General features: G+C 66.6%; 207 protein-coding genes, 8 tRNA genes and 1 pseudogene (2 of these 216 running past the window's edge). 126 read left to right on the top strand and 90 right to left on the bottom strand.

The window, feature by feature from the left end; genetic code table 11:
- The 6 genes in view from lepA to recO are tightly spaced (at most 54 nt apart) and all read left to right on the top strand, a layout consistent with a single transcriptional unit that may run on beyond the window.
- Positions 1-765: the end of a translation elongation factor 4 gene (gene lepA, locus AC5P9P_RS07600; protein WP_005410603.1), read on the top strand. Its footprint begins 1029 nt before the window's first position; only the last 765 of its 1794 coding nucleotides appear in the window; its start codon lies off the left edge, out of view; it ends in the stop codon at positions 763-765.
- Positions 766-819: 54 nt separating this feature from the next.
- Complete coding sequence (gene lepB / locus AC5P9P_RS07595; protein WP_005410602.1) at positions 820-1614, top strand: signal peptidase I; 795 nt, start codon at positions 820-822, stop codon at positions 1612-1614.
- Between the two features lie 52 nt (positions 1615-1666).
- Positions 1667-2050 (top strand): DUF4845 domain-containing protein, encoded by a 384-nt coding sequence (locus AC5P9P_RS07590; RefSeq protein ID WP_005410601.1) that lies wholly within the window; start codon positions 1667-1669, stop codon positions 2048-2050.
- Positions 2040-2720, top strand: coding sequence for a ribonuclease III (gene rnc / locus AC5P9P_RS07585; protein ID WP_033834352.1), 681 nt, complete (start codon positions 2040-2042; stop codon positions 2718-2720). The genes AC5P9P_RS07590 and rnc overlap by 11 nt, the downstream gene beginning before the upstream one ends.
- A complete protein-coding gene (gene era, locus AC5P9P_RS07580; RefSeq protein WP_005410599.1) occupies positions 2717-3613 on the top strand; it encodes a GTPase Era in 897 nt (298 codons plus the stop codon). The genes rnc and era overlap by 4 nt, the downstream gene beginning before the upstream one ends.
- An 18-nt stretch (positions 3614-3631) precedes the next feature.
- Positions 3632-4351 (top strand): DNA repair protein RecO, encoded by a 720-nt coding sequence (gene recO, locus AC5P9P_RS07575; protein ID WP_033834350.1) that lies wholly within the window; start codon positions 3632-3634, stop codon positions 4349-4351.
- Positions 4352-4881: 530 nt separating this feature from the next.
- On the opposite strand, the gene AC5P9P_RS07570 is transcribed toward recO, so the two are convergent.
- Entirely contained in the window at positions 4882-5610 is a 729-nt protein-coding gene (locus tag AC5P9P_RS07570; RefSeq protein ID WP_012480972.1) for a response regulator, read from the bottom strand.
- Positions 5611-5737: 127 nt separating this feature from the next.
- On the opposite strand from AC5P9P_RS07570, the gene rlmD reads away from it, so the two are divergent.
- The 9 genes from rlmD (at position 5738) to AC5P9P_RS07525 (ending at position 13069) form a co-directional block, all read left to right on the top strand.
- Positions 5738-7072: a 23S rRNA (uracil(1939)-C(5))-methyltransferase RlmD gene (gene rlmD, locus AC5P9P_RS07565; protein WP_005414201.1), complete on the top strand. Its 1335-nt coding sequence runs from the start codon at positions 5738-5740 to the stop codon at positions 7070-7072.
- Positions 7073-7106: 34 nt separating this feature from the next.
- Positions 7107-7592 carry a CYTH domain-containing protein gene (locus AC5P9P_RS07560; protein WP_033834349.1) on the top strand — a complete coding sequence of 162 codons (486 nt, stop codon included), beginning with the start codon at positions 7107-7109 and terminating at the stop codon, positions 7590-7592.
- A 113-nt stretch (positions 7593-7705) separates the two neighbouring features.
- On the top strand, positions 7706-8401 hold the full coding sequence (locus AC5P9P_RS07555) for a DsbA family oxidoreductase (protein WP_033834348.1): 696 nt from the start codon (positions 7706-7708) through the stop codon (positions 8399-8401).
- A gap of 160 nt (positions 8402-8561) precedes the next feature.
- Positions 8562-9569 carry a beta-N-acetylhexosaminidase gene (gene nagZ / locus AC5P9P_RS07550; RefSeq protein WP_005414204.1) on the top strand — a complete coding sequence of 336 codons (1008 nt, stop codon included), beginning with the start codon at positions 8562-8564 and terminating at the stop codon, positions 9567-9569.
- Positions 9569-10123: a hypoxanthine-guanine phosphoribosyltransferase gene (locus AC5P9P_RS07545; RefSeq protein WP_005410592.1), complete on the top strand. Its 555-nt coding sequence runs from the start codon at positions 9569-9571 to the stop codon at positions 10121-10123. Before nagZ ends, AC5P9P_RS07545 begins: the two co-directional genes overlap by 1 nt.
- A gap of 82 nt (positions 10124-10205) precedes the next feature.
- Positions 10206-10952, top strand: a complete 747-nt coding sequence (locus AC5P9P_RS07540) for an S-methyl-5'-thioinosine phosphorylase (RefSeq protein WP_005410591.1) — start codon at positions 10206-10208, stop codon at positions 10950-10952.
- Between the two features lie 88 nt (positions 10953-11040).
- On the top strand, positions 11041-11247 hold the full coding sequence (locus AC5P9P_RS07535) for a cold-shock protein (protein WP_005410590.1): 207 nt from the start codon (positions 11041-11043) through the stop codon (positions 11245-11247).
- 103 nt (positions 11248-11350) lie between these two features.
- Complete coding sequence (locus AC5P9P_RS07530) at positions 11351-12619, top strand: FAD-dependent oxidoreductase (protein WP_049431289.1); 1269 nt, start codon at positions 11351-11353, stop codon at positions 12617-12619.
- A gap of 180 nt (positions 12620-12799) precedes the next feature.
- Positions 12800-13069, top strand: a complete 270-nt coding sequence (locus tag AC5P9P_RS07525; RefSeq protein WP_024958257.1) for a hypothetical protein — start codon at positions 12800-12802, stop codon at positions 13067-13069.
- A gap of 1 nt (position 13070) precedes the next feature.
- Here the strand turns inward: AC5P9P_RS07525 and pdeM are convergent, their stop codons facing one another.
- From pdeM to AC5P9P_RS07505, 4 genes are read right to left on the bottom strand one after another with little or no spacing between them, the layout of a single operon-like run.
- Positions 13071-13712 carry a ligase-associated DNA damage response endonuclease PdeM gene (gene pdeM, locus AC5P9P_RS07520; RefSeq protein WP_049402339.1) on the bottom strand — a complete coding sequence of 214 codons (642 nt, stop codon included), beginning with the start codon at positions 13710-13712 and terminating at the stop codon, positions 13071-13073.
- Entirely contained in the window at positions 13702-16161 is a 2460-nt protein-coding gene (locus AC5P9P_RS07515; protein ID WP_111173271.1) for a ligase-associated DNA damage response DEXH box helicase, read from the bottom strand. The genes pdeM and AC5P9P_RS07515 overlap by 11 nt, the downstream gene beginning before the upstream one ends.
- Entirely contained in the window at positions 16158-17765 is a 1608-nt protein-coding gene (locus AC5P9P_RS07510) for an ATP-dependent DNA ligase (protein WP_033834341.1), read from the bottom strand. The genes AC5P9P_RS07515 and AC5P9P_RS07510 overlap by 4 nt, the downstream gene beginning before the upstream one ends.
- Positions 17762-18760, bottom strand: a complete 999-nt coding sequence (locus tag AC5P9P_RS07505; protein WP_005414211.1) for a ligase-associated DNA damage response exonuclease — start codon at positions 18758-18760, stop codon at positions 17762-17764. Before AC5P9P_RS07505 ends, AC5P9P_RS07510 begins: the two co-directional genes overlap by 4 nt.
- Before the next feature lie 113 nt (positions 18761-18873).
- Here AC5P9P_RS07505 and AC5P9P_RS07500 point away from each other — a divergent pair, with 113 nt between their 5' ends.
- On the top strand, positions 18874-20511 hold the full coding sequence (locus AC5P9P_RS07500; protein WP_033834340.1) for an acyl-CoA dehydrogenase family protein: 1638 nt from the start codon (positions 18874-18876) through the stop codon (positions 20509-20511).
- 236 nt (positions 20512-20747) lie between these two features.
- Here AC5P9P_RS07500 and AC5P9P_RS07495 read toward each other — a convergent pair whose 3' ends face one another.
- From AC5P9P_RS07495 to AC5P9P_RS07485, 3 genes are all read right to left on the bottom strand, one after another.
- Entirely contained in the window at positions 20748-21158 is a 411-nt protein-coding gene (locus AC5P9P_RS07495) for a hypothetical protein (protein WP_005410582.1), read from the bottom strand.
- A 157-nt stretch (positions 21159-21315) separates the two neighbouring features.
- Entirely contained in the window at positions 21316-21657 is a 342-nt protein-coding gene (locus tag AC5P9P_RS07490; RefSeq protein WP_005410581.1) for a hypothetical protein, read from the bottom strand.
- 124 nt (positions 21658-21781) lie between these two features.
- Positions 21782-22957 (bottom strand): thiolase family protein, encoded by a 1176-nt coding sequence (locus AC5P9P_RS07485; RefSeq protein WP_033834339.1) that lies wholly within the window; start codon positions 22955-22957, stop codon positions 21782-21784.
- A 183-nt stretch (positions 22958-23140) separates the two neighbouring features.
- On the opposite strand from AC5P9P_RS07485, the gene AC5P9P_RS07480 reads away from it, so the two are divergent.
- On the top strand, positions 23141-25987 hold the full coding sequence (locus AC5P9P_RS07480; RefSeq protein WP_049402341.1) for an autotransporter serine protease: 2847 nt from the start codon (positions 23141-23143) through the stop codon (positions 25985-25987).
- 44 nt (positions 25988-26031) lie between these two features.
- Here the strand turns inward: AC5P9P_RS07480 and AC5P9P_RS07475 are convergent, their stop codons facing one another.
- On the bottom strand, positions 26032-27129 hold the full coding sequence (locus AC5P9P_RS07475) for a Glu/Leu/Phe/Val dehydrogenase dimerization domain-containing protein (RefSeq protein ID WP_005410578.1): 1098 nt from the start codon (positions 27127-27129) through the stop codon (positions 26032-26034).
- A gap of 278 nt (positions 27130-27407) precedes the next feature.
- Between AC5P9P_RS07475 and AC5P9P_RS07470 the strand changes: the two genes are divergently transcribed.
- Positions 27408-28484 carry an HDOD domain-containing protein gene (locus AC5P9P_RS07470; RefSeq protein ID WP_005410577.1) on the top strand — a complete coding sequence of 359 codons (1077 nt, stop codon included), beginning with the start codon at positions 27408-27410 and terminating at the stop codon, positions 28482-28484.
- Between the two features lie 3 nt (positions 28485-28487).
- Here the strand turns inward: AC5P9P_RS07470 and AC5P9P_RS07465 are convergent, their stop codons facing one another.
- From AC5P9P_RS07465 to AC5P9P_RS07455, 3 genes are all read right to left on the bottom strand, one after another.
- Positions 28488-30080, bottom strand: a complete 1593-nt coding sequence (locus AC5P9P_RS07465) for a phospholipase D family protein (protein ID WP_033834337.1) — start codon at positions 30078-30080, stop codon at positions 28488-28490.
- A 130-nt stretch (positions 30081-30210) separates the two neighbouring features.
- Positions 30211-30909 (bottom strand): RNA pseudouridine synthase, encoded by a 699-nt coding sequence (locus tag AC5P9P_RS07460; RefSeq protein ID WP_033834386.1) that lies wholly within the window; start codon positions 30907-30909, stop codon positions 30211-30213.
- 47 nt (positions 30910-30956) lie between these two features.
- Positions 30957-31457, bottom strand: a complete 501-nt coding sequence (locus tag AC5P9P_RS07455; protein ID WP_033834335.1) for a M48 metallopeptidase family protein — start codon at positions 31455-31457, stop codon at positions 30957-30959.
- Between the two features lie 62 nt (positions 31458-31519).
- Between AC5P9P_RS07455 and AC5P9P_RS07450 the strand changes: the two genes are divergently transcribed.
- On the top strand, positions 31520-32077 hold the full coding sequence (locus AC5P9P_RS07450) for a DUF2058 domain-containing protein (protein WP_033834333.1): 558 nt from the start codon (positions 31520-31522) through the stop codon (positions 32075-32077).
- A gap of 170 nt (positions 32078-32247) precedes the next feature.
- Positions 32248-32514: a DksA/TraR family C4-type zinc finger protein gene (locus AC5P9P_RS07445; RefSeq protein WP_005414219.1), complete on the top strand. Its 267-nt coding sequence runs from the start codon at positions 32248-32250 to the stop codon at positions 32512-32514.
- A gap of 509 nt (positions 32515-33023) precedes the next feature.
- Here the strand turns inward: AC5P9P_RS07445 and AC5P9P_RS07440 are convergent.
- Complete coding sequence (locus tag AC5P9P_RS07440; protein ID WP_080353465.1) at positions 33024-33617, bottom strand: mechanosensitive ion channel family protein; 594 nt, start codon at positions 33615-33617, stop codon at positions 33024-33026.
- A 36-nt stretch (positions 33618-33653) separates the two neighbouring features.
- Positions 33654-33833, bottom strand: a complete 180-nt coding sequence (locus tag AC5P9P_RS07435) for a hypothetical protein (RefSeq protein ID WP_005410570.1) — start codon at positions 33831-33833, stop codon at positions 33654-33656.
- A 126-nt stretch (positions 33834-33959) separates the two neighbouring features.
- Between AC5P9P_RS07435 and AC5P9P_RS07430 the strand changes: the two genes are divergently transcribed.
- The 3 genes from AC5P9P_RS07430 to AC5P9P_RS07420 are packed head-to-tail and all read left to right on the top strand — an operon-like array spanning position 33960 to position 35960.
- Positions 33960-34538 carry an RNA polymerase sigma factor gene (locus AC5P9P_RS07430; RefSeq protein ID WP_033834331.1) on the top strand — a complete coding sequence of 193 codons (579 nt, stop codon included), beginning with the start codon at positions 33960-33962 and terminating at the stop codon, positions 34536-34538.
- Positions 34535-35068, top strand: coding sequence for a hypothetical protein (locus tag AC5P9P_RS07425; RefSeq protein WP_005410568.1), 534 nt, complete (start codon positions 34535-34537; stop codon positions 35066-35068). Before AC5P9P_RS07430 ends, AC5P9P_RS07425 begins: the two co-directional genes overlap by 4 nt.
- A gap of 10 nt (positions 35069-35078) precedes the next feature.
- Positions 35079-35960 (top strand): DUF4097 family beta strand repeat-containing protein, encoded by an 882-nt coding sequence (locus AC5P9P_RS07420; RefSeq protein WP_033834330.1) that lies wholly within the window; start codon positions 35079-35081, stop codon positions 35958-35960.
- A gap of 49 nt (positions 35961-36009) precedes the next feature.
- Here AC5P9P_RS07420 and AC5P9P_RS07415 read toward each other — a convergent pair whose 3' ends face one another.
- The 3 genes from AC5P9P_RS07415 to AC5P9P_RS07405 all read right to left on the bottom strand — a co-directional run bounded on the left by AC5P9P_RS07415 (position 36010) and on the right by AC5P9P_RS07405 (position 38088).
- Positions 36010-36192, bottom strand: a complete 183-nt coding sequence (locus AC5P9P_RS07415) for a hypothetical protein (RefSeq protein ID WP_005410566.1) — start codon at positions 36190-36192, stop codon at positions 36010-36012.
- Positions 36193-36203: 11 nt separating this feature from the next.
- A complete protein-coding gene (locus tag AC5P9P_RS07410; protein WP_053462562.1) occupies positions 36204-36497 on the bottom strand; it encodes a YkgJ family cysteine cluster protein in 294 nt (97 codons plus the stop codon).
- Between the two features lie 229 nt (positions 36498-36726).
- Positions 36727-38088, bottom strand: coding sequence for an Hsp70 family protein (locus AC5P9P_RS07405; RefSeq protein WP_033834328.1), 1362 nt, complete (start codon positions 38086-38088; stop codon positions 36727-36729).
- Positions 38089-38270: 182 nt separating this feature from the next.
- Here AC5P9P_RS07405 and AC5P9P_RS07400 point away from each other — a divergent pair, with 182 nt between their 5' ends.
- Complete coding sequence (locus AC5P9P_RS07400) at positions 38271-38606, top strand: zinc ribbon domain-containing protein YjdM (protein ID WP_005414225.1); 336 nt, start codon at positions 38271-38273, stop codon at positions 38604-38606.
- A 6-nt stretch (positions 38607-38612) separates the two neighbouring features.
- Here the strand turns inward: AC5P9P_RS07400 and AC5P9P_RS07395 are convergent, their stop codons facing one another.
- Positions 38613-39764, bottom strand: a complete 1152-nt coding sequence (locus AC5P9P_RS07395; protein WP_033834326.1) for a transglutaminase-like domain-containing protein — start codon at positions 39762-39764, stop codon at positions 38613-38615.
- A gap of 240 nt (positions 39765-40004) precedes the next feature.
- On the opposite strand from AC5P9P_RS07395, the gene AC5P9P_RS07390 reads away from it, so the two are divergent.
- The 4 genes from AC5P9P_RS07390 to AC5P9P_RS07375 all read left to right on the top strand — a co-directional run bounded on the left by AC5P9P_RS07390 (position 40005) and on the right by AC5P9P_RS07375 (position 42869).
- Positions 40005-40607 (top strand): HD domain-containing protein, encoded by a 603-nt coding sequence (locus AC5P9P_RS07390; protein ID WP_049430886.1) that lies wholly within the window; start codon positions 40005-40007, stop codon positions 40605-40607.
- A 49-nt stretch (positions 40608-40656) separates the two neighbouring features.
- Positions 40657-40830: an oxidoreductase-like domain-containing protein gene (locus AC5P9P_RS07385; RefSeq protein WP_049402330.1), complete on the top strand. Its 174-nt coding sequence runs from the start codon at positions 40657-40659 to the stop codon at positions 40828-40830.
- A complete protein-coding gene (locus AC5P9P_RS07380) occupies positions 40827-41444 on the top strand; it encodes a DUF998 domain-containing protein (protein WP_033834321.1) in 618 nt (205 codons plus the stop codon). The genes AC5P9P_RS07385 and AC5P9P_RS07380 overlap by 4 nt, the downstream gene beginning before the upstream one ends.
- Positions 41445-41522: 78 nt before the next feature.
- Positions 41523-42869, top strand: a complete 1347-nt coding sequence (locus AC5P9P_RS07375) for a virulence factor family protein (RefSeq protein WP_033834319.1) — start codon at positions 41523-41525, stop codon at positions 42867-42869.
- 98 nt (positions 42870-42967) lie between these two features.
- Here the strand turns inward: AC5P9P_RS07375 and mprF are convergent, their stop codons facing one another.
- Positions 42968-45532 carry a bifunctional lysylphosphatidylglycerol flippase/synthetase MprF gene (gene mprF / locus AC5P9P_RS07370; RefSeq protein ID WP_005414230.1) on the bottom strand — a complete coding sequence of 855 codons (2565 nt, stop codon included), beginning with the start codon at positions 45530-45532 and terminating at the stop codon, positions 42968-42970.
- 192 nt (positions 45533-45724) lie between these two features.
- Between mprF and AC5P9P_RS07365 the strand changes: the two genes are divergently transcribed.
- Entirely contained in the window at positions 45725-46072 is a 348-nt protein-coding gene (locus tag AC5P9P_RS07365; RefSeq protein WP_005410556.1) for a RidA family protein, read from the top strand.
- Between the two features lie 151 nt (positions 46073-46223).
- Here the strand turns inward: AC5P9P_RS07365 and rnfB are convergent, their stop codons facing one another.
- The 9 genes from rnfB to AC5P9P_RS07320 all read right to left on the bottom strand — a co-directional run bounded on the left by rnfB (position 46224) and on the right by AC5P9P_RS07320 (position 55379).
- The gene (gene rnfB / locus AC5P9P_RS07360) at positions 46224-46637 is read right to left on the bottom strand and encodes an Rnf electron transport complex subunit RnfB (RefSeq protein ID WP_012480943.1); all 414 of its coding nucleotides are present in this window, start codon (positions 46635-46637) and stop codon (positions 46224-46226) included.
- 24 nt (positions 46638-46661) lie between these two features.
- Positions 46662-47252: an HAD family hydrolase gene (locus AC5P9P_RS07355; protein WP_005414141.1), complete on the bottom strand. Its 591-nt coding sequence runs from the start codon at positions 47250-47252 to the stop codon at positions 46662-46664.
- A gap of 78 nt (positions 47253-47330) precedes the next feature.
- On the bottom strand, positions 47331-49421 hold the full coding sequence (gene metG / locus AC5P9P_RS07350) for a methionine--tRNA ligase (RefSeq protein ID WP_495232673.1): 2091 nt from the start codon (positions 49419-49421) through the stop codon (positions 47331-47333).
- 102 nt (positions 49422-49523) lie between these two features.
- Complete coding sequence (locus AC5P9P_RS07345; protein WP_005410552.1) at positions 49524-49967, bottom strand: DUF2147 domain-containing protein; 444 nt, start codon at positions 49965-49967, stop codon at positions 49524-49526.
- A gap of 410 nt (positions 49968-50377) precedes the next feature.
- On the bottom strand, positions 50378-50782 hold the full coding sequence (gene gloA2 / locus AC5P9P_RS07340) for an SMU1112c/YaeR family gloxylase I-like metalloprotein (protein ID WP_049403491.1): 405 nt from the start codon (positions 50780-50782) through the stop codon (positions 50378-50380).
- Positions 50779-51849, bottom strand: a complete 1071-nt coding sequence (locus AC5P9P_RS07335) for a serine hydrolase domain-containing protein (RefSeq protein ID WP_288468805.1) — start codon at positions 51847-51849, stop codon at positions 50779-50781. Before AC5P9P_RS07335 ends, gloA2 begins: the two co-directional genes overlap by 4 nt.
- Positions 51850-51865: 16 nt before the next feature.
- Positions 51866-53806 carry a DUF885 domain-containing protein gene (locus tag AC5P9P_RS07330; protein WP_049403489.1) on the bottom strand — a complete coding sequence of 647 codons (1941 nt, stop codon included), beginning with the start codon at positions 53804-53806 and terminating at the stop codon, positions 51866-51868.
- Positions 53807-53901: 95 nt separating this feature from the next.
- A complete protein-coding gene (locus tag AC5P9P_RS07325) occupies positions 53902-54687 on the bottom strand; it encodes a queuosine precursor transporter (RefSeq protein ID WP_012480937.1) in 786 nt (261 codons plus the stop codon).
- Positions 54684-55379, bottom strand: coding sequence for a DUF502 domain-containing protein (locus AC5P9P_RS07320; protein WP_005414135.1), 696 nt, complete (start codon positions 55377-55379; stop codon positions 54684-54686). The genes AC5P9P_RS07325 and AC5P9P_RS07320 overlap by 4 nt, the downstream gene beginning before the upstream one ends.
- A 76-nt stretch (positions 55380-55455) precedes the next feature.
- On the opposite strand from AC5P9P_RS07320, the gene AC5P9P_RS07315 reads away from it, so the two are divergent.
- Positions 55456-56772 carry a hypothetical protein gene (locus AC5P9P_RS07315; RefSeq protein ID WP_049403488.1) on the top strand — a complete coding sequence of 439 codons (1317 nt, stop codon included), beginning with the start codon at positions 55456-55458 and terminating at the stop codon, positions 56770-56772.
- Between the two features lie 7 nt (positions 56773-56779).
- On the opposite strand, the gene AC5P9P_RS07310 is transcribed toward AC5P9P_RS07315, so the two are convergent.
- The 4 genes from AC5P9P_RS07310 to trxA all read right to left on the bottom strand — a co-directional run bounded on the left by AC5P9P_RS07310 (position 56780) and on the right by trxA (position 61594).
- A complete protein-coding gene (locus AC5P9P_RS07310) occupies positions 56780-57232 on the bottom strand; it encodes a DUF4442 domain-containing protein (RefSeq protein ID WP_010482929.1) in 453 nt (150 codons plus the stop codon).
- Positions 57233-57305: 73 nt separating this feature from the next.
- A complete protein-coding gene (locus tag AC5P9P_RS07305) occupies positions 57306-58931 on the bottom strand; it encodes a CHASE2 domain-containing protein (protein WP_184014327.1) in 1626 nt (541 codons plus the stop codon).
- Positions 58928-60583, bottom strand: coding sequence for a FecR family protein (locus tag AC5P9P_RS07300; RefSeq protein WP_495232672.1), 1656 nt, complete (start codon positions 60581-60583; stop codon positions 58928-58930). Before AC5P9P_RS07300 ends, AC5P9P_RS07305 begins: the two co-directional genes overlap by 4 nt.
- A 153-nt stretch (positions 60584-60736) precedes the next feature.
- Entirely contained in the window at positions 60737-61594 is an 858-nt protein-coding gene (trxA, locus tag AC5P9P_RS07295; RefSeq protein ID WP_005410542.1) for a thioredoxin, read from the bottom strand.
- A gap of 124 nt (positions 61595-61718) precedes the next feature.
- On the opposite strand from trxA, the gene AC5P9P_RS07290 reads away from it, so the two are divergent.
- The 8 genes from AC5P9P_RS07290 (at position 61719) to AC5P9P_RS07255 (ending at position 68609) form a co-directional block, all read left to right on the top strand.
- Positions 61719-62321, top strand: coding sequence for a DUF998 domain-containing protein (locus AC5P9P_RS07290; RefSeq protein ID WP_033835326.1), 603 nt, complete (start codon positions 61719-61721; stop codon positions 62319-62321).
- Positions 62322-62426: 105 nt separating this feature from the next.
- Positions 62427-65069, top strand: coding sequence for a leucine--tRNA ligase (gene leuS / locus AC5P9P_RS07285; protein ID WP_005410540.1), 2643 nt, complete (start codon positions 62427-62429; stop codon positions 65067-65069).
- Between the two features lie 136 nt (positions 65070-65205).
- Complete coding sequence (locus tag AC5P9P_RS07280) at positions 65206-65790, top strand: LPS-assembly lipoprotein LptE (protein ID WP_005410539.1); 585 nt, start codon at positions 65206-65208, stop codon at positions 65788-65790.
- Between the two features lie 9 nt (positions 65791-65799).
- Entirely contained in the window at positions 65800-66837 is a 1038-nt protein-coding gene (gene holA, locus AC5P9P_RS07275) for a DNA polymerase III subunit delta (protein ID WP_033835324.1), read from the top strand.
- Positions 66838-67506 carry a nicotinate-nucleotide adenylyltransferase gene (nadD, locus tag AC5P9P_RS07270; protein WP_005410537.1) on the top strand — a complete coding sequence of 223 codons (669 nt, stop codon included), beginning with the start codon at positions 66838-66840 and terminating at the stop codon, positions 67504-67506.
- A gap of 58 nt (positions 67507-67564) precedes the next feature.
- A complete protein-coding gene (rsfS, locus tag AC5P9P_RS07265) occupies positions 67565-67975 on the top strand; it encodes a ribosome silencing factor (protein WP_005410536.1) in 411 nt (136 codons plus the stop codon).
- Positions 67976-68039: 64 nt separating this feature from the next.
- The gene (gene rlmH / locus AC5P9P_RS07260) at positions 68040-68510 is read left to right on the top strand and encodes a 23S rRNA (pseudouridine(1915)-N(3))-methyltransferase RlmH (RefSeq protein WP_049453118.1); all 471 of its coding nucleotides are present in this window, start codon (positions 68040-68042) and stop codon (positions 68508-68510) included.
- A gap of 22 nt (positions 68511-68532) precedes the next feature.
- Positions 68533-68609 (top strand) — tRNA-Asn (locus AC5P9P_RS07255).
- Positions 68610-68682: 73 nt separating this feature from the next.
- On the opposite strand, the gene AC5P9P_RS07250 is transcribed toward AC5P9P_RS07255, so the two are convergent.
- The 4 genes from AC5P9P_RS07250 to AC5P9P_RS07235 form a co-directional block, all read right to left on the bottom strand.
- On the bottom strand, positions 68683-70104 hold the full coding sequence (locus AC5P9P_RS07250) for a basic amino acid/polyamine antiporter (RefSeq protein WP_033835339.1): 1422 nt from the start codon (positions 70102-70104) through the stop codon (positions 68683-68685).
- A gap of 128 nt (positions 70105-70232) precedes the next feature.
- On the bottom strand, positions 70233-73070 hold the full coding sequence (locus AC5P9P_RS07245) for a TonB-dependent receptor (protein WP_005410533.1): 2838 nt from the start codon (positions 73068-73070) through the stop codon (positions 70233-70235).
- A 196-nt stretch (positions 73071-73266) separates the two neighbouring features.
- Positions 73267-73917: an energy transducer TonB gene (locus tag AC5P9P_RS07240; protein WP_033835323.1), complete on the bottom strand. Its 651-nt coding sequence runs from the start codon at positions 73915-73917 to the stop codon at positions 73267-73269.
- Between the two features lie 213 nt (positions 73918-74130).
- Positions 74131-74868, bottom strand: a complete 738-nt coding sequence (locus tag AC5P9P_RS07235; protein ID WP_005410531.1) for an SIMPL domain-containing protein — start codon at positions 74866-74868, stop codon at positions 74131-74133.
- 131 nt (positions 74869-74999) lie between these two features.
- Here AC5P9P_RS07235 and AC5P9P_RS07230 point away from each other — a divergent pair, with 131 nt between their 5' ends.
- The 4 genes from AC5P9P_RS07230 to tldD are packed head-to-tail and all read left to right on the top strand — an operon-like array spanning position 75000 to position 82491.
- On the top strand, positions 75000-75608 hold the full coding sequence (locus tag AC5P9P_RS07230) for a Maf family nucleotide pyrophosphatase (RefSeq protein ID WP_032966937.1): 609 nt from the start codon (positions 75000-75002) through the stop codon (positions 75606-75608).
- On the top strand, positions 75601-77088 hold the full coding sequence (rng, locus tag AC5P9P_RS07225) for a ribonuclease G (protein WP_005410529.1): 1488 nt from the start codon (positions 75601-75603) through the stop codon (positions 77086-77088). The genes AC5P9P_RS07230 and rng overlap by 8 nt, the downstream gene beginning before the upstream one ends.
- A 30-nt stretch (positions 77089-77118) precedes the next feature.
- Entirely contained in the window at positions 77119-80985 is a 3867-nt protein-coding gene (locus tag AC5P9P_RS07220) for a YhdP family protein (RefSeq protein WP_495232671.1), read from the top strand.
- 60 nt (positions 80986-81045) lie between these two features.
- Entirely contained in the window at positions 81046-82491 is a 1446-nt protein-coding gene (gene tldD, locus AC5P9P_RS07215; RefSeq protein WP_005410527.1) for a metalloprotease TldD, read from the top strand.
- A gap of 41 nt (positions 82492-82532) precedes the next feature.
- On the opposite strand, the gene yjgA is transcribed toward tldD, so the two are convergent.
- Positions 82533-83120 (bottom strand): ribosome biogenesis factor YjgA, encoded by a 588-nt coding sequence (gene yjgA, locus AC5P9P_RS07210; RefSeq protein ID WP_005410526.1) that lies wholly within the window; start codon positions 83118-83120, stop codon positions 82533-82535.
- Positions 83121-83188: 68 nt separating this feature from the next.
- On the opposite strand from yjgA, the gene pmbA reads away from it, so the two are divergent.
- Together pmbA and AC5P9P_RS07200 are read left to right on the top strand one after the other, a co-directional pair.
- Positions 83189-84556: a metalloprotease PmbA gene (pmbA, locus tag AC5P9P_RS07205; RefSeq protein ID WP_288468826.1), complete on the top strand. Its 1368-nt coding sequence runs from the start codon at positions 83189-83191 to the stop codon at positions 84554-84556.
- A gap of 87 nt (positions 84557-84643) precedes the next feature.
- Positions 84644-85018, top strand: a complete 375-nt coding sequence (locus AC5P9P_RS07200; protein ID WP_005410524.1) for a DUF4870 domain-containing protein — start codon at positions 84644-84646, stop codon at positions 85016-85018.
- Positions 85019-85099: 81 nt separating this feature from the next.
- Here AC5P9P_RS07200 and AC5P9P_RS07195 read toward each other — a convergent pair whose 3' ends face one another.
- The 5 genes from AC5P9P_RS07195 to AC5P9P_RS07175 form a co-directional block, all read right to left on the bottom strand.
- On the bottom strand, positions 85100-85978 hold the full coding sequence (locus AC5P9P_RS07195) for a polyprenyl synthetase family protein (RefSeq protein ID WP_288468827.1): 879 nt from the start codon (positions 85976-85978) through the stop codon (positions 85100-85102).
- Entirely contained in the window at positions 85968-86228 is a 261-nt protein-coding gene (locus AC5P9P_RS07190; protein ID WP_005410522.1) for an exodeoxyribonuclease VII small subunit, read from the bottom strand. Before AC5P9P_RS07190 ends, AC5P9P_RS07195 begins: the two co-directional genes overlap by 11 nt.
- 36 nt (positions 86229-86264) lie before the next feature.
- Positions 86265-87551, bottom strand: a complete 1287-nt coding sequence (tilS, locus tag AC5P9P_RS07185) for a tRNA lysidine(34) synthetase TilS (RefSeq protein ID WP_495232670.1) — start codon at positions 87549-87551, stop codon at positions 86265-86267.
- A gap of 540 nt (positions 87552-88091) precedes the next feature.
- Positions 88092-88637, bottom strand: coding sequence for a WG repeat-containing protein (locus tag AC5P9P_RS07180; protein WP_033835317.1), 546 nt, complete (start codon positions 88635-88637; stop codon positions 88092-88094).
- Entirely contained in the window at positions 88634-90340 is a 1707-nt protein-coding gene (locus tag AC5P9P_RS07175) for an alkaline phosphatase (RefSeq protein ID WP_033835316.1), read from the bottom strand. The genes AC5P9P_RS07180 and AC5P9P_RS07175 overlap by 4 nt, the downstream gene beginning before the upstream one ends.
- A gap of 153 nt (positions 90341-90493) precedes the next feature.
- On the opposite strand from AC5P9P_RS07175, the gene AC5P9P_RS07170 reads away from it, so the two are divergent.
- Complete coding sequence (locus AC5P9P_RS07170; RefSeq protein ID WP_005410518.1) at positions 90494-91828, top strand: dicarboxylate/amino acid:cation symporter; 1335 nt, start codon at positions 90494-90496, stop codon at positions 91826-91828.
- A gap of 412 nt (positions 91829-92240) precedes the next feature.
- Here AC5P9P_RS07170 and AC5P9P_RS07165 read toward each other — a convergent pair whose 3' ends face one another.
- Together AC5P9P_RS07165 and AC5P9P_RS07160 are read right to left on the bottom strand one after the other, a co-directional pair.
- Complete coding sequence (locus AC5P9P_RS07165; protein ID WP_053090788.1) at positions 92241-93014, bottom strand: C40 family peptidase; 774 nt, start codon at positions 93012-93014, stop codon at positions 92241-92243.
- Positions 93015-93145: 131 nt separating this feature from the next.
- Positions 93146-93724 (bottom strand): C40 family peptidase, encoded by a 579-nt coding sequence (locus tag AC5P9P_RS07160; protein WP_181453284.1) that lies wholly within the window; start codon positions 93722-93724, stop codon positions 93146-93148.
- Between the two features lie 73 nt (positions 93725-93797).
- Here AC5P9P_RS07160 and AC5P9P_RS07155 point away from each other — a divergent pair, with 73 nt between their 5' ends.
- The 7 genes from AC5P9P_RS07155 to AC5P9P_RS07125 all read left to right on the top strand — a co-directional run bounded on the left by AC5P9P_RS07155 (position 93798) and on the right by AC5P9P_RS07125 (position 100375).
- On the top strand, positions 93798-94280 hold the full coding sequence (locus AC5P9P_RS07155; protein ID WP_012480915.1) for an FKBP-type peptidyl-prolyl cis-trans isomerase: 483 nt from the start codon (positions 93798-93800) through the stop codon (positions 94278-94280).
- A gap of 99 nt (positions 94281-94379) precedes the next feature.
- Positions 94380-95624: a DUF418 domain-containing protein gene (locus AC5P9P_RS07150; protein ID WP_033835314.1), complete on the top strand. Its 1245-nt coding sequence runs from the start codon at positions 94380-94382 to the stop codon at positions 95622-95624.
- 3 nt (positions 95625-95627) lie between these two features.
- On the top strand, positions 95628-96878 hold the full coding sequence (locus AC5P9P_RS07145) for an NAD(P)/FAD-dependent oxidoreductase (RefSeq protein WP_495232669.1): 1251 nt from the start codon (positions 95628-95630) through the stop codon (positions 96876-96878).
- The gene (gorA, locus tag AC5P9P_RS07140; RefSeq protein ID WP_288468568.1) at positions 96875-98233 is read left to right on the top strand and encodes a glutathione-disulfide reductase; all 1359 of its coding nucleotides are present in this window, start codon (positions 96875-96877) and stop codon (positions 98231-98233) included. Before AC5P9P_RS07145 ends, gorA begins: the two co-directional genes overlap by 4 nt.
- Positions 98234-98351: 118 nt before the next feature.
- Entirely contained in the window at positions 98352-99272 is a 921-nt protein-coding gene (locus AC5P9P_RS07135; RefSeq protein ID WP_111188172.1) for a DMT family transporter, read from the top strand.
- Positions 99179-99607 (top strand): MGMT family protein, encoded by a 429-nt coding sequence (locus AC5P9P_RS07130; RefSeq protein WP_395760173.1) that lies wholly within the window; start codon positions 99179-99181, stop codon positions 99605-99607. The genes AC5P9P_RS07135 and AC5P9P_RS07130 overlap by 94 nt, the downstream gene beginning before the upstream one ends.
- Before the next feature lie 93 nt (positions 99608-99700).
- Positions 99701-100375 carry a rhomboid family intramembrane serine protease gene (locus AC5P9P_RS07125; RefSeq protein WP_111188171.1) on the top strand — a complete coding sequence of 225 codons (675 nt, stop codon included), beginning with the start codon at positions 99701-99703 and terminating at the stop codon, positions 100373-100375.
- Between the two features lie 50 nt (positions 100376-100425).
- On the opposite strand, the gene AC5P9P_RS07120 is transcribed toward AC5P9P_RS07125, so the two are convergent.
- Positions 100426-102009, bottom strand: coding sequence for a phytoene desaturase family protein (locus tag AC5P9P_RS07120; protein ID WP_111197735.1), 1584 nt, complete (start codon positions 102007-102009; stop codon positions 100426-100428).
- 76 nt (positions 102010-102085) lie between these two features.
- Positions 102086-102580, bottom strand: coding sequence for a VOC family protein (locus tag AC5P9P_RS07115; protein ID WP_033835306.1), 495 nt, complete (start codon positions 102578-102580; stop codon positions 102086-102088).
- Positions 102581-102896: 316 nt separating this feature from the next.
- Here AC5P9P_RS07115 and AC5P9P_RS07110 point away from each other — a divergent pair, with 316 nt between their 5' ends.
- Positions 102897-105920, top strand: a complete 3024-nt coding sequence (locus AC5P9P_RS07110; protein ID WP_005410506.1) for a TonB-dependent receptor — start codon at positions 102897-102899, stop codon at positions 105918-105920.
- 130 nt (positions 105921-106050) lie between these two features.
- Here the strand turns inward: AC5P9P_RS07110 and AC5P9P_RS07105 are convergent, their stop codons facing one another.
- The 6 genes from AC5P9P_RS07105 to AC5P9P_RS07080 form a co-directional block, all read right to left on the bottom strand.
- A complete protein-coding gene (locus AC5P9P_RS07105; RefSeq protein ID WP_033835305.1) occupies positions 106051-108060 on the bottom strand; it encodes a M13 family metallopeptidase in 2010 nt (669 codons plus the stop codon).
- 222 nt (positions 108061-108282) lie between these two features.
- Positions 108283-110385 (bottom strand): M13 family metallopeptidase, encoded by a 2103-nt coding sequence (locus AC5P9P_RS07100; protein WP_495232668.1) that lies wholly within the window; start codon positions 110383-110385, stop codon positions 108283-108285.
- A gap of 188 nt (positions 110386-110573) precedes the next feature.
- Positions 110574-113456, bottom strand: coding sequence for a TonB-dependent receptor plug domain-containing protein (locus AC5P9P_RS07095; protein WP_033835829.1), 2883 nt, complete (start codon positions 113454-113456; stop codon positions 110574-110576).
- Positions 113457-113642: 186 nt separating this feature from the next.
- Positions 113643-115676 (bottom strand): alpha/beta hydrolase family protein, encoded by a 2034-nt coding sequence (locus tag AC5P9P_RS07090; RefSeq protein ID WP_111172284.1) that lies wholly within the window; start codon positions 115674-115676, stop codon positions 113643-113645.
- 139 nt (positions 115677-115815) lie between these two features.
- Positions 115816-118638 (bottom strand): TonB-dependent receptor domain-containing protein, encoded by a 2823-nt coding sequence (locus AC5P9P_RS07085; RefSeq protein ID WP_231522371.1) that lies wholly within the window; start codon positions 118636-118638, stop codon positions 115816-115818.
- Positions 118639-118998: 360 nt separating this feature from the next.
- Positions 118999-121806, bottom strand: a complete 2808-nt coding sequence (locus AC5P9P_RS07080; protein WP_495232667.1) for a TonB-dependent receptor domain-containing protein — start codon at positions 121804-121806, stop codon at positions 118999-119001.
- A gap of 214 nt (positions 121807-122020) precedes the next feature.
- Between AC5P9P_RS07080 and apbC the strand changes: the two genes are divergently transcribed.
- A complete protein-coding gene (apbC, locus tag AC5P9P_RS07075) occupies positions 122021-122875 on the top strand; it encodes an iron-sulfur cluster carrier protein ApbC (RefSeq protein ID WP_005414099.1) in 855 nt (284 codons plus the stop codon).
- Between the two features lie 171 nt (positions 122876-123046).
- Positions 123047-123619, top strand: coding sequence for a dCTP deaminase (gene dcd, locus AC5P9P_RS07070; RefSeq protein ID WP_005410499.1), 573 nt, complete (start codon positions 123047-123049; stop codon positions 123617-123619).
- Between the two features lie 106 nt (positions 123620-123725).
- Here dcd and AC5P9P_RS07065 read toward each other — a convergent pair whose 3' ends face one another.
- Genes AC5P9P_RS07065 through AC5P9P_RS07055 form a run of 3 tightly spaced genes read right to left on the bottom strand, consistent with a single transcriptional unit; the run spans position 123726 to position 124999 of the window.
- Positions 123726-123893: a LiaI-LiaF-like domain-containing protein gene (locus AC5P9P_RS07065; protein ID WP_005410498.1), complete on the bottom strand. Its 168-nt coding sequence runs from the start codon at positions 123891-123893 to the stop codon at positions 123726-123728.
- Between the two features lie 15 nt (positions 123894-123908).
- A complete protein-coding gene (locus AC5P9P_RS07060) occupies positions 123909-124331 on the bottom strand; it encodes an HIT domain-containing protein (RefSeq protein ID WP_111204150.1) in 423 nt (140 codons plus the stop codon).
- Positions 124328-124999 (bottom strand): dienelactone hydrolase family protein, encoded by a 672-nt coding sequence (locus AC5P9P_RS07055; protein ID WP_033834542.1) that lies wholly within the window; start codon positions 124997-124999, stop codon positions 124328-124330. The genes AC5P9P_RS07060 and AC5P9P_RS07055 overlap by 4 nt, the downstream gene beginning before the upstream one ends.
- 199 nt (positions 125000-125198) lie before the next feature.
- Between AC5P9P_RS07055 and rimO the strand changes: the two genes are divergently transcribed.
- Positions 125199-126560: a 30S ribosomal protein S12 methylthiotransferase RimO gene (gene rimO, locus AC5P9P_RS07050; RefSeq protein ID WP_012480900.1), complete on the top strand. Its 1362-nt coding sequence runs from the start codon at positions 125199-125201 to the stop codon at positions 126558-126560.
- A complete protein-coding gene (locus AC5P9P_RS07045) occupies positions 126557-127393 on the top strand; it encodes a DUF3025 domain-containing protein (protein WP_111172281.1) in 837 nt (278 codons plus the stop codon). The genes rimO and AC5P9P_RS07045 overlap by 4 nt, the downstream gene beginning before the upstream one ends.
- Before the next feature lie 157 nt (positions 127394-127550).
- Here the strand turns inward: AC5P9P_RS07045 and greB are convergent, their stop codons facing one another.
- Positions 127551-128057, bottom strand: a complete 507-nt coding sequence (gene greB / locus AC5P9P_RS07040) for a transcription elongation factor GreB (RefSeq protein WP_012480898.1) — start codon at positions 128055-128057, stop codon at positions 127551-127553.
- Between the two features lie 78 nt (positions 128058-128135).
- Positions 128136-129752 carry a helicase HerA-like domain-containing protein gene (locus AC5P9P_RS07035; RefSeq protein ID WP_495232666.1) on the bottom strand — a complete coding sequence of 539 codons (1617 nt, stop codon included), beginning with the start codon at positions 129750-129752 and terminating at the stop codon, positions 128136-128138.
- Between the two features lie 10 nt (positions 129753-129762).
- Between AC5P9P_RS07035 and AC5P9P_RS07030 the strand changes: the two genes are divergently transcribed.
- Complete coding sequence (locus AC5P9P_RS07030) at positions 129763-131367, top strand: transglycosylase SLT domain-containing protein (protein WP_024958305.1); 1605 nt, start codon at positions 129763-129765, stop codon at positions 131365-131367.
- A 21-nt stretch (positions 131368-131388) separates the two neighbouring features.
- Positions 131389-131736: a ribonuclease E inhibitor RraB gene (locus AC5P9P_RS07025; protein ID WP_005410490.1), complete on the top strand. Its 348-nt coding sequence runs from the start codon at positions 131389-131391 to the stop codon at positions 131734-131736.
- Positions 131737-131827: 91 nt separating this feature from the next.
- On the opposite strand, the gene asd is transcribed toward AC5P9P_RS07025, so the two are convergent.
- Together asd and AC5P9P_RS07015 are read right to left on the bottom strand one after the other, a co-directional pair.
- Positions 131828-132670 (bottom strand): archaetidylserine decarboxylase, encoded by an 843-nt coding sequence (gene asd / locus AC5P9P_RS07020; RefSeq protein WP_033834535.1) that lies wholly within the window; start codon positions 132668-132670, stop codon positions 131828-131830.
- Entirely contained in the window at positions 132667-133317 is a 651-nt protein-coding gene (locus tag AC5P9P_RS07015; protein WP_495232665.1) for an SCO family protein, read from the bottom strand. Before AC5P9P_RS07015 ends, asd begins: the two co-directional genes overlap by 4 nt.
- A 122-nt stretch (positions 133318-133439) precedes the next feature.
- On the opposite strand from AC5P9P_RS07015, the gene prmB reads away from it, so the two are divergent.
- The 8 genes from prmB (at position 133440) to AC5P9P_RS06975 (ending at position 141675) form a co-directional block, all read left to right on the top strand.
- Positions 133440-134369 carry a 50S ribosomal protein L3 N(5)-glutamine methyltransferase gene (gene prmB, locus AC5P9P_RS07010; RefSeq protein WP_111108566.1) on the top strand — a complete coding sequence of 310 codons (930 nt, stop codon included), beginning with the start codon at positions 133440-133442 and terminating at the stop codon, positions 134367-134369.
- Complete coding sequence (aroC, locus tag AC5P9P_RS07005) at positions 134366-135469, top strand: chorismate synthase (protein WP_108270362.1); 1104 nt, start codon at positions 134366-134368, stop codon at positions 135467-135469. The genes prmB and aroC overlap by 4 nt, the downstream gene beginning before the upstream one ends.
- Positions 135462-136499, top strand: coding sequence for a 2-hydroxyacid dehydrogenase (locus AC5P9P_RS07000; protein WP_495232664.1), 1038 nt, complete (start codon positions 135462-135464; stop codon positions 136497-136499). The genes aroC and AC5P9P_RS07000 overlap by 8 nt, the downstream gene beginning before the upstream one ends.
- Before the next feature lie 91 nt (positions 136500-136590).
- Entirely contained in the window at positions 136591-137619 is a 1029-nt protein-coding gene (locus AC5P9P_RS06995; protein ID WP_005410484.1) for an aspartate-semialdehyde dehydrogenase, read from the top strand.
- Positions 137620-137769: 150 nt separating this feature from the next.
- On the top strand, positions 137770-139830 hold the full coding sequence (locus AC5P9P_RS06990) for a FimV/HubP family polar landmark protein (RefSeq protein WP_495232663.1): 2061 nt from the start codon (positions 137770-137772) through the stop codon (positions 139828-139830).
- Positions 139831-139856: 26 nt separating this feature from the next.
- Positions 139857-140219, top strand: a complete 363-nt coding sequence (locus tag AC5P9P_RS06985) for a VOC family protein (RefSeq protein WP_005410482.1) — start codon at positions 139857-139859, stop codon at positions 140217-140219.
- 32 nt (positions 140220-140251) lie between these two features.
- Positions 140252-141022, top strand: coding sequence for a tRNA pseudouridine(38-40) synthase TruA (gene truA / locus AC5P9P_RS06980; RefSeq protein WP_012480891.1), 771 nt, complete (start codon positions 140252-140254; stop codon positions 141020-141022).
- Positions 141019-141675: a phosphoribosylanthranilate isomerase gene (locus AC5P9P_RS06975; RefSeq protein ID WP_005410480.1), complete on the top strand. Its 657-nt coding sequence runs from the start codon at positions 141019-141021 to the stop codon at positions 141673-141675. Before truA ends, AC5P9P_RS06975 begins: the two co-directional genes overlap by 4 nt.
- A 23-nt stretch (positions 141676-141698) precedes the next feature.
- On the opposite strand, the gene AC5P9P_RS06970 is transcribed toward AC5P9P_RS06975, so the two are convergent.
- A complete protein-coding gene (locus tag AC5P9P_RS06970; protein ID WP_495232662.1) occupies positions 141699-142586 on the bottom strand; it encodes a LysR family transcriptional regulator in 888 nt (295 codons plus the stop codon).
- A 96-nt stretch (positions 142587-142682) separates the two neighbouring features.
- On the opposite strand from AC5P9P_RS06970, the gene trpB reads away from it, so the two are divergent.
- From trpB to glmM, 5 genes are all read left to right on the top strand, one after another.
- Positions 142683-143900, top strand: a complete 1218-nt coding sequence (trpB, locus tag AC5P9P_RS06965) for a tryptophan synthase subunit beta (protein WP_005410476.1) — start codon at positions 142683-142685, stop codon at positions 143898-143900.
- Positions 143897-144577 carry a hypothetical protein gene (locus tag AC5P9P_RS06960; RefSeq protein ID WP_322534848.1) on the top strand — a complete coding sequence of 227 codons (681 nt, stop codon included), beginning with the start codon at positions 143897-143899 and terminating at the stop codon, positions 144575-144577. The genes trpB and AC5P9P_RS06960 overlap by 4 nt, the downstream gene beginning before the upstream one ends.
- Before the next feature lies 1 nt (position 144578).
- Positions 144579-145388, top strand: a complete 810-nt coding sequence (trpA, locus tag AC5P9P_RS06955) for a tryptophan synthase subunit alpha (RefSeq protein WP_495232661.1) — start codon at positions 144579-144581, stop codon at positions 145386-145388.
- Positions 145389-145647: 259 nt separating this feature from the next.
- Positions 145648-146523: an acetyl-CoA carboxylase, carboxyltransferase subunit beta gene (gene accD, locus AC5P9P_RS06950; RefSeq protein ID WP_005410473.1), complete on the top strand. Its 876-nt coding sequence runs from the start codon at positions 145648-145650 to the stop codon at positions 146521-146523.
- A complete protein-coding gene (gene glmM, locus AC5P9P_RS06945) occupies positions 146523-147884 on the top strand; it encodes a phosphoglucosamine mutase (RefSeq protein ID WP_288469410.1) in 1362 nt (453 codons plus the stop codon). The genes accD and glmM overlap by 1 nt, the downstream gene beginning before the upstream one ends.
- 168 nt (positions 147885-148052) lie before the next feature.
- Here the strand turns inward: glmM and galE are convergent, their stop codons facing one another.
- The 4 genes from galE to AC5P9P_RS06925 all read right to left on the bottom strand — a co-directional run bounded on the left by galE (position 148053) and on the right by AC5P9P_RS06925 (position 153056).
- Positions 148053-149093, bottom strand: coding sequence for a UDP-glucose 4-epimerase GalE (gene galE, locus AC5P9P_RS06940; protein ID WP_288469408.1), 1041 nt, complete (start codon positions 149091-149093; stop codon positions 148053-148055).
- 68 nt (positions 149094-149161) lie between these two features.
- On the bottom strand, positions 149162-150019 hold the full coding sequence (locus AC5P9P_RS06935; protein ID WP_005410470.1) for a polysaccharide deacetylase family protein: 858 nt from the start codon (positions 150017-150019) through the stop codon (positions 149162-149164).
- Positions 150012-151157, bottom strand: coding sequence for a glycosyltransferase family 4 protein (locus tag AC5P9P_RS06930; RefSeq protein ID WP_049403604.1), 1146 nt, complete (start codon positions 151155-151157; stop codon positions 150012-150014). The genes AC5P9P_RS06935 and AC5P9P_RS06930 overlap by 8 nt, the downstream gene beginning before the upstream one ends.
- A gap of 18 nt (positions 151158-151175) precedes the next feature.
- Entirely contained in the window at positions 151176-153056 is a 1881-nt protein-coding gene (locus AC5P9P_RS06925) for a DUF3413 domain-containing protein (protein WP_049432028.1), read from the bottom strand.
- 153 nt (positions 153057-153209) lie between these two features.
- On the opposite strand from AC5P9P_RS06925, the gene AC5P9P_RS06920 reads away from it, so the two are divergent.
- The 29 genes from AC5P9P_RS06920 to AC5P9P_RS06780 all read left to right on the top strand — a co-directional run bounded on the left by AC5P9P_RS06920 (position 153210) and on the right by AC5P9P_RS06780 (position 183103).
- Complete coding sequence (locus AC5P9P_RS06920; RefSeq protein ID WP_005410467.1) at positions 153210-154187, top strand: isopenicillin N synthase family dioxygenase; 978 nt, start codon at positions 153210-153212, stop codon at positions 154185-154187.
- A 780-nt stretch (positions 154188-154967) separates the two neighbouring features.
- Positions 154968-155723, top strand: a complete 756-nt coding sequence (tpiA, locus tag AC5P9P_RS06915; protein ID WP_033835605.1) for a triose-phosphate isomerase — start codon at positions 154968-154970, stop codon at positions 155721-155723.
- Positions 155724-155754: 31 nt separating this feature from the next.
- On the top strand, positions 155755-156192 hold the full coding sequence (secG, locus tag AC5P9P_RS06910) for a preprotein translocase subunit SecG (RefSeq protein ID WP_005410465.1): 438 nt from the start codon (positions 155755-155757) through the stop codon (positions 156190-156192).
- A 51-nt stretch (positions 156193-156243) separates the two neighbouring features.
- Positions 156244-156328 (top strand) — tRNA-Leu (locus AC5P9P_RS06905).
- 111 nt (positions 156329-156439) lie between these two features.
- The gene (locus AC5P9P_RS06900; protein ID WP_005414075.1) at positions 156440-156796 is read left to right on the top strand and encodes an NADH-quinone oxidoreductase subunit A; all 357 of its coding nucleotides are present in this window, start codon (positions 156440-156442) and stop codon (positions 156794-156796) included.
- On the top strand, positions 156787-157341 hold the full coding sequence (locus AC5P9P_RS06895; protein ID WP_005410463.1) for a NuoB/complex I 20 kDa subunit family protein: 555 nt from the start codon (positions 156787-156789) through the stop codon (positions 157339-157341). Before AC5P9P_RS06900 ends, AC5P9P_RS06895 begins: the two co-directional genes overlap by 10 nt.
- Positions 157342-157374: 33 nt before the next feature.
- A complete protein-coding gene (locus AC5P9P_RS06890) occupies positions 157375-158124 on the top strand; it encodes an NADH-quinone oxidoreductase subunit C (RefSeq protein WP_005410462.1) in 750 nt (249 codons plus the stop codon).
- Positions 158121-159428 carry an NADH-quinone oxidoreductase subunit D gene (locus tag AC5P9P_RS06885; RefSeq protein ID WP_033835604.1) on the top strand — a complete coding sequence of 436 codons (1308 nt, stop codon included), beginning with the start codon at positions 158121-158123 and terminating at the stop codon, positions 159426-159428. The genes AC5P9P_RS06890 and AC5P9P_RS06885 overlap by 4 nt, the downstream gene beginning before the upstream one ends.
- 97 nt (positions 159429-159525) lie before the next feature.
- On the top strand, positions 159526-160053 hold the full coding sequence (gene nuoE / locus AC5P9P_RS06880) for an NADH-quinone oxidoreductase subunit NuoE (RefSeq protein WP_005410460.1): 528 nt from the start codon (positions 159526-159528) through the stop codon (positions 160051-160053).
- Between the two features lie 4 nt (positions 160054-160057).
- A complete protein-coding gene (nuoF, locus tag AC5P9P_RS06875) occupies positions 160058-161398 on the top strand; it encodes an NADH-quinone oxidoreductase subunit NuoF (RefSeq protein WP_010486436.1) in 1341 nt (446 codons plus the stop codon).
- Positions 161395-163629, top strand: a complete 2235-nt coding sequence (gene nuoG, locus AC5P9P_RS06870) for an NADH-quinone oxidoreductase subunit NuoG (protein ID WP_049453191.1) — start codon at positions 161395-161397, stop codon at positions 163627-163629. Before nuoF ends, nuoG begins: the two co-directional genes overlap by 4 nt.
- Positions 163626-164720, top strand: a complete 1095-nt coding sequence (gene nuoH / locus AC5P9P_RS06865) for an NADH-quinone oxidoreductase subunit NuoH (RefSeq protein ID WP_005410457.1) — start codon at positions 163626-163628, stop codon at positions 164718-164720. The genes nuoG and nuoH overlap by 4 nt, the downstream gene beginning before the upstream one ends.
- 4 nt (positions 164721-164724) lie before the next feature.
- On the top strand, positions 164725-165213 hold the full coding sequence (gene nuoI / locus AC5P9P_RS06860) for an NADH-quinone oxidoreductase subunit NuoI (protein WP_005410456.1): 489 nt from the start codon (positions 164725-164727) through the stop codon (positions 165211-165213).
- Between the two features lie 9 nt (positions 165214-165222).
- Positions 165223-165879, top strand: a complete 657-nt coding sequence (locus AC5P9P_RS06855; RefSeq protein ID WP_033835602.1) for an NADH-quinone oxidoreductase subunit J — start codon at positions 165223-165225, stop codon at positions 165877-165879.
- Positions 165876-166181: an NADH-quinone oxidoreductase subunit NuoK gene (nuoK, locus tag AC5P9P_RS06850; protein ID WP_005410454.1), complete on the top strand. Its 306-nt coding sequence runs from the start codon at positions 165876-165878 to the stop codon at positions 166179-166181. Before AC5P9P_RS06855 ends, nuoK begins: the two co-directional genes overlap by 4 nt.
- Before the next feature lie 7 nt (positions 166182-166188).
- On the top strand, positions 166189-168342 hold the full coding sequence (nuoL, locus tag AC5P9P_RS06845; protein ID WP_111108821.1) for an NADH-quinone oxidoreductase subunit L: 2154 nt from the start codon (positions 166189-166191) through the stop codon (positions 168340-168342).
- Between the two features lie 23 nt (positions 168343-168365).
- Positions 168366-169874, top strand: a complete 1509-nt coding sequence (locus AC5P9P_RS06840) for an NADH-quinone oxidoreductase subunit M (RefSeq protein WP_033835600.1) — start codon at positions 168366-168368, stop codon at positions 169872-169874.
- A 15-nt stretch (positions 169875-169889) separates the two neighbouring features.
- On the top strand, positions 169890-171350 hold the full coding sequence (gene nuoN, locus AC5P9P_RS06835; protein WP_005410451.1) for an NADH-quinone oxidoreductase subunit NuoN: 1461 nt from the start codon (positions 169890-169892) through the stop codon (positions 171348-171350).
- Between the two features lie 129 nt (positions 171351-171479).
- Positions 171480-171556: transfer RNA gene (locus AC5P9P_RS06830), tRNA-Met, on the top strand.
- Between the two features lie 82 nt (positions 171557-171638).
- Positions 171639-171715 (top strand) — tRNA-Met (locus AC5P9P_RS06825).
- A gap of 366 nt (positions 171716-172081) precedes the next feature.
- Positions 172082-172672, top strand: coding sequence for a ribosome maturation factor RimP (gene rimP / locus AC5P9P_RS06820; protein ID WP_005410450.1), 591 nt, complete (start codon positions 172082-172084; stop codon positions 172670-172672).
- 4 nt (positions 172673-172676) lie between these two features.
- A complete protein-coding gene (gene nusA, locus AC5P9P_RS06815; protein WP_005410449.1) occupies positions 172677-174188 on the top strand; it encodes a transcription termination factor NusA in 1512 nt (503 codons plus the stop codon).
- Between the two features lie 92 nt (positions 174189-174280).
- The gene (gene infB, locus AC5P9P_RS06810; protein WP_049402312.1) at positions 174281-176926 is read left to right on the top strand and encodes a translation initiation factor IF-2; all 2646 of its coding nucleotides are present in this window, start codon (positions 174281-174283) and stop codon (positions 176924-176926) included.
- Positions 176927-177050: 124 nt separating this feature from the next.
- A complete protein-coding gene (gene rbfA / locus AC5P9P_RS06805) occupies positions 177051-177434 on the top strand; it encodes a 30S ribosome-binding factor RbfA (RefSeq protein WP_005410447.1) in 384 nt (127 codons plus the stop codon).
- Positions 177435-177541: 107 nt separating this feature from the next.
- A complete protein-coding gene (gene truB / locus AC5P9P_RS06800) occupies positions 177542-178450 on the top strand; it encodes a tRNA pseudouridine(55) synthase TruB (protein ID WP_033835144.1) in 909 nt (302 codons plus the stop codon).
- 171 nt (positions 178451-178621) lie between these two features.
- Entirely contained in the window at positions 178622-178882 is a 261-nt protein-coding gene (gene rpsO, locus AC5P9P_RS06795) for a 30S ribosomal protein S15 (protein WP_005410445.1), read from the top strand.
- A 151-nt stretch (positions 178883-179033) separates the two neighbouring features.
- Complete coding sequence (gene pnp, locus AC5P9P_RS06790) at positions 179034-181142, top strand: polyribonucleotide nucleotidyltransferase (RefSeq protein WP_033835143.1); 2109 nt, start codon at positions 179034-179036, stop codon at positions 181140-181142.
- 287 nt (positions 181143-181429) lie between these two features.
- The gene (locus tag AC5P9P_RS06785; RefSeq protein ID WP_164227411.1) at positions 181430-182620 is read left to right on the top strand and encodes a glycoside hydrolase family 18 protein; all 1191 of its coding nucleotides are present in this window, start codon (positions 181430-181432) and stop codon (positions 182618-182620) included.
- A 90-nt stretch (positions 182621-182710) separates the two neighbouring features.
- Positions 182711-183103 carry a VOC family protein gene (locus AC5P9P_RS06780; RefSeq protein ID WP_005410442.1) on the top strand — a complete coding sequence of 131 codons (393 nt, stop codon included), beginning with the start codon at positions 182711-182713 and terminating at the stop codon, positions 183101-183103.
- 129 nt (positions 183104-183232) lie between these two features.
- Here AC5P9P_RS06780 and AC5P9P_RS06775 read toward each other — a convergent pair whose 3' ends face one another.
- From AC5P9P_RS06775 to AC5P9P_RS06765, 3 genes are read right to left on the bottom strand one after another with little or no spacing between them, the layout of a single operon-like run.
- Positions 183233-184792, bottom strand: a complete 1560-nt coding sequence (locus tag AC5P9P_RS06775) for a PepSY-associated TM helix domain-containing protein (RefSeq protein ID WP_005414066.1) — start codon at positions 184790-184792, stop codon at positions 183233-183235.
- Positions 184793-184802: 10 nt separating this feature from the next.
- On the bottom strand, positions 184803-185066 hold the full coding sequence (locus AC5P9P_RS06770) for a hypothetical protein (protein WP_033835141.1): 264 nt from the start codon (positions 185064-185066) through the stop codon (positions 184803-184805).
- Positions 185066-185362, bottom strand: coding sequence for a hypothetical protein (locus tag AC5P9P_RS06765; protein WP_005410439.1), 297 nt, complete (start codon positions 185360-185362; stop codon positions 185066-185068). The genes AC5P9P_RS06770 and AC5P9P_RS06765 overlap by 1 nt, the downstream gene beginning before the upstream one ends.
- Positions 185363-185790: 428 nt before the next feature.
- Between AC5P9P_RS06765 and thrS the strand changes: the two genes are divergently transcribed.
- From thrS to AC5P9P_RS06720, 9 genes are all read left to right on the top strand, one after another.
- Complete coding sequence (gene thrS / locus AC5P9P_RS06760) at positions 185791-187692, top strand: threonine--tRNA ligase (protein ID WP_005410438.1); 1902 nt, start codon at positions 185791-185793, stop codon at positions 187690-187692.
- A gap of 48 nt (positions 187693-187740) precedes the next feature.
- Positions 187741-188283 carry a translation initiation factor IF-3 gene (infC, locus tag AC5P9P_RS06755; RefSeq protein ID WP_005410437.1) on the top strand — a complete coding sequence of 181 codons (543 nt, stop codon included), beginning with the start codon at positions 187741-187743 and terminating at the stop codon, positions 188281-188283.
- Between the two features lie 264 nt (positions 188284-188547).
- Positions 188548-188745 carry a 50S ribosomal protein L35 gene (gene rpmI, locus AC5P9P_RS06750; RefSeq protein WP_005410436.1) on the top strand — a complete coding sequence of 66 codons (198 nt, stop codon included), beginning with the start codon at positions 188548-188550 and terminating at the stop codon, positions 188743-188745.
- A gap of 11 nt (positions 188746-188756) precedes the next feature.
- Entirely contained in the window at positions 188757-189116 is a 360-nt protein-coding gene (rplT, locus tag AC5P9P_RS06745) for a 50S ribosomal protein L20 (RefSeq protein ID WP_005410435.1), read from the top strand.
- A 192-nt stretch (positions 189117-189308) separates the two neighbouring features.
- A complete protein-coding gene (locus AC5P9P_RS06740; RefSeq protein ID WP_005410434.1) occupies positions 189309-190304 on the top strand; it encodes a phenylalanine--tRNA ligase subunit alpha in 996 nt (331 codons plus the stop codon).
- Positions 190305-190424: 120 nt separating this feature from the next.
- Positions 190425-192806 carry a phenylalanine--tRNA ligase subunit beta gene (gene pheT / locus AC5P9P_RS06735; RefSeq protein ID WP_005410433.1) on the top strand — a complete coding sequence of 794 codons (2382 nt, stop codon included), beginning with the start codon at positions 190425-190427 and terminating at the stop codon, positions 192804-192806.
- Positions 192807-192833: 27 nt separating this feature from the next.
- A complete protein-coding gene (locus AC5P9P_RS06730) occupies positions 192834-193133 on the top strand; it encodes an integration host factor subunit alpha (protein WP_005410432.1) in 300 nt (99 codons plus the stop codon).
- On the top strand, positions 193114-193470 hold the full coding sequence (locus tag AC5P9P_RS06725) for a MerR family transcriptional regulator (protein ID WP_005410431.1): 357 nt from the start codon (positions 193114-193116) through the stop codon (positions 193468-193470). Before AC5P9P_RS06730 ends, AC5P9P_RS06725 begins: the two co-directional genes overlap by 20 nt.
- A gap of 68 nt (positions 193471-193538) precedes the next feature.
- Positions 193539-193615: transfer RNA gene (locus tag AC5P9P_RS06720), tRNA-Pro, on the top strand.
- Between the two features lie 65 nt (positions 193616-193680).
- Here the strand turns inward: AC5P9P_RS06720 and AC5P9P_RS06715 are convergent.
- Genes AC5P9P_RS06715 through AC5P9P_RS06705 form a run of 3 tightly spaced genes read right to left on the bottom strand, consistent with a single transcriptional unit; the run spans position 193681 to position 195067 of the window.
- Entirely contained in the window at positions 193681-194121 is a 441-nt protein-coding gene (locus AC5P9P_RS06715) for a GNAT family N-acetyltransferase (RefSeq protein ID WP_164227413.1), read from the bottom strand.
- Positions 194118-194561: a DUF6713 family protein gene (locus AC5P9P_RS06710; protein WP_288416230.1), complete on the bottom strand. Its 444-nt coding sequence runs from the start codon at positions 194559-194561 to the stop codon at positions 194118-194120. Before AC5P9P_RS06710 ends, AC5P9P_RS06715 begins: the two co-directional genes overlap by 4 nt.
- Positions 194558-195067, bottom strand: a complete 510-nt coding sequence (locus AC5P9P_RS06705; protein ID WP_005410428.1) for a DUF3011 domain-containing protein — start codon at positions 195065-195067, stop codon at positions 194558-194560. The genes AC5P9P_RS06710 and AC5P9P_RS06705 overlap by 4 nt, the downstream gene beginning before the upstream one ends.
- A 243-nt stretch (positions 195068-195310) precedes the next feature.
- Here AC5P9P_RS06705 and AC5P9P_RS06700 point away from each other — a divergent pair, with 243 nt between their 5' ends.
- Positions 195311-195706 carry a hypothetical protein gene (locus AC5P9P_RS06700; protein WP_033833235.1) on the top strand — a complete coding sequence of 132 codons (396 nt, stop codon included), beginning with the start codon at positions 195311-195313 and terminating at the stop codon, positions 195704-195706.
- A 24-nt stretch (positions 195707-195730) separates the two neighbouring features.
- On the opposite strand, the gene AC5P9P_RS06695 is transcribed toward AC5P9P_RS06700, so the two are convergent.
- The gene (locus tag AC5P9P_RS06695; protein WP_231522362.1) at positions 195731-196423 is read right to left on the bottom strand and encodes an aspartate/glutamate racemase family protein; all 693 of its coding nucleotides are present in this window, start codon (positions 196421-196423) and stop codon (positions 195731-195733) included.
- An 85-nt stretch (positions 196424-196508) separates the two neighbouring features.
- Between AC5P9P_RS06695 and AC5P9P_RS06690 the strand changes: the two genes are divergently transcribed.
- From AC5P9P_RS06690 to AC5P9P_RS06670, 5 genes are all read left to right on the top strand, one after another.
- Positions 196509-196820 carry an ArsR/SmtB family transcription factor gene (locus AC5P9P_RS06690; RefSeq protein WP_049402320.1) on the top strand — a complete coding sequence of 104 codons (312 nt, stop codon included), beginning with the start codon at positions 196509-196511 and terminating at the stop codon, positions 196818-196820.
- Positions 196820-197170, top strand: coding sequence for an SRPBCC family protein (locus AC5P9P_RS06685; protein WP_033833233.1), 351 nt, complete (start codon positions 196820-196822; stop codon positions 197168-197170). The genes AC5P9P_RS06690 and AC5P9P_RS06685 overlap by 1 nt, the downstream gene beginning before the upstream one ends.
- A gap of 37 nt (positions 197171-197207) precedes the next feature.
- Positions 197208-197816, top strand: coding sequence for an ATP-dependent Clp protease proteolytic subunit (locus AC5P9P_RS06680; protein WP_033833232.1), 609 nt, complete (start codon positions 197208-197210; stop codon positions 197814-197816).
- A gap of 99 nt (positions 197817-197915) precedes the next feature.
- The gene (locus tag AC5P9P_RS06675; protein ID WP_495232660.1) at positions 197916-198557 is read left to right on the top strand and encodes a LysE family translocator; all 642 of its coding nucleotides are present in this window, start codon (positions 197916-197918) and stop codon (positions 198555-198557) included.
- Positions 198558-198651: 94 nt separating this feature from the next.
- Positions 198652-198825, top strand: a complete 174-nt coding sequence (locus AC5P9P_RS06670) for a DUF1328 domain-containing protein (protein WP_005410424.1) — start codon at positions 198652-198654, stop codon at positions 198823-198825.
- Positions 198826-198847: 22 nt separating this feature from the next.
- Here AC5P9P_RS06670 and AC5P9P_RS06665 read toward each other — a convergent pair whose 3' ends face one another.
- The 4 genes from AC5P9P_RS06665 to AC5P9P_RS06650 form a co-directional block, all read right to left on the bottom strand.
- Positions 198848-199180: an SMR family transporter gene (locus AC5P9P_RS06665; RefSeq protein WP_005410423.1), complete on the bottom strand. Its 333-nt coding sequence runs from the start codon at positions 199178-199180 to the stop codon at positions 198848-198850.
- Positions 199181-199193: 13 nt separating this feature from the next.
- Positions 199194-199766, bottom strand: coding sequence for a TetR/AcrR family transcriptional regulator (locus AC5P9P_RS06660; RefSeq protein WP_012480869.1), 573 nt, complete (start codon positions 199764-199766; stop codon positions 199194-199196).
- Between the two features lie 88 nt (positions 199767-199854).
- Complete coding sequence (locus AC5P9P_RS06655; RefSeq protein WP_005410421.1) at positions 199855-200088, bottom strand: DUF1653 domain-containing protein; 234 nt, start codon at positions 200086-200088, stop codon at positions 199855-199857.
- Positions 200089-200100: 12 nt separating this feature from the next.
- The gene (locus AC5P9P_RS06650; protein WP_005410420.1) at positions 200101-200385 is read right to left on the bottom strand and encodes a hypothetical protein; all 285 of its coding nucleotides are present in this window, start codon (positions 200383-200385) and stop codon (positions 200101-200103) included.
- Between the two features lie 403 nt (positions 200386-200788).
- Here AC5P9P_RS06650 and AC5P9P_RS06645 point away from each other — a divergent pair, with 403 nt between their 5' ends.
- The 3 genes from AC5P9P_RS06645 (at position 200789) to AC5P9P_RS06635 (ending at position 202058) form a co-directional block, all read left to right on the top strand.
- The gene (locus AC5P9P_RS06645; protein ID WP_005410418.1) at positions 200789-200995 is read left to right on the top strand and encodes a hypothetical protein; all 207 of its coding nucleotides are present in this window, start codon (positions 200789-200791) and stop codon (positions 200993-200995) included.
- Between the two features lie 130 nt (positions 200996-201125).
- Positions 201126-201686 (top strand): DUF3011 domain-containing protein, encoded by a 561-nt coding sequence (locus AC5P9P_RS06640; protein ID WP_005410417.1) that lies wholly within the window; start codon positions 201126-201128, stop codon positions 201684-201686.
- A 168-nt stretch (positions 201687-201854) separates the two neighbouring features.
- Positions 201855-202058 carry a hypothetical protein gene (locus AC5P9P_RS06635; protein WP_005410416.1) on the top strand — a complete coding sequence of 68 codons (204 nt, stop codon included), beginning with the start codon at positions 201855-201857 and terminating at the stop codon, positions 202056-202058.
- Between the two features lie 153 nt (positions 202059-202211).
- On the opposite strand, the gene dxs is transcribed toward AC5P9P_RS06635, so the two are convergent.
- The 7 genes from dxs to AC5P9P_RS06600 form a co-directional block, all read right to left on the bottom strand.
- Positions 202212-204119: a 1-deoxy-D-xylulose-5-phosphate synthase gene (gene dxs, locus AC5P9P_RS06630; RefSeq protein WP_033833240.1), complete on the bottom strand. Its 1908-nt coding sequence runs from the start codon at positions 204117-204119 to the stop codon at positions 202212-202214.
- 105 nt (positions 204120-204224) lie between these two features.
- Positions 204225-204890, bottom strand: coding sequence for an HNH endonuclease (locus tag AC5P9P_RS06625; RefSeq protein ID WP_005410414.1), 666 nt, complete (start codon positions 204888-204890; stop codon positions 204225-204227).
- 635 nt (positions 204891-205525) lie between these two features.
- The gene (locus tag AC5P9P_RS06620; RefSeq protein WP_049402547.1) at positions 205526-207316 is read right to left on the bottom strand and encodes an acyl-CoA dehydrogenase C-terminal domain-containing protein; all 1791 of its coding nucleotides are present in this window, start codon (positions 207314-207316) and stop codon (positions 205526-205528) included.
- 65 nt (positions 207317-207381) lie between these two features.
- Entirely contained in the window at positions 207382-207858 is a 477-nt protein-coding gene (locus AC5P9P_RS06615) for an LEA/WHy family protein (RefSeq protein WP_049431924.1), read from the bottom strand.
- Between the two features lie 169 nt (positions 207859-208027).
- Entirely contained in the window at positions 208028-208579 is a 552-nt protein-coding gene (locus tag AC5P9P_RS06610; RefSeq protein ID WP_049431927.1) for a lipocalin family protein, read from the bottom strand.
- A gap of 193 nt (positions 208580-208772) precedes the next feature.
- Positions 208773-208848: transfer RNA gene (locus tag AC5P9P_RS06605), tRNA-Phe, on the bottom strand.
- Between the two features lie 73 nt (positions 208849-208921).
- A tRNA-Phe gene (locus AC5P9P_RS06600) sits at positions 208922-208997 on the bottom strand.
- Between the two features lie 336 nt (positions 208998-209333).
- Between AC5P9P_RS06600 and curA the strand changes: the two are divergent.
- Positions 209334-210364, top strand: a pseudogene (curA, locus tag AC5P9P_RS06595) (NADPH-dependent curcumin/dihydrocurcumin reductase).
- Between the two features lie 37 nt (positions 210365-210401).
- On the opposite strand, the gene AC5P9P_RS06590 reads toward curA, so the two are convergent.
- Entirely contained in the window at positions 210402-211244 is an 843-nt protein-coding gene (locus AC5P9P_RS06590) for a bifunctional transcriptional activator/DNA repair enzyme AdaA (RefSeq protein ID WP_033833223.1), read from the bottom strand.
- 132 nt (positions 211245-211376) lie between these two features.
- On the opposite strand from AC5P9P_RS06590, the gene AC5P9P_RS06585 reads away from it, so the two are divergent.
- On the top strand, positions 211377-212138 hold the full coding sequence (locus tag AC5P9P_RS06585) for an SDR family oxidoreductase (RefSeq protein ID WP_033833222.1): 762 nt from the start codon (positions 211377-211379) through the stop codon (positions 212136-212138).
- Positions 212139-212144: 6 nt separating this feature from the next.
- Here AC5P9P_RS06585 and AC5P9P_RS06580 read toward each other — a convergent pair whose 3' ends face one another.
- Positions 212145-212630: a hypothetical protein gene (locus tag AC5P9P_RS06580; RefSeq protein ID WP_033833221.1), complete on the bottom strand. Its 486-nt coding sequence runs from the start codon at positions 212628-212630 to the stop codon at positions 212145-212147.
- A gap of 161 nt (positions 212631-212791) precedes the next feature.
- On the opposite strand from AC5P9P_RS06580, the gene AC5P9P_RS06575 reads away from it, so the two are divergent.
- Complete coding sequence (locus AC5P9P_RS06575) at positions 212792-212962, top strand: hypothetical protein (RefSeq protein WP_169448320.1); 171 nt, start codon at positions 212792-212794, stop codon at positions 212960-212962.
- 61 nt (positions 212963-213023) lie between these two features.
- Here AC5P9P_RS06575 and AC5P9P_RS06570 read toward each other — a convergent pair.
- Positions 213024-213099, bottom strand: a tRNA-Ala gene (locus AC5P9P_RS06570).
- Between the two features lie 237 nt (positions 213100-213336).
- Between AC5P9P_RS06570 and AC5P9P_RS06565 the strand changes: the two genes are divergently transcribed.
- Positions 213337-215667 carry a TonB-dependent receptor gene (locus AC5P9P_RS06565; RefSeq protein WP_033833220.1) on the top strand — a complete coding sequence of 777 codons (2331 nt, stop codon included), beginning with the start codon at positions 213337-213339 and terminating at the stop codon, positions 215665-215667.
- 88 nt (positions 215668-215755) lie between these two features.
- On the opposite strand, the gene AC5P9P_RS06560 is transcribed toward AC5P9P_RS06565, so the two are convergent.
- The 3 genes from AC5P9P_RS06560 to rnd all read right to left on the bottom strand — a co-directional run bounded on the left by AC5P9P_RS06560 (position 215756) and on the right by rnd (position 219451).
- Positions 215756-217828 carry a DUF4034 domain-containing protein gene (locus tag AC5P9P_RS06560; RefSeq protein ID WP_495232659.1) on the bottom strand — a complete coding sequence of 691 codons (2073 nt, stop codon included), beginning with the start codon at positions 217826-217828 and terminating at the stop codon, positions 215756-215758.
- A gap of 118 nt (positions 217829-217946) precedes the next feature.
- Positions 217947-218303, bottom strand: coding sequence for a hypothetical protein (locus AC5P9P_RS06555; RefSeq protein ID WP_053091541.1), 357 nt, complete (start codon positions 218301-218303; stop codon positions 217947-217949).
- Positions 218304-218371: 68 nt separating this feature from the next.
- The gene (gene rnd, locus AC5P9P_RS06550; RefSeq protein ID WP_049402434.1) at positions 218372-219451 is read right to left on the bottom strand and encodes a ribonuclease D; all 1080 of its coding nucleotides are present in this window, start codon (positions 219449-219451) and stop codon (positions 218372-218374) included.
- A gap of 84 nt (positions 219452-219535) precedes the next feature.
- Between rnd and AC5P9P_RS06545 the strand changes: the two genes are divergently transcribed.
- Together AC5P9P_RS06545 and AC5P9P_RS06540 are read left to right on the top strand one after the other, a co-directional pair.
- A complete protein-coding gene (locus AC5P9P_RS06545; protein ID WP_049402433.1) occupies positions 219536-221428 on the top strand; it encodes a formylglycine-generating enzyme family protein in 1893 nt (630 codons plus the stop codon).
- Positions 221429-221517: 89 nt separating this feature from the next.
- Entirely contained in the window at positions 221518-222414 is an 897-nt protein-coding gene (locus AC5P9P_RS06540) for a M48 family metallopeptidase (protein ID WP_495232658.1), read from the top strand.
- A gap of 531 nt (positions 222415-222945) precedes the next feature.
- Here the strand turns inward: AC5P9P_RS06540 and xseA are convergent.
- Together xseA and queG are read right to left on the bottom strand one after the other, a co-directional pair.
- The gene (gene xseA, locus AC5P9P_RS06535; protein WP_005410399.1) at positions 222946-224277 is read right to left on the bottom strand and encodes an exodeoxyribonuclease VII large subunit; all 1332 of its coding nucleotides are present in this window, start codon (positions 224275-224277) and stop codon (positions 222946-222948) included.
- 44 nt (positions 224278-224321) lie between these two features.
- Complete coding sequence (queG, locus tag AC5P9P_RS06530) at positions 224322-225392, bottom strand: tRNA epoxyqueuosine(34) reductase QueG (protein WP_032966929.1); 1071 nt, start codon at positions 225390-225392, stop codon at positions 224322-224324.
- 23 nt (positions 225393-225415) lie between these two features.
- Here queG and AC5P9P_RS06525 point away from each other — a divergent pair, with 23 nt between their 5' ends.
- Positions 225416-226305: the 5' portion of an NAD(P)H-hydrate dehydratase gene (locus AC5P9P_RS06525; protein ID WP_231522360.1), read on the top strand. Its footprint extends 595 nt past the window's final position; 890 of the gene's 1485 nt are visible here — the first part of the coding sequence; the start codon lies at positions 225416-225418; its stop codon lies off the right edge, out of view.

Here is a 226305-nt window from a genome sequence, read left to right as displayed (position 1 = left end):
GGCATGCTGCACATGGAAATCGTGCAGGAACGCCTGGAGCGCGAGTACAACCTGGACCTGATCAGCACCGCGCCGACGGTGGTATATGAAGTCCTGAAGACCGATGGCTCGATCATCAACATGGACAACCCGGCCAAGCTGCCGCCGGTGAACCAGGTCGAGGAGATCCGCGAGCCGATCATCCGTGCCAACGTGCTCACTCCCGAGGAGTACATCGGCAACATCATCAAGCTGTGCGAAGAAAAGCGCGGCAGCCAGATCGGCATCAACTACCTGGGCAGCCAGGTGCAGATCAGCTATGAGCTGCCGATGGCCGAGGTGGTGCTGGACTTCTTCGACAAGCTGAAGTCGGTCAGCCGTGGCTACGCCTCGCTGGACTACCACTTCGTGCGCTTCGACGCCGGCCCGTTCGTGCGCGTGGACGTGCTGATCAACGGCGACAAGGTCGACGCACTGTCGCTGATCGTGCACCGCAGCCATGCCGACCGTCGTGGCCGCGAGCTGTGCGAGAAGATGAAGGACCTGATTCCGCGCCAGATGTTCGACGTCGCCATCCAGGCTGCGGTCGGCTCGCAGATCATCGCCCGTACCACGGTCAAGGCCATGCGCAAGAACGTGCTGGCCAAGTGCTATGGTGGCGACGTTTCGCGCAAGAAGAAGCTTCTGGAAAAGCAGAAGGAAGGCAAGAAGCGCATGAAGCAGGTCGGCCGCGTGGAGATCCCGCAGGAAGCGTTCTTGGCCGTGCTGCAGATGGACAACAAGTAATCCCGCACCGGCCCTGCGGGGCCGGTCGTCCGGTGACGTTGCAAAGGACCCTGAATGAAACTGTTTGAGATCCTCCTGGTCGTGCTGACCCTGGCCTCGGGCCTGATCCTGCTTGCGGACAAGCTGTACCTCGCCAAGCGTCGCGCCCAGCGCGCCGGCCTGCTCGATTCCGAGCCGGTGCTGGTGGATTACTCGCGTGCGTTCTTCCCGGTGCTGGCGATCGTGCTGATCGTGCGCAGCTTCATTGCCGAACCGTACAAGATCCCGTCCAGCTCGATGATGCCGAACCTGCTGATCGGCGATTTCATCCTGGTCAACAAGTTCTCCTACGGCCTGCGCCTGCCGATCAGCAACACCAGGATCGTGCCGTTCGGCGAGCCCTCGCGTGGCGACGTGGTGGTATTCCACTTCCCCGGCCACAGCGACAACGACCCGGCCAAGGGCGAGAACTTCATCAAGCGCGTGATCGGCGTGCCGGGTGACACCGTGGTCTTCGAAGGCGACGGCGTGATCCTCAATGGCGAGCCGCTGAAGTACGACAACAAGGGCATCTACGCCGGCCACAAGGGCCAGGGCGAAGGCGCCAACCTGCTGGTCGAGCACCTGCCGGGGCGCACCCACACCGTGCTGGAGACCGACTACCCGCGCGGCCAGGGCCAGTGGACGGTGCCGGCCGGCAAGTACCTGGTGATGGGCGACAACCGCGACAACAGCGACGACGGCCGTTTCTGGGGCCTGCTGCCGGAAGAGAACCTGCGCGGCAAGGCCTTCCTGATCTGGCTGAACTGCCAGGGTTGGTTCTGCAAGGATGGCTTCGAGCCGTCGCGGATCGGCTCGAGCATCAACTGATCGGGCATCAACTGAGTACCTTCACATCCAACGCGTATCTGGGGAGAACGCAATGAAGACGATGAACACGCAGCGCGGCATGACCCTGACCTCGTTCCTGACGGTCCTGATCGTGGTCGGTTTCTTCCTCTACATCGGCATGAAGCTGTTCCCGATGTACCAGGAGTACTACGCCGTGCGCTCGGCGATGAAGAGCCTGGCCAACGAGCCGGGCGTGGGCAGCATGGAGCCGTCGCGGATCCAGGACCTGTTCTTCAAGCGCCTGTACATCAACTACTCGGACAATGTGAAGCCGGCCAACGTGAAGTTCGACCGTCGCGACAATGGCTGGACCCTCAAGGTCAACTACGAAGTGCGTCGCCAGCTGATCGGCAACCTCGATGTGGTTGGCAAATTCGATTCTTCCCAGGACCTGACACGAAGCGGTGCCCAGTAAATTCATCCAACGTGGCGACCTGATCGGTCATGCCTTCAGCGACCCGGCCCTGCTCAAGCAGGCGCTGACGCATCGCAGTGCCGGTGCGCCGCACAACGAGCGCCTGGAGTTCCTCGGCGACAGCATCGTCAACATGATGGCGGCCGAGGCGTTGTACCGACGCTGGCCCAAGGCTGACGAAGGGGCGATGACCCGTGCCCGTGCCGAACTGGTGCGCGAAGGCGCGTTGGCGGCGATCGCGCGCACCCTGCAGTTGGGCGAGCGGCTGACCCTGGGCCCGGGCGAAATGAAGTCCGGCGGTCATCGCCGCGACTCGATCCTGGCCGACGCAGTGGAAGCCGTGGTGGCTGCGATCTACCTGGATGCCGGCTTCGAGGCCTGCCGGGCGGTGGTACTGCCCTGGTTCAGCGCTTCGATCGAGGCGCTGCCGGCCTCCGGCCGTCCCGAGAAGGACCCCAAGACCCGCCTGCAGGAATGGCTGCAGGCCCGACAGAAGGCGTTGCCGCAGTATGAACTGGTGTCAGAATCCGGTGACGACCATGCCAAGCACTTCCGGGTACGCTGCAACGTAGCCGACCCGGCCGCCAGCACCGAGGGCGAAGGCGCCTCGCGGCGGCTTGCCGAACAACAGGCGGCTGCGGCCGTCCTAGAACAACTGGATTCCAAGTGAGCGAACAAACTCCTCATCATTGCGGCAGCGTGGCCGTCATCGGCCGCCCGAACGTGGGCAAGTCGACCCTGACCAATGCCCTGGTCGGTGCGAAGGTCAGCATCGTTTCCAACCGTCCGCAGACCACGCGCCATCGCCTGCTGGGCATCGCCACCTACCCGGAAGGCCAGCTGGTGCTGGTTGATACCCCCGGCCTGCACAAGGTGCAGAAGCGGGCGATGAACCGGGTGATGAACCGTGCCGCGCGCGGCTCGCTGGAGGGCGTCGATGCCGGCCTGCTGGTGATCGAGGCCGGTCGCTGGGATGAAGAAGACAGCCTGGCCTTCAATGTGCTGCGCGATGCCGGCATTCCGGTGGTGCTGGTGGTCAACAAGATCGATCGCCTGAAGGAAAAGGGCGCGCTGCTGCCGTTCCTGCAGCAGGTGACCGAAGGCCGTGATTTCGCTGCCGTGCATCCGATCTCGGCGCAGAAGCGCAATGGCCTGGAAGCGTTGGTGCGCGACGTGCTGAAGCTGCTTCCGGAAGCGCCGCCGATGTTCGGCGAGGACGAGATCACCGACCGCAGCCAGCGTTTCCTGGCCGGCGAGCTGGTACGCGAACAGTTGATGCGCCAGCTCGGCGAAGAGCTGCCGTACGCCACCACCGTTGAGATCGAGCGCTTCACCGAGGACGGCAACCTGCTGCGCATCGGCGCGGTGATCTGGGTCGAGCGCGAAGGCCAGAAGGCCATCGTGATCGGCAAGGGCGGCGCCCGCCTCAAGGAGATCGGCGCCAAGTCCCGCCTGCAGATGGAGCGTCTGTTCGGGGCCAAGGTGTTCCTTGAGACCTGGGTGCGCGTGCGTGAAGGCTGGTCCGATGACGAGGCCGCGCTGAAGGCCTTCGGTTACGAGTAAGCCGTTGCGGTCGCTTCGATGATGATCGAGGACGACACCGGCTTCGTGCTGCATGCGCGGGCCTACCGCGAGACCAGCCTGCTGGTCGAGGTGTTGAGCGCGCAGCATGGCCGCGTCGGCCTGCTCGCGCGTGGTGTGTCAACCGCCAAGGGCCAGGTGCTGCGCGCTGCCCTGCAGCCATTGCAGTGGATCCGCTTCAGCGCCCAGCAGCGCGGTGAACTGGCCCAGTTGCGCGGCGCTGAAGCGCTGGATGCGGCCCCGCGTCTGGTCGGCCAGGCGATGCTGGCCGGCTTCTATCTGAGTGAACTGACCCTGCGCCTGGCACCTCGCCAGGATCCGTTGCCTGAGTTGTATCTGGCCTATGGCGAAGCGCGCGCGCGGCTGGCGGTCGGTGCCGGCCTGGCCTGGACGCTACGTCGGTTTGAACGCGAGCTGCTGTCCGCGCTGGGCCTGGGTTTCGAACTGGACAGTGCCAGCGACGGCCAGCCGATCGACCCGGCCGCGCGCTACGAGCTGGACCCACAGGAAGGCGCGCAGCGCCTGCTGAGCGAGCGCGGTGGGGAGCGCCGGGCGGCGGCCACTGGCTCGGCGCTGCTGGCGTTGGCGGCCGACGAAGAGCCCGCTGCCGCCGACCTGGCCAGCCTGCGCCTGCCGATGCGGCGGGTGCTGGCCCATCACCTCGGGCCACGCGGCCTGAAGTCCTGGGAAATGCTCGAGCAGCTCGCGCCCCGCAGGTAGGGGGTGTTCGGCAGGGCTTGCAGCCCTGCACCTGCCGAATCAACGGCAACGTCAACGTCAAAAGCAAAAGCTGGTTATCCGTGGGTAGGCGGGGTGGGTCCGGTTGCGGGAGACGCCGTAAACCCGTCCTTGGGGGCTTGGCCGCGGCATCCATGCCGCGGACACTCCCGCAACCGGACCCACCCCGCCTTCGACAGATTCTTGCGAGCTGTTGGACATGCCGACGGGGTCAGATCCGTTTTCCGAAGGAAAACGGATCTGACCCCAGTTTGAATTTCGATATCTGACAGAGATTCATCCACGCATGGCGTGGATCTACTGGCCACCGGTCAACTGTCGAAGGCGGGGCACTATGGGTTTGCGGGGTGTGAGCGCCATGGATGGCGCGACCAAGGCTACATGGACGTACTTGCGCCGTCCCCGCATACCCACAGTGCCCCGCCATTCCACGGGATGCCCGCTGTTGCCGTTGCTTCGGCTGTTGCTCTGGCTTGAAGCAGGTGCAGGGCTGCAAGCCCTGCCGAACACCCTCAATGCAGCAGGGCCGCCACCGCCGCGCGGAACCCGTCCTGGGCCTGCCCGGACTCCGGCGCATGATGCAGCTGCCGCACCGCCCGTCCCAGCCGTGCCGCGCCGACAAACCCACAGCTCGCCTGCAACCGGTGCAGCTGGCTGCGCAGCTGGCGCTCGTCGTGCTGGTCCACGGCCTGCTCGACCGCGTCGCGTACGCCCGGCAACTCGGCCAGGAACAGCTCGCGCAGCGCGATCAAGTGGTTGCGCTGGCCATTGAGCGCGGCCAGTGCCGCGGTCTCGTCCCAGTCCTGTACCTGCAGCTCGACCGCTGCCGGAGCCGGGGCAACGGAGATCCCCGCCGGGCTGTTCACCAGTGCCCGGCGCACGGCCTTCAGCAACTGGTCGCGGCCCAACGGCTTGACCAGCGTGTCGCTGAAGCCAGCTTCGCGCAGGCGGGCATGGATGGAGGTGTCGCCATCGGCGGTATGCGCCAATGCCGGGGTATCGGGGTGTGAACGGCGCAGTTCACGCAGCAGCTGCGCGCCATTGCCGTCCGGCAGGTTGACGTCGATCAGCCACAGGTCATGCGCGCCGGGCTCGGCGCTGGCCAGCGCGCTGGCCAATGAATCTGCCGTGTCCACGTCCGCCGGTAACGTTTCCAACGCCGCTTTGAAAAAACCGCGGCTGATGATGTCGTCCTCGACAAGCAGGAAGCGGGGCCGGCTGGCCCGCGGGGTCATCTGCATCAGGGCTGCCTCCATGTCAGCTGCTGCAATCATCAAGCACGGCGGCGGCGGGCGCAAGCGGGTCCGGACCCTGCCAGTCAGGATCTGCGACAATGTGCCCCCATTTTTGCCCGCAGCCTGTTGCCACGTGGCCCGATCCCGCTCCCGCATCGACCGTACCCCGTTCCAGACCGAGATCCTCGACCTCAGCCATGATGGTCGCGGCGTCGCCCGCCGTGAAGGCGAGGGCGGCAAGGTCACCTTCGTCAGCGGCGCCCTGCCGGGCGAGGTGGTCATGGCCGAACAGACCGCCCGCAGCCGCCATTTCGACGAGGCACGCACGGTGGAAGTGCTGCAGGCCTCGCCCCAGCGCGTGACCCCGAAGTGCCCGCATTTCGGTACCTGCGCCGGCTGCGTGCTGCAGCACCTGGACGAAGACCAGCAGATCGTCGCCAAGCAGCGCGTGCTGATGGACAACCTGGAGCGGATCGGCCATGTGAAGCCGGGCAAGGTGCTGGCGCCGCTGGTCGGCGAGAGCTGGGGTTATCGCCGCAAGGGCCGCTTCTCGGTGCGCCGGGTCGAGAAGAAGGACAAGACCCTGGTCGGTTTCCGTGAACAGGACCCGCGTTTCGTCGCCGACCTCAGCCAGTGCCTGACCGTGATCCCGGAGATCGGTACCAAGGTCGAGGCCTTGTCGACCTTCATCGAATCGCTCGATGGCAAGCGCGACATCCCGCAGATCGAGTTCATCGCCGGCGATCAGGCGGTGGTGCTGACCGTACGTCACCTGCAGCCGCTCAGCGATGCCGACCGCGCCGCCTGGGCCGCCTTTGGCCAGCAGCATGGTTTCGTGATCTACCTGCAGTCCGGCGGCGTGGACACCGTGCAGCCGCTGGACGGGCAGGGCGTGCCGCTGTCGTTCCGGTTGGCGCCTTGGGACGTGGAACTGGCGTTCCGCCCGCTGGACTTCATCCAGGTCAACGCCAAGCTCAACGAAAAGATGATCGCCCACGCCCTGGACCTGCTTGAGCCGGGCGAGGACGAACGCGTGCTTGACCTGTTCTGCGGCCTGGGCAACTTCACCCTGCCGCTGGCCCGCCGCGTGCGCGAAGTGGTGGGTGTGGAAGGCGATGCCGGCCTGGTCGCGCGTGCCCGTGAGAATGCCGTGCGCAACGGGCTGGCCAACGCCCAGTTCTTCAGCGCCGACCTGACCCAGGACCAGCGCAGCACGCCGTGGATGCGCCAGGGCTTCGACAAGCTGCTGCTGGACCCGCCGCGCTCGGGCGCCATCGAAGTGCTGCAGCAGCTGCCGCTGAAGCAGTTCAAGCGCATCGTCTACGTCAGCTGCCACCCGGGCTCGCTGGCGCGCGATGCCGGCTATCTGGTCAACGAACAGGGCTTCACCCTGGTCAGCGCCGGTGCGATGGACATGTTCCCGCACACCGCGCACGTGGAAAGCATCGCGGTGTTCGAGAAGCGCTGAGCGGCTGTCATCACCCATGGCGCATAATCGCGCCATGGGCATTGAAATCGAACGCAAATTCCTGGTCATCAACGATGGCTGGCGATCCGCTGCGCACCGGGTGACCCCGATGGCGCAGGGCTACATCAACGACATGGGCGCGCTGGATCGCGGTACCCAGAACGCCTCGGTGCGCGTGCGTATCGAGGGCGACCATGCTGCGCTGAACCTGAAGTCGCGCACCATCGGCCACACCCGGCAGGAATTCGATTACCCGATTCCGGTGGAGGACGCGCGCGCGCTGCTGGCGCTGTGCGTGGGTGGCCTGATCGACAAGCGCCGCCATCTGGTCGAGCACGCCGGCCTGACCTGGGAAGTGGACGAGTTCCTCGGCGACAACGCCGGCCTGGTGGTGGCCGAGGTGGAACTGGACAGCGCCGACCAGGCCATCGAACTGCCGGACTGGGCCGGCGCGGAAGTCACCGACGACGCCCGCTACTACAACGTCGCACTCGCCAGTCGTCCCTATTCACAGTGGTGAAACCCTGAAAAGGGGACGGAGGGGATTAAGTCGTCTTTACCCCGCCTGTGCGGAAAGCGACTTAATCCCCTCCGTCCCCTTTTTTCGGTGGGGGCGGGCCCCATGTCGGGGGGATGAGAATCGACATCTACTCCGACGTGGTCTGTCCCTGGTGCTGGATCGGCAAGCATCGTTTCCAGCAGGGCGTGCAGTTGCTGGGCGCCGATGCGCCTGAACTCGATATCCACTGGCAGCCGTTCCAGCTGGACCCGGACGCGGACGCAACCCCGGTGCCGCTGCGTGAGGCCTATGTGCGCAAGTTCGGTGGCGTCGAGCGCACCGAGCAGATCCTCGGCCAGACCCAGACCACGGCGCGTGCGGAAGGCCTGCCGATGGACTTCAGCCGGGGCCAGGTGCGGGTGACCACGCTGCCGGCGCACCGGGTGCTGTGGCTGGCCGGCCAGCACGGCGTGCAGGACGCGGTCGGGGAGGCGCTGTTCCGGGCCCACTTCGAGCTTGGCCAGAACCTGGCGGACAGCGCGGTGCTGATCAAGGCCGGTGTGGCGGGCGGCCTGGACGGCGGCGAAATCGCGCAGATGCTGGCCTCCGACCGCGGCCTGGCCGAGGTCGAAGCCAAGCTGGCGGAGGCGCATGCGCTGGGCATCTCCTCGGTGCCGACCTTCGTCATCGATGGAAAGTGGGCCATTTCCGGGGCGCAGCCCCCCGAGGCCTTCGCCAACGCCCTGCGCCAGATTGCCGCCGAACAGGGCGCCCCGGCCACCCCGGCTGGCGACGACGAGGCCTGCGGCCCGGACGGCTGCAAGGTCTGAGCAGATCGGGGTCAGGGCCCCTGCGGGGATCCGGCCCCGGGGTCAGAGCCCCGCAGGGGCTCTGACCGCACACTCCCCTTTTTCTGACCACTGCGCCTGTCGGCCGGTTCTGCGACAATGCGGCACTGCGCCATGCGGGCGCGCGTTGTGGAGATCGACCATGCTGCTGATCGGCGTTGCCGGCACCGAACTGACCGCCCAGGAACGTGACTGGCTGCAGCACGATGCCGTGGCCGGGGTGGTGCTGTTCAAGCGCAACTTCGCCTCCCGCCAGCAGGTGACCGATCTGAGCGCGGCGATCCGCGCCGCCGCGCCGCGCCCGCAGCTGATCTGCGTTGACCAGGAAGGTGGCCGCGTACAGCGTTTCCGCGAGGGTTACAGCGATCTGCCGCCACTGCAGGACATTGGTGCCCTGTATGCCACCGACCCGCAGCAGGCCTTGGCATTGGCCGAACGGCACGCTTGGCTGATGGCCAGCGAAGTACGCGCCAGCGGCCTGGACCTGAGCTTCGCGCCGGTGGTCGACCTTGGCCGTGGCAACCGTGCCATTGGCAACCGCGCCTTCAGTGAAGACCCGCAGGTGGTGGCCGCGTTCACCGCCGCCTACGTGCGTGGCATGCACTCGGTCGGCATGGCCGCCACGCTCAAGCATTTCCCCGGCCACGGCACCGTGCTGGAAGACACCCACGTCGATACTGCGATCGATCCGCGCGCGCTGGACGAGCTGCGTGCGCAGGACCTGGTGCCGTTCCAGGCCGGCATCGCCGCCGGTGCCGATGCGGTGATGATGGCGCACGTGATCTACCCGCAGATTGCGCCTGAACCGGCAGGTTACTCGCCGCGCTGGATCCAGGACATCCTGCGCGGCGAGCTCGGCTTCCGTGGCGTGGTGTTCTCCGACGACATCGGCATGGCCGCCTCGCACAGCGCCGGCGGCGTGCCGGCGCGCGTGCACGCCCATCTGGACGCCGGCTGCGACGTGGTGCTGGTCTGCCACCCGGAGCTGGTCGATGAAGCCCTGCACGCGGTGCAGGGGCGCTCCCTCAATACCGCTGCGCTGCTGGGCCTGATCGGCCGCGGCGCGCTTGGCTGGGATGGCCTGCTGGCCGATGCCCGCCATGGCGACACCCAAACCCGTCTGCTTGAAACCCTTGGAAGAACCGTCTGATGCCCAACCTCACCATTTCCCAGGCCCTGGCCCAGGCTGACCTGCTGGTCGACCGCCCCACCATCGACAAGGCCATTGCTGGTATCGCCGACGCCATCGCGCGCGACTACAAGGGCGAGGTGCCGCTGTTCCTGTCCATCATGCACGGTGCGCTGCCGTTCGCCGGCCAGCTGGCGCTGGAACTGGGCGCGCGCGGCCAGGACGTGCAGTTTGATTACCTGCACGCCACCCGTTACCGCGGTGAAACCACCGGCGGCGACCTGGTCTGGAAGCACAAGCCGGCCACCTCGCTGTTCGGCCGCCGCGTGCTGCTGGTCGACGACATCCTTGACGAGGGCTACACCCTGCAGGGCGTGCGCACCTGGTGCCTGGAACAGGGCGCAACCGACGTGCGCATCGCCGCGATGACCGTGAAGAAGCACGACCGCGCGCTGCCGGACGTGACCGCCGACTACGCCGGCATCGAACTGCCGGACCGCTACGTGTTCGGCTTCGGCATGGACGTCAACGAAACCCTGCGCTGCGTGCCGGCCATCTACGCGATGAAGGAATAACGGCGCAGCCGCCCGCGGCGCGTCTTCTTCTGCCGCCGGCATCCTCGGGTGCCGGCGTTCGTCTTTTCATGGAGTGCTTCGAATGCAACAGATCGCCCTGGCCGTGATCGGCGGTACCGGTGTCTACAACCTGGCCAAGCTTGACGACGTGCAGACCCACGAGGTCGACACCCGCTTCGGCCGCCCGTCGGGCCCGGTGCGCGTCGGTACGCTGCTCGGCCATCGCGTGGCGTTCCTGGCGCGCCATGGTGAAGGCCACTCGCTGCCGCCGCACAAGATCAACTACCGCGCCAACCTGGCCGCGCTGCAGCAGCTGGGCGCGCAGCGCGTGTTGGCGTTGAACACGGTCGGTGGCATCACCGAGAACTTCGGCCCGCGCGTGCTGGCCTGCCCGGACCAGATCATCGACTACACCTGGGGCCGCATCAGCACCATCTGCGAAGAAGAGGGCACCGATGTGGTCCACGTCGATTTCGGCCACCCGTACACGCCGATGCTGCGCAGCAAGATCCTGGCGGCGGCCAAAGTGACCGGCGTCACGGTCCATGACGGTGGCTGCTACGGCGCAACGCAGGGCCCGCGCCTGGAAACCATCGCTGAAATCGCCCGCATGCGCCGCGACGGCTGCGACCTGGTGGGCATGACCGGCATGCCGGAAGCCGCGCTGGCACGCGAACTGGGGCTGGATTACGCCTGCCTGGCGATCATCGCCAACTGGGCTGCCGGCTGTGGTGATGGCGAGGAGATTACGATGGCCGAAGTGCTGGCCAACGTACAGGCGGCCAGCAACGGACTTCCGGAACTGGTGGGCGAATTGGCGCGGGGGTGATTGTCTTCCCCGAGCAAGCTTTGCATACTCAGCTTGTGCGCGGGTTCAGCGTACACCACCCATTCATTGCATAAGGTCTCGCATCACCATGCCGAACGGTACCGTCAAGTGGTTCAACGACGCCAAGGGATTTGGCTTCATCTCGCCGGAGGATGGCAGCGCCGACGTGTTCGCGCACTTCTCCGCCATCAACTCCAAGGGCTTCCGCAGCCTGCAGGAAGGCCAGCGTGTCACCTATGACGTGACCCAGGGCCCGAAGGGTGCCCAGGCTTCGAACATCACGCCGGCCGAGTGATCCACTCGACAGTGCGTTGAAAACCCCGCTTCGGCGGGGTTTTTTTTTGCGCGGCGTGCCCGCGGCCGGTTCGCGATCCACCCGCCTCGGGCACAATGTGGCCATGACGGAACGACTGCGTATCGCCGTGATCGGCTACGGCACCGCTGGACAGGCAGTGTCCATCCTCCTCACCCGTGACGGCCACGAAGTGGAGATATTCGAACGCGTGCCGACGCCGGGACCGGTGGGTGCCGGTTTCCTGCTGCAGCCCAGCGGCCTGCAGGTGCTGTGGCAGATGGGCCTGCTGGATGCGGTGCGCGCGCATGCCGCGCCGGTGCACCGCCTGTATGGCGACACGCCATGCGAGCGCGCGGTGATGGACATGCGCTACGACGGTCTGGATGCGCGCCTGCATGGCCTGGGCATGCAGCGTGGGGCGTTGTTCTCGCTGTTGGACCAGGCGCGCGCGGGGGCAGGCAATCTGCATGCGGGCGTCACCATCGCCGCCGTGGATGCCGAGCAGGGCCGCCTGCGCGACAGCGAAGGGCGCCTGCATGGCCCGTTCGACCTAGTGGTGGCCGCCGATGGCGCGGCCTCTACGCTGCGCAGCACCATTGCCGGCGGTGCCGGGCTGGACCGCGTGTATCCGTGGGGAGCGCTGTGGTGCCTGTTGCCGGCCGAAGACTGGCCGCATGTGCAGGAGCTGCGGCAGCGCTACGTGGCCGCGCGCAAGATGATCGGCCTGTTGCCGGTCGGCACGCGCCCCGGCGATGACACGCCGCGCCTGAGTTTCTTCTGGAGCCTGCCACGCACCGACTTCGAGCGCTGGCAGGCCGATGGCATGACGCCCTGGCTGGACGAGCTGCATGCGCTGTGGCCGCAGGCCAGTGCGCGCTTCGCCCACCTGCGCGATGCCGGCCAGCTGGCGCGCGCGGTCTATCGCGATGCAGTGATGACGCGCTGGCACCAGGGCCGCATGGTGCTGGCAGGTGATGCGGCGCACGCGATGAGCCCGCAGCTGGGGCAGGGGGTGAACATGGCGCTGCTCGATGCGCTGGCGCTGCGCGATGCGGTGCGCACGCATGGCGGTGGTGCCGCTGCATTGCAGGCCTACCAGGCGCAACGCAGGGCCCACGTGGCGGTCTACCAGCGCTGGAGTCGCTGGCTGACGCCGCTGTTCCAGTCCGATCGCGATGCCTGGGCGAAGACGCGCGACGTGCTGCTGGGCCCGATGGGGCGCCTGCCCGGAGGCCGTGGCCACATGCTGCGCGTGCTCAGTGGCACGCAGCAGGGATGGTTCGGTTCGCTTACGCTGGATCCGGCCTTCATCGACGCATTGGCGACGACGATGGAGATACCTCGCAGCAACGCGATCACGGACAGCGTGTGAAGCGTGCCGTCACGTGAATTAACGGTTGCCTCACCGCGGATGTGCGAGAAGTAGGTTGCACGCGACTGCGCGTCGCCCGTTTTCCTTTCCGTGATCAACATCGCGCGTGGCCCGGGCAGCGCGGCTGTTGCGGCCTGTTGCGGCCCGGACGTGCCGCTTGATGTTGAAGAGGAGGACGCCATGTTGTTCGCGGTCGAAGAGCTGGAATCGGAAATCTGCAAGCTGCGTGGACTGCTGCAGATGCTGCACGAGGACCAGCCCGACGTACTGGAGGATGTATTCGAGTTCCATGTCGGCAGCCTGGTCAGCCATGCGTCGCCGGAACACCACGCACGCATCCGGACCTGCGCGCAGGAGATGCTGGCGGCAATCCAGGCCTTGCCGCGGCGGCGTGAGAATGACACCCCTGATTTCCAGTTGATGCCGCAGCTGGGCATTGGCCCGGCCTGAGTCAGGCGACCGGCAGTTCCACCAGGCCGCTTTCCACGCAGGCGATCATCTGTTCGCCGCGGGCGGGGGCAGGCACGATGCCTGCAGTGAATGCGGAGAAGGCCGGCAGGACCGTCATCCGGTCACGCAGCCAGAACGCGGGGAAACGCCGTCGCAGTGGCTTCAAGGCGACCTGCGGGTGCAGATGCCCGGCAATCACATGCAGCGCCGCATCGGGCATCGGCTCATGCCGAAGCAGGAACGGCCGCAGTCGTACTTCATCGTGGATCTGGACCTGCAACTGCGCATGCGGCAGCTGGCGGTCGTGATTACCGCGCAGGACATGCACGTCCAGCGAAGCATTGCGTTCACGCCATCCCAGCCATTGCTGGTACCACCCAGCGCGATGCGCCGGCCCATGCAGGATGTCGCCCAGGATCCACAGCTCGCGACAGGCATGCAGGTCCAGAAGCCGCTGCAAGCGTTGCAGGTCTTCGCCGGTGCCGCCGCTGGGCAACGCGATGCCGGCGCGACGGAACACATCGGCCTTGCCCAGGTGGAGGTCTGCGATCAGCAGTGCCTGCCGCGCGGGCCAGTACAGCGCACGCGCGCCCACCAGGACCACGGACTCACCAGCAAGCAGCAGCGGCAATTCATCGGTCATGGCGGCGCTCCAGTTGCTGGGCCGCGCGCTGCACGCGCATACGCCAGTCTTCATTGCTGAACTGACCGCGCAGGCGTTCGGCCCACAATGGAAAGCCCAGCGGCGTGAGTGATGACGGTCGCTGCAGCGACAGCTGCTGCGTGCCGATCCGCTCCAGTACCTGCTGCACCCCCGGCAGGTCGAGGCTGTCGTACAGCACTTCATGTTCCGCCAGCGCCAGCAGCAGGTGTTCCGGATCGTGCTCGCGCAGCACGTCGTACAGCAGGCCTGCGGACGCCTGCAGCTGGCGCAGTGACCGTGGCATGCCACCGGGCAGGCTGGGCACCAGCAGGCCTGCTACGCGTGCGATGCCCCGGAACTGACGTCGCGCCAGCTCGCCCAGGTTCACTGCCTCGCGCAGATCGGCCAGCAAGCGGTCATTGCCGAACAATGCACGCCATTGCGCCTCATCCAGATCGATCGGCTGCGCCGGCGCCAGTACCAGGCCATGATCGTTCACCGCATAGCCAATGCTGTTGCGTTGCTGGCGGGTGCAGCGCAGCGCCAACAGCGCGGCCAGTGCCTCGTGTACGTGGCGGCCGGCAAAGGGGTAGACGAACATGAACTGGCCTTCGCGGCGCCGCACCTCTTCCACCAGCAGGTGCTCTGGGCCGGGAAGCGCCGACAGCTGCTGCTGCAGTGCCAGCAACGGTGACAACCAGCGGGATTCGGCACTGTCGTCGGCGCCGGACAGCACCCACTCCAGCTCACGGCCGAGTGGCATCGACAGCGGCAACTGGCCTCCCTGCCAGCGCGGCACCACACCATCGCCGCGCCCTCGTGCCAGCCGCACGAAAGCGGTCATGTCGCGCAGCTGCACCAGTTCCAGCAGGCGCCCGGCGAACTGGAAACGGTCGCCGCGACGCAGGCGGCTGGCGAACTGCTCCTCCACTGCACCAAGCCCGCCACCGCGCAGGAACTGCACGCGCACGCTGCCATCGCTGCTGATGGTGCCGATCGACAGGCGATGCCGCAGCGCCTGGCGGCGATCGTGCATGCGGTAGCTGCCATCGGCATCGCACACGACCTTGTGGAAATCGGGATACTGCGCCAGCGCCTGCCCACCCTGCACGATGAAGTCCAGCACGGCCCGCCATTGTTCATCGCCCAGCGTGGCGAAGGCATGGGTGCGACGCACCTGCGCCAGCAGCGCATCACTGTCAAAGCCGCCAGCGAGGGCGCGGCTGACCGCATGCTGTGCCAGCACGTCCAGTGACAACGTCGGCGGTCGACGCGCTTCGACCACGCCTTCGTGCAGTGCGCGGCGCACCGCTGCATATTCGGCCAGTTCCAGTGCGTGGCTGGGTATGCAGACGATGGCCCCCCCGGCGCCGGGACGATGGCGTGCGCGCCCGGCGCGCTGGCGCAGCCGCGCCACGCCCTTGGGGCTGCCCAGCTGCAGTACCTGTTCAACCTCCGGGAAATCCACGCCGAGGTCGAGGCTGGAGGTCGCCACCACGCAGCGCAACGCGCCTGCGCGCAGGCCGTCTTCCACCTGCTGGCGCAGTGCTGGATCCAGCGAGCCATGATGCAGTGCCAGCGTGTCCGCGTCTTCCGGCCATACCGCCGCCAGCGCCTGGTGCCACAGCTCGGCCTGCGCGCGGGTGTTGGTGAACAGCAGGCTGCTGCGTACGGCCATCAGCGCGTCCAGCACGCGCGGCAGCTGCGCCAGGCCGAGATGCCCCGCCCAAGGGAAACGTTCACCGGGTTCCGGCAGCAGGCTGCGCACGCTGATCGCGCGCGGACGAACGCCCTGTACGATCGGTGCATCCTGTTGGCCAGGCAGCAGCACGTCGCGGGCCTGCGGCAGGTTGCCCAGCGTGGCCGACAGTCCCCAGAGCTGCAGGGAAGGAGCGGCGTCGCGCAGCACCGCCAGGTTCAGCTGCAGCAGGACGCCGCGCTTGTTGCCCAGCAGTTCATGCCATTCGTCCACCACCACGCAGCGCAGCTGGCGCATGCGTGGCAGTGTGTCGGGATAGCTCAGCAGCAGTGCCAGCGATTCCGGCGTGGTCACCAGTACGTCGACGCGGCCTTCGCGGGCCTGCCGGCGCTCGCGGTTGCTGGCATCGCCGCTGCGCAGGCCGACCCGCCAGCCCAAGCCCAGCCCGTCGACCACTGCCTGCAGCGCACGTGCGGTATCACTGGCCAATGCCCGCAGCGGCGTCACCCACAGCACCTGCAGCGGCCGCACCGCGCTGGCCCGGCGCGGTGCCGACGGTGGATCGAGCATCGCCTGCAGCAGCGGGCCGCCGAACATGGCCAGCGTCTTGCCGCTGCCGGTGGGGGTGTGCAGCAGCCCGGAGTCGCCCGCCAGATAGTGCCGCCACATCGCGCGCTGGAACGGCAGTGAGCGCCAGCCGCGCGCAGCGAACCAGTCTTCCAGCCTACGCAACGCCTCGCGGCGGTTCATCGCGCCAGCGCCTGCAGCGTGGCCAGCTGGTCGGCTTCCGTGGCGGGCTTGTCGTGGCGCCAGCGCAGGATGCGGGGAAAGCGCACGGCGATGCCGGATTTGTGCCGGCTGCTGCGGTTGACTGCCTCGAAGCCCAGTTCAAACACCTGTTCGGCACGCACGCTGCGCACCGGGCCAAACCGTTCACGGGTGTTGGCGCGGATCCAGCGATCGAGGGCCAGGATTTCCTTGTCATCCAGGCCCGAATAGGCCTTGGCCACCGGCACCAGCGTATCGCCGTCCCAGACGCCGAAGGTGTAATCGGTGTACAGCGTGCTGCGCCGTCCATGGCCGGCCTGCGCATACAGCAGCACGGCATCGATGGTCAGGGGGGCGACCTTCCATTTCCACCAGTCGCCGCGCCGTCGCCCTGACTGGTAGGCGGACGTCCGGCGTTTCAGCATCAACCCTTCCACGCCCCGCTCACGGGCGGCCTCCCGCAACGTGGCCGCCTGCAGCCAGTCTCCAGCGGGTACGTCGGGCGACAGCTGGATGCGTGTATCGCCGAGGGCACCGATGACCTCGGCCAACTGTGCACGCCGTTGCTGCAGTGGCAGCCCGCGCAGATCCTCGCCATCGCGTTCAAGCAGGTCGTAGGCAAGCACGCGCACCGGGGTGTTGCGCAAGGTCGCTGCACCGGGCTTGCGACGCTGGATGCGGGTCTGCAGCGCGGTGAAGGCGCGTGGCAGGTCGTCGCTCTCGTCCCAGGCCAGCAGTTCTCCGTCCAGCACGCAGCCGTCGGGCAGCGCCATCGCGGCCTGTTCAATTTCCGGGAAGCGGCCATCCAGCCGTTCTTCGCCACGTGACCACAGCGCCACTTCACCGCGTCGGCGCAGCAGCTGCAGACGGATTCCATCCCACTTCCACTCCAGCAGCCAGTCTTCGACCGGACCCAGCCGTTCGCCCGGTTCGCCCTCCAGCGGTGAGGCCAGAAAGAACGGGTACGGCTGCTGCCGGTCCAGTGGCAGTTCATCCGGCGACAGCAGCTGCCCCAGCAACGCGGGAGAGGGCACCCACTCGCCGAGCATGCGCTGGGCGATGCGCGCGATGTCCAGGCCGGACCATTCTGCCAGCGCCTGCTGCACCAGCCGTTGCGAGACACCCACGCGCAGCGCACCGGTGAGCAGCTTGTTGAACACCAGGCGCTCGCCGCTGCACAGCTGCTGCCAGCCGGCGACGACCGCCGCACGGCGCACCACTTCGGGCTGGTTGGCCACCGCCAGCAGATGCTGTTCGATCCAGTCCGACAACGGCCGGTCGGCGGCGGGATGCAAGGGGTCATCCAGCAGCAGTGTCAGTGTTTCGGCCAGATCGCCGACCTGAGCGTAGCTGTCTTCCACCAGCCAGGCGGGCAGTCCGGATTCCTCGGCAATCCAGCTGCGCAGCTCACCACTGGCGGCGATCCTGCGGCGTGCGCCGCCGACCTTGCCGCCGCTGAGCAGGTACAGCGCCCACGCCGCATCGTGCGCCGCTGCGTGGCGGAAGTAGTCGACCAGTGCGGCGCGCTTGTCCTGCGTCGCAGTACTGCGGTCCAGGCGCTGGTAGAGCGCGGCGAACGCCTTCATTCCTCGCTCCCGAAGTCGGTGCGAAAGGCTTCAGCCGCCACGCCGCGCTCGCGCAGGAACGGAATCAATGCATCGGTATTGCCATGGGTGGCGATGACCCGCTGCGCGCCGGTCTGTTCGATGGTCTGCAGCAGCGCGGGCCAATCAGCGTGATCGGAAATGACGAAGCCCCGGTCGACGTTGCGGCGCCGCCGGTTGCCGCGCAGCTGCATCCACCCCGAGGCGAACCCCAGTTGATGCGGTCCGAAGCGGCGCATCCACGGCGTGCCTGCGGCCGAGGGTGGGGCCAGGATCAACTGGCCGGCGGCATCGGGTTGACGCCCCTGTTCGGCGACGGTGAGCGTCTCCAGCATCGGGATGTTGGCCTGCCGGTAGACCGACACGCCATTGGCGATGGCGCCGTGCAGCCACGCGGGGCGGTCGTCCAGTGGCAACAACTCGGCCAGCACCCGCTGCGCCTTGCCGAGTGCATAGCACAGCAGGATCGCCGCTTCGCCACGTTGTTCGCATTCGCGGCGCCACGCCACGATCTCTGCGGCGACCGCCGGGGTGTCCGGCCAGCGATAGATCGGAAGCGCGAACGTCGCTTCGGTAATGAACGTATCGCAGGGCACCACTTCGAAGGGCGTGCAGGTCGGGTCGGGTTGGCGCTTGTAGTCGCCGGACGCCACCCACACCCGTTCACCATCGTCGATGCGCACCTGCGACGAACCGAGCACATGACCGGCCGGATGCAGCGATACCTGCACCCGGCCCAAGCGGAACGGCACCCCCTCGGCGTGCGCCTGCACGCCAACATCGCCCAGCCGCCAGCGCAGGATCGGCAGGCTTCCTTCGCTGCAGTGGTATTCGCCCATGCCCGGGCGCGCGTGGTCGCCGTGGCCATGGGTGATGACCGCGCGCGGCACCGGGCGCCAGGGATCGATGTGGAAATCTCCCGCGGCGCAGTACAGCCCCTCCGGACGCAGCACCACCAGATCGTCATTGCCTTCCATGCGGCCACTGTGGCCTGCGCTTCGTGCAGGCGGTGAGAACCGGCCTGAACACGGGCTTGGCGGGGCATGCGGCACAATCGGGCCGCATACCTCTTGCCGCCAGGATGGACCGGATGAGTGGACCCAGCTTCAGCAGCAACGCGCCGTTTGAAACCCATGTGGTGCTGAACCAGCCGCCACCGTTCGCGGGCCGCCAGCTGTGGACCGACGATGTGGCGTTGGCGGAGGCGGTGCATCGCGAGGGTGCCGGTGCCTTAGCGCCACGCCTGGCCGTGTACGGGGCCTTGGCCGGCGACGAGTTGTACCGGCTCGGCTTCGATGCCAACCGTGATCGCCCGCGGCTGCGTACGCACGATGCGCAGGGCCACCGCATTGATACGGTCGAGTTCCACCCTGCGTACCACCAGCTGATGTCCGCAGCGAAGCAGCATGGCGTGGCGGGTTTGTCCTGGCACGAGCCGCAGCCCGGCGCACACGTCGCGCGTGCGGCGCTGAGCTACCTGCACCACCAGGCCGAAGCCGGCACCAGTTGCCCCTTGACCATGACCCATGCGGCGGTGGCAGTGCTGCAGTCGCAGCCGCACCTGGCCGAATGGGCGCGCAAGGCCGCCGCGCCGGTCTATGACCCGCGCGACGTGCCGGTGGCGGACAAGACCGGCATCACGCTGGGCATGGGCATGACCGAGAAGCAGGGCGGCTCGGATGTACGTGCGAACAGCACGCGCGCCGAGCCGATCGATGGCGAACGTTACCGCCTGGTCGGCCACAAGTGGTTCTTTTCCGCGCCGATGTGCGATGGCTTCCTGGTGCTGGCGCAGGCACCGGGCGGGCTGACCTGCCTGCTGATGCCGCGCCGGCTGGCCGACGGCGACCGCAATGCATTCAGGCTGATGCGGCTGAAGGACAAGCTGGGTGACTGGTCCAATGCGTCCAGCGAAGTCGAGTTCTGTGGCGCGCAGGCGTGGCGCGTGGGCGAAGAAGGGCGTGGCGTGGCGACCATCATCGGCATGGTGATGATGACCCGTCTGGACTGCATGCTGGGTGCGGCGGCGGAGATGCGCATGGCGCTGGCGCAGGCGCTGCATCATGCACGCCATCGGCGCACCTTCGGCAAGCTGCTGGTGGAGCACTCGCTGATGACCAACGTGCTGGCTGATCTGGCGCTGGAGTCGGAAGCGGCCACGGTGTTGGCGATGCGCATCGCACGCGCGGTGGATCGTGCCGGTGTGGATGCCAATGAAGCGGCGATGGCGCGGTTGGGGACGGCGCTGGGCAAGTACTGGCTGTGCAAGCGTGCGCCGGCCTTCGTCAATGAAGCGCAGGAATGCCTGGGCGGTGCCGGCTACGTGGAGGAGTCGATGCTGCCCCGCCTGTACCGGCAGGCACCGTTGAATTCGATCTGGGAGGGCAGCGGCAACATCCAGTGCCTGGATGTGCTGCGTGCGCTGGCGCGTGAACCGGAGGCGATGGCGGCGTTGCGCGGTGAGCTGGCGTCGGTGGCCGACCGTGATGCGCGCTATGCAGCGGCATTGCAGCGTTGGGCAGCGGCGCCGCCACCGGAGGAAGCGCAGGCGCGGCTGTTCTGCGAGCGCACTGCGCTGCTGCTGCAGGCGGCGCTGCTGCTGCGTGCGCGCAGTCCGATGGCGGAGGCGTTCGTGCGTAGCCGGCTGGAAGCGGAGCATGGGCTGGCGTTCGGGACGCTGCCGGCGGGGCTGGAGCTGACGGCGATGCTGGCGCGCGCGCTGCCGTAGGGGCGGCCCACGCCGGCTCTCGACACCTACGCTGACAGATTTTCATCAGATAAGGCTCGGGCGCGCCATCCATGGCGCTTACGCCCCTGCGCAACCTACCCGCGCGTCCTTGGACACTTTCCGTGGGCGCACACCACGGAATCAACAGAAGAAGCAGGGAGCGAAAAGCAGAAAAGCCGCGGCAGTGCCGCGGCTTTTCCTGTGGAACCGAGCCGGTGCTCGGCTGCCGGTAAGGCTTAGTGCTTGGCTTCTTCCTTGGCGGCGTTGGCCTTGGCGTCATTAGCGACATCGCGGGCCTTGTCGGCGACCTTCTGCGCGGCGTCGGCGGTGGCGTCGCTGGCGTGCGCGGCGGCGTCGGTTGCGGCGTCCTTGGCCTTGTCGGCGGCGTTGGCAGTGGCGTCTGCGGCCTTGTCCAGCGCCTGCTGGGTATCGGCGGCGGCCTGCTCGGAAGCGGCGGCGGTCTTGTCGGCGGCTTCGCGGGTGGCGGCAGCAGCCTTGTCGACGGCGTCGCGGGCGGCAGCGCCGGCGCTGTCGGCCGCCTGCTGCGCGTCCTGCTTGGCCTGTTCGGCTTCCGGGCCCTTGCAGGCGGCCAGGGCCAGCAGCAGGGAGGCGGCCAGCAGGGTGGTGGTGATCGGACGAATCTTCATGGCGGTCTCCGGCACTGCAATGGATGGGGACGCCAGCCTATTCATGCCGTTGTGAAGACCGGGTCGCGATGCAGGGGCTTGATCGCCGGCATCCACGCAAAGAAAAAGCCGCTGGCGAACCAGCGGCTTTTCCAGAACGGCGTGAAGAAAGAAGTTATTACTTCTTGGCTTCTTCAGCAGCGTCCTTGGCCTTCTCAGCGGTGCCTTCAGCAGCCTTGGCAGCGTCAGCAGCAGCGCCGGCAGCAGCGTCGGTGGCAGCACCGGCGGTCTGGGCAGCGGCGTCGGTGGCGGCGTCAGCAGCGGTGGCGGCGGTGTCAGCGGCCTGCTGGGCAGCGTCGGCGGTCTGGGCGCCAGCAGCGGCGGCCTGGTCGGCAGCAGCCTGGGCTTCGGTGGCGGCTTCGTTGGCCGAAGCAGCGGCGTCCTGGGCAGCTTCCTGCTTCGAGCAGGCGGCCAGGGCCAGAGCCAGGGACATCGCGACCAGCAGCTTGTTGATGCTCATTGTGTAAATCCTCGTCGTTAGAATTAGGCAACGCGCATGCTGCGCGCCGACAACATGATGACAAGCCAAGATTGGGTGTCAAGCGATCCCGCATTCATTTTTGCGAAATCATCGTTAAATCTTTTTAAATCAATTCGATGGCGATTGCCGTTGCTTCGCCGCCGCCGATGCAGAGGGTGGCAATGCCGCGCTTGCCACCACGCGTGCGCAGAGCGTTGACCAGGGTCACCACAAGACGTGCGCCGGAGGCACCGATGGGGTGACCCAGTGCGCAGGCGCCGCCATTCACGTTGAGCTTGTCGTGAGGGATGCCCAGTTCGCGCATCGGGGCCATCGCCACCACAGCAAAGGCTTCGTTGATTTCGAACAGATCGACCTGGTCCAGCGACCAGCCGGTCTTGCCCAGCAGCTTGTGCAGCGCGCCGATCGGGGCGGTGGTGAACCACTCCGGTTCCTGCGAGTGGGTGGCGTGGCCGACGATGCGGGCCAGCGGGGTGATGCCACGTGCGGCCGCGTCTTCCTCGGTCAGCAGGACCACCGCGGCGGCGCCGTCGGAGATGCTGGAGGAACTGGCGGCGGTCACGCTGCCGTCCTTCTTGAAGGCCGGGCGCAGGGTCGGGATCTTGGCGATGTCCGAGCGCCCCGGCTGCTCGTCGGTGGCGACCTCGACGTCACCCTTGCGGGTGGCTACCTTCACCGCGACGATTTCATCGGCAAACGCACCATTGGCCTGGGCAGCCTGCGCGCGCTTGACCGACTCGATCGCATAGGCGTCCTGCTCTTCGCGGCTGAACTGGTACTTGTCCACCGCGCACTCGGCGAATTCGCCCATGGCCTTGCCGTCGTAGGCGTTGACCAGGCCATCGTGGGCCATGTGGTCGACCGCCTGGAAGTTGCCGAAACGGTTGCCGGTACGGGAGTTCGGCAGCATGTGCGGGGCGTTGGACATCGATTCCATGCCGCCGGCGACCACGATGCTGGCCGAGCCGGCCTTGATCAGGTCATGGCCGAGCATGATGGTCTTCATGCCCGAGCCGCACACCTTGTTCAGCGTGGTGGCACCGGCCGACAGCGGAATGCCGGCGGCGATCGCGGCCTGGCGGGCGGGCGCCTGGCCGAGGTTGGCCGGCAGCACGCAGCCCATCAGGACTTCGGAAACGTCGCTGGCCGGGACACCCGATTGTTCCAGCGCGGCGGCGATGGCTGCCGCGCCGAGGGTCGGGGTCGGTACGCCGTTGAACTGGCCGAGGAAGGAGCCGATGGCGGTGCGCTTGGCGGCCGCGATGACGATGTTGGACATGGCAATCTCGTTGATGCGTAAGCAATGTTCGGAAAGGAGACCGGAGGCCGTTGGATGCGCCCCGGTTTCCCGGCAGACTGCGTGGGGGTCGGCCCAAGTATAGAGGGTCGGGGAGGGCTGCCGCTGTGCGGCGCCGAACGCCTGCCGGGATGAAGGCAGGCCAACGTTCACGGGAAGGAATCGATGGAGCGAACGATGATGGTGAGGTCTGTGCTGGCAACCGCGCTGGCGATGGCGCTGACGGCCTGTGGTGGAGGCGGCGGAGGCGGCAGCAACGTGCGCGTCGACCCACCCCCGACCACGCCGCCCCCTCCAACCACGCCTCCGCCGACGACACCACCGCCTGCCAAGCCGCAGGAGCCGGCCTTTGATGCGCATCTTTCAGTCACCAACGCGCGTGCCGCACAGGCCGCCGGCCTGACCGGGCAGGGCGTGCGCATCGGCATCGTCGATTCGGGCGTGCAGCGCAACGCGGTGGCCTTGAATGGTCGCGTGCTGGCCAACTTCAATTACATCGATCCCGCCAGGAACAACCTGGCGGTTGATGACGTGGTCGGGCATGGCACCGCCGTGGCCAGCCTCGCCGCCGGCGCAGCAGTGGGGACCTGGCCGGGCGGTATCGCGCCAGGCGCCCAGATCGTCTCGGCAAGAATCATTTCCGACAAGCCGCCGACCGATGACGGCAGTGGCCAGGGCAATGCCTTCAGTGGGCCGCTGGGCGTGGCCCAGGTCCACCAGGACCTGATCAGCTACAACGTGAAGGTGATGAACAACTCGTGGGGCGGCCTGTACTGGACCGACCTGCCGACCACCGCGCAGGTAGCCGCCGAATACCGGCCGTTCGTGATCAACCACGGTGGCCTGGTGGTGTTCGCCGCCGGCAATGACGGCCGCAGCGAGCCGAGCAGCCTGGCCGCGCTGCCCAGCCAGAAGGGCGTGGCAGGCACGCTTCCGGCGGCCGATCTGGAGCGCGGCTGGCTGGTGGCCACGGCGGTGGACCCGTTTACGCCTGGCGCGCTGGCCAGCTATTCGAATGCCTGCGGCCAGGCGGCCCGCTACTGCCTGGCAGCGCCGGGCAGCGCGGTCTACCCGGATGCCAACGGTGGCAGCTACTACTGGAACTACGGCACCTCGTTCGCCGCGCCGCTGGTCTCCGGTGCGGCGGCGCTGGTCTGGCAGCGCTTCCCCTACTTCAGCAACGATCTGGTGAGGCAGACCCTGCTGGGCACTGCCAAGGACATCGGTGCGCCCGGCGTGGATCCGGTGTTCGGCTATGGCCTGCTCGACATCGGTCGCGCGATCAACGGTCCCGGCCGCTTCGACTGGGGCGATGTGGTTGCCAACGTTGATGCCGGCTCGACCAACTCGATGTGGAGCAACGACATCACCGGCAGCGGTGGCCTGGTCAAGCAGGGCGGAGGCAAGCTGGTACTGGCCGGCAACAACAGCTATTCCGGCGCCACCCGCATCGAGCGCGGCATCCTGACGCTGCAGAACGGTGGCGTGATCCGTTCCAATGTGACGATCCTCGCCCAGCCCGACCCGGACTCCACCGGTCTGCAGTTCAACGGTGGCACGCCGCGGGTGATCGGCAATGTGGTCAACGGCGGCAGCGTGTTCCTCACCACCGGCAACACCACCGGCACCATCGAGGGCAACTACACCCAGCAGCCCGGCGCGCAGCTGATGATCGCGCTCGGTGCCAACGCACTTCAGGTCACCGGCAACGCAACGATCAATGGCGGTGTGCGTGTGCACGGCTTCGTCTCCGGCTATGTGCCGCAGAACGGAACGCGCCAGGACCTCATCCACGCCGCGGGTGGCCTGAACGGCACCTTCAGTAGCCAAGCCACTTCCACCGGTCTGCAGGGGCTGACCCTGGTGGCACCCACGTATGGCTACGACAGCAACAACGCCTGGTTGAACGTGAACCAGGTCAGCGTCACCGCCGCAGCCAGTGGCCTGAGCGCCTCCGCACAGGCCGCAGCGCAGCGCCTGGAAGGCGCATTCGCAGTGCTCGACGGCAACACCGGCCTGCAGGGATCGCCCTTCGGTGCGGCAGCCGGTGCGCTGCAGTGGGCCGGAGGCGGCCAGCAGGGCCTGGCCGACAGCCTGCAGAGCCTGTCCGGCCAGGCGCATGCCCGCGCCGAGGCCGCCACCTTCGACAGCATCGACATGTCGCGGCGTGCGATTGCCGAGCGCTTCGATCGTGTACAGGCCACCCCGCGCCTGCGCGGGAGCTGGCAGAGCGCGCTGGGTGAGGCGGGGCAGGGCAGCTTCGCCGGCAACGCCGCCGACAGCCGGGGCTGGATGGCCGGCCAGGATCTGCCGCTGGGCGGCAACGGCCTGATGGGCGTCGCCTTCGGTGAGACCCGCAGCAATGGAGGCAGCAGCTTCGACGGTGATCGCGGGCGCGACCGCCAGGCGCAGGCACAGTTGTACGCTGGCTGGAGCCTGGGGCGCGGCTATGCGCTGGCCCAGTTCGGCAGTGGCCAGTTCACCCGCACGCTGGATCGCCAGCTGCTGCTGGGTGCGGGTGCCTACGGTGTCTCGGCGCGTTACGGCGGGCGTTTCAGCAGCGCCAGCGTGGAAGGCGGATATCGCCTGGGCCGCGCAGGCGCTTCGGTGACGCCCTACCTCGGTGCCAGCACCACGCGTGTCGATACCGATGCGTTCAATGAGCTGGGCGGTTTCGGCTTCGGCCTGCGGGGTGATGCCACCCGCGCTCAGCGCAGCCAGATGCTGGCCGGCATCCGCGGCGAGCGGGGCTGGGGGCGTTGGAACCTGCGCGGACACGCCGAGTGGCAGCAGCGGCTGGACGGCGGTGACGCCGATTGGCAGGCCAGTTTTGTCGGCGTGGATGCCTGGGCGCCGCTGGCAGGCTGGGATGCGCCGCGCGGCAGTGCGCTGATCGGCGTGGCGCTGGAATCGTGGTGGGGCCGCAATGGCCGCTTGAGCCTGGGCTTCGACCAGCGTATCGGTGGCGAGGGCGCGCAGCAGGCTGCGTTGCGCTACAGCACCGGGTTCTAGCAATCGGTCGCGCCGGGAAGGCTCCCGGCGCGACGTCTGCAGCCTCAGCCGCCGCGCAGGTTGCCCAGGCGCGGAGTGCTGCGGCCCAGCGGCATCTTCAGCTTGCCGATCGACAGGATGCGGCTTTCCGCAATGCGATCGGCGGCCCGCTGCGGCGCGATGTTCTCGCGCTGCGACAGTTCGAAGATGCGGGTGAGGTTGTGGTAGATGCTGCGGATCAGGCGCATCGCGCGTTCGCGGTTGTAGCCGTCGATCTCCAGCGACACGTTCATCACACCGCCGGCGTTGACGGCGTAGTCCGGGGCGTAGAGGATCCCGCGCGCATGCAGTTCGTCGCCGATCTCCAGGCTCGACAGCTGGTTGTTGGCCGTGCCGCAGATGATCTTGGCCTTGATCCGCGGCAGCGTATCGGCGTTGATCGCGCCTTCCAGCGCACACGGTGCGAACACATCGGCGTTCACTTCGTGGATCTCGTCCGGCTTGACCGCCTCGGCGCCGAAATCGCTGACTGCACGATCAACCAAGGCACTGTCCAGGTCGGTGACATACAGTTTGGCACCGCGGTCACGCAGCAGTTTCACCAGTTCCATGCCGATGTGGCCCAGGCCCTGCACCGCGATGCTGGTCTTGCCTACTTCCTCATGGCCGAACTTGAAGCGCATCGACGCCATCAGTGCCTGCAGTGCGCCGTAGGCCGTGAAAGGCGCCGGATCGCCGGAGCCACCATGGACCTGGTGCACGCCGGTCACGAACTGGCTCTCCAGGTAGATGTTCTCCATGTCGTTGACGTCGGTGCCAACGTCCTCGGCGGTGATGTAGCGGCCGCCCAGCGAATCGACGTAGCGGCCGAAGGCGCGGAACAGTACCTCGGTCTTGTCCGTCTTCGGGTCGCCGATGATCACCGCCTTGCCGCCGCCCACGTTGAGCCCGGCCAGCGCATTCTTGTAGGTCATCGTCCGGCTCAGCCGCAGCACATCGGCCAGCGCCTCGTCGGTGCTGGCGTAAGGGCGCATGCGCACGCCGCCCAGGGCCGGGCCCAGGGTGGTGTTGTGGATGGCGATGATCGCCTTCAGGCCGGCATCGTGGTTGTGGCAGAACACCACTTGTTCGTGGCCGGTGGTGGCGAGGGTTTCGAATAGCATGGCGTCTCCGATGGCGCGAACAGCGGCGAACTGCAGCGAACGGCCAGTGAACGGTAGGGTCCCAAAACAAAAAAAGCGACGTCGTCAGTGCAGGGGGACGGGTCGCGCGGCGCCATTCTAGTCCATTCCCCCGGTCGCTGCCGTCGACATCGGCGCCCTTCCGGTTAAAGAAGATGAAAGTGCGGCCGATGCTGCGACGACGGCGGGTGGCCGGATTCGCGTGAAGAGGCAGGGCGGTCAGTGACGGCAAGGGCACCACAACGACAGGGCAGGCGGCGATGACGCCGGCCTGGTGGCGATCGCTGCGCGGCTGGCTGGCGCGCTCGACCGGGGCGGCTCCGTTGCGCCTGGCGGCCGTATCGCGACAGGCGGTCGCTGCTGCCGCAGCCAGCCTTCAGGGCGAGGCCCTGCAGGCCGGTGAGATCGCCGCCCACCTGCAGCGCGGCCTGCATGCACTTGCCCTGTACCCACGGCTGGCCGGCGAGCCTGCCCCCGTGCAGGATCCGGCACTGGGCGAAGCGGTGGCGCGCGCGCTGCAGGACCGTGACTGGGCCGCCCGGCACCTGCCACGGCGCCCGCAACTGCTGCCGCAGCTGATCCAGACCGTCAACGACGATGCCGCCTCGGCACGGGTGATGGCGGCGATCATCGGCCAGGACCCGGTGCTGACCGGAAATCTGCTGCGCATCGCCAACAGCCCGGCCTACAAGGTGCATGAGCGGCCGGTGGAAAGCCTGCAGCGTGCGGTGACCCTGGTCGGTACCGAGGGCGTGCGCCAGATCATCAGCGCAGTGCTGGTGCAGCCGGTGATGCAGGTGCAGTGCGGCATGTTTCCGCAGTTCAGCACGATCATCTGGGAGCACGCACTGCTGGCTTCGCGTGCGGCCGCCGATCATGCGCGCACGGTCACCTTCGGTGATGCCTTCGCTGCGCAGTGGCTGGGCCTGGTGCAGGGGCTGGGGTCAGCGCTGGTGATGCGCCAGCTGCTGCAGGAAGCGCAGGCACGCGACGAAACCGTGGAGCCGGCGCTGGCCCTGCAACTGCTCCAGCAATGGTCGTTGCCGCTGGCACAACGCGTGGCTGCAGCCTGGGAGCTGCCCGAGCCCGTGCACCAGGCACTGGCGCCGGAGGCCGATGGCCCACTCGCCGACAGCCTGCGTCTGGCCAGCGCTGCGGCGGCAGCCAGCCTGCTGTGCCGGCATGGACATGCCAGCCAGAGTCGCATGCTGGCCCTGCTCGAACAGTTGCCTTCAGCGCCGCCGCATGCCCTGCGTTGGATCTGGCGGCGCCTGCATGGACGCAGCGTGGAAACACGTGATGAGGCCGGACAGGAAGAGGCGGGTCCAACGCCCTGAGCGCTACAGCTGCGATTCGACCGGCAGCCAGCTGATCACCCGCGACAACCAGCGTTTGCGCGCCGTTGCCCCCGGCTCCGCCTCCACCCAGTGCGGTGGCGGTTCGCGCTCCAGCCAGCGCAACCGGCGACGGTCATCCAGCGCCAGCCACCAGCTGTGCCTAGGATCAGCCAGGCGCAGGTACTCGTCCCGCAGCTGTGCGCCCAGCACCGGATCGTCGAACAGCACGCCCATCTCGGTGTTCAGATAGGCCGAGCGCGGGTCGAGGTTGAACGAACCGACAAAACCGCGGCGGTCATCGACCAGGAACGCCTTGGTATGCAGGCTGGCGCCGCTGCTGCCGAACACGCCGGCATCGCCGGACTGCCCTTGTGCCTTCAGTTCGTAAAGGTGGACGCCGGCTTCGAGCAACGGCACGCGGTAGCCCATGTAGCCACCATGTACGGCGGCGACGTCATTGGCGGCCAGTGAGTTGGTGACCACGCCGACCTGCACGCCCCGCCCGGACATGGCCGAAAAGCCATCCAGGCCCTCGTTGCCGGGAACGAAGTAGGGCGAGATCAACAGGGCCTTGTGCCTGGCGGCCTGCAGCTCGCTGATCAGGGTCGACACCAGCCAGGCAGCGCGATCGTCCTTGCGGTGCTTCATCGGCGGGTCGGACACGATGCGCACTGCACCGCTCCAGCGCAGCGGCTCGGGGCTCGGGCGTTGCCGCTTGCGCGATTCGGCCACGCGCGCCAGGTACGGCCGGGCCACGTCCCGCTGCGCCTCGTGGTCCGATTCGCGCACCAGCAGGCGCAGTTGTGCGTCGGTATGGAAGGCAAGCGCGGATACCGGAATGGCGGTTTCGCTGTTCCAGTAGTCGTCGAAGATGCGGTTGGCCTGCTCCACGGCGGGGCCGGCGACCAGCAGGTCCAGATCCTGGAAGTTCACATCGGTGCGCGCGCTGAAATACTCCTCGCCGATGTTGCGGCCACCGACGATCGCGACGCGGCCATCGGCGATCCAGCTCTTGTTGTGCATGCGGTGGTTCACGCTGAAGAAGCGCTGCACCATCTCCACCATGCGCAGGATGCCGGTCCGGTTGCGGAACGGGTTGTACAGGCGGATCTCGATGTTCGGATGCGCATCGAGCGCCATCATCAGCGCGTCCTTGTCCTTGGCATTCATGTCATCAAGCAGGATGCGCACGCGCACGCCGCGCTCGGCGGCGTCATACAGCGCCTTGGCCATCAGGTGGCCGATCAGGTCGTCGTGCCAGATGTAGTACTGCAGGTCCAGGCTGCGGCCTGCGTGCGTGGTGATCATCGCGCGTGCGGCGAAGGCATCCATGCCATCACTGAGGAAGGCCACGCCGGACTGGCCGGGATGGGCCTCCTGCAATGGCACGATCTGCTGGTCGATGCGGGTCTGCGCCGACTGCAGTGGCAGCACATGCGAAGGCGTGCCCCGTGCCTGCGGCGTGAGGTGGTCGGCCAGCAGCAGGCCGGACAGCACCAGCAGCACCAGCGCAGCGAGAATGATTGCAGCGATGCGCAGCAGGCGTCGCCACAGCGGCTTGGGCAGGCTCATGCCCCGATGGTAGAGCCACGCCATGCGTGAAGGAATGCCTGCAGGATCGACAGGGGGTCAGAGCCCTTGCCTTCGGCACGGGATCCCGCCCCGAGGGGGCGTCACCGATGGGGTCGGATCCCATTCCACAGGAAAGGGCTCTGACCCGCACACCTCAGAACCGCTCGTGGCTGCCCAGGTAGCGCCATTGCCCCGGCGGCAGCGGCCCCAGCGCCACGCGTCCGATACGCAGGCGGCGCACCCCGGTCACCTGCAGCCCGGCGGCTGTCACCGCTGCACGCAGGCCCTTGGCGGTAAGCCCCTTGCCGGCAAAGCGCAGGCGTTGTTCGCTCTGCCAGCTGACCTTGCCGCCGCCGGCCTCCTGCTGCAGACGCGCCATCAGCCATGGCCCACGCTCCGGGCCGCCTTCGGCCACTTCGATCAGGTATTCCTGCTCGGTGCGGCCCAGATTGCGCTGCAGATGGGCCAGCGTGGCCGGATCCTGGCTGACCACCACCAGGCCGCTGTCGCTGGCCGGAAGCGAGGCGGCCAGCTGCAGGCCATGGAAGTGACGCTGCAGAGGACGGATGTCGCTGGCATCGAGTTCGCTGTGGCTGTCACTGCTGACCAGCGCACACAGGGTCTCAGCGGCAACGCCGGCCGGCTTGTTCAACAGCATGCTGACCCGCTCGGCCTTTTCATCGCTGGCCTGCGCGGCTACGACGATCACCGCGCTGTCATCGACCGGGCGCTGCGGCTGCTCCACCACGTCGCCGTTGACCGTGACCCAGCCGCCTTCGATGTAGCGCCGCGCTTCGCCGCGCGGGATGCCGAGCAGGGCGGACAGGCGTTTGTCGAGACGGATCGGTTCCATGGCGGCAAGGTCGGGCAGGGGGCGCGCAGTGTAGCTGCTGCGGCCGGTCAACGCTGGCCGCGGTTGGCCAGCTCGGTCAGGTACAGGCGGGTATCGAACTCCAGCTGCAGGTAATCCGGCTCCATGTGCTGGCACAGCTGGTAGAAAGCCTTGTTGTGGTCGGATTCCTTCAGGTGGGCCAGCTCATGTACCACGATCATGCGCAGGAACGCTGCTGGTGCCTGGCGGAACACGGTGGCGATGCGGATCTCGCGGCTGGCCTTGAGGCGGCCGCCGTGCACGCGGGAAATGGCGGTATGAGTGCCCAGCGCGTGCTTGATCACTTCCAGCGTGTTGTCGTAGCAGACCTTGTTGAGCGGCACCGACTTGCGCAGGTAGCGGTCCTTCAGCTCCTGGGTGTAGTCGTACAGCTGGCGGTCGCTGCGTACCTCGTGCGGGTCGGGATAGCGCTGCTGCAGCCAGGGGCCGAGCTTGCCTTGCGCCAGCAGTTCGCTGACCTGGGCGACCAAGGGTTCGGGATAGCCGGTGAGGTACTTCAGGACTGCCATGCAGGGGCGGCGGGGCGTCGGTAGAATGGGGCATCCAAGATTACACGCGGTACGCACCGACCATGGCAAAGCCCAACGCGCTGCAGGAACAATTGCTCAAGGCCGGCCTGGCCAAGAAGTCGCAGGCCAGCGCCGCCGCGCGCGAGCAGGCCAAGGCCCGGCAGGGCAAGGCCGAATCGACCTCGGCCGACGTCCAGCGCGAGGCTGAACGGGCCCGCGCCGAGAAGGTCGAGCGCGACCGCGCGCTGGCCGCCGAGCGCAATGCGCAGGCCAGGCAGGCTGAACAGAAGGCGCAGGCGAAGCAGATCATCGCGGCCCATGCCGTGCCCCACAAGGGCGATGACGAGTACCGCTTCAGCGATGGCACGGCGATCCGCACCCTGCTGATCGACCCCAAGCTGCGCAAGGCGCTGTCGGTCGGCGTGCTGGTCATCGTTGCCCACGGCGACGGTTACGCGCTGCTGCCACGTGCTGCTGCCGAGAAGGTGCGTGAGCGCGCCCCGGAAGCGATCATCGTCGACCACGGCCAGCCGGGCTCGACCGCGGAGATCTCCACCGGCAACGCCGAGGACGACGCCTACTACGCGCAGTTCCAGGTGCCCGACGACCTGGTCTGGTAAGCAAAAAGGGGACGGAGGGGATTAAGTCGCGATCGACCTGATTGAAGCCCTCCACGTTCTGCTCAGATTGCTGAAGATCAGCCGGGCATGGCTCTGCTCAACACAGGTCTGCTCCTTTGTGCGCGGGTGTATCGTCCCCATATCAGGCGACACACCTGCGGAGGATGGCCATGGCCACCGGTTGGGCGGGAGACGGCGCGGTCCAGGACCAGATCGACGCCACCGTCGACGATGCGATTGCCCGCGCGCGGCGCCAGCTGCGGCAGGGCCCTGGTCTGGAACACTGTGAGGAATGCGACGCACCGATTCCGTTGGCGCGGCGCCAGGCCGTGCCTGGGGTACGGCTCTGCGTGGCGTGCCAGCAGGCGCATGACGACGAAGAGCAGGCGCATGCCGGGTACAACCGGCGTGGCAGCAAGGACAGCCAGCTGAGGTAAGGGGTGTTTTATTGCAGGGCTGCGCCCTGCACCTGCAGAAGCAACGTCAACATCAAAGGCTGGCATTCCGTGGGTTGGCAGGGCGGTGTCGGAGTGCGGGGACGCCGTGAACCCGTCCATGGGGCCTTGGCCGCGGCATCCATGCCGCGGACACCCCGCACTCCGACACCGCCCCGCCTCTGACAGATTTCCGCGATCTGTTGGAACCCGCTGCTGATGCCGACCGTTGGTCGGCACGGGGTCGGATTCAATTTTGACTATCGATATCTGACAGATGTGCCGACCAACGGTCGGCACCCACCAACAGCGCGCGGAATCTGTCAGAGGTGGGGCGGTGTGGGTGGGCAGGACCGTTGGCGCCATGGATGGCGCCATCGAGCCCCCATGGACGGGTTTACGGCGTGTCCTGACCACCCACACCGCCCCGCCATCCCACGGAATGCCGCTCTTGATCTTGCTTCGGCTTCGGCCTCTGCAGGTGCAGGGCGCAGCCCTGCAAAGGCCCCCCCTCAGCCGTCGCCCTGGATGCCGCCGGGGGCCTGCGCCGGGTCGCGCCAGCGCCGCACCGTGCGCTGGAAGAACAGGTTGTTCGGCAGCTGCAGCACCGTGCCCTCGTGGCCGTCGCCGGTCTCCTGCAGCGTGGTGTAGATCAGGTTCACGTCGATCACCCGGCCCTTCAGGCCCGGTTTCTCGCCGTTCTCCAGCACCTCGATGTAGTCATGCAGTCGGAACGGGCGCGTGGTGAAGATCAGCAGCGTGCAGAAGATGTTGGAGAGCACGCTCCAGGCCGCGAAGAAGGCCACCGCACCCACCGCCGCGAAGCCGGTGAACGCGGTCCACAGTACCGACGGCGATGCGCCGAGCAGGCTGAGGATGTACAGCACTGCGCTGAAATAGACCACGAAACTGGTGATCCGGCGCGCGCCCATCACCATTTCCGGTGGCAGCGTGTAGTGCTCGGCGAAGCGGCGGATCAAGCGCCGTGCCAGCACCCGCAGCAGCCACGCGGCCAGCAGGGTGAGCAGGATCTTCACGGCGATACCCGCGTCGTGGAGCCAAGGGTAGGTCCAGGTCGGCAGGTGATCCTTCAGGGACAACATCATGGGGGCGACGACGGGTGGCAATAACGGCCCTCGATGTTACCCGGCGCGTGCGGGGGATTCGACCGCCGGGGTCCAGGCCAGGCAGACCAGCTCCTGGCGGTGCTGCTGCAGGCAGGCGCGGCCGTTGTCGGGGCGCAGCTGCAGTGACAGGCCCAGCGCCTGCAGCAGGACGCAGGCAGCGATCACCAGCAGGGCGGCGCAGGAAGGGCTGGACATGGCAGGACTCCCGGACGGCAGATTCGCGAAGGACCTTCCATGGATGCAGCAGCCGTCGAAAAGGTTGCATGGCATCGGCCGTCGATCGGCTCTAAACCTTTTCCCGGGTCGCCGCATCCAAGCGATATGCTCGACACCACCATGCCCGCGCCGCCCGCCGCCAACGACGCCGTCGACGAACCCGCTCTGGTACGGGCGGCGGCCGCCGGCGACACCGCTGCCTACGAACTGCTGTACCGGCGTCACGCGCCGCGTGTATTCGCTGTCCTGTGGCGGTTGTGTGGCGGCCAGCAGGCACGTGCCGAGGATGCGCTGCAGGAGGCCTTCCTGCAGGCCTGGAAAGCCCTGCCAGGGTTCCGTTTCGAGAGCAGCCTGTCCACCTGGCTGCATCGGCTGGGGGTCAACGCCGCACTGATGGAACTGCGTGGTCGCGCCGCAGGGCAGGATCACGACAGTCTGGAGGATGTCGATGGCGGCCTGCTGGAACTGGCGGTGCATGACCGTTGCGCGGGTACCGAGCGTGACCTGGAGCGCGCATTGTCGACACTGCCACCAAGGGCGCGTGCGGTACTGGTGCTGCACGATATCGAAGGCTGGAAACACCAGGAAATCGCCGAGCAGCTGCAGATGGCTGTCGGCAGTTCCAAGGCACAGCTGCATCGTGCGCGCGGCCTGTTGCGCGCACGGCTGGGAGACATGACATGAGTACACACGAACACGATTCCGATCACGACCTGCTGGCCCGGCTGCGCGCGCTGCCGAACGAGCGCGATGTACCCGCCGATGGCTGGGCACGCCTGTCCGCCCGGCTGCCGCCGCGTGAATCGCAGGCAGCGCCCGCGCCAACGGACAACGTGGTGGTCCTGCCGGTGCGTTCGCGGCGCCGCTGGTGGTTGCCGGCCGGCGCTGCCCTGGCTGCCAGCTTGGCACTGTATGCGGTGGCGCCGTGGCGGCATGCGCAGCCGGATACGCCGGCGCCGTCCGCCCTGCAGCTGCAGGCCGCGGCGATGACCGAGCAGTATCAGCAGGCCGTCGCTTCGCTGCCCGATGGACGGGCGCCGGAATGGCAGCCGGCCCTGCACGAACTGGATGAAAGCGCGGCGCAGATCCGTGCCGCCCTGGCGCAGGACCCGCGTGCGCCGCACCTGCTTGGCCAGCTCAAGCGCACCTATGCGCTGCGGCTGGAACTGACCCGGCAGGCGGCCTATGCCGCCGAGTCCGGCTTGACGACCTGAGGAGACCCCCATGACCCGAACCCTGATTTCCTGCTGTGTCGCGCTGCTGCTGACCCCTGCCGTGGCACTGGCCGACATCCGCATCGACGAGCGCCACACCTTGGCTGCGGGCGGTCGCATCGAGCTGAGCAACGTGGCCGGCAAGGTGACCGTGCGTGGCTGGGACCGCAATGACGTGCAGCTCACCGGCACGCTCAGCGACGGCCTGCAGTTGCGCCAGGAAAAAAGCGCCAACCGTGTGCGCTGGGAGATCGAATATCCGCGCCGCAGCAACAGCGGTGGTGCAACGCTGGTGTTGAACGTGCCGCGATCGGTGGAGCTGCTGCTGAGCACGGTCAGCGCCAGCCAGGACATCAGTGGTATCGACGTGCGACGGCTGCAGGCCGACACGGTCAGCGGCAGCCTGAGCGCGGCTGGCCGCAGTGGCGACAGCAAGCTCAACACGGTCAGTGGCAGTGTCAGCGCACGCCTGCAGACACCGAAGCTGGATGTGAACACCGTCAGTGGCCGCATCGAGGCCGGCGGTGGCGTGTCCGGTGATATCGGTGCGCAGACGGTGTCCGGACGGGTCCAGGTCGACGCCGGGCGCGTGCAGCGACTGGCGGTGGAAACCGTTTCGGGCAGCATCGATCTGGCAGCAGCCGGGTTGGCGCCCGGCGGCCGCATCAATGTCGAATCGGTCAGTGCCTCGGTCACGCTGAGCCTGCCACGCACGGTGTCGGCACAGCTGTCGGTGAACAGCTTCAGCGGCTCGATCAACAGCGACGCCGGTCAGGTGGAGCGGCCGCGCTACGGGCCGGGCAGCCATCTCGATACGCGTCTGGGGGGCGGCGATGGAGACATCCGCATCCAGTCGCATTCGGGCAGTGTGCGGGTACGCCTGGATCGCTGAGCACGGTCCGGCAGGCCGCGGCGGCAGCGCCGCCGCGGTCGGTACTGGGTCAGCTGGCTTTCTTCAGCGCCCAGGTGGTGCCGAGGACTTCGATCTTGCCACCGGCCTTGCGGAACGCTGCCAGGTCCGAAGCGATCGAATCGCTGCTGACCACGGTGCTGGCGGCCGCGCCCTTGCGTTCGCTGCGGATGCTGTTGCTGGCCTTCGCGGGGGTCTTTGCCTTGCGGGGCATGGTTGCTCCTGTCAGGTGGAAGGGGAGGAAAGCGCCCAGGCATCGGCCTGGCGCAGGTAGTCCTGCCGCTCGCGGCGGCAGTCATCGCCGCCCATCGAAAACTGGCGGCAGATCGCCGGGCGCTGCGAATAGATCGTGCAGCGCAGGTGATAGGGATCGATCGCCGCGCACCAGCCTTCCTCGTTGCGCGCCATCACGGCACGGCCGTGGGTGTCGCGTGACAGGAACTGGCCAGGCACGTGGTCGCCGGGCTGCAGCAGCACGGGCAGCCGGCAACAGACCGCGTCACAACGGCGGCAGTCGATGGGTGCAGGTGCTGCGTCAGGTTGTAAGGCCACAGGGGCCTGGCGGGTGCCCAAAGCGGGTCTCGATGGCGGCTCAGGTGCTGCGCGGACCATGAACGAGCCAGGAAGGCATGGCCGCTAGGCCCGCAGGGCGGGCCAGGCTGCACCGTGGACACACACCGGCGTGGCCGGTGGAAGGTGCAGCGGGGTTCTAGCCGACCAAGAGTAACTTAGACCGCGTAACGTTTTGTTAATCCTGGCAGGCTGCCGCCAACGCCAGGCCCTGGACCACGCCCAGCGAGGGCTCGCCGTGGACCATGCGGGCCCCCGGGAAGGCCTCGGCCACGGCCTGGCGCAGGTAGCCGGCACGGGACATGCCGCCGGTCAGGAACACCGCATCCGGGTCGCCCCCGATGTCGCTGCGGACCTGGGCCAGCAGTTCCCGGATCTGCTCCAGGTAGCCGTGGGCGGCGGCGGCCAGGCCATCGGCGCTGCTGTCGGCATGCAGGTCGCGGGCGATGTAGTCCAGCGTGCTGCGGTGCTCGCTGGCGGCGCTGAGGGCGATCTTGGCGCGTTCGACATCGCGGTACAGGCGGGCGGTATTGCCGGTGTCCTGCAGGGCCTGCAGGCGCCCGCCCCACGGCTCGTCGACGTGATCGTATTTGTGCTGGCGGAAGTCGCGCTGGCGCGTCATGTCCTGCACGGTGGCTGCTTCCACATAGTGGTGGGCGGGCACGCGGGTGATGCCGCGGCCGAACAGCGGCATGTAGCTGGACAGGCTCAGCGCCAGATCAATGTCGGTACCCCCGCGGGCGATACCCCACGCGCGGTGGATACGCGGGGCGTCGTCGCCGCCGACTTCGGCATGCGCGATATCGGTGGTACCGCCGCCGATGTCGACGATCACCGCCTGGTGCCGCTCGCGGCTTTCGGCGTGGTAGTGCATGGCCGCCGCGGCGGGTTCTTCGAGGAAATCGATCTGGTCGAAGCCGGCCTGGGTGGCGGCCTCGCGCAGGATATCCAGTGCCTGGTCATTGCCGGCCGCGCCGATCGAGCTGCGGAACTGCACCGGGCGGCCGAGCAGAGCGGCACGCAGCGGCTGGCCAAGCTGGGCGCTGGCGGTCAGGCGGATGTGTTCGAGGATGTGCGCGGCGATGCCGGTGATGGTCTGCTTCGCGCGTGGGTGCAGGTTGTAGCCCAGCATCGACTTCGGGCTCTGCACCAGGTTGCCTTCGTGTTCCTCGAAATAGGCTTCCAGCGCGTCGTCGCCGTAGACCGCGTTCTGCAGCAGGTCGCTGGCGCTGCGTTCCTTGCCGGCGCGGGCCTCCATCCATTCACGGCGCAGGGCGCGCAGGGCTTCACGGCGCAGCGCCTGCGGGGTGCGTTCCTGGCCGGCGGCACGGGCTGCACGCGCGGCGCTATCGATCATCTGCTGCAGCTGGTGTTCCTGGCCGTCGTCGAGCTGGAAGTCGTCCGGGTCGGGCACCACGCCGGGGAAGTACACGCTGGTGCGGAACTGTTCGGCGTCACCGAAACGGATCGGCAGCAGTTTCCCCTCATGCACGATGGCGGCGGCGGAATTGCTGGTACCGAAGTCGATGCCGAGGCGCATGGGGAGTTCCGGGGGCGGTCAGGGGCCGCGCACTCTGCTGCAGTTCGCCGCCGACTGCAAGTTCCAGCGTCGCGGCTGCTCCAGCCGTGGTCATGGCGGCGGCCGGGCACCTGCCAGGGAGCCGGGGCCCCGGACCGGGCGGTTACAATGGCGGCTGTTGATTCACTTTGAGGTACTTGCCGATGTCGTCTGTTCCCGCCTGCCCGCAGTGCACCCTGGAAAACACCTATGCCGATGGCGCGCTGTGGATCTGCGCCGATTGCGGTTTCGAATGGACCGCCGAGGAAAGTGCCGGTTCGACCCTGGTCGTGCGTGACAGCAACGGCAATACCCTGCAGGCCGGCGACACCGTCACCGTGATCAAGGACCTGAAGGTGAAGGGGTCTTCGATCCCGCTGAAGCAGGGCACCGTGATCCGCAACATCCGCCTGGTCGAAGATGATGCCGAGCACATCGAAGGCAACTCGGACAAGATCAAGGGCCTGGTCCTGAAGACCTGCTTCCTCAAGAAGGCCTGATCGGTCTCAGCGCCTGGCCTGCTGCTGCGCGCGCCAGCGGGCCAGGCTGTCGAGCTTGGCCTGGTAGCGTGCCTGCTCCGGTGCACCACCCAGAAGCTGCGCGCGGGTCAGTTCACGGTCGGCGCGTTCAAGCTGCCCGGACAGGAAATACACGCGCGCCAGCCCGAAGTGGAACTGGTGCGCGGTGTCATACAGGCGTACGGCCTGCCGGTAATAGCGGATGGCTTCGGCCAGCTTTCCGGCCTGCTCGGCCTGCGTGCCCAGCATGTACTGCGCGAACGGGTCCTCACGCTGCACCGACTTCAAGCGTCGCTCCAGAGCCTTGGCCTGCGCATCCAGCCCAAGCTGCCGATACAGCGCGCTGGCATTGGTCAGCGCCGCATCCTGGCGGCCGTCCAGGCGCAGGGCGCGGTCCAGTGCCTCCCGCGCCGCACCGGTGTTGCCCTCACGGTTGTCGAGCACACCCAGGTTGTTCCAGACCGAGGGGAACGCGCGATCCTGCACGACCGAGGCATCGAAGAACGCGCGGGCGCCGACGAGGTCTCCTTCGGCCATGCGTTCGGCACCTCGATTGTTGTAGAAATGCGCCAGTGCACGCGCGCGGCTGACCGGCTGCGGGCCGCGGCGGTCGTAGAGTACGTTGCGATCGAGGTCGACCGTGGCGTAACGCCCCGCGATCTCCACGCCCGCGTTGACGTGGCCCACACTGTAGACCACGCCGGCGTCCTGGTCCTGGTACCAGGACACGACCTGGCCGACTTCCTGGACGCGGGCCTGGATGCCAGCCTCGCGCGCCAGTGCCACGAACATCAGCGTGAAGGCGAGGCAGTTGGCGCGGCGCTGCTGCCAGACTTCGTCCACGGTATAGGTCGCGTTCGCGTCGTACTGCAGGTCCAGCCCCTGGCGGCCGAAGATCATTTCCACCAGTGCCTGCAGCCGCTGCTCGCGCGATGAACTGCGGTCGATCACCTGCGCCTGCAGCATCGCGCGCATTGCGGGAGGAATCGCGAAGACCTGTTCCGGTGAGGGGACCTCCACCGGGGGGACGCTTCCGATGGGCGGGAGTGCATCGGTGCGCGGGTGGTCCTGTGCGCAGAGCGGCGCGGCCATCAAAGCGGCCAGGACCACGACGAAGATGCGGGCGGCAGGGCGGTACATGACAGTTCCCGGCAGCGGCGGGCGCTCCCGCCTGCAGCGAGTGTAGACCCGGCGGCGCCGCGCTGCAGTGACCGTTGGTCGGCGCGTGGCCGGTACGGCGTTTCATCCACAACCGATGTGGACCAGCGCTCGACAAAGCTGTGGACAACCGCGTCCAGGGCTCACCGGGCAAGCGTTGTGAGTATGTGGTGAAAAAACCATCAGCTTGCCGCGGGGCTGCGCAGGCGGGATGATCCGGGTATGGATTTCTCTCCGCTGACGCTGGCTCCTGCGCAGTGGCAGGCGCTGCAGGACAGCTACGCAACGCCGCCCCGCGCCTACCACCACTTCGGACACGTACGCGCGGTGCTGCAGCACTGCCAGGACGTGGCTGACGGCCCGGGCTGGCAGAGGCCCGCCGAGGTGTACCTGGCCGTGCTCTACCACGACGCGATCTATGTGGCGGGCCGCAAAGACAACGAAGGGCGTTCGGCGGCGCTGGCCCTGCAGGCAATCGCACGGGCCCCGGAACTGGCCGGCGTCGACGCCGCGCGGGTCGAGCAGTTGATCCTGCTGACAGCCCGCCATGGCGATCTGGGCCCGGACGACGTTGATGCCGAGGCCGCGCTGTTCCTGGACTGCGACATGGCGATCCTGGCCGCGCCCGAGCCGGTGTTCGCCGCCTACGATCGTGGCGTGGCCGAAGAGTACAAAGGGGTCGTGCCGGGCTTCCTGTACCGCGCCGGGCGTCGCCGTTTCCTGCAGGGGCTGCTGCGGGCGCCGCGCATCTTCCTCAGTGACTTCTTCCACCAGCGCCTGGATGCGGCGGCTCGGGAAAACCTGCGTCGACAGCTGGCCCGCTGAGCTGGACCGGTACACTTGGGCCTGCTCTCACCGATTGTCGCTTCCCACTGTGTCCGTCCCTGATCCCGACCCCCGCCCGCTGCCCCCCGAAGAGCCCGGTCCCAACGAGTGCTGTGGCAGCGGCTGTCCGTTGTGCGTGCTGGATCTGTATGCCGATGAGCTGCAGCGCTATCGCAAGGCGCTGGCCGAATGGAAGGCACGGCATCCGGAGGCAACGCCATGAGCCGTGCGCGTCCGGCGGCGGTGCTGGCACTGGTGGCGCTGCTGCTGTTCGTGGGTACCGCGCTGTGGACCCAGGTCGCGCGCAGTGATCTGGACTGGGTGCGGGCAACCTTGAGCCTGTACCTGCACGGGCCGTGGGGCCTGGCATTGCGCGCTGCCTACTGCCTGCTGGCGCTGGCCATTGCGGCGCTTGGCATTGCGCTGTATCGCGGCAGCATCGGGCCGCGCCGCAGTGCGGCGGCGCCGCTGTTGTTCACTGTCTCTGCACTGGGGCTGGCGACGGTCGCCATCGGTGACAGCTGGCTGCCTGAAGCGACCCCGCTGCTGGCACCGTTCATCCATGGACTGGCAGCCAACACCGCGTTCCTGTGTGCCAGCGTCGGCATGCTGCTGCAGGCCTGGTATCTGCGCCGCGAACCGGGTTGGCAGTCTGCCGCGGGCCTGCTCTGGGGCTGGGCATGGCTGGCCTTCGTGCTGCTGTGGCTGCATGTGCTGTGGCGTGGTGGACCACCGCGTGGGCTGGGACAGAAAGTGGTGATCGCGGTGATCGTTGGCTGGCTGCTGTATCTGGCGATGGCCCTGTACCGGCGCAGCCGTCGGGCCGCAGCCCACTGAATCCCCAACGGCCTGCGCCGGTACGTGCCGTGCACGCGGCGGCGGCGTATCGTGTGCGCATTCCATCGGGGATGCGACATGAAGCGTGCAGGGCTGGGCAGGGCAATGGGTGTGGTTCTGGCGTTGGCAGCGCTGCCGGCAATGGCGGCGGCCAACGTGCAGCAGTTCAGCCACGGGCGGTTCGAGCAGATTCCGGTGCACATGCCGGCTGGCACGCCGCAGCGTGTGGTGATCTGGTTCCATGAATCCACCGCCGGTGGTGATACCAGCCGCCTTCCGATCGAGGCCCTGCGTGCCGATGGCGCGATGGTCGCTGCCGTGGACATCGCGCATCTGCGCAGCGTGCTCAAGCGCGAGGGGAATCCGACCTGTTCGTTCGGTTCCGGCGACGTCGAGAACTTCTCGCGCTGGTTGCAGGCCTCCCTGCACCTGCCTGGCTACCACCTGCCGCTGGTCGGTGGTGATGGTGAAGGCGCCGAGATGGCCTACACGCTGGCCGCACAGGCCGATACCCAGGTATTCGCCGGCCTGCTGACCACCGGCTTCTGCCCGGATCACAGCCACGAGCGCATGGTCTGCGGCGATGGTGTGAAGCACAACAAGCTGCAGCCTGCCGAGTTGAATTCCCCGTGGCTGAGCGCCGCCGGCGACCATGGCTGCAAGGTTGGCGAGGCCAGCCGCTTCGTGCAGCAGGTGGCGATGGCACGCGAGTTCAAGCGCACCGCGCGCGGCGATGCTTCACCCGGCCTGGTGGCGGCGGCGCGGGTGATCGGCGCGCAGGCCGGCGTCAGCCTGGCACCGCCACCAGCCGCGCTGAAGGGCCTGCCGATAGTGGAAGTACCCGCTGCCGGTAATGGCGACACGCTGGCCGTGTTCGTTTCCGGCGATGGCGGCTGGGCCGGCCTGGACAAGGACGTGGCATCGTCGCTCAACGAGCATGGCGTGGCCGTGGTCGGCATCGACTCACTGCGCTACTTCTGGAGCGAACGCACGCCGAAGGGATTTGCCACTGACCTGCAGAAGATCATCGATCACTACCGCCAGCAGTGGCATCGCGACAAGGTGATGCTGATCGGTTTCTCGCAGGGTGCCGACGTGCTGCCGGCCACCATCAACCAGCTCGATGCCGATACCCGCGCAGCGCTGGATCGTATCGTGCTGTTGTCGGTAGGCAGGAAGGCCGACTTTGAATTCCACGTCAGCAACTGGCTGGGTGGTGGCGGCGATGGTCTGCCGATCGCGCCGGAAGTGGCGAAGCTGCCGGCGGCCAAGACCCTCTGCGTGTATGGCGACAAGGATGACGACGCGCTGTGCCCCGGCCTGCCGGCCAACGACGGCGTGCAGAAGGTGAAGCTTCCGGGCGACCATCACTTCAATGGTGATTACGACCGATTGGCCGAAGTGATCCTCAAGGGCGGGGCGTAGCGCCGGGCCACGCCCGAACGCTGTCGCCGCCGTGTCGACCAAGGTCGACACCTACCGGGTGGTTTGCAGCGCCGGGCCATGCCCGGCGGCTCAGGGCTTCAGTTACGCCGCGGGTCCAGAGAGATCAGGCGCGTGGCATCCAGCAACGCGGCCGGCAGATGCATGCCGCCGGGTGCTGCCAGATAGCGCGGTCGCCACTGCGGGTCGAACTTCGACTTGAAGCGGCGCAGGCCACTGAAGCCATAGAAGCGTTCGCCATGCCGCGCGAGCAGGCCGGCCAGTCGGTTCCAGCGACCAGCAAGGCGATGCTGGGCCAGCCCGGACAGCGGCGCCATGCCCAGCGAGAAGCGCGCATAGCCCTGAGCGCGGCCCCACAGGAACAGCTCGATGAACAGGAAGTCCATCGTGCCCTTCGGTGCCTCGTTGACATGGCGCATGAGGTCCACCGACAGCTCGGCACCGGCCGGTGCCTGCCACAGGTTGGCGAATGCCACGATCTGGCCCTCGGCTTCGACCAGTGCCACCGGGAAGCGCGCCAGGTAATCCGGATCGTAGCTGCCCAGCGAGAAACCCTTCTCGTCGCCGGCCTTGTCTTCCAGCCACGCGTTGGAGATCGCGTGCAGGCGGGGAAGCAGGCTGGGAATCTCTTCCACCGGTGCCACGCGGAACGAAAGGCCCCCGCGCTTGCCACGGTTCCAGGCCTGGCGCAGATCGGCGCGTTCGCGGCCTTCCAGGCCGAAGTCGTGCAAGGGCACGATCGCTTCCTCGCCCAGCTTGACCAGGCCCAGGCCCAGGTCGAGATAGGTCTGCCAGTAGGTCTCGCCCACCTGGTAGAACACCGGGCGCAGGCCGAGCCGGTCAGCTTCCTCGCGGAAGCGCCATATCAGCGCGCGCGCCACATCAGGCGGGCCGACCGGATCGCCCATCGCGATCAGCGAACCGCCGTAGCGCTGCATCATCACGAAGCCCTGTTTCGCATCATCGCGCAGCACTGCCTTGTCGGCGGTCAGTACCAGGCAGGCCTGGGTATCGGTGGCACCGGCCAGTACCGGCGCCAATGATTGCAGCGTGGCCTCGTCGGCGGCTGGCAGCGGGCTGCGCGTACTGTGCAGCAGCCGCGCCAGGCCGAACATCACCAGCGCGATCGCCACCACCAGCAGCGCACGCAGCGCACGCGGTGCGTTGCCGGATATCGCAAACTGCCACCACAGTTCGTTCTGGTACTCGACATGGCTGTAGGTGAAGAACAACAGCCAGGTGACCGCCACCAGTACCAGGCCGAGGTTGCGCAGCCATGGCCACGACCATGCTTCATCGAGCAGTGCGCCCTGGCGGTAGAACTCGCGGCGTGCGGCCCACAGCGCCATCGCCACCAGCAGGGCGGAGACCGCGATCAACGGTTGGCCACCGCGCAGCCACAGTGGCAACGGGGTGATCACGCACACGGCCATCGCCAGCATCCATGCGGCATGGCTGCGCCGGGCCAGGCCTTGGCCGATCAGCAGCAGGGCGACGCCGCTGAGACTCCCGATCAGATGGGACGTTTCCAGGATCGGCAGTGATGCGTTGACCAGGTGACGGCGCGGCGTGGGCAACGTGCCGTCGATGACCAGCGCAGCACCGATGCTGAACACCGCCAGCGCGATGATCTGCGGCAACCATGGGCGCAGCGCGTTCCAGCCGGCACGGGTTGCCCCGGCACTGGCCTGCAGCGGCTGGCGCAGCGCGGGTGCAAGCGCGAGCAGGGTGGCCAGCAGCAGGGGCAGCACGTAGTAGGTGACGCGGTAGATCAACGCCGCGGCCAGCACTGCAGCCGGTGCCACCTGTGGCAGCAGCTTCAGCAGGCTCCATTCGAACACGCCGAGGCCGGCGGGCACGGTCGAAACCAGGCCGGCCAGCACCGCGACCAGGTACAGGCCGACGAAGCCGGGCAGGCCGGTCGGCGTCGAGTCCGGAAGCAGCACATAGAACGCGGCACTGGCCAGCACCAGCTCGATCACGCTGAGCACGGTCACCCCGATCATCGTGCGCCGGTCGGGCAGCCACAGCGCATGGCCGAACACGCTGAACTGGCGTCCATCGCGGCCGACCAGCAGCAGGGTGGCCGCATAGGCCAGCAGCGCGACGATGCCGACCACGCGGACCGCATCCGGGTCCAGCGGCAGGGCAAGCGCCGCTGCCGCCGGTTCCATGCACAGCGCCACGCTGATCAGCAGCCACGCACCGAACACGAAGCCGAGCGTGCTCATCAGCACGACCTGGCCGATCTGCGCCAGGTCGAGGCCGGCGGTACGGTAGCCGCGCAGGCGCACCGCACCGCCGGTGAGCGCGGCAAAGCCCACGGTCTGGCCCAGCGTGTGTGCCAGGAACGCGGTGATGCCGATGCGCGCCGGATGCACGCGGATGCCGCTGCGGCGCAGGCCGATGGCATCAAAGCCGATCAGGCAGGCATAGCTGGCCAGGCCCAGCACGACAGTAAGCGCGATCTGCGTGCCACTGAGCTGGTGGAAGGCATGGCGGATGGCGCGGTAGCCGTTCTCATCGAACTCGTTGGCCAGGCCGTGCAGCGCCAGCGCAAGGATCAGCAGCGGGATGACGATGGTGAGGACCCGCTTCCATGCCGGGGTGGAGGGAGCGGTGGCGGGGTCGGTGGTTTCGGTCATCGGCGCAAGGGTGCGTCAGGGAGGGCGAGGGCGGTGTCAATGCAGCCGTGGCGCATCGTGCGCCTGTCGCTGGCATTTGACCAGCGTCGCTGTCGGAAGCCGGTAGTGACCGTGTGTGGAAGGCTGCCCTGCACCCATCGTTGACCGGTTTGGAGGACAATGCAGGCCTGATCACCCGCAGGAGCCACGCCCATGATGGAGCGTTACGACGTCGGACCGCGCATGTCCGAAATGACCGTGTACAACAAGGTCGCCTACCTTTCCGGCCAGATTCCGGAAGACACCAGCCAGGACATCACCGGGCAGACCCGGCAGGTGCTGGCCGAGATCGACAAGCTGCTGGCGCTGGTGGCCAGTGATCGCCAGCACGTGCTGCGCGCCGAAGTGTTCCTGGCCGACATGGCCGATTTCGACGGCATGAACAAGGCATGGGATGAGTGGGTGGTGGAAGGTGCGACCCCGGCGCGCGCCACGGTCGAGGCCAAGCTGGCCCACGCCGACTGGAAGGTCGAGATCGTGGTGACGGCGGCAGTGCCGTAACGGCAAGGTCACCTCCCAGCAGTGGAGGGGGGGTAGAGTCGACTGTTGGTCGACTGTCGCGCGCAGCGCGGGGTTTTGCGCCGCCGGAACGAAGAGCAGTCGACTAACAGTCGACTCTACCCCGCCGCTCCACCGCCGGTTGGTCTGGTGGCTAGGCCGGCACCAGCTCGATGCAGTCGACCGGGCACGGCGGGATGCACAGCTCGCAGCCGGTGCACAGATCGGCGATCACCGTGTGCATGTACTTGGCGCCGCCGACGATGGCGTCCACCGGGCAGGCCTGGATGCACTTGGTGCAGCCGATGCAGTCGGCTTCCACGATCAACGCCACCTGCGGCGCCTTGTGCTCGCCGCGCGAACGATCAAAAGGAATCGCCGGTACGCGCAGAACCTGGGCCAGCGCGCGTGCACCGGCATCGCCACCGGGGGGGCAGCGGTCGACGCCTGCCTCGCCGCGCGCCATCGCCTGCGCGTACGGTCGGCAGCCGTCGTAGCCGCATTGCCCGCATTGGGTCTGCGGCAGCAGGCGGTCGAGGCGTTCGGTCAGGGGCGGGATCAGGCTCATGCGTGGCGAAGGCTGCGCGTCGGGTTACTTCAGGGGTTTGCCGCGGAACCAGCGCTCGTGGGCCAGCGCCAGCATCGGCTTGTCTTCGGAACTGTCACCGTAGGCATGGATGCGCACGTAACGCGACAGATCGAACTGGCGACGGATGTGCTCGACCTTGCGCGGGCCACAGTCGCCACCGGCGTAACGGCCGGTCAGGCGTCCGTCCTGACATTCCAGCCGGTTGCAGATCAACTGCAGGCCCAGCTGCTCGCACCACGGCCGCAGGTACAGGTCCAGCGAGCCGGACACGATCACCACGGTGTGCTGCTGTTCCTTGTGCCAGCGGATCTGCTCCAGCATTTCCGGGCGCACCACGTCGGGCAGGAACTCACGCGAGAAGCCGGCGGCCAGGGTGGCGATGTCGTCACTGTGGCGGTCGCTGAAGGTCAGGCGGGTGACGCGCGCGCGGATGCGTTCGGCCGAGATCAGCTTCAGCTTGTACGCGAGCAGCCACGGGCCGACCTTCCACCACGCCTGCGCCAGCTGTTCGGCGGTGGCCACGCGGCGCAGGAAACGGCCATAGGTATCGCAGGTGGTCACGGTGTGGTCGAAGTCGAACAGCGCCAGTTCCATTCCGTTGCCTCCCATCGCGTTGCCTCCGCTGGCCAATGCTGCCGGCGGGCGCGGCCGAGGCCACGCCCGCTGCGGGCATCAGCGGACCGGCATGCCCGGCTGCGCGCCGCTGTCGGCGTCCAGCAACGCCAGCGCACCGCCGTCGAAACCGGCCGACAGGATCATGCCTTCGCTCAGGCCGAAGCGCATCTTGCGCGGGGCCAGGTTGGCGATGAACACCACGCTGCGGCCGACCAGCTTCTCCGTCTCGCCGTAGCTGCCACGGATACCGGAGAAGATCTGGCGCTTGCCCAGTTCACCTGCATCCAGCTCGAAGCGCAGCAGCTTGTCCGATCCTTCCACGAACTCGCAGACCAGCACCTTGCCGATGCGCAGGTCGAGCTTGGCGAAATCGTCGATGCCGATGTAGGCCGGCGCGTCGGCGCTCTTTGCTTCGTCCTTGGCCGGGGCCGGGGCCGGGGCCGGGGCCGGGGCCGGGGCGGCCGGCTTGGCGGCGGGGGCAGCGGCAGCCGCCGGCTGCAGGGTGTCCTTGGAGGCGTCGATCATGGCGTCAATCTTCTTCGGGTCGATACGGGTGAACAGCGGGGTGTAGTCGGTGATGCGGTGGCCCAGCAGCGGCTGTGCCAGTTCGGTCCAGTCGTTCACCGGCGCGGCCAGGAAGGCTTCGGCCTGCGCGGCGGTGGCCGGCAGCACCGGCTTCAGGGCGGTGACCAGTACGCGGAACAGGTTCAGGCCCTGGCTGCACACGGCCTGCAGCTGCGCGTCGGCGCCTTCCTGCTTGGCGATGACCCACGGCTTGACGTCGTCGATGTAGCGGTTGGCTTCGTCGGCCAGGGCCATGGTCAGGCGGATCGCCGCGGCCGGGTCGTTGCGCTCGTAGGCTTCACGGATCGGCGCCAGGCCGTCGACGAAGCGCTGGTACTGCGCCGCATCGGGCAGCTGCGCGGCCAGCTGGCCGTCGAAACGCTTGCTGATGAAGCCGGCGCAGCGGCTGGCCAGGTTGACGAACTTGCCGACCAGGTCGGCGTTGACGCGGGCGATGAAGTCACCCAGGTTCAGGTCGAGATCGTCGACGCCACCGCCGGACTTGGCGGCGTAGTAGTAGCGCAGCGCTTCCGGTTCCAGGCCGGCATCGAGGAAGGTACGCGCCATCACGAAGGTGCCGCGCGACTTGCTCATCTTGGCGCCGTCCACGGTCAGGTAGCCGTTGACGTGCAGGCGGGTCGGCGCGCGGTGACCAGTGCCGTGCAGCACCGCCGGCCAGAACAGGCCGTGGAAGTTGACGATGTCCTTGCCGATGAAGTGGTGCAGCTCGGTGCTGGTACCGGCGCGCAGGTGCGCTTCGAAGTCCTCGCCGATCCTGCCGCACAGGGTCTGGAAGCTGGACAGGTAGCCGATCGGCGCGTCCAGCCAGACATAGAAGTACTTGCCCGGCTGGCCGGGAATCTGGAAGCCGAAGTACGGCGCATCGCGCGAGATGTCCCACGCGCGCAGGCCACCTTCGGCATTGAGCCACTCACCCAGCTTGGCCTTCACGCCCGGCAGGGCGACGTCGCCGGCCAGCCATTCGCGCAGGAACGCGTCGAAGTGACCCACCTCGAAGAAGAAGTGCTCCGAATCGCGCATTTCCGGCGTGGCACCGGAGATGACCGAACGCGGTTCCTTCAGGTCGGTCGGCGCATAGGTAGCGCCGCACACTTCGCAGTTGTCGCCGTACTGGTCGGGGCTGCCGCAGTTCGGGCAGATGCCCTTGACGTAGCGGTCGGGCAGGAACATGCCCTTGGCCGGGTCGTAGAACTGCGCCACCGAACGGCGGCTGATGTGGCCGGCCGCTTCCAGCTTCAGGTAGAACTGCTCGGTCAGCGCCTTGTTGGCTGCCGAATTGGTCGAGTCGTAGTGGTCGAAGGCCACGCCGAAGGCGGCGAAGTCACGTTCGTGGCTGGCCTGGATGTTGGCGATGAAGGTTTCCGGGGTGACCCCGGCCTTTTCCGCGGCCAGCATGATCGGCGTGCCATGGGTATCGTCGGCGCAGACAAACCAGGCCTTGCCGCCACTCATTCGCCGCGCACGCACCCAGATGTCGGCCTGGATGTAGCCGACCAGGTGGCCCAGGTGCAGCGGGCCGTTGGCGTAGGGCAGGGCGGTGGTGACGAGCGCGGTACGGGTCATGGTCGCGGGGTGAAGCCGAGGGGAACCGCAGAGTATCGCATGCCCGCAACGAGGTGACCCGGCCGAGGCCGGGTCACGGGGATGAAGCGGGGGCCGGGGCGCTTATTCGCGCTGCCAGGTCTGCGCGCGGCAGATGAAGGCGATGCAGCCGGACACGTCCAGCCGGGTGCCGCCGGGCTGCAGTTCCATCTTCGACTTGTAGGTCTTGCCGTTGGCCGGGTCGAGGATGGTGCCACCGGACCACTTGTTGGCGCCGTCGGCCTTCAGGTTCCAGAGGATGGTCATGCCCTTCACCGGCTTGTTCCTGTTGGCGCCTTCACAGCCGTCACAGACCGGGTTGGGGCCCTTGTCCGAGTGCAGGATGTCGACCACCTTGCCGGTCAGGGTGCCGTTGGCGGCCTGGGTGATCTCGACGATCGACTTCACCTTGCCGGTCTTGTCGTCGATGGTCTTCCAGCGGCCGGCGGCGCCATCGGCGGCCTGCGCCGAGAGCGCGGCCAGGCACAGCGGCAGTGCCAGCAACAGGGTCTTGAAGGTCTTGCGCATGGTCCCCTCCCAGGGTTCATTCCGGCACGATGCCGGTACGGGTCGACTGTATACCCATTCGGCGGGGTATGGGGAAGAGGGGCGTTGCAGGGCTGCGCCCTGCACCTGCGGTAGTGCCGGCCGCTGGCCGGCAACCTCAAAAGCAAAGGCAGCTATCCGTGGGATGGCGGGGCGGTGTGGGTGGGCAGGACACGCCGTAAACCCATCCATGGGGGCTCGATGGCGCCATCCATGGAGCCAACGGTCCTGCCCACCCACACCGCCCCACCTCTGACAGATTTCTGCGGCTGTGGGTAGGTGTCGACCTTGGTCGACACGGTAGATCCATGCCATGCGTGAATGAGGTTTTGGTTGCGGCGATGGGGTCAGATCCCTTTTCCGTCGGAAAAGGGATCTGACCCCCGGGGACGTCAACCGACTTCGCACAACTCCAGCGGCAGGTCGTCGGGGTCGGCGAAGAAGGTGAAGCGTCGGCCGGTGTATTCGTCCACGCGGATCGGTTCGCAGGCGACACCATGCGCGGCCAGGCGCTGGATGAAGGGTTCCAGTGCAGCCACCCGGAACGCGAGGTGGCGCAGACCCTGGGCCTCCGGGCGGCTGGGACGGGGCGGCGGCGAGGGGAAGGAGAACAGTTCCAGCTGGCCGCCGTCGGGCAGGGCCAGATCGAGCTTCCAGGAATCGCGTGCGGCGCGGTGGTTCTCGGCCAGCACGCGCAGGCCGAGGATGCGCACGTAGAAGTCCTTCGAGCGGGCGTAGTCGCTGCAGATCAGTGCGGCGTGGTGGATGCCCAGCAGGGCGTCGGAACCGGGGGTCATTGCAGGGTGTCCAGCCAGCGCTGGGCGATCTTCTGCGCCAGCGGATAGGGTTCGGGGTCGTTGCGGTTGGTCAGCACGATCACGGTCAGGTGCTTCTCCGGGTGGCGCACGATCACGTTGCGGAAGCCGATGCTCTCGCCGCTGTGCCATTGCACCGGGCCGTTCAGGCGCCAGCCGAAGCCGTAGTGCGGCACATCCGGTTCGGGCGTCGGTGTGGCGGGGCTGAACATCGCCCGGCGCGAAGCCTTCGACAGCAGGCGGTCGTCGTACAGCGCCGCATCCCAGCGGGCCAGGTCGTCCAGCGAGGAGTAGATCCCGCCGTCTCCCAGTACAGCGCTGGTAGTGCTCTGGTCGGTGCGCTGCCAGCGGCCATCGATCCTGCTGTAGCCATAGGCGCGTGTGGCGACCGTGTCCACGCCGTCCTGGTGGGCCACGGTATGCGCCATGCCCAGCGGGCGGAAGATGCGTTGTTGCAGGAAGGCGGCGAAATCCTGGCCGGATGCGCGGCCCACGATCAGTGCCAGCAGTGCATAGCCGCTGTTGCTGTAGCGGTACTGCGTGCCCGGCGCGAAGTTCAGCCGGTCCTGGCGCGACAGCAGGGCCAGCACATCGGCATCGTGTACCTGCCGCGTGTCTGCCGGGTCCATCAGGTCTTCGTAGTCGAGCAGGCCGCTGGTATGCGAGAGCAGGTGGCGGAGGGTGATGCCCGCTGCAGCCGGTGGCAGCTCGGGCAGCCACTGCCGGGCCGGCTGGTCCAGCCCGAGCCGGCCGTCTTCCACCAGCAGCAGCACCGCCGCAGCGGTGAACTGCTTGCTGACCGAGGCCAGCCGGAAATTGCTGGCGGCTGTGACCGGGGTGCCGTCTTCGACCACCGCAAGGCCGTAGCCACGGCGGAACACCGGCTGCCCGGCATGCAGCACCAGCACTGCGGCGCCGGGCACCTGGCCATCGTAGGCCTGCATCAGGCCGTCGATACCGGCATCCGGTGGGGTCAGCACCGGTGCGGCGGCGCCCACCAGAGGCAGCAGGCCCAGCACGGCGGCGAACAGGGCGACGGCAGGGCGCATGGTGGCTCCGGAAGCGTCAGGGCGAAAGTGTGGGCGCAGCGCTGGCCGGCTGTGCCATCCAGCGCTCCATCTTGCGGTCCAGCACGTCCAGAGGCATCGAGCCGTCTTTCAGCAGTTCTGCATGGAAGCGGCGCAGATCGAAGGCTGCGCCCTGGCGTGCCTTGGCCTTGTCGCGCAGGGCAACGATGGTCGTCATGCCGGCGACGTTCGACAGTGCCTGGCCGGGCTGGGCCATGATCCGCTCGACTTCGGCGTTGGCGTCATCGCTGCTCATGTCCACCGTCTTCTGCAGGTAGGCCACGGCCTGCTGCTTGCTCCAGCCCTGTGCATTGACGCCGGTGTCGGCGACCACGCGCGCGGCGCGCAGCAGGCGCGAGTACAGGTAGCCGATGCGGTCGTAGGGATCGGTGTAGGCGCCGAGATCTTCGCCCAGCGTTTCGGCGTACAGGCCCCAGCCTTCGACGAAGGCGAGATCGCCACCGAGGCGGCGGAAGCGTGGCAGCTTGGCCAGCTCCTGCTGCAGGCCCAGTTGCACGTGATGGCCGGGAATCGCTTCATGCAGGTACTGCACCGGCACGCTCCAGCGCTTGCGGCTGGGCAGGTCGCGGGTGTTGATGTACAGCACGCCGGGCTGCCCGGGCGGCGACGGCTGGTAGGCGGCAGCGGCGGCGGTCAGCGCCCGTTCCGGTTCCACTGCGCGTACTTCCAGCGCGGACTTCGGCAGCGTATCGAGCACCTGCGGCAGGCGCGCGTTGACCTGCTGCTGCACCTGGCGGTAGCGGCTGATCAGTGCATTGGCATCGCTGTACTGGAACTGGCGATCGTTGCGCATGCTGCGCAGCAGCTTTGCCGGCGTGCCACGCAGCTTGGCGTCCTTCATCACCGTGGCGATCTGTGCCTGCAGTTCCTGCACGCGTTGCTCGCCCAGCGCGTGCAGCTGCGCGGCGGTCTGGTCGCTGGCGGTGGTCTGCACGATCAGGTTGGCGTACCAGGCCTGGCCGTCGGGCAGCGCGCCCATGCCGCTGCTGGCGCGCGTGGCCGGCAGGTACTCGGTGGCGATGAAGCCGCGCAGGGCGCGGTAGGCGGGCATGATGCGCAGTTCGATCATGCGCTTGTACTCGGCACTGATGCGCGCCTTGTCTTCGGCCGCAATCGTGTTCGGCATGGTGCGGATCGGCGACCAGAAGATGCTCTCTTCAGCGGTCGGCTTGATCACTGCATCCAGCTGCGGCAGCACCTTCTCCATCAGGTCGCGCGGCTGCACCACGCCGGCCTTCATGCCCTGGCGCATGTTGTCGATGGCCTGGTCGAACAGTTCGGGAATGCCGAGCGAGCGGCGCGACCAGGTGTCATAGTCCTGCACGGTGTTGAACGGCTGCGCGCCCGCGCCGGAGCCGAGGATCGCCATGATGCTGCCGATGTTGTAGTACTGGCTGATCGGCATCATCCAGCTCGGGTAGCGCTCGGCAGCCAGCGAGGCGCGCGCGTCACGTACGAAGATCTCGTAACTGAGCAGGTCCTGGCCCTGCAGGCCATCGCTGCCGAGTTTTTCGACCTTGCCCAGCCACTGCGTGGTGAAGTCGTGCGACTGCTGGCGCCAGGCGGCGGACAGGATGTTGGGTAGCTGGTCGTTGTAGCGCGGTTCGCCCTGGAACGTGGCCTGCAGCGGGTTCAACCGCATCGAGGCATCCCAGTACTCGTCGTACAGCCGTTCCAGCTGCACCTGCTTGGGCACGGCACGGGCCGGTGCGACCGGACGCGGCGCAGCGCGGCGCGCCGAACTGCCACGGGCCGGTGCGGTGGCACGGGCGGGCCTGGCCTTGGGCTTGGCGGCCTGGCGGGTCTGCGCAGCGGCAGGGCGGCTGGCCTTCTTCTTCGCTGCTTCGGCCGACGGCACGGCACTGAACAGGAACAACGCGGCAATGGCAGCGGCCAGGACGCGGGGGGAATACGGCATCAAGAAGCTTCCGTGGAACACAGATCGTGGAGCTTGCACGATCCGCGCGCGTACGGCCAGCGTGAAGACGCAGTCAGCTTGGCGGCGCTGGGGCTTCAGTCAGCCGCAGCGGCGGCGCGCAGTGCCGCCGCGCGATCGGCGCCCAGATAGCGGGTGATGGCACGCCGCATCAGGTACAGCAACGGAATCAGGGCGACCGCAAAGCCCATCTTGTACACGTAGTTGACGCTGGCGACCGCAAGGAACAGCGAGGTCGGCCAGTGTTGCGGGCCCAGCACGAAGGCGATCCAGATCACCACGAAGCTGTCCACCACCTGCGAGATCGCGGTCGATCCGGTCGCACGCAGCCACACGTGGCGTTCGCCGGTGGCCTGGCGGATGCGGTGGAACACCGCCACGTCGATCAGCTGGCCGAGCAGGAAGGCCACCAGCGAACCGGCAATGGTCCACATGCCCTGGCCGAACACGGCTGCGAACGCGGCCTGGTAGTCGGGCACACCGTGGCCATCCATCGACGTGACCCACCAGCTGGCCGGCGCCAGCGAAATGGCCGCGAAGGCGAACAGGAAGCCGTAGCCGATCAGCACCACCGCCAGCCACGAGATGAAGCGCACGCCGCGCTTGCCGAAAAACTCGTTGATGGTGTCGGTCATGATGAACACCACCGGCCACAGCAGGGTACCGGCGGTGAAGCTGAGCGAGCCGGTCTGGCCGAACAGGTTCCAGTTCAGCGGGGCGATGCCCAGGGTGTCTTCCAGCGCGAAGATCTTCACCCCGATCAGCTCGGCCAGCACCGCATTGCCGCAGAAGAACGCGGCCAGCACGATGAACAGCAGGACCGCGCGGTCCTGCAGCGGGCGCTCGATCGGCGCCGGGGTCATTCGGTGCGTTCGCCGGTGCGTTCGCCGGCGCGGGTGAACGGCACGCTGGACGGTGCGACGGCGCCGCCGGAAATGATGAAGCTCATGGCCTGGTCGACGGTCCAGTCAGTCGGGGTCAGCAGTTCCACTGGCACGATTTCCAGGTAGCCCGAGGTCGGGTTCGGCGTGGTCGGTACATACACCGCGGCCAGCTCACGGTCGGTGCCGTGTTCCTTGATCACGCGGGTGACCAGTCCGACCGATTTCATGTCGCGGTGCGGGAAGTCGATCAGCACCACGCGCTGGGTGCTGCCCGGTTCGGTCTGCAGCATGTCCAGCAGCTTCTTTGCGCTGTCGTAGATGATGCTGGCCAGCGGAATGCGCTTGATGACCGCGCCCACCCAGCGCAGCAGGCGCTGGCCGAGCACGCGGCGGCTGGCCACGCCCACCGCCAGGATCACCAGCAGGGTGGCCAGCAGGGCGATGGTGTCCTGGATCCATTCGGCGCGGACCCAGCCGAGGTAGTGCGGGAAGCTTGTCGCGATCTGCTCGGACAGCGGTACCACCAGCGGGCTGGAAATGCCCGACAGCAATACGAACACGAACTTGACCACGACCCAGGTCAGCCAGATCGGCAGCAGGGTCAGCAGGCCGGTCAGGAACAGGCGCTGCAGGGAGGGGCGGGGGACCAGGGCGGGGGCTTCGAGCGACATGTGCGCATTGTAGCGGTCACTGCCGGTCGATTACGCTGGTGGATCGACTGCGGCAACGAGCCATGGAAGGGAAGCTGTGTTGAAGATTCTGCGCGGACTGGGCTGGACCCTGGCGGGCCTGCTGCTGTTGACCATCGTGGTGTGGTGCGCCTCACGCATGTGGCCGGTGCCGGAATCGCGGTTGCAGGCGCAGAAACGGCTGGAAGCGCGGCTGCCGGCGAGCGGGCGCAACGGTTATGCCCTGTTGTGGACGCTGCCGTTCGACGATCTGGATGCCCGCCAGCGCGAGCAGGCGTTGGCCGAGGACGTGCGCCGTTGGGAGGCCGACCTGCGGGGCAGCAGCGGCGGCCAGACACACCTGGTGGCCAACCATGCCGAGCTGCGCTCGCGGCCCGGTGCCAGTTGCGGGCCGGCCGCCCGCGGCTGCCTCGCCCAGGTCCGCGCGGACCCGCAACGCTTCGTGGAGGCCCATGCCGGGCACCAGCAGTTGCACGCGCGGCTGGATCAGCTCGCCGAAGCAGACTACTTCGTATCGCCGTTCCAGCCGAAGGGCGAGGGCATCCTGGTGCCGATGCCGACCTACGGGCTGGTGGTCGATGCCACCAGCGCACGCGCGCTGGCGTTCGTACAGGGTGACATCGACGGTGCCCTGCGCGGCAGCTGCCGGGGAGTGCAGCTGGGCCGGCGGCTGGTGCCCGGTGGCAGCTATCTGGTCGAAAGCATCATCGGCGCCAGCCTGGTGCAGGCCAACGCGCAGCTGCTGGCCGACATGCTGGTCGAACTGCCTGCCGATCGCCCGCTGCCGGCCGAATGCGAACAGGCCATGCAGCCGATGCGGGCCGACGAGCAGAGCCTGTGCCGTGCGATGCAGGGCGAGTATGCGATGAACCGGGTGGCGATCGAGACCTCGGCGCGGGAATTCGGCGGCGCGCTGGTACTGGACCGCAGCAGCACCCTGGCCCGTGCGGCCGGCAATCTCGGTTGGGCCTGTGGCGCGACGGCGACCGCTGCGCTGGAGGCGGACCGTCCGTTGCCGGTGCCGGCGCCGCCGCAGCGTGACTTTGGTTGCCTGTCGAACGTCATGGGTTGCCTGTTGACCGACATTGCGGGTCCGGTCTATCCGGCCTATTCGTCGCGCACCCAGGACGCCGCGGCGATGCTGCGCCTACTGGGTGCACAGCGCTGGCTGCGGCAGCAGCCGGGGGATCCGGTGGATGCCCTGCAGCGGTTGCCGGCGCAGTTCGCCTCGCCGGTGCGGGTGCCGCGCTTGTCGGCGGATGGCCGCCATCTACAGGTGCCGCGGCGCTCTCCAGCGCGCAGCGCTGATGAGAACCCGTGGCTGTCGGTACCGCTGCAGGCGGAGCCAGCTTCGACTGCATTGGCGCGCGATTGAGGCGCGCTCAGCGTGCGTGTGGCTTCAACCGCAGGTACACCTGCTTGCGGACCTGTGCGACCACCTCGCCGCTTTCATCGATCACGTCGTTGCTGAACCAGCGCAGCACCTTCTCGCCACTGGCCGCTTCGGCGCGCAGTTCGTCCAGCAGCGCGTCGTCGATGCGGAACGACGTCCGCACGATGCCACGGCCCGGCTTGAGGAAGTCGATGGCGCCGGCGCGGTCCCACACGTAGTAGTCGCGGCCGAGGATGTGCAGCAGGCCGAGCATCCAGAACGGATCGGTCATCGCGAACAGGCTGCCGCCGAAGTGGGTGCCGACGTAGTTGCGGTTCCATGGCCGCAGGCGCAGCTCGACATCAATCTGCCGGTAGTCGGGGGTGATGCGGGTGACGTGGATGCCGGTGAACAGGAAGGGCGGCCAGAGGTTGATGCCGAAGCGGAACAGACGGGCGTTCATGCGGATCCGGGGGCGCTGGGCGAGGTGTCCAGTCTAACCATTCGCATGCGTATGTTGCACCCGGTGGCACCGGTCACGCGCCGCCGTCGATCACATACCCGTCGCGTCCATTCGCTTTGGCCCGGTACAGCGCGGTGTCGGCCCCTTCGACGAAATGATGCGGTTGCAGCTCGCCTTCCGGTACCCGGGTAAACACGCCGATGGTGAGCGTCACCCGATCGTCGCTGCCGTCACCGTGTACCGGCAATGCACGTACGCAGTCGATCAGGTCCTGGATGACAAGCCGCGCGCCCTCGGCCGGGGTATCGGGCAATACCAGCGCGAATTCATCGCCACCGTAACGCGCGGCCATGTCGCGCGGACGCCGCGCATGCGCGCCGATCAACCGGGCGACGTCCCGCAGCACGCGGTCGCCGACCTGGTGGCCATGGCGGTCGTTGTGGCGCTTGAAGTGGTCGACGTCGATCAGCGCCAGGCTCAGCGGCTTGCCGTTGCGTCGTGCGGCGTCGCATTCCTGCTGCAACGCCTGTTCGAAACGCAGGCGATTGCCAAGGCCGGTCAGTGCGTCGCGGTTGGCCTGCCGGTGCCAGGCCGAAATCCGCCAGGTCGCCCAGGCCAGCAGGACCAGCAGGACGCCCAGCAGGGCGGTGGCTGGCGCCCACCAGAGGTTGCTGGTGCGCAACAGCAACCAGCTCAGCAGAGGAGCAAGCGGCAGCGAACACAGCGCCGCCAGCCACGGCAGGCGCAGGCCGAGCAGGATCACGCACAGCGCCACCAGCACCGCGCTGATGGTGTGCTGCCAGAAGCGGGGCAGCACCTCGATCTGCTTGTGCTGCAGCAGCATCGAGGCGATGTTGGCCTGGTACTCGCTGCCGCTCATCCAGAACTCGCGGGTGGTCGGGGTCAGCAGGCGCGGTGCGATGCCGCTGGCGGTCATGCCGACGATGATGCGGCGGCCATGCAGCATCGCCATGTCCACGTGGCCATCGAGTACGTCTGCGTAGGAAACCTGCGGCAACTGCTCGGGAGGTCCGGCATAGCGCACCCGCACGTAGTCGTTGCGCCGCCATTGATAAGGCGAGCCCACCTCGGGATCAGGGTCGGGCAGTCCGCGCACCGCGCCCGCGGGCAGGCCGGTCAGGGCCAGCCCGAGCGCCGGCCAATGCGCCTTGCCGATGCCCGCATGCAGGTAGATGCCGCGGGCGACGCCGTCGCTGTCCACCTCAACGTCGGTGTGGCCGATGGCGGCGGCACTGGCCGCGATCTGCGGAACCGGCAGCATTTCCTCGGCCATGCGATCACCGGCTGCCGGTGCGGCCAGCACCGGCAGCACCACCCGGCCATTGCGACGGATGGCCGCGGCCAGCGCCTCATCCTGGCGGCTGTCGCGGCGGTCCGGCTCGGACAGCATCAGATCCAGCGCGACCCGTTCGGCACCGGCATCGGTCAGGCGATCCAGCAACCGGGCGTGGACCGAGCGCGGCCACGGCCATTGGCCGATGCGTTGCAGGCTGCCTTCGTCGATGGCCACGATCAGCACGCTCGGGTCGGGTCGATAGTCCCAGTTGCCGACCATCGCGTCGTAGGTGGCCTCGTCCTGCCGCCACAGCCATTGGCCCTGGCTGGCGACGAGGGTCAGTATCCCGGCCAGCATGGCCAGCAGGATCCGCTTCGACCACGGCAGCGGCGAACGCCTCACAACAGCAGCCACAGCAGCAGGGCACCGCCGCCGGTGCCATAGCAGAGGCGACACGGCAGGGCGATCTTCTGGGCAGGCGAGAACTCGCCGGCATGGCCGTCATCGTCGATGTACTGCACGCGCACATGCAGGGTGCCGCGCCACGGACGCTTGAAGCTGACCTGCGGTTCGGCCACGGTTTCGTCGACCAGGGGTGCCTTGAAGTCGCCGCGGCGGTCGACCTGCACGCGATAGCGCTGGCCTTCGCTGCCGGCCTGCCAACGCAGGGTCAGTTCACCGTGCGCGGCCTCGGGCGGTTGCAGGGCAGGATCCACCGGCTCGTTGCTCAGCTGCAGTTGCAGGGCCTGGCCATAGCGCCCCTGGTGCCCATCGGCACTGCGGGAGGCGATCCGCCAGAAGTAGTGACCCGGCGGCAATGGCTGCGTCAGGCGCAGGTCGGTGCCGGTGCTGGTCTGTTCCTGCAGTGGCTGTACGAAGGTGGAATCAGCCGCGATCTGCAGCACGCTGCTGCGCGCACCGGGGGCCTGGCTCCAGCGGAACCGCGGGCGGTCGCTGTTGATTGTCTGTCCATGCAGCGGGGCCAGGGTCAGCGGCGGTGGGGGCTGGTCGCTGAGTTCGAAGTCGGCACTGGCGTCGATGCCTTCCACACCCTGCGCATCGACCGCGCGCAGCAGGATGCGCAGCTGGCCCGGCGGCAGATCGCCGATGGCCAGGCGGGTATCGGGGGTGGTGGCAGCGAACAGCAGGATCTCCGGCGTGGCTGCCTCTACCACTTCAACGCGGTAATGCGCGGCGCCGGTGACCGGAGTCCATGCCAGCAGCGTCGGCAACGGGGCCAGGCGCAGTTCATCGTTGCGCAGCTGCGGCGCCGGCAGCAGCGCGGAGACCGCATCCGGCGCGGCGTCGGCGCTGGCGCTGCGGGTGGCCTGTCCGGGCTGGACCATGCGCTGGCCATGGGCGTTGCCGACCTGCACCTTGCCCTGCAGGACCTCGGTGGCCGCGGCATCACGACCGTCGCCGGCACTGACCCGGAAGACGGTGCCGCGCACGCTGCTGGTGGCGGTGGGCGCATCGATGATGTAACGCGATGCCGGGCCGCGCGCTGGCGTCACCCGATTGCTGGCGCGGCCCTGCTGCAGGCGCAGGCGGGTGTCGACCATGCCGGTGTGGCCGTAGCGGCTGAGCTGGTCCAGGCGCAGGCGCGAGTACTCACGCAGCTGCAGGCGCGACGCATCGGCAAATTCCAGCGTGACGCTGGATTCGCCCTCGGTCTGTACGGTGTCTCCGATATGCAGTTGCTCGCCGGCCTGGATGGCGCGGCTGGCGCTGCCGTCTCCACTGGACAGTTCGACCTTGCCGCGGACCGAGAGCACCCGCGCCGGTGCCGGTTCGATGCGCAGCCAGCTGATGGGGAAACGCAGCAGCTGGCCGGGCGGCAGCCGGTAGGGGTTGTCGATTCGGTTGTGCTGCTGGAGCTGTTGCCAGCGCACCGAGGGTTTCAGATACACGCCACCCAGATCCCACAGGGTGTCGCCGGGGCGGACCCGGTAGTTCCAGTCCTGCGCGGCGGCGATGGCCGGCAGCAGAAGCAGGGCACAGAGCAGGGCGCCCTGGAAGCGCATGGCAAACAACAGCGAGCGGACGAAGGTCACAGTTTTGCAATCCCGGCAATGCGGGGGTGCAGCTGCAAGACCCCATGGCCCCGACCTCATCCCCCCGAACGGATCGTGGCGGCCCTACGGCCGCCATCGTGCGCATTATTGCCCGCGTCCAGTGCAGGGATTCTGAACGAACCCGGCTTCCGTTCAGAACAGCAGGGAGGCCATCCTGCGGCGGTACTGGCCGACCAGGTCCTCGTCGGAGATCACATTGAAGGCATCGATCAGCGCTTTGCGCGGCAGGCCTTCCTCGAAACTCCGGTCGATCCGCAGCATTTCCAGGAACTGCGCCAGCGCGGCTTCGTCATGGCCGCCGAGCAGCAGCTGCACGCCGCGCAGGTGGCGGGCCTTGAGGTCATTGCCGTTGGCGGCGATGCGCGCGTCCAGCACCTCGGCGGCCGGGGCGTCCTTCAGGGCGGCGGCAAAGGACAGCCGGGCGCGGGCGCGCACGGCGCGGTCGTCGGTGGCCAGGTTGGCGGGCAGGCCGTCGATCAGCGTACCGGCTTCGTCCACGCCGCCGATCTGCAGCAGGGCCAGGGCCAGGTCGAGCTTCAGCTCGTCCTTGTCCGGCTCGGCGGCGATCTGCGCACGCAGTACGTCCACCTGTGCCTGCGGATCCAACGGCGCTTCGTCCTCGGCGGCAGTGTCGCCGACGTCGGCCGGCACGATGCCGTGCTGGGCCAGGAACTCACGCAGCTGGCCTTCCGGGATGGCGCCGGGGAAACCGTCCACCAGCTGGCCGCCCTTGACCAGGAACACGGTGGGCACCGAGCGGATCTGGAAGGCGGCGGCAATCTGCTGTTCCTTGTCGACATCGACCTTGGCCAGCTCGAAGGCACCGTTGTATTCGGCGGCCAGTTTTTCCAGCATCGGGCCCAGGGTCTTGCAGGGGCCGCACCACGTGGCCCAGAAGTCGACCAGCACCGGCGTCTGCAGCGACTTCTGCAGGACTTCGGCCTCGAAGGTCGCAGTGGTGGCGTCGAATACGTAGGTCGTCTCGGTCATGGGGGAGGCATCGATTGGCATCTGGAGACCGATTCTATGGTGACGATCGATGCCAGTCTCAACCCGGACTGCGGCAAATGCCCGACAATGCGTCGTTCCCGCCGCCGTTGCTCCTGGAGCCTGCATGACCTCCCCGTCTTCCCTGTTGTGTCTGTCCGGCCCCGCCGCCGCACTGCTGTTCGTGCTGGCGGTGCTGGGCTTCGGCACCGGCCTGGAAGGTTATGCACAGGCGCGGCACCCGGTGGCCCTGCTGGGCGCACACGGCGTGCCGCACGCGTTGGCCTTCAATCTGCTGGGCTTCGTACTGCCGGGCCTGCTGGCGGTGGTCGTGGCCGAGTGCCTGCGCCGACAGCTGCCGGCCAGTGCTGGCTGGGCGCCGCGGGTGGGCAGCCAGATGCTGTTGCTGGGCGGACTGGCCTTCACCGCGATGGGCTTGATGCCGCTGGATGTGGACGATCTGCACGGGCCGGCCAGCCAGCTGCACGCCAGTGCCTGGATGATCTGGGTGCTGGGCTTCGTCGCCGGCACCCTGTTGCTGGGCATCTCGCAGCTGCGCCAGACGCACGGCCGCGCCCTGGGCGGGGTGGCGCTCGCCTGTGGCGTGCTGGCGGCGCTGGCTGCCTTTGCGCTGCAGGGCGTGCTGCCGGCGCCGCTGGCACAACGGCTTGCATTCGCCTGCTGGGCGGTCTGGCTGGCGCTGGCCCTGCCTCTGTCGCGACCGCGCTGAGATCGGCTCCGGGCGCTGGCGACGCCGGCGGTCGGCGGGCAGGATTGGAGACGTTTGCCGCACTGCGGTACGCTGTACCGCTTTGCCGCCGCATCCGCGTGTTCCATGACCAGCGCTGAAACCAACGCCTACGACCCGCAGCAGGTTGAATCCGCCGCCCAGAAGTACTGGGACGCCACCCGTGCCTTCGAAGTCGACGAGACTTCGGACAAGCCGAAGTACTACTGCCTGTCGATGCTTCCGTACCCGTCCGGTGCGCTGCACATGGGCCACGTGCGCAATTACACCATCGGCGACGTGATCAGCCGCTACAAGCGCATGACCGGCCACAACGTGCTGCAGCCGATGGGCTGGGACGCGTTCGGTCTGCCTGCGGAGAACGCGGCAATCAAGAACAAGACCGCACCGGCGGCCTGGACCTACAAGAACATCGAGCACATGCGTGGCCAGTTCAAGGCCATGGGCTATGCGGTGGACTGGTCGCGCGAATTCGCCACCTGCCGCCCGGACTACTATGTCCACGAACAGCGCATGTTCACGCGCCTGATGCGCAAGGGCCTGGCCTACCGCCGCAATGCGGTGGTGAACTGGGATCCGGTCGACCAGACCGTGCTGGCCAACGAGCAGGTCATCGATGGCCGTGGTTGGCGTTCCGGTGCGCTGGTCGAGAAGCGCGAGATCCCGCAGTGGTTCCTGCGCATCACCGATTACGCCCAGGAACTGCTGGACGGCCTGGATGAACTGGACGGCTGGCCGGATTCGGTCAAGACCATGCAGCGCAACTGGATCGGCCGCTCCGAAGGCCTGGAAATCCAGTTCGACGTGCGTGATGTCGACGGCAGTGCGCTGGATCCGCTGCGCGTGTTCACCACCCGTCCGGATACCGTGATGGGCGTGACCTTCGTGTCGATCGCCGCCGAACATCCGCTGGCCCTGCATGCGGCGAAGAACAACCCGGAATTGGCTGCGCTGCTGTCGGAAATGAAGCAGGGTGGCGTGTCCGAGGCCGAGCTGGAAACCCAGGAAAAGCGCGGCATGGACACCGGCCTGCGTGCCATCCATCCGGTCACCGGCGAAAAGGTGCCGGTGTGGGTCGCCAACTTCGTGCTGATGGGCTACGGCACCGGTGCGGTGATGGCTGTTCCGGGCCACGACCAGCGCGACAATGAAGTGGCAAACAAGTACGGCCTGCCGATCAAGCAGGTGATCGCGCTGAAGGATCCGCGCAACGACGACGAGCGCACCTGGGACGGTGCCCGCTGGCAGGACTGGTACAGCGACAAGAACCGTGCCTTCGAACTGGTCAACTCGGCCGAATTCGATGGGCTGGATTTCCAGGGCGCCTTCGAAGCCCTGGCCGAACGCTTCGAGCGCAAGGCCCAGGGCCAGCGCCGCGTCAACTATCGCCTGCGCGACTGGGGCGTGAGCCGCCAGCGCTACTGGGGTTGCCCGATTCCGGTGATCTACTGCGACAAGTGCGGTGCGGTGCCGGTGCCGGAAGAGCAGCTGCCGGTGGTGCTGCCGGAGGACGTGGCGTTCTCGGGGACTGGTTCGCCGATCAAGACCGATCCGGAATGGCGCAAGACCACCTGCCCGGAATGCGGCGGCGCGGCCGAGCGCGAGACCGACACCTTCGACACCTTCATGGAGTCGAGCTGGTACTACGCCCGCTACACCTCGCCGGGTGCCCGTGATGCGGTCGACAAGCGCGGCAATTACTGGTTGCCGGTCGACCAGTACATCGGCGGCATCGAGCACGCGATCCTGCACCTGATGTATTTCCGCTTCTACCACAAGCTGCTGCGCGACGCGCGGATGGTGGACAGCAACGAACCGGCACGCAACCTGCTGTGCCAGGGCATGGTGATCGCCGAGACCTACTACCGCCCGAACCCGGACGGCTCGAAGGACTGGATCAATCCGGCCGATGTGGAAGTGCAGCGCGACGAGCGCGGCCGCATCACTGGCGCCACGCTGATCGCCGACGGCCAGCCGGTGGTGGTCGGTGGCACTGAAAAGATGTCCAAGTCGAAGAACAACGGCGTGGACCCGCAGGCGATGGTCGACAAGTACGGTGCCGACACCGTGCGCCTGTTCTCGATGTTCGCCGCCCCGCCGGAACAGTCGCTGGAGTGGAACGAAGCCGGCGTGGACGGCATGGCGCGCTTCCTGCGCCGCCTGTGGGCCCAGGTGCAGAAGCACGCCGCCGACGGTGCCGCCCCGGCGCTGGACGTGGCCGCGCTGGACGCCAACCAGAAGGCACTGCGCCGCAAGACCCACGAGACCATCGGCAAGGTCGGTGACGACTATGGCCGTCGCCACAGCTTCAATACCGCCATCGCGGCGGTGATGGAACTGATGAACGCGCTGGCCAAGTTCGAGGACGGCAGCGAGCAGGGCCGTGCGGTGCGCCAGGAAGCGCTGCAGGCCATCGTACTGCTGCTGAACCCGATCACCCCGCATGCCAGCCACGCCCTGTGGCAGGTGCTGGGCCATGGCGAGACGCTGCTGGAAGACCAGCCGTTCCCGCAGGCCGACGCCGGTGCGCTGGTGCGCGACGCGCTGACCCTGGCCGTGCAGGTCAACGGCAAGCTGCGTGGCACCATCGAGGTGGCCGCCGATGCTGCACGCGAGCAGGTCGAAGCACTGGCTCTGGCCGAGCCGAATGCGGCCAAGTTCATGGAAGGCCTGACCGTGCGCAAGATCATCATCGTGCCGGGCAAGATCGTGAACATCGTCGCTGCCTGATGCATCCTGGGCCGGTCACCCACGCGGTGGCCGGTACCTTCCCGGTGCGGGGCCATGCACTTGATGGCCCTGCATTCACGCGGCTTCGGGCAGGCTGTGTGTTGCCGTGATCGCCCGGCTCCGCCAGACTGTCTCCATGACCCGAATCCTGCTTGCCCTCGTTCTTGTCCTCGGCCTTGCCGGCTGCGGTTTCCATCTGCGCAACAAGCTGATGCTGCCGACCGACACGGCGCCGGTGAAGGTGGTCTCCACCGCGCCTTACAGCGAACTGGTCAAGCTGCTCAATCGCAGCCTGCTGGCATCCGGAGCCAAGCTGGCCGACGAGGACAGCAAGGGGCCCAGTACCCAGCTCCAGGTGCTCTCCGAACGCTGGGGCGACCTGCCGATCGCCATCGACTCGCAGGGCCGTGCGCAGGAGTACAGCCTGCGCTATGCGGTGATCTTCATCTTCCGTCGCGAGGATGGCAGCGAGCTGGTGCCGCAGCAGGTGATCGAACTGTCGCGCGACTACGTGTCGCCGCCGACCGACGCCACCGGTACCACCACCGAACGCGAAATCCTGGCCGATGAGCTGCGACGGGAAATGTCCGCGTCGATCATCCGCCGCATCGACAGCGTGGTGCGCGCCGAGATCGAGAAGGGCGGCAGCCTGACGGCGCCGAAGGCCAAGCCGATCGAAGGGGCGGAGCCGGCCGAGCCGGTTCCCGCAGCCAAGCACTGAGTCGCGACGATGGAACTGCGTCCGGAGCAGCTGGCCAGCCAGGGCGCTGACACCCCGCTGGCGCCGGTCTACCTGATTGCCGGCCCGGAAACCCTGCGCGTGCTTGAGGCGGCCGACGCCATCCGTGCACGCGCACGCGCCGCCGGCATTGCCGAGCGGGAAGTGTTCGACGCCGATGGGCGTGATTTCGACTGGAACCAGCTCGACGCCAGCTTCAACGCGCCCAGCCTGTTCAGTGCCCGCCGCCTGGTCGAGGTGCGCCTGCCCAGCGGCAAGCCGGGCAAGGACGGGGCCGAGGTGATCAGCCAGTTCTGCGCCAACCCGGCGCCGGACGTGGTGCTGATGATTACTGCCAACGAATGGAGCAAGGCCCACCAGGGCAAGTGGGCCGAGTCAGTCAATCGCATCGGCGTGCTGTCGGTGGCGTGGGCGATCAAGCCGCACGAACTGCCGGACTGGATCGAGCGCCGCCTGCGTGGCAAGGGCCTGCGTGCCGATCCGGCCGCCGTGCAGCGCCTGGCCGAGCGGGTCGAGGGCAACCTGCTGGCCGCTGCGCAGGAAATCGACAAGCTGGCGTTGCTGGCCGACGGCCAGCCGCTGGACGTGGAACGGATGGAATCGCTGGTGGCCGACGCCGCCCGCTATGACGTTTTCCGGCTGCTGGAAGCCACGTTCTCCGGCCAGCCGCCGGCGGTGCTGCGCATGCTGGCGGGCCTGCGTGGCGAAGGCGAGGCGGTGGCCGCACTGATGCCAATGGTGATCCGCGAGCTGTTGGCTGGTGCCGGCCTGGCCCGGGTACAGGCGCGTGGCGGCAATCTGGCCGCCGAAATGAAATCGCGCGGCATCTGGGAATCGCGGCAGGCGCCCTACAAGCGTGCTCTGCAGCGGCACCCCGAGGGCAAGCGCTGGGAGCGTTTCGTGGCCGAGGCCGGACTGGTCGACCGCATCGCCAAGGGGCGCGCCGACGGTGATGCCTGGCTGGCGCTGGAGCGCCTGCTGGTGGCCGTGGCCGAACCGCGTGCCGTGCGCCTGCTGGCGCGGGCCTGAGTGATGAGCCTGCGGATCTATTACGGGGGCACCTTCGATCCGGTGCACCTCGGGCACCTCGCCATCGCGCGTGCTGCCCGTGACGAACTGCAGGTCGCTGTACGCATGCTGCCGGCGGCTGATCCGCCGCATCGCGCGGTGCCGGGCGCAACCGCTGACCAGCGCTTCACCATGCTCTCGCTGGCCATCGGCGATGAGCCTGGCCTGCTGCTGGACCATCGTGAACTGGACCGCGCCATACGCTTTCCCGGCCGCCCGTCCTACACCGTCGACACCCTGCGCGAACTGCGCGGCGAGCTGGGCCCCAGCCGGCCATTGGCCTGGCTGGTCGGGGCCGACAGCCTGCTGGGCCTGACCCGCTGGCATGAATGGGAGGCACTGTTCGGGCTGGCCCATTTCGTGGTGGCCGAGCGCCCGGGCAGCCCCCTTCAGGCCTCGGTGGATGGCGAACTTGGCCGCGCCCTGGAAGGCCGCTGGGCCGACAACGAGCAGGCCCTGTTCGCCAGTCCGGCCGGGCGCATCCTGCGCCTGCATCATCCGCTGCGCGAGGAATCGGCCAGTGCCGTGCGTGCGCAGATCGCCGCCGGCGGCCCCTGGCGGGCGTTGCTGCCGCCGGCCGTGGCCGACTATGTGGCCGCCCATGGCCTGTACCGCTCCCCTACGCCGTGAATGCCGCCGCCCCGGCTTGCCCGTATAATCGCCCCCACGTTTATCGAGTCGATCCACTTTGAGCAACCAGACCCAGCCCCAGACCATCAAGGTCGATCTGCCCAGCCCGCCGCCGTCCGTGCCGGAACTGCTGGCCAGCGTCCGCCAAGCCACCGAAGACCTGAAGGCCAAGGACCTGGTCGAGATCGATGTGCGCGGCCGGTCCAGCGTTGCCGACTACATGATCGTCGTTTCGGGCACCTCGACCCGCCACGTCAAGTCGATCGCCGATGAAGTCGTGCGCTTTGCCAAGAATCTCGACGTGATGCCGCTGGGTGTTGAAGGCGAGCGCGAAGCCGAGTGGGTACTGGTCGACCTGGGCGACGTGATCGTGCATGTGATGCTGCCGCGCGTGCGTGAGTTCTATGCCCTGGAGCGCCTGTGGACCGTTGGCGACCAGCCGCCGTCCAGCGACGACGAAGTGGCCTGAGCCGCACGTTGATGCATCCCTTCGACGGCGCCGATGGCGCCGTCGACGTTTTGGAGGACCGTTGATGAAAGCCCGCCTGATTGCTACCGGCGAACGCGCACCCGGCTGGGTGGCGCAGGGCTTCGCCGAGTACCAGAAGCGGCTGTCGCACTGGCTGCCGTTCGATCTGGTGGAAATCGAGCCCGGCCTGCGCGGCAAGGGCCGCGATGCGCGCCGCGCCACCGAAGACGAAGGCAGGCGCGTGATCGCCGCACTGCCGAAGAATGCCTATGTGGTGGCGCTGGATGTGCCGGGCCGCCAGCTCAGTTCCGAACAGCTGGCGCAGCGGCTGGAGCATTGGCGTGGGCAGGGCAGGGACCTTGCCTTCCTGATCGGTGGCCCGGAAGGGCATTCGCCGGAAGTTTCCGCGCTGGCCGACGAAAAGTGGTCGATTGGACCATTGACGCTGCCGCACATGCTGGTGCGCCTGGTGGTGGCCGAGCAGTTGTACCGGGCCGCCGCAATGATTGCGAATCACCCCTACCATCGCGCGTGAAGAGTGGTTATACTAGTCGTCTGCCCGAATAGCTCAGCCGGTTAGAGCACTTGACTGTTAATCAGGGGGTCGTTGGTTCGAGTCCAACTTCGGGCGCCACCTTGAAGAGACCTGCATCGCAAGATGCAGGTCTTTTTTTTGCGTTGTTGTAGAGCCGAGCCCTCGCTCGACTCTACAGTGCCAGCTCACCTCTGGAGAACGCCACCAGCGTAGCGATGGCCACCACCAGAATGGCGCCGAACAACACCCATTCCCAACGCGTGAATACCTGCTCACCGCGTTGCAGCCGGGTCAGTGCGAACACCACCACGCCGGGCACATACAGCAGCACCGACAGCAGCAGGTTGTCGAGGCCTCCTGCATACACCAGCCACAACGCGTAGGCACTGGCCAGCAGCGCCACCGCGAAATCACGCCAGCGCACGCCCGGTTCACCCGCATAGGCGTCCCCGCGCCACGCCAGCTGCACGCCGAACGCGGTGGACAGGAAGTAGGGCACCAGGCTCATCGAGGCCGCCAGCAGCACCAGGCCCGTGTAGCTGCCGGAGTTGACCAGCACCAGCAGCAGGAACAGCTGGATCAAGCCATTGCTCAGCCACAGCGCGTTGGCGGGCACGCCGCGCGCATTCTCGCGTCCCAGGAAGGCCGGCATGGTGCCGTCGCCTGCAGCGGCGTACAGCACTTCGGCACACAGCAGCACCCAGGCCAGCAGCGCGCCGAGTACCGAAATGATCGAGCCGACGATGATCACCGTCGCGCCCCACTCGCCAACGATGGCGCGCAGCACGTAAGCCATCGACGGATTGGGCAACCCCGCCAGTTCGGCCTGCGACAGCACGCCCATCGACAGCAGGCTGACCAGTACCAGCAGCAGCCAGACGCCGAGGAAGCCGATCACCGTGGCGCGGCCGACATCGGCGCGACGGGCCGCGCGCCGCGAGTAGATGCTGGCGCCTTCGATGCCGATGAATACCCACACGGTCACCAGCATCATGCCGCGCAGCTGCTGGCCGAGGTCGCCGAGTGCGGGCGTGCCCAGGAAATCGGCGCGGAACACATCCATGCGGAAGGCACCGGCGGCCAGGATCAGGAACAACGTGATAGGCAGCAGCTTGGCCACCGTTACCAGGCCGTTGACGATGGCGGCGGTGCGCAGGCCGCGCAGCACCAGCAGGTGCACGGTCCAGAGAAGTAGCGACGAAGCGGCCACGGCGGCCGGGGTATTGCCTTCACCGAAGACCGGCACGAAGTGGCCGAGGCCACTGAAGATCAGCACGAAGAAGCTGGCGTTGCCGAGCACCGAGGCAACCCAGTAGCCCCACGCGGCGGAGAAGCCGATGTAGTTGCCGAAGCCTTCGCGCGCGTATGCGTAGATGCCGGTATCGAGATCCGGCCGGCGGTTGGCCAGCGCCTGGAACACGAAGGCCAGCATCAGCATGCCGGCGCCGCTGACCGCCCAGCCGAGCAGCGCCGCCGCCGGACCGGCGCTGCGCGCTACGTTCTGCGGCAATGAAAAGATGCCGGCACCGACCATCGAGCCGACCACCAGTGCGGTCAACGCGGGCAGCCCGAGGCGTTGTGATGTCGCGGCCATGATGTCCCCTGCGGCGCTGATGCCGCTGACCCACGGTAGCGGTGGGCCCGTGAACATGCCTGCAAGGCGCACAACGACGAAGGCCCGGGCAGGTGCCCGGGCCTTCGACGGTGGTGCGTTGAGCGGTATTACTTGAAGGTGTACTTGGCGCCGACAGTGAAGTAACGACCGATGGCGCCGCTGAAGTGCATCGGGTTGTAGTTCACGCCGCCATAGGTCAGCGGATCAAGCGGAGCGATGCGATCGAACACGTTTTCGACCGAAGCGCTCAGCTCGAACTCGTCGGTAACAGCCCAACGGCCGGACAGATCGAAGGTGGTGAACGAGGAGATCTTCTTCACCGGCGTGCCGTCGAAGTAGAAGAACTGGTACTTGCCGCCACGCTTGTCGGTGTTGTCCATGCTGGAGATGTAATTGGCAACGCCGCTCACGCTCCAAGGACCCTGTTTCCAGGTGGTACCGAAGTTGATGCGATCCTTCGGCGTACCGATGCAGTTGGTCACGTCGCAGTTGCCGTGCGTGCCCAGGAAGTCATCGGTGCTGCCACCGCTGGTGCGCTCGAATTTCAGCAGGTGGCTCCACTGCAGATCCATCTCCAGCTGGCCCGGGCCGATGTCGAAGGTCTGGCGGATGTCGGTGTCGATGCCGCGAACGCGCGAGGAGCTGGCGTTGATGTAGGCGGTATTGACGGCCAGGATGCTGCCGGTGCCTGCGACGCCGTTGAGCAGGTTGTTGTCGCGCAGGACATTGCCGGCACGGATCGCGTCATCGGTATCGCCCTGGGCGATCTCGTTGGTGCGCTTGATTTCCCAGGCATCGACGGTCAGCGAGGTGGAGCTGGTGGGCTGCAATACGATGCCCACCGAGTAGCTCTTAGACTCTTCCGGCTTCAGGTCCTTGTTCGGACGGGTGATGATCGCAACCGACTGCGAGCCGCAGTCGTCCGGCGAAGCACCCGGGGCCGGATTTTCACCGTCCGGGCAACGGATCGGATCCGAGGCCGTGGAGAAGGCGGCCAGGCCACCGTCTCCGTTCTCGGCCGGGTTCGGTGCACGGAAGCCTTCGGCGTAGCTGGCGCGCAAGGCGATCCAGTCGGCCGGCGTCCACTTCACGCCCAGCTTCGGCGTGGCCTTGCCTTCACCGCTTTCATACTTGTCGTAGCGCAGTGCAGCGGACAGTTCCAACTGCTCCAGCACCGGTGCCGACAGTTCGACGTAACCGGCGTAGACGTTCTGCGTGCCGTCATAGGCGGAGTAGCCCAGGCCGATGATGTCACCCGTGTCGGTGTAGGTCTGCGGGGTCAGGCTGTTGCTGGTCTTGCGCCATTCGGTACCGATCGCCAGGCCCAGCGGCCCCCCCTTCAGATCCATCAGGCTGCGCGACACGGTGAAGTCGAACATGTCCAGGCTGGACTTGGCGCGTGCGCTGATCTTCGGCGAGATGTAGTCGTACAGTGCCTTGGAGTTCAGGTTGGCATTGTCACCGATGCGCCACACGCCACCGGCACAGTTCGCGTCGCCCAGCGCGCACTTCACGGCGCTGTAGCGCAGGAAGCCGGTGCGCTCGTTGACCAGGTCGGTGCCCGAATGCAGGTAGGCGGTGTCATAACTCCAGTCGCCCCAGTTGCCCTTGACGCCGACCAGGAAGCGGTTGAACTCGTTGGTGTTGTCGGTCACGCGCGGGCCGACATCCCAGGCGCTGTAGCGCAGGCGCAACGGGCCGTTGCCCAGGCCGGCAGGCCGGTCAGGATGATTCGGGCCGAGCACCACGGCACCGTCGCCGCTGTTGGCGTTGACCGGGCCACCCGGGTAGCCCCAGCCGCCGGAAACACCGGACGGCGTGTTGCTGAAGGTGGTTTCCTTCTTCGAGTAGCCGATCTCGGTGTAGATCTCGCCGCCCTCGCCGAAGGCGAAGCTGGCACGTCCGAACACGTTGACGTACTTCTCTTCCGGCGAAATGTCGCGGTACAGCTGCGCCGGATCCCACAGGCAGCCCTGCGCGGCCACCGAAGCATCGGTCTGGCCACCAATGGTGGTCAGGCCCTGGCAGCCCGGCAGCGGTACCAGCGTCGCCGGATTGGTCTCGGTGACATTGCGGTCGTCATACACCGAACCGTTCGGTCCGACACCGCCACGGGTCCTGCCGCTGAGGAAGGCGCCGCCCAGGAACTGTGCATTGTTGCCGTAGCCCCACTGGCGGGTGTCGCCGGTGCCGATCCACTTGCGGTTCTTGCGGTCGCTGATCTTGATCGCGTCGCTCTTGCCGACGTCCAGGCTGAAGAAGGCGTTCCAGCCGTCGGTGGCCATGTCGCCGGTACCGGCGGTCAGGGTCGCCTTGCGGGTATCGCCGTCGCCGTCGCCGGAGACGCCATAGGAGCCACGCAGGATGGCGCCCTGGAAATCACTGCGCAGGATGATGTTGACCACGCCGGCGATGGCATCGGAGCCATAGATCGCCGAGGCGCCGTCCTTCAGCACTTCCACGCGTTCAACGGCGTCGAGGGGGATGGTGCTCAGGTCGGTGAAGACCTTCTGTCCATCATCGGCCAGGCCATAGGTCGCCATGCGGCGGCCGTTCAACAGGACCAGGGTCGAGCCCGCGCCCAGGCCGCGCAGGGAGATGCCGGCGCCACCGCCGGCGAAGCCGTTGCCGAATGATTTGGGAATCGAGCCGGCGCCGTTGGCGGTGATGGTCTGCAGGTATTCGGCGACCGTGGTCTTGCCGGTGCGGTCGATTTCCTGGCGGGTCACCACCTGCACCGGGGACGGTGTTTCGGTGTTGGTGCGCGGAATGTTCGAACCGGTAACCGTGATGCGGTCCAGGTTGGTGGCCTTCTCCTGCGCGAAGGCGGAGGTGGAAGCCACGGCGCCAACCAGCAGCAATGTGCCGCCGGTAAGGATGTGGGTGATGGACGATGCCAGGGTGCAGCGGCGGCGGCTGGCGGGCCGTTGGATCAGGTGTTTCACAGCTTCTCTCCTAACTGGAAAACCGTAGCGTTGAGGGCTGTCTCCGGAGTGTCCGGGACGGGCCAATCTAGGTTTCCGACGGGTGACGAAGTCGTGAAATTTTGCTTAATCCGTAACGTTTGAACTGGAACTTTGCCGAGTTTGGCAGTTCGGTCCCGAAGGCCGGTCCGACAGGCGGTCGGACCGGCCCGGGTCGTCAGTCCGGCAACGAGAACTGCACCGGCACCAAACCGATGGCCGGTACCGCTACACCATCACGCTGGGCCGGTTCAAAGCGCCAGCGCTTGAGCACCTGTTGGCGTGCAGCCTGGTCCAGGTGGCGGGAGCCACTGCTGCGCTCGATGCTGACCGCGACCGGCTGGCCGCCGCTGTCGACCTCCACCCGCAGCAGCACCGTGCCCTGCTCATGGTTGCGCAGTGCGGCGACCGGATAGGCCGGTGGCGGGGCGCTGCGGTATTGCAGCTGGGCGCCGGCCAGCGGTGCATGGGTGTCGATGCTCGACGCGAGTTGCGGCGGGGCCGGTTCGGCGGCCGGCAGCATGATGCCCTGCGTTTCCTCCACGGTCGCGGTTGGGGCCGGCAGTGGCGGTGTCGCCGGCTGTGCCTGCGGTTTCGGCACGACCCGGGCGACTTCCTTCGGTTCCTGCAGCACCGGTGGGGGCGGCGTTGGCGGGATCTTCTCGATCAGCCTGACCGTGGTCTTGTCACGCGGGACCTGCACGGCCTGGTAGGTCGCCGGGATCAGGAGCAGCAGGAACGCGAGCAGGTGCAGGGCGATGGCCGCGCTCCAGGCGGCAACGCGGGCGGGGTCGAAGTGCGGGGATGCAACGGGATACGTACGAACCATGGTCCACCTCCATGCCAGTGACGAAGTCCTCAACGCACCAGGGCCCGTGGCGGGGTTGCCGCACGCGGCTGGCAGCCAATCATTAACGCCAGGCCCCGGCCACTGCCTAGAGGCAGGGGCAGGATCGTTGGGCTGGCCTTCAGCCAGCCGCCCCGGTCCATGAAAAAGGCGGGCCCCTGCGGGACCCGCCTCTGTCTACCGGAACGGATGGGATCAGCGACCCAGCTCGAACACCACGTCCAGATTGACCGACACAGTGGATTCGCCCGGGGCGACCGGCGTGGCCTTGTCCATCGCCGCGCCGGCGGCCATGGTCCGCATCATCGGCATCGGGCGGTAACCACCGCCGGCATTCTCGGAGATGCTGACGATGCGGCGCACCTGAAGGCCGAGCGACTTGGCATAGGTCTGGGCGCGGGCCTGGGCCTTCTTCAGCGCGGCCAGGCGCGCTTCGTCATAGACCGGTTCCGGCTGGTCGATCTCGAAGCTGGGGCCGTTGATCTGGTTGGCGCCCTGAGCGGCCAGCGCGTCCAGCACCTTGCCGAGCTTGGCGATGTCACGGACCTTCAGGCTGACCGTGTTGCTGGCCTGGTAGCCGGTGATCTTCGGCGCTTCGTTGTCGGCATAGCGGTACTGCGGATTGAGGCTGACGCCGCTGGTCTGCACGTCGCGCTCGGCGATGCCGGCGGCCTTGATCGCGGCCAGTACCTTGTCCATCTGCTGGGCGTTCTGGCGCATGGCGCTGTTGCCATCGGCGGCCTGGGTGACCACACCGGCCGACAGGGTTGCCACGTCCGGTACGCGGGTGGCTTCGGCATTGGCCGAGATGTTCAGCAGCGTGCCTTCGGCCGCGGCGGCGATCGACGGCGACGACGGGGCGGCATGGGCAGTCATCGAGGTTCCAAGGGCGAGGGACAGGGCAAGCAGCAGCGGGGTGGCGGTCAGGCGCATGGAGAACTCCTTGTTGTGCCGTTGAGGGTGGTGTCGTAGCGATGAACGCGCTGTGAGCCCGTTCGGGGTTCAACGCGTTCCGGGACGGGTTGCCGACGATTCAGGTGGCGGCCTCAGGTTATGCTGTGCCGATGCTCTATCTTGCTTCCCGCTCCCCCCGACGCAACCAGTTGCTGGCCCGACTCGGACGCCCCTTCCAGGCCCTGGACCTGGAGGTCGTCGAGCAGCGCGCGCCCGCTGAAAGCGCCGAACAGTATGTGTGCCGGGTCGCCGCCGACAAGGCGCGCGCCGGCCTGGCCCGGGTGCTGGCCGATGATCCGCAGGCGCGGGTGCTCGGCTCGGACACCGAGGTGGTGCTGGACGGTGAAGTGTTCGGCAAGCCGGCCGACGCCGCCGGCGCCCGCGCGATGCTGGCGCGCCTGGCCGGGCGCACCCACCAGGTGATGACTGCGGTGGTGGTGGTCGGCGCCGACGGGCTGGACAGCGAACTGGTCATTTCCGAAGTGACCTTCGCCCCGATCGCCGCCGCCGACATCGCCGCCTATGTCGCCACCGGCGAGCCGTTGGACAAGGCCGGGGCCTACGCCATCCAGGGCGGGGCCGAGCGCTGGATCGAACATCTTTCCGGCAGCTACTCCGGCGTCATGGGGCTGCCATTGCTGCATACCGATCGTCTGCTGGCGCGCTGTGGCGTGCCGGCCCCCACTGCCGATGCCGCCAGGGAGGCTGCCGATGTCTGAGGAAATCCTGGTCAATGTGACCCCGCGCGAGACCCGGGTCGCGGTGATCGAGAACGGCATGCTGCAGGAACTGCACATCGAGCGCGGTTGGCGCCGGGGTGTGGTCGGCAACATCTACAAGGGCAAGGTGCAGCGGGTCATGCCCGGCATGCAGGCCGCGTTCGTCGAGGTAGGCCTGGAGCGCGCCGCGTTCCTGCACGCCAACGACGTGGTGCGCCCGGCCCCGGTGGCCAGTGCAGACACCGAGAACACGACCCTGCCGCCGCCGGCCAGCGTGCCCATCGTCGAGCTGCTGCGTGACGGCCAGGACATCGTGGTGCAGGTGGTGAAGGACCCGATCGGCACCAAGGGCGCACGCCTGACCACCCAGATCAGCATTCCGTCGCGCTACATGGTGCTGCTGCCGCAATCCAAGGTGGTGGGGGTGTCCGCGCGCATCGAGGATGAAGCCGAGCGCGCCCGCCTGAAGGCCCTGGTGACCGAGCTGTCTGCGCAGCATGGCGGCTACGGCTACATCGTGCGTACCAATGCCGAGGGCCAGCCGGCCGAGGCCATCGCCGAGGACATCGCTTACCTGTCGCGGGTCTGGAACGTGGTCGAGCGCCGCGGCCGCGAAGCGGCCTCGTGCAGCAACATCTATGAAGACCTGAGCCTGCCGCTGCGTTCGGTGCGCGACCTGATCCGCAAGGACGTGGACAAGGTGAAGGTGGACTCGAAGGAAACCTTCGCGCAGCTGCAGGCGTTCGTCGCCAAGTACATGCCGGTGCTGGCCGAGAAGCTGGAACTGTATTCAGGCGATCGCCCGATCTTCGACATGTTCGGGGTGGAGGACGAGATCGGCCGTGCGCTGGACAAGCAGGTGCCGCTGAAATCCGGTGGTTACCTGGTGATCGACCAGACCGAGGCGATGACCACCATCGACGTCAATACCGGTTCGTTCCTCGGCCAGCGCAACCTGGAAGAGACGGTGTTCCGCACCAACCTGGAAGCGGCACAGGCGGTGGCCCGCCAGCTGCGCCTGCGCAACCTGGGCGGCATCATCATCATCGACTTCATCGACATGGACGATGCCGAGCATCGCCGCCAGGTGCTGCGCACCCTGGAAAAGGCGCTGGCCCGCGACCATGCCAAGACCACGGTGTACGACTTCTCGCCGCTGGGGCTGGTGGAGATGACGCGCAAGCGCACGGTGGAAAGCCTGGAACGCCAGCTGTCGGAAACGTGCCCGCAGTGCAGTGGCCGTGGCAGCATCAAGACCACCGAAACGGTGACCTACGAGATCTTCCGCGAGATCACCCGTGCCGTGCGCCAGTTCGATGCCGCACGCCTGCTGGTGATCGCCTCGACCAAGGTGGTCGCGCGCATCACCGACGAGGAATCCTCGGCGGTGGCCGAGCTGGAGGAATTCCTCGGCAAGAGCATCCGCTTCCAGGCGGACGAGCAGTACCTGCAGGAGCAATTCGATGTCGTTCTGCTGTGATCCTCGCCGGCCGCAGGCCGGCGGTGGCCGATGAGCGCGCCGCCGCGCCTGCGACTGCGAAGGATCCGCCGTCATTTCATTGCCGCCTGCGCGGTAGGCCTGGTCGGGCTGGCACTGCTGGTGGGTACCCTCAGCCAGCTGCTGCCGCTGGCCGAGCGTCACCCCGACAGGATTGCCGCCTGGCTGAGTGAGCGTGCCGGCCAGCCGGTGCATTTCGACCAGCTGCAGACGGCCTGGACCCGGCGTGGTCCGCTGCTGCAGCTGAAGGGCCTGCGCATCGGCGCCGGTCAGGGCCTGGCCATCGGCGAGGCCGAAGTGCTGGTGTCGATGTACAGCGGGATGCTGCCTGGTCGCTCGCTGACCGAGCTGCGCCTGCGTGGCCTGGCACTGGACCTGCAGCAGGGCAAGGACGGCCGCTGGTCGGTGCGTGGCCTGCCGAAGTCAGACACGGGCGGTGACCCGCTGGACGCGCTGCGCCGGCTGGGCGAGCTGCAGGTGATCGATGGCCGCTTGGGTGTGCATGCACCGGGACTGGGTATCGATACCACCCTGCCGCGTATCGATCTGCGCCTGCGCGTCAATGGCGACCGCCTGCGTGTGGGCGTGCGTGCCTGGGCGCAGACCGATGCCCTGCCGCTGACCGCAGTGCTGGACGTGGACCGCGCGCGCGGCAACGGGCAGGCCTGGCTGGGTGCCGATCCTGTTGATTTCCATGCCTGGTCGCCGTTGCTGGCAGCTGGTGGCGTGCGCCTGCGCGAAGGCAAGGGTGAGCTGAACCTGTGGCTGACCCTGCGCGACTTCGCGCCGGTGGCGCTGACCACCGATTCGGACCTGCGTGACGTGCGCGTCGACGGTGCACCGATGCCCGACGTGGCAACGCCGCGGTTGCAGCTGCAGCGCTTGCAGGCGCGCCTGCGCTGGCAGCGCCAGGCCGATGGTTGGGCGCTGCAGGTACCGCGCCTTCGTTTGAAGACCGAAGACGGCGAACAACAGCTCGATGGCCTGCAGTTGCAGGTTGGCAGGCAGCTGCGGGTGAGTTCCGGCGAAGTACAGGCCGGTACGGCGCTGCGTGCGCTGGCGCTGAGTGATCGCCTCGAGCCAGGCCTGCGCCATTGGTTGTTCCTGTCCAAACCGCAGCTGGATGTGCGAGAGCTGCAACTGGCCGGCGAACGTGATGGCCCGTTGCGGGCACAGGGCGAGCTGCAGTCGCTGGGCTTTGCCAGCGTTGGCAATTCTCCGGGTCTGCGCGGCCTGGGGGGACATTTCGAGGGCGACGCCGATGGCTTCAGCCTGCAGCTGCAACCGCAACGGCAGCTGCAGTTCGATTGGCCCACCGGCTTCGGCGTGCGGCACGACCTGCACCTGGCTGGACAGATCGTGGGCTGGCGTGACGAGGGCGGTGGCTGGCGTATCGGCACTGCGGCGATGCGCGTGGAAGGCACCGACTACGCGGCCGATGTGCGCGGTGGTGTCTGGTTCCAGGGCGACGGCACGCGGCCCTGGCTGCAGTTGGCGGCCAAGCTGGACGATGTGCCGATGACGGCGGCCAAGCGCTTCTGGATCCACTCCAAGATGAGCAAGGGCGCCACCGACTGGCTGGACATGGCGCTGGCCGGCGGCCAGGTGCGCAATGGCATCGGCCTGGTCAGCGGTGACCTGGACGATTGGCCGTTCGACAACAACGATGGCCGTTTCGAGGCCACCGGCCATATCACCAACGGCGACATCCGCTTCCAGCACGACTGGCCGCTGATGCGCCAGGTCGACGCCGATATCGCCTTCATCGGCCCTGGCTTCGACATGCATGGGCGCGGGGACCTGGCCGGTGTAGCGGTGCAGAAGTTCGAGGCGGGCATCCAGGACTTCGGGCAGCAGCCGCTGTACGTGCGTGCCGATGCGCAGAGCGAGGCCGGCAGACTGCTGGCAATGCTGCGGCAGAGCCCATTGCACAAGGACTATGGCGACACCCTGGACAACCTCACGGCTGCGGGCCCGGCGCATGTGACCTTCGACCTGCTGCAGCCGCTGCACCACGATGAAGGCGGCGGTCACCTGCAGGGCACGGTCGACCTCAATGGTGTGAAACTGGTGGACAAGCGCTTCCAGCTGGCCTTCGACAACATGCATGGGCAGGCGCGCTACAGCAATGGTGGCTTCGGTGCCGAGGAACTGGCGGTGCGCCACCTCGGCCAGGACGGCCGCCTGAGCCTGCGTGCCGGCGGCTACGTGCACGACAGCAGGCTGGCGTTCGAGTCGCAGCTGACGGCCAACCTCGACGCCGGTGTGCTGATTGACCGCGCCCCGGAAATGGCGTGGCTCAAGCCCTATATCGCGGGTAACTCGCCCTGGACCATCGCGGTCAACCTGCCCAAAGTCGCACCGGGAGCGCCCGCACCGCCCAGCGAACTGCGCCTGAGTTCGGATCTGGTGGGAACCCGCCTGGACTTGCCGGCACCGCTGGACAAGCCGGCCACCGAGCCGCTGGCGACCACGGTGGCCGCGCAGCTGCCGATGGGCGCTGGTCGCATCGATGTGGCCTTTGGCCAGCGTCTGGCCCTGGCCGCGCGCAGCCACAACAACCGCACCGGTGTGCAGGTCACCCTGGGCAGCGACCATGCCGATCGCGAGCCGCCGCCCAGCGGACTGTCCGTCAATGGCCGCAGCCCGACTCTGGATGCGCTGGAGTGGATCAGTCTGGCCCGTGGTGGCAACGACGATGACGGCATGCCGCTGCGTGCAGTGGACGTGCAGGTCGGCAAGCTGATGCTGATCGGCGGCGTCTTCGAGCAGACCCGGTTGCAGCTGCAGCCGGGACCGCAGGCGCTGGACGTGCGCCTGGATGGACCTTCGCTGGCCGGTCGCCTGACCGTACCCAACGCCGAAGGAGGCACCATCAGTGGCCGACTCGACCGTGTGCACTGGCAGTCGCTGCCGCCGGCGCCGGGCGCGGCCGCGCCAGCCCGGGTGCAGGCCGGCGCCAACGACATGGACCCGGCCAAGCTGCCGCCGTTCGCGCTGGACATCGCCGACCTGAAGTTCGGCAAGGTGGTGCTGGGCCAGGCGGTGCTGCGTACGCGGCCGCTGGCCAATGGCCTGAACGTGGACGAGCTGCGCTTCCGCGCGCCCGACCAGGAAATCGACATCAGCGGTCGCTGGCTGGGTCGCACCGGTGGTGCCCGCACCGAGCTGACCGCGCAGGTGCGCAGCGAGGACCTGGGCGGCCTGATGCAGAACCTCGACTACGGCGGCCAGCTGCGTGGCGGCTCTGGCCAGGCGCAGCTGCAGGCCTCCTGGAGCGGGGGGCCGTCGGACTTCCAGCTGGCCAATCTGCAGGGCAGCCTTGATCTGCACGCGCGTAATGGCCAGCTGCTGGAGCTGGAGCCGGGCGCTGGCCGTGTGCTGGGCCTGCTCAGCGTGACCCAGCTGCCGCGGCGCCTGATGTTCGACTTCCGCGACTTCTTCTCCAAGGGCTTCGCGTTCAACCAGGTCGACGGCAGCGTGCAGTTCGGGCAGGGCATGGCCCGCACCGACAAGGTACTGATCGAGGGCCCGGCGGCGAACATCACCATCCGCGGCCAGGCCGACCTGCGCAACCAGCGGTTCGACCAGACCATCGATGTCAACCCGCGCGCCGGCAACCTGCTGACGGTGGTCGGCGCGGTGGCCGGTGGCCCGGTGGGCGCGGCGCTCGGCGCGGCCACCAATGCGGTACTGTCCAAACCGCTCGGCGAGATCGGCGCCCGCACCTACAAGGTGACCGGTCCATGGAAGGAGCCGAAGGTGGAAGTGATCGAACGCAGCCGCGACAAGACCCCGCCAGCGCCAGCGCCAGCGCCCGCGCCGCGCCCGGCCCCGGCCGTTCCGCCGCCCGTTACCGACCTGCCACGCTCACGCTGAGCGTGGACCTCCTGTTCACGGGGCTTGCCTGAGCGCCCCAGCACCCCCAGATCGAGAACCATGACTGATATCGCCCTGACGCTTGCCCAAGATCGCCTGCTGCGCCCCGGCGGGCTGGATACCGATGGCCTGGAGCGCACCTTCGGCCAGCTGCTCGGCCCCGGTGTGGACTTCGGCGACCTCTATTTCCAGCACGCCCGCCGCGAGAGCTGGAGCGTGGAAGACGGCATCGTCAAGGACGGCGCCCATTCCATCGAGCAAGGCGTGGGCGTACGGGCGATGTCCGGCGAGAAGACCGGATTCGCCTACTCCGACGACATCCATGCCGACGCGCTGCTGGCCGCGGCGCAGTCGGCGCGTGCGATTTCGCGCGAGGGTGGCGCGCAGTCCGGGCGCTCGCTGCTGCGTGGCAATTCACGCGCGCTGTATCCGGCGCTGGATCCCATCGATGGCGTCGGCAACGAGGCAAAGGTCGAGGTGCTGAAGCGCCTGGACGGCTACCTGCGTGCCGCCGACCCGCGCGTGAAGCAGGTGATGGTGAGCCTGTCCGGCGGCGTGGACACGGTGCTCATCGCGCGCAGCGACGGCGTGCTGGGCGCTGACGTGCGCCCGCTGGTGCGCCTGAACGTGCAGGTGATCGTCGAGCACAACGGCCGCCGCGAGTCCGGCTATGCCGGTGGCGGTGGCCGCTATGGCTACGGGGAACTGTTCGCTGATGGCCGCCCGGAAGCATTTGCGCGCGAGGCCCTGCGCCAGGCGCTGGTGAACCTGGACGCCGTGCCGGCGCCGGCCGGCGTGATGCCGGTGGTACTGGGACCTGGCTGGCCCGGCGTGCTGCTGCATGAAGCGGTCGGCCACGGCCTGGAAGGCGACTTCAACCGCAAAGGCACCAGCGTGTACGCCGGCCGCATCGGCGAACGCGTGGCGGCACCGGGCGTGACCATCGTCGACGATGGAACCCTGGACGGGCGTCGCGGTTCGCTCAACATCGACGACGAAGGCCACCCGAGCCAGTGCACCACGCTGATCGAGGACGGCATCCTGGTCGGCTACATGCAGGACAGCCTCAACGCACGCCTGATGGGCATGGCACCGACCGGCAACGGGCGTCGCGAATCGTTCGCGCACCTGACCATGCCGCGCATGACCAATACCTACATGCGCGCCGGCCAGCACGACCCGCAGGAAATGATCCGCTCGGTGAAGAAGGGCCTGTATGCAGTGAACTTCGGCGGCGGCCAGGTCGACATCACCAGCGGCAAGTACGTGTTCTCGGCCACCGAGGCCTACCTGATCGAGGATGGCCGTATCACCGCGCCGGTGAAGGGAGCGACCCTGATCGGCAACGGTCCGGAAACCATGCAGAAGGTGCGCATGGTCGGCAACGACCTGGCCCTGGACGAGGGCGTGGGCATCTGTGGCAAGGACGGGCAGAGCGTGCCGGTGGGTGTCGGCCAGCCGTCGCTGTTGATCGAGGGCATCACCGTCGGCGGTACCCAGGCCTGAGCCGGGCGATGGCCAGCGCCACCGCCCGCGCCGGCGCGGACTCAGTCCTCGTCGGCCTCGTCGGTCTCGACGTGGCCAGCGTCTTCGGCGCTGGCCTTCAGGCCGAGCGCCGCAGGCAGCATCAGTGCGCGCAGCACCTGGTAGATCTCGCGATAGGCACGCGGCGGCTTGTTCTTCGCCTTCTCGGCCTGCGCATTGCGCACCAGCGTGCGCAGCTGCTGGCGGTCGGCCTGCGGGTAATCGTCCAGCAGAGCGGCCAGCGCCTTGTCACCTTCGGCCAGCAGGCGCTCGCGCCAGTCTTCCACGCGGTGCATCATCGCCACTTCGCGGCGGCCGGTTTCGCTGTTGGCATCCAGCGCATCGCGGATCGCATCCAGCGTGGCTTCTTCTTCGCGGCGCATGTGCTTGGCCAGGAACGCCAGCTGGCGCTTGTGGGCGATGTGCGCGGTGATGCGCTTGCACTCGGCGATGTGCGGCAGCAGGTCTTCCGGGATCGGCAGGCGCGCCAGCTGGGCCGGTGTCAGCGACACCAGTTTTTCGCCCAGGGCCAGGACGTCGAGCGCGTCGCGCCGGTTCTGGCTGCGGCTCTTGTCGTGGAATTCACCGGTTTCTTCGTCGCGTCCGCGCATCGTCCATACCTGATTTCAAAAAAAGTCGCCCGGCGTGATGCCGGGCCCAACCCGTACAGGATAAAGCATTGAACGTGATCGCCCCTGAAGCCGCCGTCGGCGACGACAGCCCGGCCCGGCTGGAACGGCTGGCCGACCTCTCCCAGCAGCTGCTCGACCGCGCCCGCGCGCTGGGCGCCAGCCAGGCTGAAGTCAGCTGCAGCGAAGACCGCGGGCTGGAGGTGAATGTCCGCCTCGGCGAGGTCGAAACCGTGCAGTCCACCCGCGACCGCGGCATCGCCGTCACTGTGTACTTCGGCCAACGCAAGGGCAGCGCCAGCACCGGCGACCTGAACGAGGCCAGCCTGGCGGCCACGGTCGAGCAGGCCTGCGCCATCGCCCGGCATACCGAAGATGACGCGGCCGCCGGCCTGGCCGAGGCGGCCCTGATGGCCACCCACTTCCCGGACCTGGACGGCTGGCACCCGTGGGCGCTGCAGGCCGACGAGGCGGTGGACCTGGCCCTGGCTTGCGAAGCCGCAGGCCGTGAGGCCGATGCGCAGATCCGCAATTCCGACGGCGCCTCGGTGTCGAGCATGCAGAGCCTGTCGGTCTATGCCAATTCGCATGGTTTCATCGGCCGTGAGCGCGGCACCCACCATTCGGTCGGTTGTGCGCTGATCGCCGGGCAGGGCGATGGCATGCAGCGTGACGGCTGGTACACCAGTGCGCTGGCTCGCGAGGACCTGGAGGACGTCGGCATGGTCGGACGTCGTGCCGCCGAGCGTACTGTCGCCCGCCTGCAGCCACGATCGCTGGCCACCGGCAGCATGCCGGTGCTGTTCGCCCCGGAAGTGGCGCGCAGCCTGGTCGGGCACCTGCTGTCGGCGGTGTCCGGCGGTGCTCTGTATCGCCAGGCCAGCTTCCTGCTGGACAGCGTTGGCCAACGCCTGTTCCCGGAATGGATGCAGATCGAGGAGCTGCCGCACCTGCGCCGTGGCCTGCGCTCGGCCGCCTTCGACGGCGACGGCGTGGCCACCCGGGCCTCGGCTCTGGTCCGCGACGGCGTGCTGCAGCGCTATGTGCTGGGCAGCTACTCGGCACGCAAGCTGGGCCTGCAGACCACCGCCAACGCCGGTGGCGTGCACAACCTGCAGTTGGCGGCCAATGCCGGCCCGCTGCAGGACATCGCGCGGCAGATGGGCGATGGCCTGCTGGTGACCGAGCTGATGGGGCAGGGCGTGAACGGCGTGACCGGCGACTATTCGCGTGGCGCGGGTGGCTTCCGGGTCGAGAACGGCGAGATCCAGTACCCGGTGGACGGCATCACCATCGCCGGCAACCTGCGCGAGATGTTCAGCAGCATCGAGGCGGTCGGCAGCGACGTTGATCCCCGCTCGCACATCCGGACCGGTTCGATCCTGTTGGGGCGGATGACCATCGCAGGTAATGATTGATGCCGTCGATGGCGTAAGCTATGCCCGCCTGACGCAATCAGCTGGGTGCTGGTTGGTCAAGACCACCCAATGAAAAGGAGTTTTGTCGTGAGTGAATTCGATAACGTCCCGCCGCCGCCACCGGCCACCGCCGACGTTCCGGCCGACCAGCGCACCATGGCCCTGGCCGCGCACCTGCTGGGCATCTTCACCGGCTTCATCGGCGCGCTGATCATCTGGCTGATCAACAAGGACGATGCTGGCAAGGCCTTCGTGACCGACCAGGCCAAGGAAGCCCTGAACTTCCAGATCACCGTGACCATCGCCATGGTCATCAGCATGATCCTCACCATCGTGATCATCGGCGTGTTCCTGGCCCCGATCGTCGGCATCATCAGCCTGGTGTTCAGCATCATCGCTGCGGTCAAGGCCAACAACGGCGAAGCCTATCGCTACCCGTTCGCGCTGCGCCTGATCAAGTAAGATCGTCCGCACGCGGAACTGAAAACGCCCGGCACTGCCGGGCGTTTTCGTGTGCGGGGAATGCCGGGCCGCGTGCAGCGATCAGTGATCGCGTTCCACCGCCAGCGTCGCCAGCGCGCGCAGCGCGTCGGCTTCCTCGCCATACCCGGCCAGGATCGACTGCATGCGCGCTGCGAGCTCGTGCAGCTGGGCCTTTGCGCCGTCCATGCCAAGCAGGGCGGGGAAGGTGCTCTTGTCCTGCGCCTGGTCCTTGCCGGCAGTCTTGCCCAGCTGTTCGGAACTGGCTTCGACATCGAGGATGTCATCGCGGACCTGGAAGGCCAGGCCGAGTGCATCGGCGAAACTGTCGAGCTGGGCCAGCTGCGGTTCGTGGGCCTGGCCGCACAGCGCGCCCATGCGCACTGCCGCGCGGATCAGCGCGCCGGTCTTCAGCGCGTGCATGCGGGTCAGCGCGGCCAGCGCCTGCTGCTGGCCGGTGGCATCGATGTCCAGCGCCTGGCCGCCACACATGCCGGACGCGCCGGAGGCGTGGGCCAGGGTCTGCAGGCAGGCCACGCGCAACGTGGCCGGCAGCGGCGCATCGGCCAGCAGGCCGAAGGCACGGGTCTGCAGGGCGTCGCCAGCGAGGATCGCGGTGGCTTCGTCGAAGGCGACGTGGGTGGTGGGCTTGCCGCGACGCAGGGCGTCGTCATCCATCGCCGGAAGGTCGTCATGCACCAGCGAATAGGCATGGATCAGCTCGACGGACATGGCCGCCGCATCCAGGCTTTCCGGCTGCGCACCGAACAGGTGACCACTGGCGTAGACCAGCAGGGGCCGCATGCGCTTGCCGCCACCAAGCACCGAATAGCGCATGGCCTGATGCAGGCGCTGCGGCGCCTCGGCAGGCGAGGGCAGGGCGGCATCGAGCTGGCTTTCGATACGGTCGCGCCAGCGCGCGAACAGAACCTCAGCCGTCATGGCTGGGCGGGTCGAAGGGCTCGGAGGCTTCCGGCTGCGCCGGATCACTGAGCAGGCGCACGCGCAGTTCGGCCTGCTCCAGTGCCTGCTGGCACTGGCGGTACAGACCGACACCACGCTCGTAAGCACTGAGCGAAGCTTCCAGGCTCAGCTCGCCGGTTTCCATCTGCTCCACCAGCTGCTCCAGCGATTCGAGCGACTGCTCGAACTGGGCGACGGGGGAGGCGTTTTCGGGGGACTTCTTGGCCATGCGGCAAGTGTGGACGGGCCGCGCGCGGGGGTCAATTCACCAGCCGCCCGGGAGCCACTGCAACTGCGCGTCATGCGCCTGCAACCAGGCCTGCAGCGGTGCGGCGATGACCAGGTCGGCGGCGGCCAGCAACTGCGGGCCATCAAAGATCAGCGGCAGCTGCGCGCGTCGCCAGGGGGCGAGGTGCTCGCGTTGCAGGCAGTCCTTCAGCGCGTGCGAATGCTGGCGACCCGGCAGCAGGATGCGCTCGCCGCCCACGCGTGCACGGACCTGCCGTGGCTGTTCGAAAGCGCCGGCGCCCAGCAGGCTCAGCTGGCCGCCGTCGGGCAATGGCAGCGGTGCACGGCCGTCCCACACGGCCTGCCAGTCGAGGGGCAGCGAGGGCAGCCGGGCCGGCAGCAGATAGGCGTGGTCGCGCCATTGCTGGATCACGTGCTGCTGCCAGCGCACACGCGCCTGGCGGTCGGTGTCGGCTGGCAACAGCTCCTCCAGCGCCTGCTGCAACACCGAGGCCGGCAACGGTGCCGCATCATGGCCCAGCACCCACGCGCGCAGCACGCGTGCCGCGCGGCGCGGCGACATCTGGCGCAGCAGTTCCAGTGACAGCACGCGCGGTGCCACTTCCAGATGCGCGATCAGCTCGGCATCTTCCTCGTCCAGCAGTTCGCGGGTCTGCCGGCAATGCGTCGCGCTGCCCGCCAATGCTGCAGCCGCATGCGGCCAGCGCTGGCGCAGCAACGGCAACACCTGCAGGCGCAGGAAGTTGCGATCGGCGTGGTCTTCCGCGTTGCTGGGGTCTTCGATCCAGCGCAGCGCGTGCTGGCGCGCGTAGTCGAGCAGTGCACTGCGTGGTACCGCCAGCAGCGGGCGCCACAAGGGATGTTCGCCAAGGCGGCTGTGCGTGGACATCGCCGCCAGGCCATCGACGCCAGAAGCGCGCAGGGCGCGCAACAGGAAGGTCTCGGCCTGGTCGTCCTGGTGCTGCGCCAGTGCCAGCGTTTCGCCTTCGCGCAGCTCAGCCGCGAACGCGGCACGTCGTGCCTGTCGCGCGGCACCTTCGGTGCCCAGGCCTGTGCCGTTCTCGACCTGCACGCGGTGCACGGCCAGCTCAATGCCCCAGGCGTCGCATTGCTGCCGGCAGTGCAGCACCCAGTCATCCGCATCGGGTTGCAGGCCGTGATGCACGTGCACCGCGCGCAGGGCGCTGCCGGAGGTCTGCGCGCAGCGCCACAGCCAGTGCAGCAGCACGGTGGAGTCGACGCCACCGCTGTAGCCCACCAGCAGCGGCGCATCCAGCGGAACGAGGGCAGGGAAGGCAGTCACGGTGGCAAGTATAGGGTGGGGTTTACTTGGCAGGGCTGCGCCCTGCACCCGCTACGAGCCAGAGCAACAGCAACAGCAACGGCAGAAGCTGGTTTCCTGAAGGTTGGCGGGGTGGGTCCGGTTGCGGGAGACGCCGTAAACCCGTCCCTGGGGGCTTGGCCGCGGCATCCATGCCGCGGACACTCCCGCAACCGGACCCACCCCGCCTTCGACAGTTTCCTTCGAACTGTCGGGTTGCTCATGGGGTCAGATCCGTTTTCCTGCGGAAAACGGATCTGACCCCGGATTCAATTCGATATCTGACAGATACGATCCACGCAAAGCGTGGATGGTCCAACCGTCACCGGAAAACTGTCGGGGGTGGGGCGGTGTGGGTGGGCAGGACCGTTGGCGCCATGGATGGCGCCATCGAGCCCCCAGGGATGGGTTTACGGCGTGTCCTGCCCACCCACACCGCCCCACCCAACTCACAGAAAACCAGAGCCGCTTTTGATCTTGCTTTGGCGTCTGCAGGTGCAGGGCGCAGCCCTCCCGAAAACCCTACTTCACCCGACGACCCGAACGGTCGATGCGGAACCACTCTCCGCCTTCCATCGGCGTGTGGCCATCGGCATCCGGCGTACCACGACGGCAACCATTGCAGACCTCGGCCACGCCGTCCTGGAACGGCCATGCGAAATCGAAGGTGCCGGGCACCACCTGGCGGAACGTCAGGTCGAAGTAGCCCACGCGGTTGCCGACGCGAGCGCGCAGCAGGCCTTCCTGCGGCGTTTCCGGGCCGTTGTCCCAGGTCAGCACCGGCAGGCTGCGGCCCTTGCGGTCGACGTAGTGGAAACCCTGGTCGGCGTACACCACTGCCAGGCCGTGGTCGTCGTAATTCAGGGCCTTCAGCGTGTCGGCACTGATCTTCGGCCGGTGATCGATCACCTCGCAGTTGGGCAGTGGCCACAACCCGTGTTCATCGGTCAGCAGCTTGCATGCCGGTGCCTGTGCCGCTGCAGTGGCGCTGACCAGCACGCCTAGCAGGGCCAGCGACCGCGCGAAGCGGCCGCTGGCAGCGTCAGGGCGGGCCTGCCGTGCGATCACTTGGCCTCGGCCTTGCGCTCGAACGCGGTCGGTGCCGGCAGCTGCACCGGCACGCCCTTGTCATCGCAGGTGCCGGCCTGGCACAAGCGCTCGCGCAGGGCCGGGGTGGCCTGCACGATCATGTGATAGATCGCGTTCTGTTCCAGCGTGCCGCGGATCGCCTTGCTGCCCGGGCCGCGTGCCCAGATACCGACGTCTTCGCCGCCGTGCGATTCGGACTTCATCGGCACCAGTGCTTCCTGCATGTAGTCCGGATGCTCGGTGTCGACCTCGCGCAGGTTCGGGCGGCCGTTGGCCGGTTCGAAGCTGCTCGGGTTGTGCGGGTAACGCTTCGGGCCGGCCGGCTGCTGGTTGCTGCTGCCGGTGTGGCCCGGGCCGTTGGCATAGCTCAGGGTGGTGTACGGCTGGCCGGTGCCGTCCAGGGCGTAGTCCAGCTTGCCGGCGCCGTCTTCGCCGCCCTTGTCCTTCACCTTGCCCAGGATCGGGTTGCCACGTGCCGGGTAGCCGACGAAATTCAGCGTGTGGGAGTGGTCGGCGGTGACGATGATCAGGGTGTCGTCGGCGGAGGTCAGTTCGTTGGCCACGCGCACTGCGTCGGACAGGGCCACGGTCTCGGTCAGTGCACGGTAGGCATTGCCGCTGTGGTTGGCGTGGTCGATGCGCGCGCCTTCGATCATCAGCACGTAGCCTTCCTGGTGCTTCGACAGATTCTTGATCGCTGCGGCAGTCAGTTCGGCCAGGCTCGGCTCGCCGCCCGGATCCTGCGGGCGCTCGTACTCGTAGCGCATGTGGTCCGGCTCGAACAGGCCGAGGATGGCCGGCGCGTTGGCGGCGGCGGCCAGCTGCTTGCTGTTCCACACGTAGGCACCCTGCGGGTGCGCCTGCTGCCATTCCTGCACCAGGCTGCGGCCATCCAGGCGCTGGCCGACCTTGTCGTCGTACTCCGGATCGCGCTCTTCAACGGTGGTGAACTCACCGCGGCCGCCACCGAGGGCGACCAGGGGGCCGCGGCCATAGCGCGAGGTCGACAGCAGCTGCTGGGCGATGTCCTTGCAGCCGGCCGCCTTGGCGGCTTCGGTCAGGTCGGTGTCGTTTTCCCAGTTGCGCTCGGGCGAGTGCGCGTAGGTGGCGGCCGGGGTGGCGTGGGTCAGGCGTGCGGTGGACACCACGCCGGTGGCCAGGCCGGCGCTGTCGGCCAGCTGCAGCCAGGTCAGCAGGCCCTTGGACAGGCTGTCGGCACAGTCCGTGCGGCTGCCGGCGCTGACGCCGATCGCACCCATGTGGGTCTTCACGCCGGTGGTGATGGCGGTCATGGTGCCGGCCGAATCGGGCGTCTGCGAATCGGTGTTGTAGGTCTTGCTGAATGCCGTGGCCGGGAAGCGCTCCCAGGACAGCAGGTTCTCTTCGCCGGAGCCACCCTTCTGCTGGCCCTCGTAGATGCGCGAGGCGGCCACGGTGGTCAGGCTCATGCCGTCGCCGAGGAACAGGATGACGTTCTTGGCCTTGCCGGACATCGCACCGTTGGCGGCGGCCTGGGCGGCGCCACTGCGGTACCACCACTGCGGGGTCTCGCCGGCCGGGTGGGCGACGGGGTCGACGGCGACCTTGAGGCTGGCCGGGGCAGTGGCGGGGGTGGTGCTGGCGCAGGCGCCCAGCAGCAGGGTGGTGGCGCAGGCGGCCAACAGGGAGACGGAACGGCGCATGGACGCTGGGATCTCACAAACTGTAACGGGACGTTCATTATGCCCGCCCTCGCAAGGCACGCCGATGACACACTGATTTGCCGGCCGGGCGGTCGTTCCCCAGCCGTTGATGGGCTATCGTGCCAGCATCCCTTCCTTCCCTCTGGATTGCCTATGAAGCTGGTCTCTGCCTGGCTGCGGATTCCATTCTGGCAGCGCGTGGTCGGTGGCTTCGTGCTCGGCGCGCTGGCCGGCTGGGCGCTCGGCCCGGCCGCGGAAACGTGGTTCGGCCCGCTTGGCGAGCTGTACGTCACCCTGATCAAGATGATCGCGGTGCCGCTGGTGTTCTTCGCGGTCATCAATGCGATCTCCTCGCTGCACGGCCAGAAGTCGGTTGCCGCGCTCAGTGGCCGCACCTTCCTCTGGTTCGTGATCACCGCTGCGTTGGCGGTGTGCGTCGGCCTGGGCGTGGGCACCGTGCTGCAGCCCGGCGCCGGTGGCCTGCAGCTGACGATGGCCAGCAATTACGTGCCGCGCGAAGTGCCCAGTGTGGTGCAGGTGCTGCTTGACGTGGTGCCGGCCAATGTCTTCTATGCGCTGTCCGGTATCGGCACCAAGGTCAACGCGGCCGGCGAAACCGTGCTGGCCGCCGGCCGTGGCTCGATCCTGCCGGTCATCTTCTTCGCTGGCCTGGTCGGCTTCGCCATCGTCAAGCTCGGCGAGAAGGTGACCGAGGCGCGCAAGCTGGTCGGCCAGATGAGTGACATCATGATCCAGGTGACCCGCTTCGTGCTGGAAGTCACCCCGATCGGCACCTTTGGCCTGATCGCCGGCCTGGTCGGCAGCTACGGGTTCGAGAAGCTGCTGCCGCTGGGGCATTTCGTGCTGGCCCTGTACGTGGCCTGCGCCCTGCACATCGTGGTGGTCTACAGCGCACTGCTGCTGGCGCACGGACTGAACCCGCTGAAGTTCTTCCGTGGTGCGGCACCGGGCATGCAGGTTGCGTTCGTCAGCTCTTCCAGCTTTGCGGCGATGCCGGTGGCACTGCGTTCGATCACCCACAACCTGGGCGTGAACAAGGATTACGGTTCGTTTGCGGTGCCGCTGGGCGCCAGCATCAAGATGGACGGCTGCGGTGCCATCTACCCGGCGCTGTGCGCGGTGTTCATCGCGCAGTACAGCGGTGTGCCGCTGACCCCTGAACAGTACGTGGTGGTGCTGATTGCTTCGGTGCTGGGCAGCTTCGGTACGGCCGGTGTTCCGGGTACCGCGGTGATCATGGCTACGGTGGTGCTGAGCGCGGCCAACCTGCCGTTGGAGACGATCGGCTACCTGTATGCCATCGACCGCATCCTCGACATGATGCGCACGATGACGAACGTGACCGGCCAGATGCTGGTGCCGGTGATCGTGGCCAAGGAAACCGGGCTGCTCGACCAGGCGGTGTATGACAATCCGTCCAGCAATGTGGGTGTGGACGACCCCGATCCGACGCCGCCACGCGGCTGAGGTTGCGTGGAGATAAAAGGCCCGCCCTGAACGGCGGGCTTTTTGTTTGGGAGCTGGCTGGCGCGGTGGCGGTCATGCCGTGCCTGGTAGATCCACGCCATGCGTGGATGGAGGCGGTGCCGACCAACGGTCGGCCCCCACCAAAGGTCAGTACCCACCAAAGGTCAGTACCCACCAAAGGTCAGTACCCACCAAAGGTCAGTACCCACCAAAGGTCAGTACCCACCAGAAGAGGTCGGTACCCACCAGAGGTCGGTACCCACCAGAGGTCGGTAGATCCACGCCATGCGTGGATGAAGGCGGTGCCGACCAAGATCGGCAGCTACCCACCATTGCGCGGGCCTAACAAAAAAGCCGCTGCAGGGCAGCGGCTTTCTCGTGTCAGGCGGCGTGGTAGCGCCAACCGGCCAGATCAGAGATCGACCCGGCGGGCCTGCATGAACTTGTTGCCCCAGTAGCCGCTGAGCAGGGTGTCCACGCGCACGTCCTTGCCCGAGCTCGGTGCGTGCAGGAAGCGGCCATCACCCACATAGATGCCGACGTGATCGACGCGGCCCTTGCGGCCGAAGAACACCAGGTCACCGGCGGCCAGCGCGGTGCGGTCGTTGATCAGTTCGGCGTTGTCGTCATGTGCCATTTCACGCGAGACGCGCGGCAGCTCAATGCCCAGGGCCGAGCGGAACACGTAGCCGACCAGACCACTGCAGTCGAAGCCGCTGTCCGGGTTGCTGCCGCCCCAACGGTATGGGGTGCCCAGCAGGGTCATCGCGCGACGCAGCAGCGACTGCACCTTGCCATTGTCGGCCGCGGTGCCGACAACGCTGCCATTGGCAGCGCTGCTGGTGTCGTAGTTGGCGAGGAGGCGGCTGAGGTCACCGGCCACCACGGCCGAGCGGTCCATCAGCGGAATGGTGTCGTTGGCGGCCAGGTGAGGCAGCAGGGCGGCCAGGGTAGCGCTGGCGGCGGCGTCGACGCGGCTGCGTTGCGTAGCGGCAGCCTCGGCCTTGGCGGCCGGTCGGGCGGTGCTCTCGGCCACCGGGGCCGGGGTCACATCGGAACGGTTCGGAGCAGTCTGCGACCAGGCCGGAAGGCTGGTCAGACATAGTGCCAGGCCAAGCAACAGCGGGCGGGCACTACGTGAAGATACGGAAGTCTGGCCTTCGCTTTTCAGGTCGTCAGTCGTCACGCGTCGGTCACAGGAAAAAAACGATGGGGCATCATGCCCTGTAAAAGCGCGGATAAGTTAAAAATTCCGTTAGTAATTCGTTAGTTGCATGGTGATGTTCGTCACAGTTTTGAATATATCGCCTGTTCATTTTAGCGAAGGACGCGTTTCGCCCCTGTGTAGTGGTCCTTCCAGTAGGGACCGCTGAGCGAGTCGAGGCGCACGGTGCCGCCGGTGCTCGGCGCATGCACGAAACGCCCTTCACCGACATAAATGCCGACATGGGTGACGCTGCCGCGGCTGCCGAAGAACACCAGGTCGCCGGTGGCCAGGCGCTGCGGATCGATCTTCGGACCCTGTACCGCCGCCAGGTCGCGCGAGGTGCGCGGCAGCCGCAGGTCCAGCATCTCGCGATAGACATAGGCCACCAGGCCGCTGCAGTCGAAGCCGGAATCCGGGGTGTTGCCGCCATAGCGGTAGGGGGTGCCGACCAGGCTGATGGCACGCATCAGCACCGAGTTGGCCGCCTCGGGGTTGTCCGGCACGGTCTTCGGCCAGTTCGCGGTCGGCGGAGGCGGAGCGGGGCGGGTGGCCTTGCCGCCGCCGCAGGCGGTCATCAGCACGGGCAGGGCCAGCAGCAGGGCCGGGGCGAGGAGCCGGCGCAGGCCGGACGAAACTGGCGTGATGTGCATGTTCTCCGGATAATGCGCCACCTTGGGATTGGCCGTCATGATGGCGGCGTCCCCGCCGGGCGACAACCCGCCCCAACCCGCCTGCCTCCGGCAGATCCAGACAGAGTTGCGCATGAAGATCGAAAAAGACCGCGTTGTCCGCTTCCACTACACCGTTTCCGAAGTCGGCCAGGAGCCGATCGAATCGTCCAAGGACCGCGGCGAGCCGCTGGCGATCCTGATCGGCCACGGCAACATCATCCCGGGCCTGGAAAACGCCATGATGGACAAGGAAGCCGGCGCGACCTTCAGCGTTGACGTCAACGCAGCCGATGCCTACGGCGAGCGCCGCGAGGGCCTGTCCCAGCGCGTGCCGAAGAAGCATTTCGGCAACACCAAGCTGGCTCCGGGCCAGCAGGTCGTGCTGCAGACCAACTTCGGCCCGCGTGCGGTGACCGTGCAGAAGGTCGGCATGAGCGTCGTCGACGTCGACCTGAACCATCCGATGGCTGGCAAGGACCTGCACTTCGACGTGGAAATCGTCGATGTGCGCGAAGCCGGCAAGGAAGAGATCGACCACGGTCACGTCCACGGCGACGGCGGTCACCACCACTGATCGCAGCGCGATCATGATGGCAGCAACGGCCCGCTTCGGCGGGCCATTGCGTTTCTGGAACACGGCGCGGCCATCCATGGCACGCGGGCCGGCGGCATAATGGCGGACCTGCCCGACGGACGCCCCGTGAACGCCGCTTCTCCTTCCCTGCAACCGGTGGCTTCCGGCGAACGCATCGCCGTGCTGGACGTGCTGCGCGGTGCTGCGCTGCTGGGCATCCTGCTGATGAACATCGAGGCCTTCAGCGGACCGCTGGACCTGGCCTTCACCGGCATCGACGTGCATTGGCAGGGTATCGACTACTGGGCCGATGCCTTTGTCTACGTATTCGTGCAGGGGAAGTTCTTCACCCTGTTCTCGTTGCTGTTCGGCGCCGGCTTCGCGGTGATGGCGCAGCGCGCCGAGGCGGCCGGGCGTGACTTCACCCCGTTCTACCTGCGCCGCAGCGCTGGCCTGCTGCTGATCGGCCTGTGCCACGCGCTGCTGGTCTGGTCCGGCGACATCCTGGTGATGTACGCGTTGGTCTCGTTGCCGTTGCTGGCCTGCCGCGAGGCGCCGCGCAGCTGGCTGCCGTGGATGGGCGTAACGGTCTATCTCGGCGGTGTGGCGATGATGCTGCTGGTCGGCGCGATGGTGTCGATGGCTTCGGCGGAGGACGTGCGGAAGATGCTCACCGACGCGCAGCAGAGCATCGATCTGCAGCGCCTGGTGTACGGGCAGGGCAGCTGGATGCAGGCCAATGCGCAGCGGCTGAGCGAGTTCGGCACGTCGATGGGGGCGATGCTGATCACCGGCCCGGAAGTGCTGGGCATGTTCCTGATCGGCAGCTGGTTTGCCGGCAGCGGCGCGCTGGCCACGCCGGATCGCTTCCCGCGGCTGTATGCGGTGTTGCGTTGGGGGGCGCTGCCCTTCGGCCTGCTGGTCACGCTGCTGGGTGTTGCCTGGAAGCCGTATCTGGCGCCGGGCGCTTACGATCTGCCGGTTACGGCGGCGATGGCGCTGGTGACGATCGGCGGCCTGCCGATGTGCCTGGGTTACCTGGCCTGGATCGTACACTGGCGCGCGCGGCTGGGCTGGCTGGCGCCGGTCGGGCGCATGGCGTTGACCCATTACCTCGGCCAGTCGCTGCTGTGCACCTGGCTGTTCTACCACTACGGCCTGGGCGCGTTCGAAACGATGCCACGCAGCGTGCAGTTGATGTTCGCGCTGCTGCTGTTCACCGCGCAGGTGGGCATCTCGCACGTATGGCTGCGCCGCTTCCGCTTTGGGCCGATGGAATGGCTGTGGCGCGCGATGACCTACCGGCAGTGGCCGCCGATGCGGCGCGGGGCCGGCCAGGGCTGATCGATGCAGGGCGCGCGCGAGGATGTGATCGTGGTCGGCGCCGGTGCCATTGGACTGGCTGCCGCACTCGCGCTGCGTGCACAGGGCCGGCAGGTACGCGTGATCGACCGTGGGCGTGTCGGCGGCGCGACCTCGCATGGCAACTGCGGCACCATCACCCCCAGCCACGCGCCACCGCTGGCAGCGCCCGGCGTGCCGTTGCGCGCGCTGCGCTGGATGCTCGATCCGCGTGCGCCGCTGTACGTGCGTACACGCTTGGACCCAGCATTGTGGCGCTGGCTGCTGCAGTTCGGGGCGCGCTGCAACGCACGCGACTGGCTGCACGCCACGCGGGCACGCGGCGCATTGTTGAATGATTCACGGCTGCGCCTGGCGCAGTGGGTGCAGACGCATGCGCTGGACTGCGAGTTCGAGGCGCGCGGTCTGGACTATGTGTTCGGTGACGCCCGCAATTTCGATCACCACGCTGCCGAGTGTGAGGCGCTGAACGCACAGGGCATTGCCTCGGCGCGCATCAATGGCACCGACTACGCGCGCGACAATCCGGCGTTTCATGATCGCCTTGCCGGTGCGATCCACTTCCCCGGCGATGCCCAGCTGCGTCCGGACCGCTACACCGCCGAACTGGCGCGCGTGCTGCGCGCACAGAGCGTGGTGATCGAAGAGCAGTCGGACGTGGAGGATTTCAGCGCCGATGCGCAGGGTGTGCGCGTGCGTGTCGGTGAACGCATGCTGCTGGCGCGAGAGCTGGTGCTGGCGACCGGGCCGTGGTCACCGAGCTGGGCGCGGCAACTGGGTCTGCGCGTGCCGATCCAACCCGGCAAGGGCTACTCGCTGACCTGGTCACGACCGGCGCAGGTGCCGCAGCGTCCAGTCGTGCTGAAGGACCATTCCGTGTTCGTGATCGCCTGGCGCGAAGCGCTGCGGCTGGGCGGTACCATGGAATTCGCCGGTGCCGATCCGCAGCTGCGCACGACCCGCCTGCAGGCCTTGCAGCAGGCCGCCGACCACTACCTGCGCGCGCCACGTGGTGTGCAGCTGCAGGAGCAGTGGTGCGGGTGGCGCCCCATGAGCGTGGACGACGTGCCGTTGATCGGCCGCGCGCCCGCGCATCCTCACGTCTGGCTTGCAGCGGGGCATGGCATGCTCGGCATCAGCATGAGCGCCGGCACCGGCCAGCTGATCGCCGATCTCGTCTGCGGCCGCACGCCGGCGATCGATCCTGCCCCTTACCGACCCGAGCGATTCCGATGAGCACTGCACCCTATGATTACGACCTGATCGTCCTTGGCGGTGGTTCCGCCGGCCTGGCTGGCGCGATCCGCGCCGCGCAGCACGGCAAGCGCGTGGCGCTGCTGGAGCCTGGTGAACTGGGCGGGACCTGCGTCAACGTCGGCTGCGTGCCGAAGAAGGCCATGTGGCTGGCGGCCGACCTGCACGAGCGCATCGGCCTGGCCAGTGCGATGGGTTTCGATGTCAAGGCACGCCCGGCATTGTCGTGGCAGGAGCTGGTGATCCATCGCCAGGCCTACATCAGCAACATCCACACCAGCTACCACAAGCGCCTGGACGAAACCGGCGTGGTGCGCATTCCGGCGCGCGGTCATCTGCTCGATGCGCATACCGTGGCCTGCAGCGATGGCGTGCGTTACAGCGCTGAACACATCCTGATCGCCACCGGCGCGCACCCGCTGCGGCCTGACATCCCCGGTGCCGAACTGGGCCTGGTCTCCGATGATTTCTTCGATCTGCGCGCGGCACCGGCCGAGGTGGCGATCATCGGTGGCGGTTACATCGCGGTGGAGCTGGCCGGCCTGCTGCAGGCACTGGGCAGCAAGGTGAGCCTGCTGGTGCGTGGCCAGCGGCTGCTGGATCGCTTCGATTACGAGCTGACCGATCAGCTGGCCGAGAACCTGAAGCAGCAGGGCGTGCGCATCCATTTCGGCTATCGCCTGCGCGAGCTGCAGCGCGATGGCGAACGCGTACGTGCATTCGGCCATGATGGCCCGCTCGACAGCGTGTTCGACGCGGTGTTCTTTGCCACCGGCCGCCGTGGCAACAGCCGCGATCTGGGCCTGGAAGCGCTCGGCATCGGTATCGGCGAACACCAGCAGGTGCAGGTGGACGAATGGCAGACCACGTGTGTGCCGAGCGTGCACGCGGTGGGCGACATCGCTGGCAAGGTCGGCCTGACCCCGGTGGCGGTGGCCGCTTCGCGGCGGCTGATGGACCGCCTGTTCGGTGGCCGCCCGCAGTCGAAGATGGATTACGAGAACGTGGCCAGCGTGGTGTTCTCGCATCCACCGCTGGGCGCGGTGGGCATGAGCGAAGAAGAGGCGCGCGCGCGGTTCGATCAGGTGAGCGTCTACCACAGCCGTTTCCGTCCGATGCTGCAGGCGCTGGCCAATGGCACCCAGCGCAGCCTGTTCAAGATGGTCTGTGCCGGTCCGGAAGAACGGGTGGTGGGCATCCACCTGCTGGGCGAAGCGGCCGACGAGATCCTGCAGGGCTTTGCGGTGGCGGTGAAGATGGGCGCGACCAAGGCCCAGTTCGACGACACCGTGGCGATCCACCCGACCTCGGCCGAGGAAGTGGTGCTGATGCGCTGAGCTGGACGGTTTTAGAGCCGATCCTATGCTCGGCTCTCCAGGTCACCAGGCGCACCCATGCGACAATGGACGCCCTTACGCCTTCCCTGGCCGCCCCGTGCGGCCCGCCGTCGTCCTGATGTCCAGCCCCGCTTCCCGTATCGCCACCGCTTCCCCACGCATCGCGCTGGGAGGCATCGGCCTGGCCGCGATCGGCGCCATCGCCGCCTCCGGCAAGGCCATCATCGTCAAGCTCGGCCTGCGTCACGGCGTGGATGCCACCACGCTGCTCGCCCTGCGCATGCTGATGGCGCTACCGCTGTTCGTACTGATGGCACTGTGGTCCGCGCGCCGGGCCGAGCCGCTGTCCTGGGCCGACCGTGCCCGCGTGTTGTGGCTGGGCTTCACCGGCTACTACCTGTCCAGTCTGCTCGACTTCCAGGGCCTGCAGTACATCAGCGTGACCCTTGAGCGCCTGATTCTTTACTTGAACCCGACCCTGGTGCTGCTGATCAACGTGCTGCTGGCGCGCCAGCGGCCCGGTCGGTGGCAGATCGGCGCGCTGGTGCTGAGCTATCTGGGCGTGCTGCTCGCCTTCGGCCACGATCTGCAGCGCGAGGGCGGGCAGATCATCGTCGGCAGCCTGCTGGTACTGGGCAGTGCGCTCAGCTACGCGCTGTACCTGTTCGGCAGTGGGCAGGTGGTCGCACGCATCGGCGCGGTGCGGTTGACCGCCTATGCCAGCTGCGTGGCCAGCGTGCTGGTGCTGCTGCATTTCGCGGTGACCCATCCGCTGCCGTTGCTGTGGCAGGCACCGGCGCCAGTGCAATGGCTGTCGCTGGTCAATGCCACCGTGTGCACGGTGCTGCCGGTGCTGGCGATCATGCTGGCGGTGCAGCGCGTGGGTTCGTCGCTGGCCGCGCAGGTCGGTATGCTGGGCCCTGTTTCCACCATCGTGATGAGCCTATGGCTGCTCGACGAACCGATGGGGCCGGCGCAGATCGCCGGCACCGTGCTGGTACTGATCGGCGTACTGCTGGTGACCCGCCTGCGGCGCTGACACCGGAGCAGGCGCGTGCGCGCATCCTGGCGGTGATCCGCGCGATCCCCGTAGGGCAGGTGATGGGTTATGGGCAGGTAGCGATGCGCGCGGGCCTGCCCGGGCGTGCGCGGCTGACCGCGCGCATCCTGGGCCAGAACGACGACCCGGACCTGCCTTGGCACCGCGTGCTGCGCTCGGATGGGCGAATTGCCATGGAAGAAGGGTCGGCCGGATGGCGCGAGCAGTCACAGCGGTTGCGCGCGGAGGGCGTGGTGGTGGAGAACGGCCGGGTGCGGATGCCGGCGGCTGATCCGGCAGCGGCACTGGATGCCGCTGTGTGGGGCCCGGTCTGAGCACCGCTGGCGACTGAACAGGCCGGACCTGAGGGCCGCCAACAAGACACGGTGCTGCGGCTATGATGGAGGCCGTTCCATGCCGGTACTCCCATGTTCCCGCGACTGCCAACCGTCACCAAGGCCCTGCTGATCGCCAATGCGATCCTGTTCCTGCTGCAGCAGCAGTTCCTGCTCGGCATGCAGACCTTCGAGCCGTTCATGCTGCAACCGCTGCAGCAGGGCTTCGATGCGTTCTCGCCGGGCGGCAACTTCCAGCCGTGGCAGCTGCTGACCTATGGCTTCCTGCATGGCAGCTTCGGCCACCTGTTCTTCAACATGCTGGCGGTCTTCATGTTCGGCGCGCCGCTGGAGCAGACCTGGGGCGAGAAGCGCTTCCTGCTGTATTACCTGGTGTGCGTGGCTGGTGCAGGCGTCTGCCAGCTGCTGGTGGGCACGCTGCTGGAAAACCCGGCGACGGTGCTGGGCGCCTCCGGTGGCGTGTTTGGCCTGCTGCTGGCCTACGGCATGCTGTTCCCCAACCAGCGGGTGATGCTGCTGTTCCCGCCGATCCCGATGAAGGCGCGGACCTTCGTGATCCTGTTCGGCGTGGGCGAACTGGTGCTGGGAATGACCGGCTGGCAGCCGGGCGTGGCCCATTTCGCGCACCTGGGCGGCATGCTGTTCGGCTGGTTGCTGATCCGATACTGGCGCGGGCAGCCGCCGTTCAACAAGCGTCGCCCGCCCGGCCCCCCGAAGCGCCCGAACCATCTGCGCAGCGTCAAATGATCCGAAGGATCATTTGACGCCGTAGGTGCCGACCGTTGGTCGGCACACCACTACAGGTCCCGCAGCACCACCTGCGCCGCATTGTGCCCCGGTGCACCGGTAACACCACCGCCGGGATGGGTACCCGACCCACACAGATACAGGCCGGGAAGGGCGCCGCGATAGCCGGCCTGGCCGACCATCGGCCGCGCCGAGAACAACTGGTTGGCGCTCAGTGCGCCGTGGAAGATGTCGCCGCCGACCAGACCGAAGGTGCGTTCCAGATCGAGCGGGGACAGCACCTGACGACCGAGCACGCTGTCAGCGAAGCCGGGCGCATAGCGTTCAACGGTAGCGATCATCAGGTCGGCTACCGTCTCGCGGTGGTCATCCCAGTGACGCCCATCAGGAAGTACCGGCGCCACGTGCTGGCAGAACAGGCTGGCCACATGCTGTCCGGGCGGTGCCAGTGAATCGTCCAGCGTACTGGGTATCAGCATTTCCACGATCGGTTCGCGCGACCAACCGTCGCGGCGCGCATCCAGCCAGGCGCGATCCATGTAGTCCAGGCTGGGGGCCATGATGATGCCGGCACTGAGGTGATCGCCCGGACCGGGCAGGGCGCGGAACTCCGGCAGCCGCGACAGCGCCACGTTCATCCGGAAGGTGCCGGAACCGCAGCGCCAGTTCGTCATGCGTTCGCGTGTGGCAGCCGGTACCTGCGCCGGCTCCAGCAGCTGTTCGTACAGCAGCTTCGGATTGACGTTGGCGACCACCGCGCGTGCACGCAGGGTTTCGCCGTTGGCCAGTTCCACCCCCACGGCGCGGCCCTGTTCGGTCAGTACCCGTCGCACGCCGGCATCCACGCGCAGCTCGGCCCCGGCCTCGCGCGCCGCGCTGGCGATGGCCTGGCTGATCGCGCCCATGCCACCCATCGCATGGCCCCATGCACCCTTCACGCCATTGCACTGGCCGAACACGTGATGCAGCAACACGTAGGCGCTGCCCGGTGTGTATGGACTGGCATAGTTGCCGACGATGCCATCGAAGCCGAACAGCGCCTTGATCGGCTCGCTCTCGAACCAGCGGTCCAGGTATTCCGCCGCCGACAGCGTGAACAGGTCCAGCAGCTCCTGCCGCAGCGGTGCATCCAGCGCCGCCAGTTCGCGGCCGAGCTTCCCCATCTGCCAAAGTGCGGGCAGGCCGCGCCAGCCGCCGGCGACGCCGATGTCCGGTGGCGCGCGGAGAGCCCACGCGCGCAGTACATCGGCGAAGATCTCCAGGCGTGCTTCGTACGCTGGCAGGCGCTGTGCATCCCGAGCGGAGAATCCAGCGACTTCGGCCTGGGTGCGGCCAGGTGCCGACAACAGGTAGCGGTCGTCGGGCAATGGCAGGAAGTTGTTGGCCGGGCGCGTGACAATGCGCAGCCCATGGGCATGCAGTTGCAGGTCTTCGATCACCTTCGGTTGCAACAGCGACACCGTGTACGACGCCACCGAGTTGCGGAAGCCGGGATGGAACTCCTCGGTGACCGCCGCTCCGCCGAGCACGCCGCGCCGTTCAAGGACCAGCACCTTCTTTCCGGCCTTCGCCAGATAGGCCGCACAGACCAGGCCGTTGTGGCCACCCCCGATGATGATTGCATCCCAGGACATCAGCACCTCAAAAAAAGGGGACGGAGGGGATTAAGTCGCAATTCGCACAGGGTCGGCAGCGGTGGGCAGAAACGACTTAATCCCCTCCGTCCCCTTTTTCTATTGCCGCTTCGATGGTGGCGATGTCGATCTTATTCATCGGCATCATCGCGTTGAAGGCGCGCTTGGCCAGTGCCTTGTCCTTGCTGGTCACTGCTTCGATGAGCATGCGCGGGCTGATCTGCCAGGAGATGCCCCAGCGATCCTTGCACCAGCCGCATTGGCTCTCCTGGCCGCCGTTGCCGACGATCGCATTCCACAGGCGGTCGGTCTCGGCCTGGTCCTCGGTCTGGATCTGGAAGGAGAACGCTTCGCTGTGCTTGAACGCGCTGCCGCCGTTGAGGCCGACGCAGGGAATGCCGCAGACGGTGAATTCGACGGTCAGCACGTTGCCTTCCTTGCCATCCGGGTAGTCGCCCGGCGCGTGATGCACGGCGGTGACCGCGCTGTCGGGCAGGAGGCTGGCATAGAAGGTGGCGGCCTCGAGCGCGCCGTTGTCGTACCAGACACAGATGGTGTTCTTGTGTGCCATGTCGGGGCTCCGCGATGGACGAAGCCGCAGCGATAGCACGCCCGGTGTTAAGCCGGGATGGGTATCACGGTGACCGGAGACTGGGGGCGGTAACGGGTGGAGCGGGCTGCAAGCGGCTGATTAATAAACCAAACTTGAACAAAGTTCATGTTTGTATCAAAACTTTTCCTTCAATTTCAATTGGTTATTTTTGTTCAGCCGCCATTGCAAATTAAGAATTGATGAAATTAATATTTGGTTCAGCTACATGGGGCTGTCGCTTCCGTGCAGCAATTCTGCAACTGCAGCCTGATCTTCACCGAATCAAGGAAACTCCATGACCAGCAGCAAGCACGTCGCAAGGTTGAAGCGTACCGCCTTGGCGGTCGTCCTGACTTCTTTCATCGGCGCCGCAGCCGCGCAGAGCACGACCGGTTCGTTGTACGGCAGTGCGCCTGCCGGCACGACCATCGTCGTGCAGAGCGATACGGGCCTGAAACGCTCGGCGACCGTCGACAGCAATGGCCGCTACAACCTCGGCTCGTTGCCGGTGGGCAAGTACACCATCATCCAGCAGCGTGACGGCCAGACCGTCGATCAGCGCGAGAATGTTCTGCTGAAGGTCGGCGTTGGCACCGAGGTGTCGTTTGCCGGTGGCAGCAGTGCCGCCACCACGCTGGAGGCCGTGAACGTCGTCGCGGCGAATGTGCCGAAGATCGATGTCACCAATACGGTGTCCAAGTCGGTCATTACGTCCGAGCAACTGGATGTGTTGCCACTGGGGCGCAGCGCCGAAGCCATCGCATTGCTCGCGCCAGGTGTTGTCGCAGGCAGTGGCGCGTTCAGCAATGGCTCGCGTTCGGTGCTGTCTTTCGGTGGTTCCAGTGTTACTGAGAATGCCTACTATCTGAATGGCTTCCTGGCCAACAATCCGCTCAGCAACCTGGGTGGTATCAGCCTGCCCTATGGGTCGATCGACCAGCAGGAAACGTTCATGGGCGGCTACGGAGCGGGATACGGGCGCTCCACCGGTGGTGTGATCAACCAGCTCGGCAAGCGCGGCACCAATGAATGGCATTTCGGCGTGCAGGCCACCTGGGCCCCGGACTCGCTGTCGGCGTCTGCGGCCACTGTCATCTATCCCAATCGCCAGCTGCCAGATGGATACAGCTACACCGATGACTCGTTGCCTGGTTCGCTCTATCGCTACCGCAAGGACGATGTCGCCACGCGTACCACCTACAGTGGCTATGCCAGTGGCCCACTGATCGAGGATCGTCTGTTCATTCACCTGGCTGCGGAAAAGGACCGCACCGAAGGTGTGTCCACGAACAGCTCTGCAGCAACGCAGCAGGTGCGCAACCACTACACCATTGATGCGCCGAAGTTCTATGGAAAGATCGACTGGAACATCAACGACAGCAACACGCTGGAATACACCCGCGTGCAGAACACCGATCGCAACGGTGGCTACTACCGATCGTTCGACTACGAGGACCTGGCCGAAGGTGATCGCACCGGCACGTTCCCGAACACCACGAAGCTCAAGGACGACTTTGACATCTTCAAGTACACCGGCTACCTGAACGATGACCTGACCCTGAGTGCGGTATGGGGTCGCAGCAAGGAGAGCAATCTGGAGTCGAATCCGCTGGATACGGCCAACCCCTATCTCAGCAGCCCGGGCAATCAGGATCCGTCCATTACCGGTGGCCGCCCCATCCGCAACGACCAGTCGGCGCTCTATACCAAGTCGTCAGATGCGGGCAGCAAGACCCGAGGCCTGCGTGTAGACCTGCAGTACCGCATCGGCAACCACGAGCTGACCGGTGGTATCGATAACATGTACTTCCAGGGGCATAACGAAGGTCAGGCGATGACCGGGCCGGGGTATGCCTGGATCTATGGTCGTGTTGATCCGGCCTCGTCGCCGAATCCGGGCTTTGATATCACCCCGCCGGGCGGCAACGGCTACTTCGTGCAGAAGTACATCTTCTCCACGACCACCAGCATGTCGGTCAAGCAGAAGGCCTACTATCTGGAGGACCGCTGGCAGGTCACGCCGAACTGGTTGGTGACCCTCGGCATCCGCAATGACAAGTTCACCAACTACAACAGTGCGGCCAAGCCTTACGTCGACAGCGGTGACCAGTGGGCGCCGCGCCTGGGCGCGAGCTGGGATGTGTTTGGCGATTCGTCGCTGAAGGTGTTCGCCAACCTGGGCCGCTACTACCTGGCGTTGCCCAACAGCGTTGCCATTCGTGGTGCTTCCGCCTCGACGTTCACCCGCGAGTACTTCACCTATAGCGGAATTGATGCCAACGGCAACCCGACCGGGTTGACCGCTCTGGGCCCGGGCCCGGTGTCAGCCAACAATGAATATGGCCAGACCCCTGATCCGTTGTCGATTGCGCCGACCGACCTGAAGTCGCAGTACCAGGACGAGCTGATCCTTGGCTTCGAGAAGACGCTGGGCGAGCGCTGGAGCTCCGGTGCCAAGTTCACCTATCGTCGCCTGCAGACGGCCATCGACGATACCTGTGACTCCGATCGCATCCACGACAAGCTTGCCGCGATGGGCGTCGACGACAGCAATCTCGATGTCCCGGGCTGTGTGATCTTCAATCCGGGCAAGACCAACACCTTCATGATCCGACACGCGGATGGCTCGGGTTACACGCCGGTGCAGATGAGCTCCGCCGACTGGGGTTACGGCAACAAGAAGGCCAAGCGTGACTACATCGCCGTCGATCTGTTCATCGAGCACCCGCTGAGCGACAAGTGGTACGGACGTCTGGATTACACCTGGTCGCGCAGCTTCGGCAATACCGAAGGCCAGGTGAAGTCGGATATCGGCCAGGATGACGTCTCCAAGACCCAGGACTGGGATGCCGCGGCACTGATGGAATACGCCGGTGGCTATCTGGCGAACGACCGCCGTCACCAGCTGAAGGGCTATGGCGCCTATATGTTCAACGATGAGTGGTCGGCGTCGGCCACCCTGCGGATCATGTCGGGGGCGCCGAAGAGCTGCCTGGGCTACTACGGCACCGATGAGAGTGATCCGCTGGGCTACGACGCGGCCTATCACTATTGCGGTGGCAAGCCGTCGCGTCCGGGTGACGCCGGCCGGCAGCCCTGGACGACCCGCCTGGACCTGGGCGTGATGTATCGCCCTTCGTTTGCCGATCACAAGCTGGCTTTCAGCCTGGATGTTTTCAATGTGCTGAACCAGCGTCGCGCGGTGCAGTCTGACGCGGTCTATGAAGATGGCCCCTACACGGTGTCCAACACCTACGGCATGGGTACCTACTTCAGCGCACCTCGTTCGGTTCGTGTCAGTGCGTCCTACGACTTCTGATCGCAGCACCTGATCGATCTCTCCAGAAAACGACCTGGACCCCGGCCATGCCGGGGTCCCTTTTTTGGGTCGCCAAGCGAAAAAAGGGCGCCCGAAGGCGCCCTCTGCATTACCAGTTGCAGCAGTTAGCTCAGCGCCAGACCTTGATCTGCTCGGCTTCGCTGCGCTGCATCGGCTGGCCGGCCTTGCAGCTGAAGGTGGCACCGAACGCCGGCAGGTTGGCCAGCGTGCCGTTGCTGCGCCACAGGCCCGGTGCACGGATGTCGGCGGTCAGGCGACGCACGGCCTCGTTCGGCGACAGCTGCTGCGCCCACAACGCCGACCATGCGCGGAAGAAGCTCTGTTGCTGTGCCGGCTTGGCCTTCGGCTCCTGCGCGGTGTACGCGGCCCACGCCAGTTCCAGGCCGGCGATGTCGGCCAGGTTCTCTTCCTGGGTGAGCGTGCCGTTGACCTTGGCACCCTTCACGCCCGGGAAATCGTAGGCGCCGTACTGCGCGGCGACGCGGTTGCCGAGAAGGGTCCAGGCGGTCTTGTCGGCCGGCGTCCACCAGCTGCGCAGTTCGCCCTTGGCATCGACCAGTGCGCCCTTGGCATCGATCGCGCGGGTCAGCTCGTGGCCGACCAGGCCACCGAAGCTGCCGAACTTGTCGGCAGCGTCGGCCTTGGCGTTGAACACCGGCCCCTGCAGGATCGCAGCGGTGACGATCAGGCGGTTCTGCGCCAGGTCATAGGCCAGCGACGGCTGCTGCGGCAGCACGTCCCAGCGGCGGTCGGCGTTGCCCTTGCCGATGCGCTTCATTTCCTCACGGTGGCGCCAGGTCGACGCAATCAGCATGTTGCCGCCAAACGAACCACGGCCCATCGGCTGCACGCTGTAGTCGAGATCACGCAGCGGGGTACCGATCTCGATCTTCAGCGCGGCCAGCTTGGCCTGCGCTTCGGTCTTGGCTTCGGCACTCATCCAGCTGCTGTTCTTGACCGCTTCGATCTGCACTTCGCGCACCTTGTCGACGATCCATGCGGCCTGGCGACGGTCTTCGGCCGACAGGTAACGGGCGGCGTATTCGCGACCGAGCATCGGGCCGGCGGCCACGTTGATCGCCTCCAGCACGTCTTCCCAGCGCTGCGGCGGCAGGGTTTCGCCACGCAGCACGCGGCCGCGGAATTCGAATTCGGCGTCGCGGTAGGCCTTGGACAGGTAGGGCGCCATCGAGTCGCCCACGCGCCAGCGCAGGTAGGCCTTCCACTGGTCCGGCTTGAGCTTGGTGACCATGCCATCGAGCTGCTTGAACAGGCCCGGGTCGGCCAGCGAGACCAGGTCGTCGTCCACGCCCTGGGCCTTCAGGAAGGCATCCAGCTGCAGGTTGCGGTAGCGGCTGTTGAGCTCCTTGGTGGAGATCGGCGCGTAGTTGTTGAACGGGTTGTTGATGCCGGCCAGCGACTGCGCGTTGCGCGCCAGTTCGGTTTCCAGTGCGATCACCGATTGCGACTCGGCATCCAGCTTGGCGGCCGGAGTGCCGGTCAGTGCCAGGATCTGCTTGACGTAATTGCGGTAGCGGCCCATCAGCGCAACGGTGTCGGCGTCGGTGCGGGTATAGAACGCCGGGTCCGGCAGGCCCATGCCGCCCTGCATGAAGTAACCGATGTGGCGGTCCAGCGCCTTCAGGTCCACGTCCGGGCCGAAGTTGAAGGCCACCGGGATGCCGACCTGGTGCAACGCGGCGATCGAGGCCGGCACATCCTTGGCCTTCTTGATGGCGTTGATGCGGGTCAGCAGCGGGGCGATCGGATTGGATCCGTCGGCTTCCACGGCGGCTTCGTCCAGGCCGCTGGCCCAGAAGTCGCCCAGCAGTTTCTGCACGTTGCCCTGCGGCGCCTTCATTGCTGCGTCGAGCAGTTCACGCTGCTGCTGACGGCTGCGGTCGACCAGCTGGCCCAGCGCGGTGGTGGCACCGGTCTGTGGCACCGGGTTGGCCTTCAGCCAGCCTGCGTTGGTGGCGTCATAGAAGTCGCTGCACTGGGCGCTGACGGCCGGGGCGCGCGCGGCCTTCTTCTTGGCGGCGGCGAACGCATCATGGGTCGGGACCAGGGTCGCCAGGCTGATGCCCAGGGCGATGGCAAGCGGACGGAAATTGGGCATGTGGAACGAATCCGTGATGGATTGAGGGCGCGCGCACTATAGCAAGCCGCGCATCGACGCGGCATGCACGCATCACGCTGCTTTCGCCGACCAGGGTCGGCCGCTAGCGGGGAGCGCCGAGATCATTGGATCCACACCATGCGTGGATGAAAAACACCCCGGAAAAACAAAGGCCCGGGAATTCCCGGGCCTCTGCAGGTCTGCCGCGGCGTCAGCCGTGGCTTACCAGATCACCACCTGCTGGTCGCCGCTGCGGGCCATCGGCGAACCGGCCTTGCACTGGAACGCGGCCGCGAAAGTCGGCAGGTTCGACGGCGCACCCATGGCGCGGAACTGCGCAGGGGCGTGCGGGTCGGTCGCTAGGCGGACCTTGGCGTTCTCCGGGGTGTACTTGGTGCGCCACACGGTGGCCCAGTTGAAGAAGAAGCGCTGGTCGCGGGTGAAGCCGTCCACCTTCGGGTCTTCCTTGCCGGCGCTGGCCTTCTGCAGGGCATCGTAAGCAGTGGCCAGGCCGCCCAGGTCGGCGATGTTCTCGCCCAGGGTCAGGTGGCCGTTCACCGCCTGGCCGTCGACCTTGTACTGGTCGAACTGCTTGACCAGCTTGCCGGTCAGGCCTTCGAAGTTCTTCTTGTCAGCGGCGGTCCACCAGTCTTCCATGTTGCCGGTCGGCCCGAAACGTGCGCCCTGGTCGTCGTAACCGTGGGTCATTTCGTGGCCGATCACCGCGCCGATGCCGCCGTAGTTCAGCGCGTCGTCGGCCTTCGGATCGAAGAACGGCGGCTGCAGGATGGCGGCCGGGAACACGATCTCGTTCTGCAGCGGGTTGTAGTAGGCGTTGACCGTCTGCGGGGTCATGCCCCACTCGGTCTTGTCCACCGGCTTGCCGATCTTGGACAGGTTGAACTTGTAGTTGAACTCGTTGGCCGCGCGCACGTTGCCCAGGAAGCTGTCGCGCTGGGTCTGCAGGCCCGACCAGTCACGCCACTTGTCCGGGTAGCCGATCTTCGGGGTGAAGGTTTCCCACTTGGCGATGGCCTTGGCCTTGGTTTCATCGCTCATCCAGCTCAGGCCCTGGATGCGTTCCTTCAGCGAGGCGGCCAGGTTCTTCACCAGTTCTTCCATCTTCGCCTTGGCTTCCGGCGAGAAGGCCACCTTCACGTACAGCTGGCCGAAGGCTTCACCGGCGTCGTTCTCGATGGTGCCCAGAACGCGCTTCCAGCGCGGCTTCTGTTCCTTCTGCCCGTTGAGGGTCTTGCCGTAGAACTCGTAGTTCTCCTGCACGAAGGCGTCGGCCAGGTACGGCGAGGCGCTGTCCACGGTGTGGAAGCGCAGGTAGGCACGCCACACAGACGGATCGGTGTCGCCCAGCGCCTTGCTCACTTCCTCATGGAAGGCCGGCATGGCCAGCGAGAACTTCTCCGGTGCGGCCACGCCCTGCGACTTGAAGAACTCGGTCCAGCTGAAGTTCGGGGTCAGCTTGTCGGCGTCGGCGAGGGTGACCGGGTTGTAGTACAGCTCGACGTTGCGCGACAGTTCGACGCGCGACTTGGAGGCCTTGGCCAGGCGGGTCTCGAACTTGACCACGTCCTCGGCCTGCTTGGCAGCGTCGGCAGCGGCAACACCAGACAGCTCCAGCACCTTGGCGACGTGTGCCTGGTAGGCCTTCAGCTTGTCGGCGTTCTTGGCATCGGTGTAGTAGGTGCTGTCCGGCAGGCCCAGGCCGCCCTGGCTGGCGTAGGCCATGTTGACGGCCGAGTTCTTGAAGTCGGCTTCAGCGCCGAAGCCGAACAGGACGTTGTCACCCTTGGCGGCGCTGGTGCGCAGGTAGTTGGCAATGGCCGCCTTGTCCTGCAGCCCATCGATCGCGGTCAGGTCGGCCTTCAGCGGCTCGATGCCCTGGGCGTTGATCTTGGCCTCGTCCATGCCGGTGGCCCACAGGTCGCCGACGATCTTCTCGATGTGGTTCGGGGTCTTCACCTGTGCCACCTGCTCGGCCAGCTGGTGCTGCACGGCCACCGAGCGCTCGTCGAGGATGGTGAAGGCGCCCCAGCTGGTGCGGTCGCCCGGGATCTCATTGGCGGCCAGCCACTTGCTGTTGACGTAGTCGCCGAAGGCGCCGCAGGCGTCCTTGGTGGTATCGAGGTCGCTGGGCTGGAAGGCGTTGTAGGCCGGCAGCTTGCTCTCGTCCAGGGTGTAATTGGTGGCTTCGGCGGCAGCCGGCGTGGAGGCGGTGGCGTCCTTGGCCGGGGTTTCGTTCTTGCCGCAGCCAACCAGCGCGGCCGAAACGGCCAGGGTCAGCAGCACGATCTTGGGAGTACGGGTCACTTTGATGGCCTCCAGGCCGAGTGAGTCAGGGAAGGGCCGCAGGGACGGCCGTGGGCCGAACGATACGCCGCCGGCCTGCCCTGCAAGGGTGTCGAAGGTCATGCCCGGGCGCAAGGGGCGCTGCCAGGCCCGGAAAAGACAGACCCGGCAAAAGCCGGGTCTGTCGGGGCACTGCAATCAACTTGGAATCAGAACTTGTACTTCAGGCGCACGAACGGGGTGCGGCCGTAGTAGTCGTACTGGGTCGCGAACGGATAGGTGTTGCCGTAGCGCGACGAATAGACGCTGCTGGAGATCAGCGGCGGCTTGGTGTTCAGCACGTTGGCTACGCCCACCAGGATCTGCCAGTCGGCCTGGTCGTAGCTGACCGAAGCGGTGTGGTAGAAGCGGCTTTCCAGGGTGGTGTCGCGGTAGGAGTTCGGACGATTCTGGTAGGTGAACTTCTCGTCCAGGTCCGGATCCTTGGTCTGGGCGATGTACTGCGTCAACCAGTTGTAGGTCCAGTCACCGCGCTTCAGGCTCAGGCCGAGGTTGCCGACCAGGTCCGGACGACCCAGGTCACCCAGGCGATCGGAGGAGGACAGGCCACTGGCTGCCGCGCTGTCGAACAGCTCGGCGGTGTCTTCCACCGTGTAGGTGATCTGCGAGTCCAGCGAGAACTTGCCGAAGCTGAACTCATGATCCCAGTTCAAGGTCATGTCCCAACCGCGGGTACGCTGGCGATTGATGTTCAGGTACTGGGCGTACACCTCGGTCACCATGTTCGCGTTCGCGCTGTTGTTCGGATTGCGGCGCAGCAGGTCGCAGTAGCGGTTCGGGAAGTTGGTCGATTCGTAGCAGCCCTGCAGAATCGAGGATGCACCCAGCGAGGTGATCTGATCGCGCACTTCATAGTCGAAGTAGTCGATCGCAATGCTCAGGTCGGCAAACGACGGCGTGAAGACCAGGCCGACACTGCGCGCGCGCGAGGTTTCCGGAGTCAGGTTGCCGTCCTTGCCACCACGGGTGTATACGGTGGCGCTGGAGTTGCCAGCGGCAGTGTAGTCGCCCGGGATGCCTGCTGCGGCGCAGTTCGCCTGGATGCGGGTGTTGCTGCTTTCACCCCAGCGGATGCACGGGTCGATCTGCGTCTGCGACAGGAAGCCGGTCTGGTTGCCCAGGTACATTTCGTACAGGCCCGGCGCGCGGTAGGACGTGCCGATGGTGCCACGCAGGCGCAGCGAGGGAATGATCTGCCAGTTCAGGCCGAGCTTCCACACGTTGTCGCTACCGGAGATCGAGTCGTACTTGAAGACGCGACCGGAGGCGTTGGCCGACAGCGATTCGACACCCGGCAGGCCCTTCAGCAGCGGAATGTCGAACTCGACGAATGCTTCCTTGACCTTGTCATCGCCCTTGGTGCGATCGGCCGTGGTCGAACCCCACAGATCGTAGTTTTCTGGCGCCGGCTTGTCGTCGATCTTGTAGTTGCGATACTCGAAGCCCACCGCAGTTGCCAGGGCACCGGCCGGCAGGTCGAACAGTTCACCACTGAACACCGCATTGACGGTGGTCTGGTCATAGGTGGTCTTGCCGTTGGCCCACACGCCGAGGATGCCCACCAGCTCATCGACCTTGGCACCGCTCAGGTAGCCCGGATCGAAGTAGTTCGCGGCCATCGTGGTACCCGCGCCCGGGCGGCCGATATCGCCGCTGATCGAATTGCGGATGCCCAGGGTGCTGTACTTGCCGCTGGAACGGCTGTAGTTGGCGTTGACTTCCCAGGCCCAGGTATCGGTGCCCTTGATCATGCCATCAAGCTTGTTGGCGAAGTAGAAGTAGTCAACTTCGGTGTTGGAGATGCTCTTGAACGGAATGACCGGCTGTGCGGTCGCCGTTGCGCTGCCCGGCAGGCGGACGGTCGGGAAGAACTGGCGCCACTGGAAGTTGTCCGTGGTGCGGTTGTTGTACAGGAACTGGGTCTTCCAGTTGAACGAGTCGAAACCGAAGTCGGTAGCGAAGTAGACCGACTTGCGCTCCTGCTTGTTGACGATGTGGGACTTGCCGTAGTCCTGGAAGTTGTACGGCTCTTCATAGGTGGCAATCGGGTTGCCGTTGGCATACGTCTGGTTGGCGCGCGGACGATAGCCCGGGAACGGGCCGACCGTGGAGCCATCCGGGCTGGGCACGTAACGGGTGGTGACCCGATTGTTGGTCACGTCCACGACGTTGTGCAGCATGTTCTGGCAGTTGCCGAGATTGGTGTTGGCCAGGATCGAGCGGTCAACACGGTCGACGCGATTGCCGTCTGCGTCCCAGACCAGGTCTTCGGCGCACTTGAAGTAATCGCGGTCACCACGGGTCAGTTCATTCTGGCGGTACCACTCGACGGCGGCAACGATGCTGCCACGCTCGAAGTTCCAGCCATTGGCCAGCGACGCGGAGAATACTTCACCGCCACCTTCGGTCGGCACGCGGCCGGTTACGGTCAGTTCCGGGCGATCGAAGTGCTTCTTGGTGATCAGGTTGACCACGCCGGCAACGGCGTCGGAGCCATAGATCGAGGACGAACCGTCCTTCACGATCTCGGCGCGCTGCAGTACGGCGGTCGGCAGCACGTTCAGGTCGAATGCACCGACGGCACCGCGGGTACCGGCCGGGCCTGGGCGCTGGCCGTCCAGCAGAACCAGCGTGCGATTAGCACCCAGGCCGCGCAGCGAGAAGGTCTGCACGCCGGTACCACCGTTGGTGTTGAAGCCACCGAACTGGTTGGTGATCTGGGTTTCAGCGGCACCGATGGCCGACTTCTGCAGGAACTCGGCGACGTTCACCTGGCCCTGGGTTGCATTTCGTTCTGTGTCGATGGTGAAGACAGGCGAGGTGGTCTCGTAGTCGGCGCGACGAATCAGCGAGCCGGTGACCGTAACCTTGTCAAGGTCGGTCGCCTTCTTGCCCTCATGCGAGGCGCTTGACGCCGCCGATTCCGTTCTGTCGGCTTCCTGGGCCAGGGCCGGGGCTGCCTGCAGACAGGCGAGGACCGCCAGAGCGAGTGGCAGACGGCTTGGCGTGATGAGGCGGTTGAGACTGGTCATGCGGTTGGATCCCCACTTGTTATGCTTCGGTTAATTGAGTGTATGCGTGGCGTAAAATAAATGCAACGTGAATGGTGTCGTGATGTAACTTGTTATTGCTAATGGGAAATTCAGGGTCTGAGCATGAAAAAACCCCGCCGACCTGAGGCCGACGGGGTTATTGGGGACGCGTTGAATGGAGGCGGGTTAGAGGCCGCCGGGGCCACAGTCCTTCGCGAGGAAGTCGGCCATCAGCGGCAGCGTCACCCGATAGTGACTGGGATACCAGGGCATGCTGTGCGGCATGTCCGGAACAAGCTCGAACTTCGCCGGTACCTTGTCCTTGACACCGTTGTAGAAGTTCCTGGCATGGAAGGCAGGGGTGCGGACGTCTCGGTCCCCGACGAAGGTGAGGAGGGGAATGGCGGCCTTTGCGGTGTTCTGCATCGGGTCCATGCCTTTGACGGTCTGTCCCTGCAGGATCCGCTGTAACCTGTTCTCGCTCCAGGAGACCCCCAGTCGCGCAAGGTCTGTGACCGGAGCGCCGGCGATGGAGCACTGGAACGGAGAGGGTGCGCGCACGGTTGCCGCCGCCGCTGCAAAGCCACCATAGGAATAGCCGAAAATGGCCAGGCGATCCTTGGCGGCAATTCCCTGCTGCACAAGCCAGGCCGCAGCGTCGTCGTTGTCATCCTGCATCGACAGTCCCCATTGCTTGTCGCCGGCAAGCCAATGCTCGCGGCCAAAGCCGGTTGATCCGCGGTATTGCGGCCGGATCACTGCGTAGCCCCTCGACGTGAAGAAGGGCACCCAGCCAGAGACATCCCAGCCGGTGTAGTCGCGTGCCCAGGGGCCGCCATGGGGATGTACCAGGGCCGGAAGCGGTGCATCACCCTGCTTCCAACCGGCGGGAAGGTCGACGATCGCGGGAATCTTGCGTCCGTCGCGCGCTGTGTAGGTGACCCAGCGCTGCTCACCGATCTGCTTTCCGTCGATCCATGGCCGCTCGCTGCCCAGGGTGGTGACATGCTTGCGATCGCTCAACAGACGGTAGGCCGTGGGTTGGTCGGCGGCATTGGTGGTGAACAGGACCCGTGACAGGTCGTCGTTGTAGCCGGTGATGGCGATGTAGGTGCCGGGGTAGGCCTGCTTGAGGCCTTCGTAGAGGCTCTTCATCTGCGGGTCGACATACACCGCTTCCCGACGCGGGCCGTCGAGATAGAAGCCGAGTACCTGGTTGAAGTTGCTCGGCTTGGTGCCCAGGATCAGACCACCAATCGGGTACTGCGGATGGGCCGCCAGCGGCTCGTTGTCGAACGTACGGCTGGCTGGGTCGTAGAGACGGGCTTGCACCTGCTCCGAAAACTTGTCGGTGAGTATGTAGAGCTTGCCGGTCCGGTCGTCGGTCCCGGCCACATCCATCGTGTAACGATCACTCAGGCGTGTGGTCAGCGGGTCATGCTTTTCGAACTGACCGCTGCTCCTGTTCTTGATCAGGATCTGCTGTTCGTACTCATTGGAGCCCGCAGGTTCGATCTGGGTGCGGGTGAGCAGTTCGCCATCGCGAGGGTGGAACAGGCCTGGCGTGGAGCGGGCGTCGCCGCGGAACAGCAGCCCCGTCTCACCGGTGCGCAGGTTGAACAGATAATAGTTCGACGACAGGGTGGATTGATTGACCTGGGAAATGATGACCCTGTCCGGATCCAGCGGCAGTGAATGCACCAGCGAGGCTGTGCCGGCAATTTCCAGACAGCGCCGGGTCTGTTCGCTGATGCCGAGCTTGCGGCTATTGTCAGCAAAGGCTTCGTCGAACTTGGTTTGACTGCTGTCGGTCAGGTAGGCCTTGGCCAGGAATGTCTTGGTTGAACCTACAGAATTGCCTTCGCCACAACCGGCCAGCTGCGCGGTCAGTTCCTGGCGGCCGATCACGAGGCTGCGGCCTGCCTTGAGGGCATTGGCCGCAATGAACTTCATGCGGTCGCCGGAAGGGGTGATGGCGACTGGTCCTGCGTCAATCTTGTCCAGGTTCCAGTTGGCCAGGGCTGTGTCGCCATTGTTGCTGCCCGGCGCAGCGATGATGGCAACCAGCTGTTTGCCGTCAGGGCTCATCGAGACGGACTGGATCGCCTGGATCTTGGCAAAGTCCTCGACCGGCAGAGGGGTGGGCGAAGCCACGGCCTCGCTGGCAACGAGCGCCAGGGCGGCGACGAGGCTGGTGCGGGTCAAAGCGGGGTGGTTCATCTTCGGGACGTCCTTGGCGTTGAGCCATCAAGATGACTTGAAGATGAACGAGTGTCGCAGCTGCGTCAACTCTGCGTGAAAGGCGCGCGAGGCCTGCAAGGACGCCCCGCCATGGCGGGGCGCCCGGCAGGTGAGGGACTTACTTCCTGCCGAAGTCGTACTGCGCCTGCACGTAGATCGCACGCCCGTAGGCGTTGTACAGGGAGTTGTTGTACGGCACGTCGATGTTGCCGGCATAGGAGTGCTGCTGGTTGTCCGGCACCGTGTTGAACAGGTTGTTGACCATCAGCGAGAACGTCAGGTTGTCCATCGCGCGGTAGTTCACGCTCAGGTTGTACGTCGTGTAAGAGCCCCACTTGCCAGCCTTGTAGCCGGACGTCGGATCGACATAGTCATAGCCGCGGCCCAGGTAGGACATGTAGTTCGGCGTGCGGCCGATGTAGTTGAAGTACAGCGTGGTGGTGAACTTGTCGATTGCCCAGCCCACCGAGCCGTCGGCCCTGACCTTGGCATAGGAGTCGTACACCCACATCGCGTACGGGTTGCCCAGCAGGTCCAGGAACGGGTCGTTGAGCTGCGGCTGCAGTTCACGCTTGAGCATGTTGGTGTAGTTGCTGGAGAACTGCAGCGAGCCGAAGCGGCCGATGTCCTGCACGTACTTGAAGCTGGCGGTCACCGCTTCCAGGTTCTGCCGTGACACGTTCAGCTTCGGCGTGTAGATCTCCTCCAGCGCGCCGGTGGCATCACGGGTGACCCAGTTGGCCACTTCCTCGCAGGTGGCGCCGGCGGTGTTGGTCAGGCCGTTGCGGCAGTAGTACTCGGCCAGCAGCAACTGGTCGGAGCTGAGGGTATTGACCTCGTTCTTGATCTTCCAGTTGTAATAGTCCAGCGACACCGACAGGTTGTTGATCGGTGCCCACACCAGGCCCGCGTTCCACACGTCGGCGGTGATCGGCTTCAGCTCCGGATTGCCCGACTGCGTCCCGAACACCGACACGCTGCCGTAGCGGCAATCGACCGTATTGGACGGATCGAAACCGAGCTGGCCGCAGCGGAAGTAATCCTTGGAGCCGTTGGCGTAGTAGCCACTCTTGCCCTGGAAGGCGTCGGGCAGGGAAGGTGCGCGGAACGCGGTACCGTACTTGCCGCGGAACAGCAGGCTTTCGATTGGGCGGAACTCGACGCCGATGCTATAGGTCGGCTTGTCGACGGTATGCCCGGCGATCTTGAAGTTGTCGTAGCGGCCGGAAGCGGTGACCGTCAGCATGTCATGCAGCGGCAGACGCAGTTCGCTGGTGACGGCGTAGTTGCTGCGATGGCCGTTGCCAGCTACGGAGGTGGTGCCGAACACCGTGCCGTCGGTCAGGCGCACATCCGGCGTGTAGTTCCACCCTTCGCTGCCGCCTTCGACCACGGCGGCAAAGCCGGCGTCGCCGCCCGGCAGCTTGAACAGCGAACTGTTGGTGATCTGCGCGCGGGTCTGGGTCTGCCAGGTGCGGCTGCGGCTGGTGGTGAAGCCGGTGAAGCTCTGGAAGGCCCCTTGCGGCAGCTGGGAATAGAAGGCACCCCAGTTCGGGTTGTAGATGTTGTAGCCGTCGTCGGTCTGGCCCAGCACCGGGCCGAGCACGTTGTCGGCGAACCAGTTGTTGATCGGGTCGTTCCAGCGCGCATAGCCACGCTCGTTGAGCTTGTACTCGCCGTGGGTGATGCTGGCCTCGTAGTCCCAGTTGCTGCCGATCGCGCCGCGTGCGCCCAGCGTGACCTGATAGGACTTGCTGCGGTCGGTATTCATGATGTCGCGGTAGCCGATGCCGCCGATGTCTTCGGGTGCGAACACGCGCTGCAGCCCCAGATAGCGACCGCTGGACTGATCGAAGAACGGCCCCATGCTGATGTCCGTGCCCCAGTAGTTATAGCCGGCACCGGTGTTGTACTTGACGGTTTCGTAGCTGTAGAGGACATCGCCGAACAGCTGCAGGTTGTCATTCACATCGTAGGTCAGCGACGAATAGAGCTGGCTGCTTTCCTTGCCATTCTTGATCGTCTTGTAACCCGCGCCGAACGCGGAGCCGCAGGATTGTCCAGCGCGGCGCGTACCGAGGATGGTGGTGCCGCCGAACTGGCCGGAAACGCCGGCGCAGTTGTTCGGATCCATCATCAGGAAATCATTGGTGTCCGCGTCGAAGACCAGGAAGTCGTTCGAGGGCAGCTGGCGCGTGTAGCCATGCGGATTGTTCTGCTTGGTGATGTCGCGCTGGTAGCCCCAGATCGGGCTGGTCTTTTCATACTGCACATTGACCAGGGCGCGGAAGCGATCGTCCTTGCTGTTGAAGCCATTGGCGCCGCTCACACGGAAGCTGGCGCCACCGCCATCGGAATACGCGCCGCCGCGCACGTTCAGCGTGCCGCCGTCCATGCGTTCCTTGAGGATGATATTGACCACGCCGGCGATCGCGTCCGAACCGTACAGGGATGACTGGCCGCCCGGCAGCACCTCGATGCGGTCGACGATGTCGATGGGGATGCCGCTGATGTTGTTGAATGCGTCGCTGCCGTTGTACAGCGCCGGATAGGAAAGCATCGGGCGGCCATTGATCAGGTACTTGGTATAGCCCGGATTCAAGCCGAACATGCCGGCCGCTTCCGCGCCCTGGGTGAACGATGCCGAGGTCTGGCCGCCTTGCAGGCCGCCGGTGGTCAACGAGGACTGCTGCAGCACTTCGGCAACGCTGGAGAAACCGCGCGCCTGGATCGCCTCGGCACTGATGGTCAGCACAGGCGTCTGGTTCTCGATCTGGGTCTGCGGGATCAGCGAACCGGTCACCGTGACCCGGTCGAGATTGGTGGCGGTCTTGCTGCTGTCCTGGGCCACTGCCGTGGCGCTGGTACCGGCCAGCAGGAGGCTGGCGAGGACGGCGTGGGTGAGCGGGTGGCGCGAGAATGCGAAGTGACGACGAGACATGCGATTACTCCGTGTGATCGTGATGACGCGTTTCCCGTTCCTGGGAATTCGGATTCTGTTCAGCTGCCCTGTCTGCACGGTCTGGCAGCGTGGCCTCAACGTAACACACGCTTAACTTGCCTTGCGCAGTTCTGTAACGGTCGGTGACGGAAGGTTGCGCGCTTCGTGAAAAGCCCCTTCTCCACAGGCATTTCTGCCGTTTTCCGGATTATCGGAGAGCAGGAAAAATGAACATTTGATAAATTTAAATGATATTAATAATCGATACCTCGCGGACTTTCCCCATGCCGCATAAAAGGAAAAAAAAGGCCCCGCCGAAGCGGGGCCTGGTCCAGACACGAAGTCCGGAAAACGACGGGATTACTTGCCGAAGTCGTACTTCATCTGGGCCTGGATGGAGCGGCCGTAGATGCTGTAGAAGGCGCTGTTGTACGGGCTGCCATCGGTACCCTCGTAGCTGTAGCGCTGGCCGGTCGGCATCTTGTTGAAGACGTTGTTGACCATCAGCGACAGGGTCAGGTCTTCCTGTGCGCGGTAGGCGAAGCTCAGGTTGTACGTGGTGTACGAGCCCCACTTGCCGGCCTTGGCGCCGTAGCGGTTGGTGTAGTCGTAGCTGCGACCCAGGTAGGCGACGTAGTTCGGCGTGCTGCCGACGTAGTTCGCGTACACCGTGGTGGTGAACTTGTCGATGTTCCAGGCCACCGACAGGTCACCACGCACCTTGGCGTAGTTGTCGTAGTAGTACATGTTGTACGGATCGCTCAGCAGGTCGATCTTCTGCGCACCCGGCAGCGGCTGCAGCTCGCGCTTCAGCATGTTGGTGTAGTTGCCGGAGAAGTTCAGCGAGCCGAAGCGGCCGATGTCCTGCTGGTACTTCGCGCTGACGGCGACCGCTTCCAGGTTCTGGCTGGCGACATTCAGCTTCGGGGTGTAGACGCGGGTGATCGCACCGGCGTTGTCACGGGTGATCCAGTTGGCAACATCCTGGCAGCTGGCCGAGGTGTTGTTCACGGCACCGGTGGCGCACGCGTACTCAGCCATCAGCAGCTGGTCGCTGCTCAGGGTCTTGACCTCGTTCTTGATCTTCCAGTTGTAGTAGTCAACCGACAACGAGAAGTTGCTGACCGGTGCCCACACAACGCCCGCGCTCCACACGTCGGCGGTGATCGGCTTCAGGTCCGGGTTGCCAGACTTTTCGCTGTAGACCGAGGTGTTCTTGTAGTACGGGCAGAGGTCGTCATTCAGCGCGAAGCCCGCCTGGTTGCAGCGGTAGTAGTCATTCTGGCTGGACGCGTACGAACCGCTCATGCCCTGGAAGGCGTCGGACAGGGTCGGTGCACGGAAGGCGGTGCCGTACTTGCCGCGGAACAGCAGGCTTTCCAGCGGACGGAACTCGACGCCGATGCTGTAGGTGGCCTTGTCGACGGTGCTGTCGGCGATCTTGAAGGCGTCGTAGCGGCCCGAAGCGCTGACCGTCACCATTTCGTGCAGCGGCATGCGCAGCTCGGAGGTCACCGCGTAGCTGCTGCGGTGGCCGGCGCCGGCCACGGCGGTGGTGCCCCACACATTGCCGTCGATGAACGACTGGTTCGGCGAGTAGTTCCAGCCTTCGCTGCCGCCTTCCAGGACCACGGCCAGGCCGGCGTCACCGCCCGGCAGGCTGAACAGCGAGCCGTTGGTCAGCTGCACGCGGCCCAGGTTCTGCCAGGTCTTGCTGTGGTGGGTGCCGTAGCCGGTGAAGCTGCCGAACTCTTCCGGGGTGATCGGCGAGTAGAATGCAGCATAGTTCGGGTTGTAGATGCCGAACTGGCCGCCGGTCTTCGGGTCGGTGTAGGTGCCCAGCTGCTGGCCGAGGACGCGATCGGCGAAGAAGCCGTTGATCTTGTCCTTCCAGCGCACGAAGCGGTCCTGGTCCAGGCGGTACTCGCCACGGGTGAAGCTGGCGCTGTAGTCCCAGTCACCGAACATGCCCTTCGCACCCAGGGTGACCTGGTAGGAACGGCTGCGGTCGGCATTGAGGATGTTGTTGTAGTCGCCGACGCCGATTTCTTCCGGCGCGAAGGCGCGCTGCAGGTTGACGGCCTTGCCCAGGCCCTGGTCGTAGAAACCGCCCATGCCCGACTGCGTGCCCCACCACAGGGCGCTGGAGCCGGAGGTGAACTCGGTCTTTTCCTTGCTGTACAGCACGTCGGCGAACAGCTGCAGGTTGTCGTTCACGTCGAAGGTCATGGTCGAGTAGAACTGACCGCTGTCCTTGGAGTTCTTCAGCGTCTTGTAGCCCGCGCTGTAGATCGAGCCGCAGGACTCGCCCTTGCCTTCACGGAAGCCGACGGTGGTGGTGCCGTCGTACAGGCCGGCGACATTGGCGCAACGGCTCGGGTCCATCATGTAGTACTTGCCGCCACCAATGACCAGGAAGTCGTTGGACGGAGCCTGCGGGGTGAAGCCGACCGGGTTGGTCTGGCGGGTGATGTCGCGCTGGTAACCCCAGATCGGGTTGCCCTTTTCGTACTGGACGTTGACCAGTGCGTTGAAGCGGCCGTCGACGGCGGTGAAGCCGTGCGCGCCGCTGATGCGCAGGTTGCTGCCACCACCTTCGGTGTAGGTGCCGCCGCGGACGGTCATCGTGCCGCCGTCCATGCGCTCTTTCAGGATGATGTTGACGACGCCGGCGATGGCGTCCGAACCGTACAGCGAGGACTGGCCACCCGGCAGCACTTCAATGCGCTCGACGATGTCGACCGGAATGCCGCTGAGGTTGTTGAACGACTCGCTGCCGTTGTACAGCGCCGGATACGAAAGCATCGGGCGGCCGTTGATCAGGTACTTGGTGTAACCCGGGTTCAGGCCGAACATGCCGGAGGCTTCGGCGCCCTGGGTGAAGGCACCCGAGGTCTGGCCACCCTGCAGGCCGCCGGTGGTCAGCGAGGACTGCTGCAGCACTTCGGCCACGCTGGTGAAGCCGCGTGCCTGGATGTCTTCGGAGGTGATGGACATCACCGGGGTCTGGGTTTCAACCTGGGTCTGCGGGATCAGCGAACCGGTGACGGTGATCTTGTCCAGGTTGGTCGCCTTGTCCTGGGCCATTGCCGGGGCGGCGGCCATCAGAGCGGAAATCAGGGCGACGGCGAGCGTGTTGCGACGTGCGGTGTTGCTTACGTATTTCATGTAGTTCCAATAAAGAGCAAAAAACAAAAATCGGCACTGCGCATGCGCCATCGTGCGCGCTGGAAACCAGCTCCGCAGCCCAAAACAGTGCTTCAGGAACGTAACATGAACTTAACAATCTGTGCACGAATCTGTAGCAATCCTGAATTTCAGTCAGGCTACGTCCAGCTTGTATGATGTTGGGTTATTCCCCCTGATACAGCTGGTGCCCGTTGTGAACAGTTCCCCCCGCCGCCCCCATGCCAGCCAGGTCCAGAAGGGACTGACGCCACATGCCCGCATCCGCAATGTCATCGCGGTCGGCTCCGGCAAGGGCGGCGTGGGCAAGTCGACCACCGCGGTCAATCTGGCCGTCGCGCTGCAGCAGCTGGGCGCACGTGTTGGCGTGCTGGACGCGGACATCTACGGCCCCAGCGTGCCCGCCATGCTGGGCTTGTCCGGGCGGCCGGAAAGCCCCGACAACAAGAGCATCGAACCGCTTCGCGCGTTCGGCGTGGACACCATGTCGATCGGCTACCTGATCGAAGAGGACACGCCGATGATCTGGCGCGGTCCGATGGCCACCTCGGCAATGACCCAGCTGTTCAACGACACGCTGTGGGATGACCTGGATTTTCTGCTGATCGACCTGCCGCCGGGCACCGGCGACATCCAGCTGACCCTGACCCAGAAGATTCCGCTGGCCGGTGCAGTGATCGTCACCACGCCGCAGGACATCGCCACGTTGGATGCGAAGAAGGCGCTGAAGATGTTCGAGAAGGTCGAGGTGCCGGTACTGGGCATCGTCGAGAACATGGCGGTGCATACCTGCAGCAACTGCGGGCATGTCGAGCATCTGTTCGGCGAGGGCGGTGGCGAGCGCATGGCCGCGCAGTACGGCGTGCCGTTGCTGGGATCGCTGCCGCTGCAGATCGGCATCCGCGAGCAGGGCGATAGCGGTACCCCGATCACCGTGGCGCAGCCCGATTCGGTGCCGGCGCAGGCCTACCGCCATGCCGCGCAGCGCCTGATCGAGGAAGTGGGCAAGCGCCCGCGGGCGTCGATTCCGATCCTGTCGTCGCTGCTGTAAGCACCTCGGCGGGAAGCACCTCGGCGGGGGGGGGGGGGGGGGGGGGCGTCGGCGGGGGTGGAAGCCCCGGGGGGGGGAGGCGCCCGGGGGGGGGGGGGGGGGGGGGGGGCGCCGGCGACGCCCGGCGCCCTGCTAGAATCCTCGCGCCCCCTCGTACCCCCAGGACAAAGCATGAGCATCAAGAGTGACCGTTGGATCCGCCGCATGTCCGAGCAGCACGGCATGATCGAGCCGTTCGAGGCAGGGCAGGTCAAGCAGGCCAACGGCGAGCGCATCGTCAGCTATGGCACGTCCAGCTACGGTTACGACGTGCGCTGCTCGCGTGAGTTCAAGGTGTTCACCAACATCAACTCGACCATCGTCGATCCCAAGCATTTCGACTCGGGAAGCTTCGTCGACATCACTGCCGACGAGTGCATCATCCCGCCGAACAGCTTCGCGCTGGCGCGCACCGTGGAGTACTTCCGCATCCCCCGCGACACCCTGGTGGTGTGCCTGGGCAAGAGCACCTATGCGCGCTGCGGCATCATCGTCAACGTGACCCCGCTGGAACCGGAATGGGAAGGCCACGTCACCCTGGAGTTCAGCAACACCACGCCGCTGCCGGCGCGCATCTATGCCAATGAGGGCGTCGCGCAGATGCTGTTCTTCCAGGCCGCGGCCGATGACATCTGCGAGACGTCGTACCGCGATCGTGGCGGCAAGTACCAGGGCCAGACCGGTGTGACCCTGCCGCGGACCTGAAGATTGCAGGCGGTTTGTGGAGCCGAGCCATGCTCGGCTTCAAGGCGGGGCAGCCGAGCATGGCTCGGCTCTGCATGAACGAGGGCGGCGCAATGCGCCGCCTTCGTTATTTTCCGCGCCCGAACAGCATCGCGATGCCGACACCCACCAGCGCCACCGGCCACCAGGTCAGCAGCAGCTTGGACAGGTTCAGGTGCGTCCAGCCGAGATTGCTGGCGAGCATGAACAGGCCGATCAGGATCAGCAGGATGGCGGCAACGAGGTTGAATCGCATCGGGTCGGCGAAGGCTCAGGTGTGGGCCGGATATCCTAGCCGTTCCTTCCAGTAGGCGACATGCTGGTCCAGTGCGGCCGCTTCGTAGCGGTGCGCCGGACCGCTGCCCCAGACCGGGCCCGGCCAGGCCGGGTCACCGTCATGGCGGCCGATCACGTGGAAGTGCAGCTGGCGCACGATGTTGCCCAGTGCGCCGATGTTGATCTTCTCCACCCCGTCGGAGCCCTTCAGGGCCTTGCAGGCGCGGTTGAGCTCGGTGCGCAGCTTGTCCTGCTGCTCGCCGTCCAGCTCGATCCACTCGGTGACCCCGGCCAGGCGCGGTACCAGTACCAGCCAGGGGAATCGTTCGTCGTTCATCAGCCGCACTTGCGACAACGGTCCTTCGGCCACCAGCACGCTATCGGTGGCCAGGCGTGAATCGAGTTCGAATTCGCTCATCCAAGATGCTCCGAGAAGAAGTCCAGGGTGCGTTGCAGCGCCAGGGCGGCGCTGTCTGGATCATACGCATGTCCGACCTCCCGGTTGAAGGCGTGGTCGGCCGGATAGACGAAGGTTGCCATCTGCGGCAGCTTTTCGCGGTGGGCCTGGACGGCCTCCGGCGGGATGCTCCTGTCCTGGGCGCCGAAGTGGAAGATCACCGGCGCCTTCGGCGTCTCATCGAGGAACTGGACGTTGCGCGCACCGTAGTAGCTGACAGAAGGCAGGCCCAGGCGCACTGCGGACAGCATCGCCACCGTACCGCCCCAGCAGTAGCCGACGGTGCCGACCTTGCCGTAGGGGGCCAGCCGGGTGGCCGCCGCGCGGACCACTTCCAGCGCCCGTTCCATGCCCAGCGCGGCTACCCGTTCCAGCCCCTGCTTCACGCCGTCGGCGTCGTAGGGCAGGGCATCCGGATCGGCCTCGGGTCCATCGACCAGGTCGAAGAACGACGGTGCCAGCACCGCATAGCCTTCGGCGGCGAAGCGCTCGGCCACGCTGCGGATATGCGGGTTCGCGCCGAAGATTTCCTGCACCACCACCAGCCCGCCGCGCGCGGTGCCCTCGGGGAGTGCCTGCCAGGCCCGTACCGCGCCGTGGTGCGTATCCAGGGTGATCCACTCGGCCATCGTCATCTACTCTCGTTGCAGGGGACAGGGCTGCATTGTCGGTGCTGCGCGGGTTAGCGTGGTGTCAGCGGCTGTGCGCGATCGGGCGGTTGGCCATTCAGAGCCCGGCCGCCAACCCCGGTATACTGGCGCCCCTTCAGGCCCCCAGGAACCCCTGCCATGCCGGCAGGGGCCCAGGCCCCCAGAGTCCCGCGATTCCATGTCCCAGCTGAACCCCAAAGTCGGCTTCGTCAGCCTTGGCTGCCCGAAGGCCCTTGTCGATTCCGAGCGCATCCTCACCCAGCTCCGCTCGGAGGGCTACGACATCGTGCCGTCCTACGATTCGGCCGATGTGGTGGTGGTCAACACCTGTGGCTTCATCGATTCGGCGGTGACCGAGTCGCTGGACGCGATCGGCGAGGCGATGAACCAGAACGGCAAGGTCATCGTAACCGGCTGCCTGGGCAAGCGCCCCGAGCAGATCCGCGAGGCGTACCCCAACGTGCTGGCGGTGTCCGGCCCGCAGGACTACCAGAGCGTGATGGAGGCGGTGCACGAAGCGCTGCCGCCCAAGCACGATCCGTTCGTGGACCTGGTGCCCGACTACGGCATCAAGCTGACCCCGCGCCACTACGCCTACTTGAAGATTTCCGAAGGCTGCAACCACAAGTGCAGCTTCTGCATCATTCCGTCCATGCGCGGCAAGCTGGTCTCGCGCCCGGTCGATGAGGTGCTGCGTGAGGCCGAGCGCTTGGTGCGTGGCGGTGTGCGCGAGCTGCTGGTGGTGTCGCAGGACACCTCGGCCTACGGCGTGGACGTGAAGTACGCAGAGAAGATGTGGCGCAACAAGGCCTACCAGACCCGACTGAAGGCATTGTGCGAAGGCCTGTCCGAACTCGATGCGTGGGTGCGCATGCATTACGTCTACCCATACCCGCACGTGGACGAGGTAGTGCCGCTGATGGCCGAGAACCGCATCCTGCCGTACCTGGACATTCCGTTCCAGCACGCCAGCCCACGCATCCTGCGCCTGATGAAGCGCCCTGGCGCGGTCGAGAAGACTCTGGAGCGCGTGCAGAACTGGCGCCGCATCGCGCCGGACATCACCGTGCGTTCGACTTTCATCGTCGGCTTCCCGGGCGAAACCGAGGCCGAGTTCGAAGAACTGCTGTCGTTCCTGGACGAGGCACAGCTGGATCGCGTCGGTGCGTTTGCCTACTCGCCGGTCGAAGGTGCCACCGCCAACGACCTGCCCGATGCGGTGCCGGAAGAAGTGAAGCAGGAGCGCCTGGCCCGTTTCATGGAGAAGCAGGCGCAGATTTCCGCCGCGCGCCTGGAAGCCAAGATCGGTACCGTGCAGCAGTGCCTGGTCGATGCCATCGAAGGTGACATCGCCGTGGCCCGTTCCAAGGCCGATGCGCCGGAGATCGACGGCCTGGTGCATATCCAGAACGCCGACCAGGTGCCGCTGCGCGTGGGTGAGTTCGTCGACGTGGAAATCACCGAGAGCGACGAGCACGACCTGTACGGCGATGCGCTGCCGGCCGCTACCCGCCCGGCATTCGATCTCAAGATGCTGTGACCGCGGCGACGACCGCCGCCGGTGACGGCAGCGGTGTGCGCCGCTTCGTGCCGCCGCCGCGTGCGGCGGTCGATCCGCAGGTGTTCGCGCACCCGGTGTTTGCCGGGTTGCGCGACGTCCATGACCTGCTGGCCAGCCCTGAGTGGCCGTCCATTGCAGCGCTCGAGGCACGCCTCACGCTGCCCGGCAAGCACCTGGTCGAGCAGGATGCCGCGCTGCTGGCCGACGGCCTGCACTACGAAGCCCGCATCGCACAGGGGCGCATCGCCACCCGCGCCGACAACTGGCATGACCTGTTCAATGCACTGGTGTGGGCCCGTTACCCGCAGCTCAAGCAGGTGCTCAATGTGCAGCAGTGCAGGCATATCGCATCCATGCCGCCGGGCCAGCGCAATCGCGCGCAGGCCGCGCTGACCCAGTTCGACGAAACTGGTGTGATCGTGCGTGTGCGCGATGAGGACGTGTTGGCCGCATGGGACGTGCATGATTGGCCGGCGTTGTTCGAGCCTGCGCGCTGGCAGAGTGGTGACATCGCTATCGCTGCGATATTCGGGCACGCGCTGATGGAGCAGGCGCTGCTACCGGGGCGCCTGCTGGTCGGCAAGTGCGTGGTGGTGCACGGTGAAGTCGATGATGCCTGCGTTGACGCAGTGACCGCGGCCATCGCCGAGGGCAGGGCAGTGACCGATCCCCTGCAGTTGCGTCCGCTGCCGCTGGCGGGAATCCCGGGCTGGCACCAGGGACAGGATGCCGCCTTCTATGCAGATGCCGCGTACTTCCGCCCGCTGCGTGCCGGCCGCCAGTACCCGCCGCCGTTGCACGGATCTATGTAGAGTCGACTGTCAGTCGACTGCTCTTCGTTCCGAGGTCGTGAACGCCCGACAGAAGGCTTCGGCGAGTCATCAACCGCGATGAGGAGCGCGGTGCGTTTACCGTCCGGCTGCGGAGGTTTGTGCCGCGCTTGGCGCGGTAGTCGACTGACAGTCGACGCTACAGCGGTTCGTATTCCACGCTGATCACCGCGAAGGTGAACTGGCCGCCGGGCAGTTCCACCGAAAATTCATCATCCAGCCGCTTCTTCAGCAGCGCACGCGCCAGGGGGGAATCGATGCTGATCCAACCCAGCCCAGCATCGGTCTCATCCGGCCCGACAATGCGATAGCGGCTGGTCTCACCGCTGTCCACGTTCTCCAGTTCCACCCATGCGCCAAAGAACACCGCCAGCGGATCGGTCGGCGTGGTATCGACCACGCGTAGCGATTCCAACCGCTTGGTCAGGTAGCGCACACGACGGTCGATCTCGCCCAGCTGCTTCTTGCGATAGGTGTACTCGGCGTTTTCCGAACGGTCGCCTTCCGCAGCGGCCGCGGCCAGTGCCTTCACCACCTCGGGGCGGCGCACACGCCATAGGTCATCCAGTTCGGCCTTCAGCCGGGCGTGGCCGGAGGCGGTGATCAGGGCGGTACTCTTTTCTGCAGGGGGACGCCAACGCGACATGTGGTGCGACTTCTTTTCAGGGGAACGATGGGGTCGGATCCTTTTGCAGGAAAGGGATCCGACCCCAGTAGTTGCAGATCAGCGCTTGCCGCCGAAGATGCCACCCAGGATGCCACGCACGATCTGGTTGCCCAGCTTGGTGCCGACGGTGCGCGTGGTCTGCTTGGCCATGGTCTCGATCATGCCCTGGCGGCGCTTGGTGCCGAAGATCGCATCCTTGATCGCCTGGCCGAAACCGCCTTCCTGCGCTTCGTCCTGCTCGCGACTACGCGCGGCCGGTGCCTGCGCCTGTTCGACAGTCTTCTGCGCACGCTGGGCCAGCAGTTCGGCGGCCGATTCACGGTTGATCGCGGTGTCGTAGCGGCTGCCGACCGGGCTGCCGGCTCGCACCTGGGCACGCTCGGCCTCGGTGATCGGCCCCATCCGGCAGCGCGGCGGCGCGATCATCGTCTGCTGCACCGGCATCGGCACACCCTTGTCCTGCAGCGCGGACACCAGCGCTTCGCCGGTACCGAGCTGGCTGAGCACCTTGGCCACGTCCAGCTTCGGGTTCGGCACGAAGGTCTCGGCAGCAGTCTTCACTGCCTTCTGGTCGCGCGGGGTGAATGCACGCAGCGCATGCTGCACGCGGTTGCCGAGCTGGCCGAGGATGTTGCCCGGCACGTCATCAGGGAACTGCGAGCAGAAGTACACGCCCACGCCCTTGGAGCGGATCAGGCGCACCACCTGCTCGATGCGCTGCACCAGTGACGGCGGTGCATCGTCGAACAGCAGGTGCGCTTCGTCGAAGATGAAGACCAGCTTCGGCTTGTCCAGGTCGCCCACCTCCGGCAGCTGCTCGAACAGCTCCGACAGCAGCCACAACAGGAAGGTGGAATACAGCTTCGGCTTGAGCACCAGCTGGTCGGCGGCAAGGATGCCGATCATGCCGCGGCCGTCGTGATTGACCCGCATGATGTCGGCCAGTTCCAGGGCCGGCTCACCGAAGAAGTTCTCGCCGCCATCCTGCGCCAGGCGCAGCACCGACCGCTGGATCGCAGCGATGGACTGCGCGCTGACCAGGCCGTACTCGGTGGAGATGTCCTTGCGCTCCTCGGCCACCAGGCCGAGCAGCGCGCGCAGGTCGTCCATGTCCAGCAGCAGCAGGCCACGGTCGTCGGCCAGCTTGAACACGATGTCGAGCACGCCGGACTGGGTGTCGTTCAACTCGAGGATGCGCGCCAGCAGGGTCGGGCCCATCTCGCTGACCGTGGTGCGCACCGGGTGACCCAGCTTGCCGTACAGGTCCCAGAAAATGGTCGGGCTGGCGGCCGGTGCGTAGTCGGCCACGCCGATCTCGGCGGCGCGCTTGAGGAGGTTCTCGGCGCCGGTGCCGGGCACCGCCAGGCCGGACACATCGCCCTTCACATCGGCCAGGAACACCGGCACGCCCAGCCGCGAGAAGCCCTCGGCCAGGGTCATCAGGGTCACGGTCTTGCCGGTACCGGTGGCGCCGGCCACCAGGCCGTGGCGGTTGCCGAGTTTCGGCAGCAGGGTGACGGCCACATCGTCGGTGATGCCTTTGCCGAGCAGAATCGGATCCATGGTCCAGCCCTTGTGGTGAATAGCCAATGTTAACCGCCGGCGGTGACGGTCCGAAGGTCGGCTTGCCCGGACCTTGGCGGCGCCGCTACTCTGCCTGCCTGTTTCGCACACAGTGCCATCAATGCCCGTTCCTGTCCTGATTTCCCGCGGTTGGCCGCTGCTGGCCCTGGCCGGCCTGGTTTCCCTGGCGCCCGACGCCCATGCGCAGCGGGTTTCGGCCCGGGACAAGGTGAAGGTGGATGCGTTGCAGCAGCGCATGACCGTCGCCGAGAAGCGTTACAGCGATGCGCTGCTGCTGGTCGCCAATGCCGACCCCAAGGGCAGCAACGAAGCCGACGCCGCGCTGGAGGACATGGAAGATGTCCTCAACGACTGCGTGAAGCAGAAGGGCTGCCAGATGGGCACCCTGCTGGCCAGCTACAAGCGCCTGCTCAAGCACGACGCCGACGCGGCCGCCAGCGATGACGTGGCCGACGAGGGCGGTGATCGCCTGGAAGCCGACCCCGACCACATCGGCCCGCTTACCGCCGACGTACCGGAGGCCGCGCGCGCTGCCGCGCTGCTGAACGACAAGCGGCACGCCTTCGACAGCATGGTCGAATACAACCCGGCGGTGCAGGCCGGCATCCGCCGCTGGCTGACCGACATGCGCCCGGCGTTGCTGACCAGCTACGAGAACTACCAGAACCTGCGTGCGGTGATGTGGCCGGAGTGGGAGAAGCGTGGCCTGCCTGAAGCGCTGCTGTTCGGCATCATGGCCAAGGAGTCCAATGGCCGCGTGCATGCTTCATCGCGCGCTGGCGCCGCCGGGTTGATGCAGTTCATGCCGGCCACCGGCCGCCGCTTCGGCCTCGGCCCGGATGGCACCGGCTTTGACACCCGCTTCGATGCACGCAGTGCGGCCGAGGCCAGCGCCAGCTACCTCAACGAACGCCTGCGCGAACTGAACAACAACGTGGAAATGTCGGTGGCCGCCTACAATGGTGGCGAAGGCCGCGCCGCGCGCGTGTTCAAGCAGAGCGCCGGGCAGAGCTTCTGGACCGACAGCGTCTACAACCAGTTCCCCGGCGAGACCAAGGACTACGTGCCGATGGTGATCGCTGCGGCCTGGATCTTCCTGCACCCGCAGCAATACGGCGTGGAGTTCCCGAAGATCAGCGCGCAGCCGGCCACGCTGCGCCTGGCCAAGTCGACCACCATCTACGAACTGACCATCTGCCTGGGCAGCCACGGCACCCGCGATGGCTACATGCGCGCGCTGCGCAACCTCAACCCGCGCTATGAGGCCGATGGCTGGATCCCGGCCGGCACGCTGATCAATGCCACCACCCGCATCGCCGGCCTGTACCAGCGCAACTGCGTCAGTGGCCCGCGTGCCGACCTGGCCCGGACGCTGATCACCGCCGATCTGAACGCAGCAATCAAGCGCCCGGCCGCGACCAGCTACACCGGAAGCGTGGCCGTGGGCGGCGTGGTGCCGGTGGCCGATGCGGCCGCGTCCACCAGCGTGCCGACCACGCCGGTCGCTCCGGTGGCCACACCGCGCCCGGCGGCGCGCCCGAAGCCGGTGCGCAGCCACAAGGTGGGCCGGGGTGAAACCCTGGGCGCCATCGCGGCCAAGTTCCAGTGCGACGTGCCCACCCTGGCCCGCGCCAATGGCCTGAAGGCCCCGGCCTACAGCCTGCGCCACGGCCAGACGCTGAAGCTGCAGGGCTGCGACAAGTAATCCCCCGACCCTGGAATCCGCATGGACCTCGAAGACACCCGCAACCTGTTCGCCAACCTCCGCGAAAACACCGACTGGGACATCACCGGCCCGTTGCTGTGGGGGTACTTCTTCGTGCACTCCACTGCCGAGCCGTTGCAGGCACTGGCGCAGCACCTGCAGGCGCAGGGTTACACCTTCGTGGAATTGTTCGAACAGGATCCGGAAGAGGGCGACGCGCCGTTCCACGTGCTGCATGTGGAGCGCGTGGAGATCCACGACGAAGCCTCGCTTGACCGCCGCAACCAGGAATTCGCAGCGCTGGCCGCGGAGAAGGGCGTGGAAGACTACGACGGCATGGACGTCGGTCCGGCCCCGTCCCTGCAGTAACGCGCGTACCGGTAGTGCCGGCCGCTGGCCGGCAATGCTCGACGCGTTGGATCAGCGGAGATGCCGGCCAGCGGCCGGCACTACCGAAGCCTCAGCGCAGCTTCGCCAGCGCCTGGCCCAGCTGCACCGGGCTTTCAGCGCCCAACTGCGGGGCGAAGTCAGCCACGCCCGGCGGCAGCAGCACGATCACGGTGGAGCCGTAGTTGAAGCGCGCCATCTCGGTAAAGCGCTCCAGCCTGATGCCCTGGCCGCGGTAGTCCTTGCGGGTGATGCGGTCGCCATAGTGCGGAATCTCCTCGCCGCTCCACACGGTTTCCACCCCGGACACCAGCAGCGCACCGACCATCACGCTGACCATCGGGCCGAAGCTGGTGTCGAAGTGGCAGACCAGGCGCTCGTTGCGGGCGAACAGGCGCGGTACGCCGTTCACTGCCGCCGGACCAACGCTGAACAGGCGCCCCGGCACGTGCACGGTCTCACGCAGGGTGCCGGTCCACGGCATGTGCACGCGGTGGTAATCGCGCGGCGACAGGTACACCGTGGCGTAGAGCCCATCGTTGTATGGCTTGGCGTCCTCGTCACTGCCCAGCAGTTCGGCAGCGGTGAACGACTGGCCCTTGGCCTGGAAGATGCGGCCGGCCTCGATCTTCCCCAGCTGGCTGATGCGGCCGTCGGCCGGCATCACCAGGCTGCGCGGATCGGCGTCAGCCACGCGCGCACCCGGCTTCAGCGCACGGGTGAAGAACTGGTTGAAGGTCGCATAGCTGCGCGGGTCCGGGTTGGCCGCTTCGTCCAGGTTGACGTTGAACTTGCGGGTGACCGTGTCGATCAGCCAGCGCGATACGCGCGGATCGTCCGAGTACGCCAGCGAACGCGCCATCGAGGACAGCAGGCGGTGTGGCAGGGCGTACGTCAGGGCGGTGGTGAGGCTCATGGGGCGGTTTTCTCGGTCAGCTTCTGCAGGTCGCGGGCAATGGCCGGCGCGTTGAACGGGGGGCGTACCAGGCCGGCAAGGCGGCCCTGCGGGTCGAGCACGGCCAGGCTGGCCGAATGCTCGACGGTGTAATCCTCGGGGTTCTCGTCGAAATGCTTGCCCGGCACCTTCTGGAACACGAAGCCCAACGAGGTGGCGAAGCGCTCCAGCGAGGGAACGTCAGCGGTGGCGGCCAGGGTGTCCTTGTGAAAACCGTGCACGTACTCGCCGAGGCGGGTGGCGCTGTCGCGGTCGGGGTCGACCGAGATGAACAACACGCGTGGGCGCAGGCTGTCGGGCAGGGCTTCCCACTGGTTCTGCGCGCCGGCCAGCTCGGCCAGGGTGGTCGGGCAGACGTCCGGGCAGAAGGTGAAGCCCAGGAATACCACGGTCCAGTGGCCCTTCAGTTCGCCCGGGATCAGGCGGGTGCCGTCGGACTGGGCCAGGTTGAAGTCGGGCAGTTCGCGCGGCTGCGGGTACAGCGTGATCGCTTCGGTGGCCGGGGCATTGGCCGGCGGCTTCGGCGCGAACAGCTGCTGGGCGGCCAGCAGGCCGAGACCCGCCGCCAGGGCGATCAGCAGGATGATGCCGGCGTTGCGATTGAACATGGGGGCTCCCGCGCGAAGTGGGCCCCATCATACCGGCTGCGGCCCGATCGTTTCCGCCGCAACGGATGCCGCCGCGGGCGCCAGCCCCTATAATCGGGGGCCACTTTGCCCGCAGTACCGCCATGACCGCTGAAACGGCCGCCGAACTCCACACGATCATCGATCTGATCCGCTACGGCACCAGCCGTTTCAACGAAGCCGGGCTGACCTTCGGGCACAGCTACGACAATGCACTGGACGAGGCCACCCAGCTGGTGCTGCACAGCCTGCACCTGCCGCACGACCTCGGCCCGGCCTACGGCCAGGCGCGCCTGCTGCAGACCGAGAAGCAGCGCGTGCTGGAGCTGTTCCAGCGCCGCATCGACGAACGCATCCCGGCCGCCTACCTGACCGGTGAAGCCTGGTTCGCCGGCCTGAGCTTCAAGAGCGACAAGCGCGCCCTGGTGCCGCGCTCGCCGATTGCCGAACTGATCGAATGCGGCTTCGAGCCGTGGCTGGCCGGCCGCGATGTCAGCCGTGCGCTGGACCTGTGCACCGGTTCGGGCTGCATCGCCATTGCCATGGGCCACTACTACCCGAACTGGGAAGTGGACGGCGTCGACCTGAGCGACGATGCACTGACGCTGGCCGAAGAAAACAAGGAGCGCCTGCAGGCGCACAACGTCACTCTGCTCAAGTCGGACCTGTTCAACGGCCTGACCGGCCGCCACTACGACCTGATCGTCACCAATCCGCCGTACGTCACCAACGACGAAACCGATGCCCTGCCGCAGGAGTACTCCTACGAGCCGGAAATGGGCCTGCGTGCCGGCGACGACGGCCTCGACCTGGTGCTGAAGATCCTGCGCGACGCCCCGCTGCACCTGAGCGAGGACGGCCTGCTGATCTGCGAAGTGGGCGAATCCGAGCAGCACCTGATCAAGCTGCTGCCGGAAGTCGACTTCGCCTGGATCGAGTTCAAGGTCGGGCAGATGGGCATCTTCGCGGTCGAGTGCCGCGAGCTGATCGCCCACAGCGCGCGCATCACCGAACTGGCGGCGCAGCGCCCGTGAGCTCCAATTCGTTCGGCAAGCTGTTCACCGTCACCACGTTCGGCGAGTCGCACGGGCCGGCCATCGGCTGCGTGATCGATGGCTGCCCTCCGGGGCTGGCGCTGGACGCGGCCGAATTCGCCCATGACCTGCAGCGTCGCGCGACCGGCAAGAGCCGGCACACCTCGGCCCGCCGCGAGGCCGATGAGGTCGAGATCCTGTCCGGCGTGTACGAGGGCCTGACCACCGGCACGCCGATCGCGCTGCTGATCCGCAACACCGACCAGCGCAGCAAGGATTACGCGAACATCGGCCAGCAGTTCCGGCCGGGTCATGCCGACTACAGCTACTGGCACAAGTACGGCATCCGTGACCCGCGCGGCGGCGGCCGTTCCTCGGCGCGCGAGACCACCATGCGCGTGGCCGCCGGCGTGGTCGCCAAGAAGTGGCTGGCCGAGCGCTTCGGCGTGACCGTGCGCGGCTACCTGTCGCAGTTGGGCGACATCACCCCGGCTGGTTTCGACTGGTCGGCGGTGGAAGACAATCCGTTCTTCTGGCCGCATGCCGCACAGGTGCCCGAGCTGGAGGCGTACATGGATGCGCTGCGCAAGTCCGGTGATTCGGTCGGCGCGCGCGTGGACGTGGTCGCCGACAACGTGCCGCCGGGCTGGGGCGAGCCGATCTACGGCAAGCTCGATGGTGAACTGGCCGCCGCGCTGATGAGCATCAACGCGGTGAAGGGCGTTGAGATCGGTGACGGCTTCGCCAGCGCCGCACAGAAGGGCACCGAACACCGTGACCTGCTGACCCCGCAGGGCTTCGCCAGCAATCATGCCGGCGGCATCCTCGGTGGCATCTCCACCGGCCAGCCGGTGGTTGCGTCGATGGTGTTGAAGCCGACCTCCAGCCTGCGCCTGCCGGGCCCGTCGCTGGACACCGCCGGCAACGTGGTCGAGGTGGTCACCACCGGTCGCCACGATCCCTGCGTCGGCATCCGCGCCACCCCGATCGCGGAGGCGATGGTGGCGATGGTGCTGATGGACCAGGCGCTGCGCCATCGCGCGCAGTGCGGCGATGTCGGCACGATCACCCCGCGCATTCCCGGGCAGATCGATGGCTGACACGCGGCCGACCGTGTGGGTGAGCCAGCCGCTGATCGACGCGGCCATCGCGCCGCTGCGCGATCGCGTGCAGCTCCGCAGCACCGATGCGGTCACCGCCTGGTCGCCCGACCAGATCGCCGAACAGCTGGCCGGCGTCGACGGCGCGATCATCACCCTCAACGAGCGCATCGGTGCGGCCCAGGTGGCCGACGCCGCGCAGCTGCAGGTGATCGCCAATGTCGGCGTCGGCTACAACAACCTGGATGTCGATGCGCTCAGCGCAGCCGGCATCCTCGCCAGCAACACGCCGGACGTCCTGACCGAAACCACCGCCGATCTCGGTTTCGCCCTGTTGATGGCGACCGCGCGCCGGATCACCGAATCCGAGCGCTGGCTGCGCGAAGGCCAGTGGCAGCAATGGTCGTTCCAGACCATGCTGGGCGCGGATGTCCATGGCAGCACGCTGGGCATCCTCGGCATGGGCCGCATCGGCCAGAGCATCGCACGCCGCGGTGCACACGGGTTCGGCATGAAGGTGCTGTACCACAACCGTTCGCGGTTGCCGGCCGATACCGAGGCGGCGCTTGGCGCGACCTACGTGGACCTGGACACGCTGCTGGCGGAGTCCGACCACCTGGTCACGGTGCTGCCCTACACCCCGGCCTCGCATCACATCATCGATGCGGCGGCGCTGGCGAAGATGAAGCCGTCAGCCACCCTGGTGAACATCGCCCGCGGCGGCATTGTCGACGAACTGGCGTTGGCCGACGCGCTTGCCCGAGGCCGTCTGGCCGCTGCCGGCCTGGATGTCTACGAGGGTGAGCCGGCGGTGCGCCCCGAACTGCTGGCGCTGCGCAATGTCGTGCTCACGCCGCACATCGGCAGCGCCTCGCTGGCCACGCGCACGGCGATGGTACAGCTGGCCGTGGATAATCTGGTTGCCGGGCTCGGCCTGGACGGCGGCCCGTCGCGCATGCCGAGCGCGATCAACGCTGATGCGGCGATGGCCGCGCGCGTGACGCTGGGCAAAAAAACCGGGAAACGATAGGGAACCTCCGCGCGCCCCGCTTGAGGAGGTTCCCCGAACCCAGCTGTCGTGCGTGTTTCTTCCCCATTCCCGTTTTCGTGAGAGTTCCCCCATGAGCAATGCACAGCGCAGTTTCCACGTCGCCGTCGTCGGTGCCACCGGTGCGGTCGGCGAGACCATGTTGTCGATCCTGGCCGAGCGTGGTTTCCCGGTCGGTACCCTGAGCGTCCTGGCTTCCGAGCGTTCGGCCGGCGGCGAGATCGAATTCAACGGCCAGAAGGTCAAGGTGCAGGACCTGGCCACCTTTGATCCGAGCGGTGTCGAGATCGCGCTGTTCTCGGCCGGTGGCAGCGTGTCCAAGGAATACGCACCGAAGTTCGCCGCTGCCGGTGCGGTGGTGATCGACAACTCTTCGGCCTTCCGTTACGACGATGACGTGCCGCTGGTGGTGTCCGAGGTCAACCCGGAGCAGGTCGCCAACCGTCCGCGTGGCATCATCGCCAACCCGAACTGCTCGACCATGCAGATGCTGGTGGCACTGGCGCCGCTGCACCGCAAGTACGGCATCGAGCGCATCAACGTCTCCACCTACCAATCGGTGTCCGGCGGCGGCCGTTCGGCTACCGAGGAACTGGGCAAGCAGACCGGCCAACTGCTGAGCTTCCAGGAAATCGATCCGCAGCGCTTCCCGGTGCAGATCGCCTTCAACCTGATCCCGCACATCGACGACTTCCAGGACAATGGCTTCACCAAGGAAGAAATGAAGCTGATCTGGGAAACCCGCAAGATCCTCGGCGACGACAGCATCCTGGTGAACCCGACTGCGGTGCGCGTGCCGGTGTTCTACGGCCACTCCGAGTCGGTGGCGATCGAGACCCGCGACAAGGTCACCGTCGCCGAAGCGCGCGCGCTGCTGGAGCAGTCGCCGGGCATCGAAGTGGTGGATCGTCACGAAGCCGGTGGTTACCCAACCCCGGTCACCCACGCCTCGGGCACCGACGCGGTGTACGTCGGCCGCATCCGCGAGGACCTCTCGCACCCGCGCGGCCTGAACCTGTGGATCGTGTCGGACAACGTGCGCAAGGGCGCGGCGTTGAATGCCGTGCAGCTGGCCGAGCTGGTCGCCGCCGAGCAGCGCTGATTACAGCGGTTGCCTCACCGGTAGTGCCGGCCGCTGGCCGGCATTGCCGTGATCCTTGTGCCGGAGTGCACGCCGGCCAGCGGCCGGCACTACCTCAAGGGTCTTTCCGGTGGGTGCGGACCCCGGTCCGCACGCTTTATAGTGTCGCCCATGAATAAACGGGCCAGGGGCGCAAAGCGCCCGCTCCTCTATCTTTCCACCGCGCTGCTGGCCCTGGCCAGCAGTTCGGCACTCGCATTCGGCCTGGGAGACATCCGTGTCCTGTCCAAGCCGGGGCAGCCATTGCTGGCCGAAATCCCGGTGGTGTCGGCGGACCCGTCCGAACTGGAAAACCTGCGCGTGGCGCTGGCCTCGCCGGTCACCTTCGAACGCGTCGGCCTGCAACGGCCGACCGGGCTGGTCAGCGAGCTGCAGTTCGAGCTGACCCGCAATGCGCAGGGCAGGGCGGTGGTGCGCGTCACCTCGCAGGCCCCGGTGGAGACGCCATCGCTGAGCTTCCTGATCGAAGCTGACTGGGGCCAGGGCCGCCTGGTGCGCGAGTACTCCGCGCTGGTCGACGCGCCGTCCAGCGCGCTGGCCGTGGCCGAGCCGGAGATCGTCGCGCCGGCAGGCACGCTCTCCAATACCATCGTGCGCGAACCTGCACCGGCTTCGGCAACGGTGCCAGCGGCAGAGGCGCCCACTACGCCGCCACCTGCGGTGGCGCCTGCACCGGCACGCCCGCGTGCGGCCTCCGCGCCGGTCGCTGCACCGGCGGTCGATGGCAGCGTCACCGTGCAGCGCGGTCAGACCCTGTCGCAGATCGCCAGCGCGGTGGCGCGTGGCAACCAGGTCAGCCGCGACCGCGCGATGATCGCCCTGCTGCGCGCCAATCCCGAAGCCTTCATCCGTGGCAACGTCAATCTACTCAAGCAGGGCGCGGTGCTGCGCATGCCGGGCAGCGATGCGCTTGCCGCTGTCGATGCCGCCGAGGCCGCCGCGCTGGTGCGCGAGCACGCCGCGCAATGGCGGCAGGCGCGCACTGTGCCGCAACCGGCGGGTGCGGTCGCGCCGGCCGCCAAGGCGGCAACCGCGAACGCTTCTTCCCCGGCTGCCGCCAACGGGGCACGACTTGAGATCGCTCCGGCGCTGGCGTCCGACGCCGCGCACGCGGGCACAACCACCGGCACCGCTGCCGGCAGCGAGGGTGACATGCTGGGCAACGAACAACTGCGACAGGCGCGTGAGGACATCGCCACCCGCGATGCCGAGATCGGTGAACTGAAGCAGCGCGTGGCTGATCTGGAGAAGCTGAAGGAGCAGCAGCAGTCGTTGATCGCGATGAAGGACAACGACCTGGCTGCCGCGCAGCAGCGCCTGGCACAGGCGCCGGGTTCCCGTGATGCGGCAACGCCGTGGTACTGGCTGGTGCTGCCGGTGCTGCTGTTGGCGGCGGGCGCGGCCTGGCTGCTGCGTCGTCGCAAGCCGTCGCCGCTGCCGCCGCTGCGTGAGGAAGACGATGCCGCCGGCCTGGCCGCTGCGGTGCCGGCAGGTGCGGCGCTGGATACGCTGGCCGAGCAGTCCTCGTGGTCGCCGGCTGTTGCCGACAATGGTCGCCAGGAACCGGCGATGCCTGCCTGGGCGACCGAAACCGAAGTACACGACGTGGTGGTCGCCGAACCCGTCGCCGAGCACGCGGTGCGGGCCGAATGGCAGGCCGAGACACTGTGCGATGAGGACGCGGTGGCATTGCCCGAAGCGGTGACCGATCTGCCGCGCTGGGACGATTCCGCAACCACCGGCGACGAGGTTGTCGTCGCCGAGCCGCTGCAGGACGAACGCGTTGTACCGCAGGCGCCGGCCGAAGTGGCGGTGCCGGACTACGCACTGCATGCCGAACAGCAGCCGCAGTTCCGCGGAGTGTTCGATCTGCCGGCTGACGCGCATGAGAACGAGGCTCCGGCGGATACCGTACATCCCGAGGCCATCGACAGCATCGACCATGGCAGCGTCGACGCTTCTTATTCCGACGATATCGCGCCGAGCGCGGCCGCGCCCGCCGGCGACGCGGGCTGGTCGCCGCGTGCCGGCCAGGAGCGCCTGGAACTGGCCATTGCCTACCTCGATCTGGGCGACGCGCAGACTGCGCGCACCCTGTTGCTGGAAGTCGCCGAAGGCGGTGACCTGCACAGCCAGGCCCAGGCCCGCGAACTGCTGGCCCGCCTGCCGTGACCGAACCTGCCGACAAGGATCCTGCCATGAGCCGCGAGCGTCGCATCGACTACGTTGAATTCGCTTCCAGCGACCCGGCCGCAAGCCGCGCCTTCTTCGAGAAGGTGTTCGGCTGGTCGTTCGTCGATTACGGCAGCGACTATACGGCGTTCGACGATGGCCGCCTGCAGGGCGGCTTCTTCCGCGGCCAGCCGCAGCGGGCCAGCGACAGCGGCGCACCGCTGCTGGTGCTGTATGCCGACGCACTGGCACCGGTCGAGGCCGCCGTGCGCGACGCCGGCGGCGAGATCGTGCGCCCGGTGTTTTCCTTCCCCGGTGGCAGCCGCTTCCAGTTCGTCGAGCCCGGTGGCAACGAACTGGCGGTCTGGTCCGAACGCGATCCGGCCTGAGCGCCGCCCCATACGCAATATCGAGGTAGCACATGCGTTACGCGCTTGGCGTCGAATACGACGGCAGCGATTTCAGGGGCTGGCAGAACCTGGGCGAGGGCGGTCCCAGCGTGCAGGCCAGCCTTGAGCAGGCCCTGTCGTCGGTGGCTGATACGCCGCTGCAGGTGGTCTGCGCCGGCCGCACCGATGCCGGCGTGCATGGCCAGTGCCAGGTCGTCCATTTCGATACCGACGTGGTGCGCGATCCGCGCGCCTGGATGCTGGGCACCACCACCCGCCTGCCGCGCTCGATCGCGGTGCGCTGGTGCGTGCCGGTGGCCGACGATTTCCACGCCCGCTTCTCGGCACGCGCGCGTCGCTACCGCTACCGCCTGCTCAACCGCGAGGTGCGGCCGGCGCTGGACCGGCAGACCCTCAGCTGGGAGCGCCGGGCGCTGGACGAGACGCTGATGCACGCCGCCGGCCAGGCCCTGATCGGCGAAAATGACTTCAGCGCGTTCCGCTCCGTGCAGTGCCAGGCGCTGCATGCGCGGCGTGAGCTGCAATCACTGCAGGTCAGCCGCCAGGGCGAAGTGATTGAAGTGGCCGTGCAGGGCAATGCATTCCTTCATCACATGGTCCGCAATATCGTCGGTTCGTTGATCCTGGTGGGCAGCGGTGAAAAACCGGTGGAATGGATCGCCGAACTGCTGGCCGGGCGCGATCGCACCGTAGCCGGTCCCACCGCACCGCCGCAGGGCCTGGTGTTCCTTGGGCCCCTGTACCCCGACAACTGGCATCTGCCCGCCGAGGTCACGCTATGAGCCGCTCCTACTACCGCACGCGCATCAAGTTCTGTGGCATGACCCGTGCCGGCGATGTCCGCCTGGCCGGTGAGCTGGGCGTGGACGCAGTGGGTTTCATCTTTGCCCGCGAGAGCAGCCGCCGGGTTGCGCCTGCCGAAGCACGCGCGATGCGCCAGGCGATCGCGCCGATGGTCGATGTGGTGGCCCTGTTCCGCAACAACAGCAAGGAAGAGGTGCGCGAGGTGCTGCGCACGGTGCGGCCAACCCTGCTGCAGTTCCACGGCGAGGAAGACGAGAGCTTCTGCCGCAGCTTCAACATGCCCTACCTGAAGGCGATTGCCATGGGGGGCCGGGAAGAGGTCAATGCGCGGACGTTGCAGCTACGTTACCCCAGCGCGGCGGGGTTCCTGTTCGACAGCCATGCGCCGGGTGGCGGTGGCGGTACCGGCGTGGCCTTCGACTGGGGCCGTATCCCGACCGGCCTGCACCGGCCGTTCCTGCTGGCCGGTGGCCTGAACCCGGAAAACGTCTACGACGCTGTGCTTGCCACGCTTCCCTGGGGCGTGGACGTGTCCAGCGGCATCGAACTGGAGCCGGGCATCAAGGACGGCTACAGGATGCGCACCTTCGTCGAGGAAGTGCGCCGCGCCGACTGCACCGTGCTGGAGTAGGACCGGGAGGCTGCGGCGTCACGTTACCTGAGCTGGCCAGCGACCCAGCCCGCCAGGGCGTCGACGCGTGCGTCGGCCTGGCCATCCGGCCGCGCCAGCACCCAGAAGCCGCCGGTGGCGGTAAATTCCCACGGTGCGACCAGCCGGCCTGCGGCCAGGTCTTCGGCCACCAGCGGCTCCGGTGCGATCGCCGGGCCCAGCCCGGCTACCGCGGCTTCCAGCAGGTAGTACAGGTGCTCGAAGGCGGTGCCCAGCTGCAGCTTCGACACGTCCAGATCGTGCGCCTGTGCCCATGCCGGCCATGCCTGCGGCCGTGAGCTGGTGTGCAGCAGCGTCTCCTGCAACAGCGCCGACGGCGGTGCATGCCGAAGGCGCTGCGCGGCCGGATGCGATGGCGCCACCACCACGCCGACCCGTTCCGGCGCCAGCTCGCGTACCTGCCAGCCTCGTGGCCACGGGCCCTGCGCCAGCAGCAGCACGGCGTCCAGCGCCGCCTGCGCTTCGGTGAAACTGCCATCCAGTGCCGACCACTGCAGGCGCACGCCGGGCAGGGCAGCCTGCAATGCTGGCAGTCGTGGAATCATCCATCGCGCCAGCACGCTGCCACTGCAGCCCAGTACCAGCGCCGGGGCTGCTGCCGGCCGCCGCAGTTCGCGCACGCAGTCTTCGATGCCGCTGAAGGCCTCGCTGCATGCTGCCTGCAGCCGCGTGCCCGCAGCGGTCAGGCGCAGGCCACGGCCGGCCCGCTGGAACAACGCCAGGCCAAGGTGATCCTCCAGCAGCTTCAACTGCCGGCTGACCGCGCCGTGGGTGACGTGCAGGTCCTGCGCGGCGCGCCCAACGCCGCCAAGGCGGGCCGTCGCTTCGAACGCGCGCAGCGCATTGAGGGGAGGCAGCAGGGAACGGCTCATGTGAGATTTCCTGACGATATGCGCCAGATAATATCCATTTTCCGGTCATGACCCGTGCGCTAGAGTATCCACCTGTCTGAACCACCGGTCGTATCCATGTCTGCCTCCCCCATTGCCGACTATCACGCCTTCCCGGATGCCCAGGGCCACTTCGGCCGCTATGGCGGCAGTTTCGTTGCCGAAACCCTGGTCGGCCCGCTGCAGGAACTGGCCCAGGCCTATGACCAGGCGCGCCAGGATCCCGCATTCCAGCTGGCCTATGACCGCGACCTGGCGCACTACGTGGGCCGGCCGAGCCCGATCTATCACGCCCAGCGCCTGAGCGATCACGTCGGTGGCGCGCAGATCCTGCTCAAGCGCGAGGACCTGAACCACACCGGCGCGCACAAGATCAACAACACCATCGGCCAGGCCTTGCTGGCCGCGCGGATGGGCAAGAAGCGCATCATTGCCGAGACCGGTGCCGGCCAGCATGGCGTGGCCAGTGCCACGGTTGCCGCGCGGCTGGGCCTGGAATGCGTGGTGTACATGGGCGCCACCGACATCGAGCGGCAGAAGATCAATGTTTACCGCATGAAGCTGCTGGGCGCGACGGTGGTGCCGGTCACTTCCGGCTCGGCCACCCTGAAGGACGCACTCAACGAAGCCATGCGCGACTGGGTGACCAACGTGCAGGACACCTTCTACATCATCGGCACCGTGGCCGGCCCGGATCCGTATCCGCGCATGGTCCGTGACTTCAATGCCATCGTCGGCCGCGAAGCGCGTGAGCAGATGCTGGCCGAATACGGCCGCCTGCCGGATGCGATCACCGCCTGCGTGGGCGGCGGCAGCAATGCGATCGGCCTGTTCCATGCCTTCCTCAACGACCGCCAGGTCGAGATCGTCGGCGCCGAAGCCGCCGGTGACGGCATCAACACCGGCCGCCACGCCGCTTCGATCGCTGCCGGTCGCCCCGGTGTGCTGCACGGCAACCGCACCTATGTGCTGTGTGACGACGACGGCCAGATCATCGAGACCCACTCGGTATCAGCCGGCCTGGACTATCCGGGCGTCGGCCCGGAGCACGCGTTCCTGGCCGATACCGGTCGCGCACGCTATCTGGGCATCACCGACGAGGAAGCGCTGCAGGCCTTCCACCTGCTGGCGCATACCGAGGGCATCCTGCCGGCACTGGAATCCAGCCATGCGCTGGCGCAGGCGATCAAGCTGGCGCGTGAGCGACCGCGTGACCAGATCGTGCTGTGCAATCTGTCCGGCCGTGGCGACAAGGACGTGCACACCATCGCTGCGCGCGAAGGGCTGGTGCTGTGAGCGCGCGGCTGCGGAACAGCGGGGTGCTTCTGCTGGTGCTGGGCCTGGCCGCGTGCCAGCCGCCGGAACCGCCAGTGCTTGCGCCGGCTGCCAAAGCCACCGCGCAGCCCGCACAGCAGCCGGCCGCCAACGATGACCTCGACCCGATGGCGCGTACGCCGATCGTCGATCCGCCGTCTGCGGAAGAGAGCAACGGCGACAACGCTCCCGCCGTCGCCTCGGTTGCACTGGACCATGCCGGCGAAGTGCTGGTTGGCCAGCACATGGGGGACCTGAAGTCACTGGGGCCCTGGAAGGCACAGGGCGCGAAAGAGTTCTTCGAAGGCGACTGCGAGTACTACGACGGCAGGGGGTTGCCGCCGGGCGTGTCGATGATGACCGACGACGACCGCGTGGTCCGATTTGATCTGAAGCCGGGCGACGACCCGGAGCTGCCGGTTGAACAGCCCGGTCCATTCGGCCTGCGCATCGGCATGACCCGTGCCCAGGCCATGGCGCAGTTCCCGAAGCCGCCGGTATCCAGCCCGCATGCCTACGACGGTGACCAGGGCGAGTACCTCACCTGGCAGGACCCGGGTTCGAACCTGGGCATCCGCCTGGAACTGTTTGAAGGGAAGGTCACCCGGATGTACTGGGGAACCAGCGATGCGATTGAACTGATTGAAGGATGTGCCTGAGATGCCTGTATCCCGACTCGATGCCTGTTTCCAGCGCCTGCGCGAGCAGCAGCGCAAGGCGCTGATTCCCTTCATCACTGCCGGTGATCCCTCGCTGGAGGCCACCGTGCCGGTCATGCACGCGCTGGTTGAGGCCGGTGCCGATGTGATCGAGCTGGGCGTGCCGTTCTCCGATCCCATGGCCGATGGCCCGACCATCCAGCGCAGCTCCGAGCGCGCGCTGGCACGGGGGGCTGGCAGCCGCTACGTCCTGCAGGCCGTGGCGCAGTTCCGCGAGCGCGACGCGCAGACCGCGGTGGTGCTGATGGGCTACCTCAACCCGGTGGAGATCCATGGCTACGCGGCCTTCGCCAAGGCCGCCGTCGACGCAGGCGTGGACGGCGTACTGCTGGTCGACCTGCCGCCGGAAGAAGCGGGTGAAGCGCAGCAGGCCTTCGATGCAGCCGGCCTGGCACTGGTCCTGCTGGCGTCGCCGACCACCAGCGAAGCGCGGGCCGACAAGCTGCTGGCGCTGGCCCGTGGCTACCTCTACTACGTCAGCTTTGCCGGTGTCACCGGCGCGTCCGAACGCCTGGACAGCGATGCCGCCAGTGCCCGCCTGCAGGCCCTGCGCGCGCGCGCTTCAGTGCCGGTGGTTGCTGGCTTCGGCATCAAGGACGCCGCCAGTGCGGCGGCGATGGCGCGCCAGGCCGATGGCGTGGTGGTCGGCAGTGCATTGGTGGCGGCGCTGGCCGAAGCGGGCTCGGCTGAAGAGGCCGCGCAGCGTGCTGGAGACTTCCTGGCCCCGCTGCGGCAGGCGCTGGACGCGTAACGGTCGTGCCGGCCGCTGGCCGGCATCTGCCTGACGGCCACATGCAGTGCTGCCGGCCAGCGGCCGGCACTACCCATGGGTCTGCACGTAGGGGGCTGCCGGCCAGCGGCCGGCATGACCCAGCACCTAAACGTACGTCCCAGCATGGTTTTTTCCGGCGGCTCCGTGGCCGGCAAGGGGGTGCACGGGCAGGGAAAGCGGAGCTAGACTGTCCGCCTTTGCGGCCCTCGGGCCGCCCTGAACGGAAGTGTCCTCCCGCATGAGTTGGCTCAGCAAGTTGATGCCGTCCGGCATCCGCACCGACAACACCCCCAGCAAGAAGCGCAGTGTCCCCGAGGGCCTGTGGGAAAAGTGCAGCAACTGCGGCAGCGCGTTGTACCGTCCGGAACTGGAAGAGAACCTGGAGGTCTGCCCGAAGTGCGGCCACCACATGGCGATTCGCGCGCGCGCGCGCCTGGCCGCCCTGTTCGACGCCGACAGCACTACCGAGATCGGTGCGCGCCTGGGGCCGACCGACCTGCTCAAGTTCAAGGACCAGAAGAAGTACAGCGAGCGCATCAAGATCGCGCAGAAGAACACGGGTGAGTACGACGCGCTGATCGCCATGCGCGGTCTGCTCAAGGGCCGTGCACTGGTGGCCTCGTCGTTCGACTTCGCCTTCATGGGCGGCTCGATGGGCTCGGTGGTGGGTGAGCGTTTCGCGCTGGCCGCCGAAACCGCAGTGGAGATCGGTGCCCCCTACGTGTGCTTCTCGCAGAGTGGCGGCGCGCGCATGCAGGAAGGCCTGTTCTCGCTGATGCAGATGGCCAAGACCTCGGCCGCACTGGGCAAGCTGCGTGAAGCGGGCCTGCCGTACATCTCGGTGCTGACCCACCCGACCACCGGTGGCGTGTCGGCCTCGTTCGCGATGCTGGGCGACATCAACATCGCCGAGCCGCAGGCGCTGATCGGCTTTGCGGGTCCGCGCGTGATCGAGCAGACCGTGCGCGAGAAGCTGCCGGAAGGCTTCCAGCGTTCGGAGTTCCTGCTGGAGCACGGTGCCATCGACCAGATCTGTGACCGCCGCGAGATGCGCGACCGTCTGTCCGATCTGCTGGCAATGCTGGGTCGGCAGCCGGCGCCGGAGGTGGCTTGATGGGTGCCCGCAAGTACTTCGGAACCGATGGCATCCGCGGAAGGGTCGGCCAGGGCGTGATCTCGGCCGACTTCGTGCTGCGCCTGGGCAACGCCCTGGGCCGTGTCCTGGTCGCCCAGCGCGGCCAGGACGGGCGCCGGCCGATCGTGGTGATCGGCAAGGACACCCGCATTTCCGGCTACATGTTCGAAGCGGCGCTGGAGGCCGGCCTGGTCGCTGCCGGCGCCGACGTACAGCTGCTGGGGCCGATGCCGACCCCGGCGGTGGCGTTCCTGACCCGCACGCTGGGCGTGGACGCCGGCATCGTCATCAGCGCTTCGCACAACCCGCATCACGACAACGGCATCAAGTTCTTCTCCGCCCAGGGCGAGAAGCTCGACGACGCCACCGAACTGGCCCTGGAAGCGGCGCTGGACGTTCCGTTCACCACCGCCGAATCGGAGAAGCTGGGCAAGGCTTCGCGCGCGCGCGAAGCGGTCGGCCGCTACATCGAGTTCTGCAAGGCCAGCGTGCCGCGCGCGTTCGACCTGCGTGGCGTGCGCCTGGTGCTGGATTGCGCGCACGGTGCCACCTACCAGATCGCACCGCTGCTGTTCCGCGAACTTGGCGCCGAGGTGATCGGCATCGGTGCCGAGCCCAACGGCGTCAACATCAACGCCGGTGTGGGTTCCACCCATATCGACAACCTGGCGGCCAAAGTCCGCGAGACCCGCGCCGATCTCGGCATCGCCTTCGATGGTGATGGCGACCGAGTGCTGATGGCCGACGACCAGGGCAACCCGGTCGACGGCGATGACCTGCTGTACATCCTGGCCCGCGCCTGGAAGGACGAAGGCCGCCTGCACGGCCCGGTGGTCGGCACGCTGATGAGCAACTACGGCGTGGAGAAAGCTTTCGCCGATCTGCAGATCCCGTTCGTGCGCAGCAACGTTGGTGATCGATACGTGCACCAGGCGCTGGTCGAAGGCGGGGGCGTGCTTGGCGGTGAGGCCTCAGGCCACCTGCTGTGCCTGGACCGGGCGACCACCGGCGACGGTATTGTCAGTGCCCTGCAGGTACTGGTGGCACTGCGCAACGGCGGCCAGACCCTGCGCCAGGCGCTGAAGGGTTTGGAGCGGGTGCCGCAGAAAACGGTCAACGTGCGGTTGGGCAATGTCTCGGCCAAGGCCACGGTGCAGGCCGCCAGTGTGCAGGCCGCGCTGGCGGCCGCGCAGCAGTCGGTGGCCGGCCGCGGTCGCGCGTTCCTGCGCCCGTCGGGTACCGAGCCGGTGGTGCGGGTTACCGTCGAAGCCGATGACGCCACGCTGATGCAGGAGACACTCGATCGCTTGTCCGCTGCGGTGCGCGAAGCCGCTGCCTGAGCAGCGTGGCAATCCCGCGTGTTGCACCCGACATGGCCGCGTATGCGGCCATGTTTTTTTCTGGGAGGGGGACTCAACCGTGCGCGACCCGCGATCGCGTTCAGCTGCGGCTGCGCACCTTGTGACGCGTCGTGTACGGGCGTTTCCGACCGCTGGGTCCTGCCCGCATCAGCGCGCGGGCAGGTGCTCTGGCATTGCACCTTGTGCGGCGCGTGACATCGCCCGCTGCCACTTCCAGGTGTCCCGGCACATGTCGGTGAGATCGTGACGCGCCTTCCAGCCCAGCTCGCGCAGCGCCAGCGAGGCATCGGCGAAGCTGACCGCGATGTCGCCATCGCGCCGCGGTACGATGCGGAACGGAACCCGCACGCCGGTGGTGAGTTCGAAGGCCTGGATCAGTTCCAGCACGCTGTGGCCCTGGCCGGTGCCAAGGTTGAGGGTGATGCTGCGCCGCTGGTCGCGAAGGAACTGCAGGGCCAGCACGTGGGCGCTGGCGACGTCCTGCACATGGATGTAGTCGCGCACGCCGGTACCATCATGGGTCGGATAGTCGTCCCCGAAGACCTGGACCTCCGGCAGCAGCCCGGCGGCGACCTGCGCGATGTAGGGCATCAGGTTGCTAGGCGTGCCATGCGGAAGCTCGCCGATCAGCGCGCTGGCGTGGGCGCCGACCGGGTTGAAGTAGCGCAGCGTCGCGATATGCAGGTCCTGGCCCGTTGCTGCCAGGTCGGCAAGCAGCTGCTCGACCACCAGCTTGGTGCGCCCATAGGGCGTCATCGCACAGGTTGAAGCGGTCTCGGCCACCGGGCAGTGGTCCTGGTTGCCGTACACCGTTGCCGAAGAGCTGAAGACCAGCAACTGCACGCCTGCATCCTGCATGGCACCGAGCAGGGCAATCGAACCGCTGATGTTGCTGTCGAAGTACTGCAGTGGAATCTTCTGGGACTCGCCCACGGACTTGAGCGCTGCGAAGTGCAATACGGCATCGATCGCGTGCTCCTGCATCAAGGCGGCCATGCGCGGCCGGTCCCGGATGTCAGCCTGCACGAACACCGGTGCCGTGCCGGTGATCCGTCCGATGCGCTCGACCACGCTGGCGTCGCTGTTGCACAGCGAGTCCACGATGACCACGCCGTGCCCCTGCTGCTGCAGCTCCACGCATGCATGCGAGCCGATGTAGCCAGCACCGCCGGTCACCAGTGCGTTCATTGCCTTCACTGTTCCTTGGAGTCCATTCGAAAACCGGGTGTTGCCGCGATCAAGATGAACGTGGCCTCCTACGGGCCAGGCACCATCTTCTTCTGCCGCGCCTTGAAGCCGTTGAAGATCGGCGCGATCAACGGGTTGTAGCTCCATGCGATGCGCTTGCGCAGCCAGCTGGCCGGCCGGTTGCGGATCGCGAAGCGATAGATCCGCTCCGGATCGCCGCCAATCACGTTGCGGCCGAAGGGATGGGTGGTGTGCAGGTAGCGGAAGCCCTGTTCGCGTGCCACTTCGATGTAGTCATCGTCGAAGTCACCATAGGGCCAGCACAGCGTATCGGAGACTTCGCCGAGCTTCTCCAGCAGCGTCTGCTTCGCCATGGCCAGGTCGCCGCTGATGCCTTCGCGGCGCTGCGCACGGTCCAGGTCATCGCGCTTGAGCCAACGGGTGTGGCTGTGGGTATGGCAGTGGACCTCGAACGTGCCGGCTTCGATTGCCGCACGCGCTTCGCTCCAGCGCATCATCACTTCGTCGCTGCGGCCCTGCTTGTAGATCAGGTCCTCGCAGGCGCGATGTTCCGGCGTGGCCGGCAGCTCGGCGCCTTCGATGCCTGCATGCGGGCGGATCGGACCTTCGTGCATCCAGCCGGTGACCACGAACACCACCGCATGCATGCCGTATTTCTGCAGGATCGGATGGGCGTAGACCCAGTTGTCCAGGTAGCCGTCGTCGAACGTGATCACGATCGATTTGCGCGGCACCGGCTTCCCGGCGAGAAAGCCGGCGTACTGGTCCAGCGTCAGCGAGGTCCAGCCGGTCCGTGCGAGCCAGGCGATCTGGCTCTCGAAGTTCTCCGGGGATACGGTGATCATTCCCGGCGAGTTGCTGACATGGTGGTGCATCAGCACCGGTACGGTTCTGGCGTTAGCCATGACCCAGCTCCTTCAACCATTGGAGGTAGTAGTTTTCAGTGGCCTCTCCGTGGCCTGCCGCGCTGAACTGCTTGGCGCTGCGGATCCAGTCCCAACCGGCGCGGCCCATCTGCCGGCGACGTTCCTGATCATCCACCAGCAGCCGCAACGCACCAGTGAGGGCGGCGTCATCACCCAGCCGGGTGAGGATGGCATTGCTGCCTTCCACCAGCATTTCAGGCACGCCGCCAACGCGATGCGAGACGATCGGCAGTGCCGCCTGCGCCGCCTCGAGGAACACGGTCCCCGAGGCTTCCTTGTGGGTGGCCAGGGCGAAGATGTCGAAACCGGCCATCAGCCGGTGTGCGTCGCTGCGGAAGCCGAGCAGGTGCACCTGGCGCTCCAGCCCGAGTTCGCTGCGCAGGGCCTGCAGGCGGCCCATGACCGGCTCGCCGTCGCCGACCACGGCCAGGTGCAGGTCGGGATTGGTCTTGCATAGTGGCGCCATGGCGCGCAGCAGCTCGGCATGGCCCTTGGGCCCGCGCAGCACGGCCACGCAGCCGACCACGATGTCGCGCTCGGCGAAACCGAGTTCGGCGCGGACCTGTGCGCGGGTGGCCTGCAGGTTCTCCCAGGGATCGCCCTGCTCGGTCATGCCCCAGCGCGGTGGCGTCGCCATGGGGGGCACGATGCCGATGTGCTCGGCGGCAATGCCGCGGTCGACCAGCAGCCGCTTGACGAAATCGCTGACGGTGATGATCCGGTGCGGAAGACCGGTATAGGTCAGCAACGAATTGACCGGACTCATCAGGTGGCGCGAGCGCACCACCAGTGGCGTGCCGCCCAGGCGTGCGCCGGCCGCGGCGATCAGTGCGTCGCGGCGGCTGGTGGTGTTGACCACGTCGTAGCGTTCGCGGCGTACCAGGCGTGACACCGACCAGATGCCGCGCAGCAGCCGTGCCAGGCCGCCCATGCGCAGGGTATGCACGGTGAAGCCATCGTCGCGCGCGAGCTGGGCCAGGCGGGCATCGGGCTGGCACAGCAGCGACACCTGGTGCCCACGCGCACGCATCACCTGCATGTGGCGGAAGATGTAGATCTCCTGGCCGCCCATTCCCCGGGCAGCTTCGGTATGCAGGATCCGCAGCGAGCGTTTCATGGAATCCATCCTCTGTGGTCAGCGGTTGCGGAAGCGGGTCAGCGCTTCCCATGCGGTACGGACGGCGCCGGCATCCGGTGCCTGGCGCGGCAGCGGGCGGTAGTGCCGGTCGAGCGCGGTGGCGTTGCCGAACTTGTCGAACACGTAGATGGCATCGCCATGGCGGACGGCGCGTTGTGACCAGCTTTCCACCACCAGTGCGCGCTCGCCTGCGGGTTCGGCCAGCAGATCCTGGCCGGTGCTGAAGTCGCTCAGTGCGTTCTCGCAGCCCAGGGCGTGGCGCATCAACGTCGGCACCCAGTCCTCATGTGAACTGGTGCGTGTCTCATGGCCGCTGGGCTGGCCGGGCCAGTGCAGCACGAACGGTACCTGCAGCTGGTAGTCGGAGAAGTTGCCGTTGTGGCCCCAGTAGTTCAGCTTCAGGTCGTTGAACTCCTCGGCGTGGTCGCCGGTGACCAGGACGATGGTGTTCTGATCCAGGCCCTGCGCGCGCAGATCGTCCAGCAGGGTGCCGACGAGGCTGTCGGCGTAATGCACGGCGGTCCGGTAACGGTTCAGTTCCGGGGCCGGGTCGTGGTCCGGACCGAACCTGAGGAAGTCGATTTCCTGCGCCATCGGGGTCGCCAGCGGCGGGTAGCCTGCGGGCACGTGGTAGGGCGCATGGGTGGAATCGAGGAAGACGAAGCCGAACCACGGCGTGTGCGCTGCCTGGCTTGCACGGATGTCCTTCTGAAGCGAGGCCACGATGCTGCTGTCACGGCCTTCCGAACCCAGACCGGGCGGGCCCTGGTGCAGCTGGTCGCGGACGTCCGCAAATGCAGTGCGGTCGAATTCCGGGCTGTACATCGGCGCGCTGCCGTACAGATGCAGGTCGTACCCCTGCTGGCCCAGCACCTTGAACAGCTGTGAGCCGCGCTGTTCGTCAAGCATGCTTTGCCAGTAGCCGCCCGGCAGGCCGTAGAGCAGGCCGAACAGGCCATAGCGGGTGGCGTTGCCCGTGCTGAAATGGCGGTCGTAGACACGAGCGGAGGCCGCCAGTGCCGAGGTGTTCGGCATGATCTGCGGAGTAAGCGCATCGTGGCGCAGCGATTCCAGCACGACCATCAGTACATTGGGCCGCTGTGGGCTCTGGCAGCGCAGTGGCTGCAGCGGATACAGCAGCTGCGCATGGCGAGGATCGGGCAGGCCGACCTGCTGTTCACTGACCACGCCCAGCCTGCGCATGAAGCTCTTGGCGGTGATCGGCTGGGCCCAGGGCAGGTAGTTCCACTGGGCAATCACGTCACGGTCGCCGCGTGCGTCGTAGTAGGCGGTGGCCACCTGGCCGCTCGCCATCAGCAGGGCGACCACCGCCCAGGCCTGCAGCACCCTGCGCCGGCGGGGCGCGGCCGGCAGCAGCTTCCAGCACGCCCAGGCCAGGATGCCCTCGGCGGTGAAAATGGCCGCCACCAGCAGGCCGACCTGCACCCAGGTCTTCCACGACAACGCAACCTGGTCCTGCAGGGCGCCGCCGAACACCATGTTCAGGACCATGGCATTGAGGTGGAAGCGGTACAGAGTGAACACCTTGGCGTCGACCAGCAGCAGGCACAACCACAAGCCCTGCAGCAGTACCGCACTGATGCTCAGCGTGCGCGCGCTGCGCGGCCACAGGCCCAGCAGCAGTGGCAGCGCGCCGGCCAGCGCGCCGAAGGCGAGCAGGTGCCCGGGCAGGGCAATCGCGAGATAGGCCAGGCCCTGGTGGCCGCCCGGGTTGTCGTACAGCGGCACGTTGCCGAGGGTGATCATCGTCGCCAGCAGCGCATTGCCCAGGACGAACAGGGACCACCACGCAAGCCGGCGCCAGCGAAGGGCAGGGCCCGCAGAGGGAAGGGCGATGGCGGCTGGGGCGTCGGGCATGGTGCGTCGGGTCGGGGAGGCGCGGTCGGGGCTTGCGCTGCCAACGTGATGGATTCGTTAAATTATGCGCAGGTCGCGCATTGTATCGATTTGTTTCCGAGGATCGAGTAGCGTCCGCCGGGTGATCTGTCACAATGTTCAGGCGGGCCATGAATGCGCAGGCCCCCCAGACCCAATGACAAGCCAGGAATTGCTGTGAGCCAGATCCCCACCCTCGACATCACCCGTTTCGACAGCGACCGCGAGGCCTTCGTGGCCGAGCTGGGCGCGGCCTACCGCCAATGGGGATTCGCGGGCATCCGCAACCACGGCATTCCGCAGGCCGACATCGACGCGGCCTACGATGCCTTCAAGGCCTTCTTCGCCCTGCCGGAAGAGGTCAAGCGCAAGTACCACGTGGCCGGCAGCGGCGGCGCCCGCGGCTATACCCCGTTCGGCGTGGAAACCGCGAAGGGCTCCAAGCACTTCGACCTGAAGGAGTTCTGGCACATCGGTCGTGAAATCGCCGACGACTCCAAGTACCGCGACGTGATGGCACCGAACCTGTGGCCGACCGAGGTCGAGGGCTTCCGTGAGCGCGGCTACGGCCTGTACCAGGCGCTGGACAACCTGGGTTCGCGCGTGCTGTCCGCGCTGGCCCTGCACATCGGCCTGCCGGAAGACTTCTTCGCCGACAAGACCAACTTCGGCAACTCGATCCTGCGCCCGATCCACTACCCGCCGATCACCACCGACGACATCCCGAACGTGCGTGCCGGCGCGCATGGCGACATCAACTTCATCACCCTGCTGGTCGGCGCCAGCGCCGCGGGCCTGGAGGTGCAGTCGCATGAGGGCGAGTGGGTGCCGTTCACCTCGGACGCGGACACCATCGTGGTCAACATCGGCGACATGCTGCAGCGCCTGACCAACCATGTGTACCCGTCGACGATCCATCGCGTGGTCAACCCCCCGGGCGAGCTGGCCCGCCAGCCGCGTTACTCGGTGCCGTTCTTCCTGCACCCGAACCCGGATTTCCTGATCGACGTGCTGCCCTCGTGCATCACCCCGGAGAATCCGAGCCGGTACCCGGAGCCGATCACCGCCCACGGCTTCCTCGAGGAGCGCCTGCGCGAGATCAAGCTGAAGTAAAGAAAAGTGAGGCCGCCGAAAGGCGGCCTTTGTCTTTGCAGGGTTGCACCCTGCACCCGCGGTAGTGCCGGCCGCTGGCCGGCAAGTCCAAAGCCAAAGCGGCTCTGGGTTTCTGCGTGTTGGGCGGGGCGGTGTGGGTTGGCAGGACACGCCGTGAACCCCCAGACCGGCCCAGCCGCTGGCGGCTGTGCGTTCGGGCGCTTGCGAAGCAGTGCTTCGCAAGCAAAGCGCCCTCACCCCTGGGGGCTCGATGGCGCCATCCATGGCGCCAACGGTCCTGCCAACCCACACCTCCCCGCCTTCGACAGTTTCCCGGTGACGGTGGGTAAATCGCGATTCCCGGTGGGTGTCGACCTTGGTCGACGCGGTAGATCCACGCCATGCGTGGATGAGATATCTCTGTTCGAAGTGGGGTAGGGGTTGGTCCAGCCAGCAGCAACCCGGAATGCAGCTTTTGCCTTTGCTCTTGCTCTTCTTTTTTCTTTCCGTGGCGGGCGGAACCGCCGGACTGTGTCAGAGGCCGGGCGGGTGGGGATGGCGGGGGTGTCCGCGGCATGGATGCCGCGGCCAAGCCCTCAGGGACGGGTTTACGGCGACCCCCGGCATCCCCACCCGCCCGGCCAAGCTCACCAATCCAACCGGTGATACGCGACCGAACCCGCCCCCCGTCACGAGGGGCTGCGCCGTTGGCTGAAAATCCATGTAACCGCTTACAAGGAAACGGATTTTTGCCGCAGCAGGTATCATGACCGGCTGACTTCATACAGGAGCCACCCGCTCATGCGCCGCAAGATCGTCGCCGGAAACTGGAAGCTGCATGGCAGCCGTCAATTCGCCAATGAACTGCTGGGGCAGGTGGCTGCCGGGCTGCCGCTGGAGGGGGTGGACGTGGTGATCCTGCCGCCGCTGCCGTACCTGGGGGAGCTGGTCGAGGACTTCGGCGAGACCGGCCTGGCCTTTGGCGCGCAGGACGTGAGCAGCAACGAGAAGGGCGCCTACACCGGCGAGGTCTGCGCGGCCATGCTGGTCGAGGTCGGGGCCCGCTATGGCCTGGTCGGCCATTCCGAGCGCCGCCAGTACCACCACGAGAGCAGCGAGCTGGTCGCGCGCAAGTTCGCCGCCGCCCAGCACGCCGGCCTGGTGCCGGTGCTGTGCGTGGGCGAGACCCTGGAACAGCGCGAGGCCGGGCAGACCGAAGCGGTCATCGCCAGCCAGCTGGCACCGGTGCTGGAGCTGGTCGGCGCGGCCGGTTTCGCCCGGGCCGTGGTCGCCTATGAGCCGGTCTGGGCCATCGGTACCGGCCGTACCGCCACCAAGGAGCAGGCACAGCAGGTGCACGCGTTCATCCGTGGCCAAGTCGCGCGTATCGATGCTAGAATCGCTGATTCACTGCCCATTGTTTACGGCGGTAGCGTGAAGCCCGACAATGCCGGGGAACTGTTCGCGCAGCCGGATGTCGATGGTGGGCTGGTCGGCGGCGCCTCCCTGGTGGCCGCGGACTTCCTGGCCATCGCAAGGGCGGCGGCCGCGAACTAATCCTAGAAGTATTGTCCGAGGGCGGTTTCCAATGCTGATGTTGATCCTCAATGTCGTCTACGTGCTGGTCGCTGTGGCCATGATCGCGCTGATCCTGATGCAGCGTGGCTCGGGTGCGGCGGCGGGTTCGGGCTTTGGTGCCGGCGCCTCGGGTACGGTGTTCGGTGCGCGTGGCGCCTCGAACTTCCTGTCCAAGTCGACCAAGTGGCTGGCCGTCGTGTTCTTCGGCATCAGCCTCTTCATGGCCTGGTATGCCGGTCATGGCAGTCGTCCGGCGGCCGACCAGGATCTGGGCTTGATGTCCGCTCCGGCGGCGGTCGCTCCGGCGGCTCCGGCAGGCGAATTGCCGGCCGTTCCGAAGGCTGATGCGGTCCCGGCCGCCCCGGTTCCGGCCGCGAATGTGCCGGCTCAGGCGGAATCTTCGGTTTCTGGTGAAGAAAAGCCTTCGGAAGGCTCCCAGAAACACTGAAGCCGGTTACAATACGCGGCGCATCGGGAAGATAGTCTGATGTGATCGTTTGCCCAGGTGGCGGAATTGGTAGACGCACTACCTTGAGGTGGTAGCGACTTAGGTCGTAGGGGTTCGAGTCCCCTCTTGGGCACCATTTGTAAGTAAAGCGGGTTCACCTGGCGCGCAAGGCGCCAGGTAGATTCCCGTCCACTCCCCCATGCCAAAGCGCCTGCAGGCGCAGCGGCAGAGGCAAGAGAGAATCGCTGTGCTGGCCGAATATTTGCCGTCTCTGCTGTTTCTGATCGTTGCCACCGGTATCGGCATTACGCTGATGCTGGTTGGTCGATTCCTCGGTCCCCGCCGCCCCGATCTGGAAAAGCTGTCGCCGTACGAGTGCGGCTTCGAGGCCTTCGAAGACGCGCGCATGAAGTTCGACGTGCGCTACTACCTGATCGCGATCCAGTTCATCGTCTTCGACCTGGAAATCATCTTCATCGTGCCGTGGACCCAGGTCTTCATGGAGCTGGGCGCGCGTTCGCTCGTCACCATGGGTCTGTTCGTCGGCATGCTGTTCCTCGGTTTCATTTACGTCTGGAAGAAGGGAGCGCTGGAATGGGAGTGATTCAGACTCTCGATGGCCTCATGAACAACCCCACGCCGGAAGGCCGGGTTGATGACATCCTGCGGCCGGAAGGCGACAACCCGCTGCTGGAAAAGGGCTTCGTCACCACCAGCGTCGATGCACTGCTGAACTGGGCGCGCACCGGCTCGATGTGGCCGATGACCTTCGGTCTGGCCTGCTGCGCGGTCGAGATGATGCACGCCGGCGCCGCGCGCCTGGACCTTGACCGCTACGGCGTGGTGTTCCGCCCGTCGCCGCGCCAGTCCGACGTGATGATCGTGGCCGGTACCCTGGTCAACAAGATGGCCCCGGCGCTGCGCAAGGTCTACGACCAGATGCCGGACCCGAAGTGGGTCATCTCGATGGGTAGCTGCGCCAATGGTGGCGGCTATTACCACTACTCCTATTCTGTCGTGCGCGGCTGTGATCGCGTGGTGCCGGTGGACGTCTACGTCCCGGGTTGCCCGCCGACCGCCGAGGCGCTGGTGTACGGGATCCTGCAGCTGCAGAAGAAGATCTGGCGTACACAGACCATCGCCCGCTGACCCCTTCACCTGACAAGAGCGCGCCAAGCCCCCATGGCAGAGCAAGCATCCTTCATCGACCGACTCTCCGCACGTTTCGCTGGTGCGAAGGTCATCGTGGTCGAACCCCGCGGCGAAGTGACGCTGGAAGTGCCTGCCGCCGAGTGGCACGCCACCGCCCTGGCGCTGCGTGACGAGTTTGGTTTCGAGCAGGCCGTGGATCTCTGCGGCGTCGATTACCTGGGTTATGGCTCCGACGAATGGGACACCGCCGACGTGTCCTCGCAGGGCTTCAGCCGTGGCGTCGAAGGCAAGGCCCAGGGCCGTTTCGCGTGGGGTGAGTTCCCCACCGAGGAGAACGGTGCCGACGGTGCCCGCCCGCAGCACATGCCGACCCAGCGTTTCGCCGTGGTCGCCCAGCTGCGCTCATACCAGCACAACCTGATGATGCACCTGCGCTGCTTCGCCCCTGACGAAGCACTGCCGGTGGTGTCCTCGCTGACCGGCATCTGGCCGGGCCTGAACTGGTTCGAGCGCGAAGCGTTCGACCTGTACGGCGTGATCTTCGAAGGCCACCCGGACCTGCGCCGGATCCTGACCGACTACGGTTTCGTCGGCCATCCGTTCCGCAAGGACTTCCCGCTGATCGGCAATGTCGAAGTCCGCTACGACGAAGAAAAGAAGCGCGTGATCTACGAACCGGTCACCTCGGTGGAGCCGCGTGTCGGCGTGCCGCGCGTGATCCGCGACGACGCCCGTCTGCAGACCGCAGAAGGTGAGCGCGCGCAGGAGGCAGTGAAGTGAGCCACGTACACCAGGCCGGCGAAGCATTCGCCAGCAACGCCGCTGAAAGCCGGCAGGAAATCCGCAACTACACCATGAACTTCGGCCCGCAGCATCCGGCCGCTCACGGTGTGTTGCGCCTGATCCTGGAAATGGACGGCGAAACCATCATGCGCGCCGACCCGCACGTGGGTCTGCTGCACCGTGGTACCGAAAAGCTGGCCGAGTCCAAGCCGTTCAACCAGTCGATCGGTTACATGGATCGCCTGGATTACGTGTCGATGATGTGCAACGAGCACGCCTACGTGCGCGCGATCGAGACCCTGATGGGCATCGAGGCGCCGGAGCGTGCGCAGTACATCCGCACCATGTACGACGAGATCACCCGCATCCTCAACCACCTGATGTGGCTGGGCTCCAACGCGCTCGACCTGGGTGCGATGGCGGTGATGCTGTACGCCTTCCGCGAGCGCGAAGAGCTGATGGACTGCTATGAAGCAGTCTCCGGCGCACGCATGCACGCGGCGTACTACCGTCCGGGCGGTGTCTACCGCGACCTGCCGGACCACATGCCAAAGTACAAGGAGTCGCGCTGGCACAAGGGCAAGGCGCTGAAGCAGCTCAATGCTTCGCGCGAGGGCTCGCTGCTGGACTTCCTGGAGAACTTCACCGTCGAGTTCCCCAAGCGCATCGACGAATACGAAACCCTGCTGACCGACAACCGTATCTGGAAGCAGCGTACCGTCGGCATCGGCGTGGTGACGCCGGAACTGGCGCACCAGTGGGGCATGACCGGCGTGATGCTGCGTGGCTCGGGCGTCGCCTGGGACCTGCGCAAGAAGCGCCCGTACGCCAAGTACGATGCCGTCGATTTCGACATCCCGCTGGGCAAGGAAGGCGACTGCTACGACCGCTACCTGGTCCGCGTTGCCGAAATGCGCGAGTCCAACCGCATCATCAAGCAATGCGTGGCATGGCTGAAGGCCAACCCCGGCCCGGTCATGGTCAAGAACTTCAAGGTCGCTCCGCCCAGGCGCGAGGACATGAAGGACGACATGGAAGCGCTGATCCACCACTTCAAGCTGTTCAGCGAAGGCTACTGCGTGCCGGCCGGCGAGACCTACTCGGCGGTGGAAGCCCCGAAGGGCGAGTTCGGCTGCTACCTGGTCTCCGATGGCGCCAACAAGCCGTTCCGCGTGCACCTGCGTGCGCCGGGCTTCGCCCACCTGTCCTCGATCGATTCGGTCGTGCGCGGCCACATGCTGGCCGACGTGGTGGCGATGATCGGTACCTACGACCTGGTGTTCGGCGAGGTTGACCGGTAATGCCGTCCGCCACGCCAACGCCCGCTGCAGGCAGCCGGCGCAAGCCGGCGCCGCAGTTTCTGGAATTTCACGTTATGCATTTCGCTGAGGTCGGCCGATGAAGGCGACAGGTAATTTCGAGGCGGCGCGCGACGTCGACCCGATGGTGGTGCTGAGCGACAAGACCCGCGCTCACATCGATCACTGGCTGTCCAAGTTCCCGCCGGACCGCAAGCGCTCTGCCGTGCTGCAGGGCCTGCATGCGGCCCAAGAGCAGAACCAGGGCTGGCTGACCGACGAGCTGATCGCCGGCGTGGCCAAGTACCTCGACCTGCCGCCGGTGTGGGCCTACGAGGTCGCCAGCTTCTACTCGATGTTCGAGACCGAGAAGGTGGGCCGCAACAACGTGGCCATCTGCACCAACATCAGCTGCTGGCTCAATGGCGCCGAGGACATCGTCCGCCATTGCGAGAAGAAGCTGGGCATCAAGCACGGTGAATCGACCCCGGACGGCCGCGTCTACCTCAAGCGCGAGGAAGAGTGCCTGGCCGGCTGCGGTGGCGCGCCGATGATGGTCATCAACGGTCACTACCATGAGCGTCTGACCCTGGAAAAGGTCGACGAGCTGCTGGACGGGCTGGAGTAAGGGCATGGCACATCACCACGAATCCAAGGGTCCGGTCGGTCCCGCGCCGCTGCCGCACCAGGTGGTCTACACCACCCTGCATTACGACACCCCGTGGTCGTACGAAAGCTACCTGAAGACCGGTGGCTACGCCGCCCTGCGCAAGATCCTCGAAGAGAAGATCCCGCCGGAGCAGGTCATCGAGATGGTCAAGGCCTCGGGCCTGCGCGGCCGCGGTGGCGCAGGCTTCCCGACCGGCCTGAAGTGGTCCTTCATGCCCAAGGGCAACATGCAGAAGTACATCCTCTGCAACTCGGACGAATCCGAGCCGGGCACCTGCAAGGACCGCGACATCCTGCGCTACAACCCGCATTCGGTGGTGGAAGGCATGGCGATCGCCTGCTACGCCACCGGTTCGACCGTGGGTTACAACTACCTGCGCGGTGAGTTCCACCACGAGCCGTTCGAGCACTTCGAGCAGGCCCTGGCCGACGCCTATGCGAACGGCTGGCTGGGCAAGAACATCCTCGGCAGTGGCGTGGACATCGACATCTACGGCGCGCTGGGCGCCGGCGCGTACATCTGCGGCGAAGAAACTGCGCTGATGGAATCGCTGGAGGGCAAGAAGGGCCAGCCGCGCTACAAGCCGCCGTTCCCGGCCAATTTCGGCCTGTATGGCAAGCCGTCGACGATCAACAACACCGAAACCTATGGTTCGGTGCCGGCGATCATCCGCAACGGTCCGGAGTGGTTCAAGGGCCTGAGCCTGACCGCCAACGGCGGTCCTAAGTGCTTCTCGGTGTCCGGCTGCGTGCAGAATGGCGGCAACTTCGAAGTGCCGCTCGGCACCAAATTCCACGACCTGCTGGAAATGGCCGGTGGCCTGCGTCCGGGCCGCACGCTGAAGGGCGCGATCCCGGGCGGCGTGTCGATGCCGGTGCTGACCGCGGCCGAGCTGAAGGACCTGCCGATGGACTACGACACCATCCGCGCGCTGGGCTCCGGCCTGGGTTCGGGTGCGATCGTGGTGCTGGACGACAGCGTCTGCTGCGTCAAGTTCGCCTGCCGTATCAGCCAGTTCTTCCACAAGGAATCCTGTGGCCAGTGCACCCCGTGCCGCGAGGGCACCGGCTGGATGCACCGCGTGCTGGAGCGCATCGTCGCCGGCAAGGCCACGATGGAAGACCTGCACCAGCTGAAGGCGGTGGCCGGCCAGATCGAAGGCCACACCATCTGTGCGTTCGGTGAAGCGGCTGCATGGCCCATCCAGGGCTTCCTGCGCCAGTTCTGGGACGAATTCGAGTACTACATCGTCAACGGTCATTCGATGGTTGACGGCAAGAAGGTGGAGGCAGCCGCCGCATGAGCGCGCAACCCGTAAACCCGAACGTGCCACCGGATCACGTGACCATCGAAATCGATGGCAAGTCCCTGGTCGTGCCCAAGGGTTCGATGATCATCCAGGCGGCCGACAAGGCCGGCATTTCGATTCCGCGCTTCTGCTACCACGAGAAGCTGCCGATCGCCGCCAACTGCCGCATGTGCCTGGTGGACGTGGAAAAGTCGCCGAAGCCGGCGCCGGCCTGCGCCACTCCGGTGATGGATGGCATGAAGGTCGCCACCCGCAGCGAGAAGGCACTGAAGTTCCAGCGCTCGGTGATGGAGTTCCTGCTCATCAACCACCCGCTGGACTGCCCGATCTGCGACCAAGGCGGCGAGTGCGAACTGCAGGACGTCTCGCTGGGCTATGGCCGTTCGGTCAGCCGCTTCAACGAGCGCAAGCGCGTGGTCCCGGACGAGGACATGGGCCCGCTGGTCGCCACCGAGATGACCCGCTGCATCCAGTGCACCCGCTGCGTCCGCTTCACCGCCGACGTCGCCGGTACCTACGAACTGGGTGGCATGTACCGCGGTGAGAACCTGCAGATCGGTACCTTCGACGGCAAGCCGCTGACCACCGAACTGTCCGGCAATGTCGTCGACGTCTGCCCGGTCGGCGCACTGACCAACAAGGTGTTCCAGTTCCGCGCCCGCCCGTGGGAACTGACCGCGCGCGAATCGCTGGGCTACCACGACGCGATGGGTTCGAACCTGTTCCTGCACGTGCGTCGCGGCGAAGTGCTGCGCACCGTGCCGCGCGACAACGAAGCGGTGAACGAGTGCTGGCTGTCCGACCGTGACCGCTACTCGCACCAGGGCCTGTACAGCGAAGACCGTGCGGTCAAGCCGCTGCGCAAGGTCAATGGCGAGTGGAAGGAAGTGAGCTGGGCCGAAGGCCTGGCCGCGGCCGCCGAGATCCTCAAGGCCAACCAGGGCGACAACCTGGGCGTGCTGGTGCATCCGTCCACCTCGAACGAGGAAGGCGCGCTGCTGGCCCGCCTGGCCAAGGGCCTGGGCTCGAGCAATATCGACCACCGCATCAACAACCGTGATTTCTCCGACGCTGCAACCGCCGAAGTGTTCGGCCTGCCGCTGGCCGAAATCGAAGGTGCCGATCGCATCGTCGTTCTGGGCAGCAACATCCGCCACGAACTGCCGCTGCTGCACGCCCGCCTGCGCAAGGCGCAGACCACCAAGGGCGCGAAGATCCACGTCGTCAATCCGGTCGACTTCGACTTCGCCTTCAGTATTGCCGGCAAGCAGATCGTTGCACCGTCGAAGTTCGTCGACGCGCTGGCCAACGCCGAGCTGCGTTCGGCGGTGCAGGGCGGCAACAACACCGTGCTGATCGTCGGTGGCATCGCCGAAAACCACCCGCAGGCTGCCGCCATCCGCGCCGCCGCGCGTGACTTCGCCGCCGCCACCGGTGCCAAGCTGTGCCGCATCCCGCAGGGCGCCAACGCCGTGGGCCTGACCCGCGCCGGCGTGCTGCCGGCCGGCAAGGACGTCGCCGCGATGCTGGCGCAGCCGCGCCAGGCCTACGTGGTGTACGGCCTGGAGCCGGGCCTGGATTTCGCCGATGCACCTGCCGCGCGCAAGGCGCTGGCCGGTGCCCAGGTGGTGGCCTTCAGCCAGTTCGCCTGTGCCTCGACCCGCGACGTCGCCGACGTGATCCTGCCGATCGGTGCGCTGCCGGAAATCGACGCCACCCTGACCAACCTCGATGGTCGCGAGCAGTCGGCCCGTGCCGGCGGCAAGCTGCCGGGCGAGGCCCGTGAAGGCTGGCGCGTGCTGCGCGCCCTGGGCGGCGACATGGCGCTGACCGGTTTCGACTTCACCGACCTTGCCGGCCTGCGTGCCAGCCTGGCCCCGGTGTCGGTCACCGTTGCCGCTTCGGCGCAGCCGGTGGTTGCCGGCGAAGGCCTGGAAGTGGCTTCGACCGCCGCGATCTACCGCACCGATGCGGTGGTCCGTCGCGCCCCGGCGCTGCAGTCGCATCCGCTCAACAACGCCCCGCGCATCGTGCTGAACGCTGAAGATGCCGCTCGCCTGCAGCTGCAGGAAGGGCAGATGGCCAAGGTCGGCACCGATGCCGGCAAGGCCACCCTGCCGGTGGTGGTCGACGCCCGCGTCGCTGCGGGTTCGGTCTGGATTGAATCGGGCCACGGCGCGACCGCGCCGCTGGGTGCCGCTCGCGTAACGGTGGTGGCTGCATGAACGAATTGCTGTTGAACGCGGTCGACCCGCTGCACCAGTGGCTGCTTGGCCTCGGTGACATCGGCGCGCTGATCTGGATCATCCTGAAGATCCTGGTGATCACCGTTCCGGTAATCATCTCAGTGGCCTTCTACGTGGTCTGGGAACGCAAGCTGATCGGCTGGATGCACGTCCGCCACGGCCCGATGTACGTGGGCATGGGCATCTTCCAAGCCTTTGCCGACGTCTTCAAGCTGCTGTTCAAGGAAGTGGTCCAGCCGAGCAGCGCCAACAAGGCGATCTACCTGCTGGCCCCGCTGATCACCCTGGCCCCGGCCTTCGCGGCCTGGTCGGTGGTCCCCTTCGATTCGCAGATCGTGCTGTCCAATGCCAACGCCGGCCTGCTGTACCTGCTGGCGATGACCTCGCTGGGCATCTACGGCATCATCCTGGCCGGTTGGGCGTCCAACTCGAAGTACGCGTTCCTGGGTGCCATGCGCGCCTCGGCGCAGATGATCAGCTACGAAATCGCCATGGGCTTCGCCCTGGTCGGCGTGATGATCGCCGCTGGCAGCCTGAACCTGAGCAATATCGTGATGGCGCAGGCCGGCAGCTCCGGCTTCTTCGACTGGTTCCTGCTGCCGCTGTTCCCGCTGTTCGTCATCTACTGGGTGTCGGGCGTGGCTGAAACCAACCGCGCGCCGTTCGACGTGGTGGAAGGCGAATCGGAAATCGTCGCCGGCCACATGGTCGAATACTCCGGCGGTGCCTTCGCGCTGTTCTTCCTGGCCGAATACGCGAACATGATCCTGATCAGCTTCCTGATCTCGATCTTCTTCCTCGGCGGCTGGCTGAGCCCGGTCCAGGGCTGGGTCAACTTCGGCGATGTCTCGCCGCTGGTCGACTGGATCTGGAAGGGCGGCGCACCGTGGCTGTTCGTCAAGGTGTTCTTCTTCGCCAGTGCCTACATCTGGTTCCGTGCCAGCTTCCCGCGCTTCCGCTACGACCAGATCATGCGCCTGGGCTGGAAGGTCTTCATCCCGCTGGCCATTCTGTGGATCGCGGTTACCGCCGTCATGGTGTTCTTCGGCGTGATTCAAAAGGGCGTCTAAAGTGATGAACAGGATTACCCATTACTTCAAGAGCCTGCTGCTGCTCGAACTGCTGGCGGGCCTCTGGCTGACGCTGAAGTACAGCTTCAAGCCGAAGTACACGATGATGTACCCGATGGAGAAGTTCCCGCAGTCGCCGCGCTTCCGTGGCCTGCACGCGCTGCGCCGCTACCCTAACGGCGAAGAGCGCTGCATTGCCTGCAAGCTGTGCGAAGCGGTGTGCCCGGCCCTGGCCATCACCATCGATTCGGCCAAGCGCGAGGACGGCACCCGCCGCACCACCCGCTACGACATCGACCTGTTCAAGTGCATCTTCTGCGGCTTCTGCGAAGAAAGCTGCCCGGTGGACTCGATCGTCGAAACCCACATCCTCGAGTACCACTTCGAGAACCGTGGCGAAAACATCGTTACCAAGCCGCAGCTGCTGGCCCTTGGCGATCGTCTCGAAAACGAGATCGCCGAGCGTCGTGCCGCCGATGCCGCTTACCGCTGAGGTCGAGAGATGGATTGGGTAAATATCGCTTTCTGGGTGTTCGCCATCGCGGCAACGGTTTCGGCCGGTGCGGTGATCAGCGTGCGCAACCCGGTGCATGCAGTGCTGTGCCTGGTGCTGACCTTCTTCTCCATTGCCTGCGTGTGGCTGCTGGTGGGCGCCGAGTTCCTCGGCGTGGCGCTGGTGCTGGTCTACGTCGGCGCGGTGATGGTGCTGTTCCTGTTCGTGGTGATGATGCTGGACATCGACCCCAGCAAGATGCGTGAAGGCTGGGTGCGTTACCTGCCGGTCGGCCTGATCGTGGCAGTGGCGATGCTGGTGCAGATGCTGATCCTGATCGGCGTGAAGGGCAGGGCGGTCGCTCCGTTCCCGGCCGACAACGCCGCTGCGGTCGCTGCCGACAGCTCCAACGTCACCTGGCTGGCGCGCACGCTGTTCACCGAATACCTGCTGCCGTTCGAGTTCGCCGCCGTCATCCTGACCGTGGCCGTGGTCGCCGCCGTGATGCTGACCCTGCGTCGCCGTACCGGCGTGAAGAGCCAGAACCCGGGTGAGCAGACCATGGTCAAGGCCGGCCAGCGCCTGCGCATGGTCAAGATGGGCGCCGAAGCACCGGTCGTGCACAGCAACAGCAAGCCGGCCACCGGCGAGGAGACCCAGCCGTGATTACCCTTGGCCACATGCTTGCGCTTGGCGCGGTGCTGTTCGCCATCAGCCTGGCCGGCATCTTCCTCAACCGGAAGAACGTCATCGTCCTGCTGATGTCGATCGAGCTGATGCTGCTGTCGGTGAACATCAATTTCGTCGGCTTCTCGCGTCAGCTGGGCGATCCGTCCGGCCAGCTGTTCGTGTTCTTCATCCTGACCGTCGCCGCCGCGGAAGCCGCCATCGGCCTGGCGATCCTGGTGACCCTGTTCCGTACCCGCCGCACGATCAATGTCGGCGAAGTCGATTCGTTGAAGGGCTGATCCACAGATGGAAATCACTCTCTCCAAGAGTCTGTTGATCGCAGTGGTGCTTGCACCGCTGTTCGGCAGCATCATCGCCGGCCTGTTCGGTCGCCAGGTCAAGCGCTTCGGCGCGCAGACCATCACCATCCTCGGCGTCGCGGTAGCCTGCGGCCTGTCGATGTACACGTTCTACCAGCTGATGTGGGGCGGCGCGCAGCCGTTCAACCAGAACATCTACACGTTCTTCGAAGTCGGCCAGTATTCGGCGCACGTCGGCTTCATGGTCGACAAGCTGACCGCGATGATGATGGTGGTGGTGACCTTCGTGTCGCTGCTGGTCCACATCTACACGATCGGCTACATGCAGGACGACCCGGGCTACCAGCGGTTCTTCAGCTACATCTCGCTGTTCACCTTCTCGATGCTCACCCTGGTGATGAGCAACAACTTCCTGCAGCTGTTCTTCGGCTGGGAAGCGGTGGGCCTGGTGTCGTACCTGCTGATCGGCTTCTGGTTCAAGCGCCCGACCGCGATCTTCGCCAACATGAAGGCGTTCCTGGTCAACCGCGTCGGTGACTTCGGCTTCCTGCTGGGCATCGCTGGCGTGCTGTGGGTGTTCGGCACCCTGGACTACTCGCAGGTGTTCTCGCAGGCCGGCATGCTGGCTGACCCGCGCGCCCAGCTGCAGATCTGGGACGGCACGATCCTGGGCATGCAGCTGCTGAACGAGCCGGTGATCTGGTCGATCGCCACCGTCATCTGCATCTGCCTGTTCATCGGCGCCATGGGCAAGTCGGCCCAGGTCCCGCTGCACGTGTGGCTGCCGGACTCGATGGAAGGCCCGACCCCGATCTCGGCACTGATCCACGCCGCGACGATGGTGACCGCCGGTATCTTCATGGTCACCCGCATGTCGCCGCTGTTCGAGCTGTCGCAGACGGCGCTGAACTTCGTGCTGTTCATCGGTGCCACCACCGCGTTCTTCACCGGCCTGATCGGCATCGTGCAGAACGACATCAAGCGCGTCGTCGCGTACTCCACGCTGTCGCAGCTGGGCTACATGACCGTCGCCCTGGGCGTGTCGGCCTACTCGGCCGCCGTGTTCCACCTGATGACCCACGCCTTCTTCAAGGCCCTGCTGTTCCTGGGCGCCGGCTCGGTCATCATCGCGATGCACCACGAGCAGGACATGCGCAAGATGGGCGGCCTGCGCAAGTACATGCCGATCACCTTCATCACCATGTGGATCGGTACGCTGGCCCTGGTTGGTACGCCGTTCTTCTCCGGCTTCTACTCGAAGGACACCATCATCGAGGCGGCCGAGATCCACGCCCACATGCAGAACAGCTGGGTGGCCACCTATGGCTACTGGGCCGTGCTGGGTGGCGTGCTGGTGACCAGCTTCTACAGCTTCCGTCTGCTGTTCATGACCTTCCACGGCAAGGAGCGTTTCCGCGACGCGCACGACGATCATGGCCACGGCCATGACGATCACCACGCCGCCGATGCCCACCATGGCGATGCCCATGACGACCACGGCCACGGTCCGCATGAACCGCATGAAACCCCGTGGGTGGTGACCCTGCCGCTGATCCTGCTGGCCATCCCGTCGATCGCCATTGGTTTCTTCAGCATCGGTCCGATGCTGCACGGCACCGACTGGGCCGGCCACCATGCGCACGAGGCGATCAAGGGCCAGGCACAGACGTTCTTCACCGGCATCGTCGACTTCTACGATCCGGCCAAGAACACCGTCGCGTTCCTGGGTGAAGAGTTCCATGGCCCGGTGGCGTTCGCGCTGCACGGCATGATGCTGCCGCCGTTCTGGCTGACCCTGGCGGGCTTCCTGCTGGCTGCGCTGTTCTACCTGTGGAAGCCGGACCTCTCGGGCAAGGCGCGCAAGACCTTCGCCCCGATCGTCTCGGTGCTGGAAAACAAGTACGGCTTCGACAAGCTGTGGATCGATGGCTTTGCCGGTGGCAGCGTCAAGCTGGGCAAGGTCTCGCGCTGGATCGACAGCAACATCGTCGACGGCGTGGTCAATCTTTCGGCACGTGTTGTGGACGTTGCAGCCGGCGTGCTGCGTCGTACCCAATCCGGTTTCCTCTATCACTACGCCTTCGCGATGATCATCGGCCTGATTGCCCTGCTGGGCGTGCTGATGCATTACCTGCGTTGATGACCTGTACGGAATAAGAAGACGTGTCGAACTGGCCTCTACTCAGTGTCCTCATCTGGCTGCCGATCATCGGTGGCGCCCTGATCCTTGCGATCCGTGATGCACAGACTGCCCGCTGGGCGTCGCTGGGCGTCGCGGTGCTCACCTTCGTTGCAAGCCTCTCGCTGCTGGGCGGCTACAACGCGGGCATCGACGGCCTGCAGTTCGTCGAGACCCATGCCTGGATCCCGGCGTACAAGATCGGCTACAACCTGGGCGTGGACGGCATTGCCGTGGCGCTGATCCTGCTGACCACCCTGGTCAGCGTGCTTGCCCTGATCGGCGCCTGGAGCGCCATCGACAAGCGCGTCAACCAGTACGTGGCGGCCTTCCTGATCCTGGAAGGCGTCACCGTCGGCATCTTCGCCGCGACGGACGCGATGCTGTTCTACGTGTTCTTCGAAGCCATGCTGATCCCGATGTTCCTGATCATCGGTGTCTGGGGTGGCCCGCGCCGCATCTACGCAGCACTGAAGTTCTTCCTGTACACCTTCCTCGGCTCGGTGCTGATGCTGGTGGCGCTGATCTACCTGTACATGAAGGGCGGCAGCTTCCAGCTGGCCGACCTGTACGCGCTGCCGCTGTCGGCCAAGGAACAGACCTGGATCTTCTTTGCCTTCCTGATCGCCTTCGCGGTCAAGGTGCCGATGTTCCCGGTCCACACCTGGCTGCCGGACGCCCACGTGGAAGCGCCGACCGCCGGTTCGGTGATCCTGGCCGCCATCGCCCTGAAGATCGGTGGCTACGGCTTCCTGCGCTTCAACCTGCCGATCGTCCCGGACGCGTCGCAGGAATGGGCCTGGCTGGTGATCGCGCTGTCGCTGATCGCGGTGATCTACGTCGGCCTGGTCGCCCTGGTGCAGGACGACATGAAGAAGCTGATCGCCTATTCGTCGATCGCGCACATGGGCTTCGTCACCCTGGGCACCTTCATCGCCCTGTGGCTGGTGCGTGAAGCCGGCAACGCCGATGCTGCCCGCCTGGGCCTGCAGGGCGCCATGGTGCAGATGATCTCGCACGGCTTCGTGTCCGGTGCGATGTTCTCCTGTGTCGGCGTGCTGTACGACCGCATGCACAGCCGCCGCATCGCCGATTACGGCGGCGTGGTCAACGTGATGCCGTGGTTCGCCACCTTCGCCATGCTGTTCTTCATGGCCAATGCGGGCCTGCCGGGCACCAGCGGTTTCGTCGGCGAGTTCATGGTCATCCTGTCGGCCTTCCAGCGTAATCCGTGGATCGCACTGGGCGCGGCCACCACCCTGATCATCGGCGCCGCCTACACCCTGTGGCTGTACAAGCGCATCTTCTTCGGCGAAGTGGCCAACAGCCACGTGGCCGAACTGAAGGACATCAACGGCCGCGAATGGCTGGTGCTGGGCGTGTTCGCCATCGGCGTGCTGGCCCTGGGCATCTACCCCAAGCCGCTGACCGACCTGATGGAGCCCTCGATCGCGAAGCTGGCGATGCAGATCGCATCCAGCAAGCTGCTGTAATTCCAGGATTTGATGATGACCACCTCGCCGCTGCTGCCATTGACCGCCGCTGACCTGCCACCGCTCGCTCCCGAGCTGGTGCTGATCGGCAGCGCCTTCGCCCTGATGATCCTCGACCTGTTCGTCAGCAACCGGAACAAGATCGTCACCCACCTGTTCTCGCTCGCTGCGCTGGCCGTGGTGCTGTTCATGCTGGCCACCGGCGTGGGCGGGCAGGGCGAGGTCTTCCATGGCATGTTCGTGCGCGATACTGCCGCGGACGTGATGAAGACCGGGATCGTGCTGCTCAGCGGCCTGACCCTGGTCTACGGCTGGCGCTACCTGCGTGACCGCAACCTGTTCCAGGGCGAGATCCCGGTGCTGATCCTGTTCGGCACCGCCGGCATGATGATCCTGGTCTCGGCCGGCAGCCTGCTGATGGTCTACCTGGGCCTGGAGCTGCTGGCGCTGTGCTCCTACGCACTGGTTGCCAGTAACCGTGAGAACGGTCTGGCCTCGGAAGCAGCGATGAAGTACATCGTGCTGGGTTCGCTGGCCTCGGGCCTGCTGCTGTACGGCATGTCTCTGATCTACGGCGCCACCGGCAGCCTGCACCTGGACGTCATCCGTGACGCCATCCCGCACTCGGAAGAGCGCGTGCTGCTGATCACCGGTGCGGTGTTCATGATCGCCGGCGTCGCCTTCAAGCTGGGCGCCGCACCGTTCCACATGTGGCTGCCGGACGTGTACCAGGGTGCCCCGGCACCGATCGCACTGTTCATCAGCTCGGCGCCGAAGCTGGCCGCCTTCGGCATGGCCTACCGCCTGCTGGAAATGGGCGTGGGTCCGCTGTCGACTGAACTGCAGCTGCTGATCGCCGGCCTGGCCGCGGTCTCGCTGGTCATCGGCAACCTGATGGCCATCGCGCAGAGCAACCTCAAGCGCATGCTGGCGTTCTCCACCGTCTCGCACATCGGCTTCCTGCTGATGGGTATCGCCGGTGGTGGCGCGCAGGGCTATGCCGCCGCGCTGTTCTACGCACTGGCCTACGCCATCATGTCCACCGCCGCCTTCGGCGCGATCATCGCGCTGTCGCGTGCCGGTTTCGAAGCCGAGAACATCGAGGACTTCAAGGGCCTCAATGCCCGCAACCCGTGGATGGCCGGCCTGGTGCTGTGCATCATGGCGTCGCTGGCCGGCATTCCGCCGTTCCTGGGCTTCTGGACCAAGCTGGCGGTGCTGGGCGCGGCCGTCAACGGGGGCCTGCTGTGGCTGGCCATCCTCGGCGTGCTGTGTGCCGTGGTCGGCTGCTTCTACTACCTGCGCGTCATCAAGGTCATGTACTTCGATGAGCCGGTGGGCGAGGCCATGCCGCGCAGCAACGACCGCGTGCTGGGCCTGGTGCTGGGCGTGAACGCGCTGGCGCTGCTGGCGCTGGGCCTGGCCTGGAACCCGATCATGGTCTGGTGCCAGCAGGCATTTGCGCATCTTGCATAAAAGTTGACACAAAGCTGCGCGATTCGTGTAATATGCGCAGCCTGAGTTGTCACTGCAGCGGTTCAGCCAGAACATCGTTGCGGTCGCCCTCCTCGAAAGAGAGCAGGGCAGCAGTTCAAACACTACCGGTGCGGGGTGGAGCAGTCTGGCAGCTCGTCGGGCTCATAACCCGAAGGTCGCAGGTTCAAATCCTGCCCCCGCTACCAACTTCAGATCGGCGCCAACCGGTTTGATGAATGAGGGAAAGCTTGCATTTTTTGGAGCCAACGCTCATAATTCCGCTTCTGATGCGGGGTGGAGCAGTCTGGCAGCTCGTCGGGCTCATAACCCGAAGGTCGCAGGTTCAAATCCTGCCCCCGCTACCAAGTAAAGAGATCGCCTTCGAAGTCCTGCTTCGAAGGCGTTTTTCTTTGGGTGGCTGCGTCGTTTCTGCGTGATCGGGGTCAGCTCCCTTTTCCGCGGGAAAGGGATCTGACCCCGGGCCCGCACCTTGCACCAGCGCGGTGCAGCCGCTATCATCAGCGGCCTAGCAGTACCCCTGAAGGCGGCCTCCCGGCGGGAGTCCGGACCCGGAAGGAGGGCCGCAACCGGCAGGCACTGCAGGTTGCAACCGGAATCCAGTCACCGGAGTCTTTCCGGAAAAGGGGCCCAGCGGGCCCTTTGTCGTTTCCGGGGCGTCATGTTTTCACGCCGGCCAAGGCCGGCACCCAACCAAGAGATCAAGGCAGGCTGTGAGCGACAAGGCAACCGACATCGCGAATCTGCTCGCCCCGACCGTTGTGTCGCTGGGCCTGGAGCTGCTGGGCGTTGAGTATCTGCCGGCCCCCGGCGGTGCGACCCTGCGCCTTTACATCGACGTGCCGCTGGCTGAACAGCCCGAGCGCATCATCAATGTCGACGACTGCGAGCGGGTCAGCCGCGAAGTGTCGGCGCAGCTGGACGTCGAAGACCCGATCAGCGGCAATTACACGCTGGAAGTGTCCTCGCCGGGCGTGGATCGCCCGCTGTTCAACCTGGAGCAGTTCGCTCGCCACCAGGGTGAATCGGCCAAGGTCACGCTGAAGCTGCCGCAGGACAACCGTCGTCGCCTGCAGGGCCGTATCGAAGCGACCGACGAGGCCGCAGGCACCATCACCTTCATCGTCGACAAGACCGAAGTGGTGGTGTCGGCCGACAACATCGACAAGGCACGGATCATGCCCGACTGGGTGGCGCTGGGGCTGGCCCCGAGCAAGCCGACCGGTCCGGCGCCGAAGCGTCCGAAGCCGAACACGAATTCTTCTTCCAACGAGCCGGCGGCAAAGAAGCCGCGCGCGGAGTGAGCCAATGAGCAAGGAACTGTTGCTGGTAGTCGACGCGGTCGCCAACGAGAAGGGCGTGCCGCGTGAAGTGATCTTCGATGCCATCGAGGCCGCCCTGGCCTCGGCAGCGAAGAAGCGCTATCCCGACGAGGAAGTGCTGACCCGCGTGGTCATCGACCACAAGGATGGCAGCTACGAAACCTTCCGCCGCTGGGAAGTGGTGGCCGACGACGTGGTCATGGAATCGCCGGACCGCCAGATCCGCCTGATGGACGCCGTCGACGAGGCCGAAGGCGTGGACGTCGGCGACTACATCGAAGAGCAGATCGAGAACCCGGACTTCGGCCGCATCGCCGCCCAGGCCGCCAAGCAGGTCATCGTCCAGCGTGTGCGCGAAGCCGAGCGCCAGCAGGTCGTGGATGCGTGGAAGGATCGCGTCGGCGAACTGATCACCGGTGTGGTCAAGCGCGCCGAGCGCGGCAACATCTATGTCGACCTCGGTGGCAATGCCGAAGGCTTCATTCCGAAGGACAAGGGCATTCCGCGCGACGTGCTGCGCGCCGGTGACCGCGTGCGCGGCTACCTGGCCGAAGTCCGTTCGGAACCCCGTGGCCCGCAGCTGTTCATCAGCCGCGCCGCCCCGGAATTCATGATCGAGTTGTTCAAGCTGGAAGTGCCGGAAGTCGGCCAGGGCCTGGTGGAAATCAAGGCCTGCGCACGTGATCCGGGCGACCGCGCCAAGATCGCCGTGCTCGCCCACGACCAGCGCACCGATCCGATCGGTGCCTGCATCGGCATGCGCGGTTCGCGCGTGCAGGCCGTGTCCAACGAGCTCAATGGCGAGCGAGTGGACATCGTGCTGTGGAACGACAACCCCGCCAACTTCGTCATCAACGCGATGGCGCCGGCCGAAGTGCAGTCGATCATCGTCGATGAAGACAAGCACTCGATGGACCTGGCCGTTGCCGAAGATCGCCTGGCCCAGGCGATCGGCAAGGGCGGCCAGAACGTGCGCCTGGCCAGCCGCCTGACCGGCTGGCAGCTCAACGTGATGACCCAGGACCAGGTCACCGCCAAGTCGGAGGCCGAGCAGGCTTCGGCCCGCCAGCTGTTCATGGACAAGCTGGAAGTGGACGAGGAAATCGCCGGCATCCTGGTCAGCGAAGGCTTCGGCACCGTCGAGGAAATCGCATATGTCCCGGTCGGCGAACTGCTGGCCGTGGAAGGTTTCGACGAAGACATCGTCGAAGAGCTGCGCGCTCGTGCCCGCGATGCGCTGCTCAATGAGGCCCTGGCAGTCGAAGAAGGCCTTGAAGACGGCCAGCCGGCGCAGGACCTGCTGTCCCTGAAGGGCATGGACGAAGCCACCGCATATGCGCTGGCCGGCCACGGCGTGCGTACCAGCGAGGACCTGTCCGACCTGGCCGCCGACGAGGTCATGGACTTCGGCATCGAAGGACTGGATCAGGCGCGCGCCGCTGCGCTGATCCTGGCCGCCCGTGCCGAAGAGATCGCCCGACTGGAACGCGGCGAATGAGCCGGCAATGAACAGGGCCCTGAGCCGCTCAGGGCGTAGAATCCGCGCCACCTCCAGATGCGGGGGGGCGCCCACAAGATCATAGGATCCGAATGTCGCAGCAAACCACCATCCGCAAGCTTGCCGAACTGGTCAACACGCCGGTCGAAAAACTGCTGGAACAGCTGGCCGGTGCCGGCATGAAGTTCAGCGGTCCCGACCAGGTCGTGACCAGCTCCGAGAAGGTGAAGCTCCTGGGCTTCCTTCGTCGTTCGCACGGCAAGCCCGAGCAGGCCCCGGAAGAGAGCGATCAGTCTGCAAAGAAGATCACGCTCAACCGCCGGAAGCAGCAGGAAGTGACGGTCAATTCCGGTCGCAGCAAGACGACCGTGAATGTCGAGGTGCGCCAGAAGCGCACCTACGTCAAGGATGGTGCGCGCGCCATGACGCCGGACGAAGAGCGCGCCGACATCCTGCGCAAGCTGGAAGAGTCGCGCGCCCGCAACCTCGCCGAACAGCAGGCCCTGGCCGAGAAGGATCGTCTGCGCGACGAAGCCATCGTCCGTGCCCGTGAGGAAGAGATTGCGGCCAAGGAACGCGCAGAGGCCGAGAAGAAGGCTGCCGAGGAAGCTGCGGCCGCCGCCAAGGCTGCCGAGGCACTGGCGGCCACCAAGCCCAAGCGCGCTCCGATCGATGAAACCGCGCCGCGTCCGCCGCGCACGCCGGCCGCCGCTCCGGCTGCGCCGCGCAGTGCGCCGCCGCCGCCGCGCAACGACGACCGCAACAACCGCAGCGCGTCGCGCAACGAGCGTGGCCCGGGCGACCGTTTCGCCGGCCAAATGCACCTGTCGGCTGCCGACCGTGCGCGTCGTGGCAACAGCAACAACAGCAACACCCGTGGTCGGCCGGGTGGCCGTAACCAGGCCGGTGGCCGTCGCGACATGTCGCGCGGTGGCAACAATGCCGGCCCGCACGCCTTCGAGCGTCCGACCGCGCCGGTGGTGCGTGAAGTGGCGATCGGCGACACGATCACCGTGGCCGACCTGGCGCAGAAGCTCGCGCTGAAGGGCGGCGAGGTGGTCAAGGCGCTGTTCAAGATGGGCGTGATGGCCACCATCACCCAGTCCATCGACCACGACACCGCCGCGCTGGTGACCGAAGAACTCGGCCACAAGGCGATCCGTGCCAACGACAACGACGCCGAGGACGCACTGCTGGCCTCGACCGGTGAAAACCAGGGCGAAGCCACCCAGCGTCCACCGGTGGTCACCATCATGGGCCACGTCGATCACGGCAAGACCTCGCTGCTGGATTACATCCGCCGCACCAAGGTCGCCACCGGCGAAGCCGGCGGCATCACCCAGCACATCGGTGCCTACCACGTGGATACGCCGAAGGGCGTGATCAGCTTCCTGGATACCCCGGGCCATGCTGCCTTCACCTCGATGCGTGCCCGCGGCGCCAAGCTGACCGATATCGTGGTGCTGGTCGTGGCCGCCGATGACGGCGTCATGCCGCAGACCAAGGAAGCGATCCAGCACGCCCGTTCGGCGGGTGTGCCGCTGATCGTGGCGATCAACAAGATCGACAAGTCCGACGCCGACCCGATGCGGGTCAAGAACGAACTGCTGTCCGAGCAGGTCGTGGCCGAAGATTTCGGTGGTGACACCCAGATGGTGGAGATCTCGGCCAAGACCGGCCTGGGCATCGACGATCTGCTGGACGCCATCTCGATCCAGGCCGAACTGCTGGAACTGAAGGCCGTCGACGAAGGCCGCGCCTCGGGCGTGGTGATCGAATCGTCGCTGGACAAGGGCCGCGGCCCGGTCGCTACGGTGCTGGTGCAGCAGGGCCGCCTGAAGAAGGGCGACTACCTGGTGTGCGGCATCCAGTACGGCCGCGTGCGTGCACTGTTCGATGAAACCGGCAAGCAGCCGGAATTCGCCGGCCCGTCCATCCCGGTGCAGGTCCTGGGCCTGTCCGGCGTGCCGGAAGCCGGTGACGACTTCGTGGTGGTCGAGGACGAGCGCCTGGCCAAGGACGTTGCCCAGCAGCGTGAGACCAAGCGCCGTGAATCGCGCCTGGTCGCCACCGCCGGCAGCCGCATGGAAGACATCATGGCGACCCTGGGCAAGGGCGAGGGCCAGCAGGTCCTCAACCTGGTCATCAAGGCCGACGTGCAGGGTTCGGTGCAGGCCCTCAGCCAGGCGCTGGTGGCGCTGTCCAACGAAGACATCCGCATCAACGTGATCCACTCCGGCGTGGGCGGCATCACCGAATCGGACGCCAACTCGGCGGCCGCTTCGAAGGCCACCGTCATCGGCTTCAACGTGCGTGCGGATGCTTCGGCCCGTCGCATCATCGAATCCAACGGCGTGGACCTTCGCTACTTCTCGATCATCTATGACGTGATCGATCAGGTGAAGCAGGTGGCCTCCGGTCTGCTGGGCGTGGAGATCCGCGAAGAGATCATCGGTATCGCCGAGGTCCGCGACGTGTTCCGCAGCTCCAAGCTGGGCGCCGTTGCCGGCTCGATGGTCATCGAGGGCGTGGTCAGGCGCAACAAGCCGATCCGCGTGCTGCGCGACAGCGTGGTGATCTTCGAGGGCGAGCTGGAATCGCTGCGTCGCTTCAAGGAGAACGTCGAGGAAGTCCGCAACGGTACCGAGTGCGGTATCGCGGTGAAGGCTTACAACGACGTCAAGCCGGGTGACCAGATCGAGTGCTTCGAGCGTATCGAAGTGCCGCGCACCCTGTAATGCTGCACTGGACCGCCCCTCACGGGTCGGTCCGCCCCCTGGTGGGGCCCGACCTTGGTCGGGCCGCTCCTCCTGGTAGGACCCGACCTTGGTCGGGTCACATTCAAATCGAGAGCCCGACCGCGTGCCCAAGACTTTCCATCGAACCGACCGTGTCTCCGCCCAGTTGCGCCGTGAACTCGGCACCCTGGTGCACAACGCCGTGCGCGAGCATGGGTTGCCCTCGGTGAGCGTGTCCGACGTGGAAATCACCCGCGACATGGCCCATGCCAAGGTGTTCGTCACCGCGCTGATGCCGGAACGTTCGGCCGAAGCCGTGGCCGGCCTGAAGGAGCTGGGCTACCGCCTGCGCATGGACCTGGCACGCGCGATGAAGCTGCGCCACGTGCCGGAGCTGCATTTCCACTACGACGACTCGGTCGACCGTGGTGAGCACATCGACAACATCCTGCGCGACCTGCCCGATACGCTGGCCGCGGAGAAGCGTCGCGAGAGCGACGAAGAATAACCGCGTGGCGCCGGGCATGCCCGGCGTTGTTGCATTCCGGCTGCGCGATGTCTGATGCAGACCGCGCTGCGGCAGTCGAGCATGGCTCGACCCTACAAAATTCTGCCATGACCCGAATTCAGTTCCGCCGCCTGGATGGCATCCTGCTGCTCGACAAGTCGACCGGCATGAGTTCCAACGCCGCCCTGCAGGTAGCCCGCCGCCTGTTCCGCGCCGAGAAAGGGGGGCACACCGGCAGCCTTGACCCGCTGGCCACCGGCCTGCTGCCGCTGTGCTTCGGCGAGGCAACCAAGATCGCCGGCCTGCTGCTCGGCTCGGCCAAGGCCTACGACGCCGAGATCGTGCTGGGCCAGACCACCGATACTGACGATGCCGAAGGCCAGGTGCTGCTGCAGCGCCCGGTGCCGGCCATCAGTGCCGAAGCGCTGCAGGCCGCACTGGCGGGGCTGACCGGCAACATCCGCCAGCGTGCCCCGATCTATTCGGCGCTGAAGCAGGGCGGTGAGCCGCTGTATGTGAAGGCCCGCCGCGGCGATGTCATCGAAGCGCCCGAACGCGAGGTGCAGGTACATGCCATCGAGGTGCTGGAGCAGCAGCCGGAACGGTTGCGGCTGCGCGTGACCTGCGGCTCCGGCACCTACATCCGCAGCCTGGCCCGCGACCTGGGCGAGACGCTGGGCTGTGGTGCCCACATCAGCGCACTGCGCCGGCTCTGGGTCGAGCCGTTCCGTGAGCCGGTAATGGTCACCCTGGACCAGCTGCGGGCGATGGTCGAGGCGGGTGACGAGGCGGGCATGGACGCGCTGCTGCTGCCGCTGGCGGCCGGCCTGGCCGAGTACCCGCGGGTCGACCTGGATGCCGACCAGGCCCACCGCTTCTGCGTCGGCCAGCGCCAGCGCGATCTGTCCTGGCCGCGTGGCCTGGTGGCGGTGTTTGGTCCGGACGACGCTGTCCAGGGCCTGGGCCAGGTCGACGAAAGCGGCCTGCTGGCCCCGCAGCGTCGTTTCAACCTCTGACGGGCCCGGGCGGTTCAGCCCCGGTCCTTGTCCCGGAAGCCCCCGACCGTTACAATTTCGCGGCCGTTTTCCGGCAGCCTGCCTGGCGCAGGTTTCATCCTCGTAGTCCACGGCGAGCCTGGCGGTGCGCGAAGCGCGTTCCTGCCGGCCACGCATCACAGAGAAAAAGAAATGTCGATCGACACCCAGAAGGTCATTGAAGACAACAAGCGCAGCTCGGCTGACACCGGCTCCCCGGAAGTCCAGGTTGCGCTGCTGACCGCCCGCATCGAACTGCTGACCGGCCACTTCAAGACCCACAAGAAGGACCACCACAGCCGCCGCGGCCTGCTGCAGATGGTCAACCGCCGTCGCAGCCTGCTCGACTACCTGAAGAAGAAGGACGTCGAGCGCTACAAGGCCCTGATCGAGAAGCTTGGCCTGCGTCGCTAAGCAACGAATCCCCCGCGGCGCAGCGATGCGCCGCGGTTTTGTTTTGTAGTACCGCAATCCCCGATTCAGGCCGGAACGATCCGGCCACCCGCTGGCGGCAAGGGTCGCCGACGGTCCAAATTCGCAGACAGCATCCCCAAGGACACCCTCCGTGGCAAAAATCACCAAAACCTTCCAGTACGGCAAGCACACCGTCACGCTTGAGACCGGCGAAGTCGCCCGTCAGGCCAGCGGCGCCGTCATCGTCAAGATGGACGACACCGTACTGCTGGTCACCGCCGTCGCCGCCAAGAGCGCGCGCGAAGGCCAGGACTTCTTCCCGCTGACCGTCGATTATCAGGAAAAGTTCTACGCCGGCGGCCGTATCCCGGGTGGTTTCTTCAAGCGTGAAGGCCGTGCGACCGAGAAGGAAACCCTGATCTCGCGTCTGATCGACCGTCCGATTCGTCCGCTGTTCCCGGAAGACTACAAGAACGAAGTGCAGATCATCGCCACGGTCATGTCGTTGAACCCGGACGTGGACGGCGACATCCCGGCCCTGATCGGTGCCTCCGCTGCCCTGGCCCTGGCCGGCACCCCGTTCATGGGTCCGATCGGCGCTGCCAAGGTCGGTTACAAGAACGGCGAGTACATCCTGAACCCGACCGTCAGCGAACTGGCTGACTCGCAGCTGGAACTGGTCGTCGCCGGTACCTCCAACGCCGTGCTGATGGTTGAATCCGAAGCCGCGCTGCTGTCCGAAGAAGTGATGCTGGGCGCCGTGACCTTCGGTCACCGCGAAATGCAGAAGGTCATCAACGCGATCAACGAGCTGACCGTCGAAGCCGGCACCAAGCCGTCGACCTGGGAAGCCCCGGCCAAGAACGACGCGCTGATCTCCGCCCTGAAGGAAGCCATCGGCCCGCGCCTGGGCGAAGCCTTCCAGGTGCGTGACAAGCTGCAGCGCCGCGACGCCATCTCGGCAATCAAGAAGGACGTGTTCGAAACCCTGGCTGGCCGCGTGGCCGCCGAAGGCTGGAACCCGGCCGAGCTGTCGAAGGAATTCGGCGAGCTGGAATACCGCACCATGCGTGACTCGGTGCTGGACACCAAGGTCCGTATCGACGGCCGTGCGCTGGACACCGTTCGCCCGATCGCCGTGAAGACCGGTGTGCTGCCGCGTACCCACGGTTCCTCGCTGTTCACCCGTGGCGAAACCCAGGCCATCGTGACCATCACCCTGGGCACCGCCCGTGACGGCCAGGTCATCGACGCCGTTGCCGGTGAGTACAAGGAAAACTTCCTGTTCCACTACAACTTCCCCCCGTTCTCGGTGGGTGAGTGCGGTCGCATGATGGGCCCGAAGCGCCGCGAAATCGGCCACGGTCGCCTGGCCAAGCGCGGCGTGCTGGCTGTCATGCCGTCGCTGGAAGCCTTCCCGTACACCATCCGCGTCGTCTCGGAAATCACCGAGTCGAACGGTTCCTCGTCGATGGCCTCGGTCTGCGGCTCGTCGCTGGCCCTGATGGACGCCGGCGTGCCGGTGAAGGCTCCGGTGGCCGGTATCGCCATGGGTCTGGTCAAGGAAGGCGAGCGCTTCGTCGTCCTGTCCGACATCCTGGGTGACGAAGATCACCTGGGCGACATGGACTTCAAGGTCGCCGGTACCGCTGAGGGCATTTCCGCCCTGCAGATGGACATCAAGATCGAAGGCATCACCGAAGAGATCATGAAGCAGGCCCTGCAGCAGGCCAAGGCTGGCCGTCTGCACATCCTGGGCGAAATGGCCCACGGCCTGACCGCTCCGCGTGAAGAGCTGTCGGACTACGCGCCGCGCCTGCTGACCATCAAGATCCACCCGGACAAGATCCGCGAAGTGATCGGCAAGGGTGGTTCGACCATCCAGGCCATCACCAAGGAAACCGGCACCCAGATCGACATCCAGGACGACGGCACCATCGTCATCGCTTCGGTCAACGCCATCGCTGCGCAGGCCGCCAAGGCCCGCATCGAGCAGATCACCTCGGACGTCGAACCGGGCCGCATCTATGAAGGCAAGGTCGCCAAGATCATGGACTTCGGTGCGTTCGTCACCATCCTGCCGGGCAAGGACGGTCTGGTCCACGTGTCGCAGATCTCCAGCGATCGCGTCGAGAAGGTCGGCGACGTGCTGAAGGAAGGCGATGTGGTCAAGGTCAAGGTGCTGGAAGTCGACAAGCAGGGCCGTATCCGCCTGTCGATGAAGGCCGTGGAAGAAGGCGGCGCCGCCAGCGCCGAGTAATCGACCTCCGGTCAATTACGGTAGGTGTCAACCTTGGTTGACACGCTTCTGGAATCGCTGAATTGAAAAAGCGGGCTTCGGCCCGCTTTTTCTTTGCCTCGCTGTTATGAAGAACCGCGCACCCAGGTCGTTGAATGTCCTGCCGCGGTGCACGAGAGGCGCTACGCAGCCATCGTTCTGTCGCGGTTGCGCGGATCGCACCTGTCCACTGGAAGACATGCCGCGACAACCATCCCGCAGCTCCATCCGTTTGCTAACGTGGCTGCGCCTTCGAACCGGGAGATCCCATGTTCCGCCAGACCGTGGCCGTCCTTGCCGTGCTGATTGCCGGCGCCCTGCCCATTGCCTTGCATGCCGCGCCCGCACAGCCGCCGATCTTCGGTGCCTACTACCCCGGCGGCTCGGCCGAGCGCTACCCGGTGTCGAGCATTCCGGCCGAGCGCCTCACCCACCTGTTCTACGCGTTCTCCACCATCAAGGACGGCCGCTGCACGGTCGGCGCCGAAGCGCCGAAGAATTTTGCTGCGCTGGCCAAGCTGAAGAAGGCGCACCCGCATCTGCGCACGCTGATCTCAATTGGTGGATGGGGCGCAGGTGGATTCTCCGATGCAGCGCTGACCGAGGCCAGCCGCAAGCGCCTGGTCGACTCGTGCATGGCGCTGTTTTTCGACCGCCATGCCGGCAGCTTCGATGGCGTGGACATCGACTGGGAGTTCCCGGTCAGTGGCGGACCGAACGAGCTGGCGCACCGCCCGCAGGATCGTGCCAACCTGACCCGGCTCGCGCAGGCGTTCCGCGTGGCACTCGACGCGCACGAGTGCAAGGAGCGACAGCCGATGCTGCTGACCGCCGCGCTGGCCGCCGGTCGCCTGCAGACCGATGGCCCCTACGATCCAGCAGCGAGCTACGACCTGCCGGCGTTGGCCAAGGTGTTCGATTTCATCAACCTGATGAGCTACGACATGGGCACCGGTTTCTCGGCGGTGTCGACCTTCAATGCGCCGCTGCATGAAGTGCCGGCCGATCCGCTGGCCCCGGAGCTGCGGCGCTGGAACAACGTGGCCGGCGCGGTGCAGTACTACCGCGAGCACGGCGTGCCGGCCGAGAAGCTGGTGCTGGGCGTACCCTTCTACGGGCGCGGCTTCAAGGTCACCGGCGATGCAGCGGATGGGCTGTACCAGTCCTACAGTGCGCCGGCCGATGCCGGCGACTGGCGGGTGATCAAGGCGCGCTATCTCGATCAGCCGGGTTGGACGAAACACTGGCAGCCGCAGGCGCAGAGCCCGTGGCTGTACAGCGCCGGGCAGAAGATCTTCATCAGCTATGAAGACCCGCGCTCGATCGGCCTGCGTGCGCAGTTCGCCCGTGAGCAGGGCCTGGCCGGGGTGTTCATGTGGGAGCTGACCGGCGACGACGAACAGGCCAGCCTGCTCAACGCCATGCTGGGCCCCTGGCAGAAGGCGCGCATCGGCGATTGAGCTGCATCAGGCGATGCCCGGCGCAATGCCGCAATGCCACTGGCCCAACCCCGCACAGCATCGCCACGCCCGCAGCGTTACGCTGCGGGCATGATCCATCTTGAACGCCTGGACCACCTGGTCCTCACCGTCGCCGACATCGACCGCAGCTGTGATTTCTACCAGCGCGTGCTCGGCATGCAGGTCGTGCGCTTCGGCGCGGGTCGTACCGCGTTGCAGTTCGGCCAGCAGAAGATCAATCTGCATGCGGCCAGTGCTCCACTGCAGCCGCATGCGCTGCGGCCCACGCCGGGCAGTGCCGACCTGTGCCTGGTCACGCGCATGGCGACAGTCGATGTGCTGTCCCACCTGCAGGCGCAGTCCGTTGCAGTGGAGGAGGGGCCGGTTGCACGCACCGGCGCGCTGGGGCCGATCGAATCGGTGTATTTCCGCGACCCGGATGGCAACCTGATCGAAGTGAGTCGTTACCCCGGCGAGGCATGATCCTGCTTGGGTAGCGTCGAGCTTGCTCGACGGTGCTTGGCGCGAAATCAACAGCTGTCGAGCAAGCTCGACGCTACAGGGGGCGTTGCGCGCAATGGTAGTTAGCGCCGGGGCATGCCCGGCGAAGGCTCAGTTGGCCCAGACGCTGTTGGGATCGCCGTTGCGGGCGCGGCGCTGGCTGGCCACTGCCAGGCGGGCGAAGCCGAAGGCCATGGCCAGCGCGATGGCGTCGACCCAGAACAGCGGCCAGTGGCCACGCGCGGCGGCGCGCCAGAGCCAGTCACCATTGAGTGCGCCGTGCAGCACCGGTACCAGCGCGGTACTGATCGCCGCCGCCCACAGCAACTCGCGTGCGGCCTGCGCCGGGCGTCGCAGCGCGGCCCACAGCGCACAGGCCGCCCAACTGCCGAAGCAGGCCCAGCGGATGCCGCGATCGACCGCCGTCGGCGCCAGCCGCTCCAGCACCAGCGCGGTGACGAACGCGACCGAGATCGCCACGCACAGGCCGATGCACACGCCGACCGTCGCCCGCGCCATGTTCACCCCGGCGCGCGGCTGCTGCGGCTGGCGACGCTTGCGCCGCGACTCGATCCACAGCAGGTTGCCCGAATAGAACAGGAACGCACCGCCAAGGCCGAGCAGGAAGTACAGCCAGACCACCACGCCGTTGCCGAATTCGCCGAAGTGCAGCGCGTAGGCGGCGCTGAGCGTGGCGTGGTTGGCGTCGCGCTGGCCCGGCAGCTGCGAGGCCAGAACGTCGCCGGTGGCCACGTCCAGCGCCACCGCGCCAAGCGGGCCGAGCGTGCCGGTGGATTCGCCGGTGATCTCGATGGTGGCATTGGCATCGCCGGCATTGGCCAGCTTCAGGTAGGCCGGCTCGAAGTTGGCCACGCCCTGTGCGCGGGCGACTTCAAGCGCGCGCGCATGCAGCACGCGCAGGCTGCCCGGCGGTGCCGGAATGCCACTGGCATCGCGCACGGGCGCGGTGTCCATCGCCGTCGGCACCGCCTGCAGCGCCTTGCCGTCGTAGATCAACGGGTTGAGCAGGGCCATCTGCACGAACACCAGGCAGAGCAGGGCACCAGTGACCGCGAACATCAGGTGGAAAGGCAGGCTGAGCACGCCGATCACGTTGTGCGCGTCCTGCCACAGCTGCTTCAGGTTGCGGCCCGGACGCAGCGCGAACAGGTCGCCGAGCAGCTTCGGCAGATGGATCACCAGGCCGCTGAGCAGTGCCATGCCGTACAGCAGGCTGACAATGCCCATCACGTAGATCCCGGCCACGGGCAGGCCGAGGCTGTAATGGAGCTCGTTGACCAGTTCGGCCAGTCCGGTCTGCGGTGGTGTGGGGCTGCCGGCGATCTGGCCGGGCCAGGCATAGCGCCAGCTGCCGTCATCGGCCTGCCAGTATGCAAGCGGCTGCGGGTGTTCGGCGCCGGGGAAGGTCATGCCGACGTGGCGGCGTGCCTCCGGATGCGCAGCCAGCACGTCTTCCAGCAGGTACTGCGCATCGTCCAGCCCGGCGGGCAGTGCGGTGGCGGCTCCCGGGGTCTGCCACAGTGGCAGGTCGTGATGGAACAGGGTCAGCGCACCTGCGTAGAAGGCCACGAACAGGCCGAAGCCCGCCACCAGGCCGACCCAGGTATGCAGGGTGGTGAACGTGCGCAGGGTCTGCGAACTGAACTTCATGGGAGAGGTCTCATTGCACCGCGCCGGTCAGGCGCAGCAGCCCGAGCATGGCGAAGCCGGCGGCGGCGCTGCCACCCAGCACCAGCCAGGCGCGCAGCGCGCTGCGGAAACTGAACGCCCACAGGGCGGCCAGCATCCACAGCGGGATGAAAGCGATCAGGGTCGGCACCAGCGCCCGCTGCCAGGGGCCGGGCGGTACCCATGCCAGCAGGCCGGTCGCGGCCGCGGCCAGGAAGAAGCCGGCCACGACGCCAGCGAAGGCGCGCGGCCACATCAGGGCGACTCCGTGCCGGGACGGTGCCAGGCGGCCAGCGCCGGCAACAGCATCGCGGCCAGCATCCAGGTGCACAACATCGCCACCAGGCCGGCGGCAAAGCCGAGCTCGGCCATCCACAGCCACAGCGCGGCGGCAGCGGCGACCAGGCCGATCTGGCGGCCCAGGCGGCCGGCGCGGCGCAGGCGCGGCCAGCGACAATGCGGCGAAGCGGCATAGAAGGCCAGCGCCGAGAACATCGCTGCCAGCATGCCCAGGCTGCAGAAGCCGAGCGTGGAAAGGCCGACGGTGATCATTGCGGGCGGCCGGCGCGGCAGCGGGCCGGCGAACGCGGGGCACGGGCGGGGCCGGCGGAAGCCGGTCGGAGCGGGTGGCGCATCACGGGGTCCTGGGGGAAAGCGGGCAGGCTGGCACGGAGCGGCCTGCGCCGACATGGTAATCATTGCAATTTCACGCCGCCAGCGAGGCACATTCAGCCGACCGTACGGTAGCCCTTGGGCTTTCCCGTGCGCTGGTTTAAGATCATCGTAGAACCCTGACTGGAACAAGGTGGCCCGCGCCCAGCGCCGGCCGAGCGTGCGACATGAGCACTACCACCGCCCACTGTTGACCTGCCCCCGAAGGCCCTGTGTTCCAGGCGCCCTCGCGGCGCTTTTTTATTGCCCGGGCGCCGCCCCGGAACGCTTTCCAGCCCGCCCAGCGGGCCCCGCACGAAGCCACTGCGATGATCAACATTACTCTTCCCGACGGCAGCCGCCGCGAGTTTGAAAACCCCGTCAGCGTCATGGAGGTCGCCCAGTCGATCGGCGCCGGCCTGGCCAAGGCCACCATCGCCGGTGCCGTGGATGGCGTGCTGGTCGATGCCAGCGACGTCATCGACCACGATGCCAGCCTGCGCATCATCACCGCCAAGGACGAGGAGGGCGTGGAAATCATCCGCCACTCCTGCGCCCACCTGGTCGGCCACGCCGTCAAGCAGCTCTACCCGGACGTGAAGATGGTGATCGGCCCGGTGATCGCCGAAGGCTTCTATTACGACATCTACTCCGAGCGCCCGTTCACCCCGGACGACATGGCCGCGATCGAGAAGCGCATGGGCGAGCTGATCGCCCAGGACTACGACGTCATTAAGAAGATGACCCCGCGCGCCGAAGTGATCGAGATCTTCAAGGCCCGTGGCGAGGACTACAAGCTGCGCCTGATCGAGGACATGTCCGACGACATCCAGGCGATGGGCATGTACTACCACCAGGAATACGTGGACATGTGCCGTGGCCCGCACGTGCCGAACACGCGCTTCCTGAAAGCCTTCAAGCTGACCCGCATCTCCGGCGCCTATTGGCGCGGCGACGCGCAGAACGAGCAGCTGCAGCGCATCTACGGCACCGCCTGGGCCGACAAGAAGCAGCTCGAGGCGTACATCAAGCGCATCGAAGAAGCCGAGATGCGCGACCACCGCCGCATCGGCAAGCAGCAGGACCTGTTCCACCTGCAGGAAGAAGCACCGGGCCTGGTGTTCTGGCACCCGAAGGGCTGGGCGCTGTGGCAGGTGGTCGAGCAGTACATGCGCAAGGTCTACCGCAACAGCGGCTATGGCGAAGTGCGCTGCCCGCAGATCCTGGACGTGAGCCTGTGGAAGAAGTCCGGTCACTGGGACAACTACCAGGACAACATGTTCTTCACCGAATCGGAGAAGCGCACATACGCGGTCAAGCCGATGAACTGCCCGGGCCACATCCAGGTGTTCAACCAGGGCCTGCACAGCTACCGCGACCTGCCGATCCGCTATGGTGAGTTCGGTTCCTGCCATCGCAACGAGCCGTCCGGCGCGCTGCACGGCATCCTGCGCGTGCGTGGCTTCACCCAGGACGACGGCCACGTGTTCTGCACGGAAAACCAGATCGAGTCGGAAGTGACTGCCTTCCACCAGCAGGCGCTGGCGGTCTACCAGCACTTCGGTTTCGACGAGATCCAGATCAAGATCGCGCTGCGCCCGGAATCGCGCTTGGGTGACGACGCCACCTGGGACAAGGCCGAAGGCGCGCTGCGCTCGGCGCTGACCGCCTGTGGCGTGGAATGGCAGGAGCTGCCGGGCGAGGGCGCCTTCTACGGCCCGAAGATCGAGTACCACCTGAAGGATGCCATCGGCCGTACCTGGCAGCTGGGCACCATGCAGGTGGACTTCATGATGCCGGGCCGCCTGGGCGCCGAGTACGTGGACGAGAACAGCCAGAAGAAGCACCCGGTCATGCTGCACCGCGCCATCGTCGGCTCGATGGAGCGCTTCCTGGGCATCCTGATCGAGCACCATGCCGGTCAGTTCCCGGCCTGGCTGGCGCCGACCCAGGTGGTGGTGGCCAACATCACCGACGCCCAGGCCGACTACGTCTCGGGCGTGACCAAAACCCTTGCGGAGCAAGGCTTCCGCGTCAGCTCGGATTTGCGTAACGAGAAGATCGGCTATAAAATCCGCGAGCATACGTTGCAGCGCGTGCCCTACCTGCTGGTCATCGGTGACCGCGAGAAGGAAAATGGGGCTGTGGCGGTGCGTACGCGTTCTGGCGAAGACCTGGGCAGCATGAGCCTGCAGGCCTTCATCGAGCGGCTCCACGCCGAGGGCGCGTAAGCAAAGGTCCGGTCCGGGCGCACAGGCACCCGGACCGGTTCGATACCCTTGGGAGAACGTAATATCAGCACCCCTGACAACAAACAGAACCGCAAGAATCAGGAAATCCGTGTGCCGCGCGTCCGCGTGATCGGCAGTGACGGAGAAATGATCGGCGTGTTGTCGCGCGACGAAGCGCTGTCCATGGCCGAAGATGAAGGCCTGGACCTGGTCGAGATCCAGCCGCAGGCCGATCCGCCGGTCTGCAAGATCATGGACTTCGGCAAGTTCAAGTTCGAAGCGCAGAAGAAGGCCAGCGAGGCCAAGAAGAAGACCAAGCAGGTCGAGATCAAGGAAGTGAAGTTCCGTCCGGTCACGGACGAGGGCGACTACCAGATCAAGCTGCGCAAGATGCGCGGGTTCCTCGAAGATGGTGACAAGATCAAGGTCAACATCCGTTTCCGTGGCCGTGAAATGAGCCACCAGGAACTGGGCCGCGAAATGGCCAACCGGATCGAGACCGATCTGGGCGAGGACATCGTCATTGAATCCCGTCCGCGCCTGGAAGGGCGTCAGATGGTCATGATGATCGCGCCGAAGAAGAAGACCTGAGGCCTGACGGGCCGCCTTCCGGGGCGCCTGGCTGAAGGGTTCAGGTAAGGGGACGCCGCTGGCGTCCCTTTGCTTTTGCAGGACGCCGGTGAATCGCCGGTAAAGGGTTGCAGGGGCTGGTGGCAGGGCGGTTTTGCCTGTATCATGCCCGGCTCGACCCACCCAGGACGGGTCGTACGCCGATCATGGCAGGACGGAAAGAGCGGCCCAGGCCGCCGCCAGATCAGTCAGAAACCAGGGTCATATCCCATCAAGGACATTGCAATGCCCAAGATCAAGACCAACCGGGCAGCGGCCAAGCGTTTCCGCAAGACCGCCTCGGGCAAGTACAAGTGCGGCCACGCCAACCGTAGCCACATCCTCACGAAGAAAGCGACCAAGCGTAAGCGTAATCTGCGTCAGACGGGCCATGTCCGTGCAGAAGACGCAGGCCGTCTGGACCGCATGCTCCCTTACCTCTGAGGAACTGAAAAATGGCACGAGTTAAGCGTGGCGTACAGGCGCGTCGCCGCCACAAGAAAATCCTGGATCTCGCCAAGGGCTATTACAACGCCCGCCGCAAGGTCTTCCGCGTCGCCAAGCAGGCGGTCATCAAGGCACAGCAGTACGCCTACATCGGCCGTAAGCAGAAGAAGCGCAACTTCCGTTCGCTGTGGATCACCCGTATCAATGCGGCTGCCCGCATCAACGGCCTGAGCTACAGCCGCTTCATGAACGGTCTGCTGAAGGCCGGCATCACCCTGGATCGCAAGGTCCTGGCTGACATCGCCGTGCACGACGCAGCCGGTTTTGCTGCGCTGGCCGAAAAGGCCAAGGGCGCGCTGGCGGCATAAGTCCTTCCCGATGCCGTAACCGTTCACTCGGACGGTGTCAGGTCAAGGCAATGCATGGGGAAGGGCGCAAGTCCTTCCCCATTCTTTTTTGGGTCCCGGCGAGGCCACGACGGCAGCGCGGGGACGGCGGTGGCGACAGGGGTCGGCCCTTCGCGCATCGCGATGGCAGATCGACTGGAGTTCCAGCCCCCCATGAGCGACATCCAATCCCTCACCACCCAGGCGCTGGCCGATGTGGCCGCCGCACAGAGCCCCGACGTGCTGGAGCAGCTGCGCGTGGCCCTGCTTGGCAAGAGCGGCAGCATCACCTCGCAGCTCAAGCAGCTCGGTGCCCTGCCGGCCGACGAGCGCAAGGCCGCCGGTGAAGCGATCAACCAAGCCCGCGACGTGCTGACCCGCGCGCTGGGCGAGCGCAAGGCGCTGCTGGAAGACGCGGCACTGGATGCGCGCCTGGCCGCCGAAGCCATCGACATCACCCTGCCGGGCCGCAATGGCGACCGTGCCGGCCTGCACCCGATCACCCGCACCCTGGAGCGCATCACCGGCATCTTCGGCCGGCTGGGCTACGAGCTGTCGGAGGGGCCGGAGATCGAGGACGACTGGCACAACTTCGAGGCGCTGAACTTCCCGCCGCACCACCCGGCGCGCGCCATGCATGACACCTTCTACTTCGGCGACGGCCGCCTCCTGCGTACGCATACCTCCGGTGTGCAGGTGCGCTACATGGGCGACCACGCGCCGCCGCTGCGCATGATCGCCGCCGGCAAGGTCTACCGCAGCGACAGCGACCAGACCCACTCGCCGATGTTCCACCAGGTGGAAGGCCTGCTGGTGGACGAGCATTCGACCTTCGCCGACCTGAAGGGCACGTTGGCCGAGTTCGTGCGCGCGTTCTTCGAGCGCGACTTCGAGATGCGTTTCCGTCCCAGCTATTTCCCGTTCGTTGAACCGGGCGCGGAAGTGGACATCGCCTGGCAGCAGCCCGATGGCAGCACCCGCTGGCTGGAAGTGCTCGGCTGCGGCATGGTCCATCCGAACGTGCTGCGCAATGTCGGCATCGATCCGGAGCGCTACACCGGCTTCGCCTTCGGCATGGGCGTGGAGCGTTTCGCGATGCTGCGCTACGGCGTCAACGACCTGCGCGCGTTCTTCGAGAACGATGTGCGGTTCCTGAAGCAGTTCGCGTAAGCCGCAACCGTGTAGAGCCGAGCCCTGCTCGGCTGCTTTCTGGATGGACGCCTGCTTGCGCATGCGCTGGGCGACCCCAAAAACCGCAACGGGAGGCACGCCTCCCACCAGGGTGACACCATGAAATTCTCCGAAAACTGGCTGCGCAGCCACGTCCCGACCTCCGCCTCGCGCGATGAGCTGAGCGCGGTGCTGACCGCCATCGGCCTGGAAGTGGAAGAAGTAACCGCGCTTGGCGAAGGCCTCGATCACGTGGTCGTGGCACGCATCGTTGAAGCCGTGCGCCATCCGGAAGCCGACCGCCTGCAGGTGTGCAGGGTCGATGCCGGGCAGGGCGAACTGCTGCAGATCGTGTGTGGCGCACCGAACGCACGCCCGGGCCTGGTCGCGCCGCTGGCGATGGTTGGTGCGCAGATCGGCGAGCTGAAGATCAAACCGGCCAAGCTGCGTGGCGTCGAGTCCAACGGCATGCTGTGCTCGGCCAAGGAGCTGGGCCTGGACAGCGATGCGTCCGGCCTGCTGGAACTGCCGGACGATGCCCCGATCGGCCAGACCCTGGTCGAGTACCTGGGCCTGCCGGACGCCAGCATCGAGATCAAGCTGACCCCGAACCGCGCCGACTGCTTCAGCCTGCGCGGCATCGCCTACGACGTCGCTGCGGCCACCCGCAGTGAAGTGTTGGACTTCGCTGCCGACGCCATTCCGGCAGTCGGCAGCCGTGAGTTGAGCATCCAGCTCGACGCCGGCGCCGAAGCGCCGCGTTACCTGGGCCGTGTCATCGAAGGCGTCAATGCTGCCGCCAGGACCCCGCTGTGGATGGCCGAGCGCCTGCGCCGCAGCGGCGTGCGTCCGGTCTCGCTGCTGGTCGACATCACCCAGTACGTGATGCTGGAGCTGGGCCAGCCGATGCACGCGTACGACCTGGGCACCCTGCAGGGCAGCATCGCCGTGCGCCGTTCGCGCGCGGGCGAGACGCTGAAGCTGCTGGACGGCCGCGATGCTGCGCTGGACGACAGCTTCCTGGTGGTCACCGATGCTGACCGTGCGGTCGGCCTGGCCGGCCTGATGGGCGGCTTCGACACCCGCGTCACCGACGCGACCACCGCCGTGTTCCTGGAAGCCGCGCACTTCGCGCCGGCCGCGATCATGGGCCGTGGCCGCAAGCTGGGCCTGCACACCGATGCCGGCCATCGCTTCGAGCGCGGCGTCGATCCGGCGCTGCCGCGCACCGCGATCGAGTACGCCACCCGCCTGGTGCTGGACCTGGCCGGCGGTACCCCGGCACCGGTCACCGAGGCCGTGCGTGAAGCCGATCTGCCGCAGCCGGCGACCATCGTGCTGCGCCGCGCCCGCATCACCCGCGTGCTCGGCATCAGCATCGACGATGCCGAAGTCGAGCGCATCCTGCGCGCGCTTGGCATGGACGTGGTTGCCACCGCCGAGGGCTGGCAGGTCACGGCGCCGAGCCGCCGCTTCGACATCGCCATCGAAGAAGACCTGATCGAAGAGCTGGCCCGCATCCACGGTTACGAGCAGATCCCGACCACGCTGCCGGGCGGTGCCTCGCGCGTGGCGATGCCGAGCGAGACGCAGCTGGACGCGCTGAGCGTGCGCCGCCAGCTGATCGCCCGTGACCAGCAGGAAACCGTCAACTTCGCCTTCGTCGACGACGCGCTGCTGACCCAGTGGCAGCTGCGCGACGGTCTGGTGCCGCTGGCCAACCCGCTGTCGGCGGAACTGGCGGTGATGCGTCCGTCGCTGCTGCCGGGCCTGGTCGCCACGCTTGGCCGCAATGCCGCGCGCCAGCTGGGCCGCGTGCGCCTGTTCGAGATCGGCCGTGTGTTTGCCCAGCAGAGCGGAGACGGCCAACCGGCGCCGCTGGAAACCCCGCGCGTGGCCGCTGCGGTCTGCGGTGAGGCGCAGGCGGTGCAGTGGGGCCTGCCGACCCGCAAGGTCGATTTCCATGACCTGAAGGGCGACCTGGAATCGCTGGCGGCTGCCAGTGGCGCGCAGCTGGAGTTCCGTCCGTCGGCCCGCGCCTACGGCCACCCGGCGCGTTCGGCCGAGGTGTTCCGCGATGGCGTGGCCATCGGCTGGATCGGCCAGATCCATCCGCGCCTGGCGCGGGCGATGGAGATCGAAGCCGACGTGTACGCCTTCGAGCTGGACCTGGAGCCGCTGACCGCCCGTCGCCTGCCGCGTGCCGGCGAGCTGTCGCGCTTCCCGGCGGTGCGCCGCGACCTAGCGTTCCTGGTGCCTGAGCAGGTGGCCTGGGCCGACCTGGCGGCGACCGTCCGCCAGGCCGCCGGCCCGCTGCTGCGCGACCTGAACCTGTTCGACCGCTATGTTGGCCAGGGCGTCGAGCCGGGCTTCAAGAGTCTCGCTATGGGCTTGATTTTGCAGGACAAGTCGCGCACTCTGACGGACCGCGACGTGGATGCGGTGGTGGCCGAGGCGGTCACTGCCATCGAGCGTGAACACCACGCCCGGATCCGCGGCTGAGCGGGCAGCACTCGGGGGTAGCAGGCAATGGCATTGACCAAGGCGGAGATGGCGGAAAAGCTGTTCGACGAAGTCGGTCTGAACAAGCGTGAAGCCAAGGAATTCGTCGACGCGTTTTTCGATGTGCTGCGTGAAGCATTGGAACAGGGACGTCAGGTGAAGCTGTCGGGCTTCGGTAATTTCGATCTGCGGCGCAAGAACCAGCGCCCGGGTCGCAACCCCAAGACCGGCGAGGAAATTCCGATTTCCGCCCGTACGGTGGTCACCTTCCGTCCGGGCCAGAAGCTCAAGGAGAGGGTGGAGGCTTATGCTGGATCCGGGCAGTAACCGCGAACTACCGCCGATCCCGGCCAAGCGCTACTTCACCATTGGTGAGGTCAGCGAGCTGTGCGACGTCAAGCCGCACGTCCTGCGCTACTGGGAAACCGAGTTTCCCAGCCTTGAGCCGGCCAAGCGCCGAGGCAATCGCCGCTACTACCAGCGCCATGACGTGCTGATGGTGCGGCAGATCCGCAGCCTGCTGTACGAACAGGGCTACACCATCGGTGGTGCACGCCTGCGCCTGGATGGCCCCGATGCCCGCGAGGAATCGGCGCTGAGCAACCAGATCATCAAGCAGGTGCGCATGGAGCTGGAAGAAGTGCTGCAGTTGTTGCGCCGCTGATCCCATTTCCATCGTAATCCGCTATACTTCACGGCCCGCCGCACTGGCGGGCACATCGCAGCATCAGTCGGGGCGTAGCGCAGCCTGGTAGCGCATCTGCCTGGGGGGCAGAGGGTCGTCGGTTCGAATCCGGCCGTCCCGACCACTGTGATGAATCAAGGAGCCTGCGCAGCAATGCGCGGGCTTTTTTGTGCGTTCTGCAGATGCTGATCAGTCTTCCGCGAAGCGGTAGATGAGTTCCGGATCGCCTTCATCCAGGCCATGCACGATGCCGCTGCCCACGAAGCCGGCGGCAGCGAGCAGGCGTTGCATGCCCGTGTTGGAGGCATTGGTCGAGGTGAACAGCTTGCCGCCACCGCGCCACGTGATCGCGTGCCGCAGCAGGATGGCGCCGATACCCTGGCTGCGCTGTTCGCGCGCCACCATCAACATTTCAATGAAGGCTTCGCCAAAGAAGTGGTGATGGATGACCAGGTAGCCGACGATCTTGCCGTCCTGCTCGGCGACCTGCACGACGCCGTGCGCCAGCCAGTCGGCAATCTGCATGATCCGCCGTGGATCAGTGGCTGTCACGCTGTCGAGCGCGATCAAGGCATCTGCGTCCTGCGGAATGCCGTCGCGCAGGTGCGGAGAAGAGGACGTCCGGTTCATCGCGGGCGCAGCTTCAGCAACAGGCCGCCACCCGACACAAAGCCGGCGAGCAGGACGGCAATCGACAGCGGCAGGTGGAATTCACTGCGACCGAACAGGGCAAAGGCCAGATGGATCAGTGCCGTGCCAATGCCGAGCCCCCCGCAAGCCAGTGCATAGCTGCGCGCCGTGGATGTGCCCAGCACGATCTGGCGATAACCCCAAAGCACGGCGCCGACTGCGAACAGGTTGAACAGCAGGAAGCCCTGGATGCCACCGGGGACATGGAACATGGCCCATTCCTGCCAGAATACAGCGTCGATCTGATGCAGGATCAACGCCAGCGGCGTCGCCAGATACCATCGTTCCATGTCGTGCTCCCTGCCGTGCAGGCCATAGTCTATCGACGCCGCCTGGCACGCACGCCTGCTCGATGCAGCCAGCGCGCGGCCGGCAGTCAATACACCCGGAACTCGGCACGGCAGCCGTCGCTGACCCACACCCCACGGCGGTCCCAGCCCCAGTTGCGGTCCTCGATGCAGGCTGTCACCGATTTCTGCCTGACCAGCCGTACCTCATGGCGCACGCGAATCCGGCACTCCTTGTCCTTGTTCTCGTAGGACTCGCAGACCAGGCGTTCGCCCTCGTTGTCGCGATCACGGCTGCGGCCACGTCCCGGCCAGCGGCCGTGTTCGTCGGCAACGAACTCGGCGCGGCAGCCGTCGGTCACCCACAGCATGCGCCGGCTCTGGCCCCAGTTCTGGTCTTCCACGCAACGGGTCACCGACAGCTGCCTGGCCAGGCGCATCGGTCCCTCGATGGGGCATTGCTCGGTCTTGTTGAACTGGGATTCGCAGCGCAGCGCTGGAATGTGATCAGTGTCGTAGTCCTGGGCGGCCACGGCGGTGGCGGCCAGCAGCAGGGCAAGGGCGGCGCCGGTGATCGGCAGCAGCGGGCGAAGGGTCATGGGGGAGCCTCGGGCGGGGATTCGGGCGGCAAGAATGACCCAGCACGGGGCCGTCGGAACGCATCGTTCCGGAAGCGGCTCAGGAGGGATTTAGTAGTGCGCACCAGCCCATGCAGAGGCTTACATCCCGTATCATCGCTGCACATCCGATCGCATCGGTTTACACCTTCTTACATGTCTTCCACGCCTGTCGGCGCAGCCTGTGGCTGCCGTCACTGGTGTGCGGGCGGCCTGCGGGGGAGGATGCGCGGACCACGACGACCACAGGGGGTTGCGTTGATCAGCAGTACCGTCATTCATCGCTCGGCCGACGCAGGTGGCGCCGAGGTGCGGGTCCTGGACACTACGTTCAAGGGCAAGCATGTGTTCGTTGCCTGGGGGCTGCGCGGGCCGGAACTGACCCGCAGCGCGGATCCGGCTGCCACTGTGGCTGCGCGCAAGGCATTGCATGCTGTTGCCGGGCATAGTGAAGGGCCGCGCAGCCCGGAAGTGTTCATCGCCAACCAGTCGGCGGTGGCGATCACGATCTATCGGCTGCTTACCGAAGCACGCTCCGGTGACGCCATCTTCTTCCTGTGCGATTCACCGGCGGTGGTCGAGTGGCTGATCACCGCGCTGGAGGTGCAGGGCGCGGACTGATTCCGCGCTCCTGCGCGCATTGATTCAAGCCAGGGCCGTGTCCACGGCGGCCCGCGCATGCAGGGCGGTGGTATCGAACAGCGGCACTGCACTGTCCTCCGAACGTACCAGCAGCATGATCTCGGTGCAGCCAAGAATGATTGCTTCGGCACCGCGCGCCACCAGTCGCGCGATCACGCCGGCATAGACCTGCCGTGAGTGCTCGCTGACCACACCAGCGATCAACTCCTGGTAGATGATGTCGTGCACGCTGCGACGATCATCGGCTTCGGGTACCAGCACCTCCAGTCCGAAGTGATCCTGCAGCCGGCCGCGGTAGAAGTCCTGTTCCATGGTGAAGGCGGTGCCGAGCAGGCCCACCTTGCGTGCGCCTGCCTGCACGATGGCCTGGGCGGTGGGGTCGGCGATATGCAGCAGCGGCAGCGTGCAGGCCGCCTCGATGCGATCGGTCAGCTTGTGCATGGTATTGGTGCAGATCAGCAGCAGGTCGGCGCCGCCCGCCTGCAGGCGCCGCGCGCCATCGACCATGTGGTCACCCAGGGTGTCCCAGTCGCCCTCGTGCTGCAGCTGCTTGATGCCGGCGAAATCCACCGACCACAGCAGCAGCTGTGCCGAGTGCGCATCGCCGAGCCGCCGCCGTACCTCCTCGTTGATGAGCCGGTAGTACTGGGCCGAGCTTTCCCAGCTCATGCCGCCGATCAGGCCGAGAGTCTTCATGCACAGCTCCATGCCAGGAGTTGCTATTGCAGCACAGGCAGCGGGTGAGTTGCACTACACATTAGTGTTTGCTAATGTGTTGATCATGATCGAAAACGCCCTGTTCAAGGCGCTGGCCGACCCCACCCGGCGCCATATCTTCGAAAAGCTGGCCCAGGGGGGGCAGCATGCCAGCGCGCTGCGCGAGGGCATGGCGATCAGCCAGTCTGCGATGTCCCAGCACCTGGCGGTGCTGCGCGATGCTGGGCTGGTGAGCGAACAGCGCCAAGGGCGCTTCGTCCACTACGAGGTCGATCCGCGCGGACTGGCCAACATCGGCAACTGGCTGCAGCGCTACCGGGCCTACTGGCCCGCGCGTATGGATGCCTTGCAGGATCTGCTGAAGGAGATGGACTGATGGACGATGTTCTGAACGAAGCGGCTCCTGCGTTGGTGATGGAGCAGTGGCTGCCAGCGCCACCGGAACAGGTCTGGCGCGCACTGTTCGACCCGGCGCTGCGTGAGCGTTGGTTGCCTGCGGCCGATCTTGCCGATTCGCAGCCCTGCTTGTGCGAGGAGGGGCGGGAGCTGGGGTTCCACCTGCGAGATGCGCAGCCCCCGCATCTGCACAGCCTGGTGTGTTTCCGGCTGCGCGCGGATGACGGTGGGGGGACGGTGCTGACCATTGTGCATCGGCTCAGCGACCTGCGCGCGCTGCTGCCGTTGGCCGCCAACGATGAGCATCGCACGGTGATGCGCGCGGCTTGAACGGGCGCCAGGGTCGAACGCTACAGGGAGCAGGCACATGCGGGACAGAATGCAGCTGGTACCAATGGTGGTGGAGCGCAGCGAGCGCGGTGAGCGCTCCTATGACATCTACTCGCGGCTCCTGCGTGAGCGCATCATCTTTCTCAACGGCGAAGTCGATGACACTGTGTCGGCGCTGGTCTGCGCGCAGCTGCTGTTCCTGGAATCGGAAAACCCGGAGAAGCCGATCCATCTGTACATCAACTCGCCGGGTGGGGTGATCTCCAGCGGCTTGGCGATGTACGACACCATGCAGTACATCTCGGCCCCGGTGCATACGCTGTGCATGGGCACTGCGCGGTCGATGGGTTCTTTTCTGCTGATGGCCGGCGAGCCGGGACACCGTGCGGCGTTGGCCAATGCCAGCCTGCATGTGCACCAGCCGCTGGGCGGGGTGCAGGGCCAGGCTTCGGACATCTTCATCCACGCCGAGGAAATGCAGCGCACCAAGCAGCGCATCACCCGGCTGTATGCGCAGCATTGCGGACGCAGTGTCGTGGAGGTCGAGCAGACCCTGGATCGCGATCGTTTCATGAGTGCCGAGCAGGCATGCGAATGGGGATTGATCGACCAGGTACTGGTACGGCGCGACGCACTCGCGGCCTGAGCCTGCCTCTGTAACCACCACATCCATGCTGCGCTGTGTGTGCCGCGGCAGGCCCGGCGCACTCTATGCTGGTTGGATCTTCTGAAGTGGATGTGCGCTATGGCCCTGCATACCTGGTGGTGGTTCCTCGCCACGGTGTTCGTTCTGTGTGGTACGCCGGGGCCGAACATGCTGCATATCCTCGGCCGCAGCGTCGGGCTGGGGTTCCGTGGCAGTGTGCCGGCGATGGCCGGCTGCCTGCTGGCGATGCTGCTGGTGCTGGTGGCCTCCGCAGCAGGCCTGAGTGCGCTGCTGCATTCCTCGCCGATGCTGTTCGAGGTGCTGCGTTATCTGGGCGTGGCCTATCTGGCCTGGCTGGGCCTGAAGGCATGGCGTGACAGTTGCCGGCCGGCACCGCCGGTGACGGTCGATGCTACGCCGCCGGTTGCGGCCTCGCTGGGCGCGTGGAAGGTGTTCCGTGGTGGCCTTCTGGTGGGCCTGAGCAATCCCAAGCTGCTGCTGTTCGCGGCGGCGTTCCTGCCGCAGTTCGTCGACCCATCACGCGGCCAGGCGCTGCAATACAGCATGCTGGTGGCCACCTTCGCCGCGTGCGAACTGTTCTGGTACGTGATGTATGCGGCCGGTGGCCATGGCCTTCGCCGCTGGTTGGCCAAGCCGTTTGCGCGACGCTGGTTCGAGCGCCTGGTGGGCAGCGTGTTCCTGGCGTTTGCCGTCGCGCTGCTGCGCTTCCGTCCGCGCTGATTCACGCCGCGCACGCGGCCTGTTCACGATTGCCGCATCGGCCACGGCCTAGCCTGACCATCCAGTACGCAGTCCCCGCGGGGAAAGGTTTGACATGATCAAGTGGGCCATCATCTTCGCCGTCATCGGTGTGATCGCAGGCGTGCTCGGCTTCGGTGGCATTGCCGGTGCCGCGGTCGGTATCGCCAAGTTCCTGTTCTGGGCCGGCATCATCATCGCCGTGGTGCTGTTCCTGCTCGGCATGACCGTAGCGAAGAAGGTCAGCTAGCGTTGATCGCGCAGCAGTGTGCTCAGTGCGCACTGCTGCGCGAGAACAGGTTGATCACCAGTACGCCGGCGCAGATCAGGCCGATGCCGATCAACGCCGGTGCATCCAGGCGCTGCTTGAACACCACCAGCCCGATCAGTGAGATCAGCACGATGCCGACGCCGGACCAGATCGCGTAGGCGATGCCGGTCGGGATCGACTTCATGGTCATGGACAGCAGGTAGAAGCACAGCCCGTAGCCGACCAGTGCGCCCAGTGTCGGCGCCAGCCGGCTCATGCCGTCGGATGCCTTCAGCAGTGATGTGGCAATCACTTCCAGCACGATGGCGGCGGCAAGGTAGAGGTAGGGATTCATCGAGCGCTCCAGCTCACTGCGGGTCGCACAGTTTCAGGGCCTGTTCGGCCATGGCCAATGCATTGGCACGTTCTTCCTCGTCCAGCGGACGCCCGTAGGCCGTGGCCCAGTAGCCATCGGCAGCGCAGCGCGCCGCGTACAGCCGCGGGTCGCCGGCTTCGCCAGGGAACTCGGCCAGCATCGCGCGCTTCCAGTTGCGCCAGTGCGCAAGCAGGCCCGGTTCCATCAGGTTGCCCAAGGTCAGGCCGATGTCGTTGTCCTGCTCCTGCTGCAGCAGATGCTCGAAGTTGGCCTGCACATAGGCGCGGCTGAAACGGCCATGGCCTTCGGGGTTTTCCTGCAGCAGGGCGCGCACGCGCGCTTCGAATTCTCCAATCAGCGCTCCGATGGCTTCATCCACCAGCACCTGCTTGCTGCTGAAATGATGGAACAACGCACCCTTGCTGACACCGGCGGCCTGCGCGACGTCCTGCACGGTCAGCGCGGCCAGGCCGTTACGGCCGATCACTTCAATGGTGGCCTGCAGCAGTGACTGGCGCACGCTGTCGGGCGCCTTGCGGCGCGAACGGGAGGGGGATGCGGACATGGCGGGAAGAAACCGACTGGACGGTACGATTGTAACGCAGGCCCGCCGCGTTACCGCGCGCTGCCGGCCATGGCCGGCAGCGGAACCCTCATGCGTCGACGCGGGCGAAACGCGGTTGCGGTCCGTGCTCGCCGGGCACCTGCTCGACGAACATGGCGTACGGGCGTACCCACAGGCCACCTTCGCCATACAGCGCGCGGTACAGCACCATCGGCTGCAGGGTCTCGCTGCTGCGGACGATGTCGAGCACTTCGTACTCGCCGCCCTTGAAGTGGCGGTAGCGGCCTGGGGCCAGGGTGGGGAGCGGACTCAGCTCAGCCATGGGTGGCGCGACTCACTTGCGCGCCGGGCTGGCCGGCTTCGCGCAGTAGGCATCGATGGCTTCGGCAGTGTTGGCCAGGCCCTGTGCCTGCGCCAGTTCCCACGGACGTTCGCAACGCTGGCTGTGCTCGCACCACTGGTAGCCGGCCGAACCGATGCAACCGTGGGCATCGCGGTCGCCACCGACCTTCGGCGTGGCGGGCGAAGTGGCCGCCGTATCGGCACGCGCAGCGGCCTGATGCTGGTTGGCACAGGCGGACAGCACCAGCAGGGCTGGAATCAGAAGAAGCGCTTTCATCGGGCGGGCTCCGTGCCTAAAGCGACAGTGTCTGTCGCAAATAGCCCTGCAGCAAGCGCTCAGTGCATGGCGGCGCGGATCAGTTCCTCGATCAGCACGAGGTAGCTGGCCACGAAATAGAACTTCAGCAGCGTCCAACGCTGCTGCGAGAAGAAGGTGCGCATGTGGAAGGGGCCCCTGTTGATGACGGTAGTGTGAAGCCCGGCTGACTCCGTGACAAGAATCACGGAATGAACAGGCTAAACGGACTCAGGGATGTGAGGGCAGGCAAGGGCTGACCAGAGGGCGCGGCATTTTCGTACAAATCTGATGGGCCACCCCTGAGGTGATCGCTAGCCTGAAGGTGTACCGGCACGTGGACCGTCCGCCTGCCGTCGCATCCTTCCATCCACAGGAGCCCCTCATGGTCATTACCGTTCAACGCAACGCCCGGCACTGGTCCGTGCTGGATCCGCAGGTGCATGACGCAACCCGATATGCGCGGGGCGCCGAGGCTTTCGATGTCGCCGCGGCGCGGGCCCTCGAGCACCACCGTCGCACCGGCCAGCGCAGCACGGTGCGGGTCGAGGCGCTCGGCAGCGCGGTGGATGCCCTGCACGTAGGAGACTGACGCCGGTCGTTGCGTGCAGTCAGCTACGGTTGCGTTGTTTGAATGGGGAAAAACCGGCGTCACGCGCCCCCCTGTGCGCCGTGCCGGGAATCCCGGATGCTTGCGCCATCGTATTCATCTGGAGATCTCGATGGGCAAGGCACTCACCTGGCGTACCCTGGCCTGCACCCTGCTGCCGATGCTGGCGGCGGCGGGTGGCGCCCAGGCGCAGAGCTATGGCTACGGCTATGACGATGACCGCTACGGTGGCCGCGAAGGCAGCGGCATCGTGCGCTGCGAGTCGATCAAGAACCGTAGCAACGAGTGCCGTCTGGAGGGCCGCGCGCGGATGATCCGCCAGTTGTCCGGCTCGCCGTGCGTGGAAGGTGAGACCTGGGGCCAGTCGCGCTATGGCGTCTGGGTGACCCAGGGCTGCCGCGCCGAGTTCGTCGGCGAGTACCGTCGTGGCGGTGGCTGGGGCAATGGGGGGGGCTGGGGCAACGGCAACGGCAACGGTTGGGGCGGCGGTGAGGTGATCACCTGTCATTCCAATGGGCACCGCCAGGAGTACTGCGACGCCCGCATCCGCCGCGGCGTGCGCCTGGTTCGCCAGGATTCGCGCAGTGCCTGCATCGAGGGCCAGACCTGGGGCTGGGATCGTCGTGGCATCTGGGTCAGCGACGGCTGCCGGGCACAGTTCCAGGTGAACTGAGCGTGCCCCTCTAAAATCAGAAAAATCTGATACAGCTCACATTTTGAACTGTCGTATCTTCTGCGATCAGGGCATCTCTGTGTGTCCCTGATCTGTTGCGACGATGCCTGCCGTGATCGGCAGGAATGTCCCGCTACCGTCGATACGCTGCCTCAAGGAGTGAGCCGCATGTTGATCCGCCTGCAATGCGAACAGCGCCAATGGCGCGTGCTGCATCCGGACCGGCCGGAGCCGATCGATTTCCGCGACGGTGCCCGCGCCTTTGACTTCGCTGAAACCCTGGCGCGCCTGCACTTTGTCGATACCGGGCAGCGCGCTGCCGTGCGCGTGGAAGCCAGCGGCGCCTTCGTTGAAGCGGTCAGCTACGGCTGAGGGCGGGGGTGTCAGGCCAGATCCTGTTTCCGGGCCCCGCTATCCACGCATGGCGTGGATCTACCGCGGAACCGGGGTCGACCCACGCCATGCGTGGATGCAGACGCAAGGTAGATCCACGCCATGCGCGGATCCACTGGGTGGCAATCGGCCTCAGCCCGCCGCGCTCAGCGGCGGGGTACCTGTGGCCAGCTGCGGCCAACGCTTGAGCACGGCCGCACGGATGCCCGCGGCGTCGATGCCTGCTTCGGCCAGCAGGTCCTCGCGGCTGGCATGGTGCTGGTAGCTGTCGGGCAGGCCCAGGTGCAGGATCGGGCGCAGCACGCCTTCGGCATTGAGCAGCTCGCCGACGCCTGAACCGGCGCCACCGGCCACCACGTTGTCTTCGATCGTCACCAGGCCCTCGTGCTGGGCGGCGACAGCCAGCACCAGCTCGCGGTCCAGCGGCTTGATGAAACGCATGTTGACCACGCTCAGGCCCAGTTCGCGGCCAACCTGTTCGGCGGCGGCCACGGTGCTGCCGAAGGCGAGCAGGGCAATGCGGCTGCCCTGCAGGCGCAGTTCGCCCTTGCCGATCGGCAGGGTGGACAGGTCGCTGCCGGCTGCAACGCCGGTGCCGGTGCCGCGCGGGTAGCGCACGGCGGCCGGGCCCGGGTGCTGCAGGCCGGTGCTGAGCATCTGCCGGCACTCGGCTTCGTTGGACGGTGCCATCACCACCAGGTTGGGCACGCAGCGCAGGAAGCTCAGGTCGAGGTTGCCGGCATGGGTCGCACCGTCCGGGCCGACCACGCCGGCGCGGTCGATCGCGAACAGCACGTCCAGGTCCTGGATCGCCACGTCATGTACCAGCTGGTCGTACGCGCGCTGCAGGAAGGTCGAGTAGATCGCCACCACCGGCTTGCCACCCTGGGTGGCCATGCCGGCGGCGAGGGTGACCGCATGCTGTTCGGCAATCGCCACGTCGAAATAGCGCTGCGGGTATTCCTTGCTGAAACGCACCAGGCCGGAGCCTTCGCGCATCGCCGGGGTGATGCCGTACAGGCGGGGCTCGGCGGCGGCGGCATCGCACAGCCAGTCGCTGAACACATCGGTATAGGTCGGCTTCTTGGCACCGGCCTTGGCCACCAGGCCCTTGTCCGGATCGAACGGGCCCACGGCGTGGTAACCGATCTGGTCGCCTTCGGCCGGCTCGTAGCCCTTGCCCTTGGTGGTCATCACGTGCAGCAGCTTCGGGCCCTTGGAGGCGCGCAGCGTCTTCAGCGTGGACAGCAGGGCGGGCATGTCGTGGCCGTCGATCGGGCCGGTGTAGTGGAAGCCCATCTCCTCGAACATCGTGGACGGCACGAACATGCCCTTCCAGTGTTCTTCCCAGCGCTTCACGAAACGCGCCGGGTTGTTCTTCTTGTCACCGAGGATCTTCTTGCCGCCTTCGCGCAGCGCATTGAGCGTGCGGCTGCCGGTGGCACGGCCGAGCATCTTGGTCAGGCCGCCGACCGCCTCGGAGATCGACATGTTGTTGTCGTTGAGGATCACCAGCAGGTTCGGTTCCGGGTCCATGCCGCCGGCGTGCATCAGCGCTTCGAAGGCCATGCCGGCGGTCATCGCACCGTCACCGATCACCGCCACGATCTTGCGGTCGTCGCCTTCGGACTGGCGGGCAATGGCCATGCCGAGTGCCGCCGAGATCGAGGTGGAGGAGTGGCCGACGCCAAAGGTGTCGTATTCGCTCTCCTCGCGTTTCGGGAATGGCGCGACGCCGTCCTTCTGCTTGACGGTGTGGATCTGGTCGCGGCGCCCGGTCAGGATCTTGTGCGGGTAGGTCTGGTGACCGACGTCCCAGACCAGCTGGTCGACCGGAGTCTGGTACAGGTAGTGCAGGGCCACGGTGAGTTCGATCACGCCCAGGCCGGCGGCGAAGTGGCCACCGCTCTTGCCCACCGATTCGATGAGGTAGGCGCGCAGTTCGTCGGCAACCGCCCTCAGTTCGGATTCGTCGAACGTGCGCAGGTCATCCGGCGTCTGGATGCGCGCGAGGCGGGGATAGCGGGCAGAGTCGATCATCATGTTCGCACTTTTTCTGAATGCCCATTTTCGCCCTCAAACGGGGGTGGGGCAAGCAAACGCCGCCGTCCGTGACAGGACGGTGAGGGTTGCATTTTCAGGCGTTCAGGTGCTCAGTTTCGACCGCTTGGGCAATTGCGCCTTCAGGAAGGCCATCTGGTCGGCCAGGATGTTGCGGTTGGACAGGATCAGGTGCTCGATCCAGCTGGGCCGGTAGGGCACGGCCAGCAGCGGCATTCCGGCCTGCTGCGGGGTGCGGTCGCTCTTGCGCGAGTTGCAGTGGAAACAGGCGGTGACCACGTTTTCCCAGCAGTCCAGGCCGCCCTTGGACAGTGGCACGACGTGGTCGCGGGTGAGCGTGGGGCGGTTGAACTGCTGGCCGCAGTACATGCACAGGTGGGCGTCGCGGGCGAACAGGGCCGGGTTGGTCAGGTTCGGCGTGGGGTCGATCGCGCGGGAGCGGGCATGGCCGCGCGCGGCGATGATCGGGTGCAGGTCCATGCCGCTCTGCAGGCCGCTGAAGCGATTGGTGCCGCCGTGGATGTGCAGGCAGGGATCGCCCAGCGTCCAGGCCACCGCTTCGCGGGCGTAGAGGCACGCCGCATCCTGCCAGGTGATCCAGTCCAGTACGCGTCCGTGGGCATCAAGCGAGAGCAGCCGGACCGAACCGGGGCGATGCAGCGTCGTGGCGTTGGGCGATGCTTCGGCGCCCGGAGCAGAAAACGGAGCTCCGGCTTCGATCAGACCCAAGCGTGTAGTGTCTGTCTCCATCGGGAGAACAGCTTATACCTGAATGTTGACGATTTGTGTATCGCCTGTCGGCGATACGCAAATCGCAACGATTCAGGTCCGCGCATTCCTCCTATCCCCCCGCACCTGTCGGTGCGCCCCCTTTAGCAACCCAGCCCGCCGTTGGCGCGCTGGGTTGCGCGCGCATTCTTCCTAATCCCCGCGCGCTGTCGGCGCGCCCCCTTTAACAAAAGGGGGCTCTTCTCCAGAGGGATTTAGGGGGTTCTCATCCACGCGTGGCGTGGATCTACGCAGATCGCGGGGAACTGTCAGAGGCGGGGCGGTGTGGGTTGGCAGGACCGTTGGCGCCATGGGCCCGAGGCATGCCTCGGGCGGGTTGGGCAGGACGCCCCAACCCCGGTCTTGCCGTGTGCGCAGGACAGCGCACACGAGCAAGGCGCCATCGAGCCCCCAGGGGTGAGGGCGCTTTGCTTGCGAAGCACTGCTTCGCAAGCGCCCGAACGCACAGTCGCCAGCGGCTGGGCCGGATCGCGGAGCGGGGTTTACGGCGTGTCCTGCCAGCCCACACCGCCCCGCCATCCACCGGGATCCAGCTGTTGCTATTGCGGTTGCCGGCCAGCGGCCGGCGCTACCGCGGGTGCCGGGCGGCAGCCGGCTCAGGCGCCGAAGCGCTCGTCGTCCATCGTCATCAGCGGGGCGGCGCCGGACTGGATCGCGGCGGCGTGGCTGAGCGTGCGCGGCAGCACGCGGGCGAAGTAGAAGCGAGCGGTTTCGCGCTTGCCCTGGGCGAAGGCGGCGCCGTGCGCGCTGGCGTCGGCGGCGGCCACGCTGCGGGCCCACCAGTAGGCCAGTACCACGTAGCCCGAATAGAACAGGTAGTCGTAGCTGGCCGCACCCAGTTCGTCTGGATTGCCGGCCGCGCGCTGCAGCACGTCCAGGGTCAGCTTGCCCCATTCGGCGGCCTTGGCGCGCAGCGGGCCGATGAACTCGGCCAGCGATTCGTTGCCTTCATGCTCCTTGGCGAAGGCTTCGATCTCGGCCAGCATCAGCTTCAGGCCGGCGCCCTGGCTGGAGGCGGTCTTGCGGCCGATCAGGTCCAGCGCCTGGATGCCGGTGGTGCCTTCATACAGCGTGGTGATGCGCGCATCGCGGGCCAGCTGCTCCATGCCGTGTTCGCGGATATAGCCGTGGCCACCGAAGCACTGCAGGGCGTTGTAGGTGTTCTCGATGCCCCATTCGGTCTGGCAGGCCTTGGAGATCGGGGTCAGGAAGCTCACCAGGGTGTCGGCGCGCTCGCGCTCGGCGGCGTCCTCGGCGTGATGGGCAACGTCGATCAGGGTGGCGGCGTGCAGGGCCAGCAGGCGGCTGCCCTCGACCAGCGACTTCACCGTCAGCAGCATGCGGCGCACATCCGGGTGCACCAGGATCGGGTCGGCCGGCTTGTCCGGGAATTTCGCACCGCTCAGGGCGCGCGACTGCAGGCGTTCACGGCTGTACTTCAGTGCGTTCTGGTAAGCGCGCTCGGACAGGCCGATGCCCTGCAGGCCGACGCCCAGGCGCGCGGTGTTCATCATGGTGAACATGGCCTGCAGGCCCTTGTGCGGCTGGCCGACCAGGTAACCCTGCGCACCGTCGAAGTTCATCACGCAGGTGACCGAACCCTTGATGCCCATCTTGTGCTCGATCGAGCCGCAGCGCAGTGCGTTGCGCTCGCCGACAGTGCCCTCGCGGTCGACCTTGAACTTGGGCGTGACGAACAGTGAGATGCCCTTGGCGCCCGGAGGGGCGTCGGGCAGCTTGGCCAGCACCAGGTGCACGATGTTTTCGGTCAGGTCGTGCTCGCCGGCGGTGATGAAGATCTTGGTGCCGGTGATCGAGTAGCTGCCATCGGCGTTCGGCTCGGCCTTGGTCTTCAGCAGGCCCAGGTCGGTACCGCAGTGCGGCTCGGTCAGGCACATGGTGCCGGTCCAGCGGCCCTCGATCAGCGGCTTGAGGAAGGCCTCGTGCTGCCAGGCCTCGCCGTGCTGCTTCAGCGCTTCGATGGCGCCGTGCGAGAGCAGCGGGAAGTTGCCCCACGCCAGGTTGGCGGCGTTGATCATTTCGTTGAGCGGCACGCCAAGGGTGTGCGGCAGGCCCTGGCCACCCAGTTCCGGCGAGGCGGTCAGGCCGGTCCAGCCGCCATCGACGAACTGGTCGTAGGCCTGCTTGAAGCCGGGCGGGGTGGTCACTTCACCGGTGGCCTGGTCGAGCACGCAGCCGATCTCATCGCCAACGCTGTTGAGCGGGGCCAGCACGGTGGCGCTGAAACGGCCAGCTTCTTCCAGCACGGCATCGACCACGTCGGCGGTGGCGTCGGTGAAGCCCAGGCGGGCGAACAGGGGTTCGACCTTGAGCACGTCGTGCAGGGCGAAACGGAGGTCGGAAAGCGGGGCGGTGTAGCTGCTCATCGGTACGTCTCGATTTGATCAGGGCAGGGGAGAACGGCGCCAGGCGCCGCGACGGAAGGTGGAAATCAGCGCAGCACGCCCGGCAGGCCCGGGGCCTGGTTGAGGGTGCTGCGGCTGCTGATATCGAAGCTGCGCTGCTTCTTTTCCTGCGGCGTGGCCGCGACCGTTCCCTTCAGGCCATAGGCCAGGGTGTGGTTGCCGGCCAGTGCATCGGCCACCACCAGGCGTGCGGCCGAACTGGGCACCAGGTCGACATTGATGACATCCGCGGAGGTGCCGCCGATGGAGATACCGGGCTTGGCCTGCAGGGTGCCGGCCTCGGCATCGCCGACGCTCAGCGCCAGCGACACATCATCGAAAGTCATCGGCATCGAGCTGAAGTTCTGCAGGCGCAGCGCCACGGTCCAGTTGCCGTCGGCGCGCACGGTCAGCTGCTGCAGGCTGGCCGCCGGTTCCGAAACACGCTTGACGATGCCGTTGCCACAGGCGGCAAGGGCGAGGGTGCTCAGGACGATCAAGGCGATACGGAAACGGTGGAGCATGGGCGCAGGTCCTCTGGAGGCGGTGCGTTGGAATAAGCATACTACGGCGTATGGTCGTTTGGATCGCCTGTGGCGAGCCGTCGCAGAGGGTAGCGCGTGAAGATGGCGGCGGGGCGTGCGCAGCGCTGGATCTTCGGGCGCACGGTGCGCGTACGGATTGAACTGCGGCTCAATCGGTGGGCGTATCGCGAAGCGGGGCCATCAGGCGCAGCGGGCGCAGGTCGTAGCCCATGGCTTCGGCTTTTTCCTTCAACTGCTCGAACCGGGCGCGGTCCATTTCCGGCAGGCGCGAGAGGATCCACAGGTATTTCCGGTCCGGTTCACCAACCAGGGCCCACTGGTAGTCCGGGTCCAGCGCCAGCACCCAGTAGTCGGCCCAGACCAGTGGCACCCAGCTCAGCCAGTCCGGAACGAAGCGCACCTGCAGTTGGCCGGGATGGCCAGCCACCGGGCGTGCAACGCCTTCGGCGATTACGCGTTCTCCGTCGGCGTTGCGGCAGGCATTGGTGACACTGATGCGGCCATCGCGGCGCAGCCCGTAGTTGGCGGTGATCTCGCCGACGCACTGCTTCTGGAATGACACCGGCAGGTGAGCGATCTCGTGCCATTGGCCTGCATAGCGGTCGATGTCCAGCGTGTCGACTGCACGCACCGGTTCGGCGGCGATCACCGGGGCGGCGGCCAGCAGCAGGCAGGCGAGCAGGGTGGGGCGCAATTGCATCGGCAGGCTCCGGCAGGAATCTGCAGCGTAGGTGCCGCGGCGGGTACCGGTGTAAATGTTTCGTCAACCAGACGGCGGTGGCCCGGCATGGATCGAGGCCATGGAAGGGGCCAGCGCCAGGTAGATCCACGCCATGCGTGGATGGCAGGCCGCACGCAAAAAAAAGACCTGCATTTCTGCAGGTCTCTGAAGATGGTGGCCGAAGACGGAATCGAACCGCCGACACGGGGATTTTCAATCCCCTGCTCTACCAACTGAGCTACTCGGCCAAATTGTGTGGCAACCGTGATCAAACCCGGTTTCCGGAAAAAAAAGACCCGCATTTCTGCAGGCCTTCGAAAGTGGTGGCCGAAGACGGAATCGAACCGCCGACACGGGGATTTTCAATCCCCTGCTCTACCAACTGAGCTACTCGGCCACATGTTTCGTTGCAGCGAGGTCGCTGCCAAGGACGCGTATATTACGGAGGTCGGCTGCCTTCGGCAAGCGTTTTGCCAAGATTTCTTCACATTGCCGTCTGTGGGCTCGCAAGTGCTTGATCCTCCGTTGTGGGGCGGGGGCGTGGTCAGTCGATCATCGTCTGCGGTGGAAATCAGCAGATCGCCGCGATCGCCAAAGCTGCAAGGGCAAGGGCTGCGCCGGACCCGCGCCGCGCCGGTCCATGGAACGCTGTTTTCATGGCCGTCGCCGGCAATCGTTGCGGCGTAGTGTCGGCATTCCTTTCCTGATGCTGGCAACAGCAGAGCCGGTCACCATGTCCGATTCCCTCGCTACCTCCACCTCCCGTATCGTGCTGGCCTCGCGTCCGCAGGGCGCACCAGGCGCGGCCAACTTCCGCCTGGAACAGGCTGCGCTGCCGGCATTGGGGGATGGCGAAGTGCTGCTGCGCAACCGCTACCTGTCGCTGGACCCGTACATGCGTGGACGCATGGACGAGGGCCCCTCGTATGCCGCGCCGGTGGCGGTGGGCGCGGTGATGGAGGGCCAGACCGTGGCCGAAGTGCTGCGATCCAACGCCGAAGGTGTGGCGGTCGGAGATCTGCTGCTGGCGCCGGGTGGCTGGCAGACCCACGCAGTGCTGCCGGCCAAGGCGCTGGGGCGTCGGCTGGATCCGGCCGGCCTGCCGCTGAGTACCGCGCTGGGGGTATATGGCATGCCCGGCTTCACCGCCTATTCCAGCATGCACGAAATCGCCCGTTTGAAGCCGGGTGAGTCGCTGGTGGTGGCTGCCGCGACCGGGCCGGTGGGCGCGACGTCGCCCAGCTGGCCAAGCTGCAGGGCGCGCGCGTGGTCGCCATCGCCGGTGGCGAAGCCAAGCGTGCCTACCTGCAGACGCTGGGCGTGGACGTGGCGCTGGATTATCGCGCGGCTGATTTTGCCGATCAACTGCGTGCGGCAGTGCCTGCCGGCATCGACGTGTACTTCGAGAATGTCGGTGGCCATGTGCTGGATGCAGTGCTGCCGCTGCTCAACGACTTCGCCCGCATTCCGGTGTGCGGCACCATCGCCACCTACAACGAGCGGGGCATCGAGCAGCCCGGCCCGGACCGGTTGCCCGCACTGTTCAGCCAGATCCTGCGCCAGCGCCTGACCGTGCGTGGTTTCATCGTGCACGACTTCAACCACCTGTGGCCGGACTTCGAACGCGAGATGCGGCAGTGGCTGCGCGAAGGTCGCATCCAGTACCGCGAGGATGTGGTGGAAGGACTGGAGAATGTGCCGGAGGCGTTCTTTGGGCTGTTGCAGGGGCGCAACTTCGGCAAGCTGGTGGTGAAGCTGGATTGAGGGCTTGGCGGCGTGCCGACCAAGGTCGGCACCTGCTTCAGGCAGTCGTGGCCTTTTCCCGGCGCAGCAGTTCGCGCTTGCGCGCTACGCCCCACGCATAGCCGGACAGGTCACCGTCGCGGCGTACGACCCGGTGGCAGGGCACCGCCACCGCCAGCGGGTTGCTCGCGCATGCGCGGGCCACCGCACGGCTCGAGCGCGGGGCGCCGATGCGCGCGGCGACATCCGCATATGACGCGGTCTGCCCGCGCGGAATCTGCTGCAGTGCCTGCCACACCCGTTGCTGGAACGCGGTGCCGCGGATATCCAGCGGCAGCGTGGCGCCGCGCGAAGGATCCTCGACCAGGCCCACCACCTGTGCCACCAGTTGCTCATAGCCCTGGTCGGCACCGACCAGTTCGGCCTGGCGGAAGCGTTGCTGCAATGACTGCAGCAGCGTCTCCGGATCGTCGCCGAGCAGGATCGCAACCACGCCGGTGGCACTGCTGGCCACCAGCACGCTGCCCAGTGAGCTTTCGGCAAGCGCGAAGTGGATGACTTCGCCGCGACCACCTGCGCGCCATTGCTTGGGCGTCATGCCCAGCAACTTCGGTGCGTTCTCGTAGAAGCGCCCACTGGAACCGAAGCCGGCATCGTGGAAGGCATCGGTGATGCGCTCCTGTTGTTCCAGTCCGGTGCGCAGGCGGTCGGCGCGCAGCGCGGCGGCGTATTGCTTGGGGGTCAGCCCGGTGGCCTGCTTGAACAGACGATGCAGGCGCGTTGGGCTGCAGCCGGCGATGTCGGCCAGCTCCTGCAGCGAAGGTTCGTCGAGGCTCGCCTGAAGGTGGCGGCAGACCCGTTCGACGCGGGCATCGAAGGCGGTGGTGGCGGTACTGTCCATGGCCGGATTCTGGCACGTGCCGGTGCTGCGGAAACTCCGTTTCCTGCACCGACGGGCCAGGCCCGGAAACGGAGTGTCGGCAGGGGAGATGCGCGGCATCGTGGCGGCCACTTCACAACCGGTACTGCCACCATGCGCCTGAACAACAAGATCGCCCTCATCACCGGAGCCAGCGCTGGCATCGGCCGCGCCAGCGCGCTGCGCTTCGCCGCCGAAGGGGCGAAGCTGGTGCTCAACGCACGGCGGCCGGAGCCGCTGCTGGCGCTGGCCGAGCAGATTCGCGCCGCCGGTGGCGAAGCCGTGGCGCATGCCGCTGACGTGGCTGACCCGGGCACGGCACAAACGCTGGTCGATCTGGCCCAGCGGTCCTTCGGCGGCCTGGACATCGCCCTCAACAATGCCGGCATGCTCGGCCCGGGCGTGCCGGCGGCGGAGTTCCCGGTGGACGCCTGGCGTGAAGTGATGGCCACCAATCTGGATGCGGCCTTCCATGCGGCACGTGCGCAGTTGCCGGCACTGCTGGCGCGCGGCGGTGGCTCGCTGGTGTTCGTTGGCACTTTTGTCGGCCACACCGTGGGCTTCCCCGGCATGGCGGCCTATGCGTCGAGCAAGGCCGGGTTGATCGGCCTGAGCCAGGTGATCGCCGCCGAATACGGTGCGCGCGGCGTGCGCAGCAACGTGCTGCTGCCCGGTGGCACCGATACCGAGATGGGCCGACAGGCGGCACCGACCGGCGATGCGCGCGACTTCGTGCGCTCGCTGCACGCACTGAAGCGCATGGCCGAGCCGGAGGAGATCGCCAACGCGGCGCTGTTCCTGGCCAGCGATGAAAGCAGTTTCGTTACCGGAACCGCGATGCGCGTGGAGGGTGGAGTGTCTATCACACGGACCTGAGCGGGGTCAGGAGTGTGGCGCGTAGCGGATACCGCTGCTGGCCATGAAGCCCCTCGGATCGAAACGGGCCCAGGCTTCGCCCCAGTCGAACCGGGCGTGGCCGCCGGCCAGCTTGCGACCCAGCGCCGCACCCAGCGTGCGGCGCATGAAGGTGACTTCGGCATCGATCGCGGCCTGGGTCGGCCAGCCGTCTTCCAACGTCGCACCGGGTAGATCGACGCCCATCGTCACCATGTCGAGCTGTTGCCCGTGGAAGCACAGGCTGATGCCAGCGGGCGCGCCGCCCAGGCTGAGCCGGTGCAGGCTGAGCCAGACGTAGCCGGTGCCGACATCGCGCTCGCCATGCATCAGCGTGACGAAGGCGACACGCGCCTCATCCCGTGCCAGGGTGGGGCCGATCAGAGTCGGCAGATTGCCGAGCTGGATGCTGCCGTCGGTCGCATCAATGATCATCGGCACGGCGTGTGCTGCGCGCTGGGCAGAAGAGGGCATGGCGTACCGGTGGGCGTTGTTCCTCGGATTCTGGCTGCGCGGGGGCAGTGGCGGCAAGCCAGTGCCTGCACATGACGTTGGCGCAGGACTGACCTGTGGATTACCCGCCAGCCTCTAGCGTGGTGCACAGCGTTGGCCTGCCGCCGACGAGGGAGTTTTCGATGAACGAGCGAGACAAGGATCAGGACCCGAAGCAGGGCGTCCAGGAAAGCCGCCAAGACAGGAAGCAGGACGATGTGGCCAAGCAGCGGCCGGGGCAGCGCGATCAACAGGTGCGCGATGCGCACTCACGCGGCCCGCGGCGCAAGGACGGCGACCAGGAGCCGGCCTGAGTTGCCGGCGCTGAAAAGAAAAACCCGCAGATTACGGAGATCTACGGGTTCTTCTGAATAGTGGTGGAGCCAAGGAGGATCGAACTCCTGACCTCGTCATTGCGAACGACGCGCTCTCCCAGCTGAGCTATGGCCCCACGGCAGGGCTTCAGTCTAGCCAAGCGCCTGCCGCTTGCCAAGCCGATCAAAGGAATTTCATGTCGAGGCGCGAGGCACATCAGCGGGTGACTGTGCCGAAACCGCTTGTTTCGCCGGGTTTGGGCGCCGCGCAACGAAATCGTAACAATTTGGGGGATAATGGCGGCTTGCGCAGTTCTCCTCCTTTTTGCCGCCCGGCCCGCGCAGGCCGCACGGACGCCTCCTCAGAGCATTTCATGCCCTCCCATTCCGATTCCCGCCGCCTGTCGGGTCTGTCGTCTTCCCTTGTTTCCTTCCGCCGCCACCCGCTGGCTCTGGCCTGTGCCGGCCTGGCCCTGGTCGGCAGCTTCGGTGCCGCCGCGCAGGACAGCGCGCCGACCCCGACCGGGCTGGACACCATCACCGTGACCGCCGAACACCGCGAGCAGAACCTGCAGGAAGTGCCGGTCTCGGTGGGCGTGGTGCAGGGCGAGCGCATGCGCGACTTCACCGCCGGCGGCGATGACACCCTGCTGGCGCTGTCCGGCCGCGTGCCGAGCCTGTATGCGGAAACCACCACCGGCCGCATCTTCCCGCGCTTCTACATCCGTGGCCTGGGCAACATCGACTTCTACCTGGGTGCCTCGCAGCCGGTGTCGATCATCCAGGACGACGTAGTGCTGGAGCACGTGGTGCTGAAGTCCAACCCGGTCTATGACGTGGACCAGGTGGAAGTGCTGCGCGGCCCGCAGGGTTCGCTGTTCGGCCGCAACACCACCGCCGGCATCGTCAAGTTCGACACCCTGAAGCCGACCCAGGATTACACCGGCCGCGTCAGTGCCAGCTATGCGACCTATAACAGCGTGTCGATCGACGGCGGCTTCGGCGGCCCGATCAACGACATCGCCTCGTTCCGCGTGTCGGCCCTGTACCAGCACCGCGACGACTACGTCGACAACACCTACAAGGGCCCGAGCGCCGACGGCACGGTCAGCCCGAAGAAGAACGCCATGGGCGGCTTCGATGACCGCAACGTACGCGCGCAGCTGCTGCTGACCCCGAGCGACCAGTTCTCGATCCTGGCCTCGGCCCACGCTCGTGATTACGAGGGCACCTCGACCCTGTTCCTGCGCGGTGCGCTGACCAAGGGCTCGAACAAGACCGACGTGCCGCGCGACAAGGTCGCCTACGACGAAGCCGACAACAATCCGCAGGCCTACAAGACCTACGGCGGTTCGGTGAAGGCGCGTTATGACTTCGGCGCGATCGACTTCACCTCGATCACCGCCTACGAAACCACCTCCGGCTACAGCCGCGGCGACACCGACGGCGGCGCCGCGGTGAACTTCCCGGTGAACGGCGTGCCGAACGGTTACGGCCAGTCGATGGGCCGCATCCGTGACCTGGACCAGTGGACCCAGGAATTCCGCCTGGCCAGCCATGATGACAGCGCCCTGCAGTGGCAGGCCGGTGCGTTCTACTTCAATGGTAGTGACACCACCGACTTCTACCAGCGCGCGTGGTTCCTGCAGGGCGCGGCCCGCAACCCGAACAACTGGGTGCGCCTGCGCAACAAGAACACCTCGTGGGCCGGTTTCGGCCAGATCAGCTACGCCTTCACCGACAAGTTCACCGTCACCGCCGGCCTGCGCCAGACCAAGGACGAGAAGCACACCCGCCTGCTGAAGACCGCTGACACTGCCGCTGGCGTGGTCACCTACAAGGGCCGCACCGACGTCAGGATGTCCGACACCACCCCGAGCTGGGATCTGAGCGCGATGTATCAGATCACGCCGGACGTGAGCGTCTACGCCAAGGTCGCGCGTGGCTTCCGCGGCCCGACCATCCAAGGGCGTTCGGCGGTGTTCAACGCCGATTTCACCACCGCCGATTCCGAGACCATCCTGTCCTGGGAAGCGGGCGTGAAGAGCAGCCTGTGGGACAACCGCCTGCGCCTGAACGCCACCGCGTTCACCTACACCGTCAACGACATCCAGCTCAACGGCAACGATTCGGACGGCAACGGCGTGCTGTTCAACGCCGACAAGGCCAAGGCTTACGGCTTTGAAGCCGACATGGAGCTGCGCCCGATCCCGAACCTGACCCTGAGCGCCGGCGTCAGCCTGCTGCACAGCGAGATCAAGGACAAGCGCGTGTATGCGCAGGTCTGCGGCCTCAACGGCCAGGTGGTGTGCACGGTGAATGACCCGACCATCAAGGTCGGTGCCAACACCTTCGCCCAGATCGACGGCAACCCGCTGCCGAACGCGCCGAAGTACAACGTCAACCTGGCCGCCCGCTACGACTTCCCGGTCAGCGACGCGGGCACCATGTTCGTGTCCACCGACTGGAACAAGCAGGGTTACACCAGCTTCGTGCTGTACGACAGCAAGGAGTTCAACTCCAAGGGCGATTTCGAGGGTGGCCTGAAGATCGGCTACTCGGGCAACTACGGTGCCTACGAAGTGGCGCTGTTCGCGCGCAACATCACCAATGAGAAGAACCTCAAGGGTGTGATCGAGAACTACATGGCCGCGGTCTACAACGAACCGCGTACCGTCGGTGTCTCGCTGAACATGAACTGGTAATGCGCTGTCGCGGTGGCGGGTCGTCCCGCCATCGCGCTGCTGGAATGAGAAGGGCGGCCCGGATTACCGGGCCGCCCTTTTCGTTGCTTCAGACCGCAGTGAGGTTGCTGTCCTGGCTGCGCTGGCCGAAGGTCAGGGCCCAGGTGGCGCTGTCCACCTGCTGCCGGTCCTGTTCCTGCTGCTTGCGTGCGCGGCTGGCACCGAACCAGCGGCCTTCGCCGTTGATCAGCGGTGCCATGCGTACCACGTCCACATACTCCGGATCGATCTCGCTGGCACGCTGCAGCCAGGTCAGGGCGAGGAATGCATTGGCCGGGACGCCGCTACCGAAGTGGTAGATGTCGGCCAGATAGCTGGCAGCCCACAGCTTGTCGTCGTCGTCGCCGCGCCACCACAGCGGAATCAAGGCGCGTTCGACCGCTTCGCGCTTGTGCGCGTCGTTCCGGCCATCGAATGCCAGGCAGGCCAGGTTGCGGCAGGTTGGGCCCCACACGCGCTCGCCGGCCTCGGCCTCATCCAGGCAGCGCAGGTACAGCTCGCGCGCACGCGCTTCATTCTCCGCGCCGCCTGCGGCGACGAGGCGCACGGCCAGGTTGTAGGTGGCGATCAGGTCGCCGCCTTCCACCGCACGCTCCTGCCAGAAGGCGGCCTTTTCCGCATCGGCGAACTGCGGTTGGTCGCGGCCGCCGAGGCGGCCCTTGTAAAGGTCGCACAGTGCCGACATCGCGCCGGCGTCGCCATCGTCCGCCATGCGCTGCAGCAGCGACAGGCCTGCGGCTTGCGAAACATCACAGAACAGATTGGCGGCGAACGTCACCGCCGAGGTGTCGTCCTGCTGCGCAAGCTTCAACGCGCGCTGCAGCAGGACACTGGCGCGTGTCGGGTCGCTGGCCTGGCCGAGCAGGCCATGCTCGATGGCGGTGGCGGCCCACAGCAGGCCGATCGCCGAATCGCCTTCGCGCGCGGCATAGTCCACCACCTGTGCGAAAAGTGCTCCGGCGCCGTCGACATTGGCGAACCAGGCGCAGGCCTCCAGGTTGCCGAGCCCCTCATGCAGGACCACATCGCGGTCCAATGTCCATGCCTGCTGCAGATCTTCAAGCACCGCCTGCATGTGGTCCGGATCCCACTGCACGACGCCTTCGCTGTCTTCAACGCGGCCAAGCCGGTAGCGCAGCCCGGCGCGCTGGGCCAGCACCTGCGCGCGCAGGTGGCGGTCCAGGTGCCAGTCGAGGATCTGCGTGTAGGCGCGCTCGTGCGCGGCCACGGCGTCGGCATCCTCGCGGTGGGGCAGATCGCCCATCCAGTCCTGCTCCTTGTGCCACCGCAGCGCGTTGCTCTGCGCCAGTTCCAGGCCACGGCACCAGCTGCCCTCGATGAAGTTCTCCATCGCCTCATGGCTGCCGCCCCAGCGCGGGTACAGGAAGTACAGGGTGTCTTCCAGCGTGGCCAGATCGTCCGGGCGCTGCTCCAGCACCAGGCGCATCCAGTACGCCAGTGGTGCGTCGAAATCGTCCTGGCTGCGCTCGCGCAGCAACGGGGGCAGCGTATCCGGCAGCGTCTGCAACGGCGTGCCGAAGCGCGACAGCAGCTGCAATGCCTTTGGCCAGGCTTGAGGGTAGTGCTCGGCCAGCGTGGCGTCATCGGATGCGGCGGGTTCCCTGGCCTGCAGCGCACGCAGCCAGTTCGGTTCGCGCAGATAGCTGGTGATGCGCTTGATGCCGTCCAGCGCCAACGCAGGTCGTGGCGACAGCGGCATCGCCTGCAGGTAGGCGTGCACGGCATGGTCGCGGGCCAGCTGCGCCGCCAGCCACTGGCTGTCTTCGACCAGTGCGGCCACGTCGGCGCTGCGCAGCTCGCCGGCAGCGTCCTGCCAGCAGGCGCCCAGGCAAAGCCAGGCGTAGTAGCTGCCGGAGGCGGCCGAGGCCCACTGCTGGGCCTGTTGCAGGCGGGCTTCCAGTGTCAGCGTGGCGTCGTGCAGGTTGCGCAGCCGCCAGCGGATGCCGGGCAGCGCATTCTCTCCCTGCAGCCAGGCCAGCTCATGTGGAGCAAGCAACGCATCCAGTTCGGCATAGCGCCGTTCCTGCAGCGCAGTGCGCGCCTGCACGCGCCAGGCAAGGTCTTCGGGGGAAAGCCCGTCTTTTGCAAATCCGTTTGTCATTGCTGCAATCCAGCGAGTACGAGGCTGGACATTAGAAGCGCGGTCGTTAGCGGCGGCAAGCAGGACATGCGGCTGCCGTGTCGATGGCATTCAGCAGGAGGCTTGAAGGTGAATCCCGTCACCCGGTACAGGCGTTCGCGTTGCGGATCGTCCATGTGCAGCGGAAAGGCAAGCAGCAGCTCGGGCCGGTAGGCGAGTGTGCCCTGGCCCTGTCTCTACGCCTCGATTCCGGGAAATAGCCGAGCATCAGGGCGTGCGGATGCAGCCAGGGTTCGAACTTGTCCTGCTCGCTGGCAGCGGGGGCCGGTTCGATCAGGCGTGCCGAAAGCGCGAGGTAGTGAACCGAACGGGCCAGGTCCAGCCCGCCGGTCAGTGCCGCGTAGGCGTTGAGCTGGCTGCTGTGATCCATGCAGGGGTGCTGCTGGCCAGCAGCAGCGAGCCGATCATCCATCGTGACATGCAGGAAGAGGGCCATGCAGGCACGCAGCAATGTCCTTGTCGAGCATTGGCAGGGCCGCCCCGTGAGGCGGCCGATGCGGGTTGCTAGTTCCCCGGCAGCAGCGCCTGCAGGCGCGACTCCAGTTCCTGCTGGCGCCAGCCGGCCAGTGCGGCGGGCCATTGGCGACGTTCCAGATAGCTTTCCAGGTGCTTGCGCGAGGCAAGGATGCCATCTGGCAGTCCCAGCTCGCGGCTGCGTTCGGCCACGGCATCCTGCAGCTTCTTCAGCGCCTGCTTGTTGCTGTCGTTGGCCGGCAGCGCCAGCGGCGCGTCGGCTTCGTCGGCCAGCGGCGTGGACAGCGCTTGCCACACGGCGCTGGCCAGCTTGCGCGGTGCCTTTGGGAACTGCTCGAACAGCTTGCCCAGCGCTGCCTCGTCGGCCGGAGGCGTGCGCGCCAGAGTGGCGGCCAGTTCGTTGTCCAGGATCCAGCTTCGCGGGCGGTCGCTGCTGCGTGCCTGCACATCACGCCAGCGCAGCAGGCGCAACAGGCGGTGCTGCGCGGCGGCATCGAGGAACTGTGCCGAGCGCATCGCCAGGTGCGGCCAGCGATCTTCATCGTTGGCGACGCTGGCCAGCAGGCGCTCGCCATCGTCGTGCAACCACTGCTGGCGGCCCAGCGCCTGCAGCCTGGCATCAATGGCGTCGTGCAGCGCGAACAGGTGCTCGACATCGTCGGCGGCGTACTGCAGCTGCGACTCGGACAGCGGGCGGCGCATCCAGTCCGAGCGGGTCTCGCCTTTGGCCAGCGCCACTCCGGTGATCTCCGCCACCAGCTTCTGGTAGCCCATGCCGCCGCCGATGCCGGCCAGCGATGCCCCGATCTGGGTGTCGAACAGCGGTCGCGGCAGCACGCCGCAGGCCCACTTGAAGGCAACCAGGTCTTCGCTGGCGCTGTGCATTACCTTGGTGATGGATTCATCGGCCAGCCAATGCGCAAGCGCCTCGGTCATGCCGGGAATCAGCGGGTCGATGAGCAGGATGTCCTGCCCGACCGCCATCTGCACCAGGGCCAGCTGCGGCCAGAAGGTGCGTTCACGGATGAATTCGGTGTCCAGGCCGATGCGGGTCGGGCGCTGCTGGAAGTACGCATCCAGCTCGGCGGGGGTGGTGATCCAGGTTGCCACGGGTCAGGGCCTACTACTCGGGTTTGCTCAGGCAGGGGAGAATAGCCTAACGTCGGTCCGCGTCTGTGCCGAAGGAGGCTCTGCTTGCGTTTTCCGTTGTCGCCCGTGCTGTGCACCGCCCTGGCCGTGGCCCTGGCCGGCTGCACGCCGTCGCCGTCCGCGCCGGCGGAACGGGCCGCCAGCGAAGAGGCGCGCGCGTCCGAGGGCGCCGACACCGGCGCCAATGCCAGTTCGCAGGCCGGGCAGGGCAGCGTGACCATCGCCGGTGAAGATGCCGCCGAGGACGTACAGCAGTGGACGCCGCCACGGGTGGACCGCCAGGGCCGCAGCCTTGCCCAGTTGCGGCGCGCCGCCGAGCAGGCGTTCGCTGAAGGCCGGCTCTATGAAGACGCGGATGCCGCCATTCCGCTGTGGCTGGCGGTGCAGGAAGAAGACCCGGATGACCGCCAGGCCCGGCTGGGCCTGCAGCGTGCCCGCCAGCGACTGCAGCAGCTGGCCGATGCCCTGCTGGTGCGGCCGCTGAAGCAGCGCGAGGCGCTGGCCGAGGCCAGCCGCCAGGCACTGGTGTTGCTGACCCTGTCGCCGAAGGACGAGCAGGTGCGTGCGCTGCAGGCGCGGGTGGAGCTGGCGCAACGGGTGGTGGCCTACAACCGTGCTGGCGAGGAGGACCTGCGCTCGGACCGTATCGGTGAGGATGGCGACGGTGCCATCGGCAACTTCCGTGAGGCGCTGGCGCTGGATGAAGACAACAGCCGCGCACGGCAGGGCCTGGCCGCAGCCGAGAGCGGGTTGATCCGCCGTGCCGAACAGGCTGCTCGGGCGCGCGATTTCGCCAGTGCGGGTACCTGGCTGGCCGAAGCCAGCAAAGTGCGCGATTCGTCGCCGACGATCGCCGACGCCTTCGAACGCATCGAGCAGATCCGCGCCGCCACGCTGCTGCAGCTGCGTGATGACGGACTGCGTGACCTTGCCACGCCACAAGGCCTGAAGCCGGCGCGCGAGAAGCTGGCCGAGGCGCTTCGCATCGCTCTGCCGGGTGATGCAGTGGTGGGCCAGCTTCGCGAGCGCATCGACCTGGCCACCCATTACGGGAGCTTCCGGCCGGGACAGGTGTTCAGTGATGCGATGCGCGATGGCGGGCGCGGACCGCAGATGGTGGTGGTGCCCCACGGTGGCTTCCAGATGGGTGCAGGCGATGCCGAGCCGGGCTCGAGTGATGCCGAGCGTCCGTCGCACTACGTGCGCTTCGATCGCGGCTTTGCCATGGCGATCACCGAGATCACCGTCAGCGATTTCGAGCGCTACGTGAAAGCCTCCAATGCGCGCCCGCGCGCGACCCGGCGTGGCCATTCGGTGGTCTACGACGAACGCAGCGGCAATTTCATCCGCCGCAGCGGCGTGGACTGGCGTTCCGACTACGACGGCGGTCGCGCGCTGGGCAACTCGCCGGTGATGCACGTCAGTGTGCGTGATGCCGAGAATTATGCGGCGTGGCTGTCCGAGCAGACCGGCCGCAGCTACCGGCTGCCCAGCGAAGCCGAGTTCGAGTACGCGCTGCGCGCTGGCAGCAGTGGCCGCTATCCGTGGGGCGATGCCGGCGTGCCGCCGCCAGGCAGCGGCAACTTCACCGGCAGCAAGGACGTTTCGCCTTCGGGACGGCACTGGCACAACGCGTTTATCGGGTACGGCGATGGCTGGTGGGGGCCGGCGCCGGTGGCCAGCTTCCAGGCCAATGCCTTCGGTCTGCACGATATGGGCGGCAACCTCAGCGAATGGGTGGCCGATTGCTGGCATGCCAGCTACCGCCGCGCACCGTCCGATGGCGTCGCCTGGTTCAACCCGGGCTGCCGGTCGCGGGTGATCCGCGGTGGCAACTGGGCCAATGCCCCCGAGCAGACCCGCGCGGCCTGGCGGCAGTCCCAGGATTCGGATACCACCAACGCCCGCATCGGCTTCCGCCTGGTGCGCGGCATCTGAGCGGCACCCGGCTTCACCCGCTGCGGGCAGCGGCGCACTAAGATTGCGCCGTGCCCGCCAGCCGGCGGGGCCAGCAGGAAGTCCCCCCGATGCGCAACGATCCCTTCTCCCGCTCGTCGCAAGGCCCACAGCGGCGTGGCCTGTTCGGCAACATCCGCTGGTGGGTGCTGCTGCTGGCCGCCGCCTACGCGCTGTTCTACTGGTTCTCCAACCGCACGGTCGATCCGTACACCGGCGAGAAGGTGATGATCGACAGCAGCCTGGACGCGCGCCAGGAAACCGCGCTGGGGCTGCAGGCCTACCAGCAGATCCTGTCGCAGGAACGGCCGATGGACCCCAATGCACCGATCGCGCGCGATGTGCGCGATATCGCCCAGCGCCTGATTGCCAAGGTCGATGTGGTGGAGACCGCGCTGGCGCAGGAGCACGGCGTGCAGCCGGCGCATTTCGCGCGGGATTTCCAGTGGGAAGTGAATGTGATCCCGTCCGACCAGGCCAATGCGTTCTGCCTGCCGGGCGGCAAGATGGCGGTCTACACCGGGTTGGTGCCGGTAGCACGCACCCGCGATGCGATGGCGGTGGTGATGGGGCATGAGATCGCCCATGCGCTGCTGCGCCATGGTGCACAGCGCATGGCCCAGCAGAAGCTGACCCAGATCGGGCAGGTGGCCGGCGCCGCCAGCGGCATGGATGCGCAGCAGCAACAGATGATGATGTCGGCGATGGGCTATGGCTACCTGCTGCCGTATGCGCGCAGCCACGAGACACAGGCGGATGAAGTGGGGCTGATGCTGGCCGCAGCGGCGTGCTTCGATCCCCGCGAGGCGGTGCCGCTGTGGCAGCGCATGGGCCAGGCCAGCGGCGGCCAGTCGCCACCGGAGTTTGCCTCCACCCACCCGAACCCGGGCACCCGCATCCAGAACCTGCAGGCGCTGATGCCGAAGGCGCTCGAGTACCGGCAGAAGTTCTGCGAGCAGGCAAGGTAGGGGGGGGGCGGCAGGGCTTGCAGCCCTGCACCTGCCGAAGCAACAGCAACAGCAACAGCAACAGCGTGCATTCCGTGGGATGGCGGGGTGGGTCCGGTTGCGGGGGACGCTGCAAGTACGTCCATGTAAGCTCGGTCGCCGCATCCATGCGGCTCACGCCCCCTCAACCGGACCCACCCCGCCTTCGACAGATTCTCACGATCTGTCGGAATGGCGTGGGGTCAGATCCGTTTTCCTACGGAAAACGGATCTGACCCCGAATTGATTCGATATCTGACAGAGATTCATCCACGCATGGCGTGGATCTACCGACCGTCATCGGGAAACTGTCGAGGGTGGGGCGGTGTGGCTGTGCAGGACCGTTGGCGCCATGGATGGCGCCATCGAGCCCCCAGGGATGGGTTTACGGCGTGTTCTGCACAGCCACACCGCCCCGCCAAACCATCAGCAATCCAGAGCCGCTTTGGCTGTTGCTTCGGCCGTTGCTTGAAGCCTCTGCAGGTGCAGGGCGCAGCCCTGCCGAACACCCATTTACTTGACCTGCACGTCGATCACGCCGTCGCCAACGCGGGCCTGCAGCGCGTCACCGGGCTGCACCTGGTCGACCTTTCGTACCAGCGTGCCATCGTCAGTGCGGGTCAGGATGCTGTAGCCACGGGCCACGGTGGCCAACGGGCTCACCGCTTCCAGTGAACGCGCCAGTCCGCGCAGTCGCAGTGCATCGCGCTCCAGCAGGCGCTGCATCGCTGCCTGCGGCCGCCCGCGCAGGGCGGCGAGGCGGCGCTGCATCGCGTCGAGCTGACGTTGCGGATGGTGCCCGCGCAGTACCGCGGCCGCATGGCGCAGGCGTGCGGCACGGCGCTCCTGCTGCTGGTTGAAGACCGCATGCAGGCGCCGGCCCAGATCGAGCTGGCGACGGCGCAACAGGTCCAGCCGCGCCTGCGGGCTCTGTGCGTTCAGGCGCAGCAGGGCGCGGTCGGCACGCTGCATCGCCTGCTGCATCGCATGCCGTTGCAGCTGCACCATGCGCGCGGCCGTACGGCGCAGGCGCAGGGCCAGTTCGCGCTGGTCCGGTACCAGCAGCTCGGCTGCCACCGACGGCGTTGGTGCGCGCAGGTCGGCGGCAAAATCGCTGAGGCTGAAGTCGGTTTCATGGCCCACCGCCGACACTACCGGGGTGCGGCTGGCGGCGATCGCGCGGGCCAGTGCTTCATCGTTGAAGGCCCACAGGTCTTCCAGTGAGCCGCCGCCACGTGTCAGCAGGATCACGTCGTAGCGGCCACTGGCATCGGCGGCCTGCAGCAGGCGGGTGATCTGTGCAGCGGCGCTGCTGCCCTGCACCAAGGTCGGCAGCAGGTCCACTTCCAGCAGCGGGAAGCGGCGGCCGAGTACGCTCAGCACGTCGCGCACGGCCGCGCCGGTGGGCGATGTGATCACCGCCAGGCGCTGCACGTGCGCCGGCAGCGGCCGTTTGCGTGCCGGGTCGAACAGGCCTTCGGCCTCCAGGCGTGCCTTCAGCTCTTCGAACGCGCGGCGCAGCGCGCCTTCGCCGGCCTCCTCCATGTGGTCCAGCACCATCTGGTACTCGCCACGGGCGTCGTACAGGGTCACCTTGCCGCGCACCAGCACGCGCATGCCTTCGCGCGGCACGAACTTCAGGTACTGCGCCTTCATCCGGAACATCGCCGCGCGCAGCTGCGCACGCGCGTCCTTCAGGGTGAAATACAGGTGCCCGGAGGCAGGACGCGCCACGCTGCCCAGTTCGGCCTCGACCCAGATCGCCGGGAAGCTGCCTTCCAGCAGGTCGCGGGCCAGGGTGTTGAGCTGGCTGGGGGTGAGGATGTCGTTGTTGCGTGGCTGCATGGGAACGGCGTGCTGCGGGCGGAACGGGGGCTCAGGATCGCACGTCAGCGCACCGTGTGCTGGCCCAGCGCCCACTGCACGTGTTCACGCACCAGCGGCGAGGGATCATCGACGCGGGTATGCAACGCGGCCAACGCTTCGGCCGAGGACGGTGCATTGCCCAGTGCCACGGCGATGTTGCGCAGCCAGCGTTCATGGCCGCTGCGCCGGATCGGGCTGCCTTCGGTACGGCGCAGGAATTCAGCTTCGTCCCAGGCAAACAGCTGGTCCAGACGGGCAGTGTCGAGGTTGTTGCGCGCGCGGAAATCGGCTTCGTCGGTACGCTTGGCGAACTTGTTCCAGGGGCAGACCAGCTGGCAGTCGTCACAGCCGTAGATGCGGTTGCCGATCAACGGCCGCATGTCTTCGGGGATGGCACCGTCGTGCTCGATGGTCAGGTAGGAAATACAGCGCCGCGCGTCCAGCCGCTGCGGGCCGGTGATGGCCTGGGTCGGGCAGACATCGATGCAGCGCGTGCAGGTGCCGCAGTGTGCCGTGGCCGGTGCATCGATCGGCAGCGGGATATCGATGTAGATCTCGCCGATGAAGAACCAGGAGCCGCCATGGCGGTCGATCAGGCAGGTGTGCTTGCCGATCCAGCCCAGGCCGGCATTGCGCGCCAGTGCGCGTTCCAGCACGGGCGCCGAATCGACGAACACGCGGTAGCCCAGCGGTGCCACTTCATCGTTGATCTGCGTGGCCAGCTTCTGCAGGCGGTTGCGCATCAGCTTGTGGTAGTCGCGGCCCAAGGCGTAACGGGCCACGTAGGCGCGGCCCGGGTCGGCCAGGGTTGCCCAGGCTTCGGTGTCGTCCTTGTGGCTGTAGTCCATGCCCACCGAGATCACCCGTACGGTGCCGGGCAGCAGCTCGGCCGGGCGCGCGCGCAGGGTGCCGTGGCGCGCCATCCAGTCCATCGTGCCGTACAGGCCCTGGCCCAGCCAGTCGGCCAGGTGCGCCTCATCCTCGCCCAGCTCGATGCCGGCGATACCGCAGCGCTGGAAGCCATGCGCACGCGCCAGTTCGCGGATGCGCTGCACGGCCTGGGCCGGATCGACAGGGACGGGGGCGGGGGACATGTGCACCAGTATAAAATCCCCGCATGGCCAACCTTGCCGATCTTTTCGATTCCGCTGCCGCGCGTGTGCTTGATGCGCAGGCCTCGGCGCTGGCCGCCGAGGGTGGTTGGGGCCTGATGGCGCAGGCCGGCCAGGCCGCCTGGCAGTGCCTGCTGCAGCATTGGCCGCAGGCGCAGCGGATCGGCGTGGTGGTCGGAGCAGGCAACAACGGTGGCGACGGCCTGGTGCTGGCCCGCCATGCACGGAAGGCCGGGCGCGCGGTGACGGTGATCGCCTTGCCGGGCAAGCCACCGGCGACGTCGCTGGCACAGCGTGCAGCATCGGAATTCACGTCCGACGGCGGCACCATCACCGATTTCGACGGCGCGCCGCCCGAGGCCGATATCTGGGTTGATGCCCTGTTCGGTCTGGGCTTCGACCGTGCGCCGGAAGGTGTGGCGCAGGCGCTGATCACCGCCCTCAACGCGCAGACGGCACCGGTTCTGGCGCTGGACGTCCCCAGTGGCGTCGATGCCGACCGGGGCGCCGTACCGGGCGAGGCGGTGAAGGCTGCTTTGACCCTGCAGTTCATCGTGCCGCATCGCGGGCTGTATACCGGCGATGCGCTGGATCATTGCGGGCGGAAGGTGTTGGCGCCGCTGCAGCTACCCACGGCCGCATGGCAGGGCGTGTCACCCGCCGCAGAGCACTGGACCCAGGCTCGCTTGCCGGCACTGCTGCCGCCGCGTCGTACCAATACCCACAAGGGCGAATCCGGGCACGTGCTGTGCGTCGGCGGCAACCATGGCAGCGGTGGGGCCATCGCGATGGCGGCCGAAGCGGCACTGCGTGCCGGCGCGGGACTGTTGAGCCTGGCCACCCGGCGCGATCACGTCGGCCCGTTGCTGGCTCGGCTTCCCGAGGCGATGACCCA

It is taken from the genome of Stenotrophomonas sp. YJH_SMC_14-1 (genome assembly GCF_059372275.1).
The sequence above is the reverse complement of the archived record's forward strand: the minus strand, read 5'-3'. Positions and strand labels throughout refer to the sequence as shown.

Excerpts from the sequence above, each read along its gene's own strand:
- lepB (WP_005410602.1), top strand. The coding sequence starts at position 820 with ATGAAACTGTTTGAGATCCTCCTGGTCGTGCTGACCCTGGCCTCGGGC.
- AC5P9P_RS07590 (WP_005410601.1), top strand. The coding sequence starts at position 1,667 with ATGAAGACGATGAACACGCAGCGCGGCATGACCCTGACCTCGTTCCTG.
- recO (WP_033834350.1), top strand. The coding sequence starts at position 3,632 with ATGATGATCGAGGACGACACCGGCTTCGTGCTGCATGCGCGGGCCTAC.
- AC5P9P_RS07570 (WP_012480972.1), bottom strand. The coding sequence starts at position 5,610 with ATGCAGATGACCCCGCGGGCCAGCCGGCCCCGCTTCCTGCTTGTCGAG.
- AC5P9P_RS07560 (WP_033834349.1), top strand. The coding sequence starts at position 7,107 with ATGGGCATTGAAATCGAACGCAAATTCCTGGTCATCAACGATGGCTGG.
- AC5P9P_RS07555 (WP_033834348.1), top strand. The coding sequence starts at position 7,706 with ATGAGAATCGACATCTACTCCGACGTGGTCTGTCCCTGGTGCTGGATC.
- nagZ (WP_005414204.1), top strand. The coding sequence starts at position 8,562 with ATGCTGCTGATCGGCGTTGCCGGCACCGAACTGACCGCCCAGGAACGT.
- AC5P9P_RS07545 (WP_005410592.1), top strand. The coding sequence starts at position 9,569 with ATGCCCAACCTCACCATTTCCCAGGCCCTGGCCCAGGCTGACCTGCTG.
- AC5P9P_RS07540 (WP_005410591.1), top strand. The coding sequence starts at position 10,206 with ATGCAACAGATCGCCCTGGCCGTGATCGGCGGTACCGGTGTCTACAAC.
- AC5P9P_RS07535 (WP_005410590.1), top strand. The coding sequence starts at position 11,041 with ATGCCGAACGGTACCGTCAAGTGGTTCAACGACGCCAAGGGATTTGGC.
- AC5P9P_RS07530 (WP_049431289.1), top strand. The coding sequence starts at position 11,351 with ATGACGGAACGACTGCGTATCGCCGTGATCGGCTACGGCACCGCTGGA.
- AC5P9P_RS07525 (WP_024958257.1), top strand. The coding sequence starts at position 12,800 with ATGTTGTTCGCGGTCGAAGAGCTGGAATCGGAAATCTGCAAGCTGCGT.
- pdeM (WP_049402339.1), bottom strand. The coding sequence starts at position 13,712 with ATGACCGATGAATTGCCGCTGCTGCTTGCTGGTGAGTCCGTGGTCCTG.
- AC5P9P_RS07515 (WP_111173271.1), bottom strand. The coding sequence starts at position 16,161 with ATGAACCGCCGCGAGGCGTTGCGTAGGCTGGAAGACTGGTTCGCTGCG.
- AC5P9P_RS07510 (WP_033834341.1), bottom strand. The coding sequence starts at position 17,765 with ATGAAGGCGTTCGCCGCGCTCTACCAGCGCCTGGACCGCAGTACTGCG.
- AC5P9P_RS07505 (WP_005414211.1), bottom strand. The coding sequence starts at position 18,760 with ATGGAAGGCAATGACGATCTGGTGGTGCTGCGTCCGGAGGGGCTGTAC.
- AC5P9P_RS07500 (WP_033834340.1), top strand. The coding sequence starts at position 18,874 with ATGAGTGGACCCAGCTTCAGCAGCAACGCGCCGTTTGAAACCCATGTG.
- AC5P9P_RS07495 (WP_005410582.1), bottom strand. The coding sequence starts at position 21,158 with ATGAAGATTCGTCCGATCACCACCACCCTGCTGGCCGCCTCCCTGCTG.
- AC5P9P_RS07490 (WP_005410581.1), bottom strand. The coding sequence starts at position 21,657 with ATGAGCATCAACAAGCTGCTGGTCGCGATGTCCCTGGCTCTGGCCCTG.
- AC5P9P_RS07485 (WP_033834339.1), bottom strand. The coding sequence starts at position 22,957 with ATGTCCAACATCGTCATCGCGGCCGCCAAGCGCACCGCCATCGGCTCC.
- AC5P9P_RS07480 (WP_049402341.1), top strand. The coding sequence starts at position 23,141 with ATGGAGCGAACGATGATGGTGAGGTCTGTGCTGGCAACCGCGCTGGCG.
- AC5P9P_RS07475 (WP_005410578.1), bottom strand. The coding sequence starts at position 27,129 with ATGCTATTCGAAACCCTCGCCACCACCGGCCACGAACAAGTGGTGTTC.
- AC5P9P_RS07470 (WP_005410577.1), top strand. The coding sequence starts at position 27,408 with ATGACGCCGGCCTGGTGGCGATCGCTGCGCGGCTGGCTGGCGCGCTCG.
- AC5P9P_RS07465 (WP_033834337.1), bottom strand. The coding sequence starts at position 30,080 with ATGGCGTGGCTCTACCATCGGGGCATGAGCCTGCCCAAGCCGCTGTGG.
- AC5P9P_RS07460 (WP_033834386.1), bottom strand. The coding sequence starts at position 30,909 with ATGGAACCGATCCGTCTCGACAAACGCCTGTCCGCCCTGCTCGGCATC.
- AC5P9P_RS07455 (WP_033834335.1), bottom strand. The coding sequence starts at position 31,457 with ATGGCAGTCCTGAAGTACCTCACCGGCTATCCCGAACCCTTGGTCGCC.
- AC5P9P_RS07450 (WP_033834333.1), top strand. The coding sequence starts at position 31,520 with ATGGCAAAGCCCAACGCGCTGCAGGAACAATTGCTCAAGGCCGGCCTG.
- AC5P9P_RS07445 (WP_005414219.1), top strand. The coding sequence starts at position 32,248 with ATGGCCACCGGTTGGGCGGGAGACGGCGCGGTCCAGGACCAGATCGAC.
- AC5P9P_RS07440 (WP_080353465.1), bottom strand. The coding sequence starts at position 33,617 with ATGATGTTGTCCCTGAAGGATCACCTGCCGACCTGGACCTACCCTTGG.
- AC5P9P_RS07435 (WP_005410570.1), bottom strand. The coding sequence starts at position 33,833 with ATGTCCAGCCCTTCCTGCGCCGCCCTGCTGGTGATCGCTGCCTGCGTC.
- AC5P9P_RS07430 (WP_033834331.1), top strand. The coding sequence starts at position 33,960 with ATGCTCGACACCACCATGCCCGCGCCGCCCGCCGCCAACGACGCCGTC.
- AC5P9P_RS07425 (WP_005410568.1), top strand. The coding sequence starts at position 34,535 with ATGAGTACACACGAACACGATTCCGATCACGACCTGCTGGCCCGGCTG.
- AC5P9P_RS07420 (WP_033834330.1), top strand. The coding sequence starts at position 35,079 with ATGACCCGAACCCTGATTTCCTGCTGTGTCGCGCTGCTGCTGACCCCT.
- AC5P9P_RS07415 (WP_005410566.1), bottom strand. The coding sequence starts at position 36,192 with ATGCCCCGCAAGGCAAAGACCCCCGCGAAGGCCAGCAACAGCATCCGC.
- AC5P9P_RS07405 (WP_033834328.1), bottom strand. The coding sequence starts at position 38,088 with ATGCGCCTCGGCATCGACTTCGGTACCAGCAATTCCGCCGCCGCCATC.
- AC5P9P_RS07400 (WP_005414225.1), top strand. The coding sequence starts at position 38,271 with ATGTCGTCTGTTCCCGCCTGCCCGCAGTGCACCCTGGAAAACACCTAT.
- AC5P9P_RS07395 (WP_033834326.1), bottom strand. The coding sequence starts at position 39,764 with ATGTACCGCCCTGCCGCCCGCATCTTCGTCGTGGTCCTGGCCGCTTTG.
- AC5P9P_RS07390 (WP_049430886.1), top strand. The coding sequence starts at position 40,005 with ATGGATTTCTCTCCGCTGACGCTGGCTCCTGCGCAGTGGCAGGCGCTG.
- AC5P9P_RS07380 (WP_033834321.1), top strand. The coding sequence starts at position 40,827 with ATGAGCCGTGCGCGTCCGGCGGCGGTGCTGGCACTGGTGGCGCTGCTG.
- AC5P9P_RS07375 (WP_033834319.1), top strand. The coding sequence starts at position 41,523 with ATGAAGCGTGCAGGGCTGGGCAGGGCAATGGGTGTGGTTCTGGCGTTG.
- mprF (WP_005414230.1), bottom strand. The coding sequence starts at position 45,532 with ATGACCGAAACCACCGACCCCGCCACCGCTCCCTCCACCCCGGCATGG.
- AC5P9P_RS07365 (WP_005410556.1), top strand. The coding sequence starts at position 45,725 with ATGATGGAGCGTTACGACGTCGGACCGCGCATGTCCGAAATGACCGTG.
- rnfB (WP_012480943.1), bottom strand. The coding sequence starts at position 46,637 with ATGAGCCTGATCCCGCCCCTGACCGAACGCCTCGACCGCCTGCTGCCG.
- AC5P9P_RS07355 (WP_005414141.1), bottom strand. The coding sequence starts at position 47,252 with ATGGAACTGGCGCTGTTCGACTTCGACCACACCGTGACCACCTGCGAT.
- metG (WP_495232673.1), bottom strand. The coding sequence starts at position 49,421 with ATGACCCGTACCGCGCTCGTCACCACCGCCCTGCCCTACGCCAACGGC.
- AC5P9P_RS07345 (WP_005410552.1), bottom strand. The coding sequence starts at position 49,967 with ATGCGCAAGACCTTCAAGACCCTGTTGCTGGCACTGCCGCTGTGCCTG.
- gloA2 (WP_049403491.1), bottom strand. The coding sequence starts at position 50,782 with ATGACCCCCGGTTCCGACGCCCTGCTGGGCATCCACCACGCCGCACTG.
- AC5P9P_RS07335 (WP_288468805.1), bottom strand. The coding sequence starts at position 51,849 with ATGCGCCCTGCCGTCGCCCTGTTCGCCGCCGTGCTGGGCCTGCTGCCT.
- AC5P9P_RS07330 (WP_049403489.1), bottom strand. The coding sequence starts at position 53,806 with ATGCCGTATTCCCCCCGCGTCCTGGCCGCTGCCATTGCCGCGTTGTTC.
- AC5P9P_RS07325 (WP_012480937.1), bottom strand. The coding sequence starts at position 54,687 with ATGACCCCGGCGCCGATCGAGCGCCCGCTGCAGGACCGCGCGGTCCTG.
- AC5P9P_RS07320 (WP_005414135.1), bottom strand. The coding sequence starts at position 55,379 with ATGTCGCTCGAAGCCCCCGCCCTGGTCCCCCGCCCCTCCCTGCAGCGC.
- AC5P9P_RS07310 (WP_010482929.1), bottom strand. The coding sequence starts at position 57,232 with ATGAACGCCCGTCTGTTCCGCTTCGGCATCAACCTCTGGCCGCCCTTC.
- trxA (WP_005410542.1), bottom strand. The coding sequence starts at position 61,594 with ATGACCGAGACGACCTACGTATTCGACGCCACCACTGCGACCTTCGAG.
- AC5P9P_RS07290 (WP_033835326.1), top strand. The coding sequence starts at position 61,719 with ATGACCTCCCCGTCTTCCCTGTTGTGTCTGTCCGGCCCCGCCGCCGCA.
- leuS (WP_005410540.1), top strand. The coding sequence starts at position 62,427 with ATGACCAGCGCTGAAACCAACGCCTACGACCCGCAGCAGGTTGAATCC.
- AC5P9P_RS07280 (WP_005410539.1), top strand. The coding sequence starts at position 65,206 with ATGACCCGAATCCTGCTTGCCCTCGTTCTTGTCCTCGGCCTTGCCGGC.
- holA (WP_033835324.1), top strand. The coding sequence starts at position 65,800 with ATGGAACTGCGTCCGGAGCAGCTGGCCAGCCAGGGCGCTGACACCCCG.
- rlmH (WP_049453118.1), top strand. The coding sequence starts at position 68,040 with ATGAAAGCCCGCCTGATTGCTACCGGCGAACGCGCACCCGGCTGGGTG.
- AC5P9P_RS07250 (WP_033835339.1), bottom strand. The coding sequence starts at position 70,104 with ATGGCCGCGACATCACAACGCCTCGGGCTGCCCGCGTTGACCGCACTG.
- AC5P9P_RS07240 (WP_033835323.1), bottom strand. The coding sequence starts at position 73,917 with ATGGTTCGTACGTATCCCGTTGCATCCCCGCACTTCGACCCCGCCCGC.
- AC5P9P_RS07235 (WP_005410531.1), bottom strand. The coding sequence starts at position 74,868 with ATGCGCCTGACCGCCACCCCGCTGCTGCTTGCCCTGTCCCTCGCCCTT.
- AC5P9P_RS07230 (WP_032966937.1), top strand. The coding sequence starts at position 75,000 with ATGCTCTATCTTGCTTCCCGCTCCCCCCGACGCAACCAGTTGCTGGCC.
- rng (WP_005410529.1), top strand. The coding sequence starts at position 75,601 with ATGTCTGAGGAAATCCTGGTCAATGTGACCCCGCGCGAGACCCGGGTC.
- AC5P9P_RS07220 (WP_495232671.1), top strand. The coding sequence starts at position 77,119 with ATGAGCGCGCCGCCGCGCCTGCGACTGCGAAGGATCCGCCGTCATTTC.
- tldD (WP_005410527.1), top strand. The coding sequence starts at position 81,046 with ATGACTGATATCGCCCTGACGCTTGCCCAAGATCGCCTGCTGCGCCCC.
- yjgA (WP_005410526.1), bottom strand. The coding sequence starts at position 83,120 with ATGCGCGGACGCGACGAAGAAACCGGTGAATTCCACGACAAGAGCCGC.
- AC5P9P_RS07195 (WP_288468827.1), bottom strand. The coding sequence starts at position 85,978 with ATGACGGCTGAGGTTCTGTTCGCGCGCTGGCGCGACCGTATCGAAAGC.
- AC5P9P_RS07190 (WP_005410522.1), bottom strand. The coding sequence starts at position 86,228 with ATGGCCAAGAAGTCCCCCGAAAACGCCTCCCCCGTCGCCCAGTTCGAG.
- AC5P9P_RS07175 (WP_033835316.1), bottom strand. The coding sequence starts at position 90,340 with ATGCGCCGTTCCGTCTCCCTGTTGGCCGCCTGCGCCACCACCCTGCTG.
- AC5P9P_RS07170 (WP_005410518.1), top strand. The coding sequence starts at position 90,494 with ATGAAGCTGGTCTCTGCCTGGCTGCGGATTCCATTCTGGCAGCGCGTG.
- AC5P9P_RS07160 (WP_181453284.1), bottom strand. The coding sequence starts at position 93,724 with ATGACGGCCAATCCCAAGGTGGCGCATTATCCGGAGAACATGCACATC.
- AC5P9P_RS07155 (WP_012480915.1), top strand. The coding sequence starts at position 93,798 with ATGAAGATCGAAAAAGACCGCGTTGTCCGCTTCCACTACACCGTTTCC.
- AC5P9P_RS07150 (WP_033835314.1), top strand. The coding sequence starts at position 94,380 with ATGGCGGACCTGCCCGACGGACGCCCCGTGAACGCCGCTTCTCCTTCC.
- AC5P9P_RS07145 (WP_495232669.1), top strand. The coding sequence starts at position 95,628 with ATGCAGGGCGCGCGCGAGGATGTGATCGTGGTCGGCGCCGGTGCCATT.
- gorA (WP_288468568.1), top strand. The coding sequence starts at position 96,875 with ATGAGCACTGCACCCTATGATTACGACCTGATCGTCCTTGGCGGTGGT.
- AC5P9P_RS07135 (WP_111188172.1), top strand. The coding sequence starts at position 98,352 with ATGTCCAGCCCCGCTTCCCGTATCGCCACCGCTTCCCCACGCATCGCG.
- AC5P9P_RS07130 (WP_395760173.1), top strand. The coding sequence starts at position 99,179 with ATGGCTGCTCGACGAACCGATGGGGCCGGCGCAGATCGCCGGCACCGT.
- AC5P9P_RS07125 (WP_111188171.1), top strand. The coding sequence starts at position 99,701 with ATGTTCCCGCGACTGCCAACCGTCACCAAGGCCCTGCTGATCGCCAAT.
- AC5P9P_RS07120 (WP_111197735.1), bottom strand. The coding sequence starts at position 102,009 with ATGTCCTGGGATGCAATCATCATCGGGGGTGGCCACAACGGCCTGGTC.
- AC5P9P_RS07115 (WP_033835306.1), bottom strand. The coding sequence starts at position 102,580 with ATGGCACACAAGAACACCATCTGTGTCTGGTACGACAACGGCGCGCTC.
- AC5P9P_RS07110 (WP_005410506.1), top strand. The coding sequence starts at position 102,897 with ATGACCAGCAGCAAGCACGTCGCAAGGTTGAAGCGTACCGCCTTGGCG.
- AC5P9P_RS07105 (WP_033835305.1), bottom strand. The coding sequence starts at position 108,060 with ATGCCCAATTTCCGTCCGCTTGCCATCGCCCTGGGCATCAGCCTGGCG.
- AC5P9P_RS07095 (WP_033835829.1), bottom strand. The coding sequence starts at position 113,456 with ATGACCAGTCTCAACCGCCTCATCACGCCAAGCCGTCTGCCACTCGCT.
- AC5P9P_RS07090 (WP_111172284.1), bottom strand. The coding sequence starts at position 115,676 with ATGAACCACCCCGCTTTGACCCGCACCAGCCTCGTCGCCGCCCTGGCG.
- AC5P9P_RS07085 (WP_231522371.1), bottom strand. The coding sequence starts at position 118,638 with ATGTCTCGTCGTCACTTCGCATTCTCGCGCCACCCGCTCACCCACGCC.
- AC5P9P_RS07080 (WP_495232667.1), bottom strand. The coding sequence starts at position 121,806 with ATGAAATACGTAAGCAACACCGCACGTCGCAACACGCTCGCCGTCGCC.
- dcd (WP_005410499.1), top strand. The coding sequence starts at position 123,047 with ATGAGCATCAAGAGTGACCGTTGGATCCGCCGCATGTCCGAGCAGCAC.
- AC5P9P_RS07065 (WP_005410498.1), bottom strand. The coding sequence starts at position 123,893 with ATGCGATTCAACCTCGTTGCCGCCATCCTGCTGATCCTGATCGGCCTG.
- AC5P9P_RS07060 (WP_111204150.1), bottom strand. The coding sequence starts at position 124,331 with ATGAGCGAATTCGAACTCGATTCACGCCTGGCCACCGATAGCGTGCTG.
- AC5P9P_RS07055 (WP_033834542.1), bottom strand. The coding sequence starts at position 124,999 with ATGGCCGAGTGGATCACCCTGGATACGCACCACGGCGCGGTACGGGCC.
- rimO (WP_012480900.1), top strand. The coding sequence starts at position 125,199 with ATGTCCCAGCTGAACCCCAAAGTCGGCTTCGTCAGCCTTGGCTGCCCG.
- greB (WP_012480898.1), bottom strand. The coding sequence starts at position 128,057 with ATGTCGCGTTGGCGTCCCCCTGCAGAAAAGAGTACCGCCCTGATCACC.
- AC5P9P_RS07030 (WP_024958305.1), top strand. The coding sequence starts at position 129,763 with ATGCCCGTTCCTGTCCTGATTTCCCGCGGTTGGCCGCTGCTGGCCCTG.
- AC5P9P_RS07025 (WP_005410490.1), top strand. The coding sequence starts at position 131,389 with ATGGACCTCGAAGACACCCGCAACCTGTTCGCCAACCTCCGCGAAAAC.
- asd (WP_033834535.1), bottom strand. The coding sequence starts at position 132,670 with ATGAGCCTCACCACCGCCCTGACGTACGCCCTGCCACACCGCCTGCTG.
- AC5P9P_RS07015 (WP_495232665.1), bottom strand. The coding sequence starts at position 133,317 with ATGTTCAATCGCAACGCCGGCATCATCCTGCTGATCGCCCTGGCGGCG.
- prmB (WP_111108566.1), top strand. The coding sequence starts at position 133,440 with ATGACCGCTGAAACGGCCGCCGAACTCCACACGATCATCGATCTGATC.
- AC5P9P_RS07000 (WP_495232664.1), top strand. The coding sequence starts at position 135,462 with ATGGCTGACACGCGGCCGACCGTGTGGGTGAGCCAGCCGCTGATCGAC.
- AC5P9P_RS06995 (WP_005410484.1), top strand. The coding sequence starts at position 136,591 with ATGAGCAATGCACAGCGCAGTTTCCACGTCGCCGTCGTCGGTGCCACC.
- AC5P9P_RS06990 (WP_495232663.1), top strand. The coding sequence starts at position 137,770 with ATGAATAAACGGGCCAGGGGCGCAAAGCGCCCGCTCCTCTATCTTTCC.
- AC5P9P_RS06985 (WP_005410482.1), top strand. The coding sequence starts at position 139,857 with ATGAGCCGCGAGCGTCGCATCGACTACGTTGAATTCGCTTCCAGCGAC.
- truA (WP_012480891.1), top strand. The coding sequence starts at position 140,252 with ATGCGTTACGCGCTTGGCGTCGAATACGACGGCAGCGATTTCAGGGGC.
- AC5P9P_RS06975 (WP_005410480.1), top strand. The coding sequence starts at position 141,019 with ATGAGCCGCTCCTACTACCGCACGCGCATCAAGTTCTGTGGCATGACC.
- AC5P9P_RS06970 (WP_495232662.1), bottom strand. The coding sequence starts at position 142,586 with ATGAGCCGTTCCCTGCTGCCTCCCCTCAATGCGCTGCGCGCGTTCGAA.
- trpB (WP_005410476.1), top strand. The coding sequence starts at position 142,683 with ATGTCTGCCTCCCCCATTGCCGACTATCACGCCTTCCCGGATGCCCAG.
- trpA (WP_495232661.1), top strand. The coding sequence starts at position 144,579 with ATGCCTGTATCCCGACTCGATGCCTGTTTCCAGCGCCTGCGCGAGCAG.
- accD (WP_005410473.1), top strand. The coding sequence starts at position 145,648 with ATGAGTTGGCTCAGCAAGTTGATGCCGTCCGGCATCCGCACCGACAAC.
- glmM (WP_288469410.1), top strand. The coding sequence starts at position 146,523 with ATGGGTGCCCGCAAGTACTTCGGAACCGATGGCATCCGCGGAAGGGTC.
- galE (WP_288469408.1), bottom strand. The coding sequence starts at position 149,093 with ATGAACGCACTGGTGACCGGCGGTGCTGGCTACATCGGCTCGCATGCA.
- AC5P9P_RS06935 (WP_005410470.1), bottom strand. The coding sequence starts at position 150,019 with ATGGCTAACGCCAGAACCGTACCGGTGCTGATGCACCACCATGTCAGC.
- AC5P9P_RS06930 (WP_049403604.1), bottom strand. The coding sequence starts at position 151,157 with ATGAAACGCTCGCTGCGGATCCTGCATACCGAAGCTGCCCGGGGAATG.
- AC5P9P_RS06925 (WP_049432028.1), bottom strand. The coding sequence starts at position 153,056 with ATGCCCGACGCCCCAGCCGCCATCGCCCTTCCCTCTGCGGGCCCTGCC.
- AC5P9P_RS06920 (WP_005410467.1), top strand. The coding sequence starts at position 153,210 with ATGCGCAGGCCCCCCAGACCCAATGACAAGCCAGGAATTGCTGTGAGC.
- tpiA (WP_033835605.1), top strand. The coding sequence starts at position 154,968 with ATGCGCCGCAAGATCGTCGCCGGAAACTGGAAGCTGCATGGCAGCCGT.
- secG (WP_005410465.1), top strand. The coding sequence starts at position 155,755 with ATGCTGATGTTGATCCTCAATGTCGTCTACGTGCTGGTCGCTGTGGCC.
- AC5P9P_RS06895 (WP_005410463.1), top strand. The coding sequence starts at position 156,787 with ATGGGAGTGATTCAGACTCTCGATGGCCTCATGAACAACCCCACGCCG.
- AC5P9P_RS06890 (WP_005410462.1), top strand. The coding sequence starts at position 157,375 with ATGGCAGAGCAAGCATCCTTCATCGACCGACTCTCCGCACGTTTCGCT.
- nuoE (WP_005410460.1), top strand. The coding sequence starts at position 159,526 with ATGAAGGCGACAGGTAATTTCGAGGCGGCGCGCGACGTCGACCCGATG.
- nuoF (WP_010486436.1), top strand. The coding sequence starts at position 160,058 with ATGGCACATCACCACGAATCCAAGGGTCCGGTCGGTCCCGCGCCGCTG.
- nuoG (WP_049453191.1), top strand. The coding sequence starts at position 161,395 with ATGAGCGCGCAACCCGTAAACCCGAACGTGCCACCGGATCACGTGACC.
- nuoH (WP_005410457.1), top strand. The coding sequence starts at position 163,626 with ATGAACGAATTGCTGTTGAACGCGGTCGACCCGCTGCACCAGTGGCTG.
- nuoI (WP_005410456.1), top strand. The coding sequence starts at position 164,725 with ATGAACAGGATTACCCATTACTTCAAGAGCCTGCTGCTGCTCGAACTG.
- AC5P9P_RS06855 (WP_033835602.1), top strand. The coding sequence starts at position 165,223 with ATGGATTGGGTAAATATCGCTTTCTGGGTGTTCGCCATCGCGGCAACG.
- nuoL (WP_111108821.1), top strand. The coding sequence starts at position 166,189 with ATGGAAATCACTCTCTCCAAGAGTCTGTTGATCGCAGTGGTGCTTGCA.
- nuoN (WP_005410451.1), top strand. The coding sequence starts at position 169,890 with ATGACCACCTCGCCGCTGCTGCCATTGACCGCCGCTGACCTGCCACCG.
- nusA (WP_005410449.1), top strand. The coding sequence starts at position 172,677 with ATGAGCAAGGAACTGTTGCTGGTAGTCGACGCGGTCGCCAACGAGAAG.
- infB (WP_049402312.1), top strand. The coding sequence starts at position 174,281 with ATGTCGCAGCAAACCACCATCCGCAAGCTTGCCGAACTGGTCAACACG.
- truB (WP_033835144.1), top strand. The coding sequence starts at position 177,542 with ATGACCCGAATTCAGTTCCGCCGCCTGGATGGCATCCTGCTGCTCGAC.
- rpsO (WP_005410445.1), top strand. The coding sequence starts at position 178,622 with ATGTCGATCGACACCCAGAAGGTCATTGAAGACAACAAGCGCAGCTCG.
- AC5P9P_RS06785 (WP_164227411.1), top strand. The coding sequence starts at position 181,430 with ATGTTCCGCCAGACCGTGGCCGTCCTTGCCGTGCTGATTGCCGGCGCC.
- AC5P9P_RS06780 (WP_005410442.1), top strand. The coding sequence starts at position 182,711 with ATGATCCATCTTGAACGCCTGGACCACCTGGTCCTCACCGTCGCCGAC.
- AC5P9P_RS06775 (WP_005414066.1), bottom strand. The coding sequence starts at position 184,792 with ATGAAGTTCAGTTCGCAGACCCTGCGCACGTTCACCACCCTGCATACC.
- AC5P9P_RS06770 (WP_033835141.1), bottom strand. The coding sequence starts at position 185,066 with ATGTGGCCGCGCGCCTTCGCTGGCGTCGTGGCCGGCTTCTTCCTGGCC.
- AC5P9P_RS06765 (WP_005410439.1), bottom strand. The coding sequence starts at position 185,362 with ATGATCACCGTCGGCCTTTCCACGCTCGGCTTCTGCAGCCTGGGCATG.
- thrS (WP_005410438.1), top strand. The coding sequence starts at position 185,791 with ATGATCAACATTACTCTTCCCGACGGCAGCCGCCGCGAGTTTGAAAAC.
- rpmI (WP_005410436.1), top strand. The coding sequence starts at position 188,548 with ATGCCCAAGATCAAGACCAACCGGGCAGCGGCCAAGCGTTTCCGCAAG.
- rplT (WP_005410435.1), top strand. The coding sequence starts at position 188,757 with ATGGCACGAGTTAAGCGTGGCGTACAGGCGCGTCGCCGCCACAAGAAA.
- AC5P9P_RS06740 (WP_005410434.1), top strand. The coding sequence starts at position 189,309 with ATGAGCGACATCCAATCCCTCACCACCCAGGCGCTGGCCGATGTGGCC.
- pheT (WP_005410433.1), top strand. The coding sequence starts at position 190,425 with ATGAAATTCTCCGAAAACTGGCTGCGCAGCCACGTCCCGACCTCCGCC.
- AC5P9P_RS06730 (WP_005410432.1), top strand. The coding sequence starts at position 192,834 with ATGGCATTGACCAAGGCGGAGATGGCGGAAAAGCTGTTCGACGAAGTC.
- AC5P9P_RS06725 (WP_005410431.1), top strand. The coding sequence starts at position 193,114 with ATGCTGGATCCGGGCAGTAACCGCGAACTACCGCCGATCCCGGCCAAG.
- AC5P9P_RS06715 (WP_164227413.1), bottom strand. The coding sequence starts at position 194,121 with ATGAACCGGACGTCCTCTTCTCCGCACCTGCGCGACGGCATTCCGCAG.
- AC5P9P_RS06705 (WP_005410428.1), bottom strand. The coding sequence starts at position 195,067 with ATGACCCTTCGCCCGCTGCTGCCGATCACCGGCGCCGCCCTTGCCCTG.
- AC5P9P_RS06700 (WP_033833235.1), top strand. The coding sequence starts at position 195,311 with ATGCGCGGACCACGACGACCACAGGGGGTTGCGTTGATCAGCAGTACC.
- AC5P9P_RS06695 (WP_231522362.1), bottom strand. The coding sequence starts at position 196,423 with ATGAAGACTCTCGGCCTGATCGGCGGCATGAGCTGGGAAAGCTCGGCC.
- AC5P9P_RS06690 (WP_049402320.1), top strand. The coding sequence starts at position 196,509 with ATGATCGAAAACGCCCTGTTCAAGGCGCTGGCCGACCCCACCCGGCGC.
- AC5P9P_RS06685 (WP_033833233.1), top strand. The coding sequence starts at position 196,820 with ATGGACGATGTTCTGAACGAAGCGGCTCCTGCGTTGGTGATGGAGCAG.
- AC5P9P_RS06680 (WP_033833232.1), top strand. The coding sequence starts at position 197,208 with ATGCGGGACAGAATGCAGCTGGTACCAATGGTGGTGGAGCGCAGCGAG.
- AC5P9P_RS06675 (WP_495232660.1), top strand. The coding sequence starts at position 197,916 with ATGGCCCTGCATACCTGGTGGTGGTTCCTCGCCACGGTGTTCGTTCTG.
- AC5P9P_RS06670 (WP_005410424.1), top strand. The coding sequence starts at position 198,652 with ATGATCAAGTGGGCCATCATCTTCGCCGTCATCGGTGTGATCGCAGGC.
- AC5P9P_RS06665 (WP_005410423.1), bottom strand. The coding sequence starts at position 199,180 with ATGAATCCCTACCTCTACCTTGCCGCCGCCATCGTGCTGGAAGTGATT.
- AC5P9P_RS06660 (WP_012480869.1), bottom strand. The coding sequence starts at position 199,766 with ATGTCCGCATCCCCCTCCCGTTCGCGCCGCAAGGCGCCCGACAGCGTG.
- AC5P9P_RS06655 (WP_005410421.1), bottom strand. The coding sequence starts at position 200,088 with ATGGCTGAGCTGAGTCCGCTCCCCACCCTGGCCCCAGGCCGCTACCGC.
- AC5P9P_RS06650 (WP_005410420.1), bottom strand. The coding sequence starts at position 200,385 with ATGAAAGCGCTTCTTCTGATTCCAGCCCTGCTGGTGCTGTCCGCCTGT.
- AC5P9P_RS06645 (WP_005410418.1), top strand. The coding sequence starts at position 200,789 with ATGGTCATTACCGTTCAACGCAACGCCCGGCACTGGTCCGTGCTGGAT.
- AC5P9P_RS06640 (WP_005410417.1), top strand. The coding sequence starts at position 201,126 with ATGGGCAAGGCACTCACCTGGCGTACCCTGGCCTGCACCCTGCTGCCG.
- AC5P9P_RS06635 (WP_005410416.1), top strand. The coding sequence starts at position 201,855 with ATGTTGATCCGCCTGCAATGCGAACAGCGCCAATGGCGCGTGCTGCAT.
- dxs (WP_033833240.1), bottom strand. The coding sequence starts at position 204,119 with ATGATCGACTCTGCCCGCTATCCCCGCCTCGCGCGCATCCAGACGCCG.
- AC5P9P_RS06625 (WP_005410414.1), bottom strand. The coding sequence starts at position 204,890 with ATGGAGACAGACACTACACGCTTGGGTCTGATCGAAGCCGGAGCTCCG.
- AC5P9P_RS06620 (WP_049402547.1), bottom strand. The coding sequence starts at position 207,316 with ATGAGCAGCTACACCGCCCCGCTTTCCGACCTCCGTTTCGCCCTGCAC.
- AC5P9P_RS06615 (WP_049431924.1), bottom strand. The coding sequence starts at position 207,858 with ATGCTCCACCGTTTCCGTATCGCCTTGATCGTCCTGAGCACCCTCGCC.
- AC5P9P_RS06610 (WP_049431927.1), bottom strand. The coding sequence starts at position 208,579 with ATGCAATTGCGCCCCACCCTGCTCGCCTGCCTGCTGCTGGCCGCCGCC.
- AC5P9P_RS06590 (WP_033833223.1), bottom strand. The coding sequence starts at position 211,244 with ATGGACAGTACCGCCACCACCGCCTTCGATGCCCGCGTCGAACGGGTC.
- AC5P9P_RS06585 (WP_033833222.1), top strand. The coding sequence starts at position 211,377 with ATGCGCCTGAACAACAAGATCGCCCTCATCACCGGAGCCAGCGCTGGC.
- AC5P9P_RS06580 (WP_033833221.1), bottom strand. The coding sequence starts at position 212,630 with ATGCCCTCTTCTGCCCAGCGCGCAGCACACGCCGTGCCGATGATCATT.
- AC5P9P_RS06575 (WP_169448320.1), top strand. The coding sequence starts at position 212,792 with ATGAACGAGCGAGACAAGGATCAGGACCCGAAGCAGGGCGTCCAGGAA.
- AC5P9P_RS06565 (WP_033833220.1), top strand. The coding sequence starts at position 213,337 with ATGCCCTCCCATTCCGATTCCCGCCGCCTGTCGGGTCTGTCGTCTTCC.
- AC5P9P_RS06560 (WP_495232659.1), bottom strand. The coding sequence starts at position 217,828 with ATGACAAACGGATTTGCAAAAGACGGGCTTTCCCCCGAAGACCTTGCC.
- AC5P9P_RS06555 (WP_053091541.1), bottom strand. The coding sequence starts at position 218,303 with ATGGCCCTCTTCCTGCATGTCACGATGGATGATCGGCTCGCTGCTGCT.
- AC5P9P_RS06540 (WP_495232658.1), top strand. The coding sequence starts at position 221,518 with ATGCGCAACGATCCCTTCTCCCGCTCGTCGCAAGGCCCACAGCGGCGT.
- xseA (WP_005410399.1), bottom strand. The coding sequence starts at position 224,277 with ATGCAGCCACGCAACAACGACATCCTCACCCCCAGCCAGCTCAACACC.
- queG (WP_032966929.1), bottom strand. The coding sequence starts at position 225,392 with ATGTCCCCCGCCCCCGTCCCTGTCGATCCGGCCCAGGCCGTGCAGCGC.